This window comes from Pontibacter kalidii (genome assembly GCF_026278245.1).
In the GTDB taxonomy this organism is placed as follows: domain Bacteria; phylum Bacteroidota; class Bacteroidia; order Cytophagales; family Hymenobacteraceae; genus Pontibacter; species Pontibacter kalidii.
This window is the reverse complement of record NZ_CP111079.1, coordinates 2,040,681-2,271,366: the sequence shown is the minus strand read 5'-3', so window position 1 is coordinate 2,271,366 and position 230,686 is coordinate 2,040,681. Positions and strand designations below refer to the sequence as shown.

Sequence of the window (230,686 nt, the reverse complement as noted above, 5' to 3'; positions counted from 1 at the left end):
CCGCACTGAAGATGATGGCACCCTTTATTTTGAGGTAGTGCACCACCAGTGAGCCAATAAGATAGGCAAGCGCAATGCGCTGCAGCACCCCCATCACACGGATGCCGGTCCAGTCGATCATCTCCAGGCCCCCGCCCTCGGCATGCGCCACAAACGGGAAGGCACGCAGCACCAGGCCGATCAGGAAAATAATGGCCGTGCGCTTAAACACTTTCGCCAGGAAAACGCTGTCGGGTTGCAGCTCGAACTTGCGCATACTAAAGCTCATGGCGTTGCCCACGGCAAACAGGAATGCCGGGAAAACCAGGTCGGTTACGGTGAAGCCATGCCAGGGAGCGTGGCGCAGTGGCGGATAAATGGTGCTCCAACTACCCGGGGTGTTCACGATCACCATCAGCGCCACGGTGAGCCCCCGCAGCACATCCAGCGAGAGGTATCGGGCCGACTTTTTCAGGGTTAAGGGTTCTGATGCTGCAACTGCGTTTGCCATACTATAAAGGTCAGGGTTCAGGTAAAGTATAAATTATTGCCTTAAGATATAGATATTATGTGATATGTTAAAGAGCTGCAGGCAAGTCTGCGTGGAGACACACAAAAAAGCGGCAGCCGGTTTCGCGCAGCTGCCGCTTTCTTTTCAAACGATTAGCATTCAACAACCCACTTCAAAGGGTCCTTTCGGCAAGTATGAATGGGCTATTCTATCCTTCTTGTCATCCTGAAAGGATCTTTTTAGGCCATTGGCAACAGCTTACCTACCCTGTGCCCAAGATGCTTTACAGAATAACAGGATTCCTTTTACTTATCTTCTTTGGAGCTTAACTGCCCTGGCGCGCCTAGTACCCCAGTTTCTGGCGCACGCGCTGCAGTACGGGTGTGGCAATGGCCTTGGCCTTCTCCGCGCCTTCCTTCAGCTTCTTGTCGAGCTCGGGCAGGTTGCTCATGTAGTAGCTAAACACCTCGCGCTCTTTGGCATACTTCCGGATGATGAGCTCGTAGAGCGCCTGCTTGGCATGGCCGTAGCCGTAGCCACCAGCCAGGTAGTTCTGGCGCATCGCCTCCACTTCCTCCGGCGATGCCAGCAGGCTGTAGAGCTTAAAGGTAGTATCCTCATCCGGGTTCTTGGGCTCCTCCAGCGCGGTGCTGTCGGTTACGATGCTCATGATCGTCTTGCGAAGCGGCTTGTCAGCCTCAAAAATATCAATGATGTTGCCGTACGACTTGCTCATCTTCTCGCCGTTAATGCCTGGTACGGTCATCACAGTTTCATCGGTCTTTGCCTCCGGAAGCACAAACGTCTCACCGTAAATGTGGTTAAACGAGCTAGCAATGTCGCGGGCGATCTCCAGGTGCTGTACCTGGTCCTTGCCCACCGGCACAAAGTTGGCGTCATACATCAGGATATCAGCCGCCATCAGCACCGGGTAGGTAAACAAGCCGGCGTTTACGTCGGCAAGGCCACGACGCGAGGATTTATCTTTAAACGAGTGGGCGTTGGCCAGCATCGGGAACGGCGTAAAGCAGCTCAGGTACCAGCTTAGCTCCGTCACCATCGGCACATCCGACTGGCGGTAGAAGATATGCTTGTCCGTATCAAAACCGAAAGCAAGCCAGGCCGCTGCCACCGAGTAGGTATTGTGACGCAGGGTTTCAGCATCGCGGATGGTAGTGAGCGAGTGCAAGTCTGCGATAAAGTACATCGCCTCCTGGCCGGATGTTTCGGAGAACTTGATAGCCGGAATGATAGCGCCCAGCAGGTTGCCCAGGTGCGGGCGGCCCGTGCTCTGGATGCCTGTAAGATAACGTGCCATAGGTTAGGGTGTTCTTTGTTTGATGTGCAAATTACGCGAAAATGCGCAAAACTTGCCTAGCCCGCCCACGACATTTCGACTCCGGCTGCTTAAAGTTTGCGGAGGGAGTAGTTCTCAGAGTTGCCGATCTCCTCCTGCCGGTTGTTGAGCAGCCTTACTTCCGTTTCGCTCACCTGCAGGAAATACATCAGGTCCAGGTCGCCTGTTGTCGGGATGAGCTGCAGTATCACGGCGTCCGGATTCTGTTTGTTTCCCTTAGCCAGTATCCACTTGCCGCTGCCGGTCACCACGCTTTTGTCGTCCGGCTTGCCCACATACATTTGCCGCATCGTGAACGAACGGTTAGCGTCCTTCGGGTCACCGGTCAGGATCAGCTCGGTGCGAACGCCTTTGCAGTCGGGGCAGGCAAGTATACCCCGGAAAGTGCCGCTTGGGGGCGCCATGGCAGGAGCAGTATCTTTTGTGTTCGCTTTGGCAGCCGTGGCTTTGCTTTTACTTTTTGCCGGCGTCTTTTTGGGTGTGGCTTTTTTACTGCTGCTGCGGCTTTCCTTCAGCCACTCCTCGTAGCTCTTGCCGGACTGCGCCTGCGCCGCCTGCTGCAGCCCAAAGGTGAGCGCGAATAGGATAAAAAATGCGGTGATTGTTCTCATGGTGTTGGCTATTTGTGGTTCCGGGTGATGCTATCAGAAAACATACCAGTACCGTCATAGGCAGCTGGTCTGCTAAGCTATTTCTGATTTAACTGCTCCGCAAGCTGGATTATTGTGCTTTAAAGCCATTGAAATGCAGCGCGGGAGCGGGTGCCACGTACCATGAAGTGAGATACGCGACGCAGCGCGATGGGGTTGAAGGAGAACCATGCGATAGGTACTTTTGAATCCTTTCGGCAGGAAATACAGTTGTGTTGCCCTGAAACAGAAATGGCCAGGCAACTGCACAAGGCAACACCTGACCATTCTGTCATTAACCATCAACCAAAATTTTAGGCGGTAGATAACTCGCGCTGCCGCTTTCTTTGCCTTACAGAACTGATATTGGAAAGTATAATGGCCAGCAGGATCAGCGCCACGCCCAGCCATTGCACCGCCCACACCTCCTCCTGCAGCACCAGGCTCGACATCAGCACGGCTACCGGTAACTCCGCGGCGCTGAGTATGGCGCTAAGGCCGAGGCCGGTTTTCGGAATGCCGTAGGCGTAGAAGAGCGGCGGAATAACTGTGCCGAACAGCGCCAGCACGAGGCCCCATTTCATTAACCCGTTAAACAAGGCCCCGTTTACCAGGAAAACTGGCGGGAATATGCTTAAGACAAGTATGCAGGCTCCTGTAAGCAGCAGTGCGCTCTTTGTTGTAGGGTGCAGCGCATTACCGGCCGCCCCGTTTATCATCAAAAAGAACGTATAACAGAGCGCGGCCAGCAAACCGTACACGATACCTGTTATTTCAAAGTCCGGGATGCTGCCAGAGAAAAGGCGGCCTGCCAGGGCAGTGCCCACCAGTATAAGCACTGCCATGCTTAGCTGAAACCGGCTGGGCAGCCTGCGCTTTATAATCGATTCCAGTAGCAGGCTCATCCAAGTAAACTGCATCAGCAGCAGGATAGCGATAGAGGCCGGAACCTCCTGTACGCACTTGTAATAGAAGATGCTGACAAGGCCGGTGCTGGTGCCCATGGCTACCAGTTTAAGCTTATCCCTGAACGACGTGTTGTTGCTTTTGCTGCCAAGCAGCGTACGCAACAACACGATAGTCCAAAGAATAATCAACCCAAAAAAAACCTGCGTGCCCGTTACTTCACCCAGGTTAAAGCCTTCCTTATAGGCCAGCTTTACAAAAGTAGAAAGTATGCCAAAACTACATGCGCCCAAAAATACCAAGGCGACTCCTCTGAACATAATAGTCCCTCCAGTCTAAAAAATCAATCAAATAAAAAAAGTAAAGGAGGGGCCGATACAGCCCCAAAAGAGATAAAAAGAGCTGTTACAGGTCGTGCAGCTCGTAGCCTGTGATGAAAATCTGAGTATGTGCTAAATGTGCAGGCATTTTCTATTTTGCAAGACTACAAAGGTACAGCGCCAGCAAGTATAAATGCAAGCGGAAAGCTGTTTAAACTTTAATAAGGTGGGCTTGAGGCTGATATTTTTAAGGGTTAGCCCTCGCTTCTCATGGCGGCCTCTTCTATCTGCTGTGCCGCCTGCCGCTCGCCCAGATATCCGTCGATGAGGTAGTGGGCCAGGTACAGGAGCGGGGTGAGGAGTATGGCTACGCTGAACTTGTAGAGGTAATTGATCAGGGCCACCGACAGCACCTGCTTCATGCTCCAGTTACCGAATACAAAGAAAGCAATGAAGAGCACCACCAGCGAATCGATGACCTGCGAGACGAGGGTGGAGCCGGTGGCGCGGAGCCATATTTTTTTGCTGCCGGTGAAGCGGCGCAGCCAGTGGAATACCGTGGCATCAAGGAACTGCGAGAGCAGGAAAGCGGCCACCGAACCAAGTATAATGCCCAGGCCCTGGCGGTACACGCTGTTGTAGGCGTAATTTATATCGAAAGGGTTGCCGCTGGCGTCGGTGCTGTTCACGTCAAGCCAGAACTGGGCGGGCGGTAAGCCGGTAACGGCAGAGATCACCACAAAGGCATAAAGTATAAGTATAACCGTCAGTACACTTACCTTCTTCACCCCGGATTTTCCGAAATACTCGTTGATGATGTCGGTGGTAACGAATACAATGGGCCAGATGATCACGCCGGCCGTCAGGTTAAAGTCGAGTTTCTCGCCGCCAACCGGTATCTGTGCGCCGGGCAGCCCCAAAACTGCCTCTCCCGAGAAAATCTTTACACCGATCAGCTCGGCCAGCAAAGCATTGGCGATAAAAATGCCGCTGAGCACCAGGAAGAGGTTGGTGCGCTTGCGCTGCTGTAGGGCTGTGGCGTTTTTCTCCATTGTAGGGCCGGGGATATTTAGGATGACTTTGATTTCAGGATGTAAGGCGGTGCCGCCAGACAAAGTATAAAGTTAGTGATCCTATGCCATACTTCCAGCCTTAAGAGGCAGTGGGTAAGGTGCGGGAGCGAAGTATAAACTATAACCCTCTCAGTCCGAAGGTATCAGTCCTGGTCTTTTACGGCAAATACACTTCCTTCCGTGGCCAGGTCAGTGGCGGGGAATACCTCTTGGGCCTCGAGCAGCAGCGGCGTCAGGTCTTTGTAGCGCACCGAGAAGTGGCCGATGAGCAGGTGGCGCACCTGTGCGGCGGCGGCCAACTCCGCGGCCTGCCGGGCGGTGCTGTGGAACGTATACTCCGCGCGCTCGCGCAGGTCGTCGGCAAAAGTGGCCTCGTGGTAAAGCAGGTCTACGTGGTGCAGGTAGGGGAGCAGCGAGGGCTTGTAGCGGCTGTCGGAGCAGTAGGCGTAGCTGCGGCTGCGCTTTGGCTCCAGCGTCACCTCCTCGTTTCGCACCAGTATGTTTCCGGCCTCGTCCTTTACGTCCTCACCCCACTTCAGGCGCACGAGCTGCGGAGGCCTCAGAAAGTCAGGGAGCTTCTCTTTGATGAGCGGGCGCGGCTTGGGTTTCTCCCGGAAGATAAAGCCGCAGCAGGGCACCCGGTGCTCCATGGGGATGGTATGCACCGTTATACTTTTATCCTCGAAAATCTTCCTGTAGCTAGTGGTGTCGAGCTCGTGGAAAACAAGCTTAAAGTTGAGGTTGGTCCCCGAATACCTGAACTGCAGGCTAAGGATTTCGGAGAGGCCGGGTGGGCCAAAGAGGTGCAGTGGCGTTTGGCGGCCCTGCAGGTGCATGGTGGAAAGGAGCCCTGCCAGCCCGAAATAATGGTCGCCGTGCAGGTGGCTGATGTAGATATTGCAGATGCGCTGATGCTTTATCTTGTAAAGCATCAGCTGCATCTGCGTACCTTCGCCGCAATCAATCAGGTGGTGCTGATTGCCAAGGGTGAGAACCTGGGCGGTATGGTGTCTGTTTGCCGAGGGTGTGGCCGACGAACTACCAAGAATCCTGAGTTCGAAATCCACTACGGCGTTGCTTCTTAGTCTTCCTTGTTGGTCAGATCCTGCTCAATCTCGTGCAGAAAAACACGGTCGATGGCCTCTTCCACGGTTGGCAGAATGTTCAGCACCGACTCCAGCTTGGAGATCGAGATCAGCTTCATCACATGGTCCTGCAGACCTGTCAGGATCAGGAGGCCGCTGGAGGAGTTGCAAAGACGGTTCGCGATCAGGATAGAGCTAAGCCCGGAGGAGTCTGTATATTTTACTTCGTTCAGGTCAAGAATCAGGTTGTTGATCCCTTCGGCATTCAATTTCACGAACTCAGACTTCAGGTCTGGTGCGATTGAAGTATCCAACTTCTTCTCATCAATCGTGATAATCGTATAGTTTTCTTTCTTATCTATCGTGTACTTCATAGTCAACCAGTAAAGGATTTAAATGCGAATGTACCAAAATCTACTTTAAGAAACTTAATTTTTGGTAGTAAAAATATTGTCATTAATGTGTTTCTCAATGCGATCGCGCACTGAACGGTCATCTTCTTTTAGGAATTTTTCGCCTGTAAACACCTCGTACAGCTCTATATAGCGCTCCGAGATATTTTTCACGACCTCATCGGTCATTTCTGGCACGCGCTGCCCCTCCTTGCCCTGGAAACCGTTCTCGATAAGCCACTGGCGGACGAACTCTTTCGAGAGTTGGCGCTGCGGCTCGCCCTTCTGCTGGCGCTCCTCATAGCCTTCACTGTAGAAGTAGCGCGAAGAGTCCGGCGTGTGTATCTCATCGATCAGGTACACCTGGCCGTTGTACTTGCCAAATTCATACTTGGTATCCACCAGTATAAGGCCGCGTTCCTTTGCCAGCTCGGTTCCGCGCGCGAACAAGGTTCGGGTATAACGTTCCAAGGTAAGATAATCTTGCTCCGACACAATGCCTTTTGCCAGAATCTCCTCCCGCGAGATGTCCTCGTCATGGCCTTCGTCGGCCTTGGTGGTCGGGGTGATGATAGGCTCGGGCAGCTTGTCGTTCTCACGCAGGCCCTCCGGTAAGTGAACGCCGCAAACCGTGCGCCGGCCCGCTTTGTACTCGCGCCAGGCATGGCCCGCCAGGTAACCGCGTATCACCATCTCCACCTTAAAAGGTTCACACCGGTGCCCGATGGTCACGTTGGGGTCTGGCGTGCTGAGCACCCAGTTCGGAACAACATCGGAGGTGGCCTTCAGGTTCAGGCTAGCGATCTGGTTCAGCACCTGTCCCTTGAAGGGTATGGCGCGTGGCAGCACCACGTCAAACGCAGAGATGCGGTCTGTGGCAACCACGGCTATCTTGTCCTCAAAATAATAAACATCGCGTACTTTGCCCCTGTAAAAGCCGGTTTGGCCGGCAAAGGAGAAGTTGGTTTCTTTAATGGCCTCCATTAAATTTAGTGTCGTTATAGGCAAGCAAAGTTAAGTATATTTTACAGGGCAGGAAATAATTCTAAAAGATGATAAACAACTAGGGTGTAGGCCTAAAAATATAGCCTGTAAAAGATATTGAAGTATACTAAGGGAATTGCTTTTGGTTTTATATTATAGAGGCTATAGTTTGAATATTACATGGAATTATGCCTTAGGTGGCCTGGTTTACTTTCTGCCATACCATAGCGCACGATGTTATGGGCCATCCCCCCGAAGATAATGAAGTGGAACGGCAGCACGGCGTACCAGTAGAGGCGGCCCAGCAAGCCGTCGGGGCGGAAGGCAGCCAGCTGCTCGAGGTAATACCCGTCCGCCTCCTGGCAAACCCTGAACTGCAGCCAGGCCTCGCCGGGCAGTTTCATCTCGGCGTAGAGCAGCAAGCGCCCGTTCTTTGTATCGGCCAGCAGTACGCGCCAGAAGTCTATCGTGTCGCCGGCTTTTACCTCATGCGGACTACGGCGGCCGCGCCTCAGCCCCACGCCCCCCACCATTTTATCCAGCAGCCCGCGCATGCGCCACAGGAAATCGGTTTTATACCAGCCGCGCTCCCCGCCGATGCTCCAGATGTTGGCCAGCACCTCTTCAGGGGCACGGTCAAACTTCAGGCGCTGTTTATCCGTCAGCACGCCATGCTCGGGTATCTGAATGAAATCCATGTAATTGAGGCGCATGGTGCCGCTCACAAGGGCATCCTTCCAGCTGGAAACCACCGAGTTCTGCTCTATTTTGGTGTAGGCCAGGCGCACGGCATGCTCGTATGGCAAACAGCGGTGCGGGATCAGCTCCTGTATATGCTGGTCCTGCACCACGGCATCATTGCGAAGACTATCCACCAGGCTGCGGGCTAAGGTATAGTTGGTGCTGGTCACAAAGTATAGCCAGTAGGAGGAGAGGCGCGGCGTAAGGATGGGCAAGGTGATGATGTAGCGTCTCAGGCGGCGAACTCCAGCCAGTTTCAGGAGCATCTCTTTGCAGGTGAGTACATTGGGGCCTCCGATCTCAAAGCGTTTGCCGTAGCAGTCTTCCCGCCCCAGCACCGCAGTCAGGTAGAAAAGCACGTCGCGAATGGCGATGGGCTGGCAGCGGGATTTCAGCCATTTCGGCGTCACCATCACCGGCAGCTTTTCCACCAGGTCACGGATGATCTCGAAGGAGGCGCTGCCGGAGCCAATGATGATGGCCGCCCGGAGTACGGTTACCTCAGCGCGGGCCGTGCTGAGGACATCTTCTACGTGCCGGCGTGAGGCCAGGTGTTTAGACAATTGTTGATCATTGGAAATGCCGCTGAGGTAGATGATCTGCCTGGCTGCAGTGGTGTTGAGGTAAGCAGCGAAATTCTCCGCGGCCATACGTTCGGCAGAAGAGAAATCAATGCCGCCGGAGCCCATGGAGTGCACCAGGTAATACGCCGCCTCGATATCCTGGGGTAGTTGCGTGAGCCCTTCCGGCTGCAGCAGGTCCCCTTTTACCACCTGCACTTGTTCCTTCAGTGTCTCAGGCAGATCAAAGCGGCGCGGGTCGCGCACCATACAGATCACCTCGTGCCGCTGCTCCACCAGCAAAGGCAATAGCCGCCTGCCAATATATCCGTTAGCCCCTGTCAGCAGAATTTTCATAGTCTAGATGGAAAGGTGCAAAAGTATTTATACTTTCAGAACAGGCAGGAACTTGATTAGTTGCCGGATTCTTTCGTAAGATCGGATGATACTTTGCAAGGGAATGAGGGCAACGCCACCAGTATAAACCTCAAAGTATAAACCGAAACAATAAAGTATAAATTGATATACTATGGATCAGTATTTACAGGCAGCCTTGGAAGAGGCAAAGAAAGGCTACGCGGAAGGCGGCATCCCGATCGGATCGGTGCTGGTGCACAAGGGCAGGATCATCGGCCGCGGCCATAACAAGCGGGTGCAGGAGGGAAGCGTGGTGCTGCACGGCGAGATGGACGCGCTGGAAAACGCCGGGCGTCAGCCAGCCGCCGTTTACCGCGAGTGCGTGCTCTACACCACCCTGTCGCCTTGCCCCATGTGCTCGGGCACCATCTTGCTCTATGGCATCCCGAAGGTGGTGATCGGCGAAAACCGCACTTTTAGGGGCGAAGAAGAACTGCTGCGCTCCAGGGGCGTGGGAGTGGAGGTGGCCGATAACCCGGAATGCGTGCAGCTAATGGAGCAATTTATCGCTGAGAAGCCTGATCTTTGGAACGAGGATATCGGCGTTTGATGCCCAACAAACTGGCCGAGACCTGGTGCCCGTCAGCGGGGTTAAAGCGGCCTCCAGGCAAAATGTTGTCCGGAGGCCGCCTTGCAACTGCCCTGGTTGGGGTAAGTGTTAGCTAAAGAGGGGCTGCTTTAGTCATTGTCAGCCTGGTTGTCGAATCGCTTGGCGCGCTTCTCCCACTTCTCGCGGGCCCATTTCTGCAGGTCCTCCACGGCGTCGAACTCATCCGTAATCTCCAGGCCGAGCAGCGTTTCAATGATGTCCTCCATCGTGACCAGCCCCGCCGTGCCGCCGTACTCGTCCACCACCAGAGCGATGTGTTCTTTCTTTTCCACCAAGCGGGCAAATAGCTCCGGCACCGGCGCGCCACCATGCACCACCTGGATCGGGCGCTTTATCTCAGCGAGCGACAGGCCACCCTTTCCTTCTATGATGCGCTCGAGCACCTGATCCTTGAGCACATAGCCTGTGATGTTGTCAATGGAGTCGTCAAAAACGGGTATCCTGGAGAAACGCATATTCACGGAGTTGTCGTAAAACTCGCGGATGTACTGCTCCTCCGGGGCCGCCTTTATCACGGTGCGCGGCGTCATGATGTGGCTGGCCTGCACTACACTGAAGCGCAGTACGTTGTTGATCACCCGCGACTCATCCTGGCGCAGCACGCCTTCTTTGGTGCCGATCTCAGCCATGGCCGTAAAGTCGGCGCGGCTGAGTACGCTTTTGCTCTTATCCTGTTTCATCCTTCTGGTAATAAATTGAGAGAAGAGGATGATGGGGTAGAGTGGGGAGTAGATCATGATCTTGAGCGTGCGCGCGGTAAAGGGGGTAAGCTGGCGCCAGTAGTTAGCTCCGAGTGTCTTCGGGATGATCTCCGTGAGGATGAGGATAATGATCGTCAGGATTATGGAGACCAGGGTCAGAACTTCTTCTCCCCAGATAATCTGCGCCTGCGCGCCCACGCCAGCCGCCCCGATGGTGTGGGCGAAGGTGTTGAGGGTGAGGATGGCAGCCAGCGGCCTGTCGATGTTGTCTTTGAAGTGCTGCAGGTCCTTGCCCAGCGCGGGATTTTCCTTGCTGATCACATTTACGTGGGAGGGGGTGATGCTGAGCAGCGAAGCCTCCAGCAGTGAGCAGAGAAAGGAAAAGACGAGGGCAATGGTAAGGTATAAGAGGAGTAAACCCATTTAGTGGTCTGTGTTGGTTGTTTCGGGTATAAATATAGCGTTTTAAAACGGCAGTGAAACCATACTACGCTTTGCCCTGCTTAATGCACCACCCGCAGGATGGGCTCCGGCAGTGGCACGTGCGTCTCGTGGTCGGCTGTGAAGTAGCCTACCATGCTGGGACCGTAGCCCAGGTTTACCTCAATAAACTTGTTCTTCTCGGGCAGCAGCTGTATAATCTCCTCGCGCAGCGTGTCCAGTTGCTGCACCATCTCCTGCAACTGCTCCTGCGACACCTCAGGCACTTCCTGTAAGGTGGTGGCTGTGTTCTCTGCCGCCTCCTCAACGGGCCCGTGCTTCTTGGTCAGCATATCCACCTCCGCCTTGCGGATGTCTTTCTCCAGGTTCAGGTATGCGATCACTTTCTGCTCCAGCGGCACCAGCGAGTCGTCCAGGTATTGAATCAGGTTTTCCATGGTCTTATACTTTGTAAACGTGTATCGGCGCAAAGCATGTCCGCGCATGTTCCTGAAACGAAGTATACTACCGGTAGGTTAAGCATGGCGGCCCGGGATCAGAGCCATTTAAAGAGCTTGCGCAGCATGGGCAGGCGGTTGCCGTAAGGCGGGTAGCGCAGCGGCAGGTCCAGCCAGGTGCCGCGGTGCAGTACGCTCTTCTGCTGCGAAAACAACTCGAAGCTGCTCTGGCCGTGGTAGCTGCCCATGCCGCTCTGGCCCACGCCGCCAAAGGGCAGGTGCGGGTTAATGATGTGTGAGACTGTATCGTTGATGCAGCCTCCTCCAAAGGAGGTATACTTGAGGACCTGTGCTTTCTTCCGGTCATCGTTCGAGAAGAAGTACAAGGCCAGGGGTTTCTCGCGCCCCCGCACCTGGTTGATGGCCTCGTCCAGCTGCTGAAAGGTGAGCACCGGCAGTATCGGCCCGAAAATCTCCTCCTGCATAATGGGGTGCTGCCACGTCACCTTGTCCAGTAGGGTAGGGGCGATGTAGCGGCTGGCAGCATCGGTTATGCCCCCGGTGCGAACCATGCCATCCCGCAGAAAACTGCTGAGCCGGTTAAAATGCCTGTCGTTCACAATGCGGGCAAAGTCGGGGCTTTGCCTGGGGTCTTCGCTGTAAAAGTCGCTGATGTACTGGCTGATGAGCTGCAGGAGCTCCTCTTTTACACTTTCCTGCACCAGCAGGTAATCCGGGGCGATGCAGGTCTGCCCGGCATTCAGAAATTTTCCCCAGGCGATGCGCCGCGCCGCCAGGCCCAGGTCGGCGTCTTCGGCCACAATGGCGGGGCTCTTTCCGCCCAGCTCCAGTGTTACCGGCGTTAGGTGCTCGGCCGCAGCCTTCATCACAATTTTGCCCACCTGGGTGCTACCCGTGAAAAAGATGTAGTCGAAGCGCTGCTGCAGCAGGTGCTGCGTTGTTTGTACGCCTCCCTCCACGGTGGCAATGTAGGAATCATCGAAGTGCTGGCGGATCATTTTTGCTACCACTGCCGAGGTGGTGGGCGTAAGCTCAGACGGCTTCACGATGGCGCAGTTGCCGGCGGCCATGGCCCCGATCAGTGGATTTAGCAGCAGTTGAAACGGGTAGTTCCAGGGGCCGATGATCAGTGCTACGCCATAGGGGTCGGAATGAACGTAGCTGCGCGACGGGAAATTGATGAGCGACTCCTTCACCCGCTTCGGCTCCGACCATTTGCGCAGGTTTTTCAGCACCAGTTTCAGTTCCAGTTCCACAAACCCGACCTCGGTGCTGTAAGCCTCCATCTCCGGCTTGTGAAAATCGGTGTACATGGCATCCATCAGTTCCTGCTCATGCTGCCCGATGGCCCGCTGCAATTCCTGCAGCCGCTCTTTCCGGAAAGCCAGTTCTAAGGTATGGCCTGTCGAGAAGAACTCACGCTGTTTCTTTAACACCGATTGTATGCGCTGCAGGTCTGTCTCTACTATGGTTGGGGTCATGCGTATGGTATTGATGCGAGGCATAGGTTATATGTTAGAAGAATTACCAGGAGCAGCCTCAGCAGCCGGTCGCCCTGCAAACTGGTCCATGGAGGAGTATACGTTAAAGCCACGGCCTGGCGGCGAGGTATGATTCTGTTTTGCGCTACGCCTGGCATCCTGTATACTTTTGCAAGAGGGGCAGGTATAAGGAGCGGCGCCTTTACGCTGGCAAACATGACCGTGTGTTTGACCAACAAGGCCAGCGGCACCTCCGGCTGTCAGCACTATACGACTGCGTATCTTCGTCATCATGGGTGGCTGCTGCTGTTGCAACAGTATGTTTTTGATAGATAAGTTATTTAATCTCAGTCGGATATCAAAGTATACCTTTGTACTTTTTTAGTTTATTAGATAACTGTACCTTTGGGAAAGGCAGCCCTGCTATACTTTAAAAATTAAGCTGAAACGATGAAAATAATTGAGTGCCCCCGCGATGCCATGCAAGGTATCAAGGACTTTATACCTACCGAGACCAAAGTAAAGTACATTAACCAGTTGCTGCAGGTAGGCTTCGATACCATTGATTTCGGAAGCTTTGTGTCGCCCAAAGCCATTCCGCAGATGGCCGACACGGCCCAGGTGCTGGCAGGACTGGAGCTGGACGGAACCTCTTCCAAACTACTCGCCATCATCGCCAATACCCGCGGCGCCGAAGAGGCCGCCAAGTATGCGCAGATAGATTACCTGGGTTTCCCGCTGTCGGTATCGGAAACGTTTCAGCAGCGCAACACCAACAAAAGTATAGCCGAGGCCATGCAGCAGCTGGCCGAGATCCAGGAAACCTGCCACCGGCACAACAAAACACTTGTTACCTATATCTCCATGGGCTTCGGAAATCCCTACAATGACCCCTGGGATGTGGAGACGGTAATTAGCGTCGTGCAGGAGTTGGACAGGCTGCAGGTAAAAGTCGTGTCGCTGTCGGATACCATCGGCGTGGCTACGCCAGAGAGCATCACTTATCTGTTCAGCCATCTGATCCCGGCTTTTACGCATATGGAGTTTGGGGCGCACCTGCACACCACGCCCACTGCCTGGCAAGAGAAAATAGCGGCGGCCTACCGCGCCGGCTGCCGCCGCTTCGACGGGGCCCTGCGCGGCTATGGCGGCTGCCCCATGGCCAAGGACGAGTTGGTGGGCAACATGCCCACCGAAAATATGATAGGCTACTTCGAAAATATTGGCGTAGATTTGCACCTCAACAAAGCTGCCCTGCAGGCCGCCATGGCCGAATCCGGGGCGGTGTTTCTATAGTATGGCAAGAAGACACATAGTTGATATATTCGTCCCGTGCTTCGTGGACCAGCTCTTCCCGGACACGGCCATGAACATGGTGAAGGTACTGGAGAAGGTGGGCTGCGATGTGCGCTACAACCCCAACCAGACCTGCTGCGGACAGCCCGCCTATAACGCCGGCTTCTTTGATGAGGCCCGCGAAGTAGCCGATAAGTTCCTGGAGGATTTCACGAGCGATACCTCCCACTACATTGTAGCGCCATCGGCTTCTTGCGTAGGCATGGTGCGAAACGCCTACCAGGATATTTTCGTGAAGTCGTCGAAGCTGGTGCAGTACCGGGCCATGCAGAAGAAGGTGTATGAGCTAACCGAGTTCCTGACCGACGTGCTGGATATTACGCGCATTGAGGGGGCTTCGCTGCCAGGCAAGTATACGTACCACGACTCCTGCAGCGCACTGCGCGAGTGCGGCATAAAAGCCGGCCCGCGCGAGCTCCTGAGCCACGTGCGCGGGCTGGAGCTGGTGGAAATGGAGGATAATGAAACCTGCTGCGGCTTCGGAGGTACTTTTGCCGTGAAGTTTGAGGCGATCTCTACGGCCATGGCCGAGCAAAAGGTAGACAATGCCCTGGCCACCGGCGCCGATTACATCGTCTCCACCGACAGCAGTTGTCTGATGCACCTGGAGGCCTACATCAAAAGACAGAACAAACCGATCAAAACCATGCACATCGCCGACGTGCTGGCAAGCGGCTGGTAAGTATAAATAGCTGCCAAAGTATAAAAAGAGCGTCCTGCGTAAGCTATACTTGCGCAGGACGCTCTTTTTATACTTGTTATACTAGGTTAGCGGCTGATGAAGTAGCCGAAGCCAAAGGTAAGGGTGCTACCATCTAGGCTTAAGCCGAAGTATGAGGATTTTGACTTAAAGTTATATTCTTCATTTTTGTACGTAGTATGATTATATCCTAGACGTCCGAAGTTTGCGCTCAAGCCTATCTTCTCGGTTGGAAAAAAGGTTATACCTGGTCTAATGCCTACGCCGAATCCCGTGTTGCTTCTATTAGATTCAGTGCTACTATACTCCAGTATTTCTGACTTATAGCGGCTGTTTCCCTTTGAGAAGCTAAGATATGCTTCGCCGGTAAATGCGATTTTCTCTGAAACAGCAAAGTATTTCTTCAAATAAGGGGAAATGGCAAAGCTATTGTCCTTGCTCTCACTGAATGAATATGGTTCACGATTGCCCGACTCATCCAAATGAGCTGAGTTTGACGCATATGTAGAGGTAGTGAAACGGAAACTGATGCCAGCCTCAAGACTTTCTTTGATCATGTACCCTATCCCCGGCGCAATAGAAAAGGATCTGTTGTCTGTTGAGCTTATTTTGTCCTCAGCCGTGTTAGTGTGATCATAATAGCTTAGAGAGCCGGAGGCCACAACGGTACCTTGGGATATTTGGGCGAGAGCAGCGGAACCGATGCAGGCGAGTAGAGTAGTAAGTATTAATTTCTTCATGGTTTGTCTTCTTTAGGAATTTAGGATTTATACCTGGGTGAATTAAGAGAAGTATTTTGGGAAGAGCGGGTCAGTGTGAAATTTTTCATACTTCATCATTTAGGATAATCGATGAAAATAGATACCTGCTCAGACGTAAATGGTATTTAATTAGCGGTTGATGTAATAGCTTAAACTGAAGAATAGTGCATCCTCAAAACCAATACGTAATTCGGAATTAGTCTTCTTAGGGGCCTCACCGGATTCTTTTCTCTTTAATGTCTGCGCATATTGCAGCCCCCCAAGGCCAGTACTTATACCAAGTTTATCAGAAGGGAAATAGGTAATTCCAGGGGCTAGCGTTGCAGTAAAAGAAATGCTTCTCGGCTGGTAATTAGTGTTAGGGTCATACTTGGTTTTGTAGACCCCTAGGCCGGCGGAAAGTTGGCCGGTAAGGGCAAACTGCTCAGAGAGCATAAAATACTTTTTCAAATAAGGGCTAATAACGAAGCCGTTTGTTTTAGTTGTCATTTCATTGCTATCTCCCTCACTGTTGAAGTTTATATTCTTGGTTGTTGAATGGGTGTAACCCAAAGCAGCACCAAGCTCAAAGTTATTGCCAAGCATATAACCAAGAGTAGGGCCTATTCTGAATGCAGTTTCACTGGATTCATGGCTGATGGTATCGTTCTGTTTGGATTCCGAGGTGGAAGTTCTAAGGGAAAGGCTGCCTGTTACCACAACGGTTCCCTGGGACGTCTGCGCAAAGGCGCCAGTGCCAATCAAAGCGAAGACTACGGCTGCTAAAAGCTTTTTCATGTTTGTTTTCTTTAGGCTTAAAGGATGTTTAGTGATCAAAGATATATAAATATTAAGCTTTGTCAATATTTACCCCTTAAGCATAAGGCTTTCCGAACCTCAACCTGTCCCCAAAGCAGCCTGAAACGATCCACTGCCGTATAAGCCTCCAAATATTCAGAAGTGACAAATTATAAACAAGACTCAAAGGTAACGAGCAACAACCGGCCCCTGCGGCAGTCGCTGAAGGAGTATGCGCGGGGGATAACTGGCGGACTGCTGTTCAGTTTTCCACTGCTTTACACCATGGAGGTGTGGTGGGCGGGTTTTATTGCATCACCACAGCAACTGCTGCTGCTGGTGGCGGTTACCTACCTGCTGTTGTTGGGCTATAACCGTTTTGCCGGCATGCGCCCTGATGTGTCGTGGCGCAGCGTTATGGTGGACTCGGTGGAGGAGATGGGCATTGGCTTACTGCTCTCGTTCGGGGTACTCTACATGCTTAACCGCATTGAGTTCGGGCACATGTCGACCGACGAAATAATGGGCAAGGTGATCATCGAGGCCATGGCAGTGTCGATTGGCGTATCGGTGGGAACGGCGCAGCTGGGAGTGAACGAGGGAGAAACGGTTGATGACGATGAAACTGAGCGGAAACTAAAGGAACAGGCGGAGCGGGAGAACAAGGACTCGCTTTACAGATCGAAGCTGGGAAGTGCGGTGCTGGCCCTGTGCGGTGCTATACTGGTAGGCGGCAACGTGGCTCCTACCGAGGAGGTGCTGAAGATTGCGGTGGACTCTACAGCCGGCAACATCCTGGCTATGGCGTTGGTATCCATCATACTCAGCACCATTGTACTTTATTTCAGCGATATCAAAGGCAATGGCGGTCGCAGTGTGAACGGGCTGCTTTACAACATTGCCTTCGACACCTGCATCAGCTACCTGGTAGGCCTGGGCGCGGCGGCCTTTATGCTTTGGTATTTCGGCCGGTTTGATGGTATCGGTTTCTGGATGGCCTTTAGTCAAAGTATAACGTTGGGGGTGCTTACCTCGCTGGGCGCATCGGCGGGTCGCCTGCTAATTAGATAGGTTTGCTTTATGGAACAAAATGAAGAATATAGCGACGATATAAAGGACCGGAAAAACTGGTTTGAGTGGGTGGTGTTTAGTCTAGGTTTGTTGCTGATGCTAAGTATAATCGGTTATCTGGTTTACCAGACGTATCATCAGAAGTATAATTCACCGGATCTGGTGGCTGAAAGCTTTGCCGACCCAAGCGAACACGCACCTTACCGCTACCGCATTGTGCTGCACAACAAAGGTGGCGAAACCGCCGAAGAGGTAAAGCTTGAAGTGGAAGTGCTAACCGGAGCGAAAGCCGTGGAGACAGCAGACCTGGACTTTCCGTATGCCCCCCGGGAGTCGATGCGGGAGGGCTGGGTTATTTTTGAAGAGGATCCCACGGCCGCAGACACGGTGGTGGTGAAAGTGGTGAGCTACAAGAAGCCGTAGTTGTGATTTATACATCCTCCCAAAACAGAAAAGGTGCCGCCGTAGCAGCACCTTTTCTGAAGTATAAAACAAGAAGTTAAACGCTATGCCTCCGGCATGATGCGCACCACCAGGCCGTCTAGGTCGGGGTTTACGCGCAGCTGGCACGAAAGGCGGCTGCTTTCGGTAGCGTGGGGCAGGGTCTCGAGCATATAAGCTTCGTCATCGTTCATTTCCGGAAGCTCTCCGCTTTCCAGCACCTCCACGTGGCAGGTGGCGCAGATGGCCATGCCGCCGCACACGGCCTGCACCGGAAACTCATTCGCCTTCAGCACTTCCATTACCGAGAGGTTCATGTCCAGTGGTGCCTCGAGCTCGATGCGCTCTCCGCTTTCCTGCTCTACATAGATCTTGATTGCGTCCTCCATTATTGTAACTCCTGAATACCGTTAACGGTCGTATACTTTAACACAAATTTTTTGTCCGGGTAGATGATGTTGTAGGCACTCTGCGCCATCAGGGCCGCCTCATGGAAGCCGCAAAGTATAAGCTTCAGCTTGCCCGGGTACGTGTTCACATCACCGATAGCATACACGCCTTCAACGTTGGTAGAGTAATCCTCTGTATCTACTACAATGGCGTTCTTTTCCAGCTCCAGGCCCCAGTTCTCGATCGGGCCCAGCTTTGGCACCAGCCCGAACAGCGGGATGAAGTTATCCACCTCAATCCTGTAAGGTTCTGCATTGTCTACCATCACGGTCACAGCTTCCAGGTTGTCCTCGCCGTGCACCTCCGTCACGTTAGACTTCAGGATAAGCCTTATCTGGCCTTCCTCCGCCATGCTCAGCACCTTGGCCGCAGACTCGGGTGCGCCTCTAAAGGTTGTGCCACGGTGCACCAGGGTCAACTCTTTGCAGAGGCCGGCCAGGTAAATGGTCCAGTCCAGGGCGGAGTCGCCACCACCGGCTATCACGACACGCTTGTTATGGAATTGCTCCGGGTCGCGCACCATGTACTCCACGCCTTTGCGCTCATACTTCTCCAGGTGCTCGATGGCGGGTTTGCGCGGCTCAAAGGAGCCAAGCCCCCCGGCTATCGCTACCACCTTACAGGCAATCTCAGTGCCGTCCACCGTACGAACTATAAACGAGCCATCCTCCTGTTTCTCCAGGTCCTCCACGCGCTCGCCCAGCGTAAAGGTGGGGTGGAAGGGTGCAATCTGCTGCTCCAGGTTCTTGATAAGATCACCGGCCAGAATTTCCGGAAAACCGGGTATGTCGTAAATGGGTTTTTTAGGGTAAATCTCAGACAGCTGACCTCCTACGGCTGGCAGCGCGTCTACTACGTGGCAACGCATCTTGAGCAGGCCTGCCTCGAACACGGCAAACAAACCTACCGGGCCTGCGCCCACGATGCATATATCCGTTGTTATTTTGTTCATGGTTTATGTTAGGTTTTCGAATAAAATACAAGGTAAAGGTAGCCACCGAAGGGCAGCTAACATAGTAATTTCTATACTTTCTCGGAGGCTTTCCAGGAGCTAACCAGTGCAAACCTACAGCCTTTTCTGCCGCACGATCTCCTGTAGTCTGAGGGCGTTATAGGCGGCGTAGCCCAGCTGGTCGTTGTCGAAGTATACATATACCTCCAGCCCCTGCAGCTGCCAGGCCAGACATTGCTGCGCCCACCCCTGCAGCGCCTCTTCGGTATAGGAGCCCGCGTACTTGCCCCCAGGGCCGTGCAGACGCACGTACACGAAACCGGCCGTTACGTGCAGCGGCGAGTGATGGCCATCCAGTTCATAAATACAAAAAGCGGCATTATGTTTTCGGAGGAGGTCCAATATTTCATCCGTATACCAGCTGGTATGCCTAAACTCGAAAGTATACTTGTAGTAAGGAGGAAGCTGCGCCATGAAATTGCGGAGGCGGCCGGCGTTCATCTTCCAGCCCGGCGGCAGCTGAAAGAGCACCGGCCCCAACTTGTGCTCCAGGGCGTTGGCCGCAGAGAAAAAGCGACTCAGGGGTTCTTGTGGCTCCAGTAGCTTTTTCATGTGGGTGAGGTAGCGGCTGGCCTTTACGGCGAAGATGAAATCATCCGGAACGGACTTGCGCCAGCTGGCAAACGTGTCGGCCGAAGGCAGTTTATAAAAAGAATTGTTGATCTCGACGGTGCGGAAGTGGCGGGTGTAGTAACCCGTGAAGGCATTTGGCCGTAGGCCTTTCGGATAGAAGATTCCCACCCAGTGCTTGTAGTGCCAGCCCGAAGTGCCGATGTGAATCTGTTGCTCCATGTGCCGCTATTTTTTGTGGGCTTATACCTGCGGAGCAGTGCAATTGTTCGGAAACCAAAAGCTTGTAAGTATAACCAGTAGCTATTTCAGGGGGCGGATCAGCTTCTAAAGAAGCGGAAAAAGTATCCTAAAGCATACGTAAAAATCGTATATATGGAAAAGGTTTAAACAATAGAAAGAAGGAATAGAGTCTTTTTGAGGGTAAGCATACCGGATTATGAAGTGAATCGCAGAACTTGCCTTTTTGCCAAAGCGTTTAATTAAGTAAGAAGTTTTATAAATTAAATCCGCATACCATGAACTTAGACTTTCGTAATGACCGTAACGCTTTTGGCCAGCACGATGAGGGCAGCAACAAGGAAAGCAGCCCTATGAGCTCCGCCAGCAGCAGGCCGTACTATGGGCGTGATAACGCCAGTATGCGAGGCAACGACTATTATGGCACGCATGGCTACAGCAACGACTACAGCCGTGGCAACTACAGCGCCTCTACCTACGGCAGCGGCCGCAGCAGTAAGGGTGGCTATAGCGCCAGCCAGTCTGGGAGCATGGATAAAAACTACATCGAGTTTCCAGATTATAGCAACAGACCCACGTACGGCAGCTATGCCGGCAGCCGGGCCTATACCGATTTCATAAACCATAACTATGGCTACTCCAAGTCAGGGCTGGGCAGTGGCAGGTATAGCTCCAGCAGCTACAGTACCCTAGATGAGAAAAAACTCCGGAGCGCCTACGATCATAAGTCGGATGCGCCGGCTTTACGTGCCCCGTTCAGGTCGGCTAACCAATCGCGCTACAGCGAGAACGACGGTCGCCGCAGATAGCAACAGTTCATACTTTTACATACCGGAAAGGCCCGCTGCATAAGCGGGCCTTTTGCTTTACCGGGAAACCGTTCGGCTTTGCCCCCGTTAAGTATAAATTGAATTGATGTACAACTAACACACATAAGCTATGAGAAACGACAGGGATAACGACAGATACTACCACAGTGGCCTTTGGAGCGGCAGGGATGTGTATGACTTTGACCGCGACACGCGCGACGGCGATTTCGGGCGGGAGTATCAGGACCGCTACCGCGACGGCAACAACCCCAGGGATTTCCGCGACCGGCGTGACTTTGACGCTAACCGCTTCCAGAACTACCGCAGCCGCGACTACGACCTGGAAGACAATTACAATGAGAACACACGCGGCCGCCATCATGAACTCGGCAACATTCGCCAAGGTTACGGATTTTCCAGCTTTGGCAGCAACACCGGTCGCCATGATGAAATGCGCAACATGGAGCGTGAGCGCCGCGCGCAGCAGGAGCAGGGCTATGGCTCCGGCCGGATGAGCGGCTACAGCGGCTCCCGTTTTGGTGGCGCCAACTACAGCGCCCACGGCGACTTCGGTGGCTCCTCACGCTACGGCTCTATGAGCGGAGACAGTGGCAATGTGGATGATTACGTTTCCATGTCCGGGTACGGCGGCGGGCACAGCAATGACTCTATGCACCCAGACAGAAGCACGCATTCAGACAGGGGAGAGCCAAACTACCTGGGAGGCAACCGCAACCCACGGGAGCAGCAGGCATTCAGCGGTAACAGCAAGTGGGATGAACAAAGCGCTCACGACTCCGACCGAAGTCGCTACAGCAGGGGCAACAACACCGACAGAGGCGGGTACAGAGACAGGAACCCGAACTACTGATTTTATACTTACATAGACGGATAAAGCAACAGCACCTGCCATACCAGTAGGTGCTGTTGCTTTTGGGGAGGCTCGGGAGTTCCGCAAAACATCTACACAGTGGACTTGTTTTATATCTTAAAAGGTAGCTTTAGAACATGAAGAACAGAACCGTAGCCCGCCTGCTTTACGCCGATACCATTGATATGGGCGGTATGCCGGTGCGCCAGCCTTTCCCCACACAACAGGTAGACCTGATAGACCCGTTTTTGCTGCTGCACCACCACATCCATGAAATGCCGGAGCACGTTCTCCCGCATAAAACCGGTGTGGGGCCGCACCCGCACCGTGGCTTCTCCCCGGTCACGTTTGTGTATCGTGGTGGGGTGCACCACCGCGACTCGCGCGGCAACAACAGCGTGGTGTATGCCGGCGGTACACAGTGGATGAACGCTGGCAGGGGCATCGTGCACAGCGAGCGGCCCCCAAAAGACATCATGGAGCAGGGAGGGGTGCAGGAAATCATTCAGCTTTGGGTGAACACTCCCGCCGCACACAAACTGGACCAGCCGGAGTATTTCGCCTTGCAGGCCGGTGACACGCCTACTGTAACGGCAGCGGGCGTAAGCGTGCAGGTGGTGGCAGGTGAGCACGGGGGCGCGAGCGGGCCCATCAGAGCTAAGTCTCCGGTGCAGGCGCTGCGCCTGGAACTACAGGCGGGGGCCAGCCATACTTTCCCGCTCCCAAAAAACTACAACGCCTTTTTATACTTGCTGGATGGCGCCGTGCAGGTAGCAGGCTTTGGCCTGGTGGAGGGGCTGCACCAGGTGCTGTTTAACCAGGATGGGGAAGGTATTACCCTAACGGCCAGGGAAAACACGCGGGCGCTGCTGATGGCGGGTAAGCCGTTGGAGGAGCCGGTGGTGGCCAGCGGACCCTTCGTGATGAACAGCCAGACCGAGATCATGCAGGCCATGCGCGATTACCAGATGGGCAAGCTGGGGATACTGATAGAGGATTGAGGGGCTTAATCCTGCATGCGGAGCCAGCCCAGAGCTGAGTCCACGGTGGTGAACTGCTCCATTTGCGCGTGCACGTTTAAGCTCTCCTGCGCCTTGCTCATCATGTTTTCGAAGGAGATGTAACTGAACACATCGGCTTTTACCACACGTGCCACCTTTTGCAGCTGGCTTGTGAGCAGCAGGGGGATGAACTCCTTGAGAATCCATTGCTGATCCTCGAAGGTGACGTGGGAGAGCAGCCGGGAATCGGCCAGCCAGAGCCGGGTGCACTGGTCCAGAAGGAGCTGCTTGAGGGCGCGCATCCCTTCCCGGTACTCGGCGCTGCTTACGGGCCGCAACCAGGTGATATGCAGCAGGCTTTCCTCTGGGATGATGTGGCCAGTCAGGTAATCCGGAAGTTCAGCAGGTGTCATAGTCTTATAATAGTGCGCAAAACTATGCATTTTACCTATATAACATAGTGTATATAGCCATGGATGCAGTATAAAAAGAAGGATGAAGTATAAAATTCATACCTTGCCTCCCTGAAGAACACGCGTTAAAAACGGAAAAGCTAACTTTATAGTATGGCAACGAATAAGATATACATCAAGAACATGGTGTGCGACCGCTGCAAGCGTGTGGTGGCCGAGGAGCTGCAGAAACTGGGCTACACCGTGCTGCAGGTAGGTCTGGGCGAGGCCGAGCTGGCCACTGATGGCGCTCAGGTGAATGTGGAGGAACTGCGGGAGGTGCTCGAGAGCAATGGCTTTGAGCTGCTCGACGACCGCAGGACGCAGCTGATCGAAAAGGTGAAGCTGGCCATTATTGAGCTGGTGCACCAGACCGGCGAGCAGGAGCTGCACATCAACACCTCGGACTACATAGCCGACAAGCTGGGGATGGACTACAACTATATCAGTTCGCTCTTTTCCTCATTCGAGGGGATAACGATAGAGAAATACCTCATCCTGCAGCGCATCGAGCGGGTAAAAGAGCTGCTCGTATACGGCGAACTCAGCCTGAAAGAGATTGCCTATGAACTGGGCTACAGCAGCGTGGCCCATCTCTCCAACCAGTTCAAAAAAATAACCGGGCTCACCCCAAGCCATTTTAAACAGGTTAAGAGCGAGAAGCGGAAAACGTTGGATAAGGTGCAGGATTAGCGACAAAGCTAAATCGCTAAATTTACAGGAATTCGCCTCCCCGGAGGGGCTGGGGTGGGTGTATCCTTTGACGGCATTAGAGAGTAGCAACTTAAGACTACAGGTATAAAACAGTGAACCCGGCAGAGGATAAGCCTCTGCCGGGTTCACTGTTTTATACTTATACAGCTATTACCTGGGCGAGGTAGGGCACACGAAGTTGGTGCGCGGCATGTTTGTTTCGGCGATGGCCTTGTATCCGCCCTGCACATCTACAATGTCTTGGAATCCCCTTGCTCTAAGTATAGACGCCGCAATCATAGAGCGGTAGCCACCAGCGCAGTGGATATAAAGCGTCCGGTCTTTCGGCAGCGCGGTCAGGTGCTCGTTCAGGTAATCCAGAGGGGCGCTCAGGGCCGTCTCCAGGTGCTCTGCCTGGTACTCGCCTGGCTTGCGAACATCCACGATGCAGATGCTATTGTCCTGCTCAAATTTGGCTGCCAGCTCTGTGGCGGGTATGGAAACCAAGGTGTCTACTTCCTTTCCTGCGTCTCTCCAACTTTGGAAGCCGCCCTTTAGGAAGCCGATGGCGTTGTCGTAGCCCACGCGCGCTAAACGGGTAACCACCTCCTCTTCGCGGCCTTGCTCCGCCACAATCAGGATCGGTTGCTGTATGTCGGGAATGAGCGCGCCCACCCACGGGGCGAAGCCGCCGTCGATGCCGATGTTCACTGCGTTGGGGATAAAGCCCTGGGCGAAATCGCCGGGCTTGCGGGTGTCAAGCATCAGCGCGCCCGTTTCGTTTGCCGTAGCCTCAAATTCCTCCGGCGACAGCTCCCGCAGGCCCTGCGCCATCACGTCGTTGATGCTGGCGTAGCCCTCCCGGTTCATCTTCACGTTCAACGGGAAGTAAGCCGGAGGGGGTAATAAGCCCTCGGTTACCTCCTTCACGAACTCCTCGCGGGTCATGTCGGCGCGCAGGGCGTAGTTCGTGTTCTTCTGATTACCCAGCAGGTCAGTGGTTTCCTTGCTCATGTTCTTGCCGCAGGCGGAACCCGCGCCGTGGGCAGGGTACACGATCACATCATCCGGCAAGGGCATGATCTTGTTGCGGAGCGAATCGTACAGGTGCGCCGCCAGCTGCTCCTCGGTCAGGTCCGACTTCACGGCTAGGTCCGGGCGGCCTACGTCGCCGATGAAGAGCGTGTCGCCAGAGAAGATCGCGTGCTCCCGGCCGTTCTCGTCGAGCAGCAGGTAGGTGGTGGACTCCATGGTGTGGCCCGGGGTGTGCAGCACTCGGATGGTAACCTCACCCACCTTCAGCTCCTCGCCATCCTCTGCCAGGTGTGCTTCAAATTTTGGATGTGCGTTTGGCCCGAAAACGATGGTGGCACCGGTAGCCTTAGCCAGGTCCACATGGCCCGATACGAAGTCGGCGTGGAAATGCGTTTCCAGGACATACTTTATCTTGGCGCCGTCTTTCGCGGCCTTTTCGATGTATGGCTTCACCTCGCGGAGCGGGTCGATGATGGCGGCTTCGCCCTTGCTTTCGATGTAGTAGGCGCCCTGTGCCAGGCAGCCTGTATAGATCTGTTCTACTTTCATAGATCGGTTCTTTCCTTGGTGGTAGCACAAATATCGGGAAAATATATGCTTTCTACAGTAACATTGCTCATCAACCTAAATGGCTTCTCACTTTATACATTAAGAGGAGGTATATGATTCTTCCGCCCAGACTATGAGCTCAGCAGAAAGCGAAGTATGAAAAACCTTCACGGAACTATCAGGAAGGTTTTTTTACGAGTTGCTATACTCTTACTTCTCCGAAGGTACAGCTCTGAAAGCATTCGCGTGGCCATGGCCACAGTATGGGTCGCTGAAGGTAACGGTAATGATACCAACTAAATCCTTCACATCCGTTTTGTCTCCCTTTATACTTCTAAGCTGCACTTTGATGGAGGCAGGCTTATTGCCCGAGGCAACCCCTATGCAATGGCCTCCCTTGATTTTGACGTCTGTGTGAACGGCTCCTGCCATTGCGGCCCTGCTAGCGTCTGCATTGCTTTAACTTAATCCTACGAATAGGACATTACCACGGCAGCCTGAACCCAAGGCTGATAAAGCCACGCCAGTCAGACCGACTCTCGTGGGCAATGCCTGCCGTAATGGGGCCTGCATGGGTGAGATAGCCAAGGGTGGCGCTGTAGCCAAGGCGGGTGGTTTCGCCGCGCAGGGTGCGGTAGCCGTGCAGCAGGCTGGTGTTCATCAGAGTGGAGCTAAGCTGAAAGTATAGCTTCTTCCGAAGCTCCGCCTGCAGGCCCAAGCCCGTGTACACCAGGTTGTCGGCAGAGTAGGCAAAAGGCTCCGCAGCGCGGAACTCCACCATGTTGGGCAGCACCGAAGTATAGCCTCCTATCAGGCTCTCCTCGCCCACAGGCAGGTCATTACTAGTGTACATGACCAGGCCCTGGCGCAGGAGCAAACTGAGATTGCGGCGCAGCGGCACCACACCGTTCGCCCTGAGCGAGACACGGAAGTAGGGGGCAATATCGCTGGGGATACTGTTCTCCAGGTCCTGCTGCCCTTGCCGGGCGCGGATGGTAAACCGGTTGCCAAAGATATAGCTGCCCTGCACCTCAGCCTTCCAGCCGCGGGTGGGGAAGGCAGGCCGGTCCAGCGTGTTCAGGCGGAAGAAGGTAGAAAAGGTCCAGTTACGCACCTTCAGTTGCTCCAGCGTACTGATATCCACCGTTAGCGAATCCAGGGTGATCTGCCCGGCCACCTGCGGGTAAAGGCGTGCGAGTTTGTACTCGAGTTGCTGCCCCAGTGTCCAGGCGTTGTTGGTGGTGGTTTGCCAGCCCAGGGTGCCCAAGTTGGTGTTCTGCTGCAGGATGGCCACTTTGTTGCCACTCTCGTTAAAAATTGAGATGTCGTTTTTATAATACTGGCTCCCCAGTTTGGCGGCGATGTGGTAGCGGTAGCCCATGTACTTGAGGTAATTTACATCACTGCGGATGTTCTGGCCCAGGTCTACCTCGGCCACAAAGCGGGAGCCCTGCCAGAACAGGTTGCGGCGGGTAAAGTTAACGGTAGCCCCGGCCCGGTTTTCGGAATCGTAGTAGATGGCGGTTTTGAGGGCACCCTCTGCTGCCTCCTCTACATTTACCTGCAACATGTGGCTGCTGTCGGTGGGCACCAAGGCGTAGGAAACCTTGTTAAAATGACCGGTGCCGTAAAGGATCTCGATGCGGTTCTCGATGGTGCCGATGGTAGTGGGCTCGTTCTCCTGCAGGCGCAGTCGGCGGCGCAGAATACGCCGTGGGGTGGCGTTAGTACCGCTGATGAGCACTTTGCCCACCTTTACCGAATCCTCCAGGCTACTGCGTTCAGAGTGGTGCATCGGCTCCCGGAACGAGTGCATGTACGCCGCCAGGGCGCGCAGGCTGTCCTCGTACTCCCGTGCCACATGCTCCCCAATCCTGATGACTTTCTCCGCATCGGCGAAGCTGCCGGTCTTGTAACCTTCCAGGTAGGGGAGAATATCTATCAGGAAGTCCGTTTTTTTCTTCTCGCTCTCCAGGTTAGCGGCACTGGTAAAGAAGGTGGCCTGCACCAGCACATCCAGCATGGATTTCAGGTTCTTCTCCGGCTCCAGGCCACTGCCCACGTTCACGCCGATCACAAAATCAGCCCCCATGTCGAGCACCTCCTGCACCGGAAAGTTCTGCACCAGGCCACCATCTACCAGCATTCGGCCATCAATTTTGATGGGTGTGAACACGGTGGGGATAGCCATACTTGCCCGCAGGGCCTCCGGCAGGAAGCCCTGCTGCAGCACAACCTTCTCACCTGTGGCCAGGTCGGTGGCCAGGCAGGCGAAGGGGATGGGCAGCTGCCTGAAATCACGTATGTTGTGCGCCCCGCGCGTAAGCCGAATGAGCAGGTTGTTCAGCGCCTGCCCTTCGATAAGCCCGCTCGGGAAGCTGATCCGGGTGCCATTGACGGGGAGCTCGAGCAGGTAGCGGCCGTAGTACTCCTTCTCTTCCATCGCGATCTGGCTTAAGGGCACCTGGTTGCTCAGCAGCATCTCCCAATCCTGGCGCAGCGCTATCTCCTCTATTTCGTCGGGCGAGTATCCGAGGGCATACAGGGCACCCACCAGGCTGCCCATACTGGTGCCTGTGATATAATCCGGGCGAATGCCGGCCTCTTCCATGACTTTCAGGAATCCGATGTGCGCCATGCCTTTTGCTCCGCCACCGCTCAGCACCAGCCCGATCTTCGGGCGCTTGGCCGGGCGCTCTGGCCATGCCTGAGCCGTTACCCGCGCAGGCATGCAGGTATAAAGCAGCAGCAGTAGGAAAAGGAGATAGCGGCTCATCAGGTAGTGTCGGGTTGCGCGGATGCCTCTCTATTAAACTATAAAAGTATGGGCTGGAGTATGGAGCATCCTGAAAGCGGAAAGATAAGCATTTCTGTACAAGCTGCTAAAGGATGAACTCGTTTCTGGGCAGTGGGCCATAAAAAAGCCGGCCTGTGGGTGCAGGCCGGCTTTTTAAAAGAAAAAGTTTATACTTAGATCGTCTCGTCAGTAATCTTTGATCCGGAGAAACCATAGTACATGATGTAGAGGTAACACACCAGCGGCACCAGGAACGATATTTGAAGGTCCCCGGTAATGTCGGCCACGGCGCCCTGCAGCGGCGGCACAATGGCGCCACCCACAATAGCCATCACCAGCAGCGAAGAGGCCTGGCTGGTATGCACGCCCAAGCCTTTGATAGCCAGCGTGAAGATCGTTGGGAACATGATGGAGTTGAATAGGCCGATGGCAATAACCGACCACATGGCCACCGCGCCGGAGGCAAAGCTGGTAATGAGCAGCAGCACGACCACGGTGGCGGCAAAGTAGCCCAGTGTTCTGTTCGGGATAAAGCGGCCCAACATTAGCACGGCAAAATTCAGGGCGATCAGGCCCAGCACAATCAGGGCCTCGTTTAAGCCGTAGGCAAAGTATAATAGCACAAATACCACTGCCGCAATGCCGCCCATCACGATATACTTTCCGCCAGCGTTTTTCGAGTTAGAGAGGGCTACGGCGCCAAAGAATCGGCCCACCATGGCACCTCCCCAGTAAAAGGCTAGGAAGTGCCCGGCCTCTGCCTCCTCCAGGCCGGCAATTTCCGGCAGCCTGAAGAAGTTAATGAGCGCGCTGCCAATGGCTACCTCACCACCCACATAGGCAAAAATACAGATGATGCCCAGCACCAGGTGGCGGTACCGCAGGGCGCCTGCGCCTGGCGTAATCTCGTCTGTGTTCTGTATGCTGGGCAGCTTCGAGACTTTAATGAGCAGTGCGATGGCCAGCAGGGTGGCAGCCAGGCCCAGGTACGGCATTTTCACGGAGTCGGCACCGGTGTCCGTAGCGTTTACCGCACCGAAGATAAGGTAACCGCCAATGATAGGGGCCACCGTGGTTCCCAGCGAGTTCAGGGCCTGCGTCATGTTCAGGCGGCTGGCAGCTCCTTCCTGCGGGCCAAGTATGGCCACATAGGGGTTAGCCGCTATCTGCAGGATGGTGATGCCCGAGGCCAGCACGAACAAAGCGCCGAGGAAGAAGCCGTAGCTCAGCGTAGAGGCCGCCGGGTAAAACAACGCACAGCCCACCGCCGCCACGATCAGCCCGACAATGATGCCGTTTTTGTACCCGATCTGGCGGATAGGGTCTCCTTTGGTGATGGAGAGGATAAAGTATAGGAGCGAGACGAAGAAGTAAGCCCCGAAGAAAGCTGTCTGTATGAGCATCGCCTGCCATAGCTCCAGCGTGAACACCTGCTGTAGTTTCGGTATGAGGATGTCGTTGAGGCAGGTGATGAACCCCCACATGAAAAAGAGAAGGGTTACGGTAACCAGAGGACCTCTGTAGTTCTCGGTTACTTCCTGCGAAGCGGGTGTTTTAACATTGGTGTGCGAAGTGCCAGCCATAGTAATACGTAAGTTTATACTTGTTTAGGTTTTGATAGGATCTGCGCGGGCAGCATGATTGTCGAGCTGCAGCGGGTTTAAGGGAAAGAAGATGCCTCCTTTTTTACGCAGCAAACCTTGCAGCAGCGGGCAATTTACACTTTAAAATTAGCTGTTGCACGAGTTTATTGCACTACAAAAGTATAGGTTACTGTCCCTGCTTTCTAACGGATAGTTTGTAGATGGTCGTCTGCTCATATACTTCGCCGGGCCTGAGTATGGTATCCGGGAAAGCAGGCTGGTTCGGTGAGTCCGGAAAGTGCTGCGTCTCAAGGCAGAAGGCATAGTGCCTGGTATACCTTCTGCCGTCTCTGCCTGTCAGGGAGCCATCCAGGAAGTTGCCGGTGTAGAACTGAATGCCCGGCTGGGTGGTGTATACTTCCAGCACGCGCCCCGAGGCAGGTTCGTATACTTCAGCGGCCTTCACTATCCTTTCGTTGCCCAGGTTCAGCACATAGTTGTGGTCGTACCCGCCGCCCGCGATCTCGTGCAGGTGCTTGCCTACCAGCTGTGGCTGCCGCAGGTCCATAGGCGTGCCTGCCACCGTTGCCAGCTCCCCGGTCGGTATAAAGGTGTCGTCCACGGGGGTGTACTGCTCCGCATTGATCTGGATAAGGTGCCCGCTCACATCTTTAGCCTTCCCCGCCGAGAGATTAAAATAGCTGTGGTTCGTCAGGTTTACCGGAGTGGCTTTATCCGTCGTGGCGCTGTAGTCAATCCGTAGGGCGTTGTCGTCTGTTAACGTATAAACCACGGTGGCTGTCAGATTGCCAGGGTAGCCTTCCTCCCCGTCAGGGCTCCGGTACGTTAGCTTCAGAGCATTCTGCTGCGGTAGCTCCTCAGCCTGCCACACGACCCGGTCAAAGCCTTTGTTGCCGCCGTGGAGGTGATGTGGCGCATCGTTTACAGGTAAAATATGTGCCTGCCCATCCAGCGTAAACCTGCCCTGGGCAATGCGGTTGGCAAAGCGACCCACCACACCGCCAAAGTGTGGGTTGTTGGGGATGTAGCCACTCAACTCATCAAAGCCAGCCACCACGTCTCCCGGTTCGCCCTGCTTATCCGGTGTTATAAAGGAGGTTACGATGGCGCCATAGTTGGTGATCTTCACCGTAATGCCCCGCTGGTTTGTAAGGGTGTACAGGTATACTTGTTGCCCGTCCGGGGCGCTGCCAAAGGCTTCTTTCTTTATATCCATAGTATGATTTCGGTAGTTGTTTTGGCCGGCAACCTGCTGCTGTGCCTCTCCTTTGTGGCCGCAACGGCAAAGAGACAGTGTTAGCAAGAAAAGAACCTGTTGCCAGCATCCGTATAACCGGGGGATAAGTTAGAGGGTTTCGCGTTAAAAGCCAACACCAAGGGAGGCGATAACGGTAGTTTCCGAGAGAAATAGGGCCGGGCTTACTCAAAGTTAAGCGCTAGTGAGCGGCTGCCGCCTAACGAATCCAGTTCGTTGGCAGGTGCCTCTGAGGCGGAGCTCAGGCTGCTGGCCAAACCGCGCACACGTTTGCGTATAGAAGACGTATCCTCCTGTTCCTTCCCATGAAAGAGCTTGTGCAGTTTATCGATGGCCTTATAGGTGAGCTTATACACCGATTTCTGGTCGATGCCCATGATATCGGAGATCTCATCGTACTGCAGCCCGGTGTAATATTTCAGAAAGATCACTTCGCGCTGCCGCTCCGGCAGGTTCTTGAGCAGGAGGTGAACCTTCTGCCTGTCCAGTTCGGAGGTTTGCAGTTGGATGAGTTCAGCCTCATGCGAAGCCTCCATGCCCATCTTTGCGTCGTCGGGGAGGGGTTCGTGCCTGCTTTTAAAGGTAGCTTTTTTAACCAGCTCACAGCGGAAGGCCTTCAGCAGGTAGTTTCTCACGCTGGGCGGAGCAGAAAGGTTCTGCCTGCTTTTCCATACCTGAAAGAAAACCTGCTGTATACTATCCTTCACCAGATCAGGGTCTGAGGTAAGGCGTTGCCCATAGCGTAGCATTACGGGTGCATAGCGCCTGTACAAGAGGGTAAAATCAGCCTCACTACCTTCCCTAAACCTATTCCATATTTCCAGCTCTTCCATGCGAACCGTAGTTTTTGTCCAACTCTGATGCCTGAGTGCTTCTGCCCCAGCGGCTGAGGCACCCGTACCTCATACTTCTGCTACCTAGTTCCTGCCCATCGCGTCTCCGACTATGCCAAAGACTAGGAGCACAACGCTCTAGGAGCCAGAATCCCTCAAATTTATCAATATAAATATATAATTAAAATAATGCGGCCTGGTACTTAAAAAGTTGTTTAAACACTGGGTGTGTACTCACCTGCTACAGTTGGCTTTAGGCGCTGTAGAGGCGTTTTTTTTCTTCAATGAAAAGAGGACGGCCCGAGGGGCGAGGATTCTTCCCAGGTATAGGCAACCAAAAGGAATAGTGCACCTTTTACCTGAGATAGTTATGAGCAGGAGGGAAAGTTTAGGCTTTGTTGCCGCCGCAAGTATAAAAGGGCTTGACATGCTCCCCCTGAAAGATGAACCACCGCCCCGGCAGGCAGGGCGGTGGTTCTAGGGGTATAATACGGCAGGGTTAGGCTGCCTTCGTGTTTTGCGCTGTTACATAGAAGTTCGGATCCACCTCAACCTTGGTTCTCTTCTTTACCTTCAACTCCTGCCACTGGGTGGTTGGCTCCAGCCATTGCTCCTTGCCGTTCAGGTATACTTTCACCGGCATGTCGAAGTTGTCTACTGCGTTGGCCCAGCGGTACTGCAGCTTTTTGCCATCTACTTTATACTCCAGCCTCGGAATGCGCACATCGCGCAGGTACTGGTCGAACACCGGTGTCAGGTCGCGCCCGATGTGCTGGCTCAGGTAGTCCTCGATCTGCTGCGTGGTTACCGTCTGGTGGTAGAACTCTTGATTCAGGCCGCGGAGGATGCTTCTCCACTTTTCATCGTTGTTCGTGATCTGGCGCAGGTTGTGCAGCATGTTAGCTCCTTTCGGGTACATATCGCCGGAGCCTTCCTTGTTAACACCATACACGCCAATGATCGGCTTGTCGTTCTGGATGATGTTCCGCAGCCCGATCACGTACTCGTTCGCCGCCTTGGTGCCGTAGTGGTAATCCAGGAAAAGGGACTCGGAGTAGTTGGTGAAGCTCTCATGTATCCACATGTCAGCGGCATCCTTGTAAGTGATGTTGTTGGCAAACCACTCGTGCCCCGCCTCGTGTATGATGATGAAGTCGAATTTAAGTCCCCAGCCCGTGCCGCTCAGGTCGCGGCCCCGGTAGCCGTTTTGGTACCCGTTGCCATAGGTTACCGCGCTCTGGTGCTCCATGCCCAGGTACGGCACCTCTATCAGCTTAAAGCCATCCTCATAAAAAGGGTAGGGGCCGAACCAGTGCTCGAAGGCCTGCAGCATCTGGTGTGTCTGCGTAAACTGCTTTTTAGCCTTTTCGAGGTTGTAGCTTAGCGGGTAAAAGTTCAAGTCCAATTCTCCTTTCTCGCCCAGATAGGTGTCAGAGAAGTGGGCATAATCACCGATGCTCAGGTTCACGCCATAATTGTTGATCGGGTTGGCTACAAACCAGGTGTAGGTCTTGCTGCCGTCCGGATGCTCCTGCACGCCCTTCAGCTGGCCGTTGCTCACGTCCATCAAACCCTTCGGCGCCCGCACGCTGATGCGCATGCTGTCCGGCTCGTCGTACATGTGGTCCTTGTTGGGCCACCAGAGGCTGGCGCCGTCGCCTTGGTTGGAGTTGGCTATCCAGGGATTGCCGTTGGCGTCCCGGGCCCAAGTAATACCGCCGCTCCAGGGCGGGTTTACGCTGACTTGTGGTTTACCGCCAAAGTATACTTCAACCTCTTTCTCCTGGCCCACTTGCTGTGGCTCCTGCAGCTGCACAAACCAGGCATTTCCGTCCTGTTGCACCTGTAGCTCTTTGCCGTTCTGCGTTACCCGCTGGATGCGCATAGGAGGCTGCAGGTCCACCTGCATGCGCTGCTGCGGCTCCAGCACTTTGTAGCGGATGGTGTTGCTGCCTGAGATGCTGCTGTCTTGCGGGTTTACAGCCACGTTGAGGTGGTAAAAGGAGAGGTCCCACCAGGCGCGCTCTGGGGTAATGCTGCCGCGCAGTGTGTCCTGGCGGGTATATTCCTGCGCCTGCACCGCTGTGGCACCCAGGGAAAGTATGCCGCCCAGCGCCAGTGTACGGACTATGTGAGGAGTTTTCATAAATACGTTTTAAGGGTGATCATCAAAAAAACATCCTGCCTAAATTACTTTAAGCAGGATGTAGTAGCTAAGATAGCTGTTTTATGAAGTATGGCAACAATGCCATTGCAATTTATACCTTAAACAGGATGCACGATCTTCTTGTACTCCGGGTAGCGCTCAATGTAGGCCTCCACCACCGGGCACGAGGGGATGATCTTGTATTTATTCGACCTGGCAAACTCCAGCCCCTTCTTTACCAGCTTGCCTGCCAGGCCTTTGCCACGCTGGCTGTCCGGCACAAAGGTATGTTCAAAGTCGAGGATTTTGTCCTCGGTGTAAGAGTAGGTCAGTTCCGCCTCTTCCTCTCCGAAGGGTATGTAGAACCGGAGGTCTTCCTCATCATGAATTATTTCTGCGCTCATACTTATAGGTATTAGGATGTGATACTTTAACGGCCGCTGGGTATACTTGTTCGGGCTAGGAGCGGGGCTTGGCGCGTTCATATTGCGGTGCCCAGGCGTGCTCGGCACCTAGTTCCAGGGCAGCGTGCATCGGGAAGTATGGGTCGCGGAGCAGCTCGCGAGCCAGCAGCACCATATCGGCCTGCCCCTTTGCCAGAATCTCCTCCGCCTGCCTTGCCTCCGTAATCACGCCCACGGCGCCTGTCGGTATACCTGCCTGCTGCTTCACCTGCTCGGCAAATGGCACCTGATAGCCAGGCCCAACGGGTATGGATGCGCGTGGCACGTTGGCCCCGGTGGAGCAGTCGATCAGATCTACGCCCAGCTTCTTTAGTTCTTTGGCCAGCGCCACGGAGTCTTCGCCGGTCCAGCCGCCATCCGTCCAGTCGGTGGCCGAGATACGCACGAGCAGCGGCAGCTCCTCCGGCCATACTTGCCGCACCCGCTCGGTTACCTCCAGCAGCAGCCGGATGCGGTTCTCAAAGGAGCCGCCATACTTATCGGTGCGCTGGTTGCTGAGCGGGGAATAGAATTCGTGCAGCAGGTAGCCGTGTGCGGCATGTATCTCGATCACTTTAAAACCTGCCTTCAGCGAACGTATGGCAGCAGCTTCAAAAGCATCCTTAAAATCCTCGATCTCCTGCAGCGTCATTTCGTGCGGCACCGGGTTTTCCTCAGAGAACGGAATAGCACTGGGGGCCACGGTTTGCCAGCCGTTCTCCTCTTCCGGAAGTATGGCTGCTCCGCCCTCCCAGGGGCGGCGGTGGCTGGCTTTACGGCCCGCGTGGGCAAGCTGTATACCCGGTACGGATCCTTGCTCGGAGATAAAATTCGTAATGCGCTGCAGCCCTTCGATGTGTTCATCCTTCCAGATGCCCAGGTCGTGCGGCGTAATACGGCCTTCCGGCACGACGGCAGTGGCCTCTGCAATAATCAGTCCGGCGCCACCCACGGCCCGGCTGCCCAGGTGTACCAGGTGCCAATCGGTAGCGAAGCCATCCTGGCTGCTGTACATGCACATGGGCGACACGGCAATACGGTTTTTAAAGGTGATGCCCCGGAGGGTGAGGGGGGAGAAAAGTATAGACATGGTATTTGTTCTTCGTTTGTGTATGGTTATTCCCTGCTTAACAGCTTCCACTTTATAAGGTTTGAGGTTGGATGGCCGGCACCTCGCCGGAGCCGTAGCTTTTATACTGTGGAAGAGGAGTTTAATAAAGTAAATTTTATCTTTAGCGATTCGCTCTAAAGTATAAGCTCCCCTAACGTATGAAAAAGACATTTCTGACGGTACTTCTCCTGCTGCCCCTGCTGGCGATGGCACAGTCTAAAAGCCCGCAGGACCTGGTAAAGTATGTGAATCCCATGATCGGTACGGCCAAGATGGGCCATACTTACCCCGGTGCCACCGTGCCCTTCGGGATGGTGCAGCTTAGTCCCGACACCGATACCATACCGTATGCGGTGGATGGCAAGTATAACAAGGATGTCTATAAATACTGCGCGGGTTATCAGTACGACGACCCCACCATTGTCGGCTTCAGCCACACGCATTTCAGCGGCACCGGTCACTCCGACCTGGGGGATTTCCTGCTGATGCCCACCACCGGCGAGCTGCAGCTAAATCCGGGCACCGAAGATCGGCCCGAGAGCGGCTATCGCTCCGTTTTTTCTCACCAAAATGAATTTGCCGAACCGGGGTACTATAAAGTACAGCTCGACGACCACAACATCACCGCCGAACTCACCGCCACCAACCGCGTGGGCATGCACCAGTATACTTTCCCAAAAACCGAGGAGGCGCACGTGATCCTGGACCTGATGCACGGCATCTATAACTACGACGGCAAAAACGTGTGGACCTTTGTGCGCGTGGAGAACGATACCCTCGTAACTGGCTACCGCCAGACCAACGGCTGGGCCCGCACCCGCACGGTATACTTTGCCATGTCCTTCAGCAAGCCGATCAAGAGCTATGGCAACAAGGATTTCTCGGAGCCGCAGGTATACAAAGGCTTCTGGCGTAAGTTCGACCAGACGAAGGATTTCCCGGAGTTTGCCGGCACCAAGCTGCGCGCCTATTTTAACTTTGATGTGCAGGCAGGGGAGCAGCTGCAGGTGAAGTTCGCCCTCTCGCCGGTCAGCACCGAGGGGGCACTGGCCAACATGCAGGCTGAGGTGCCGGGCTGGGACTTTGAGCAGGTAAAGCAGCAAAGCCAGGCGCTCTGGAACCAGGAGCTCAACAAGATACAGGTAAAGGCGCTCCGCTCCGATGACCTGGTGAACTTCTACACCGCCATGTACCATACTTTCCTGGGGCCAACCACTTACATGGATGTGGACGGCAAGTACCGTGGGCTGGACCAGAACATCCACCAGGCGAATGGCTTTACGAACTACACCACCTTCTCGCTTTGGGACACTTATCGGGCGCTACACCCCTTCTTCAACATTGTGCAGCCCAAGCGCAATGCCGACATGGTCAAAAGCATGCTGGCCCACTACGACCAGAGCGTGCACAAAATGCTGCCCGTGTGGTCGCACCACGCCAACGAGAACTGGTGCATGATCGGCTACCACAGTGTGCCCGTAATTGCCGATGCCGTGATGAAAGGAAATGCCGATTTTGACGTGGAGCGAGCGCTGGAAGCCTGCGTGACCACCGCCCGCACCCGCTACTACGATGGCCTGGGCTACTACATGGACATGGGCTACGTGCCGGAGGATAAGAGCGGCTCCTCCGTATCCAAGACACTGGAGTATGCCTACGACGACTGGTGCATTGCCCAAATGGCCAAAAAACTAGACAAGCAGGAGATCTATAAGGAGTTTATGCAGCGGGCGCAGAACTACAAAAATGTGTACGATGCCCGCACCGGCTACATGCGCCCCAAGCTGAGTGACGGCACTTGGAAGCAGGAGTTTGATCCGCTGGACACGCACGGGCAGGGTTTTATTGAAGGCAACTCCTGGAACTACAGCTTGTACGTGCCACACGACCCGGCGCAGATGATCAGCATGATGGGCGGCAAGCAGCGCTTTGTGCAGCACCTCGACTCACTCTTTACCATGGAGCTGCCGGATAAGTACTTTGCCAACACCGAGGACATCAGCCGCGAGGGCATCATCGGCAATTATGTGCATGGTAACGAGCCGTCGCACCACGTGGCTTACCTCTACAACTGGACCGACGCCCCCTGGAAAACGCAGGAGCGGGTGCGCATGATCCTCAAAGCCATGTATAAGCCGACAGTAGATGGGCTGGGCGGCAACGACGACTGCGGACAGATGAGCGCCTGGTATATTTTCAGTGCGCTTGGTTTCTATCCGGTAGCGCCAGGCTCGGAACAGTATGCCATTGGCAGCCCGGCTGTAAAAGAGGCAAGTATAAACCTGGAGAACGGTAAGACCTTTACCATCCGCACCAAAAACCAGAGCGACAGGAATGTATATGTGCAGCGAATGGAGCTGAACGGCAAACCCTTAAACCGCAGCTTCCTCACCCATTCGGAGTTGGCAAACGGCGGCGAGCTTACCTTTTATATGGGGGCTAAGCCGAACAGGAAGCAGGTAAGCATGCCTTAACGGGCGGCCTCTGCCAAGATCCGGCTCAGGTCGGTCAGGATGCTACCCACGTCCCGCAGGGCGCGGTTCGTGTTGATGTTGCGCAGCGTGTCAAGGCACTGTTTTTGCAGTTTCTCAGCCTCCCGTATACTTGCCAGCAAGGCGGGGCGGTGGCGCTCCGTGGGCCCTACCATCGTATGGCTGAACAGGGTGATGCAGGCGGCTGTGGCCTCCATGGCTTGTTGCAGCGCCTGCGTATCCTGCAGGTTAGCCTCAAAAATGCGGGCGGAGTTAAGGTCAGCGATGCCGCGGCGGATACCCCGGATCTGGGTGGTGATGTGCTCCAGCCGCTTCACGCCGATGGCGAGCCTACTCAGGTGGGTGCGTTTGTGCGTCAGAAAGGGATTATACTTCAGGCTCTGCTCGGCTAGCTGCAGTGATTTTATACTTTGCTCGGTGGTGGCAATGAGCGCATCTGTTTCCTGCCGGCCCACCAGTTGCCCTTTCTCGGTTTGCCGCAGCTGCGAAGCTAGGAAAGCCAGCGTTCGGGTACCCTGCTCGCCTAAGGCAATCATGCTGTTCTCCACCTCGGGGATGGCGTTTTGCGGTACGATGAGCGCATTTATCAGCACCGCCACCACCGATCCTACTACCGTCTCTACCACACGGTCCAGGGCATAGCCCTCTTCCTGCAGCCCAAAAGCCAGCACCAGGAACGAACTCACCGCCACCTGCGACACAACCTGCGGATTCATCCGAAGCGCCTTGGAAATTCCCATGCCAACGATAATCGCCAGGAAAATGGAGAAGCTGCTCACGCTGAACCAGTGCCCGATGAGCAGGCTGACCAACACACCGCCGATAATGCCGATGATGCGCTGCGTGGCTTTCTCCACGGAGTCGGCTACGGTAACCTGCACGGTTAGAATAGAGGCCAGTGGCGCAAAGAAAGGGTACTCGGCACCAAGCACGGCAGTGGCCACCAGCCAGGAAACGGCAGCGGCCAGCGCCGTTTTTACAATTTGGAGCGAGAGCCCGATACGGGCAAAGAAGTCGATGGCTCTGGGCATGTTCTGCTATACCTGTGGCCGCTGGTAAGGTTATTAATGGAGCAGCTGCCGGCGCTGCAAAGGTATAAAGTATGGGGGAGTTTGAAACTCAACGATGCAAATACTAAGGGCGTGGACGGCAGCGAGGAAGTATGGCGGAGTTTGCAGCAATTAGCGGGCAGCAGGCGGCATCAGAAGTATAAACTTATTAGCACTCTCTGCTTCTAAAGTATACTTCAGGCCTTGTGCAGCAGGTTTCTGATCGTTTCCTCCTCCAGCGGCTTTTGCAGAAAACCTGCCAGGAAATCATACTTCTGGGCGCGTCTTACGTCATGGAAATCAACGGACGAGGTAAGCACGTACAGCAGGCTGCAGCTCTTTATCGAGGGGGCGTGCAGGGAAAGGGCATCCAGGAACTCCCACCCATCCATGCAGGGCATGTTCAGGTCCAGGAAAATGACGTCAGGTATCTTGTGGTGCTCGTTCTGCTGCAGGAGGGGTAGCAGGCACTGCAGCGCCTTGCCGGGGTTCCGAAAGGATTCATACTTCCGGGCAAAGTGCTCCGTAGCAAGCATCGCCTCTGTCAGGAAAGCGCTCACCTCGTCGTCATCGATAATATACACACACTTAAACATAGGCTTGCCTTATCCTACATAGCCCACTAGCCTGCAGCCTGGTTTAATGTATAAGCAGGCCTCAGCAGGGTGTAGGGATGTTGGTATACTTCCAATAAAAAATATGATACACAGGTAAATTGGATGTACGGGAAAACTAAGGTTTTGTGCCCGCTAAATTTTATTTTGATTAGCGGGAGGGAGCGTATTCCGGGTGAGCCAGGTACAGGATGCAGCTGCAGCGCCAGACGCTGTCGGTAGAAGTATGTTCAATAATAAAACGAAGCTCAAAAGGGTCTTATAAAGCGTAAAGTTATGAATGCATAGGCAGTGTTACGGTAAACGTAGAGCCAACGCCGGGGGTACTGGCCACCTCAATGCGGCCCTGCAGCAGCCTTACCTGCTCTTTTACAAGGTACAGCCCCAAGCCTTTGCCATCCACATCCTGGTGGAAGCGCTTGTACATTTTAAACAGCGAGGGGCCGACCTTGTCGAGGTTCATGCCGGTGCCGTTGTCTGCCACCGAGATCTGGACTTCCTCCCCCTGTTGCTTCAGCGAGACCGTTACCTCTAGGGGGCGCTCCGGCAGCCTGTATTTGATAGCATTGGATAAAAGGTTCTGGAGGATGCTCACCAGGAAAGCTTTTACGGTAAAAAGCTCCAGCCGCTCTGTGCCAGCCAGTGTTATAGTAGCGCCGGCGCTGCTGATCTCCTGCTGGATGTTGGCCACGCATAGCTGTACCAGTTCTTCCACGTCGCACCGCTCGCGGGGCTCATCGCCCTGGTGGTGCAGCGCCAGCATCTGGTTCAGGTCGCGCACCATGCCATCAAGCTGCTGTGCCGACTGCAGCAGGGCCACCAGCGCGGTCTGCTGCGTTTTCTCCGGCAGGTTATCTTTCTGCAACAGCCTTCCTAAGCCCAGCAGCCTGGCAATAGGGCTCCGGAAGTCGTGGGCGATGATCTTGCGGAACAACTCCAGTTCCTCGTTTTGGCGCTGAAGTTCCTGCGTGGAGCGAAGCATGGCTTGCTCGTGCTTTTTCTGCTCGGTGATGTCCTTGGCGATGCCGAAAATGCCCACCATCTCACTCCCCACTTTCAGGGGGAAATTCGTCACGTCCAGGAAAATCGTCTCGCCGCTGCCGTTGAGTACCACCGTTTGGTAGCGCTGCGGCAGGCCTTGCTTGGCCGCCTTGAAGTAATAAGATGATTCCTCCCAGTGCTCCGGGTGGATGTACAGCTGGAAATTTTGCCCGATCAGCTCCTCCTGCGTGCGCTGCAGAATTTGGCAAACCGTATAGTTTACCGTGTGGAAGGCGCCTTCCATGCCGATGGTATAAATGGCATCGGGGTAGTTGTTAAACAGGAGCCGGTTGAGTCGCTCCAGTCGCATGGAAGCAAGGCCTGTGCTGCTTTGGGTGAGGGGTGAAATGTTTTCCATGGGGTATTAAGTTTGTATTGGGTAGTCGTATTCGGTAGGTTGTTAGCTGCTTTTCTTCAGCCGTGTCAGACATTCGTCCTCCAGCGGCTTTTGCAGAAAGCCGGCCACCAGGCTGTTGCCGTTGGCACGCTTGCGCTCCAGCTCATCCACGGACGAGGTAAGGATGTAAATGCGGCAGTGGCCTTTCAGCGCCTGCTCATAAGGGGCAAGGGCGTCAATAAAATCCCAGCCGCTCAGGAAAGGCATGTTCAGGTCCAGGAAAATAACCTCGGGCAGGGAGTCCGCGCTGTTGCCCCGGGCACTCTCCAGCAAGTTTTGTAACGCCATCTTCGCGTCCTGGAAGCCCTCGCACGCTGAGGCGAAGCGTTCTGCCTCCAGAATGGCCTCCGTCAGGAAGATGCTCACCTCATCATCGTCTACAATGTAAACCTTGTTATACATGTTTTGCTCCTAAGTATATCGTAAATGTGGTGCCCTGGTCGGGGACACTTTCAACCGCTATTTTCCCGCTCAGCGCCTGCACCTGCGTTTTCACCATAAACAGCCCGATGCCTTTGCCATGGGTGTTGGGGTGGAAGCGCTTGTAGAGCTGGAACAGCTGGTGCTGCACCAGGTGCATGTCCATGCCTGAGCCGTTGTCGCGTACCGTAAGTACATAGCCCCGGGCATCGCGTTTGGCTGCTACCGCCAGCTCCAGCGGCCGGCAGTCGGCTTTATACTTCAGGCTGTTGGAGATCAAATTGTACAGGATGCTGTACAGGTACGCCCGGATGGACATGAGCCTGTAGCTGGGGTCAACCTCCACCTTTACCTGTGCTCTGTTCAGCTCAAGTTCATCTTTGAACTGCTCCAGTACCTGCTGGCAAACCTGCCCCAGGTATACCGGTTCCCGCGTGCATACCCGGCTGGCGTCGCGGAGGGAGAGGATGTGGTTGATATCCTTCACCACCTCGTCGAGTTGCCGGATGGAGCCTTGCAGTTTTTGCACGACCTGGTCGTAGTTGCTGGCCTCTTTTGGGAGTTTGTTTACCAACTGCGCCAGTCCCAGGGCGTTGGCCACAGGGGCCCGCAGGTTATGGGAGACCATATAAGTGAACTGCTGCAGGTCGAGATTGTGCTTGTAGAGGTCGTCTGCCTGCTTTACGATCAGCTGCTGCGCCTGCACCGTTTCTGTTATATCCTTGGCAATGCCTTGGGTGCCCTGTATTTCTCCCCGGAAGTGTACCGGCATCATGGTGACACTGATATGGCGCTTTGCACCCTCCTTCGTAATGATGAAAATCTCTGCGGTGCATGCCTGGCCCGCCCATACCTGCTTCATCGATTCGGCGGCAACCGCCACTGAGTCGGGGTGTAGCAGCGTGGTGTAAGGCAGATTTAAAAGTTCGGGGCCGGTATAGCCGGTGAGCTCCTGTACATGCCGGTTCACTTTCTGAAAAGTCCCGTTCAGATCCAGCGTGAAAACAGTATCGGGGTGCTCGAAGAACAGGGATTTGTAGTAGGCCTGGTGTTGGTCGTGATCATAGGAAAGCTGAACGGCCTCCGTCACGTCGCGGGAACTGGTGAGAATGCCCCGCACATGCTCGTTGTAGAGCATGTTGCGACCGCTGCACTCCAGCCAGCGCCATTCCCCGCTCTTGTTCCTGAAACGGAAGGGAGGAATAGCCGCCGCAGGGGTGAAGGCCAGCAGCGCTTCCAGCGCCTCCTGCACGCCAGCAAGGTCATCCGGGTGTATGTGTGCCAGCGCATTTACGCCCAGGAGCTCCGCCGGCTGATAACCCAACAAAGCCGTCACAGAATCGCCCACAAAAGTATAAGTACCCTCCTCGTTCAGCACAGCAATCAGCTCCAGGCTATTGCCAACGATGGCCTGGTAGAACTCACGGGAGTAATTCTCCTTAATTTCTTTAAAAGCAGGGGGGTGCAAGCGGCTGAATTAAGATTTAGACTAAAGGTTTCGGAGCATTGTCAGCTATACTTCCGAGCCGTTCTCACAACTGGCGCAGACGATGCGGAAATTCGCTACAATATACACAAGATTTGTATAATCCTATTCTATAATTATTCTTTATACAAAAACGCAACAATGCGATGGGCAAGGGGGCCCTCCCTCATCGTCACATACCTCAGCATGGCAAATGATTCTTCTGTAAGTTCCAGTTGTATCTTCAGCATCACTTGCTCGGATTATACTTTTTAAAGGTGTGATGTTGTTCTTAATTACCCTATACTTGCTTAACTTTCCCCGCTTTGCCGTCTATCATACATTGGCTCTGCTGACGTTAACCCTACTTACCATCTCCAACATGCTGCTTATGAAGCTCTTTACCCTCCCACGTTTCTTTGTGCTCTTCATCCTTCAGGTTCTGCACTGGCAGGTGCAGGCGCAGGTTGTCACCACCGTTCCGGCCTTCCCGACGGCTGGCAAGGAGGTAACCATCACCTTCGACCTGACCAAGGCTAAAGATCCACGCGCCAAGAACCTGCTTGGCAAAACAAATGATGTGTACCTGTGGTCCGGGGCCGGCACCTCAGCGACCGGAGACGCCTTTGAGTACCAGCCTGCCGGGCAGAAGACCTGGGGAGCGCCTTTTGAACCAGGCAGAATGACCCCGCTGGGCAACGACAAGTGGCAAATCACCCTCGTGCCCCGTACGTACTTTGGCGTGCCTGCCGTTACCCCCATCCGCAAACTGGGCCTGCTGCTGAAAAATGGCAGCGGTTCGGCGCAGACCGAGGATATCATCATCGAGGTGTATGAGGATGAGCTGAAGGTCTCGTTTCAGAGGCCGGGGCAGGACTTTTTCTTTGTGCAAGCCAACAGCACCATCGAGGTAGAGGCGGTTGCCTCTGAAGCAGCCGAACTGCGTCTGCTGCACGATGGGGTGGAAGTAAGAAGAAGTGTGGGCGGCGAGAAGCTGAGCCAAACTATCCGCACCGGCCCCGACAGAGGGCTGCGCCACCAGGTAGCCATCGAAGCCATAAAAGCGGGGGAAAGTGCCTCGGATGTGTTTGAGTACATGATCAAGCCAGAAGTGCCGGTGGCGGCGCTCCCTGCAGGCATGGTGGACGGCATAAATTACATCAATGAGGCCGAAGTGGTGCTGGTGCTGTACGCGCCGCACAAAGAGCATGTGTACGTGATCGGCGAGTTTAACGACTGGCAGCCAACACGGGACCATTTAATGAACCAAACACCGGACGGCGAGCGCTACTGGCTGCGCATAGAAGGACTTCCTATCAGGGAGGAGGTCGCGTACCAGTACCTGGTGGACGGTAGTATCGCCGTGGCCGACCCTTATACGGATAAGATCCTCGACCCCGGGAACGACCCTTACTTGGGCGATGTGAACTACCCCAACCTGAAGCCATACCCTACAGGCGCCAGCGGCATTGTATCGGTATTGCAAACAGAACAGCAGGAGTACAGTTGGCTTGCAGAAAACTTTGAGCGTCCGGCTGTGGACCAACTCGTGATTTACGAGCTGTTGGTGCGCGACTTTGTGGCCACGCGCAATTACAAGACGCTCACCGATACCCTCAGTTACTTCAAGCGATTGGGTATAAATGCCATACAGTTGATGCCGGTCATGGAGTTTACAGGCAACGAGTCGTGGGGCTATAACCCGATCTTCTACTTCGCCCCGGACAAGGCCTACGGTACCGAGGAAGACCTGAAGGCTTTTATCGATGCCGCGCACAAAGCGGGCATAGCTGTGATACTTGACGTGGTGCTGAACCAGGCCGACTACGAGTTCCCGTACGTGAAGCTGTACTGGGATGAAGAGAACGACAGTCCGGCAGCTAACAACCCATATTTTAACCAGGAGGCCACGCATCCCTTCAACGTGTTCTTCGACTTTAACCACGACAGCCCGGCCACCAAGGCCCTGGTGCAGCGCGTGACGGCGTATTGGCTGCAGGAGTATAAGGTGGACGGTTTCCGCTTTGACCTCTCCAAAGGGTTTACCCAGAAGAACACAGGCGACAACATAGATGCCTGGAGTGCCTACGATGCCGACCGCGTAGCCACCTGGAAACGCATCTACGACGAGATCCGCAGCGTGGACGAGACGGCTTACGTGATTCTGGAGCACTTTGCAGACAACGCCGAGGAGAAGGAGCTGGCTAACTATGGCATGCTGTTCTGGGGCAATGCTAACCACGATTTGCGCCAGCTGGGCAAAGGGCAGAACGCTAACCCGCAGTGGTTGTCTTACCAGGTGCGGGAGTGGGAGCAACCGCATGTGATCGGGTATATGGAGAGCCATGACGAAGAGCGCTTTCTGTTTGATGTAAAGCAGAATGGGAAATCTTCCGGCAGCTACAACACCCGCGACCAAAGCACCGCCCTAAACCGCGCTAAACTGGCAGCTGCCTTTGCCCTGACCATACCCGGCCCGAAAATGGTCTGGCAGTTCGGGGAACTGGGCTATGATACTTCGATAGACGAGAACGGCCGCACCAGCAACAAACCCCTGCGCTGGAATTACCAGAGCGATCCGGAGCGCGCCAAGCTCTTCCAGGTATATGCTGAACTGATCAAGCTCAAAACATCCCAGCCCGCTTTCACCACCGAAGATTTTACGCTCGACTTAGAGAGCATCGTGAAGCGCATCACCCTGAAGGACGAGGGTATGGACGTGTTCCTGATCGGTAACTTTGATGTGAAGCAGCAGCAGCCTCAGGCCAATTTTCCCAAAGCCGGCACCTGGTACGACTACTTTACCGGCGATGAGCTGATTATTACCGAACCGGACAAGGAGATCCTGCTGGCCCCGGGCGAGTTTAGGCTCTTCACCACCCAAAAGCTGGACGCGCCTGCGCCCAACCTGTTGCCGTGGTCGCGTATTATACTTGGTGCGGAAGATGGGTTAATGGCCGGCAGAAGTATAAAAGTATACCCAAACCCGGCTCCGGGCGCGGCCACTTTATACTTTGAGAGCGCCTACCGCGGCACGGTTCAACTGCAGGTACTGGACGTGACAGGCCGCATCATCTACCACCAGACTTTAAACAAGACACAGGAAGTTTTGCAGCAACAGGTGCTGCTGCAAAACATGGCCAACGGCCTTTATTACCTGCAATTCACGGCCGGGCACGAACGCCACGTGCAGAAGCTGGTAAAGGTAGCGCAGTAAAGGCGGGCTGAAACTGTTACCAAGTATAAAGCAGCTCCTGTGCCGTGGTATAGGAGCTGCTTTTGTTTTGTATAACCTATAATCCGGAGCTGGGTAGCCTGAGGTCATTGCGTTAGTCTGATCAGCAAAAAATATTTTAAGGTAGGAGGGATAAAAGGCACTTACTGCAACTATAGTAGTTAGTGAGCAGGCACTGAGTCTGTTTTAACTCCTTATTAACTTAAATGAAGTATCAAAATTATAGGGCTTCTGACTTTGCTGCGGATGAAGACTTCATCAAATGGGTGCAGCAGCCTACTGAGGAGATGGATGCGTTCTGGGATGCTTATTTGCAGGAGCACCCCTGGCAGCGCACTGCTGTGCAGGAGGCACGTAAGATGGTGCTCCACTTGTCGGAAGATTCCTGGCCAGCCGCAGACACCGCGCTGGATGAAGTATGGGAACAGCTCACTGCTGCCCGCCAGCGCGACACCGAAGTGGGGGAGGAATCTGCCGTTGTAGTGGCGCTGGAACCTGCTGTCCCCAATAAATATGCCCTTCTTTGGGCCGCCGCCGCTGCCGCATTGCTTTTGGTAAGTAGTTTCCTTTATTACCAGCAGCGCGAAACCACCGTAACATACGCTACTGCAGCTGGGGAACGCCTTCACCTACGCCTGCCCGACAGCTCCACCGTGGTGCTCAACGCTAACTCAACGCTGGTGCTTCCCGCCAAATGGCCAAAGGATGCAGAAAGAACAGTGCACCTGGAGGGACAGGCCTTCTTTTCTGTAACGCATAAACACAACAATCAAAAATTTATAGTTGAAACCGCCGACGGGCTTGCGGTAGAGGTACTGGGCACGGAGTTCAGCGTCTCCAGCAAAGGCAACCAGCAGCAGGTTATACTTGAGAGTGGCAAGGTGCGCCTCAAGGTGCCTGGCGAAGGAGAGGAGCAACAGGTGGAAATGCAGCCCGGCGAGCTGGTGGAGGTGACGGAGCAGAGGCACATCATTCAAAAGAAGGTAAAGCCAGCGCTCTACACCGCTTGGAAGAACACGGACCTGGTGCTGGAAAACATAACGCTGGAGGAAGTGGGCCAGATGCTGCAGCATAGCTATGGTTACTCAGTAACCATCACGGACCCTGCCCTGAAGCACCAGCGCATCACCGCTTACCTGGATAGCAACACGCCAGGCCATATACTTTCTACCTTATCGGAAACGCTGCAGGTAGAGGTGCAAACACAACACAAAAGCATCACTATAAGCTCTAACTGATTATTAACTAAATTCCTATGGGTAAAAAAACTACAAACCGAACAAGGACATACGGCCTCATAACGGCTGCATGTTTCCTTTACTTTTCGGGAGCAGCTCAGGATCATTACGACGGTCAGGTGGCCTTGGCTGCCAGTTCAAACGTAGTGAGCCAGAGTTCTTCCACAAAGTCGCTGAACGACGTGCTGCGAGACCTGCGCAACAAGTATGGCATACAATACTCTTACAAGGCCGATGTGGCGCAAAACCTACAGCTGCAGGTGCCGGCTGGCCTTGCGGAGGAGCAGAACGTGGAGGTGGTGCTCTCAAAGGTATTAACCCCGGGCGGCTTGACCTATAAGAAGGTGAACAACGTGTACATCATCGTAAAGGATGTGAACACTGCGCCCGCCGCCACGCCGGCTGCCTCACCGGCTAAAACTACGAACGCGAGACAGGAGCAGACTATCCGCGGCACTGTAACGGATGATGGCGGTATCCCACTTCCCGGCGTGACCGTGGTGGTAAAAGGGACTACGCGTGGTACCTCTACCGATGCTAGCGGTAACTTTACCCTTTCCGTGCCAGCCAACTCCACACTGGTGCTCAGCTTCATCGGCTTCCAGACGCAGGAGGTTCCTGTTGGCAATCAAGCCACGTTTAACATCGCCATGCAAATCGACACCAAGGCGCTGGAGGAGGTTGTGGTTGTGGGGTATGGTACACAGCGCAAGCAGGATGTAACAGGCTCGGTTGCCTCCATATCACCTAAGGAGTTTAATAACGGTGTAGTTGGTACCCCGGACCAGTTGCTAGCTGGCAAAGTGCCCGGCCTGACTGTAAACCGCAGCAGCGGTGACCCTACCGCTGGTTCTACCATACAGCTGAGAGGCCCGTCCTCACTTACTGCAGGTTCCTCTCCCTTCTACGTGATTGACGGCGTGCCAGGCGCTTCCATCGATCTGGTGGCCCCAGATGACATTGTATCCATGGACGTGTTGAAAGACGCCTCTGCCACCGCAATCTATGGTTCAAGAGCAGCGAACGGTGTGATCATGGTTACCACCAGAAGAGGCAAGGCAGGTGCCCCAACTCTATCTTACAGCGGCTATGCAGCCTTAGAAACAGTAGCCAACAAAATTGATGTCCTGAGCGCGGACGAGTACCACCGTTTTCTGGCTGACAATGATATGGAAGTGGCGGCCAGCGAGGATGGCGCAAGCACAGACTGGCAGGAGGAGATCTACCGCAACGGAATTTCCCAGAACCATAACATAGGTTTCAGCGGCGGGAATGAAACTACGCGCTACAATGCCTCTGTTAACTACTTCAATAACGAAGGTATCATAAAGAGAAATTCCCTGGAGCGTGTTATCGGCCGCTTAGGCGTTGATCAGGATATGTTCGAAGGCAGGCTGCGCTTGGGCTTGTCTGTAGTGAACACTATGATCAACTCTAACCACGTAGACTACGGTATCTTCAACGGAGCTGCCAGGTTCCTGCCTGTTTCTCCTGTCACCAGCGATGCTACGGAGTATGAGCGCTATGGAGGATATTTCCAGGTGCCGGGCCGCACAAACTACTTTAACCCGGTAGCCATGTTGAACCAGCGTGATGAGGAGCGCAACAGAAACATTATGCTGGGCTCTGCAAAGGTTGGCGTAGACATTCTGCCAGGCCTGGTGCTTGACTTAACAGGCTCGTTGCAGCGAGAGAACTATGACCGCAACTACTACATGCGCCGTAGCGATTTCGACCCGCGTGCCTTAGGAATCGGTTATGCCGAGCGTGAAGGCCTTAAGCACACAGACAAGATTTTCGAGTCGGTATTGAACTATACTAAAAACTTTGCTGACCGTCATAAGCTGAAGCTTTTAGGGGGCTACTCTTACCAGAATACCATGAGAAACGATGGTATTAAAGCCATTAACGATAATTTCTCTTCTGATGAGCTTGGCGCTGGTAACCTGTTCGCCGGTAACGGTGATGCCGCCCTGCACTTTAGAGGGTTCCCAAGAAAAGAAGAGTCTACGCTGGTGTCATTTTTTGGCCGTGTAAACTATAGCTTTGATGAAAAGTACATACTGAGCGCCACACTGCGCCGTGACGGGTCTTCTAAATTCGGGGTGAACAACAGGTGGGCGATGTTCCCGTCATTTGCTGCAGCCTGGAGAATATCCGAAGAATCGTTCATGCAGACGCAGAGCCTGTTCAGTGACCTGAAGCTTCGTGTTGGCTACGGTATCTCTGGTAACCAGAACATTCCTCCATACCGCTCTATTACACTGTTCGGCCCTCAGGAAGACCAGTTCCTTTACAATGGTGAGTTCATCAACAGCTATTCCGTTATTCAGAACCCTAACCCTGACCTGAAGTGGGAGAGCACCTCGATGCTGAACGTGGGTGTGGACTTCGCAATCCTGAATGGCCGTGTTTCCGGTACAGTAGAGTACTATGATAAGCAGACAGATGACCTGCTGTATGAGTACAATGTGCCAACCCCTCCTTACCAGTTTAACCGACTGCTGGCCAATGGTGCTACCATGAGTAATAAAGGTGTAGAGGTTATGCTGACAGGCGAGGTAATGAGCAGCAGCAACTTTAGCTGGAACAGCTCGGTTAACTTCGCGCGCAACAAGAACGAGGTAGGCTCACTTGCCAGTAACGTAGACAACCTGAACGTAACGCAGCGCCTGGAAGGCTACCTGACGTTGGATGGCTGGACAGGCCAGTCTGTGAGTTTGGTTGAGCCAGGTCTGCCACTAGGTACGTTCTATACGGCCAGGTACATTGGCTATGATGAAAATACGCGCCAGACGATCTATCAAACCCCTCAGGGCGAGCTGGTGACGGCAGATCAGCTGCGCACACCAGACGATTTCCAAATTGTTGGGCAGGCCTTGCCTAAGTTTACGTACGGTTGGAGCAACAACTTTAACTATAAGTCCTTTGATTTTGGCTTCTTCCTGAGGGGTGTGTATGGTAACAAGATTTTCAATGCTACCAGAGCCGACTTGTCTCGCCTAACACAGGCAACATCATTCAATATCTCTCAGGAGGCGCTTGAGGATGGCATCTTCGAGGCGCCTGTGGCATCGAGCCGCTGGATTGAGGATGGCTCTTTTGCACGCCTTGAGTATGCCACACTAGGGTACAACTTTAATGTGGCTGGCTTGAAGTACCTGAAAACGGCAAGAGTTTATGTGACTGGCCAGAACCTGTTTGTAATTACGGATTATACCGGCGTAGACCCAGAGGTATCGCTAGATGGCCTGGCTCCAGGTATCGACAACCGTAACTACTACCCTAAGACAAGGTCTTTCCTGCTGGGGGTAAACCTAAGTTTCTAGTCTAATACTATTTAATACGGAATTGAATATGAAATCACTGATAAGAAAAAGTTTGGTAGTCTTGGGCTGTGCCTCAGTGGGTGCTTTCGCATCTTGTACAGACCTGGACGAAGAAGTATACTCTGACTATACAGAGCAGAACTTCCCATCCACGCCTGAGCAGTACGCAGCCCTGACCGGGCCTGTGTATGTAGCCGCCCAGAAGTTCTTCGACAATAACTTCTATGACCTGCAGGAGACAGCAACAGATGAGGTAGTAGTGCCTACCCGTGGCGGTGACTGGTTTGACGGCGGCAAGTGGCGTGCGATGCACTTGCACACCTGGACTCCTTCTCACGAGCTGATGCGGAACTCTTGGGACTGGGGCTTTAACGCCATCGGTACAGCGAACCGTATCCTGACGCAACTGGAGACTGCTCCGGAGTCTGACAACAAGCGGCAGACGATTGCAGAGGTGAAGACCATGCGCGCCTGGTATTATTACAACATGATGGATGCTTTCGGGAACATACCGGTAGTGACCACATTTGATGATAATGCTGCTGCCCCGATGCAAATGCCACGGGCTGAGGTGGCTGCCTTTATTGCTGCTGAGCTAGAGGAAAACCTGCAGTACCTGACAGAGGAGGTAAGCCCAACCACCTACGGCAGGCCTACCAAGTGGATGGCCCACACGCTGCTGGCGAAGCTCTACCTAAACTCTGAGGTATACACCGGCAAAGCAACGGCGCCGGATGGAGAGCTTTACTGGGATAAGGTGGTAAAGCATGCCGACGCAGTCATCAACTCGGACAAATATGCGTTGGAGTCGAACTACTTCGATATGTTTAAACCTACCAATGGCCCTCAGAACAGAGAACCCATCTTCTCGATTCCGTTTGACGCGGTGAAGGCAAAGGGTAACCTGCTCTACAACAAAGTGCTGCACTACGCACACCGCGATACTTACGGGCTGACCACTAACCCCTGGAACGGCTGGACCACTACGCCAAGTTTCTTCAACCTGTTTGCAGATCAGGACATACGCAAGCAGCAGTGGCTGTACGGGCAGCAACTAAACGCAAGCGGCGACAACCTTGTGTACAATGGCGTGAATGTGGTGCTGGATCCTTACTATTTCCCGGCCTTCGATGTAGGAGGCGAGGATGACCTGGGCCGCCTAGCTGGTGCCCGTAACATCAAGTATCTGCCAGACCCAAACGCTGTTAACTTCAACGCTAATAACGACGTGGTGATCTTCCGTTATGCCGACGTGCTTCTGATGAAAGCGGAGGCTATCCTAAGGGGCAGCAGCCTAGGGTCAAGGGCTGATGCGCTGGCGCTCGTAAACCAGGTCCGTGACAGAGCCTTCAACGATAACCCTGAGTTTAGGTACACAGACGCTAACCTGACTCTGCAGAACATCTACAATGAAAGAGGCCGCGAGTTTGCGCTGGAGATGACCCGTCGTACAGACATGATTCGCTTCGGGAGGTTTGAGGATGAAATACTGTTTAAGCCTGCCAACCCGGGTGAGACCTATAAGCGTCTCTTTCCGATTCCAGCTACAGCGATCGCGTCAAACCCTAACCTTGTGCAAAACCCTGGTTATTAATCCTAAAATTTCGAAAAATGAGAAGAGTAAATATACTATACAGGCTTATGGCGCTGCTCTCGCTTAGCGGTGCCCTGCTGACGTTCAGCTCTTGCGACAAGGTAGAGCATGAGTTGGATGAACTTGTAGTGTCGCTTGACGCGCAGACACCGGATACAGTCTTCTTCGGTGAAACGTTTGAGGTAAAGTTGTTGGCAAACCAGGCCAGGGAAGTGCAGATTTCCTTGGCTCATGAAGATAACCCTACTGAAACAGTTCACACTGAGACGCTGGTTAACGAAGGAAATGGATTTGTTTTCACTACGGAGGTAGAGGTGCCGGAAGACGGCTCTTGGTCCGGTGATTACGTGCTGAAAGCTGTTGCTGTAGGTGGCGGTGGCCAAACGGAGAAGACAAGAACTGTGCATTTCAAGCCTTCCCCAATCAAAAACTATTATTTGGTCGGTGGGTCGTCTGCTGCTGGCTGGGAGCCAACCAACGGAATCAAGATGATGCGCCATACAAAAGAAGATGATGGGGTGGTGACCGAGTGGTATGATGTGTTCGGTTACTTCACCGTAGATGGCGATGGCTTGAAGATCCTTCCTACTAACACAGGATGGGATGGCGACATGGGGGCCAAAAAGGGAGAAGAAGGTGCCCTGACGGACACGGATGAGGATAACATCACCGTTCCGGCCGATGGCTTCTACCGCTTGCGCATCAACCCTAAAGCTGGAACGTACAGCCTGGTTAAATCTAACTGGGGAGTTATTGGTGATGCGACCCCGGGTGGATGGGACAACGATACTGACATGACACTGGTTTCTGCCAGCAAAGGAAAGTATGAGTGGACCGCCACGATCAACCTGGAAAGCGGTAAAGCTTTCAAGTTCAGGGAGAATGATGGCTGGGATGTGAACCTCGGCTTGGACGGTTCCGGACCTCAGCTCAAGTATGATGGCGGCAACATTCAAGTAGGTGCCACCAAGCAATACACCGTGAAGCTAAACTTGACCCCGTCTGGCTACACGTACACAATAGAATAAGTAAGGCCACATATAAAACCAAAACAGCCCGGTAGCTTTTGCTGCCGGGCTGTTTTATTTTACCTTTTAGAGAAAGCATAAACCCTTAGCCGAGATGTACGGCTTCTCTACAGGCGTTATACTTTAATTTACACTTCTGCCGGCTATTTAGCCCGGCCAAACCTGTTGCCGAAGAAGTCACCTTCGTTCCAGGTAGGCTTTTGCACGTCCTGGGCCACCAGGTAGCCGATCAGGAAGTTGAGCTGCACATACTTTTTGGCGGCGTCAAAATCGAAGGTGCCGCCCTCGAAGTTGTCCTGCGGTTTATGGTAGTATTTCTCGCGCCATACTTTCACGGTCTCGTCCAGGTTGTTTTTGCCGTCTGCGGTTTTGTTGCCATACTTGATATGGAGCGCCGGTACGCCCTGTACCACAAAGCTGTACTGGTCGCTGCGCACAAAGCGGTTCTGCTCTGGCTCCGGGTCTTCCTCCACATCCAAACCCAGGTACTCGCTGGCCTGCTGTACCTCATCCTGCAAAGACGAGTGCGCGGCTCCCAGCGGCACCACCGCCAGCAGCGGCGCGATAAGGGTTGGCATGTCGGTATTCACGTTGGCTACTAGCTGGCTGGCTGGCACGGTAGGGAATTTAGCAAAGTAGGCAGAGCCCAGCAGGCCCATTTCCTCCGCCGTTACCATCACGATTAGTATAGAGCGCTTCGGCTTCTGTTTTAGGTTGTCGTATATCTTGGCAATCTCCAGCAGGCTGGCCACTCCGGAAGCGTTGTCGTGGGCGCCGTTGTAGATCGAGTCGCCATCGATTGGCTTGCCTACGCCTACGTGGTCGAGGTGGGCACTATGCACCACGTACTCGTTTTTGAGTACCGGGTCGGAGCCTTCGATTTTGCCCACCACGTTGTATGTCTCGATATCCTCGTAGCGGTTGCTGTAGTTGCTGCTGATGCTAAACGGAAGCGGTGTAGAGGCGGGTGTACCGCTGCGGAGGCTACCGGCTACCTGCTGCAGGTCCTGCCCGGCGGCGGCCATCAGCTTCTGCAAAACGTTGAAATGCACCATCCCCAGCAGCTTGATAGCCTCATGGTGACTGCGCGAGGCGGCCACTTTCCCATCGGCACCCATTACGCTGGACATGCCACGGGTGGAGAAGTCAGGCAGCCCCCCATTCGGGTTCATCGATGCGACCAGTACACCCACGGCCCCGTTTTTGGCAGCGGTGTTCAGAATGGTTTGGTAATCGGTGCTGTAAGATGCCACCGTAGAAGGGAAACCCTCCGGTGTGCCGCGCACGATCACCACTACTTTTCCTCTGGCATCTATGTTGGCATAGTCATCATAGTTCATGTCCGGGGCACTGATGCCGAAGCCCGCAAACACCAGCGGCGCCTGCAGCGACACCTGCTCCTGGCCTGCGTTCGGGAAGATCGTAAAGTCCTTGCCATATGCCAGCTCCACAGTGCCCGCTGTATCGGCAGTTAGCTGCATGGTAGCCTTCGGGTTGGTGTAAGCGGTGCGCACCCGCACCGTTTGCAGGTACGTGTTGTTCTCCCCGGCAGGCTTCACGTTCAGCTTTCTGAACTGGTCGGTAACATAGTCTACAGCCAGCTGAAAGCCCGGCGTGCCCGGCTTGCGGCCCAGCAATTTATCGTCGGCCAGGTAGGCGATGTGCGCGCTGATGTCGGCGGGTTTTACTTTCTTCATTGCCTTGGCCACGGGCCTGGGCACCTCAGCCGTTTGGGCATAAGCTGCTGAGGAGGCCAAAGCCAGGCAAAGGCCTGCCGCTAAACATTTCCATTTCATAATTCTCTTGTTGATCATCCTGTAAATTAAACTATTAACCGCCATTTATGCTACCCATGATCCAAACCAGCAGAAATTTATGGGGTAAGGATGTATCGCGGAAGTATAAAATGGAGTAAGCAGGCATGGTTGCTTTTATTAACATCGGAGGGAAGAGAAACCATATCATTCAATTAACCAGCAATATGCTGGGCATACGCTTATAACTCGTTATCTTTAAGATGATATGGCTAGGCTGTCATACGTCCGGTAACCGGCAGCGGGAAGTATGAACTTTCGGTATGGCCGCCATTCTATAAGACACACATGAGTTTAGAGAAGACACTAGACCTGATCAGGCAAATAGCAGAGAGTACCGTACGTGACGAAGCTCCCGTAGTGGACAAAGAGGCGATGTGGCCCGAGCAAAGTATGCGCAGGCTGCAACGGGAGGGGCTCGGAGGTTTTGTGGTGCCGAAGGAGAGCGGTGGCCTGGGGCACGGCCTTTTCGGGCTGGCGCAGGCCTGTGAGCTGATAGGAGAGGAGTCTGCCTCAGCCGGGCTTTGCTTCGGAATGCACTCCGTGGGCACGGCCATGATTGCGGCCAAGGCCACGGAGTATCAGAAAAAGAACTTTCTGGAACCCATAGCTGCTGGCGAGCATCTGACCACGCTGGCGCTGAGTGAGCCCGGCACAGGCTCCCATTTTTACTTCCCGCAAACGCAGTTGCTGTCGGTATCTGAAAGCGAGTTTATACTGAAGGGCGAGAAGACGTTTGTGACCAACGGCAGCAAGGCCGATTCGTACGTTATCTCCACAATGGGCGTAGACCCGGAGGCCATGCAGCATGAGTTTTCATGTGTGGTGGTGGAGGGAGATCGGGAGGGCCTGCGTTGGGGGGCGAAGTGGAACGGAATCGGAATGCGCGGCAACTCCTCGCGCAGCCTGGCCCTGCAGGAGGTGAGGGTACCGGCCCAAAACCTGTTAGGCGACCAGGGTGACCAGCTGTGGTACGTATTTCAGGTAGTGGCGCCTTACTTCCTCACGGCCATGTCGGGTACGTACCTGGGGGTGGCGCAGGCCGCCTTTAATGAGGCCCGCGAGCACCTGATGAAGCGCTCTTATCGCCACAGCGGTATGTCGCTGAGCCATAACCAGCTGCTGCAGCACCGCCTTGGCACACTATGGGCCAAGATAGAGCGCACACGGCAGCTTATTTACAGTGCCACTCGCCAATACGACAACGGAGACCCCATGGCCGTGCTCTCCATCATATCCTCTAAAGCCGAGGTGGCCAATTGTGCCGTAGAGGTTGTGAACGAGGCTCTGACCCTCTCCGGGGGTATTGCCTACCGCGAGAACTCCCGGTTGGAGCTACTGCTGCGCGATGCCCGCGCCGCACACGTCATGGCCCCGACCACCGACATACTTTATACCTGGCTGGGCCGCGCCCTGCTGGAGCAACCTATACTCGACAGTTAGTTACCCCATGACGGAGATCCTCTATACCGGCCTCTATACTTCCACGCTTGCGCTCCTGAAGGAAAATTTGCAGGGGGTGGACGTCACGTTCGAGGAGGTGGCTGAGGGCGAGGTGCGCCGCATGGACGGCAACCTGAAGAAGTATGGCGTACTGCTGGTGGGTGAGGAGGTGAACAACCCGGTGCGCGTGGCGCAGGAGGCTTATGCCCGCGACAAAACCCTGTCGGTGTTGCTGATCAACGATGAGCGCAATTTTGTGCGGGTAAAGCAGTCGCTGCAGTTCTCCCCATTTGTGGGGCCAACGGTGATGTGCGTGTCCAGCCAGGTGCAGGAGCGGCTGGTGGACATGGTGCAGGATGCCGCGCAGCGGACGGCGCAGCGCCGCAGTTTCCAGAAGATGCGGAAATCGGTCGCCACTGACCTGGACTTTAGCCTGACGGCGCTGGAGAAGGTGCCTGGTGATTACACGGCCCGTGTGCTGGAGGAGGCGCCCATCGGTGCAGCGCTTATTTCCAAGTACGGCAAGGTGCTCACCATTAACACGTATGCGGCCCACCTGTTCGGTAAAACTGAGCGCGAGATTTTGAGCGGCCCCCTGCTGCCGCTGTTTCCAGTGCAGGTGCAGCCGGACGTGGAAAAGTTTGTAAACCAGGAGACCATTACGGAGCAGAAGCGCGTGTTTGAGCTGCCGCTCGAGGCGGGGGTAAAGTACCTGGAAATTTCGCTGGCGGAGGTGGACGACCGCAACCGGGAGAACTTCAGGATCCTCATCATCAACGACATCACCGAAACCATACGCTCGCAGCAGCGCACCCAGGCGCACCTGCACGAACTGGAGCAGATGAACGCTAACCTCAAGCGCCTGAACACTGACCTCGATACCTTTGTGTACACCGCCTCCCATGACCTCAAATCTCCCATCCTGAACATTGAAGGGCTGGTGGAGCTGCTGGAGGGAAGCCTGGGCGAGAAGCGGCAGGACGTGGCAGCGGAGCTGGCGCATATAAAGGCATCGGTGCAGCGCTTTAAAAACACCGTGGAAGACCTTACTGAGGTGGCGCGCATCCAGAAGAGCTTTGAGCAGGAGGCCACGCTGCTGCATGTAGAAAAGATGGTGAAGGAGGTGAAAGAGCTTGTTTCCTTTGAGATAAGTGCTGCCGATGCCGTGGTGGAACTGGATTGTAGCGCCGCGCCGCAGCTATACTTCTCTAAGCGCAACTTTAAAAGTATACTTTACAACCTTATCAGCAACGCCATCAAGTATAAATCGCCGGACCGTGCTCCGCATATTGGCATTAAAACCTGGCAGGAGGGGAGCGATTTTTACCTGCAGGTGAAGGACAACGGCCTGGGCATACCTGACTCTAAACGGCAGCGGGTGTTTGAGCTGTTTAAGCGCCTGCACGTGCACGTTCAAGGCACTGGCATAGGCTTATACATTGTGAAACGCGTTGTGCAGAACAACGGCGGTGAGATTGACCTGCAAAGCAAGGTAGGGGAGGGAAGCACTTTTACGATCAGGTTGAAAGTATAGCCTTTACGCTTCTTTATTTTCCTCTGTCCCTTTTACTAGCGCATCGACTACCAAGCCTGTGGCTACGGCATAGATAGTATGGAACAGCAGGTCTTTGCCGATAGCCGCTGGCTTCCACTCCGTAGCTGGCTCCATCACACCCAGCTGTGGCATTACCGCGAGCTCTGTACCCCACACGGCCCCCAGATGCGTTAATGTGCCCGCGGTGCCGCTCATGCCAAACTCCGCCAGCAGCGCGCGAGGTATACCCCAGGCGGTGCCATAGGCAAAGTGCATCAGGTTATTGACGTTCTCCTTGGCGTCCTCGTCTTCGGCTTTCACCCCAAATACTTTTTTAGCTGCCTGATAGGGCGTGTCGCTGGATTCGCGGTTGTTTTGCCGCATCTCTAGCATCTGGGCAATGGTCATCGCGGCGGTTCCGATAAGTCCGGCCACAATGCCTTTGCCAATGGCTCCTGCTACTCGGGCTGTAGTGGATGTGATGTCGTTAACTGTTTGTTTGTCGTTCTGCATAGCTTTTCAGGTTAGTGGTTTATACTTACTCTGTAGCGGTGGTTAGTGTTTTGGCTATGCTTTTATACTTGCCGGTTATACTTTATATCGTGTCTTTCTGGTGCAGGTCTTCCGACTTGTGTCCTACGAATCATGTTGCGTTTTGGACCCGACTGGCTAGCTTGAAATCTATACTTCTATACTTGGGATGTTCTTTATACTTGCCGGTTTAAGCATTATAGCTCCTGCTGGCGCTTAGCCTCTGCTTGTGCCTCTCTTAGCCTCTGCTTCCTGCAACTTGAGTCAAGCTATCCTTACTAGCTGCTGTTCATCCACGGCTTTACAGACCTATCGTTTCATTTCTGACTTTGGCTCCCTCTAGCCCGGGAGGGCTCGTCCTGGGGGTAGGGGCCCTCGATAAGGGCATCGCGCTGGGAGCTTTTCCTGCCCTCGTGCCTCGGGCTGCCTCACTTCGTTCAGCACCGGAAAAACTCGCATAGGCGCTCCACCCAAGGACTGGGTATCATTTCGATAGCCACTGCTATTTATCATCTCGACCTTTGGGAGAAATCTCTATAGAATATCGGATAGATCTCTCGCCCTGCTCGAGATGACAGGGAAAGTAGTAAGTATGGCTCCCCTCCTTGGACTACCGAGAACGAGAGTTCGAAGGTAGCGAGCGCAGCTCTGAGGGGCAGGGGTGGTTGGACCCGGTGCTACAGAATTCCCCTCTTGGGAGGGGGTAGGGGTGGGTTTATACCTGTAGGAACAGGTCGCGACCAGTCCGCGTGACATCAGCAACTATGAAATTTATACTTGAGCCACAGTAGTCACAGGCTCCCCACCTAGCAAAGCCTCGGATCCCGGACTTGTTTCGGAAGAGGGGCAGGGGTGGTTGGGCCCAGCGCTGCTGAACTTCCTCTATTCTGGGTAAACCCCTCAAAAAGGGAAGAGGTTAATGAAGAGGAGGAATTAAAAGAGGTATAGCCGAATACTACTTGTTGCAACCACTACAGCTTCGCTCTATGGCCCCACCCTGGTAGTGCTTTTCGAAAAACTCATCGCACCAGAGGCAGATGTTCTGTAGCTGTGCTGTTCGCTCCCTGGCGTACTCCTCGGGTATTCCTATGCTTTCGCCCATAGCCAGGGGATTGCCCTCATTTATCTTCTGCCATATCTCGGATTTAGACACCCGCTGCAGCACGTCGGCTACTTTCTCGGTGCGGGCATCGCCGAGCGGAACTTTGGTGCCTGGGCAGCAGGGATTTATTTTCCAGAGCTGGATAGAGATCTCCTGCGGAATGTCCTCAGCTCCTGTTAGGAAGCCTTTGCCCCCGGAGAGGATGGCGCAGAAGTTATGCTCCGGGTCCTGCTTCCAGTGGCCTTTTTCATAGGCGCGGCCGCGGGCCCAGTTACCACCCAGCCACATATCGATGGTAGCGCCCCAATAGCCCCAGCTGGCTTTGTGCCGGGTGATATAGGTGTCTTTTTCGATGAGTGGATCCTTGTCGTCGCCGTTCACGCCGCGGCGATGGAACAAATCGGCCAGTTCCATGAGGCGAGCGCCGGCGTGTTTGTGGTAACGGTCAATGCTGGCGATGTCGAAGCGGGTAATGCCTTTCTCGAGTAGCGTGTCCAGTATCTGCTCGGTCAGCAGGTCTCCGTTGGTTTGCAACATGATCTGCACGCGGCCCTGGTAGAGCTCCTGCAGGCGGTCGAGGATAGCGTAAAGCAGCTTTTTGTCGGCCAATGGCTCACCACCCGAAAGGATCAGGCGATCCATGCTATCGGGAAGGTTTCCAATAATAGCCAAGCACTCCTCCTCGGAGATGCGCTCGCCATGCGGACCGGAGTTATTATAGCAGTGGTCGCAGTGGTCGTTGCAGAGCTGCGTGAACACCCAGTAAACCGATTCGATATGGTTAAAGTCCTGTGGCATGATTAGTTGGTATATTATGTTCAATACTGTGCCAGAAAGCCAGCTCTTCCTGCACACCGGTCTGAGGGTCTTCCATAAATGCTTCCCTGGAAGTATAAACCTGCAGTTTACCCGCCACCATATAGGCAAAACGGTTGCCAACCAGCAGCGCCTCCTTCACATCATGTGTTACAAACAGGGCGGTGATGCGATACTTTCGGGCCAGTTGCAGGAACAGCCTTTGCATGCTGGCGCGGGTTTGGGTGTCTAGGCTGGCGAAGGGCTCATCGAGCAAAAGGACGCGCGGCAGAAAAATGATGGCCCTGCCAAAGGCTACCCGCTGCCGCTGTCCGCCCGACAGCTGCGACGGCTTTTTCTGTGCATGCTCCTGCAGCTCCAGTTCCTCCAGCATACTTTGTACTTTCTGCCTCACTTTGTCTTCTGCCTCTTTCCGAACACGCAAACCATAGGCAATGTTCTCAAACACGCTCAGGTGCGGAAAAAGTAGAGGCTCCTGGAACAGGTAGACCATCTCCCGCTCGCGCGGTGGCACGGTATCCATACTTTCGCCGGCCCATGTTATACTTCCGTTGTCCGGTGGGAGCAGCCCGGCCACTGCTTTGAGCAAGGTGGTCTTGCCGCAGCCCGAGCGCCCCAGCACCGCCAGTATCTGCCCCTGCGGCAATTCCAACGACACCTGATCAAGCACCGTGTGAGCATTATAGGTCTTATATAGGTTTTGTATCGACAGCATCAGATCCCTCTAAAAACAAACTTTTTGTTGAGCCACAGCAAAAGGGCAGGAGGCAGCATGATCAGCAGCGAAGCCAGGGCTGCATGAAAAATGTTGGCTTCATTCACATACTTAAACACTAAGATGGTCAGCGTTTTTACCTTTCCCAAACCGATGAACTGGGTTAATCCATACTCGAACCAGGAGATGAGGAAGGTCTGGAAAAGGCAGATGAGCAGCAGGGGCTTTGCCAGTGGCAGCAGCACGCTCTGCAACGTATAAACCGTCGAAGCGCCCAAGGTTTGCGACTGTTGCTCCAGCTGCAGTACCTCATAGCTCCAGAAGCTCTGGAAAAAAATCACGGCAAACGGGAAAGCCAATATAAGCTGGCCCAGCAGCACACCGATCACTTCGCCGCTCATGCCAGTTAACAGAAAAAAACGCTGCACCAGGATGGCCAGCACCACCGGCGAGAGCACGAAAGGCCAGTAGGCCAGCAGCAGCCAGCGGTTTTTATACTTTGCCTGGGCTATTTCCTTGCTGATGATGAAGCCTGCCAAGGTAGCAAGAATGGCCACGCCCACACCAAGCAAAAGCGAGAGCAACAGGCTTCCCTGCAGCTCGCTTTGCCCCACCAGCAGCTCCTGCCAGTTGCTCAGCGTAAAGCGCTGGGGCAAAATGCTCGGGTAAAACCACGCCTGCCCCACCGACAGCATCCCGAAGAATAGGAACGGCAAAAGTATGGCCGAGGCAAGTAAGGCAGTCAGGATTCTCCTAAGCATGGCGCTGCAGTTTTTTAAAGCTGATAGAGAGCAGGAGCAATACAAACAAGGTAAAGGCCGCGCTGATGGCGTAGCCCTGCGGGATGTCGAGCAGGTTGAAGCGCTGAAACTTCTGCACCGCCAGCACCGACACCATCTGCTGTTGCTGGCTGCCGATGAGCAGCGGGATTTCATAAGAACCCAGGATAAAAATGAAGTATAGCAGCAGGTTTGGCGCAGCGGTTTTAAGTATGGTGGGGATGGCGATGCGCCTGACAAAGTATGGCTTGCCGGCTCCGAGGTTAACCGACACCTCCTGCAACTGCGCCAGGTGCTGCTCGCGGTATATAGCCTGGAAGAGCAGTGTCAGGAACGGCACTGCCATCAGCACATGCGCCAGTATAATGCCGAAACCAAGGTTGTCGTGCACCAGGCTGGGGAACTCCTGCAGTTCAGCTATCCAACCCACTCCATACACTACCCGCGACACCAGCCCGGATTTGGTAAGCAGCTGAAACACCAGAAAACCCATGACCATGGCCGGAAGGGTGAGGGGCAAGTATAAAAGGTAGCTCAGGGAACCGCTTCGGAGGCTTTTCTGAAAGTATAAGGTCAGGAAGAGGGCAGCGGCTGTGGCAATGGTGATAGCGACTACGGCTATATAAAGGCTGTAGGCCAGGGAGTGGAGGAAAGCGCCACTGCTCCATACGGTTTGCCAATGCTGCAGGGTAAAGCCCGTGCTGAGCGCACCCGTCAATCCGAAGCTATAGGCCAGGCCATAAAGTAGTCCGCCCGCCACGGGCAGCACTGCCAGCAGCAGGAAAGCTAAGCGTAGGTATATGCCAGCGCCTACCTTAGTTTTGCTCAATAACTTCTGTTCTGAAATCGTCATAGAGTCTGATCATATACTCAGGTGCTAGTTCCTCAAAAGCCCTGTCCTGGATGGCAGCGCGGTCGGGGGCATGCCGGCGGGCAGGGATGTTCTGGAATTTTTGCTGCCACTCGGTAGGCAGTTTCTCAGTTGCCAGCACCGTCCCATCTCCCCATACTTCGGGGCTGGCCTTCTGATACTGCGCCTCCGGCGACTGCAGGAAGTTGATCACCACCAGCGCCCCCGGCAGGTTACCTGACTGCTTTAGGATGCCCAGGTAGTGGGTGTTCTGGATCGTGCCTGGCTCCGGCACATAGGCACGGGAGCTTTCCGGGAAAACGCCCTGCAGGATCTTGTTATCTACCTCGCCGTCGTTGTTGCTGAAAGTAAAGTTCACCTCGCCGTTGGCGTAGAGTTGGTGCAGCTGCGAAAGCGTGGCCGGAAAGGTCTGCCCCTGCTTCCAGAAGTAGGGTTTCAGCCGGTTGATCTTTTGCCACAGCTGCCTGCTGTATTTTTTATACTTCACTTCGACAAAATCACCGGCCAATTCTTCTTTTCCGGCCAGGGCGATCATCCAGGATTTGAGCAAGGTCATGCCGGTGAATTCGTTGGGAATAGTGAAGGTGCCGGGATTGTTTCTGATGTAGCTTTCCAGTCCGGCAAAAGAAGCGGGTGGTGTTGGTACCTTCTCAGCATTATAAATAAAAGCCAGCTGCACGTTGCCCCAGGGCGCTTCCATGCCTTCTACCGGCTGCTGAAAGTCGCGGGCAATGAAAGGGCTCTGCCAATTCACGTACCGGTTGTTGGGCAAAAGCTCCGTAAACGGGCCATAGAGCGCGTCGAGCTGGCGCAACTGGTAAAAGGTCTCGCCATTGATCCAGGCCACATCCATTTCACTGAAAGTTTTGCCAGTTTCTTTCTCGCCCAAAGCCAGCCCCACAATGTCCTTTCCCTGCCCGGAGTTAATGTCGAGCGTGATGCCATACTGCTTTTGCAGCTGCGGCTTCACATAGTTTTGCATGTATTTGTTGATGAGCGGATCGCCCTGCCACATCATTAGCTGCACCGTGGTGCCCCTGGCCGCCGCTTCTATACTTGCCCAGCTGGCTTTCTGCACATTCAGTTGTTGCTGGTTACTGTTTCCGCAACTGCTGCATAGCAGGGTGAGGAGTAGTAATAATATACTGATGTTCTTCATGTTTTACCTTTTCCTCGGCCCCTTCCCTAAAGACAGGGGAGGGATGTATACTTTTATACTTTTTTGCCACATGCTTAGCGCATCTTGTGGTGGTTCCCGAGATGACGCGCTAGCGCTCTAGCTTTAAACATAGGTCATTCTGTAAAGAACCTTGTCGGAAGGTGGGCTGAGCCTATACTATTCGCTACCAAGATCCTTTCAGATGACAATGAAGATAGAAATTAAGAGGCCTACTCCGTATAGAGCATCTTTCAACTTTCTAACTTTCTAACTTTCTAACTCTCCAACTCTCTAACTCCCCAACTCTCTAACTCCTAAAACACATACCTCATCCCAAATTGGAACTGCCTTGGCGGGGCAGCATTGCGGCGCACCAGCACGCCGCTGCTGGCCGGACCCACCTGGATCTGGTTGCTTTGGGTGGCGTTGTTGCTATAGCCGCTCAGGTTTTCGGCGTTGAAAACGTTGAACACATCGGCCCGTACTTCCAAGCCGCTGCTTCTATCAGCCCCGAAAGGTATAAAATACTGCACACTTGCATCGAAGGTGTTGGACCAGGGTAGGCGGTCGGAATTACGTTCTTCGCCGGGATGGCGGTCAGAGTTGCCCACATAGGCATCGCCGAAAGCAGCGCCATCGCCGTTCAGATCGTTGGTGAAGATGGGGGCACCGTTAGCGTTCAGGACAGGACTTCCATCACGATTTACTATCCTATACTGCGTGGCGTCCGGAATGCGGTTGATGGGCTGCCCACTTTGCAGGAGCGCCGCCGCCGTGAGTGTCAGGTTTTTCACCGGGAAATACGTATAAATGGCGTTGATGACGTGGCGACGGTCGTTGATGCTGGGGCCCCACTCGGCTTCAAAATTATTGGCATCCATTGCCCGGAAGTTGATGTCTTCGGTGTTATTCTCAAGGTACGACAAAGTATAGATCAGGCGATAGGAGAACTTATCGTCGGTCTTGTCCTTCTGCAGGTTAAAGCTGGCGGCATAGTAGTTACTTTCTCCCCCCGATTCCGTCATCACCAGGTTCCTGGCTACGCCTTCCACACGCTCATCATTGATTATCGCATAGTTCCCGTAGATCGGGAGCGGGCGCGTTTCGTCGGCCCAGGTGGTGCTGCGGGCAATGCCTTCTTCCTGGCTTCGGCTGTAGTCCCAGGCGGCGGGGGCGTTCAGGTTGACGGTGCGAAACAGGTTGCGGCCGCGGTTGTAGACCAGGTCCACGTAAAACAGTTGCTGCGGCGCCATCTGCAGCTGGTAGCCCAGCGAGAACTGCTGCGTGTAAGGGTTATCGTAGCCGTTGGGGTTGAGGATGCGGCGCTCGTTGCTGAAGAGGTTGCGCTGCCTGGCAAAGCTCCCGGCCGGCGGCCCCTGCAGGTAGCCGTATGGTAAGCCAGCGTTGTCGCTTTGCCCCACGGTCAGGTTGCCGTTAAAGGTCACGCGGTCCAGGTCTGTGTTCGAAGGTAGAATACCCTGCTCTACAAAGTAGGAAAGCTGCTTTTTAAAGGCCTGCGAGTTGTTGTTCTGCTGCAGGGCATCACTGTAGACGGTGTAGAGAATCTTGTCATAAAAAAGCCCGAAACCGCCGCGTATGGTGCTGTAGGGGGTGAGTTGGTAGTTAAAGCTCAGGCGCGGAGCCAGGTTGTTATAATCGCCTTGGCTGTTTCCGCCTTCGGAGAGATTATCGTAATCGTAACGAAGGCCAAGGTTCAGGTTCAGTCGCTCGGTGGCCTGCAGTTGGTCTTCCAAATATAAAGTATAGATGTTTTGCCGTTTGCCAAAGGCAGTCGGCCGCAGCTCCACGGCATATCGGGTCACCAGCACATCCGAGGGAATATCGTTTATACGTAAGCCTGAGCCTAAGTTAGCCGCCCGCAGATTCTCTGCTTGCCCTTGCGTGAGCTGCACGGTATAGCTGCCATTTGGGTTGCCGCCGCCAAACAGGGCGTGGTCGGTGCTCAGGATCTCGGCTCCGGCCTTAAAGGTATGACTGCCCTGCGTCCAGGTGGCTTTCTGCTGGGCCTGCCAGGTGTGCTGTATACTTTCGAAGGCGTAGCCCGGGTGGCCCAGCACGGCCACTGTCTCGCCGGTGGGCCCCAGCACGGTTACGTCCGGACTTGTGGGGTTTTCGGGCTGCACGTAATCCCATCGGAAACGGGCGTACTGCAGGTTCGTCTCCAACGTCAGGTTGCCGGAAGTATAGACGTTGGTGCTGGCCAGGTTGAGCGAGTTGCGCACCTGGTCGCTGGCGGCGGATGGGAAATTCAGGCCGCCTGTTAAACCTCCTGCCTGCCTGCCAATTCCTACGATGCCTACATTGGCCCTGACGGCCGAGTGAAAGCGGTCGCTCCAGTAGTGGTCAACCTTGCCCGAGAGGTAGTTAAAGTAGTTCTGGCCACGCACAGTCTCATTCACGCCCAAAGCCGGGCTGCGCAGGATGTTGTCTTTCAGGTCGGTAGTGTGCTCGTAGTTGAGGAAGTAAAATGTCTTGTCCCGCAGGATAGGGCCACCCACGCCAAAACCTGCCTGGTAGCGCTGAAAGCCGTCCTTTACCTGGTTGCCGGATAAGTCGCGCTGGGCGTAAGGGGAGGAGGCATCCAGAAAACCGGGGCGGGTGAGGAAGAATGCCTCGCCCTGCAGCTTGTTGCTGCCCGATCTGGAAGTGATGTTGATGATGCCGTTGCCCGTGTTGCCGAACTCCGCTGAGTAGTTATTTGTCAGCACCGACACGTTCTGCACAAACCCGACAGGCACGTTAAAGCGCGCGCCGCCTAAAAACTGCTCGTTGTTGTCCAAGCCGTCGATAAGGTAGTTGTTGAACAATGGGTTGGCTCCGTTTATACTGACATTCGGTGCCTCCGGGAAAAAGCCCGTGGCCTGCGTGACGTTAGGCAGGCGGTACAGCATTCTGGATACGTCGCGCCCCTCCACCGGCAACGCCCGAATCTCCGAGATCCGCATTTCCGACGACACCTCGGCATTGTAAAGGTTGAGGCGCGTGGTGCTGGGGGCAAACACGGTTACACTCTGCAGCTCTACCTCGCGCCTGAAAGGCAGCACCAGCGTAACGGTGCGGGTAAAATTGGAACGCAGTACGACCGGCTCGGAAGAAACAAAAGTGTAGGTCTCGTTCTCCGCCGAAAGTATCGTATAGGCGCCGGCCGTGTTGAGTCCGTTGAAGGTGGCCATGCCTTTGCTGTTGGTGGTGCGGGTGGCGCTGAAGCCAATGGCCTCGTTGGAGGCTGTGATCTGCACCTGTGGCACCGGCTCCAGTTTTGGGTTGAGCACCGTCACCTCGATGGCCCCTTGTGCAAAGGCAGCGGCCATGGGGATGATGTACCCCAGTATGAGTAAAAATAATCGCATGCGTACGTAGTAGGGTTGTTTAGCTGCTGAAGTATAAAAAGCGGGAAAACTCAAAGTATAGCGTATAACTGAGCTCCTTTGCCAATAAAACGGTTACAGGAGTTAACAGCTAACAGGTGGGCCACGCAGCCCGCAGGCGGCAGGTGTAGTTTGTGGCAGGTAGGAAGTATAAGCTCTAAAGTATGATTTGCCAGAAAACAGCAGCTCGCGAAGCCATCCGGCAAATTTACCTAAAGCATGGTGTCCACTCAAGACAAGGAGGTCTTCAGCACTGTCGGCGTCAGCAAGTATAGGGGCAAGGATGGAGGTGCTGGCAGTGGCTGTTTGCCGGCAAAGCTCCTCGAATACCAGTGAGGTGTTCCAGGAAATGGCCGAGAAATTAAGCTGAGGCAGCGTGTGGCGGTGCATCCCCATCACATACACGCCTCCGTCGGTCGCCTGACCGAACACGAAATCCTGCTGCTGCAGCGCTTCAGCAGCGGCGCGTAGGGTTTTAGGCGTCAGTCCGGGCGTATCGTTGCCAAGACAGATGATTTTGTCATACCCCTGCGCAAATGCCTGTGAGAACGCGTGCTGCAGCCGCTCGCCAAAGCTGCTGCCCTGCTGTTCTGATGAGTTGATGATAACAAGCGGAAGCCCTGCCTGTTGTACAAGTGCCTGGGTGTGCTTGATCAGCTGCGCGGCGATGGCCTCGCTTTTACGGCGGCTCCGGCAGAAGTGCTTGACCTGCGCCTCCTCGGCAGAGGTACGGGTAAAGAGCAAAACGGCGGTATGTGCGGGCGCGGTCATCAATTTTATACTTTACACAAATATCTGTTAAATGTTCAGAAAAAAGAATTTGCTTTCCGGCATGCTTCTGCCACGCTATGCGTGCCTTTTGTCAGGTAGGTATAGGTGTATCCGTAATTTGGAGGTAAATTTGGGGAAACCAGTGCCTGCAGCAGTATAAAAGCAGGCCAAACAGCGCAAAGCATTCTTATGAGGGAGGCAGCACACACAGGTGATTTTTGCATCCGCACGAAGGGTCGCCGCATCGTCATCATCGGCAATGGCATTTCGGGTATAACCTGCGCGCGCCATCTCCGCAAACGCGACTCCGAGGCGCACATCACCATCATCTCCGGCGAAACAGAGCATTTTTTCTCCCGCACCGCGCTCATGTACATCTTCATGGGCCACATGACCTATGAGCACACCAAGCCTTACGAAGACGGGTTCTGGGAGAAAAACCGCCTCCACCTGGTACACGACTGGGTGAGAGGTATAGATTTTGAAAAGAAGGAACTGTGCCTGCAGCAACAGGAGCCGCTCCAGTATGATATTCTGATCCTGGCACTGGGCTCGAAACCCAATATGTTTGGCTGGCCCGGGCAGGAGTTGCAGGGCGTGCAGGGGCTCTACTCGTACGAGGACCTGCAAAAGATGAACGACAACACCGCCGGCTGCCAGCGTGCCGTGGTGGTGGGTGGCGGCCTGATTGGGGTGGAGCTGGTGGAGATGCTGCTGAGCCGGAAAATTCCGGTAACGTACCTGGTGCGTGAGGAGCATTTCTGGGAGCATATCCTGCCAAAGGAGGAGTCGGAGCTGGTGATGCGGCACCTGCGTGAGCACCACGTAGACCTGCGCCTGCAGACGGAGCTGAAGGAGATTCTGGATGATGGCACAGGCCGCGTGAGAGCGGTGGTAACTTTATCCGGAGAAGAGATTCCCTGCCGGTTCGTAGGCCTGGCAGTAGGCGTGAAACCGAACATGGAGCTGGTGCGAGGCACAGAGCTGGAGGTGAAGAAGGGTATCCTGGTTGACCAGTACTTTGCCACCAACATCCCCAATGTGTTTGCTATCGGAGACTGTGCCGAGTATCGGGTGCCGGTGCCCCAGCGGCAAAGTATAGAGCAGGTGTGGTACACCGGTCGCATGCATGGCGAAACACTGGCGCACAGCCTTACCCATCCGGAGCCTGTTGCTTACGCGCCGGGACCGTGGTTTAACTCCGCCAAGTTCTTTGATATCGAGTACCAGACTTATGGCCTGGTACCCAACCAATGGCATGAGCCGGTAGAGTCGTTTTACTGGGAGCACGCGAACGGTAAAATCGCCTTCCGGGCGGTATTTAACGGGAAGGACAAGCGCCTGCACGGGGTAAATGGGCTGGGCATGCGCCTGCGCCACGACTTCTTCGACCAGGCGTTGCGCGAGCAATGGGCGGTGGAGCAGGTGCTGTCGCAGCTAGACAAAGCCGCCTTCGACCCGGAGTTTCATGACCGCCACCACCGCGCTATCCTGCAGGCTTACAACCGGCAGTTCGGAACACACCTGGAGCCGGAGAAGAAAGAAAAGAAGGGGCTGCTGGCTTTTTTGGGGCTGTAGTTTAAAGTTTAGGCAAGTAGGACGCAGGTCATCAACTTTGTGACACAAGCATACATTCAGGTCAGGTTTTAGAATGCACGGAAGCTGTGGCCTCCCAGTCTGAAACAAGAAAAGCACTACAGCCACAGGTACACTTGCGCTAAATTTTCGGCATAAAAGTATAAAACTATAAACCCTTGCCTGTTTTAGGGAAGGGGAAGGGAAAATATGAAGGCAATACAGAAAATAGGTTTGGGTATTTTCCTGCTGGCGCTGCTGCTCTTCAACGCGCTGCTCTTTATGGGGCAATTCCGGCTAACGGAGGAGCAGCTGCAGGAAGCAGTGAAACAGGAGCACGTGGAGGTGCTGCGGCAGGAGCTGCAGCCCATGCTGGGCAAAACCTATACGTCCAGCTTCGGCTTTGCCTCCGACTTTAACCGCTACCTCGACAACTATAACGAGGAGCAACAGCGCAGCCAGCAGTGGGACCGCGTGATCTGGGACGACTATGCCTTTGCCCTGGCCAGGGTAGCCAGCCAGGGTTTTGTGGTGCATAACAAGCTCCTCCTGCTCTTGCTAACAGTAGTGCTGGGCGCTGCCGGTGCGTTGCTCCATATCCTGCCAAAGTACAGTGGCGAACCGGCGGGCATCAAAAATAACGGCGTCATGTTCTCCTCCAACAAAGCACGCGGGGTGGTCGGGATAACGATTGGCGTGTACCTCACGGCTATTTACGTGCTGCTGTACTGGTACCCGGAGTACCTCGTGAACTGGGCTTTGCTCGTGGATCCGCTCAGTTACGCGCTATCCGGCGGGCCGGCCAGCCAGTGGTTTCTGTACGGCACCATTTATACCTTAGCCATTCTGGTGATGGGCGTGCGGATGTTCCGCAAGTATAAAGGCAACAAGTACCAGCTGCTGCGCACCGCCTCGGTCATGTTCTTCCAGTTGAGTTTTGCCTTCCTGATTCCGGAGATACTCGTGCTGCTGAACCTGCCGTGGTACGACCTGAAAAACATCTGGCCCCTCGACTACGACTTCTTCTTCGACTACAGCGTGGCTAGCATGCTGGGCAGTGGCAGTATCGGGATGTTTCTGTTTGTGTGGGGGATTTTGCTGATCATTTTGGGCGTGCCGCTGCTTACGTATTTCTATGGCAAACGCTGGTACTGCAGCTGGGTGTGCGGCTGCGGCGGCCTGGCCGAAACCGCTGGCGATCCCTACCGCCATCTCTCTGACAAGTCCTTAAAAGCCTGGAAGGTGGAGCGCTGGATGGTGCACAGCATACTTGTCATCATCACCGTCATCACCCTGCTTACCATTGCCAATTATTTTACGGAATTCGCCCTGCTGAAGCAGTCGACGGACATGTTGCATCAGTGGTACGGCTTCCTGATAGGGGCAGCCTTTGCAGGCGTGGTGGGTGTGGGTTTTTACCCGCTGATGGGTAACCGCGTGTGGTGTCGCTTCGGTTGTCCGCTGGCGGCCTACTTGGGCCTGGTGCAGCGCTTCAAATCACGGTTTAGGATCACGACCAATGGCGGCCAGTGCATCTCCTGCGGCAACTGCTCCACCTACTGCGAGATGGGCATTGACGTGCGCTGGTACGCGCAGCGGGGGCAGAACATCGTCAGGTCGTCCTGTGTGGGTTGCGGCATCTGCGCCAGCGTGTGCCCGCGCGGCGTGCTCAAACTGGAGAACGGACCGGAGCAGGGCCGTATCACCGACATTCCCGTGCTGACCGGGAATGAGTCGATCAAAGTTCTGAATTAATGAAGTTACTCCTTATTTTTTGTTTGCTGATTTACGGGCTCGCCATGCTGTTCATACTTTTATACAGCATGGCGCAGGCGCACCTGCTGTACCGTTTCCGGCTGTTCCGGAAGCAGGGCAGAAGGCAAGCGCCACCTAACCCCGAAGTATGGCCTGCAGTAACGGTGCAGCTGCCGGTATACAACGAGAAGTATGTGGTGGAGCGCCTGATAGATGCGGTGGCTGCCCTGGATTACCCCGCCGAAAGGCTGGAGATACAACTGCTCGACGACAGCGACGACGAAACCACAAAGATCATCCAGGAAAAGACAAAGCAGTACCCGCACCTGCACCTGCGGCACCTCCGCCGCCCCGACCGCAGCGGCTTTAAGGCAGGAGCCCTGAAGTACGGACTGGAGCTGGCACAGGGGGAACTGATCGCTATTTTCGATGCAGATTTTACGCCGCAACCGGACTTCCTTCAAAAGACTGTTCCATACTTCGCTAACCCGCACCTGGGCATGGTGCAAACCCGCTGGACGCATCTGAACAAGGATTTTTCAGTCCTTACCCGGCTGCAGGCGCTGGCGCTGGATGCGCACTTTTTTGTGGAGCAGGTGGGCCGCAACAGCCAGGGCGCCTTCATGAACTTTAACGGTACCGGCGGCTTGTGGCGCAAAGCCACCATTCTGGATGCGGGCAACTGGCAGGCCGACACCCTGACCGAAGACCTGGACCTGAGCTACCGCGCCCAGCTTAAAAACTGGCAGTTTTTATACTTGTCCGAGGTGGAGTCGCCGGCGGAGCTGCCGCCCGTGATGAGTGCCCTCAAGTCGCAGCAATTCCGCTGGACCAAGGGCGGGGCCGAGTCGGCGGTAAAGCACCTGGGTGCGGTGCTGCGCTCCGAAAAGCCACTGCGGACAAAGTATCATGCGCTGGCGCACCTGCTCAATAGTGCGGTGTTTGTCGCGTTACTGCTGGCCTCGGTGGCAAGTATCCCGCTGCTGTGGGCAAAGGTACATAACCTGCTGCCTTCCGGTGCCTATGAGGCGGCGGCTGTGATGCTGGTGGGGTTCGTGGTGATCAGCCTGCTATACTTCCAAGCGAATTTTCTGGGCAAGAGTACCGGTCTAAATCGTGTGCTGGGCTTCGTGCTGTACTACCCGCTGTTCCTGTCGGTGTCGATGGGCATGGCGCTGCACAACGCCGTGGCAGTGTGGGAGGGCTGGACCGGTCGCAAATCACCCTTTATCCGCACGCCGAAATTTAACCTGGAGGCGCGCCAGCACAGGTGGCAGGAGAACTTTTACCGCAGCCTGAAAATACCCTATACCACGTACCTGGAGGGACTGCTGGGGCTGCTGTTTTTGGCCGTGGCAACCTGGAGCGTAGTGCAGGGAGAGTATGTGATGCTGGTCTTCCACTGCATGCTGGCCCTTGGTTACCTGCTCGTTTTTTACCATTCCGTTCTCTCTTACCGACGATCCTAACTGATGGCTCCTAAACTGCTTTTCGTATACAACGCCGAAACGGGCTTTTTCAACAAGCTTACTGATTTCGCGCACAAGATCATCTCCCCGAAAACCTACCCCTGCAGCCTCTGCGCCCTGACGTACGGCAATTTTACGATATTTCCGGAGTGGGCCGAGTATTTAGACAAGCTTCCGCAGCAGTTGGAGTTTGTCTATAAAAATGAGTGGAAGCACGCTGATGTCTGCCACAAATTTCCGGTCGTGGCGCTGCAGACGGTTGAAAAGGTGGAGGTGCTGCTGACGGCGGAGGAACTGGGAAGTATGAAAACCCTGGAGGCGTTGAAGGCTCGGCTGGACGAGGCACTACAGCGGAAGCAAGTATAAACTGATGAGCACTTTGGATAACGTAAGCGATTGTTTGTGCTTCCTGTCTTCTGAAAGTCAAAGTATATAATTCCGGCATAAGCGGAAGCTTTTCGCCAAAGCCCAGTAACATCACCATGAAAAAGCTCTTGTACCTTGCGCTGCTTACATTGTTAACCAGCTGCAACTCCGGCGGCTCCCGAAGTATAGATTTTGATGCCTTTGGTGCCTACTGGTACCAGGGCAAAGCGGAGCTCAATACGTATACCTTGGAGCAGTACCGTTATGGCGAGAAGCGCGAGGGGGAGGCGGTGCTGGTTTTTGTCACCGAGGATTTCTCCCAGAAAAAGCAGGTGAAACTGGACGACCCGCAGGCAGACCAAGGGGATGCGCAGAAGGTGCTGAAACTGAACCTGACGAAGAAATTCGTAACCGGCATTTACCCCTACTCCATGATGCTCTCCGTGTTCACGCCCGTGTATGACAACATTCCGGCCGTAAAGGTAACGGCCAGTGTACAGGAGTGGTGCGGCCAGACGTTTACCCAGCTCAACAGGAAGGGCGGAAAGTATAAGGCGCGGCTATTTTCATACTTCGAGCAGGAAGCTGACCAGGAAAGCAGCATCGACGCCATGCCCGAAGATAACCTCTGGACGCTCCTGCGCCTGCACCCCAGCCAGGTGCCAACCGGTGAGGTAAAACTTATCCCCAGCCTGCTGGACCAGCGCCTGACGCATGAAAAGCTGGAGGCCGAGGAGGCGCAGATACGTATAACGTCTGCCAAACAGGGGATGGCAGGCTTCAACGCAGCAGACCTGCAAGTGCTGGAAGTGAGCTATACATCCTACCCGCGCACGCTGCGCATTTTTTATGCTTCTGCTTTCCCCTTCGAGATAGCCGGCTGGGAAGAAGAACGCGCAGGAAAAGACGGGCAGCAGGAGGTGAGCCGCGCCACCCGCAAAGCCAAAATGGTGACCGACTACTGGACCAAAAACAAGCAGGAGCACGAGCCCCTGCGGCGGGAGTTGCAACTGGACTAGCGCCTGACGAGTAGTAGTAATAGGAGCAGTATGAAATAATAAGCCATGGGTACAGACAAGGCAGTAGCGCGGGTGATCGAAAGGCATCAGGCCGCCGGCAGATACCTCACCGTGGAGGGGGTAAAGACCTTCGTGCTGGACGAAGGGGCAGGAGAAGTCGTGTTCTGCATCCATGGGGTGCCAACCTCCTCTTTTCTGTACCGCAAGGTGATAGGGGCTTTGGCAGCGAAAGGCATGCGCGGGGTCTGCGTAGATTTGCCTGGCCTGGGCCTTTCCGGCCGGCCTGAAAACTTTGATTATACTTTCCACCGTTTTGCACGCTTCCTGGCCAAGGCTACTGAAGTGCTCGGCGTAGAAAAATACCACCTGCTCGTGCACGACATTGGCGGGCCTATAGGCTTTGCCATGGCTGCAGAGAACCGGGGGAAAGTTCAGTCGCTGACTGTCCTCAACACCTGGATTGACGTGGTGAACTTTAAAAAGCCTTTGCCCATGCGGCCCTTCGAGGTGCCTTTACTGGGAGAGGCGGAACTCAAAGGCATCACCCACACAACCTGGCATGCGGCTTTTACAACAATGGGAGTAGCACATGCCGATGGCATCCCGAAAGAGGAGGTCTATGCCTATGTGGACCTGCTTAAACGGGAGGACGACGGGGCTGCTTTCCTGAAGATCATGCGCCATTTCGATAAATCGGAGGACTTCAGGAGGCTGTGCCTGCAGGCAGTGGAAAAGGCACCTTATCCCATTCAGGCGATTTGGGGAGCAAAAGACCCGGGCCTTACCTACGAACGCTACGGTCGGGAAGTACAACTTGCTGCGAACTTACCGGTAGTGCATAAACTCGAAGCCAGCCACCTGCTACAGGAGGAGAAGCCGGAGGAAATAGCGCAACTGGTGGTGCAGCTGGCGGAGAAAGGCCAGTTGTAGCAGGCGATTAGCATAGATTCCCAAACTCTCCGCCAGCATTACAACTCCAGCGTCAGCTGATATCCTTCGCGCAGGCGGTCGTGCTGGTAGGTGAGGCTGGAGACGGAGATGCCCAGCAGGCGTACCGGGTAAGCCGGCAGCTGCGGCGAGCGCAGCAACTCGCGGGCAATGGTGTAAATGGCATCGGCCGAGGTAAACTCACCTAAGTACGTCTTACTGCGGGTGTTGAGCGTAAAGTCAAAGTACTTTATCTTGAGCGTAACCGTTTTGGCACTGGCCTGGAGGCGGGCCATGTCCTTGGCCACCTCCTCGGAAAGGTGCTGCAGGCGCTCCAGCATGTCATCTTCCTCCGTTAAATCTGTATCAAAGGTGCGCTCCGAGCCAATGGATTTCCGGATGCGGTGCGGCTGCACGTCGCGCTCGTCCTGTGCGCGGGCCACCCGGTAGTAGTAGCGTCCCACCTTGCCAAAGTTTCGCACCAGTTCCTCTTCCGTTCGCTCCCGCAGGTCGGCTCCGGTCAAAATGCCCATGCTTTGCATCTTGGCCGCCGTTACTTTGCCAATGCCATGAAATTTCTCGATCTCCAGCCCCGCCACCAGCTGCTCGGCCTTGTCCGGCGTTATCAGCGTGAAGCCGTTGGGCTTGTTCATATCGGAGGCGATCTTGGCCAGAAACTTGTTGAACGATACACCGGCAGAGGCGGTAAGGCCTGTCTCCTCCAAAATCCGTTGTTTGATCTCTTTGGCGATGATGCTGGCCGAAGGCACGCCGATCTTGTTCTCCGTCACATCCAGGTAGGCCTCATCCAGCGAGAGCGGCTCCACCAAGTCGGTATAAGAATAAAAGATTTCGCGTATCTGCCTCGATACGGCACTGTAGACATCAAACCGGGCTTTTACAAATACGAGCTGCGGGCAGCGCTGGGCCGCTATTTTGGAGGCTAGGGCGGAGTGCACTCCATACTTGCGGGCCTCGTAGCTGGCTGCGGCCACCACGCCACGCGCTTTAGAGCCGCCCACAGCCACGGGCTTTCCGCGCAGCTCGGGGTTATCGCGCTGCTCCACGGAGGCAAAAAAGGCGTCCATGTCGATGTGAATGATCTTGCGGATGGGCTGTTCCAAAGTATGGCTTTTATACTTGCAAAGGTACAAAAACCGCTGCAGGAAGTACAGGGCCTATCACTGCTTTGCTATACTTTCAGCGGAACTTCCCCACCCCGCATGCCGTCTACCAGAGCCTTTATGCCAGCACCGCCGGCTTAATGTTCTGGTTTACCTTGAACAGGTTGTTAGGGTCATACTTATACTTGATGTGCGCCAGCCGGGCATAATTGTCGCGGTACGTGGCCCGGATGCGCTCGTCTCCTTCCTCCATCATAAAGTTAACATAGGCGCCACCCGCTGAGTAGGGGTGCAGGGCGTCAAAGTAGGCCTTTGTCCAGTTGGTTATTTTCTCCTTGTTGGCCGGATCGGGATCCACGCCGATAATGACCTGCGACCAGTTGGCGTCCCGGAAGCTCCAGGCCGTGGCGTCCTTATCCAGTTCATGTGCTGCGCCGTTGATGGGGTACAGGTGCATGGATGACTGGGGGCTGGGCAGCTTTTGGGCAAATTCCAGGTGGCGGTCGATGGCCTCGTCGCTGATCTCATTCACAAAGTCGGCGCGCCAGTACCACTGGTGGCCGGGCGGGTAAAGCGGGTCGAACATACTTTGCAGAACCGGGTGCGGAAGCGGGCCAACCAGGTCGATGATCGGCTGAGGTTGCATACTTCGGATAGGGCCGAACACCTCTTCAACTTTCTCCGGATCTCCGGTATAACACCAAATCACGCCGCCTACAAGCTTGTTATGATGTTCTGCCGGGAAAGGTTCTCCGGGCGGTACCTGCACAAAGGCAAAAAAGCCGTTCAGGTCTTCGGGTGCCTCCAGTATGAAATCGCGCCACCACTGCATCACCTCCTTCACCTGGTTTAGTTCCCAGAGCATCGGGCCGGCATAGTCCATGTCCACGGGGTGCAGCTTGAACAGGAAAGAGGTTACCACCCCGAAATTGCCGCCGCCCCCGCGAATGGCCCAGAATAGGTCTTCATGTTCTGTTTCACTTGCCTTTACCAGGCTGCCGTCCGCCAGCACCACATCGGCCTCCAGTAGGTTGTCGATGCTCAGGCCATAGGCACGCGTCAGGTGCCCGATGCCGCCCCCGAGCGTAAGTCCGCCTACCCCTGTGGTCGAGATAATGCCACTCGGTGTTGCCAGCCCGAAAGCGTGGGTGGCGTGGTCTACCTTGCCCCAGGTGCAGCCGCCTTCCACGCGCACCGTCTTCTTCTCCGGGTTCACCTGCACCCCGTTTAGGTGGGAGAGGTCCAGTACCACTCCGTCATCGCAAATGCCGAGGCCCCCGCCGTTGTGGCCGCCACCCCGCACCGCGAGGAGCAGGTCGTTATCTCTGGCAAAGTTCACGGTGTAAATCACATCAGCCACATCCTCGCACTTGGCAATCAGGCGCGGGTGCTTGTCGATCATGGCGTTGTAAACCTTGCGGGCCTCTTCAAAGCCGCTATCGCCGGGCTGCATGATGGCGCCCCGCATACTTGCTTTCAGTTGTTGAATACTCTCTTCGTCTATCATAGTCGCCTCCCTTTCTTTAAGTTGCACCCTTACGCAGAGATGGTCTTGAGGGTGAGGAAGCTGACAGCACGGCTGGATCAGGTGCAAATAATTAATTAAAACTTAGTAAAGTATACGTTTGCCAGGAGGTAGCAGGAAAGGCCCTGCCGGAAAATGTGTGAGGGGGGAGGTCTGGTCCATGAAGGCTTACGGTGAAAGGGTAAAGCAGGGGCTATACTTTAACCTGGTGTTCGCCCAGGGATGAAAATAAAGCAAGCCCGATCGCTTGGGCGAACGCGCCCGTATAGGAAATACCTCGGAACCCCAAACCCGATAGAGACTATGAAATTTACGAAAAGATATGCCGTGGCATTCACCCTGCTTGGAAGTGTAGCCTTGCTCAGCTGCTCGGAGTCAGCACGAACAGTGGAGGAAGCAGAAACCGACACCACGATGGTTGCAGGTGCCACAGGTGCCGCCGACTCCCTCATGCCTCAAACCCAAACAGACCTGCGGCTACCGCCCCCCGACACGACGCACCGCGCCGAGAAGCGCAGTAAAACCATCGGCTGGCCTGAAGGCAAAACCCCCACGGCCCCGGCTGGTTTTGCTGTCATTAAATTCGCTGGCGAGCTGAAGCACCCGCGCCGGATCTACGTAGCTCCCAACAACGATATATTTGTGGTGGAGTCGGATGATAAGGAGAAGAGCGCCAACCGCATCACCTTCTTGCGCGACACCAACAACGACGGAAAACCGGAGCAGCGCGAGGTGTTCCTGACCGGCCTGAACCAGCCTTACGGGATGCTGGTGCTCAACAACTACTTTTATGTAGCCAATACCGATGGTCTCCTGCGCTATCCTTACAAAGAAGGCCAGACGAAGATAACCGACAAAGGAGAGAAGCTACTGGAACTGCCCGCCGGCGGCTATAACCACCACTGGACCCGCAACCTCATCGCCAGCCCTGACAGGTCTAAGATTTTCATTTCGGTTGGCTCAGCCAGCAATGTGGGCGAGTATGGGATGCAGGAGGAGGAACGCCGCGCCGCCATTCTGGAGATTAACCCCGATGGCAGCGGCGAGCGCATCTACGCCAGCGGCCTCCGCAACCCCGTGGGCATGGACTGGGCGCCCGGCACCAACACCCTCTGGACAGTTGTGAACGAGCGCGACGAGCTAGGTGATGAACTGGTGCCGGATTACCTGACAAGCGTAAAGGAAGGTGCCTTTTACGGGTGGCCCTACGCCTACTTCGGGCAGCACGTGGACCCGCGTCGCAAGGGCGAGCGTCCTGACCTGGTGGAGAAAGCCCTGATGCCGGACCTGCCGCTGGGGGCGCATACTTCCTCGCTGGGGCTGGAGTTCTACAACGGGAACAGTTTCCCGGAGAAGTATAGAAACGGCGCTTTCGTGGGGCAGCATGGCTCCTGGAACCGTAGCGCGTTTGCCGGCTACAAGGTTATTTTCGTGCCTTTCCGGAACGGCAGGCCCAGCGGCGATCTGGAGGATTTCCTGACAGGATTTATAGCGGATGAAAGTAAGAACCAGGTGTACGGCAGGCCAGCGGGCGTGGCGGAACTACCCGATGGCTCGCTGCTGGTCGCCGACGATGAGGGTAATACGGTATGGCGGGTGGCGGCGCAGCGGTAGAACAATTCGGCAGCGACTACGGTTTCAAATAAGAGCCCTACTTACCCTTTCAGGGCCATGCGGCCCGCAGGAGAGCGTGCAAAGTATAAACTAGTACAACGTATAAAACCACGAACTATGAAAGTATTATTTGTCTTAACGTCCCATGCAGAGCTGGGCGACACAGGAAAGAAAACCGGTTTCTGGGTAGAGGAATTCGCCGCCCCTTACTATGTGCTGGCCGATGCGGGTGTGGAAGTTACACTGGCCTCGCCGGAGGGAGGGGAGCCGCCCATCGACCCGAGCAGCGAGGCGCCTGGAGCGCAAACGGAGGCTACCGAGCGCTACAACCAGGATGCGGCGCTGCAAGAGAAACTGCGTAATACCAAGAAGCTGAGCCAGGTAAGCGCCGACGACTTTGATGCGGTATTTTACCCAGGCGGCCACGGCCCCCTGTGGGACCTGACGGAGAGCGCGGACTCCGTAAAACTGATCGAGGCCTTTGCCAAACAGAAGAAACCCGTGGCTGCCGTGTGCCATGCGCCTGCCGTTTTTGCCAAGGTAAAGAATGAGGACGGGGAGCCTCTTGTGAAAGGGAAAAAGGTGACCGGCTTTACCAATTCCGAGGAAGATGCCGTGCAACTGACGGAGGTGGTGCCTTTTCTGGTAGAGGAAAAGATGAAGGAACTCGGTGCCAACTACTCCAAAAAGGATGACTGGCAACCGCATGTGGTGCGGGACGGCCTGCTGATAACCGGGCAGAACCCCGCCTCCTCCGAAGGGGCGGCGCAGGAGCTGCTAAAGCTGCTGCAGAAGTAAGTACAGAATCCCGCAGGCACGAAGTATAGCCGGCGGGATTTTTTTATTCCACAAGTATGAGCTGCTGGTTTTACCTTTGCAGAAATAGTTAACAACAGGCCACTTCTGCTGTTAATCCGTCTATAACTAGTCTACAACTATTAAGAAGTATACATGGCAACGCTGCTCGATTTTATAGGCAACACCCCACTGGTGGAACTGACGCACATCAATAAAAAGCCCGGCGTAAAGCTATACGCCAAGCTGGAGGGCAATAACCCCGGGGGCAGCGTGAAAGACCGCGCCGCCTATAGTATGATCAAAGGCGCGCTGGACCGTGGCGAGTTACTGCCGGGGATGAAACTGATAGAGGCCACCAGTGGCAACACCGGGATTGCGCTGGCCATGATAGCGCGGCTTTTTGGGGTGGAGATCGAACTGGTGATGCCGGCCAGCGCCACCAAAGAGCGGGTGCAAACGATGGAGGCTTTCGGAGCTAAAGTTATACTTACGCCTGCTGAAGAGTCGATGGAAGGGGCGATAGACCATGTGGCGGAGCAAGTGGAGAAAGGGGGGTACCTGGTGCTGAACCAGTTCGGCAACCGCGACAACTACCTGGCACATGTACGTACCACCGGCCCCGAGATCTGGAGCGACACCGGAGGCAATGTAACGCATTTCGTCTCTTCTATGGGCACCACAGGCACCATCATGGGCGTGTCGCGCTATTTGAAGGAGCAGAACCCACAAGTACAGATCATCGGCGCGCAGCCGGTGGAAGGGGCTCAGATTCCGGGCATCCGAAGGTGGCCGGAGGAGTACCTGCCCAAAATATTCGAGCCCGAGCGCGTGGACCGCACCATCGATGTGAGCCAGAAAGAGGCCACCGCCATGACCCGTAGACTGGCAAGGGAAGAGGGCGTTTTTGCCGGTATGAGCAGCGGCGGAGCAATACATGTCGCCTCCAGGGTGATAGAGGAACTCGACGAAGGGGTGGTCGTCTGCATTATCTGCGACCGCGGCGACCGTTACCTGTCTTCGGACCTGTTTGCAGCGAAGTAAGCAAGTATGGCAGGAGGCTCCAAGGCGCTTTTCTTACCAGGATACATGTACCTCCTAAGAGGTACATGTATACTTGTAGAAGCTTTTGACGTGTATGCGAAAGTATAAATCCAAAACTTGTGTGGCTATATGGGAGTATGTACATTGGTGTGCATACATTGACTTATGAAATGAGGAAAATCAAGAGAATACATAAAGCCATCAGCGCCCCCATTGATGATCTGGTAACCTACCGGGCCTTGCCAACCAACTCGGTGGAGTACATCGATCCGTTTCTGTTCCTGAACCACCACGGGCCGCAGGTGTACAAACCGGGCAATCGTGGGTTGCCGTTCGGGCCGCACCCGCACCGTGGCTTCGAAACGCTGACCTTTATACTCGACGGTGACATCACGCACCAGGACACCGGTGGTGGAAGAGACGTGATTCAGGCGGGTGGCGTGCAGTGGATGACGGCTGGCCGCGGGTTGATCCATGCGGAGGTTTCTTCAGAGAAATTTAAACAGGAGGGTGGTCCCTTGGAGATTCTGCAACTATGGTTTAACCTGCCCGCCAAGTATAAAATGACAGCGCCCAATTACATCGGGCTGCAGAAAGACAAGATACCGGTGGCTACCGAGGATGCCGGCAAAGTAAAAGCGCATGTAGTTTCCGGCAATTGGCGCGATACGAAAGGGCCCATTCCATCACTGAGCGACATCCACATGGCCAGTATAACGTTGCAGCAGGGCGGCCGTTTTACGGCCCAGGTGCCGGCAGTGCGCAACATCTTCTTCTATGTGGTGCGCGGCGCTGTGAAGGTGAATGGTGAGACAGCTGCGAAGCTGCACTTGGTGGAGTTTGCCAAGGAGGGCGAGGAAGTGCAGGTGGAGGCGTTGGAGGACAGCTACATCCTCTTCGGCCATGCCCAGCCGTTCAACGAGCCTGTGGTAGCGCACGGACCGTTTGTGATGAACACGGAAGAAGAGATTCACCAGGCTTTCCAGGATTACCAGCAGGGCAAAATGGGCAGTTGGGAAAGCTGGGACTAAGCCCTTAGGAGATTAGAAAGAGAAAAAGGCATTTGCTGGATTCACTTTTTCATGTGTATCTGTGCGTTTAGGCAATACTGGCTTGGAGCTGGAAAAGCAGGCGTTGGCACGCACAAAAAAGGACAGCCACTGCAGTAGTGGCTGTCCTTTTTTATATAAGTATAAACTTACCTCGACCGGCTGGAGGAGCCTCCCCTGGAAGGACTTCCTTTTTTCGCGCCGCCTTTAAAGCCCCCTTTGTCGGGAGCCCCCTTGGCACCGCCTCTCGAGCCTTTGGCGCTGCCCGATCCGGCCGTGGCCGGCCTTGATTTTCCAATGCGCTTACCGGAACCAGCGTATTCTGCCGCGCCTGTTTTAGCAGGCTTCTGGTAACTTCCTCTTTCAGAGGAGGCTCTGTCTTTGCCAGCTGCTGCTCTGGGCTTGAAGTCTCTGGAGTCTGCTTTAGCTCTGGCAGCTTTTTCCGGCTTGGCCGAGGCGATCTGTTTCAGGTTTTCTAATTCCGGTGCGCTGAGGGTGCGCCAGTGCCCTTTTTGTAGTTTTGTGAGGGTGATATTCTCTACCCGTACGCGCTGCAGAAAAGTTACCTGGTAGCCCAGGGCCTCACAAATCTTCTTAATGCTATGGCTCATGCCCGGCTCAAGCACTATCCTGAACCTGGTGGTGGACTCTTTGTGTACAGCGGCCTTCTTCGGGTTGCCATCTTCAAAAGAAGCGCAGGCCTCGCTGAGCTTGGAGATAAACTCTGAAGAAAAAGGCTTGTTAACCGTTACGATCAATTCCTTTTCGAGCCTGTTATCCACCTTGGCTAGTTTCCGCACCAGGTCACTGTCGTTGCTAAGGAAAAGAACACCCTCATCATCCCGGTCCAGCTTGCCGATAGGCTGCAGGGTGGCCGGGTGATTAATAGCCCGTACTACGTTGTCGCGCACACCCATATCGGCTGTGGCCGACATACCGGACGGCTTATGGAGGACGAGGAACACCGGTGCTTCGTCGCGTACGCTCAGCAACTGGTCATCCACCCTTACTTTGTCTTTAGGGGTTACTTTCGTACCTGCCTCCGGCAGTTTGCCATTAACCGTTACCCTTCCTTCTTCAATCAGCCGGTCAGCCTCGCGGCGGGAGCAGAAGCCCGAGTCGCTTATGAATTTATTTAATCGCTTTGGTTCCATGGTGTGTTTGGCCTAGGGTGGCAGGTACATGTCGTCTGTGCTGCCGCTTCTTATTACGCCGGGTTTAAATGTGTGGCCAAAATTACAGCAAAAGGATTGCTTTACCTATTGCTGTTGAGGCGTAAGATTGGGCCGCTTTGTTTTGGTTGTGCCTGAGGGCGGCCCGGCAGACGCGCTATCTTCTTCGGCCTCCCTTAGGGGCACTTCCTTTACCGGCCGTGCCTCTGCCTCTGCCGCCTGTACCGGCAGCGCTGCCTTTGGCTGCACCGCGGGAGCCTCTGGCGCTTCCGGCGTTCTTGGGTTTATCGCGTTTGCCGGCAGCTGCGCTTTTGCCGCTCTTGGGGCTACTACCCGGTTTACCGGCAGGGGAACCGCCACGGGGCTTGGGCTTATTGCTTTTGGCAGGGGCAGCGGGTTCGTTGGCGTGTTTCCGGCTTGCAGAGGCTTCCTCTGTTTTAGCGGAGCGCTCCACCAGGCGCATCATTTCAGCTACCTCGGCATCTGTCATGTTGCGCCACTGGCCCAGCGGAATTTTAGCCAGCGACAGGTGCATGATGCGCGTGCGCTGCAGGGTTTGCACCTCGTAGCCAAGGGCTTCGCACATGCGCCGGATCTGCCGGTTCATGCCCTGCGTAAGTATGATGCGAAACTTGTTGGGGCCGAGCTGCTCTACAAAGCATTTCCTCGTGTTCACCCCAAGTATGGAGACGCCATTGCTCATGCGCTCTACAAAATCCTGGTTGATGGGCTTGTCCACGGTCACGATATACTCTTTCTCGTGGTTATTGCCGGCCCTGAGGATTTTGTTTACAATGTCGCCGTTGTTGGTCAGGATGATCAGGCCTTCGGAGTCTTTGTCGAGGCGCCCGACCGGGAAGATGCGCTCCGGGTAATTGGTGAAGCTGATGATGTTGTCCCGCTGCGAGGTATCGGTGGTGGTTTCGATGCCGGGGGGCTTGTTGAGGAGCAGGTACACGGGCTCCACGGCGTCTGCCTCCAGCAGGTTGCCGTCCACGCGTACTTTGTCCCTGGCTGTCACTTTGGCGCCAACCTCAGGTCGTTTGCCGTTTACGGTTACGCGGCCCTGCTCAATCATTTTGTCGGCTTCGCGGCGGGAGCAGTAGCCCGAGTCGCTTATAAATTTATTCAGTCTGATTGGTTCCATCGTGTGCCGTGGCTAAAGCGGCTGCTGTGCCATCCGCCGTGCTCATACGTTATACTTTCAAAAGTACGGGAATGGCGGTGGTATACCTAAGCCGGGTGGCAGAATATTCCGCACCGAGCCCCATCACCTCAGGAAACAAAGTATAAACCAACCCGAAAAACAGGCCTGTTACGCCAGCGAGTACTGCCGTAGCCACTCCTGCGCTTTGCCCATGTCATCAAAAACCCGGACCTCAAAGGCTTTCAGGTTGCTATAGAACTTTTCTGCTGAGGAGCCGCCAAAGGTTTCCGGCGTGGTTACCATGGCAAAGTTTTTCAAGCCGGCGCGTGCCGCCCGTGGCGCCCACTCATTTACGACCCAGTTCATGGAGTGGTCCCAGCTGCCGATAAGCAGGCGGGTGTCGTTCAGCACGCAGCTGTATCCGGCCTCCGAAAGGGCCTTTGTATAAGCAGCGGCCCCGGTTTTAATATTTTCCTCCGTTAGGTAGCCCATCCAGTTTACATGCACCCACCTGTTCTTGCTATTGGTATTGATGGTAAGGTATACCCGGCCAAAAGGGTTTCGAAGCTCTTGTATCATACTATGTGCGTAAAACACAAAAGTAGCAAAAGAGAAAAAGCCGATCCAGCGCCTAAAGGCGAGAAGTAGCTATCTTATACTAAAAAGGGAACAAGTTCTTTAGAAAGTGACAAGTTAACCTGCTGACAGCCGGTGGGGCCATGGTTGGGCGTGTTGTCTCAAGTTTCCCGACGGGGAGTACAGGTAGCATGTATGCGTCATTATGACCTTAGCCTGGATTTGCAGCCTTCTCCTGGTCGGTTATACTTTGGTTGTAGGTGAGGGTGGAGGCGGGCAGGGCCAACAGGGGCACCTGCGGGTGCGCCGTGATCTTGCCGGTTACGCTCCGGTCCAGTAGTCTTTCCATAAAGTTGTGGCGCTGCGGAATAAGCACCAGCAGGTCGGCGTGCTGCTCTAAAACATACTTGCATATGCCCTCGGCTACTTCCTCCTGAATATCGAACGAGAAATCGAGCGCTATGTCCTGCAGCTTGGCAGCCAGCTGCTTCAGCGCCTCATGCGGGTCGAAAGTGGCGTACTGCAGGTTATTTCTGTAAAGGTGCAGCACCTGCAACTTGGCTCCAAAAGCGGCCACGAAGCTGCGCAGCGGCTGCAGGTCGGCGGTGGCAGGCAGCTTGCTCAGGTTGGTGGCAAACAGCACCTTTTGGAAGTACCTGTACGGTATGTTCTCCGGAACGGCTAGGATGGGTACTTTGCTTTCCTGCATCACGGAGATGGTGGTGCTGCCCAGCAGGGCCTGGCTCCATGGCCCGCCGCCCTGCATGCCCATTACCACCAGATCAGCCTTATACTTCTGTATAGCCTCCAGGATCATCTCATAAGATCCTCCCATACGGGCTACCGCCTGCAACGGGATGCTTTGATATGCCTCCAGCTGCCCTTCCGCTAGTCCAATCTCTGTCCTGGTTGCCAGGGCAAAATCCTTCAGCGACCGGGCTTTTCCCTCTTCCAGGGCAAGTATGACATCGGTTGTGTCGAGGCTGGCAGGTGGCGTCATGATCGGGTAGAAGGCGTGGAAGAGGATGAGCTCAGCGCCTGTCACCCGGGCAATCTCCAGGGCATATGTAAGGGCGTTTCGGGAGTTATTGGAATAATCTATCGGGACTAATATCGATTTCATGGCGCTTCTGTTTATTACTTACCGGTCTCTAGCTGTGACATGCATCAACTACACTACAAAAGTAGCGCGAAAGCAGAGGGGAAAAGATGCTACTGGTCAGCGGGAAAACTGAGTTATATCAGCTTTTATAAAAAAAGGAGGCTGCCATGGCGGCAGCCTCCTTAAAAGTATGAATTTTAAACCTGGGCCTGTTAGTCCAGACCGCCTTTGCGGGTAGGCTCTCGCAGGGCCGGCCAGGTTCTTTGCTCACCTGTTCTTTGGTCGATGGGCAGGATGATGCGCTCACGGTTCGACAGGTTAGGGTCTTCGCTGGCTTTGTAGGCAAGTATGGCCACCAGGATGGCGTTGCTGCGCACATCATCAAACACGATCTTGTCATAGGTGTCGCGGTTGGTATGCCAGGTGTACGTGCCGTAGGACCAGCTAAGCGAGCTCAGCATGAAGGCCGGAGCGCCAGCTGCCACAAAAGAGGCGTGGTCGGAGCCGCCACCGCCCGGGAAGCCCGGGAAATGCGTCTCAATCGAGCTGGTGATCTCATTTGGGGCGGCGCTCAGCCAGCGGCCCAAAAAGTCGTAGGCGTGCAGGAAGCCCTGGCCCGAGATGTTGGCCACGCGGCCCGTACCGTTGTCCTGGTTAAACACGGCCTGCGTGTTCTTCACGATCTCCGGATGATCGGCCACAAAGGCACGCGAGCCGTTCAGGCCCTGCTCCTCGCTGCCCCAATGGCCGGCCAGGATGGTACGCTTCGGGTTGGGGTACATTTTCTTGAGGATGCGCATGGCCTCCATCATCACAATCGTGCCGGTGCCGTTGTCCGTTGCGCCGGTGCCGCCATCCCAGGAGTCGAAGTGCGCAGAGAGTATCACGTACTCCTCCGGCTTCTCGGTACCTTTGATCTCGGCGATGGTGTTAAAGGTGGGAGCGTTCTTCAGGTTTTTGGAATCAGCCTGAATCCTGATTTGTGGCTTGCTGCCAGATTCCGCCAGACGGTACAGCATGCCGTAATCCTCCAGGGCCATATCAATGCTTGGGATCTTCTTGGTATAGGCGCCGAAAATCTTGTTCACGCCAAAGCCGCGCGACCAGTTGGAGGTAACCACCCCCACGGCACCGGCCTGCTCCAGGGCAGCAGGAAGTGTGCGGCCGTTGTAACCGATCGTCTTCATGCGCTCACTCCAGGCATCGTTCAGCGAGTCGCGGTGCTGCTTCATCTTCTCCAGCGATTGCTTGGTAGCGAATTCTTCCCAGTTATAGTCCGGTCTGCCGGTCGGCTGCATCATCGAGATCATCACGATCTTGCCTTTAGCATTTGGCAGCCATCGCTGGAAAGCTACGGAGTCCTGCACTTCAGGAAGTACGATCACCTCGGCGGTAACGCCTTTGCTTTTCGTGCTGGGGCTCCAGGCCAGTTGCGTCGCTTCCAGCGACTGCACCCGAGGGTGCACCATGTCTACGTGCGTGGTGCCGCGCTGCCAGCCGCGCCACTCACCCCACTTTTCGTTGCGGGCTTCAATGCCCCAGCTTTTATACTTTGCCACCGCCCAGTCGTGCGCTTTCTGCATCTCGGGGGTGCCTACCAGGCGCGGGCCGATCCCGTCCAGTAGCTCATGTGCGAGCACCTCCAACTGTGAGTTCTCGTTCGCCTCCTTCACAATGCTCTCCACTACGGGGTCCTTCACCTGTGCCTGCGCCAGGTTGCCGCTCAGGAGCAGGAAAAAGGCGAAAGCGTAAACTTTTCTTTTCATAAGGGTTTAGTAAATATGGAATAGGTATATAGTTGTTTCACATTAGAGGCGAAAGCGGCAGGATGGTTTAATCAACAATCGTTTTAAGCTGTAAAGTATGGCCGTGAGGTTTTTCCTGACTGAGCGCCAAATCCGCTTCCAAAGCTATACTTTATCCGGAAAAACGGAAACTAAATTGCTGTTTCCGTACTTATCAAGAACGCACCATAACAGAATATGTATGCTGGAACACTCCATGTTTGAGCGGCTGCCGCTGCGGAGCCAGGCCGAAACGTTAGCCAAAGAAGGCACCCTCCTGGGGCAGCGCCAATTTAACAGCTGGACGGTGACGCTTTATACTTTGCATAACGCCTTTGTGGAAGTATGGACAGGGGAAGAGGCGCAGGTGATCAGCACCTTTAAGAAGTCGGCCAATGCCATGGCCGTGCTGGAGCCCTATGTGGAGGGGCTTGATGTGCAGGGTATGCTAGACCGGTAGAAAGCCGAAGTTTTATACCGGCGTCTCCCTGGCTTCCTGCTTCCCGTCAGGTAGTAGCATGTATTATCGCAAAAAAGGGCAGACATCGTGCTTGATGCCTGCCCTTTTTCTATTGTCTAAAAGTATGCGCTATGCTTCTTCCAGCGCATACGCTTTTTGCCTGAACGAAAGCCCGTAGCCTATGATACCGCCCAGGATGGCCGGTATGAGCCACCCCATGCCAAGGCTGAACAAGGGCAGGTGCTCCCCCAAAAAAGCAAGGATGCCGAGCTCAAAACCCGCCGCTTTGATGCCGTCAAACAAACTGATGATACCGGTAAACAAAACAGCCCAGGTATAAACGGTGTTCCTGTTTTTGAGCGCCGACCCCATCAAGGTCAAAGCGATCAGCACGATAACGATCGGGTAAATGGCCACCAGCACCGGTATAGAGAAGGAAATGATCTGCGTTAGCCCTACATTGGAGATTACGGCGCTCACAGCCGTCAGGATCAGCACGTAGGTTTTATAAGAGATGGAAGGACGGAGCGTGTTAAAGAAGCTGGCACAGGCCACGATCAAACCAATACTGGTGGTCAGGCAGGCAAACGTAATGGCAACGCCCAGGATCATATTCCCCAAAAGGCCGAAGTGCAGGTTCGATACATTGGTGATGATAAGGCCACCGTTCTCTAAATGCCCGAGCGTTTCTACACTGGTGGCGCCCGTATAAGCCAGCCCGATGTATACAATGGCCAGGCCTGCGGCGGCTACAAAGCCTGCCGTAGCGGTTACTTTGGCTATCTGCCGGGTGCTCTCCACCCCTTTAGCGCGTATCGTATTTATCACAATCAGGCCAAACACAAAGGAGCCGATGGTATCCATGGTTAAATATCCCTCCTGAAACCCTTTAAAGAAAGGCGCGCTTTCATATAAGCCCACCGGCAGCTGGGTACTGCCGAGCGGATCAGCCACGCTTTTTGTCAGTAGCACGAAAAGAATCAGCAGCAGCACCGGGGTCAGTATCTTGCCGATGCGATCCACTATTTTGCTGGGATTCAGGGCAAGCAGGTACGTAATGGTGAAGAATACTACTGAGTATAGCGCCATCCCCCAGGCGGATGTCCGCAACGCTTCGGGCAGGAAGGGCACAATGCCGATTTCGTAGGATACTGTCCCGGTTCTTGGCACGGCAAACAGGGGACCCAGGGTCAGGTAAATAACCACCGGAAACAGCAGGCCGAAGACAGGGTGCACCTTGGCGGAAATAGAGGCTACATCTTCATTTTTGGAGATTCCGATGGCGATAACACCGAGCAGCGGAAGCCCGACACCTGTCAGCAGAAAGCCCACAATAGCAGGCACCAGGTTTTCGCCGGCGGCCTGGCCCAGCGACAGCGGAAAAATAAGGTTGCCCGCGCCAAAGAAAATAGCGAAGAGCATCAGGCCAATAAAGAAGGTTTCTTTAAAAGATAGGTTAGTAGTAGAATGCACGAGATATGAAACTGAGAATGAAAAAATAAGGAGCTTACCAGCAGGTGAATACCGGCTCGCTCAGGTAGCATGTAATGGTTTAGGTTATGTTAATATTCCTGTGGGCTAAACATTATGCCCGGGTGAATTTACTGATTATGTGTTAGATAAATAAGCATAAGGTGGAGATTTTAGCGGTTTGCTCCTGTACTTTAAGACACCCGCCCCTGAAAGTAAAGTATAATTATACCGGTTGTTGATTAAGTACAGCAGCGTGCAGGAATAGCTATCACCAGCGGCCTGACTATAAGTGGTGCATTGGGAGAAGGCCCTATTACCTCAAGGTTCTTTAGTCAAAGGTAGTTCACTACAGAAGATGGCTATCCATAAAAAAGCGCCCCTGCCAAAACCCGCAGGGGCGCTTTTCATACTTTACTCCACCGCTACGAACATCGCAGAAACTCCCTGCTTCCAACCGGAGAACCGGGCGGCGTAGCAAGCATTTGCCAGGCTTAGCGCCTCCCGGTGCGTGTGCCTCTATACATTTATACTTCAGACGAAGCAGTGGCTGCGGGCAAGTATAAACCCATAAGTGTTAAAGCAGAAAGGGAGGGCAAATAGCCCTCCCTTCTGTCTATAAATATGCAGTATACCCTATGCTATACCCGGTCCAGCTCTGGAGCTTTCTGCATGTAACGCTCATAGCTGTCGTCCATTTCCTCAAGCCAGGGGGTGTGGTGCTGTTCGGCACTGGTGCCGGTCATCACCGAGGTGTAGGTCTTGTCGCGGTAGCGGAGAATATCCTCTTCCTTGTCATGGAGCCACTGCTTGAAAAGGGTTGCTACCTTGTCCAGGTTAATCTCCGGGTAATCGGTCATGTGCATCAGTTCCCGTACGTACTCGGTCTGAAAATCGATCTCATCGTCGTGGGTGCAGTTTGCTGCGGCCTTGTTGAGCCACAGGTTTATATCTTTTTGCCTTTCTTCTTTGCCCGGCAGCTGGATCTTCCCCTGGATGACGTCGCGCGCGTACCAGGCCTGCACATCAAACATGTTGAAGGTATAGTACTGGTCCTGCATGCCCAGGTAAATGAGTTGGGGCAGGTCGTTGAAAAAGACGCCCTTGTAGATCCTGTCCGGGTAGAGGCAGTTTTTTGTCTTCAGGCGCAGCTCGTCGGGCAGGTAGGGGAACTTGTGTTGGTAACCGGTGCACATCACCACCGCATCGTAGCGCTCCCGGGTGCCATCGCTGAAGTAAGCTACCTCTCCCTCGAAGTGGGTGAGCAGGGGGACTTCCTTCATGCCCTCGGGCCAATCCATACCGATGGGGTTGCTGCGGTAGCTCAGGGTAACAGACCGGGCGCCGTGCTTGTAGCTCTGCACGCCAATGTCCTCGGCCGAGTAGCTGCTGCCGATAAGCAACACGTCCTTGTCTTTGAAAATATCGGCCCCGCGGAAGTCGTGCGCGTGCATCACCAGGCCCGGAAACTCCTCAATTCCTTCGAAGTACGGCATGTTAGGAGTGGAGAAGTGGCCGGAGGCAACGATTAGGTAATCAAATTCTTCGGTATAGGTCTTGTTGTTGGCAAGGTCTTCCAGCACGACCGAGAACTGCTGCGTGTCTTCCTTGTACTCTACCCAGCGGGCGGTGGTGTTAAAGCGGATGTAGTCGCGCACATTGTCCTTTTCTACGCGGCCCTGGATGTAGTCGAACAGCACAGGACGGGGCGGATACGAAGAGATAGGCCTTCCAAAGTGCTCATCAAACGTATAATCAGCAAACTCCAGGCACTCCTTTGGGCCGTTAGACCAAAGGTAGCGGTACATGCTGCCGTGGATAGGCTCGCCATACTTGCCCACACCGGTACGCCAGGTATAGTTCCACAGGCCGCCCCAGTCGGCCTGCTTCTCAAAGCACACGATTTCCGGTATGGTCTCACCTTTCATTTCTGCTGATTTAAACGCGCGTAGCTGCGCCAGGCCGCTGGGGCCGGCTCCGATGATTCCTATTCTTAACTTCATATAGACTTTAAATTGGTGATTGCAAAGCACAATAATCTGCCTCGAGATATGCCCTAAATATTAGTGTTGCGTAATTGGAAAAATTACAATTCCGGGTTTCCGCAAGAGGTAAGACCCTCCATGGCAGAAAACAGAAAGGGGTGCAGGAAGTATAAAAAGAGAGGCGTTGGAAATGATGCCTTACAAAAGAGGCCGGCTGGCCTGAACTATACTATCGAAGCGCCCTTCTGAAATATTCATATCTCTCTATGTCAGAATGACTGTTTTGCAAAGATACACATTGTGGAGGAAAAATTATAATTTGGCTCTCACTATATCGCAAATGTGGGTTATTGAAAATTAGATTATTTATAATATAGATTTAAAATATGCAATAAGTATAAAAGTCTCTCTCCTGGTACTTTCAGGGGAGTATCCTTAAGCTGAAAATTGGCGTGGGTAAGGGCAGGAGTGTGATCTAACTTCTTAGGAACAAGGGATTCGTGGATATGGACTTCTGAGCGAAGACAGGCTGGGAGAATTTGTATTTAATGGAAAGGGCAGGCATGCGACGGCAAGTGGCCTGCCTGAAATTTAAAAAAATTAGGGGGAGGCAGTAAAATAGCCAAAATGGGCAGGCTGCGGAGGGCACTTTCCCTTCTTTCTTTTAATGCACCTTCTCAAAGTAAAAACCGCCCCTTCGTAGCGAAAGGGCGGTTTACGGTGGCCTGTACTCCAGTATCTATTCACACCCCATATACTCCCCGCTTCCGATAGGGGCACCAGGCGGCAGGTCTTGTGCTTTGGTTGGTTTGATCTCCTCCGGATTCTCTATTCTGGCCAAGGCAAATTCCAGGTGGGCCTTATACCCGTCGTCGCGGGTGCGCCTGGCCTGGCTGGTGGCGTGCTGTTTGATATTGTTCAAGGCAGCAGTAGCTATGGCACGTGCCTGATAGGAGGCATCGTCATTCTGGGCCAGCGCCAGCAGGTGGGTGAGTACCACCTGCTCGGTTTGCAGCTGTACCTGTGCCGCCAACCCATTCTGCCGGCGGCTCTTCCAGGTGGTTTCGAGCACCTGCTTTGTTACGTCCTGCAGGCTGAGGCTGTTGGTGCGGGCCCCCAGCTCCACCAAACGCGAGGCGCGCTCCGGGTGCAGCAGGAATGATACAGAAAAATCGGCCGAAGCCTGGGCGGCTGCCAGTGGGTCGAAGGTGAGGCCGGTGCGCTTGGCAAACAGTTCGCGGCTGTTGCGGAGCCCCGGCGCCCGCGGTGGAATAAGAGCAATGATGTTCTCCGGCAGGGTGAGCACCTCCGGTGAGATCGTCTTCAGCAGGGCGTCCAGCGCCTTTTGCTGCTCCCTTTTGTCCAGCACCTGCGTCACCACTTGTTTGTCGCCACGCACGGCATAGGTATACTCTACACCGCCAATCAGTTTGGCTGCTGCCTCTGTCTGGTAGCGGTGGAAGTTGTAGATGGGTACCAGTACGTCCTCCAGCGTGCTCATGGGAGCGCCGGGTTTGATGTTCTTCTCAGAGAAATTCTGCAGGGCCTTCTCGCGTATTTTCAGCACATTAAGCAGTTCGTCTGTGGCATTGTCGCCGTTGTCCCAGAGATGGGCGGTAGGGTGTGCCCCGCCAGCTGCGCGGGCGTCGCGGTCAGAGATGAAGGTGAGGCCACGGGCTATACCCTGTGCCAGCAGCTCATCCAGCGCCTGCTTTTCATGGGTGCCTTTCGGGAAGTCCTGATAGCCGTAGGCCACAGCCAGCTTGTCCCATTCGCCTATACCTGTACCGTAGGCCTTGCTCAGGTCGATGTTGCCGGCGCGGTCCAGCTTGGCTTGCGGGTGCGGGTAATCCATGACGGAGGCATTGTTGTTGGCGGCGTAGTTGTGCATGATGCCCAGCGTATGGCCCAGCTCGTGCGCCGATAGCTGCCGGATACGCGCCAGCGCCATCTCCATCATCGCATTGCTTGTCGGCTTGCCCTCCTCGTAAGGCGCCAGCAAACCTTCTGCTATCAGGTAGTCCTGGCGCACGCGCAGGGAGCCCAGCGATACGTGCCCCTTGATGATCTCGCCGGTGCGCGGGTCTACCACTGAGGCGCCGTAGGACCAGCCGCGCGTGCTGCGGTGCACCCACTGGATGATGTTGTAGCGCACGTCCATCGGGTCGGCACCCTCCGGCAAAACCTCCACCCGGAAAGCGTCCTTGTATCCGGCAGCCTCAAAAGCCTGGTTCCACCAGCGGGCTCCCTCCAGCAGGGCAGTGCGGATAGGCTCCGGCGCGCCGTTATCTACGTAGTATACGATCGGCTCCACAGCCTCTGATACCTTGGCCGCAGGGTTCTTTTTCTGCAGGCGGTGGCGGGCGATGAAGCGCTTTTCGATGTTCTCATCCACTGGTGTGGCATAATCGAAGTAGGAGATGCCGAAGAAGCCGGCACGCGGATCGGCCTCTCGCGGCGTATAGTTGTTGTCGGGCAGCTCAATGAAGGAGTGGTGCTGGCGTAGCGTGAGGGCCTGCACATCCGGCGCTACCTCGCGCACATAACGGCCGGCATCCTCGCCTCCGGTAAAGGTGAGCGTGGCCTCAAACTCGGTGTTCTGTGGGAAGTTCCTGGTGCGGGGCAGGTAAACGGCCGAGCGGCTGGCGTCGAGCTTATAGGTGCCTTGCTTGGTGCGTTTTATACTTCCTACTACGTCGTGGGCGTCGCGGAGCAGGAAATCGGTGGCGTCCACCAATACCCTTCCTCCATCCTCAGCCTCGGCTTTGAACCCCCAAAGGATAGACTTGGCAAAGGACTCCTCCACGGCGCGGGTCTCGTTTTTGTTTTCTGTGATGGCGCGGTAAGCGAGGTTGGGCTGCACGAGCATCACCTTTGGGCCTATCTTCTCAAAGTATACTATCCTTTCCCCGCCGAGCTGGCCGCGGTCCAGGCCAATGTCGTTGGAGCCGAGGCCGGAGGGGAGGGAGTTCACGTACAGGAATTCCTGGTTCAGCTTGTCTACCTCCAGCCATACTTTGCCCGAGGCATCATCATAGTAAAAGGTAAAGTAGCCGGGGAATTTCTGCATGCCCGCGGTTTTAGAGGCAATGCCTGGGAGCTTCTGGGCCACCGCCATACCTGTTGTGAGTAAGGGCAGCAGAAGCAGTAGCCAGAGGGTTCTGGTAAAGGGTGATGTCATGGTGTTTCGGGTTAGTTTTGCGCTTGATGTTGTAATATACACTTTTTGTAATTTACTTTAGGCGCCCGCCTGGCTTAACTTACAGGGGTGGTGCTGTTCAGGAAGTGGGCCGGCGAAGCTTTCTCTGCCGGAGGGCATCATGCAACAATCCCCCTTTGGAGAATGTATAGACTTGCATAAACATGATTGATATGACTATGAACGCGAAGTACTTTTTTGCCGCTGTAGGTATAGGATTTATACTTACCTCCTGCGGTGGCCAGGAATCAGAATATGACCGCTACTACGAGCAGAGCTACCGCGACTCAGTAGCCACAGCCCGGGCAAACGCGCCGGAGCCTGCACCTGGCACCAGAACCCCCACAGCCCCAAAAGCAGCCGCGGAGCAGCCGAAGCAGCACCCGGGTGCTATGCTGATCGCGGGGTCTGACTGTACGGCCTGCCACAACAACCAGCAGAAGCTGGTGGGGCCGGCCTATGTGGACGTAGCCGAGAAATATGAAGCCAACGACAAGAACAGGGAGTACCTGATCAGCAAAATCAAGGAAGGCGGCGCCGGGGTATGGGGCCAGGTGCCCATGCCGCCGCACCCCAACATCAGCAACGACGACGCCGGTAAAATGGTGGATTACATCTTATCCCTGAAAAAATAACAGCACAGCGCGCAGCCCCCAAAGGCTGCGCGTTTTGTTTCAGTAGCAGGCAAAAGTTGCTTTTACAGTGTGAATGCCGGCATTCACGCCAATATCTGGTTTTGAGCGCCCGCTTTGTAGGATCGGGCCAGCACCCACCGGGGCGATGCTGAAGTAAGAGGAAGGTAGGGGGTGACGTGTATTGCTAGAGAAGGCCGCGACCGCGGGTGGCCTATCGGAGTAGCAATAGCAGGTGCCAAAGAGAAACATAATCCTGTCGTTTCGCCAGGCTTAAAAATCCCGGCCCTTTTTACGCAGCACCAGCGTCGTCATACTTCGTTCCTGCTCCACCAGCACGGTTTTCAGCGGCTCCAGCATCTCCGCCCTTAAAGTATGAATCAGTTCCCGCAGCAGCGACTCATCTGCCAGAAACCAGACCGGCCCGTGCGCCATTTTATACTTCCCCGGTTCTACCTGTTGCAGCTTACCTTCCAGGCCGATGGAGGTGCCGAGGCGGCAGAACAGCATGCCTCCTGGCTGCAGCACCCGCCACAGCTCCTGCACCATACTTCTGAAATGGGCTTCATCACGGGCAAAGTGCAGTACGGCGCTGCACAGCACTACCTCAAACATCTCTTCCGCAAAAGGCAATTGTGCCAGGTCTGCCACTACAAAGTTCTTCGGCGATAGGGTAGGAGCAAGTTCCGACGCCATCGCGCGTACCTTTGCAATAGCTTCTTCGGAGGCATCGGCACCGTATACTTTTACCCCGGTCTGCAGCAGGTACTGTATGTTCCGGCCGGTCCCGCAGCCCGCGTCCAGCAGTCTCATGCCTTTTTGGATACGGCCTTTCAGCAACTGGTCGAAGAGGTAGATATCGATGTTGCCGAATTGGGCAGGGGCGGAGGAAAGGGGCAGGTGAAACATAGGTATAAAAGTATAATTGGATCAGCAGGATAGGCTGCTGCATCTAAAATTAGCACGCTTTTGCTGTCTTTTTTAAGTATTTTTTCAGATTATTGAACAAACCCAAACTGGAATAAGAACTATGAATTCATCCGCTGCCACAGCAACCTCACCAAGAGCCGGCCTCACCGCTGAGCAATTTATACAGCAATACGCCAACCACCCGACCTACATTCCCCCGCGTGGGCCGGAGCTTCACTGCAAGAACTGGCAGGCAGAGGCGGCGCTGCGCATGTTCCTCAACAACCTGACCGACGAGGTAGCCGAAGCCCCAGCCGACCTGGTGGTATACGGCGGCACCGGCCAGGCGGCGCGTACGCCGGAGGATGCCCGCAAGATCATCAAAGTACTGCTGGAGCTGGAGGAGGACGAGAGCCTGCTGGTGCAGTCGGGTAAGCCGGTAGGCAAGGTGCGTACGCACGCCGAGGCACCGCGCGTGCTCATCGCCAACTCTAACCTGGTGCCGCATTGGGCCACCTGGGAGTACTTTAACGACTTGCGCAAGCGCGGCCTGATCATGTACGGACAGATGACGGCGGGCAGCTGGATCTACATCGGCTCGCAGGGCATCCTTCAGGGAACCTACGAGACCTTCGCTGCCTGCGGCGATAAGTACTTTAACAGCGACCTGCGCCACAAGCTGCTCGTGACGGGCGGCTTAGGGGGCATGGGCGGTGCTCAACCACTGGCAGCCACCATAGCCGGGGCCACTTTTTTAGGAGTAGACGTAGACCCGGACCGCATCAAAAAGCGCCTGGAGACCCGCTACATCGACAAAATGACCTATGATTATGAGGAGGCAAAAGCCTGGGTGCTGGAGGCGAAAGAGCGCGGCGAAGCAATCTCTGTTGGCCTGGTAGGGGATATCGGCGATGTGCTGGAACGCCTGCTTGCTGACAACATCACACCGGACATTCTCACCGACCAGACCTCTGCCCACGATCCGATCAACGGCTATGTGCCGAACGGGTTAAGCCTGCAGGAGGCAAAGGAGCTGCGCCAGCAGGACCCGGCCAAGTATAAAGAGCTGTCGCTGAAAAGTATGGCCCGCCACGTGGGCTTTATGCTGGAACTGCAAAAGCGTGGCAGCAAAACCTTCGACTACGGCAACAACCTGCGCGAGTTCGCCCAGCAGGGCGGCGAGGCAAATGCCTTCAACATACCAGGCTTTGTGCCGGAATACATCCGTCCGCTCTTTTGCGAGGGCAAAGGGCCGTTCCGCTGGGCTGCCCTTTCCGGTGACCCGGAGGATATTCGCGTAACCGACGAGGCCCTGAAGGAGCTGTTCCCGGAAAACACACACATGATCAAGTGGCTGGACGAGGCGCAGGAGAAGGTGGCCTTCCAGGGACTGCCGTGCCGCATTTGCTGGCTGGGCATGGGTGAGCGCGAGAAAGCGGGCCTGCTCTTTAACCAACTGGTGCGTGAAGGCAAGGTAAAAGCACCGATCGTCATTGGCCGCGACCACCTCGACTGCGGTTCCGTGGCCTCTCCGTACCGCGAAACAGAAGGTATGAAAGACGGCTCTGATGCTATCTCCGATTGGCCGCTGCTGAACCTGATGTCCAACACGGCCGGTGGGGCTACCTGGGTGTCGTTCCACCACGGCGGTGGCGTGGGCATCGGCTACTCGCAGCACGCAGGCATGGTGATACTTGCCGACGGCACCGACCGTGCCGAGCGCTGTCTGCGCCGCGTGCTCCACAACGACCCGGCCATGGGCATCTTCCGCCACGCCGACGCCGGTTACGAAACAGCGCAGGAGAATGCCAAGAAGTTTGGGCTGGAACTGTAACCCCACCCTTGCCCTCCCCTAAAAACAGGGGAGGGTATTCTGTACTGGCCACTCTCTCTGTCATTCCGAATACTCTCGAGGCGACAGCCGAAGAGAGCCAGCGTAGCTGTGAGGGATCTATTGGGAATTCTAAAGAGGTCTCTCCCATAGGTCGAGATGACAACTAGCGGTGGCTATCGAACTGATCCCAGTCTTTCCGTTGAGCGCCTTGTAGATTTCTGGTTTCGCTTCAGCGAAATTGCGGAGACCGCAGGTCAAGCAAAGGAAAAGCTCCCAGCGCGATACCCTTATCGAGGGCCCCTACCCCCAAGGCGAGCCCTCTCGGGCTTGAGAGTAGAAAGTAGGAAATGAAACAGTAAGGTTGTAAGTCTGGAGGATGAGCGGAGCTTTGGAAGTATAGCTTGGTTCCAGTGGAAGGCAGCAGAGGCTCAGAGAAGTATAACCCAAGTATAAAACATGGCTCTTCGGGCCAGTCGGGTTGCAAACCCAACAACATAGTAGGCACGAGTTGCAAACTCGCGCCAGCGAGAGGAATAGCAGTTGTGCTGGTAAGTATAAAATATGGTCGAAGTATAAAGTAGAGCTCAAGTATAAGTATGGTTTTTCAAGCCAGTCGAGTCCCAGATTCGACACCCTAGTAGTGCATAAATCTAAAGACTTGGGTCAGAGGAAGTATAGAGTACAGCCAAAGTATAAATGTTGTCTTTTACATCCATTAGCGTTGCGGCTTAACCTCAGCTTAGACAAGCAGTATAAAAATAGCGTAAAGAAAAGCTGCTGATCACATTATCAAACCAACTATGAAAGAAAATAAAGATACATCAACTCATACCCTTATCGGCCCCTTCACCCAAGTTCTGCCTATGACCAACCTGCCGGAGGCAGGCGCCATAAAGGATGAGCAGCTGCAGGTGGTGGAGCAGGCGGGGGTGCTGGTGCAGGAGGGAAAAGTGCTGAAAGTAGGCAAATATGAGCAGCTGCACCGCGAGGCGCTGGAGAACAAGTATAAACTGGAGCTGGTAGAGGAACCGATGGTGCTGCTGCCAGGCCTGATCGATGCACACACCCATATCTGCTTTGCCGGGAGCCGTGCCAACGACTATGCCATGCGCGTAGCCGGTAAGTCATACCTGGAGATTGCCCGCAGTGGTGGCGGTATACTGGACAGCGTGCGCAAAACACGTGAGGCCACGCTGGTAGAACTGGTTGACCTGCTGAAGAAACGCTGCGACCGTCATCTGCGCGAAGGCATTACCACCTGTGAGGTGAAAAGTGGCTATGGCCTGACGGTGGAGGAGGAACTGAAGATGCTGGAGGCTATCAAACTGGTGAACAGACATCATAAAATGGACCTCATCCCGACTTGCCTGGCGGCTCACATGTTACCACCCGAGCACACTGATGCCAAAGTATACCTGGAGGAGGTGCTGACGGAGCTACTGCCGCAACTACAGGAGCAGCAGCTGGCCAGTCGGGTCGATATTTTTGTGGAGGAGACAGCTTTTAAGGAAGTGGAGGCGCTGGAATACCTGCACGCTGCGAAGGAAATGGGGTTTGATATAACCGTACACGCCGATCAGTTCAGCACGGATGGGAGCAGGGTAGCCGCGGAGGTGGGGGCCATCAGTGCCGATCACCTGGAGGCAAGCGGGGAGGAGGAAATTGAGCTGCTGAAAAATGCCGGGGTGGTGGCAACAGTATTACCAGGCGCTTCGCTGGGCTTGGGCATGCATTATGCGCCAGCCCGCAAGATGCTGGATGGCGGCCTTTGCCTGGCTATTGCCACTGACTGGAACCCTGGTTCAGCCCCTATGGGCGACCTGCTGCTACAGGCTGCTATACTAGGCGCTGCCGAGAAGCTAACCACCGCCGAAACCCTTGCTGCCATCACCACCCGCGCTGCCCGCGCCCTCAACCTGTCTGACCGTGGCGTGCTAGCCAGAGGCAAAATGGCCGACATGATCGCCTTCCCGACAGAGAATTATAGAGAAATTCTATACTTCCAGGGGAAACTGAAGCCCACGAAAATATGGAAGCGGGGAGAGAAAGTGAAATAAGCTGGTGCGCGACCTCGCTTGTATTGAACTATAGCGGGACCTCCCGACCAGTTAAGTCGGAGATTCAACCAATCATTCTAAGTCACGCATCTGAAGATTCGCGGCAGCATGAAAATCAATTAACAACTTACAAGTAGCTATCAGAATGTATAAACCCACCGCACCCGGCACCTGGAAAGGCAGAGTTGATGCCCTCGACGGAGAGGAAGGCAAGCGCTGGCACCAGGGCATTAATTTGCTCAACCTCACCGAGGCTAGAGAGCCTGCTAATGCAGCACAGGCCATTGCTTTTTTAGGGTTCTGCTGCGACGAAGGCGTGCGCCGCAATCATGGCAGGGAAGGGGCAGTGGAGGGACCGGCAGCGTTGCGGCAGGCAATGGCCTCGTTTGCGTGGCACCTGGAGGATGACGTTTCGTTGTTTGATGCCGGTGATGTGTACTGTACTAACCAGCACCTGGAAGAGGCGCAGAAGCAGTTGGGCAAAAAAGTGAATGCCCTGCTCTCCAACACTTACAAGACGATCATACTTGGTGGCGGCCACGAAACAGCCTATGGGCACTTCTTAGGTATAAAACAGGCGCTCCCGGAAGGACACCAATTGGGCATCATCAACTTCGACGCACATTTCGACCTGCGGAGTTACGAGAAGCAACCCAGCTCCGGCACCCCGTTCCTGCAGATAGCCGAAGAGCTGCGCACAGCAGGCAAGGACTTTAATTACCTGTGCCTGGGGATACAGCAGCAGGGCAATACCCAGAGGCTATTTAACACTGCTGCAGCCTATGGTACCGATTATGTGTTTGCACCCGCTATGCAGGTCTACAACTATGAATCGCTGCGGGAACGGCTGCAGCAGTTTATGGAGCTGGCCGATGTATTGTATGTAAGTATAGACATGGATGTGTTTGCGGCAGCCTATGCTCCCGGCGTGAGTGCTCCGGCTGCATTGGGTGTTCATCCGGAGATTGTGCTGTTGCTGCTGCAGGAAATCATCAGCAGTGGCAAGCTCCTGACGCTGGACATCGTGGAACTCAACCCAAAACTTGATATTGATAACCGCACGGCCAAATTAGGTGCTTCCCTGCTATACCATGTAGTGCAGCAGTGGAGCCAGGTATAGGAAATCCACAGCCATGCGTTAGGCCGGTTTGCAGCTGCGAACCTAAAAGCGGCGGTCCGATATACTTAGATCGGGCCGCCGCTTGTTTTATTTTCCTACTTTAAATTTAGTCCAGTAGGTGGTATCGCTGGTTTTCACTTCGATCAGGTAGGTGTCAGGCTTTAGCCTGCCCAGGTTATAGCGCCAGGCGCTGCGGTTGTTCTCCACGCTAACAGGCTTCTGGTACACCATTTTTCCGGCAGAGTTCTTTATCTCCAGCATGGCGTCCTCGTCCAGCGCTTGCGAAAAATCAAGTTGAAAGGTGCCTTTGCCTGCAGGGGTCATGTTGATGCCGGACAGCGTTTCTTTGCGGGCGGTAGAATCACCGGCTTTCACGAGAATGTGGGTTTTCTCCTGTGCAGGTAGCGGCGTGGTTTGTGCAATGGATGTGGCGGCGGAAAGGCCAAGAAGTGGCAGGGCCAGTGCGATGGCATATGTTTGTTTCATTTTCATGCTGCTTAAAGTATAAGTACAGCAGATGGTGTTGCATTTTTGGTGCCAAACTCTCTTCAGCAGTTCCTGCGAAGGGCTCTTTTCTCTTGATCGAAGCAGTAGGGGCAGTTTCCATCCACTTCCACCCCGCCGAGCCAGCGGTGCTTTGGTGTAAAAGAGGCGTAGCCCTCCAGCACACGTCCCCCGAAGAAGCTAAGCGACAGCGGCTCCCTTGCCTGTACCAGGTCGGGTTGCAGCCGGGATAAGATATGCTGCAGCTGCACGTCGCCAAAGCCATAGCCCGGGTCCTGCTGCCAGAACTGCTGCATCAGCTCGTTTATACTTGTGGCACCACCATGGATGATCTGCAGCAGCATACGCTCCGGCTGGCTCAGGCCATCTATGCAGCCCGGGTAACGGCGCAGGTGCAGCAGTAACGCCTTTTCCAGGGAGGGCAGGGGCACTGGCATCTGTTGCAGGTACAGCTGCAGGTTCAGTTGGTCTGAGCCGGCGTAGAGTTGCCAGAGTTGTGCGGCCTCCTCCAGTTGCTCCTCACTAAGTTGCTGCCTTTCATCAAACAGGTGCTGGAGTTCCTCCGGCTTCAGAAGGGCGATGTTTTTGCCCGGTGCTGGAGTACACACCGACAGCAGGGCGGGTTTGCCCTGCTGCAGGCGTTGCAGCAGGTAGAGCAGGTTTACCTGGCACATCAGATCGGTATCAAACCAAAGCACTACCTCAAAGAATGCCCCAACCCCCGCCAGCTTCTGCACCTCGTTCAGCACTTTCTCGTGGTACTTTTCTGCCGTTTCGCCATAGGCGGATGTGATGAACTCCTGCCGCTTTTGCCAGAACTCGTGCTCGGGCAAGGTATAAAACGCGGGGCCTTCTGACAGCACCTCGCGCCAAACCAACACCTGCCCAGGCAGCCTGGCGGCAGAAAAGGCGGCTACAGAGGCATCGCCGTTGAGGATATGGAGGGTAGGCAGTTTTTTCATCAGCATGCAATAAGGTACACCGAAAATGAGAAGGCAACTAACACGTAACGGTGTAGCTGCCTTGCCTCAAACATTATAACGGTATTATGTATCTAACGGATTTACCTGGCTCTTAGTCTATACGCCACCACTCTATTATCCCGGAAAGTTGGCACGAGCAGCAAACCGGGCTGTGAAGCGTAGCTGATGTCGGCGGCATTTATGTTCTTACTCTTCGTGTCGAGCAGGCGCCATTTCTTGCCCTCCTGGTTTACGTAGTATACCTCGCCGTCCCAGCTGGAGATCAGGTAATTGCCGTCCTCCAGCCTGGCGATGCCGTCCGCTGACTTGATGCCATCCACCCAATCTGTGAAGTCTTTCGTGTCCGGATCGACCAGCCGCACCTGTCCGCTGCTCATAAAGGCCACAAGCATGCGGTCGCCTTCTAGGAAGATGCCGTTTGGCTTCTCGCGCCTGGTGTTGTCTATCCAGGTGCTCATGCGGCCGTTGCGCAGCTGGTAAATACGCTTTTGCTCCGAGTCGGTGATGTAGACCGTGCCATCCCCATCCACCGCCACATCGTTCAAAAATTTAGCCTTCTCGGCTTTATACCTGCCCAGCACTGCACCAGACTGTGTCGCAATGGCCACCACTTCCTCGGTATCGGCCACATAGAGCACGTTGTTGTGCAGCGCCATGCCGGCGGGGTTGTTCAGGCCTGTTATCCAGTACAGCTCCTCTATGTTTCCCTCCGCATCCAGCCGCGATATAAAGCCGTCGCCGTCGTTTTTCCCGGAGGTGCCGTTCATGTTGGTCACATAGATCACGTTGCGCTGCGCATCGAAGAGGGCAGACTCAGGGGTTTTAAACGCGTTGTCGGAGGCCCAGGCCTGCTCCAGTTCCACCGGGCCCCGGCTTGTGAACAGGCCGCTGCTGCAGCTGCCCAGGGTAAGTATAAAAAGTGCCGTGCACGTACCTGTCCATATACCTCTTTTCATATAGATCATTTTTGATTTATACTTAGTACGGGTATGTGCACGAGCCGTTGAGTAATTATACTTTAATCGGTGTGGAGCCCTAGCTTTTGGAGGGTGCGCTGCCGCGATATTTTTCCGGTGGCCGTCTCGGAGAAGGCGCGGCTGTAGTACACTTCCTTGGGCATCTCGAACTTTTTGAGCAGGAGGCGCAGGCGCTCAAACAGCTGCTGCTCCGCTTCTTCCGGCAGTTTCTCGCCTTCCAGCACCAGCACAATCTTCTCGCCGAGCACCTCGTCGGGTTGCGGGGCAATGAAAAAGCGCGGGGAGTCGATGTCGTCGATAAAGGTCTCGGCGATGGCTAGCTCTACCTTCTCGGTCTGCACCTTCACGCCACCGGTGTTAATGGTGTTGTCGGCGCGGCCAATCCAGCGGAAGCGGGTAGGGGTAAGCAACTCCACGATGTCGTTGGTTACCAGTAGCTCGTTGTTCGTCACGTCGCCCTTTATGGTGAGGCAGCCGCGCTTGTCCAGGCCCACCGCTATATCGTCGAGCACGTTGTAGTAATCAGCAGCATCTGTTCCGTTGAGCTTGCGCAGGGCAATGTGCGAGGCTGTTTCCGTCATGCCATACGTATGGTAGATGGGCGACTGGATCCGCTGTAACTCCCGCTGCTGGGTAGGGGTAACGGGCGCTCCGCCCACCAGCATGCCTTTCATGTGGTTGAGTTGCCCCAATCGCTCCGGCGTTTCCTGCAGGATGGTGTGCAGCTGCATGGGCACAAAAGAGCTGAAGGCGATGTTCTCCTCGGGGCTTACGAGCGTGAGCGGGTTACTGATCGGCTCCACGATTATCATCTTCAGGTTGGCCTCAAAGCCGCGTACCAGCATCATCATACCGGCAATATACTCTGTGTTGAGGCACACCAGCGTGCAGTCGCCGGGCTGCAGGTTGAGCAGGTTGATGGTGCGCCGGGCGCTGGCCTCGAGCTGCCGGCGGGTTAAAGTGATGGTTTTGGGAACGCCGGTGGAGCCGGATGTCTGGATCGGGAACTCCTGCACGCCATCCAGCCAACTGCGGCAGAATTCAAGCGTGTTGCTCTCGTAGCCATTCAGCGGAATGCTGTCACGGAAGGAGTAGGAGGCGATTTCGTCGTAGTAGAACTTCTTGCCGTTCAGGCTCAGGAACTTGTCTGTCATGTAGCAATTATCGTTGTGCTTTTCCTGGCTTGCGCCGCCGGGAAGAGGGGATGCCCCATCTGTTTAAACTATAGCACGTACGTGCTGCTGCAAAATTGGGGCAAAGTGCCGTTAAAACAAACAAGGTGAGCAAAGGTTTTCTGGCTGCTGCTGCTTTTGGGCATCAGCAAAGGGTAGGCGCATACGTTAAGCGACCCCTGGAGGTATCCGGCATACGTTAATAGAGCCAGTCTTTATCCGGCCTCCGGATAAGGTGATCCACGGAGAAGCGGCCAGAGCCGAAAATAAGGAAGAAAATAAGCAGCAGCAGCACTGCGATAGAGGACCAAAGCTCGGTGTTCTCAGAGTAAAAACCTCTCTCGGGATTGATGAAAAAAACGGCTCCGATCAGGATCGGTAACTGGAAAAGTATGGCTACCCGGGTTATCAGTCCTAGGGCAATCAGCAATCCGCCCACCAAGTGCGCAAAGGCTACATAGTGCGCCAGGCCTATCGATACCCATGGGAACTGACTCTTCTGCATGATGCTGAACAGCGCGGCGGTATCTTGGATAAACATAAAACCCTTTATTATCAGGAAGGCACCCAAACCAATTCTCATGAAATCGAGCCACAAGGGGTGGTGTGTATCCGCCCAGCGCTCCACGCGATACATATCATTTGTAAGGTTCATGGCTTTACAGATTAAAAGTGAAACATATTGATTCTCACTTTATTAAACGTAGTTTGCCATGTATCGGACGATTTTAAGTACAAATTATATTATTGCTTTTTATCCGGAGTAAGGAAGTACAAAACCGAGCCTCTGAAACCAGTTCTATTTCTGGTGCCGCAGCACCTTGTTGTCCACAGAGTAGCGGCCAGGGCCAACGATCATGAAGAACAACAGCAGGGCCATCACCGCCCCAGACAGCCAGAGCTCGGTGTTACTCAGGTTGATGCCCTGTTGCGGATTCACGATGAGCAGGGCACCCAGCACGACGGGAATCTGCAGCAGCAGGGCCAGCCGGGTGAGGAAACCGAAGGCGATCATCAGCCCACCAATAATATGCACCGCACTGGTGAACACCGAGGCTTTGTGCATGCCGATAAAATCCTGGCTCTGGCTGAAGACATAGAAAAGGTCGCTGCTATGCTCCAGAAACAGGATGCCTTTGATGAAGAGGAACAAGCCAAGAAGGATCCGAAGGCCATCCATCCAGACCGGGTTGCTGGCGCTGTTCCGGGGCGCAGCGTGGTTTAATTCGTGTGCAACGTTCATGGCGCAGAAGGTTTAGGTAAAACATGCTTCTATTTATATATACGCCTTGATAACTTTATCGGACAAGAATAGGGGAAGTAATTGGCAAAGGGCCAATGTTCCTTTAAGCGGATGGCCCGCACAAAACCAGCTTTCTCTATGAGCTGCGTGGCAGGTGTTACAGTTACTTCACAGGATTAGTAGCATTTGGATTCGCGCGCATCTCAACTGCCTGCTCCCGTTTTAGTAAAGCCAATTCCCGTCCTCGGAGGGGCTGGGGTGGGTTAAAAAAGATAGTAAATTACTGTACGCATAACACATTCGATGCTGGTGTAGGTCAGCAGGTTCGCGCCAGCAAAGGGGAGACTTTTCTCTTGAAGGGTGAAAGGCTAGGATTTATACTTTACAACAACTTTAGACCGCGCACAGCTTGCCTATACTTTTCGAAGGCCTCGGCATTGGCCGCGCTGTCGGTAAAAATCTCCAGGATGCCTGCACCTGCCTCAGCGGCAAAGAAGCCGGGAAGCGCCTGGTCCAGTTCTTCCATCCCTTGCACGGAAGTATACTTTATCCCAAAATCGCGGGCGGTGTTTTCGGCATTCAGCGCCTGGTGCGTCTCAAAGAAGGGGGCCAGCTCGGGCTGTTGCCTTGGCCCATCTATCAGCCTGAAAATGCCGCCGGCGTGGTTGTTGAGCAGTACGATGCGCAGGTTCTGCGGCTGGTAGTTGTGCCAGAGGCCGTTCCGGTCGTAGAAAAAGGCCAAATCGCCGGTGAGCAGCGTGGTGATGCCGGGGCTGGTGAGGGCGCAGCCGACGGCCGTGCTGGTGCTGCCGTCTATGCCGCTGGTGCCGCGGTTGGCGTAAACCTCCACCTGCTGCTGCGGCTGCAGGGCTGCTATGTTGGCATAGCGCACCGACATGGAGTTGGCCAGGTGCAGATTGCTTTGCTGCGGCAGTTGCTGCAGCACGCGCGTCACGATCGGTAGCTCGCTGTAAGCAGCCCCGGTGCTGTACGTCTGCAGGAAATCACCGGCTGCTTTATTAGCGGCAGCCCAGTCGGCGGAGAAGTCGTTGTCGGATTTGGTGCTGCCGGCCATAGCGCTGAAAAAGCTGTGGGGGGCGCAGCGCACGATCTTCGTCAGCGACTGGAACGTATCGGCTACCTGGCCGGCGGGCTGCAGGTGCCAATGGGCCTTTGGTTTATACTTGCGCAGGTATAATTTCAGGGCTTTGGAGATGGTGGACTTGCCGCAGGTGATGAGCAGGTCGGGCTGCAACTTGGCCAGTTGTTCCTGGTCCGCGTTGGCGAAGATCACATCCTGGTGGCGCACGGCCTCCGGCAAGCTGTGTATGTTGCTGATGATATCGCCTGCGACCACGGCACCGGTGGTCTCGGCAAAGGTTCCTATACTTTGGAGCAGTGCCTCGTGGTGCTGCGCCTGGCCGGTCAGCACCAGCACTTTTCTATACTTGAGTATTTCCTGCTGCAGCTTCAGCGCCTGCCCCTCGCTCAGGGCATACGTGTGTGCCTCCTCCTCGATTACTTTTACTTGGCCATACTGCAACTCCTCGCCGGGGGCAGGGTAGAAGGGCTCGCGCAGCGGCACGTTGAGGTGCACCGGTCCGGCAGGGTAGGCCAGAGCCTCGTTCAGCGCCTCCGACACCATACGCTCGCTGTGCCATACGGCATCGGAGTGCGAGAAATCAGCCGGGAAAGTATAGCTGTGCTTGATGTGCTGCCCGTAAACGTTTTGTTGCCGTATCGTCTGCCCGTCGAGCTGGTCAATCCACTCCGGGGGGCGGTCGGCGCTCAGGATTAACAGCGGCACCTGCTGGAAGTATGCCTCGGCCACGGCCGGCGCATAGTTCAGGGAAGCCGTGCCGGAGGTGCACACGAGCACCGTGGGCTTGCCTGTTGTCTGCGCCATGCCCAGGGCGATAAAGGCGGCAGCCCGTTCATCGCTCACAGTGCGCACCGTAAACTGCGGGTGGCGGGCAAAAGCTATGGTCAGGGGCGCACAGCGCGAGCCCGGCGACAGCACCACCTGCTCCACACCCTTCTGGGCGCAAATCTCAGCTATATTTACAACGGGCTGTAGAATCATAATGAGCGAATGAGTGAGTTAGTGTATGAGTGAATGTGTGAATGAGGAATGAAAGAGAATAAAATTCACTCCATCACTCATTTACTCAATCAAAATTAAAAATCCGACAGGATCTTCCCCATCGTCTGCATTTTGTGCTGGGTTTCCTGCCATTCTTTATGTGGGTCGGAGCCCTCGGTGATGCCGGCGCCGGCGTAAAGAATAGCCTCATGCTGGCGTAGTTGCATGCAGCGCAGGTTTACGTACAGGTGCGAGCCGCCCGCGCCGTTTACCGGGCCCAGGAAGCCGCTGTAGTAGCCGCGGCTGTAACCTTCGTGGGCCAGTATAAATTGCAGCGCCGGTTCCTTGGGCAGCCCGCAAACGGCCGAGGTCGGGTGCAGCAGCTCCAGCATGTCGGTGCCCAGGGTCGGGAAATGCACCTCGTTCAGGTTTACCTTAAAATCGGTGCGCAGGTGCATCAGGTTGCCGGCCACAATCGTTCTGGGGCCGACTTCAGAATACTCGCGGAGGCGTAGTTTCTTAAAGCAGCTAAGTATGTAGCGCTCCACCATGGCCTGCTCCTCAATCTCCTTCTGCCGCCAGATGGCGTCGGCCATGTTCTCCACAGCCGTTTGTGTGCCCGCCAGTGCCACCGTATGGAACACCTGCTGCTCGTTTATACTTACCAGGATCTCAGGCGAGGCCCCCATCCAGGTGCCCACACCCGGTACCGACACCAGCGACACGAAGGCCCGCGGGTAAGTGGCCACCATCGTCTTAAAGGCTGCCACCGGCGAGAAGCTCTCTGGCAGCGGCTCCCGGTCGTTTCGCGACAGCACCACCTTCTCCATCTCCTCCGCCTTTATACGTTCCACCGCCTTCCGTACTGCAGTGGTAAATCCCTGCTCGGTCTGGAAAGTATGATTTTCTGTGCTGGCGGAAGTATGCCAGCCGTTTATACCTGGTGCCTCCCGCAGCAAGGCGTAAAATGCCTGCAACTGCGGCTGTGGAACCTCGGCTGCAGGCGTCAGGGTTTCCCCGTCGAAGTATAGATCGCCCTTTATAAAGAGGTTCCGGTCCTGTGCTGATACCTGGAAAGGGCAAAAGAAGAAGCCGAAGGGGCTGGTTTCGAGTTGCGGTTGCCCGGTCGTGAATTGCTGTCCCAGTTGCACGCAGGCCTGCAGCTTATCGGAAAAGGGCAGGCGCCAGACAGCCACCGCCTTTTGCCCGGCGATGGCTGCTCGGAAAATCTGTTCTAAAGTATACTTCTGGGTTTGCTCACCCCTCATAGTCGCTCCTTTTGGCAAGTATAGCCGGTTTATTTTTTATCGATTACGGCCACGGTCATGCGACTGATGCACACCAGATCGCCTTCCTCGTTGGTGATCCGGGTCTCCCAAACCTGCGTGCTCCGGCCTACATGAATTGGGGTGGCCCTGCCGTACACCCAGCCCTCGCGGGCACTGCGCAGGTGGTTGGCATTGATCTCTAAACCAACGCAGGCCTTTTTTGTTAAATCTACCTGAAGGGCCGCCCCCATACTTGCCAGCGACTCGGCCAGCACCACCGAGGCCCCGCCGTGCAGCAGGCCCATGGGCTGGTGCGTACGCTGGTCCACGGGCATTTTGCCGCACAGGTAGTCGGCGCCCACTTCCGTAATTTCGATGCCCAGGTGTTCGATCATGGTGTTCTGGCACCACTGTTTTACACGCTCTACCGTATCTGTATTTTTATCCATCCGCTGAGATGCCTAAATTCGCGCTGATTTATGTAAGTAGGCAAAAGTAGAAGAATTTTGAGTATTAAGAAAGTATACCTCATCCGCCACGGGCAGACAGACTATAACCAGCAAAGTATTGTGCAGGGCAGCGGCGTTGACTCCGTGCTGAATGCGGAGGGGCAGCGGCAGGCAGCCCTGTTTTACGAGAAGTATAAGGACGTGAAGTTCGATAAAGTGTATACTTCCACGCTGCAGCGCAGCATTCAGTCGGTGCAGCAATTCATCGACCTGGGGATTCCCCACGAGCAGCACACCGGTCTGAACGAAATAAACTGGGGCACCCGCGAGGGCACCCGCATCACTCCGGAAGAGGACGCCTACTACCACGGCATCCTGCAGACCTGGTGCGATGGCAATACCGAAATCTGCATAGAGGGAGGCGAGAGCCCGCAGCTGGTTTTTGAGCGGCAGCAGCCTTTTATAGATTTAATGCTCAGCAGGCCGGAGGAGGAAACCATTCTCGTGTGCATGCACGGCCGGGCCATGCGCATTTTGCTGTGCCAACTGCTGCGCTACCCCTTGCGCTGCATGGATGAGTTCAGGCACCAGAACCTCTGCCTTTACCAGCTGGACTACACCGGAAGTATGTTTGCCGTTAAAAAGTACTGCGATGTGGCGCACCTGCAGTAGCCTCCCGAAGGTATAACACAGAAGTAAGGTGCCGAAACTTTAGATATTAAGCTTGTTTGCGTAACTTGCTTGCCGGAGCAGTATGCAGGCTAAAGTAGGGCAGCGGTAAAGTATCCGGTGGCGGTAAAATCATTTGTATGCATACTTAGTTTGAATAAAATATTTTTAAATCTAATTTTGGGCGGATCATACAAGACCTATTGGGCGAATAAACAACACGAAATTTATGGCTGAAGTTATAAAAATGCCCAAGATGAGCGACACGATGACGGAGGGGGTGATTGCATCTTGGTTGAAAAAAGAGGGCGATAAGGTAAGCGCCGGCGATATCCTGGCAGAAGTGGAAACCGACAAGGCCACCATGGAGCTGGAGTCCTACGAAGACGGAACACTGCTGTACATCGGCCCCAAAAAGGGGGATTCTGTACCGGTGGATGCCGTCATCGCGATTATTGGCAAGGAAGGCGAGGACATTTCCGGCCTGCTGAGCGAGGTAAAAGGCGGCGGCGCTCCGGCTGCCAAGGCAGAAAAGAAAGAGGAGAAGCCTGAGCCGAAGAAAGAAGAAACCAAGCCTGCCGTTGCCAAAGAAGAGGCACCAGCCAAAACCGCCGTTGACACGAGCAATATCAAGGCCTCCGTTATCCGCATGCCGAAAATGAGCGACACCATGACCGAAGGGGTGCTGGTGAGCTGGCAGAAGAAGCAAGGCGACAAAGTGAAGTCCGGAGATGTGCTGGCAGAAGTGGAAACCGACAAGGCCACCATGGAACTGGAGTCCTACGAAGACGGAACACTGCTGTATACGGGCGTGAAAGAAGGCGACTCCGTGGCCATTGACGCCATCATCGCCATTATCGGAGAGGAAGGCGCGGACTACAAAGCACTGCTGGAAGCGGCTTCGTCCAACACGCAGGAGCGCGAGGAGAACGCCCAGACAGACGAGGCCATCGAGGCCGGCGTAGACGCGACAACGTCAGAGAAAGTACAGGAAACAAACGTAACCGACACTGCCGGCGAAGAAACCGCTGCTGCCTCTGAGAATGGCCGCATCAAGGCTTCGCCGCTGGCCAAGCGCGTGGCCAAAGAGAAAGGCTTTAACCTGAGCCAGATAAAAGGTACAGGCGAGAATGGCCGCATTGTGCTGCGCGACGTGGAGAGCTTCACGCCGTCTGCCGCACCGCAGAAAGCCGCTGCGCCGCAGGCTGCTGCCCCTCAGGCCAGCACTGCCATACCGGGTGCTCCAGCCGAGGCTTACGAAGAGGTGAACGTATCGCAGATGCGCAAGGTAATTGCCCGCCGTCTGGCCGAGAGCAAGTTCTCCGCTCCGCACTTCTACCTGACCATGGAGATCGATATGGACAAAGCCATCGAGGCACGCGCCAGCATCAACGAAGTATCTCCGGTGAAGGTATCCTTCAACGACCTGGTCATCAAAGCCGCTGCTGCGGCCCTGCGTCAGCATCCGGCGGTTAACTCCTCCTGGCTGGGCGATAAGATCCGCTACAACAAGCACATCAACATTGGTGTGGCCGTAGCGGTAGAAGAAGGCCTGCTGGTACCGGTTGTTCGCAACGCGGACTACAAGTCGCTCTCTGCCATCTCTGCCGAGGTGAAAGATTTGGGCGGTAAAGCAAAGAGCAAGAAGCTGCAGCCGTCCGACTGGGAAGGAAACACGTTTACCATCTCCAACCTGGGCATGTTCGGCATCGAAGAGTTCACCGCCATCATCAACCCGCCGGATGCCTGCATCATGGCTGTGGGAGGCATCAAGCAAACACCGGTTGTGAAGAACGGTAACATCCAGATCGGCAACGTGATGAAGGTTACCCTATCTTGTGACCACCGCGTGGTGGATGGCGCGGTAGGCTCCGCCTTCCTGCAGACGTTCAAGAACCTGCTGGAGAACCCGGTGAGAATACTGGTGTAATCTACTCGAAGTATAACGTTTAAAAAGCCCCTCCGGAAACGGAGGGGCTTTTCTTTTTTCAAAAGAGCGCATCATGTTTGTAAAACCGGTGACTGTTCGTACTCATAGCCATTGCCACGCTAAAACCTAGACACTCGCGGGGCTTAAAGACGCCGCGAGGTTTGATTGATTTACTGCTGTTGCACCAGCTTCTCCGCCCGGAACAGATCGTCGGAAGCCTGCAGGATTTTGGCTTTAAGCTTTGGGTTATAGTTTTGGTTTGCCTTCAGAAAATCGCGAACGACCTGGGCTGCTGTGGTGGTTTGGTAGGAGCCTAAAGTGGCGCGGAGCCAGTTAAAGGGAAAGAAAATATCGCCCGTGCGCTGGATTTCGGCCAGCAGCTCCAGGCTTTGGGGCAGGTACTTCTCAGAAGTCTGAGCACGCAGCGGGTGGTGCAGGTAACCCAAGGCTGAGGCTACCCAGGACTCTTTCTCCCGGTTCTCGGCATCTTTAAGTGACGCGAAAAACGCATCCCGCACCTGCACATCAGCAGACAGCGCTGGCATGAGGAACTCCAGCCGTTTTTTTCGGTCAGGGTTCTGGATGCGGGTCAGTTGCTGCTGCAGTATACTTTGTGCCGGATAGTCGCGCACGGCCAGGGCAAGTGCCAGCGAAGTATAATCATCTTCATTCAATTTGACACCAGTAGGCGGCTCCTGCTTTTGCCATACCTGGTACAACCTGTCCTGCGCTTCTTTGGAGGTGGCTACACTTTGGTAGGTCTTGAAGAGCAGCTTTTTCACGTTTGGCGCCTGGTGCTGCTGCAGTGCCTGCCACACATGCTGCTCCAGTTGCGCCGCCTGTTGCTGGCGTTGTGCCGGCGAAAGGAAAACCCAGTACAGATCGCTTAGCTGCCCGGTAAGCAGCTTAATGTTCAGCTCCTCCTGCTCCTGTGTCAGCCCTTTTTGGTAGAAACTGAGGAGTTGTTGTGGGGTAAGGCTGCGGCCGTTGAGCATGTTCTCGTAGAGGTTGATGTAAGCCGACGCGCGCTGTACTGGGTCCTGCAAAGTATACAGCCGCTGCAGCATCGCCTCATCCACCGGAAACACGCCGTAGCCCTGCCCCGTGGAGTTGAAAAGGATGAACTGCGGCACCTCTTTGCCTGCGGCTGTCTCCACCACCACATCCTCGTTCGTCATGTCCACCGTCAGCTCTTCCATCCGGTCGGGGTACACCAGCGCTATTTCGAAGAACTGCGGCCATACCCTGTCAGAGCCGTCTTCGCCTTTCTGTGACACGCGCAGCTGCTCGATTTTGCCGTTGCGGGCCTTCAGTTCATGCGTAAAAACAGGCCGTCCCGGCTCGTTCACCCAGACCTGGTTCCACTGTTGCAGGTCGGTAGGGGTGCGGGCATCCAGTATTTTGATGAGGTCGGGCCAGGTGGCGTTTTGAAAGGCGTAGGTTTTCAGGTATTCCTGCAGTCCTTTGCGCAGTTCATCCTCACCCATCAGGCGCTCCAGCTGGCGCATCATAATGGGGGCTTTGTGGTAGATGATGCCCCCGTAGAGCGAGCCGGCATCCTGCAGGTTGTCCAGCGGCTGGCGGATAGGGTTAGCCCCGGAAGTGCGGTCGATGCTGTAGGCGGCGGGGAAGTGGTCTACCAAAAACTTCATGTCATAGTTGGTGTTCTCCAGCGCCACCTGCGTTACCTTATCAGCCATAAAATTGGCGAACACCTCCTTCATCCACACATCATCGAACCATTGCATCGTTACCAGGTCGCCGAACCACATGTGGGCCGTTTCGTGCGCGATAAGGTTGGAGCGGGCGATTTTCTCGTCCTTCGTTGCCGTCTCATCCAGAAACAGAGTGGAAGCTTTGTACTGGATCGCGCCCACATGCTCCATGCCGCCATACTGAAAGTCCGGAATTGCCACGAAATCGAACTTCTGGAAAGGGTAAGGGATCTGTGTATACTCCTCCAGAAAAACCAGCGCATCGCTGTGGAGCTGGAAGATCGGGTCCATGCTTTCGCGTAGCTTGGCCTGATCGGTTTCGCGGTGGTAAAAGTGCATGGTGGTGCCCCTCATGTCGCGCTGCACATGCTTGAACTTACCCGCCGCAAACGAAAACAGGTAAGTAGGGATGGTATCAGAAATAGCGAAAGTATAGCTTTTGCTGTTCTCTGCCACCGTAGAGTCTACCAGTGCTCCATTCGCTAACGCGTTCCAGTCTTTGGGAAGTGTTAAACTAAGCTTGAAGGTGGCTTTCAGGTTGGGTTGGTCGAACACGGGCAGCACGGTGCGGGCGCGGTCGGGCACCAGCAAGGTATACAGGTATTCCTCGTTTCGGTTCAACGACAAGTCCCCGGCGATAAACTCTACCTTTACCTCATTCTCCCCAACCTTAAGAGCTTTGGCTGGCAGGAGGATGTGCTCGTTCTCTAGCTTCGCCTCCAGTTGCTTGCCGTTCAGCCATACTTGTTTCAGGTGGTCGGGGGCCTCTTTAAAGTCGAGCTGCAGCGGGCGGCTGTTGTCGGAGAGGCGAAAGGTAATAGTCTCGTAACCAAGAATAGGCTGCTGCTTCTGCTCCGGGATCTGCAGGCTGATGTCGTAGGCGATGCGGCTGAGCACCTGCTTGCGGTAATCGGCCAGTTCCTTGGATACGCCGGTTTCTACGGGTATGGGCTCTGAAGCAGGAATAGTGTTGCTGCAGGAGGCCAAGGAGCCTGCGCTGAGCAAAGCGATGCCTGCCAGGAGTAGGTTTCTGTTTCTCTTTTTCATACTTTTCAAATATACTTATTAATGTTGGAGAGTAGGGGAGTTTAGGAGTTAGAGAGTTCGGGAGTTAGAAAAGTATACAAGTATGAATTCCCCTCCTCGGAGGGGTAGGGGTGGGTTCATTCTAGTAAAACAGGCTCAAAATTACTGTCATTCTGTTAAGAAACTTGGTGGAAGGGAGGGCCCCTTCCCTCGGGAGGTTAAGCTATCACTACTGGCCCACAAGATCCTTGCAGGATGACAAAAAAGAGAGATTGAACTTATACTTTAAATTGATCATGGAACACAAAACATATACCGTAGTGATTGCCTCCACGAACCCGGTGAAGGTAAACGCCGCGCTGGATGGGTTGCAGCGTATGTTCCCGGAGTCCAAGTTTATCCCTGAGCCAGCGAGTGTGCCCTCCGGCGTGGCCGACCAGCCCATGACGGAGCAGGAAACGCTGCAGGGGGCGCTGAACCGTGTAGCCAACGCGAAAGCACTGCAGCCGGACGCCGATTTCTGGATTGGGCTGGAAGGCGGCGTAGAGGTAATCGGAGGCGACTTGGCTACCTTCGCCTGGGTGGTGGTGCAGGATAACGAGCAGATGGGCAAAGCGCGATCCGGCACGTTTTTCCTGCCCCAGAAAGTGCGGAAGCTGGTGGAGCAGGGGGTAGAGCTTGGCGAGGCCAACGATCGTATCTTCAGCCACTCCAACTCCAAGCAGAAGGGCGGCGCCATTGGCATACTTACCCATAATGTGGTAGACCGGCGCGAGCTATACGAGCAGGCGGTGGTGCTGGCCCTGGTGCCGCTCCGGAACAAAGAACTCTACCTGAACCCGCAGCCGTAGCGCCAAGTATACATGTTCTATGCCTGAGATCCTCCAAAATCCGCCGCTCCTCCTGTGCCCCCTCGGCGACAATGCCGTGGCGCTGCTTTTTGGGGAAACCATCAGCCCTGACATACATCGCCGCATCCTGGCCGTGGCGCAGGCATTGGAGCAGCAGCCTTTTGCCGGATTGGTGGAGTTCGTGCCCGCTTTTACTTCCCTCACCGTGTACTATGACCCCTGGGTGCTGAGCCAGCAGGGCAAGCTGGATGCTTACAGTGAAGTGGTGCGACAATTGGGCATTCTGGTGGAGCAGGTACAGGAGACCCACACCAAGCCTGCCCGCGTGGTGGAGTTGCCCGTGGTGTACGGAGGTATTTACGGGCCTGACCTGGAGGAGGTGGCGGAGCATGCTGGGTTGAGCACAGATGAGGTTGTCCGGATCCATAGCAGCGGCACTTACCATGTCTATATGATAGGGTTTGCACCTGGCTTTCCCTACCTGGGCGGGATGGATGTGCGCCTTTCCGTACCCCGAAAAGCCGACCCACGGAACCGTATACCTGCCGGCAGCGTGGGTATTGCCGGGGCGCAGACAGGTGTCTATTCCATCAGCACCCCCGGCGGCTGGCAACTGATCGGGCGCACGCCGCTGCAACTCTTCAACCCTGGCCGTGATAATCCGAGTTTGCTGCAGGCAGGAGATGAAGTGCGTTTCGTGCCGATTTCCCCGGAAGAATTCCTGGTCATGGAGGAGGAGCAGGCATGGGACTAAAAATAAGAAAGCCGGGCTTGCTCACGACCGTGCAGGACCTGGGTCGTTACGGCTACCAGCGGCAAGGTGTAGTGGTGGGTGGCGCCATGGATAAAGTGGCCCTGCGCATTGCTAATTTACTGGTGGGGAATGCTGAAGGAGCGGCAACGCTGGAGATTAGTATGCAGGGGCCGGAAATAGAGTTTGAGCAGGATACTATAATCGCCTTAGGTGGAGCCGATCTGTCAGCAAGTATAAATGACAAGCCCGTGCGCCTGTGGCGGCCGGTGCTGGTGAAGGCCGGAAGTATACTTCGCTTCGGCAAGCCCAGGTATGGCAACTATACTTATCTGGCTGTGGGCGGAGGGGTTGACGTGCCGGTGGTGATGGGCAGTTGCTCAACGTACATGCACGCCGGCCTCGGCGGTCTGCAGGGGCGTGCTCTTCGCAGCGGGGACAAGTTATACCTTGGGGCATCATCAGAAACAAACAGACAGATACTGAGTGCGCTGCTCCTGCAGGGTAAAAAGGAAGCTAGTTTTACAGAGGCGCTGTGGAGCCCGGAGCCGGAGCTGCTGCCAGCCTATGCGCAATACCCGGTGCTGCGGGCAAGGGGCAACCTGGAGTATAACTGGTTCTCGGAAAGCAGCCGCGGTTATATCTGGCAGGAGAAGTATAAACTCCTGCCGCAGTCGGACAGGATGGGCTACCGCCTGCAGGGGGCTATGCTGGTGCTGGAGGAGGAGCGGGGAATGCTCTCCACGGCCGTGAGCTTTGGCACGGTGCAGGTGCCAAAGCAGGGCAATCCCATTATACTTATGGCCGATGCGCAGACTACGGGCGGTTACCCGCGCATAATCCAGGTCATCACTGCAGACCTCCCGAAGCTGGCGCAGGTGCAGCCGGGTGGCGTTATCAGCTTTGAGGATATTAGCCTGGAGGAGGCGCAGCGATTATTCTATCAACAGGAATTAAGCATGCTGGCGTTACAGCAGGCCATTTTATACAAGCTTAACCAAGTATGAATCAACTCTCCGTAGACCTGAACTGCGACATGGGCGAGGGCTTCGGCGCCTGGCAAATGGGCAACGACAGCGAACTTCTGGACTTCGTGAGTTCTGCCAATATTGCCTGCGGCTTCCATGCCGGTGACCCGGCCACCATGAAAAAAACCGTGCGGCTGGCGCTGGAGAAAGGCGTGGCCATTGGGGCGCATCCGGGGCTGCCCGATTTGGTAGGTTTTGGCAGAAGGGAGATGGCGGTGTCGGCGGAGGAAGTATACGATATGGTGGTGTACCAGTTGGGCGCGCTGATGGGCGTTGCCAGAGCGGAGGGTGCCAGGCTGCACCACGTTAAGCCGCATGGCGCGCTTTATAATATGGCGGCAACCAACACTGCCTTGTCTGAGGCCATAGCGGATGCTGTTGCTAGGGTAGATGCAGAACTTATACTTTACGGCCTGGCCGGAAGCGAGCTGCTAAAGGCAGGGGAGAAGTATGGGCTTAGAACCGCCAGCGAGGTTTTCGCCGACCGCACCTATCAGCAGGACGGCACGCTCACGCCGCGCCGCCAGCCAAATGCCTTTATTATCGAACAGGAGCAGGCGGTGCAGCAAGTGCTGCGGATGGTAAAGGAGGGCAAGGTGCAGTCGCAGCAGGGGGCGGAGGTAAGTATAAAGGCTGAAACCATTTGCATCCACGGGGATGGGCCGCACGCGCTATCGTTTGCCAAACGCATCCGCGAATGCCTCACCGCCGCGGGCATCCTCATCTCTGCCACCTAAGCACGTATGAAACACAAGAACTGGAGCGTTTTGCTTGGTGCGGCATTCCTGATGGCGACCTCTGCCGTCGGCCCCGGCTTCCTGACGCAGACGACTGTTTTCACGCAGCAACTGGCGGCCAGCTTCGGCTTCGTTATACTTGTCTCCATCATCCTCGATATCGGTGTGCAGCTGAACGTGTGGCGGGTGATCGCGGTGTCGGAGCGGCGGGCACAGGACATCGCCAACCTGGTGCTGCCGGGGCTGGGCGCCTTTATCTCTTTCCTGATCGTGCTGGGTGGGCTGGCCTTTAACATTGGCAATGTGGGCGGTGCCGGGCTCGGCTTTAATGTGCTGCTGGGCTTTTCGCCGGAAACGGGCGCTATACTTGCCGCGGCCATGGCGGTCGGTGTTTTCCTGGTGCGCGAGGCCGGTAAGGTGATGGACCGGTTCGCGCAGGTGATGGGTTTTTTGATGATCCTGCTGATCGTATACGTCGCCATTACTTCCGCTCCGCCTGTCGGGGAGGCCGTGGCCAAGACCTTTCTGCCCGACGAGGTGGATGTGCTAGCTATCGTGACGCTGGTGGGTGGCACTGTGGGCGGCTATATCACCTTTGCAGGTGGCCACCGTTTGCTAGATGCCGGCGTGAAAGGTAAAGAATCGCTGCGGCAGGTAAATACAAGTGCCGTTTCAGGGATAACCGTGGCCTCCGTTATTCGCATATTTCTGTTTCTGGCGGCGCTGGGCGTGGTGAGCAAGGGGCTGGTGCTGGATTCGGCGAATCCACCTGCCTCCGTTTTTCGGCTGGCAGCGGGCGAGCTGGGCTACAGGCTTTTCGGGCTGGTGATGCTCTCGGCAGCGGTGACCTCGGTTATCGGCTCAGCTTATACTTCCGTGTCCTTCGTCAAGTCCTTCAGCGGCACTATCCGCAAGTATGAGAACTGGGTGATCATCGGGTTTATACTTGTGTCCACCGCCGTTTTCGTTACGATAGGTCAGCCGGTACGCCTGCTTATACTGGCCGGTGCCTTAAATGGACTCATCTTGCCGCTCACGCTGGCCGTTATACTTATTGCGGCTTACAAGCCTGCTATTATTGGGGAGTACCGCCACCCGCCGCTGCTCACGGTTTTTGGGGTGCTGGTGGTGCTGGTAATGGCCTGCCTCGGCGGGTATACCTTGCTGCAGCAGCTGCCCAAGTTGCTGGAGTAGTTACCCGTAAATGGTTGCTAGTTATTAGTTGCTAGTTATTGGTATAGGATGAGTGCAAGGTCTTATGAAGTGCTGAAACGGAGGCTAGCTTTGATAAGCAGGGAAGTCTTTCTCCACTGGTAAAAATTACTCTACTTTATAACCCAAGTTGCGATCTACTCATGATGTGCAGGTGTAAACCCACCCCTAACCCCTCCGAGGAGGGGAATCACCTACTCTTTTGCGAAGTTCCCCTCCTTGGAGGGGCAGGGGTGGGTTAATCGCAACTTGAGGTTTATACTTCGGGGTATAATCGCAACCCTAACAACGAACAACCAATTATTAGCCTGCCGTAAAGCAAAGTATGAGCAAACTACCAGAGCATGCGGCCACGTTTCGATTTCATGGTGCTTTAAACGACTTTCTCAACAAGCACCGCAAGGGCAAAACCATACGTTTTACTTTCCAGGGCACGCCTGCCATAAAAGATGCCATGGAGGCCATGGGCGTGCCGCACCCGGAAGTGGATGTGGTGCTGGCAAATAACAAGCTGGTTGCATTTTCATACTTGCTTCGGCCCGGCGATGCGGTGGAAGTATACCCGGTGGAGACGGGGAAGGAGTGGCCTGCCGGTTATACCTTTGAAGAACGTAACCCGCCGCCGCACCGTTTTATACTCGACGTGCACCTGGGCACGCTGGCCAAAAGCATGCGCCTGCTCGGCCTCGACACTTTCTACCAGACAGACCTTTCGGATAATGTGATTGCGCGTATCGCTGCCCAACAGCAGCGGGTAGTGCTGACGCGCGATGTAGGGTTACTGAAGCAGAAAAGCATCGCATGGGGTTACTGGTTGCGCTCGCAGCACACCGAGGAGCAACTGGAGGAGGTGATCCGGCGTTTTCGCCTGCAGGATAGCTTTAGCCCGTTTGAGCGCTGCCTGGCCTGCAATGTACCGGTGCAGGAGGTGGCAAAGGAAGAGGTGCTGGACGAACTGCCGCCCAAGACACGGCTATACTTCCATGACTTCTTCCGCTGCCCCTCCTGCAGCCGCGTGTATTGGAAAGGCTCCCACTACGAGCGCATGCAGCAGTTTGTCGAAAGGATAAAGCGACTAAAAGCATAGGCGCCTCTGACTGGGTTGCCTCCTGAGCCTTCGCGCAGCGCCTAAATGGTAATATGACTGCCTGCCCCGACTGTAGCCCTCGTTTTCTTTCATGCTCCTCAAGCCAAAGGCCAAAAAAACACTTTGGATTCGTTAGGCCGTAATCCGTTGGCACTCCTTCTAAAGCCAGTTTATCTGCCGGTGCAATTGTACTGACAATAGTCACTCTCCTTTTTATACTTTACGCACACGTTTGTTTTTAGAAGTGAAGATGTAGTGATAAATTGGATTTTTCTATTTATTAAATTTGAGTGAGTGCTTCTTTATTCTGTGTTATTAGTCTTGGTGATAGTACCTGGTTAGCAGATAATACATTGCCTTATGAGCAGATGAGTTTTGATTTCAATTAATTTAGCATGTTATAGAGATGGTTGCAGGAGGGTGATGGCATACTTTCTTTAAATGCTAAAATCGATGTTATAGCGACAAATTATCTCTAAAATTATTATAGAATATAAAATATTATATATCTTCACCCCCAAATATCAACCTATCTCAAACATGAAAAAATATTTACGATGTATTCTGTGGGGGCTATGTATGCTCCTGCTACATGCAGAAGGTTTTGCCCAAGGCAAAACCGTAAGTGGAACAGTAACATCCGAGGAGGATAAATTTGAACTCCCGGGGGTGTCTGTTACCGTTAAAGGCAAGTCGCGTGGAACTACCACGGATGCTTCAGGCCAATACTCAATTAACAATATTGAGCCGAGCGATGTGCTTGTGTTCTCTTTTATCGGCATGAAGCCGGAGGAGCGAACAGTGGGTAATGCCTCAACTATCGATGTAGCGCTTCAGACTGATGCCAAGGCACTGGAGGAAGTTGTGGTTGTTGGTTACGGTACACAGAAAAAGGCCAATCTGACTGGTGCTGTGTCTACTGTAGACACGAAAGTGCTGGAGTCACGCCCGGTTACTGACGTGGCGCGTGCTTTGCAGGGTACAACACCAGGCTTAACCATCACTACTTCCAGTGGTGCAATCGGGCAAAACCCTAACATTACTTTGCGCGGGATATCAGGAACGCTGAGAAATCCAGGGGCAAAGCCGCTGATCTTAGTGGACAACGTGGAGATTCCTAGCCTACAGATGATCAACCCGGAGGACATTGAGTCGATCTCTGTGCTGAAAGATGCTGCCTCTGCCTCTATCTATGGTGCCAGAGGTGCCTGGGGTGTAGTCCTGATCACCACGAAATCTGGCAAAAGAGGATCAGACACAAAAGTTACGTACTCCAACAACTTCTCCTGGGCTACTCCAACCACAACTCCTGAGATTGCACCTGCAGCCGATGGAGCTGAGGCGGCTTTTCAGGCGCTGAGAAGAAAGAACCCAAATACAAATGTATTTGGAGTAGTGGGTATGTACATTGACCAGACCTCCATTGAGAAGATGCGGGAGTGGGAACAGCAGTACGGCGGCCAGGACTTGGGCAACGAAATGGTTCTGGGTCGTGACTTTGAGATAAGAGACGGACGCTTGTTCTTCTACCGCTCCTGGGATCCGGGTGAGATGTTCATGAAAGAATGGACGCCGCAGCAGAAGCATGATGTGACTGTGTCTGGTGGCAGCGAGAAGACCAACTATTACCTGGGTTTAGGTTATCTGGGCCAAGAAGGTGTACTGAAAGTGAACCCGGACGAGTATAACAGGTACAACCTAAACGTTGGGGTGAATACGACTGTTACAGATTGGTTTGACGCTCGCGCCAAGGTTCTGTACTCTAAATCTGACTTTACACGTCCGTTCTACTTCTCCAGCGAAACATATGACCCGTGGTATTACCTCTACAGATGGCCAGCCGTTTACCCGTACGGCACCTACGAAGGCCATCCGTTCAGAAGCGCTATTACAGAGGTGCAGCAGGCGAAGATGAACAACGAGACGTCAGAGATGACGCGCATCAACATTGGAGGAACGTTAAAGCCTCTGAAGGGACTGACCATTGATGCTGATTACACATACACCGGAAACAACGGACATGAGCACCAGACGGGTGGTGTTTTATCTGCCTACAACTTCTGGGCGACTGGTGCAAACTTGAAGTATGAGCCATACAGCAGTGCTGCTTATAACAGAGTGCAATACAACTCTGACTGGAGCAACAGAAATGTAGGTAAAGTTTTTGCTACCTACGTAAAGGACATCGGCAGACACTCCTTTAAAGTGATGGCAGGTGGCGACGCCGAGCGCTACGAATACTGGTACCAAATGTCTCAGAAGCGAAATCTGATGGACCCTAACATGGGTGAGATCGACCTTGCCACTGGTGACCAGTTTGTGGATGGTGCGCGTGATGAGTGGGCTAACATCGGTACATTTGGCCGTCTGAACTATGCTTTTGACGAGAAATACCTAGTTGAGTTTAACGGAAGATACGACGGCTCATCCCGACTTTCCCCAACTAAGAAATGGGCCTTTTTCCCTTCCATGTCTGTTGGTTATGTGATCAGCAAAGAACCATTCATGGAATTTGCTGATCCGGTGATGACTTTCCTGAAGCTGAGAGGTTCTTATGGTTCTATTGGTAACCCTAACTCAAGACTGGGTGATATCTATCGCTTGATGAGCTCTTCTTCATCTGGATGGCTGATAGGAGGTGTCAATGTAGTAACTGCGGGTACGCCAGGGGCATTTCCGGCAGGTTTAACTTGGGAGACAGTAAATACCCTTGACTTTGGTTTGGATGCAAGATTCCTGAAGGATAAGGTTGGTGTAACCTTTGACTGGTATAGAAGAACTACGGAAGACATGCACAGCGAGGGCCTTGTTCAGCCATCTTCATTTGGCACCACGCCTACTATTCGTAACAGTGGAGAACTGCAGACCACAGGATGGGAGCTTGCTGTTGACTTTGAGCACACCTTTAATAGCGGCTTCAACATCAACGCAACTGCAACCTTGGCAGATTTTAAGGAGAAGATCACAGACTATGCTGATAACAGAGGCATAAACCAAAATCGTCCGGGAATGGTGCTTGGCGATATCTGGGGATACGAAACCGATCGTTTCTTTACAAACGATGATTTTGTTCAGGACGCTAGCGGAAAACTGGTAGAGGATGCTAACGGGCATTATATCTTGAAAGAAGGAGTACCATCTCAGGCATTCTACGAAAGCGGCTGGTTCTTTTATGGACCGGGCGATATAAAATATAAAGACCTGAACGGCGACGGCAAAATTGATCGTGGCTCGGAAACAGTTGATGATCATGGCGATATGAAAGTGATCGGTAACTCTACGCCACGCTATCAGTATGGACTGCGCTTAGGTGCCGACTTCAAAGGATTTGACCTGAGTCTGTTCTTCCAGGGTGTTGGAAAGCGTGACTTCTGGGCAAACGGACCGCTGTTCATCCCTGGATACAGAGCCGGCGAAGCCTGGTATGCCCACCAGATGGACTACTGGACTCCAGAGAACCCGAATGCTTATTATCCACGTCCTACAGATCAGGAAGGTTCAGCGGTTGCCAACAATTCCAGAAACTTCCTGCCACAGACCAAGTACCTTCTCGACCTGTCTTACATGAGAATGAAGAACATCACTTTCGGTTATACGCTACCAAGCACCCTGACTAGCAAAGTAAAGATTGACCGACTGCGTGTATACTTTAGCGGCGAGAACCTATTCGAGTTTGATAACTTAGACATTCCAATTGACCCGGAAGTGAATTACACTACTGCTGGCCTGAATGATTCCAACACATTTGGTAGAGTTTACCCTTATCGCAGAACACTCTCATTCGGTCTTCAAGCCACATTCTAATTTTAAAGCGATATCAAAATGAAAATAAAATTCATAGCAGCTATACTTCTTGCTTCATCTATGTTGATGAGTTGTGAGAAAGATTTTCTGGAAACCCCTCCAGTTGATAAACTAACGGACGATTCTTACTGGACAAACGAGGAAAATGTAAGAACCTTTTCTTATGGCTTTTACACGGCCTACTTTACCGGTTACGGTTCAGGATATTCCTGGGGTAAATACTTCTCAGGTGAGACACTGAACGATGATTTTGCACCCTCAAATCCCACCCAATTCATTAAAAACGTGCCTTCTTCAGGCGGTGGCTGGACATTCGCCTGGGTAAGGAAAGCGAACATCTTTATCGATCGTGTGCAGGATGTACCGATGGCTGAGGACGCTAAAAACCACTGGACAGGTGTTGGCCGCTTTTTCCGAGGCTTGGAATATCATGACCTGGTGAAGAGCTTTGGTGATGTGCCTTGGTTTGAGCAGGAGTTAACAGAGGCAGATGTAGAACTGCTCTACAAAACCCGCGACTCCCGCACCTTCGTAATGGACAAAGTTTTAGCCGACTTCAGGTATGCAGCCGAAAACGTAAGAGCGACGGATGGCGCCAAAGGGCTGACTGTGAACAGAGATGTTGTGCTGGCTTTCATGTCGCGCGTGTTCCTGTTCGAGGGTACCTGGCAGAAATACCACAACAACAATGCTGAGAAAGCGGCTGAGTACCTGGAGGCATCTAAATGGGCTGCTGAGCAGATCATTAGCTCTGGTAAATATTCGCTGGGAGATTACAGAGCTGTGTTCAATTCACTGAACTTGGCTGGTAACCCGGAAGTTATACTTTACAGACAGTATGAGCCAGGTATACTGACGCACGCACTGAACAGCTACAACAACAAAGAGCCACAGACTGGTGTTTCCAAAGATGCTATTGATACTTACTTGGCAGAAGACGGATTACCAATTTCTGTTTCTCCGTTGTACCAGGGAGACCATGGTGTTGAGAATGTGATGGCCAATAGAGATCCACGCATCACCGAAACATTTGTGTCTGATGAACTGCGCCTGAATGGTATCGCTAGCAACTACTCAACGTCTGGTTATGCTACCCATAAGTTCCTGAACGAGTCTATCAAAGATACTCCGGAAGGTAGCTCTAACCTTAACCCAACGGATGCTCCTGTTATCCGTTACGGTGAGGTGCTGGTAAACTATGCGGAAGCTGCTGCAGAGTTGGCTACCGTAGGCGGGCCGGCACTTACCCAGGCTGATCTGGATATGTCCATTAACGTACTGCGTTCCAGACCAGGCATTGAAATGCCCGATCTGCAGGTTATGGGCAACGAGGCTGCTGTAAATGGCATCGTTTACTCTGACCCCGAGCGGGACCCTTCTGTATCACCCATTATATGGGAGATACGTCGTGAGAGACGTGTTGAACTTATGATGGAAGGCTTCAGACTGGATGACTTGAAAAGATGGATGAAGCTGGAGTACGTGGATACACAGGCAAATGAAGACATCAACCGAGGCGCCTGGATCAGAAGAGCTGACTATAAAGGCCTGAAAGATGATGTGGTGTTGACGGGCGCTGAGGAAGGCTATATCATTCCGGCACCTTCTGCTGCTTCGCAGCGTCTTTTTGTAGATCCAAAAGTTTACCTGAACCCACTACCACTGGATCAGATAAAGCTTTACCAAGACAATGGTGTAGAGCTTAAGCAAAACCCAGGTTGGTAATAACTACATTGTGAATTATTACTAAAGCCCTCCGGTGCCACAAGCCCGGAGGGCTTTTTTTGTATCTATTGATCTCAACTTTAGTAGTATACAGGAGCATCCTGCAACGATAAAAGTACTGCGCAACATGCAGGGTGTAGAATACTTTTGAGTAGCCTATCTCTGGATTCTTTTAAATGGAGTGCTTCTATACCCTTTAGCAGTGAGAGCTGCCTCGCTCAAGACACCAGTGCTTTCCATCTCTGGCTCAAAATTTTGCTGTTGTAGCTTTATTATTCGGTAAAATGCATTTATTCAAGTGCTCTTTTCCTCTTCTCGGATAGGTAGGGGAGAGGAAGAGAACATTGGGCCAGGAGGAAGAAGCAGCACTGTGTCAGTAGCAGATCAAATTAACCTGCAAGAAAAATAAGTGGTAAAAAGAAATGAGCAGTAATGTTTCCCTGCTCATTTTTATAGAAGCTTAAGATGGCATGTACCAAGGCTTATAGCAATTTTCTACCCTTAGCCTTTACTCTAGGAGATGGCGCGCTCTCGTTCTGGATCTGGTCAAGGGAGGTAACAAAATATACATAGCCCTCACCAGCGGAAACGGTGGTATCCAGGAATTGGTGCGTGTCTTTGTATACTTTGGCTACGATATTTTCAGGGTTGTCAAAGTCAGGCTGCTGCTTTTTGAGAAAGCGGTAGATAACATAATAACGTGCAGACTCACCGTCAGAGGCTGGCTTTGAAGCGCTCCAAGTCAAATAAATACCTTCGTGGGTACTCTTAGCTTCCAGAGCCTCCGGTGCCAAAGGTGCTACAGCATCAATCCATTTCATGGTAGGTACCAGCGCGGGTAGCCTATAGAAGTCCTGCCGTAGGCTGTCCTGTACGCCATTTGGGTTGCTCATCACAGACCTTGAGCTGAAGAAAACGCTGCCATGCACATTCGGGGTACTGCGGTTCAAACGCAATTGGCGGCCATTCTCCAGCGGGTCAGACCATTCCTTAAACCTCCGGTCGCTGTTGATTTTATAGGTGCCCTGGCCAATGTAGAGGTGTTTGCCAAAATTGTTATTGCTCCACCAGTCCAGCAGTTTTGCATAATCAGCCACCTCATAGCCAATGTGGAAGTATAGCTGCGGCACATTGTAATCGATCCAGTCCTTTTCGAGCCAACCCCGGATGTCGGCGTACAGGTGGTCGTAGTTGGTGAGGCCGCCTTTTGTGTCAGAGCCGCGGGCATCTTCTGCGGTTTTGTTGCGCCAGATGGAAAAAGGACTGATACCAAATTTCACCCTGGGGTTCACGGCCTTTATACTATCAGAAAGAGTTCTGATCACCTCATCCACGTTGTAACGGCGCCAGTCGTCTTTGCTGGCAAAGCCGGCCCCATACTTGGCAAAATCCTCATCGTCCGGAAAAGGTTCGGCTGTAGGATAAGGATAGAAGTAGTCGTCAAAGTGGATGGCGTCTACCTCGTAGTTCCGCACCACATCCATGATAATGCCGGTGATGTACTCCCTTACCTCCGGAAGGCCGGGTTTAAAGTATAACTTGCCGCCATATTGCACAAACCACTCCGGCTTTGTCTGCGTGATGTGGTTGGGGTTCAGGTTGGCGATGATGGTGTCGTGGGAGGCGCGGTAGGGATTAAACCAGGCATGGAACTCCATCCCTCTTTTGTGCGCCTCTTCTATCTGAAACGCAAGTGGATCATAGGGCGGGTTAGGTGCCTTGCCTTGGGTGCCGGTAAGCCAGTGCGACCACAGTTCCCGGTCGCTTCGGAAGAGGGCATCAGTTGTAGGGCGAACCTGTACCACCACGGCGTTCATGCCGTTTTTCTGGTGCTCATCCAAAATATACCTAAACTCTTCCTGCTGAATAACCGAGGAAAGGCCTGGCTGGCTTGGCCAGTCTATGTTTGCCACAGTAGCGATCCATACAGCTCTGAACTCTCTTTTGGGGGCGTGTGATTGAGACTGTACATTAAATGACAAAAGGGCAAGTACAAGAGTGGTTAAAGTAAATAGCTTCTTCATGCGTAGTGTAAGGGTTTTAAAGGGTGATAAGTTGAAAGGAGTTGTCCGGGCTGTAGTTTGGGAAAGATACTTATGGGGCTCCGGTGCAGGCGAATATGTATGTAATTGCTAATATATAACAGACGTAGTATATTAGCAATCTGATCGATACAGATCGCCCCGCGCCTTTTTTACAAAGTTAACCGGATGGTGTACAGGGCTTATGCAGAGTCTGTTGTCATAAACAAGAAACACAGCTTTACAAACAACCTATGAAGCAGGCTTTCCTGATTCCCCTCCTCTTTGTACTTTTCGGTTGCCAACGTCCAGCCACACAGCAACCTGTGCCTGAGGAAATACAATTTATGTCGCGCGAAGCATGGGGTGCAAAGGCGGCGGTGTTGCCCATGCGCAGCCATACCTTAAACCGGCTTACCATCCACCACACGGCTACAAGGCAGGTGCCGGAGAGGGCGCTAGCGGAGAAGATGCGGGCGCTTCAAAAGTTCTCGCAGGAGGAGAGCGCCCTGGCAAGTGGCAAAACCAAGCCTGTGTGGGCAGACATTCCGTACCACCTGTATGTGGATTGCAACGGAGAAGTAGCAGAAGGCAGGGAGCTCGGGTATGCGGGAGACTCCAATACGGCCTACGACCCGACTGGCCACCTTTTGGTAGTGGTTGAAGGCAACTTTGAGGTGGAGGAAGTAACGGCGAAACAGCTGGCAACACTCGAAGTATTGATACCGGCATTAGCCAGGAAGTATAACATCCCGGCCGACAGTATAGGAGGGCACCTGGACTTTGCACAAACGCAATGCCCTGGAAAGGTGCTTTATGAGAAACTGCCCGATTTCCAGAAGTTGGTGGCAGGACAAGACTAATATAGGCATCTGCATAGCAACTCCGACGGGCAATATATCAGCGCCTGTAGTAAACGGGTCATACCTTCAGAAACCAAGATCACCACAATGATTAATAAGAAAAGATTGCTCCCCATCGCTTTGGCAGTTACTACTATGGTGGCTGGCGTTGGCATTTCAGGTTGTGTGCCATCAAAGTCCGATGCCGCCAGTGGGGTTGCCGCTGAACAGGAGCAGGCTTGGGTGCGCATTAATCAGTTGGGCTATACTCCCGCTGGTGTGAAGGTGGCCGTTTGGGTAAGTAAATCCCCTGGCCGCCTCCGGAGCTTTGAATTAGTGGACGAGAAGACAGGTAAAGTTGTTTTCAAGGGCAGTGCCGGGGAGGCCTTCGGTGCTTATGGCCCTTTCAAGGAATCATACCGGCTGAACTTCAGCCAGTTTGCTGAGCCCGGCAGCTACCATATCAAAGCTGGCAAGGTAAAATCTCCTGCCTTTAGGATTGATGCAGATGTGTATAGCGGCACCGCTGATTTTGCGCTGCGCTACATGCGCCAGCAGCGCAGCGGCTACAACCCATACTTGCAGGACTCCTGCCACGTGCACGATGGCTATACGATGTATGGCCCCATGCCGGACAGCACCCTAATCGATGTGTCGGGCGGGTGGCATGATGCCTCTGATTACCTCCAGTATGCCACCACGTCCGCAAACGCCACTTACCACCTGCTGGCCGCTTACCGCGATTTTCCGGAGGTGTTTTCTGATCAGCACTTGGACAATGGCCTGGAGGGGAGCAACGGGGTGGCCGACGTGCTGGACGAGGCAAAGTGGGGGCTGACCTGGCTATCCAAAATGCACCCGCGCGAAGATTGGCTGTTCAACCAACTGGCCGACGACCGCGATCACCAGGGGCTTCGCTTGCCTACGAAAGACGATGTGGACTACGGGATGGGAAAAGGAAGGGCCCGCCCGGTATACTTTGCCACCGGCGAGCCACAAGGCTTAGGCAAGTATAAGAACAGGGCAACAGGCGTGGCCTCTACGGCAGGAAAGTTTGCCAGTGCCTTTGCCCTGGGCGCGCAACTCTACGGCGAGCGGGAGGATGACCTGGCAAGCGCGTATAGTAAGAAGGCGCTATCAGCCTACAAGCTGGGGCTGGCAAAGCCGGGAGTAGCACAAACTGCCCCTAACCGGGCCCCATACTTCTATGAAGAAGATAACTGGGTAGACGATATGCAGCTTGGAGCCGCTGCCTTGTATCAGCTTACAGGAGACCAGCGCTACTTTGATCAGGCTTTCCAATATGGCTTGCAGGAGAAAGTAACCCCTTGGATGGGGGCAGATACAGCGCGCCATTACCAATGGTATCCGTTCCACAACTTTGGCCATTACGAACTGGCAAAACAAGCTGAAGCCGGCAAAAAAGCTGAGTTAATAAGTTTTTATAAGGAAGGTATCGAACGGGTTAACAGGAAAGCGAAGCAAAATGCCTTTTACCGTGGTGTGCCTTTTATCTGGTGCTCCAATAACCTGACTACCTCTTTCGCCATTCAGAACCATCTTTACCGGGAGCTTTCCGGAGATGAGACTTTTGCAGAACTGGAGCAGGCCAACATCGACTGGCTTTTTGGAGTGAACCCCTGGGGCACAAGCATGGTGTTTGGCCTACCCGCCCACGGTGATACCCCCGAAGACCCGCACTCTGCCTTGACCTTCCTGCACCAGATGCCGCTGGACGGTGGTCTGGTCGATGGCCCGGTTTATGGCAGCATCTATAAGAACCTGATCGGAATAAAACTGGAGCAGCCGGATGAATATGCCGCCTTCCAGTCGGACCTGGTGGTATACCACGATGACTTTGGGGACTACAGCACCAACGAGCCTACGATGGACGGAACGGCCTCCCTGATCTATCTGCTTGCCTCCAGGGAACACAGAGCACAGGAGGGGGCTCAGGCAAAAAAGTAGTTACCGATGGCTATGGAGCCATCATACGGGGCGATACGGCTGTAAAAAGTATCGCTCTGGTATTTACAGGAGATGAATATGCCGATGGAGGGGAGGTAATCCGGCAAACGCTGGCGAAGCACGGCACCAAGGCTTCCTTTTTCCTTACCGGGCGCTTTTACAGAAATCCTGCTTTCGGTCCTCTGATAAAGAGTCTGGTAAAAGAGGGGCATTACATGGGCGCCCATTCCGATGAGCATCTGCTTTACTGCGACTGGACCAAACGCGACAGCCTGCTTGTTACGCAAGAGCAGTTTAGCCGGGACCTGCGGCAGAACTATGCGCGTATGGCGGCGTTTGGCGTGAGTCAATCGGATGCGTCCTACTTTTTGCCGCCGTTCGAGTGGTACAACCAACGTATAGCGGAGTGGACGGCGCAGGAAGGGCTGCAGCTGGTAAACTTTAGCCCCGGCACCCGCTCCACCGCCGACTATACCTGGCCGGAGATGGGAAAGCGGTATGTGAACTCAGAAATGGTTTACCGGTCGATAATGGCGTATGAGCAGCAGGATCCGCACGGGTTGAACGGCTTTATACTTCTGGTACATATCGGCACAGACCCGCGCCGCACCGATAAATTCTACGACCGGCTGAATGAGCTCCTGACAGAATTGAAAAGGAAGGGGTATCAGTTTGTAAAGATAAATGAGTTGTTATAAACAACCTGCTCCCTTGGTTTCGCTTACCGCCAGACAGCGGCCAAGTATAAATTTTAACAAAACACCACTACACATAAAATGAGAGTAATGAGAAGCTTTTGGCTGCTGGCGTTCCTGCTAACAGTTGGTTACTGTGAGGCCCAGTCCTTTAAATTTGCCTTTGTAACAGATACCCATATTGGAGGTAACACCGCCGAGGAGGACCTGAGGCGCACCGTTGAAGATATAAATGCCAATGACTCCATCAGCTTTGCTGTGATTACGGGCGATATAACTGAATTTGGATCGGACCAGGAATTGAAACTGGCGAAACAGGTGCTGGATGGCCTGAACAAGCCGTGGTACATCATTGCAGGCAACCACGACTCCAACTGGTCGGAGAGTGGGAGCAACAGCTTCAGAACCGTGTTTGGCGCCGAGACTTTTACTTTTACCCACAACGGCTTCCTTTTTGCCGGCACAAGCTCCGGCCCCAACATGCGCATGGGGCCAGGCCAGGTGCCACGGGAGAACATGGTATGGCTCGACTCGGTGCTCACGCACATGGCGGACCCCCAGATGCCGGTGATTTACCTGAACCACTACCCGCAGGACTCCTCCCTGAACAACTGGTATGAGGCGATCGACTTGCTGAAGAAACGAAACGTGCAGCTGATCATGCACGGGCATGGGCATGGCAACCGCCGGTTCACCTACGATGGCATTCCGGCTGTGATGGGGCGCTCGAACCTTCGGGCGAAAGCCAGCGTGGGCGGTTATAATATTGTGGCTTTTGCGGATGGCGTGGCAAGCTTTGAGGTGCGAAATCCGGTGGAGCAAACGCAGGAGAAGTGGCTGGAGGTACCCTTAGAGAACCATCACTTGGAAAATGAAACGACACAGTACCACCGGCCGTCTTATGCCGTGAACAAGAAATATCCCAACGTGAAAGTAGTATGGGAGTACCAGGACGACAGTGACGTGGGAGCCGGTACCGCAAGCTACAAGAACCTGGTGTATGCAACCAACACCAGTGGCTGGGTCTACGCGCTGGATAAAGAGACGGGGGAGAAAAAGTGGGCTTATCAAACGGGCGGAAAGATTTACTCTACCCCGGCGGCGGCAAAAGGGTATGTTGTGGTGGGCTCCTCCGACAATCATGTCTATTGCCTCGATGCTGCTACCGGAGCGCTCGTTTGGAAACACAAAACCCTGCGGCCTGTCCTGGGCGCTCCAACCATCAAAAATAAAGCCGTGTACATTGGTGGTTCCGATGGCCATTTCAGAGCCCTTAACCTGAAGAATGGCAAAAAGCTGTGGGAGTTCGACCAGATAAAAGACTTTGTGGTGACCAAGCCGCTGTTCTATAACGACAAGATCTATTTTGGAAGCTGGGGGAATGACTTTTACGCGCTGAATGCCGCTACCGGTAAGCTGGAGTGGAAATGGAACAACGGCTCCCCAAACCGTATGTTCTCACCGGCCGCCTGCTACCCGGTGGCAACAGGCGGAAAGGTATTTATCGTGGCACCGGATCGCCATATGACTGCGCTGGATGCTAAAACCGGGGCGGAAGTATGGCGCAAGCAGATGAAGGACGTGAGAGTGCGCGAGTCCATGGGCCTGTCGGAAGACAAGGCGCTGGTGTACGCAAAAACAATGGATGGGGAGTTGGTAGGTGTATCCACAACGGCAGATTCGATGCAGGTTGCGTGGCGGTCATCGCTTGACCTGCCTTACGAACTTGCCCCATCAGCCATAGTGGAGCATAAGGGCGTGATCTACGTGCCAAGCCACTCGGGCATGGCCAGCGCGGTAGACAGGAAAACCGGCAAGGTGATTTGGCAGCACAAGGTATCCAACGGCCTTATGAATCCCATTATGCCGCTGGATAAGAAGCGGGTGGTGGTGAGCACCATGGATGGAAAAGTGGCTTGCTTGGAGTTCACGGAATAGTTGCATTTCACCGTATGCATTGATCGAAGCCATACTTTCACCTACTTATACAGGTGGAAGTATGGCTTCAAGTATTCCAGAGGAGCCTCACCTTTCTGATATCAGAAGGAAAGTATAAACAGGTCAAATTTAAACCTTAGCTGGGAGGTTGTGGCGTCAGGACGTTGTGGTGCCTCAGCCCTTATACTTTCCCTAAAACAGGAACAGCCGCATCAATGAGCGGCTGTTCCTGTTTTAGGGAAAGCAACGTATAAATCAATACTTATACTTTACTGTGGCAGGGTGAGAGGGGGCGCTTTCGTTCTGCTGCCGGTCGAGGGCCGTGACAACGTAGATGTACTTGCCGCTCTCCAAAGGCGTTTCATCTATGAAGGCGGTGTTGGTGCCGAATACCTTTGCCACGATACTAGCCGGGCTGTTCAGGTCCGGTTCGAGCGGCTGCCATTTGCGCTCTTCCCAGAAAGCCCGTTTCCAGAAAGGAGTCTCCCAAAAGCTCTCCTTCACGAATCTGTAGATCACATAATAGCGTACTTCCTGGTCGTGTTGCCAATGCAGGCGCACGCCGCTGTCGGTCTGGCGAACCTTCAGCGAGAAGGGGGGCTCCAGTTCCGCGCTCTTTTTCCAATCCATCACAGGCAGCAGGGCAGGGTACTTATAGTAAGAGCTGCGCAGGGAGTCCTGCAGGTTGTTAGGGTTGCTCATCACGGATTTGGAGCTGAAAAACACGCTGCCGCCCACGTTCGGCGTCGTTCGGGCTAGCTGCAGCTGGCGCGGGATTTCGTTCGGGTCGTGCCATTCCCGGTACGTAGGGTCCGTGGCTACTTTGTAGGCCCCGAGGCCAACGTAGAGGTGGCGCTGGAAAGAATTCTGGGCCCACCACTCCAATACGGTCTTGTAGTCGGCGGCCGGGTTGCCTATGTGCCAGTATACCTGCGGTACCAGGTAGTCAATCCAGCCCACCTGCATCCACTTGCGTGTGTCGGCATACAAGGCGGTGTAGCTAGGGGCGCCGGCGCGCGTGGCGGATCCGTCGGGCCCGTCAGCCAGGTTCTTCCACACTCCAAACGGGCTGATGCCGAACTTTACCCAGGGCTTTACATGGTTGATACTATCCGATATTCCCTTGATCAACTCGTCTACGTTGTAGCGGCGCCAGTCGTCCTTATTGGTGAAGAGGCCTTTGAAAGCGGCGTACGTATGCTCATCCGGGAATGGTGTCTTTGCGACAGGGTAGGGGTAGAAATAGTCGTCGAAGTGCACGCCGTCTATGTCGTAGCGGTTCACCACATCCATCACCACGCTGGTGATGTACTGGCGCACCTCCGGGATGCCGGGGTTGAAGACCAGCTTCCCGTCATACTTTATAAACCACTCCGGCTTGCGCCTGGTAATGTGGTCGGGGGTAACCACGGCTTTGGCGTCGAAGGTGGCGCGGTAGGGGTTAAACCAGGCGTGGAACTCCATGCCGCGTTTGTGCGCCTCATCCAGCATAAACTGCAGCGGGTCGTAAGGCGGGTTCATGGCCAGTCCCTGCTTGCCGGTCAAAAACTCCGACCAGGGCTCCAGGTTACTGCGGTATAGCGCATCGGCGGCTGGCCTGACCTGCACAATGACGGCGTTCATGCCGTTTTTCTGGTGCTCATCCAAAATGTACTTAAACTCCTGCTGTTGCACTGCCGGCGAGAGGCCTTTCTGCCCTGGCCAGTCGATGTTGGCGACCGTGGCGATCCAAACAGCGCGGAATTCCCGCTTAAGCGGCTGCTCTTGTGCCTGCGCCAGGGGAGCAGCGGCCGTTGCGAAAAATAACAGAAGGTATTGTAGTAGAGATTTACCCATGAGCGGAAATGGTTTGGAGGATACTGTACTTTTAGAAGCTGTTCTGTGGATAAAACCAGTTTTAAAGTATAAAGAGGTTCTATAGCGAAATATAGCAATTGGATGTTATTAAGGAAAGGGGTGCCTGAAAATAATGGAGATAATTTGTACTATATTCTTGAGAGGGGAGTGGCCCGGAAGAATTCACCGCAACATAGACCTCCTTTCTTATAAAAGAATTAAATTTACCTTTAGACTTACTAATCACTAATCTTTCATCATTTTGGAAAAAAGATCTTTTCTTTTGCTCTCCCTCATTGCCCTGTTTTTGTTTGGGGCGATAGATGCGGATGCGCAGAGACGCACCTCCAAGACACGCCGCAGCTCTACCCAAAAAGCGGTTGCCAAAAAGTTTAACCCGGCCACTGACCCGCCCTTCCTGAACGCGGACCAGGCATGGGTTGACTCTGTGTTTAACACCATGACCCCGGAAGAGCGCATCGCGCAGCTCATCATGATTCCGGTGTATTCTAACAAGGACCAGGCCCACGTAGACTCGGTAAGCAGGCTGGTGACTAAGTATAAAGTGGGCGGCCTGATCTTTTTCCAAGGTGGTCCGGTGCGCCAGGCACACATCACCAACCGCTTACAGCGCGAGAGTAAGGTGCCTTTGATGGTAAGTATAGACGGGGAGTGGGGCCTGGCCATGCGCCTGGATAGCACCGTGAAGTTCCCGTACCAGATGGCTTTGGGAGGCATAGAGAATGAGCAGCTGATCTATGAGATGGGCGCCGAAATAGCCCGCCAGTGCCGCCGCCTGGGTATTCACGTAAACTTCGCCCCGGTGGTAGACGTGAACAACAACGCCAACAACCCCGTGATCGGCTTCCGTTCTTTTGGCGAAGACAAATATAACGTGACCCGCAAAGCGTTGGCCTACATGCGCGGCATGCAGGACGAGAAGGTGCTGGCCAATGCCAAGCACTTCCCGGGCCACGGCGATACCAACGTAGACTCGCACTATGGACTCCCGGTCATCCATTTCTCCAAACTCCGCCTCGACTCAGTGGAACTCTACCCGTTCCGCCAACTCATGAAGAACGGCCTTGGCAGTTTAATGGTGGCGCACATGAACATCCCGGTGTTGGATAATACAGACAGCCTGGCCTCCACGCTTTCCAAACCGATCGTGACGGACCTGCTGAAGAAAGACATGGGCTACCAGGGCCTGGTGTTTACCGATGCGCTGAACATGGACGGCGTGGCGAAGTACTATCCTCCGGGCATTGTGGACGTGAAGGCTCTGCTGGCCGGCAACGACATGCTGCTCAATACCATGGACGTGAAAACGACCATCGAGGAGATCAAGAAAGCGATTGCCAACGGGGAGATCACGCAGGAAGAAGTAGATGCCCGCGCCCGTAAGGTGCTGGCCGCCAAGCAGTGGCTGGGGCTGGATAACTACCAGCCTGTCGAGACGGAGAACCTCATCGAGGACCTGAACAACCCACACGCCAAATACCTGAACCAGCAACTGGTGGAGGCCTCGCTCACGCTGCTGCGCAACAAGCAGAACATTCTGCCTATCCAGAACATCGATACGCTGAAAGTGGCGGCGCTGGCCATCGGCACGAAGGAGGAGACTGATTTCCAGCGTGGCCTGGCGCGTTATACGAAGGTTGATACCTTTTTCCTGCAGCCGACAGCCTCTATCGCGGAGCTGATGGCCCTGAAGGAGAAGCTACAGGAGTATAACCTGGTCGTGGCCGGGATGCATAAACTGAACCTGAAGGCCGGTGGCAGCAATTTCGGTATCACTGCCGAGATGAACTTGTTTCTCAAGGACCTGATCCGATCCAAACACACCATTGTGGGGGTGTTCGGCAACGTGTATAGCCTGGCAGAGATGGAGAGCCTGGACAAGGCTGATGCTGTGATTGCTGCCTACCAGGAAACGCCGCAAACACAGGACCTGACGGCGCAGATGATCTTCGGAGGCATCGGGGCCAAAGGAAAGCTGCCGGTAACGATCAACCACGCCTTTAAAGTTAATGATGGTCTGAAAACGAATGGCGGCTTGCGCTTTGCCTATACCATGCCGGAGGCTGTTGGCCTGAAGACGAAGGACTTTGCCGGGATAGACTCGCTGGTGGCGCAGGCTATGGAGCAGAAGGCCACGCCCGGCGCGCAGGTGCTGGTGGCTAAGGATGGCAAGGTAATTTACCACAAAGCCTACGGTTTCCATACGTATGAGAACGAGCGCCCGGTGCAGGTAACCGACCTCTACGACCTGGCCTCCGTAACGAAGATCAGTACCTCGCTGGCTGCCTTTATGAAGCTGAGCGGCGAAGGCCGTTTTGACGTGGACCGCACACTGGGGGAGTACCTGCCCATAGTGGAGGGATCCAACAAAGAGAACCTGAAGTACCGCGACATCCTGACGCACCAGGCGGGGCTGAAGTCCTGGATTCCGTTTTGGAAAGAGACCGTGAAGAAGAATGGCAAATTTAAGTGGGCTACCTTCAAGGCAGACTCCTCGCGCCGCTTCCCGATAAAGGTAGCCGATAACCTGTACATCCACCGCAAGTACTGCAACAAGATTATCAAGGCGATTGTGAAGTCGCCGCTGAACGAGAAACCAGGCTATGTATACAGCGACCTCTCGTTTATACTTGCCCCGATGGTGGTGCAGAACATCACAGGAGAGAAGTTCGAGACCTACCTGAAAGAGAACATTTACCAGCCGATTGGCGCAACTTCCCTGACGTTCAACCCTTACAAATATTACAAACCCGAGCAAATCGTACCGACAGAGTATGAGCCGCATTTCCGCAAGCAGCTGCTGCACGCCACCGTGCACGACGAGGGAGCCGCCATGCTCGGCGGTGTTAGTGGCCATGCGGGCCTGTTCGGAAACTCCAATGACGTAGCCAAGCTGATGCAGTTATACTTGCAGGACGGCAAGTATGCGGGGAAAACCTACATCGGTGGAAACAAGGTGAGTGAGTTCAGCAAGTGTCAGTTCTGCGACCAGGGCAACTACCGCGCCCTTGGCTTTGACCGTCCGGCCAAGCCAGGCGCTCAGAACAGCAACGCGGCGCCAAGTGCACCCGCAGAGAGCTTCGGCCACTCCGGCTTTACCGGCACCTATACCTGGATAGACCCCGTGAACAACCTGGTATATGTGTTCCTGTCGAACCGCGTGAACCCAACGCGCGAGAACCCGAAATTGAGCCAACTGAATACCCGCACCAACGTGCTGCAGGTGGTTTATGATGCCCTTGAAAAGAGTAAAGTAGCACAGCGTACGAATCCGTAGCGGCTGCTTTTGTACCTTTTAGAAAGAGGCGCCAGAAATGGCGCCTCTTTTTTGTTTACGCTTTTGTACTTCCTGAAAAAATCTCCGGATGCAGTACAAGATAGTTTAAAGAGAAAATAGGGCTACCCAAGGAAATACTAATTTTACGCTTACTCCCTGCGCAATTCAGGAAACCCGGCACATGGCAAACCAGTAAGTATAGGAATCAATATATATAACTATAATATACTTAACATGATTAAACATTTACTCGTACTGCTTGTGTTGCTGTTGAACACTGCCGTGGCGTTGGCTCAAACGGTTACCGAAGCTGACACGCTCTGGCGGCGCTCCTTTGCCGCTGGGCTTAACCTGAACCAATCCTCCTTCAGCGATAACTGGAAAGCAGGGGGCGTGAGTTCTGTTGCCCTCAACACCCACCTCGAGGCCCGTGCCGACTACAAAATGGCCAAAGTAAGCTGGGATAATGCCGTGCAGTTGCAGTATGGCCTCATCAAGAATAAAGGAGAAGAGCAGCGCAAGAGTATAGACCGCATCTACCTCGACACCAAGTATGGCTATGCCTTTACCTCGGACTGGAACACCTTTGTCTCCGCCAACTTCCTGTCACAGTTTACAAAGGGGTATGCCTATGACGTGGATGCAGACGGCACCGACCGTTTGATCTCTAATTTCCTCTCGCCCGGCTTCCTTACCTTTGCGCTGGGGGCAGAGTATAAGCCCAACCCACACTTTTCGCTGCGCCTGAGCCCGTTTGCCCCACGCTTTACCTTTCTTGCGGATGCATCGGTGGGGGAGAACGAGCGGTACGGCGTGCCGGAGGGAAAGAAAGTGCGAACCGAGTGGCTAGCGGCTATGATACAGGCTGCCTATGATCGGGATATCATGCAGAACCTGAACCTGCGGGCCAACTACATGTCCTACATCAACTACAAAGAGCTTTCCGGAAGAGAAATTGACCACTTGCTGAACGCAACGCTCACAGCCAAGGTGAACCGTTACATCAACGTAAGCCTGACCTGCAACCTCGTTTATGACTACGACCAGGATTCAGAAGTTCAGTATAGCCAGTCGCTGGCCTTAGGTATACTTTATACCTTGCAGGGCTTCTCGGTGAGATGATCTGACTACAGCTTAGGAAAAAGTATGAAGTATAAGTATGAAGTATAAGTATGAAGTATAAGTATGAAGTATAAGTATGAAGTATAAGTATGAAGTATAAGTATGAAGTATAAGTATGAAGTGACTCTTTATACCACTATCACGCCAAGGCGAGCAAGGGCTATCAAGAGACACTGGTCAATTAAGTCTAGTATTATAAAATGCATAAAGCCCGCTCAGAAACTGAGCGGGCTTTCTCGTAGCTCTAAAACCTATGTGTTCCTATGTGTGTGTCCCCTGAGAGAGGGAGGTTTAGTAATTGTAGCGTACGAATGCCTCCATGGCCTCATAGTCGGCAAGGCCAAGGTTGTGATATTGTTCAGCGGTTTCGCGGTTACGCTCCTCGGCGCGTACCCAGAACTCGCGGGAGTCGTCGCCCGGGAACACCGGTGTATCCTTCTGTGACTGGTGCTTGAAGATAGCCTGGCGCTTGCGGAGCACCTCCTGCGGCGAGAGCGGCACAGCCATCTCGATCTCGTATGTTTCGAACTCGTGCCAGGCACCGCGGTACATCCACAGCCAGCAGTCGTTTACCCACTCCTCGCCAGCCTCGCGCAGACGCTGCAGGGCATCCACTATGATTTTGAAGCAGACAATATGCGTCCCATGCGGATCGGCAAAATCGCCGGCGGCAAATACCTGCTGCGGTTTCACGCGCTGCAGCAGCTCCATAGTCAGTTCGATGTCCTTATCAGAAACAGAGTTCTTTTTGTGCTTGCCTGTTTCGTAGAAAGGCAGGGCCATAAAGTGGATGTTCTCGTCCTCCAGACCAGCGTAGCGGGCACCGGCCAGCGCCTCGCTCTTACGGATAAAGCCTTTCACGTTCAGGATATCCTGCGTATCGACCTGGTTAGGGTGTTTCTCCTCTATGAAGCCGCGCATGTGGTCGTACACCTGTTGCAGCTTGGTGGTGTCGTTGTTGATGCTTTTGTTGAAGTCGATGGCGAACTCCACGTAGCGCAGCACGTCATCATCCCATACGGCCGTGTTGCCCGACGTCTGGTAAGCCACATGCACATCGTGGCCCTGGTCTACCAGTCGGATAAACGTACCGCCCATCGAGATCACGTCATCGTCCGGGTGAGGGGAGAAGATCACCACGCGCTTGCGGGCAGGCTCGGCACGCTCCGGGCGCTGCGAATCGTCGGCGTTTGGCTTACCACCCGGCCAGCCGGTAATGGTATGCTGCATCTTGTTAAAGATGTCGATGTTGATGTTATAGGCGGGGCCATACTCGGTGGCCAGCTGCGCCATGCCGTTGTTGTTGTAATCCTCCTCCGTCAGCTTCAGAATGGGCTTGTTGAGGGTCTTCGACAGCCAGATCACGGCTTTCTTGCGCATCTGGATGTCCCACACGCAGTCTTTTACCAGCCACGGGGTGTTAAAGCGGGTCAGCTCCGAGGCGGCAGCCTCGTCCAGCACAAACTCCACGCTGTTAGACAGCTGCAGGTAGGTAGCCGGTACCTCGCTCGACATCTCTCCCTCCACGGCCTTCTTGATAATGGATGCCTTCTTCTGGCTCCAGGCCATCAGGATAATCTCGCGGGCCTTAAAGATGGTCCCGATTCCCATGGTGATGGCCTTGGTCGGCACGTTCTCCTTGCCACCGAAGTCGCGGGCAGCGTCACGGCGGGTCAGGTCATCCAGCGTTACCAGGCGCGTGCCGGAGTTGGGCGCGGAGCCCGGCTCGTTAAAACCGATGTGGCCCGTACGGCCGATACCCAGGATCTGCAGGTCCAGTCCGCCAACTTCCTCAATCTGGCGCTCATAGTTCAGGCAGTATTCGTGTATCTCCTCCTTGGGCAGCGTACCGTCCGGAATGTGCACGTTCTCCTTCTCTATGTCGATATGGTTGAAGAGATTCTCGTTCATGAACGTGACGTAGCTCTGGACTGCGTCAGGCTGCATCGGATAGTACTCATCGAGGTTAAAGGTGATGACGTTGCGGAAGCTCAAACCTTCTTCGCGGTGCATTCTCACCAACTCTGCATACACCCCCACTGGCGTGGCGCCGGTCGCCAGGCCAAGTACAGCCTGCTCCCCTTTGTCTTGCTTGCTTCTGATCAGGTCGGCAATACGTTGTGCCACTTTTACAGAGGCAATATGCTGGTCAGGGAATACGGTTACCGGAAGCTTTTCAAACCTGGTTTCCTCCAGCAGGTTTAGCCTGGGCGAAGTGCGTTGCTGGTTGAAGGCAGCGTTGCTTTTAAGTGGATGCATCATTCTTTATACTTTGTTTTACCTCAGTTTTATTTCGTTTAGCGAGCCTGTTCCAGCTGCTGTTCTAATATATTCTCCAGCACGGTGGCCGTGGCCCCCATCATACTTGCCTGCCGCCCCAGTGTGGAAAGCGCGACGCTGGTAGACTCGCGCAGCTGCGCCATGCAATACGTGTTGATGGACTGCTGGATGGGCGTTGTGATGAGCTGGCCGGCCTCTGCCATCTTGCCCCCCAGTATGACCAACTCAGGATTAAAGAGCTGGATAAGGATGGCGATGCCTTTGCCCAGGTTCACTCCGGTTTCGGAAAGCAGGCTTATGGCAAACTGGTCGCCCTGGTGTGCGGCATCTATCACGTGCTGCGGCTCCAGCTGCTCCAGTTCTTCTTCGGTTAGTTTGCTTAAGATTGATTTCTGGCCGGATTTTATACCTTCGCGCGCCGTGCGGGCCAGGGCCACGCCAGAGGCCCTCGTTTCGAGGCAGCCGCGCTTACCGCAGTGGCAAAGGGTGCCGTTCTCTTCCAGGGGTATGTGGCCGAACTCTCCGGCAAAGCCCAAAGCCCCGCCGCGCAGCCTGCCGTCCATGATAACGCCCGTGCCGACACCCCAGTCGATGGAAATCACCAGTACGTCCTGTTTGCCCTTGGCCTGCCCGAACCGGAGCTCGGCCAATGCGGCGCTTTTCACGTCGTTCTGAATGAACACCGGCTTGCCCAATTTGCGGCGCAGCAACTCCTGCAGCGACTCCTCCAGCACATCTGTTCTCAGATACGTGCGGGAATCACCCTCCTTGCTGGCTACCAGGCCCGGCATGCTTACACCAATTCCCACCAAACGCTGTTCGTCAATCCCGGAGGAGGTGATCAGCTCCTGCACCCAGGTACAGAAGGTATCCAGTCCGCTTAAATCTTCCGGCAAGGTATAGCTGTAGGTGCGGATGGGGGTAACCTGGTTGTTGTTATTGTCCATGATCGCCATGCGGGTGCTAAAGCGGTCCATGTCGATACTGAGGACGTAGAGGGAGTGATTGCGAAGACCGTAGAGGTCGGGTTTGCGGCCGCCAACTGATTTGCCGAGCCCCTGCTTCTCCACCAGCCCCTCCGAGATTAATTCACCTAATAACCCCATAGAAGTAGGGGAGCTGATGTTGAAGCGAGAGCAAATATCGGCATTCGTGCGAGCCCCTTTTACGTACAGATGTCTGATTATCTTTACTTTCTGTAAAAACTTCTTCTTCTCAACGTTGTTGAGGGTCTCCAGATAATCGGTATGTGAAGTTAAGGTGCTCATGCACGCAGCGCGTAAAACCTATCAATACAATATTAGCAAATACTTTATACAAGGCAAAAACTTTCATAAAATATTTTTGCTAAGTATAAATGTAGCGTAAAAAATATAATCAATGTTCTATGCCGCACTTTAATACTTGCCTTTTGTTTGCTAGTAAGGTTTCTCACCAAAATGCTGAGGCACCTACCTCCATGCATACGAGTGTTTGCTACTTCCGCCAACATAAATGGATTACTAAACCCTTTGCAGTCTGTGCTGGTAGTTTTTACAAAGTTCTACTTGGCTCATCTAGCTGAAGGCTGCTATGGGCAATACCACTCGCCTGGCGTATTCTTGTGCTGCCATGTACAAGAAAGGGAAGATGCAGGTAAAGGTGTAAAGGGAACAGATAAAGCGGATGGTGTTTCATCAGAATTGAGCTTGAGGTTTATTCGGCCTGTTCAGAACTGTCGTTAAACAAGAGAGCCGCACTCCAGGTGAAGTGCGGCTCTCTTGTTAAGTGGTCCGATGATTATTTATCCCACCATAGCTGACCGTACAGACCGTCAGTACCGCCAAACTGGCGCTGTACGGCCTCGTTGTAATGGGCGGCATTATTTTGCGCCTCCAGGTCTGGGTACATCTGTCTGTTTGGAACAGCAGCACCGCCTGGCGCAACCAGGTTATTTGGATAGCCGGTTCTTCTATACTCAGCCCAAGCCTCGTAACCATGCATGAACAGGTGTATCCAGCGCTGCGTAGCGATCTGCTCCATGGCATTGGCAGGGTCAAAAGCTACCTCAGGCTGTGCAAGAAGCTCTTCAACACCCTCATCACTCCCAGTCCATTGCAGAATCGACTGCTTAATGGCCTCGTTATAGAATTGAGCGGCCGCTTCCTCGCCACCCGGTATCCAGCCACGATGCGCCGCCTCAGCCTGCGCGAAAAGCGCTTGCGCATAGGTAACCAGATAAACAGGGGCATCCTGTGCATAAATAGCGGGACCGAGCAGCGAGTAGTCGTCGGTGTTCATATTTTTAGTTTCACCAAAATTCAAGCCTACATACTGCTCTGATTTTTTGGCCGGCTGCCCGTACACTTTTAGACGGGGGTCATCAGTCGGCTTCATCTCATTTACAAGGGTTTCAGTCAAGGCCCACCATTCGCGATTTTGTATTACCCTTTGGCTGTACCAGTAGTTTTGGTTATTGGCATCTTTCAGGTGTTTGAATACCAGGTTGTCTGCGTTGGATGTCATGATGCCAGCTTCCAGCGCCTTGTTAAACTCAACGCTAGCTTTGGCAGGATCTACCTCAGACAGACGGAGAGCCATTAAAAGGCGAATGGTGTTACCCAGCTTTTGCCACTGGCCGATATTGCCGCCATAAATTATATCGTTACTAATCTTGCCTGGAACAATCTGCTGATTAGCTTCATCCAATAGAGCGAATAAGTTATTGTAAATCGACTCCTGAGTATCATACTTTGGTGTAAAGTTCAGTTTGCCCTGCAAGGCTTCAGAGTATGGCACATCGCCCCACCGGTCGGTCGTGTGCCAGAAGTAGTAAGCCTTGAGTATTTTTGCCACAGCTAATTGATTGGCAACAGGTCCCTCCCCTTCTTTAATAATTTCAGGGGTGTTCAGCACTGTCTCCAGGTTCATGAGGGGGCCCTGGTACAACCAGTAGAAGCTGGTTCCGCCTGCAGGATAAAGGGAGGCAGTTACATATTGTGTTTCGGCTAGGTACTGCGCCATAAACTCACCAGTTGGGGAGGAGCTCAGGTCAGGTAGTGCCAGCGCGGCATTCGCTATTAGCTGTGTGCCTGTTGCTTCGCTTGGAACGTTAGGGTTTACGTTGAGCTCTTCGAAGTCCTCGCAGCTCCAGAGCCCAAGGCACGACAACAGCGCGATATATATCTTTTTTTTCATAATCAGTCGGAATTAAAAGGTAATGTTCAGGTTAACACCATAAGAGCGAACAGCTGGCAACTGGCCGGACTCATACCAGCTGATGGACTGGCTACCGGTCGACAAGTCAGATGGGTCGAGTCCTTTTGGCGCTTTTTGCCAGATCATGGCAGGGTTTCGGGCGGTCAGGGCAAGGCCGATGCTCTCAATAGGCAGGTTGCCCAAGGAAGCCTTATCAAACGTATAGCCTACGCGTACCTCTCTTAGCTTGATGTAAGATGCGTCGTACAGCCAGTCTTCATAAATTCTTCTGGCAGTAGTGCCATACAGCGTTTGCGGGTTTACATAAACGGTAGCATCCTGGCCGCCTACGTCCACTTTCTCCCCGTTTACTGTGATGATAGTCCCCGGGGCGTACATCCCCTCTACTCTCACACCGCCACCATCGGCCACAGCGTCGCGCACGTTTTTACCTTTGTCGTTAGTTGCAACGGTGAGGGGGTCAAGACCTGTTCTGACAGCCAGCATTTTGGAGCGGCTGAAGAACTGTCCTCCCACCTGGAAGTCGACCATAGCCCCTACGTCAAATTTCCATACCTTGAAATTGTTCTGGAAACCGCCTGTAAAGTCTGGCAGCACGCTGCCGAAGTCATGCGTGGCGGTGGTATACAACGGCACCCCGTTTGCACCCAGCAGAATCTTGCCGGTATCCTCGTCGCGCTGATAGGCCTGTCCTACGAGCGAACCAAAAGATTTGCCCTCATAGGCATACAGGTAGCTCCAGGTACTAGAATAAGAGGTAGAACCCAGCAGGTACGCCTCAATGCCAGGATATAACTCTATAATCTTATTCCTGTTTCTGTTCAGGTTAAAGGTAGTTTCCCAGGTGAACAGATTGCTCTGCACGGGCGTGCCGGTCAAGGCAACTTCTATACCTTTGTTCTCAATCATGCCGGCGTTCACAAAAGTAGAGGAATACCCACTGGCGCCGGACACGTCCAGATTGATAATCTCGTTCTTGTTGCGCTGCTGATAGTAAGTGAAGCTTGCGCCCAAGCGGTTCTGGAAGAATTTCAGATCAATACCCGTCTCAAAGGACTTGGCGAAGGCCGGCTGAAGTTCTGGGTTGTTGAGCGCGTTCGGGATAGCAACGGTGTTTACGCCAGCATAAATACCGCCCACAGCATAATCAAGTGAAGTTCTGTATAGGTCCACATCTGAACCTGCCTCGGCATAACTTATCCTTAGTTTACCGAATGACAGTGGGTTCCAGTGCAGCAACTCGCTGAATACCAAGCTACCCGACACAGAGGGGTACACATACGGGTCAGGAAGAGTAGAGGAGCGGTCTCTTCTCAGGGAAGCATCGACAAAGTAGGTGTCCTTATAGCCTATCGAAACAAGTCCGAAACCACTCATAATTTGTTTTCTGCCCAGATAAGAGGTGGTATTTGGTCTGTCTACGGAGGCATCAATGTTATAGAAGCCTGGGGTGGAAAGACCACCCACCGTGGACATGCTCAGGTTGCTTCTTCTCCACTCGAACAGGTTGGTACCTATGTGGGCGTTGAGGGAGAAGTCGCCCCACTCCTTAGAGTATTGGGCCATCAACTCGTAGTTTGTCTCGCGGTTCTGGTATTTCCCAACAGAGTACCCTGGTTGACCTTTGCCCCCGAAAGCTCTCCGGGATTCGATGTTCTGGATGTACATGTCGTTTCGGATGAAACCGCTTAGCTTCAGCTCAGGAAGCACTTGGTAGGAGAGTCCTACATCACCGAAAACACGCTCGCGGCTGTCGTTGGTGGTATTCTCATAAGCCTCAAAGTATGGGTTGTTCCAATATAACGGCTTATAGCTGTTTACTTCGCCAGTGGTGGTACTGGGCCTGCCGAGGTTCCAGTGCAGGAATGTGCCGTCGTCATACCGGTAGTTTTTCAGGCGGTTCATATCCAGGTTTCGCTGGAACCACTGCCCCATGTAGCGGGAGCCGTCCTCAGAGCCCTGGCCCGGACGCTGCGCTTTGTTGCCGGCATAGTTGATGTTAGTAGAGGCCGTTAGCTTCTCGGTGAGGTTAACACCTAGGCTGGCGCTTACGTTGTGGCGCTTTAACCAAGTATTTGGCTCTACACCTTCAATACGGGTGTCGTTGGCACTGATGCGGTAGTTGGCCTTGTTGCTGCCGCCTGTCACGCTGATGCCGTTGTTCAGGTTATAGCCGGTCTCGTAGTAATCCTTAATGTTATCCGGATGCGCCACAAACGGAGTCAACTGACCATATGTAGGGTCCTGCGGATAGAAGCTGAAGATCTGGCGAACCGGTGTGCCGTCCATCTTTGGGCCCCAGCTTTCGTCATAGGAGATATCGACATACTTTTCGCCGTTTGGCAAGGTTCTCCAGTTCTGGCTGCCGCCACCGCCGTACATGTTCTGGTACGGCATGATGTTGCCCACACGCTCCACAGAGAAGGCAGAATTTAGTTGAACAGTCACCTTTTCAGCGCCTTTAGCACCTTTTTTGGTGGTGATCATGATCACGCCGTGCTGGCCACGCAGACCATAGAGGGCGGAAGCTGCCGGGCCTTTCAGCACGTTCACCGACTCGATATCCTCCGGGTTCACGTCCTGCCCCAGGTTACCGAAGTCAACGCCCGCGCTGCCTGAGTAGTTAGCGTTGGAGATAGGCGTTCCGTCTACCACAATCAGCGGCTGGCCACCGCCTGTGATGGAGTTCACGCCACGGATTTTGATTTTCTGGGTACCGCCCATGCTGGCGCCGGAGGAACCTGTTACCTGCACACCGGCTACTTTACCGGCCAGCGAGCCGAGCACGTTCTGCTCCTTGGTAAGGGTCAAGTCTTCGCCTTTTACCTCCTGAGTGGAGTAGCCAAGGGAGCGTTCCTCCCGCTGGATGCCCAAAGCGGTTACCACCACTTCCTGCAGTTGTTTGTTGTCAGGATTTAACCGCACGTTAAACACGCGCTGGTTGCCTACTTTTACTTCCTGTACTTCATAGCCCAGAAAGCGGAACATCAGAACCGAACCGGGGCCCGGCACGCTTACCTGAAAGGTGCCATCGGCAGCGGTGGTTACCCCTGTGGTCGTGCCTTTTACAATTACACTGACACCAGGCAGCGGTAAGCTGTTATCAGCGCCTGTTACCGTGCCGCTCACGCTAACTTGCTGGGCAAACGCAGCGCCGCACCAGCAAAGTAACAGCAACAGTAAAGTTGACTGGTAAAATCTTTTCATGAGTGATTAGGTTAGTTATAAGTTAGATTAGCCTTCTAATTTAGCGTTATAAAGTATATAGGCAAATTTGTATACATTATTTTAGCAATTAAAGAGGATGTTTTAACATTGAAACGAATGAAGTTTTATTTTGCTAATATGTCGTTGTACTTCAACTGCAGTTGGCATAAATTACCACCTTTCGTATGAGAAGCGCAGCCAAACCTGTTTGATTATATAGCCCTTTTTGCTTATTTAAGCTTTTCAACTAAAAGCGCCACCACGTATGAGCCTGCTAAACCAGTTTTACAGATATGGGATGCTTTGCTGCCTGCTCCTGGCAATGGCCTGCAGCAGCAAGGTGCCTACCGCCTCGCCTGAGGCAGCCCGCTTTGGGCCTGCTGAGATCAGGAAAGAGGTGACCGAGTCGGAGGTGCTGCGGCAGAGCTTTGTGGGCTTTGCCCTGTATGACCCGGAACTGGGGCAGATGGTGGTGGAGCATAACGCCGATAAGTACTTTGTGCCAGCCTCTAATACTAAGCTGTTTACCTTCTATGCCAGCCATAAAATGCTCGGCGATTCCATTGCGGCGCTGAAGTACGTAAGCCGTGGCGACTCGCTTATCTTCTGGGGAACCGGCGACCCAACCTTCACCCACATGGACCTGAAGAACACCCTGGCTTACGACTTCCTGAAGAACCGTCCTGAGAAGAAGCTATACTATGTGGAGGCTCCTTACACCAGCACGCCCTTTGCCACCAACTGGGGTTGGGATGATTACAACTATTACTACCAGCCGGAACGAAACATTTTCCCGATCCATGGCAACGTGATCAAGTTTTACAAAGAGGAGACGGCGCCTTTCTCCACCACACCGTCATACTTTAAAAAGAAGGTTGTGGTGGATACCGCGGAGTCGAAATCGAATATAGCCTTTGTGAGAGGGTGGCGCACCAACAACATTACCTACCGCCCCCGCTATGCCGCTGAGAAGTTCTCTACCGAAGTGCCCTTTATCACCTCTCCGGAGATGACCGTGACGCTATTGGCGGATACCCTGAAGCGGGAGGTGGAGCTTCTGAAAGCTGCCGTGCCACAAGGGGGCAAGATTTTCTACGGGCTGCCAACGGATACTGTGCTTAAGCGCATGCTGCAGGTGAGCGACAACCTGATGGCCGAGCAACTCATGGCGCTCTGCTCCGGCACCCTCTCCGACACCCTGTCGATAGAGCGGGCCATCAAACATGTAAAAGCCACTTACCTGGCCGATCTGCCCGACGAGCCTGTGTGGATCGATGGGTCAGGGCTTTCCAGTATGAATATGTTCACGCCGCGAAGCATTATCGTGCTGCTGCAGAAGCTGATGGAGGAGCGCCCCCGTGAGAAACTCTTCCCGATGCTGGCTAATGGCGGCAGACCCGGCACATTCCGTAACATCTATAAGGCTGACGTGCCTTTCGTTTTTGGCAAGTCCGGTACGCTGGCGCATGTGCACAACCAGAGCGGCTACATTATGACCAAGAGCGGGAAGCTGCTGCTCTATAGCTTTATGAACAACAACTATAAGGTGCCCACCTCCGATATCCGCAACGAGATGGAACGCATCATGACGGAGGTGCACAACAGGTATTGAGTAAGTTAGAGAGTTAGAAACTTAGAGAGTTAGAAAGTTAGGGGGAGCCGTAAAGCTGCCAATTCTTGGTTTCCTCTGCATCCTGATCTGACCATAAACAACCGACAAGCAACAACCAATCATCAGCAATCATACTTAAAACAGACCACCATGAAACTTACCATCCGGTCCTTCGACCTGCCGCTTAAGCATACCTTCACCATTTCCTACGACTCCCGCGATACGCAGCCGACCATGATTGTGGAGCTGGAGCAGAACGGGCACAAAGGCTACGGCGAGGCCACCAGCAACCCATACTATGGCTTCACGATAGATAGTATGACAGCGGCGCTGGAGAGCATCCGCACCCAGATCGAGGCGACAGAGCTGGAGAAGCCGGAGGATTTCTGGGCACAGATGCAGCCGCATCTGGCCGGCCACCCATTCGCGCTTTGCGCACTCGACATGGCCGCCAACGACCTGTACGGCAAGCTGCAGGGGCAGCCGCTGCATAAACTATGGGGGCTGAACACAGACCATAACCCGCTCACCAACTACACCATCGGCATCGACACTATCGAGAACATGGTAAAAAAGCTGAAAGAGATGCCCTGGCCGCTCTACAAGATAAAGCTGGGCACAAAGGAGGATGTGGCTATAATCACGGAGCTGCGCAAGCATACCGATGCCGTGTTCAGGGTGGATGCCAACTGCGCCTGGGGCGTGGAGGAAACCATCCAGAACGCAAAGCAGCTCAAGCCCCTGGGGGTAGAGTTTATAGAGCAGCCGATGCGTGCCGACGACATGGAGGGTATGAAGCAAGTATACCAGCAGTCGGTGCTGCCGCTGATTGCCGATGAGAGCTGCATTACCGAAAGCGATGTGGCCAAGTGCGTGGGCCATTTCCATGGGGTAAACGTGAAGCTGGTGAAATGCGGGGGCCTGACGCCCGCCCGCCGTATGCTCAAGGAAGCACGTGAACTGGGGCTGAAAACCATGGTGGGCTGTATGACAGAGTCTACGGTGGGCATCTCGGCCATCGCGCAATTGCTGCCCATGCTCGATTTCGTGGACATGGACGGCCCGCTGCTCATCAGCAAGGACATTGCCCGCGGCATCACCATCGACGATGGCAAAATACGCTACAGCAGTGTCAACGGAACCGGCGCTGAGCTCATCGCTTAATGACCAGCCCCGCCTACACCGACCACCTGCCGGGCCGCACCGTGACCATCAATGGGGAGGAGTTCCTGTATTGCAGCGGCACCTCTTACCTGGGTATGGCCTGCAATCAGGCCTTTCAGGAGCTGGTGGTGGAGGGGATACGCCGCTACGGCACCAATTACTCCAGCTCGCGCCGCTCTAACCTGCGGCTGCAGGTATACGGGCAGGTAGAGGAACATCTGGCAAGCATAAGCGGTGCCGAGGCGGCCGTCACCATGTCGTCGGGCTTTCTGATGGGGCAGACGCTGGTGCAGGTGCTGCGCAACCGGGGGCGGTTCCTGTATGCCCCTGGCGCGCACCCGGCCCTGTGGGAAATTGACCGCGCCGCTGCCCAGGCCAACGCCGACATTACCTTTGAAGCGTGGGCAAAATGGGTGGTAGAGGAGGTGCAGGCATCGGAAGAGGAGCGTTTTATACTTATCTGCAACGCGCTGGACCCGTTGAAGGCCAGGAGCTATACGTTTGATTGGGTGGCCCAACTGCCCGCGCAGAAGGACATCATACTTGTCGTGGACGACTCGCACGGCTTTGGCGTGATAGGACCCGGTGGCGTGGGCATTTACCCACAGCTGCTAAAGTACAAGAATGTGGAAGTGGTGGTGGGAAGCTCGTTTGGAAAGGCGCTGGGCATTCCGGCCGGGTTTATGCTTGGCTCCCGCCAGTTAGTGGAGCAGGTGAAAGCAAGCCCATACTTTGGCGGGGCCTCACCGGCCATTCCGGCCTACCTGTACGCCTACCTGCAGGCAGGGGAGGTGATTAAGGAGGCGCAGGAGCGCCTGCAGCAAAGCATCCATACATTTCTGGGGCAACTGCAGCGGCAAGAGCTGTTCAGCTATATTCCGGATTACCCGGTGTTCAGCACCCTTCAGGAAAGTATGGCGCAGCACCTGAACCAGCACCGGATCCTGATTTCCAACTTCCGTTATCCCACCGCCGAGAGTGCTCCCATCATCCGCATCATCCTGAGCAGCCTGCATACCCCGGAGGACCTGCAGCGGTTGGCGGAGGCAGTAAACCAATTCTCTCCCAATTTTGTCGTAAATTAGGGAGATGATCAAAACTGAGTCTCATACTTGAACTTCAACACGAACATAACCTGCCGCACCTTTGTGCTGCGGTACCTTTAACATGATGAAAAAGAACTATCTCATACTTGCCCTTGGCCTTCTGATGGCCTGTACCTCCGGAAAGGAAACTGCCACCACTGCGGATGCCACCATGGCGCCGCACATCGAGGAGGTGCGCACGCAGTATGCCCCCGATAAGCGGGTGGCGCTCTTTAAGGTGGAGCAACGCGACAACGTGCTGGCCGGCGAAACCAACATGCCGGAGGCGAAGCAGGAGCTGTTAGAGAAGCTGAAAGCCGAGCAAATTACCTTTGTGGACAGTATACAGGTGCTGCCCGATGCTGCGCTGGAAGGCAAGGAGTTTGGCGTGATCACCATTTCGGTGGCCAACCTCCGCTCTGAGCCAAAGCACCCAGCTGAGCTGGCCACGCAGGCTACCATGGGTACGCCGGTAAACGTACTGAAGCACCAGCGCGGCTGGTACCTGGTACAAACGCCGGATAAATACCTGGCCTGGGTAGATGAAAAAGGCGTCAGCCTGATGGACAAAGCCACGTTTGATGCCTGGCAGAAAAGCCCGAAGTTACTCTATACCAAACCCTATGGTTTCGCCTACGAGTCGGCCAGCGCTGACGCAGGAACTGTTTCTGACTTAGTATATGGCGATGTGCTAGCGCTGCAGCAGAAGCAGGGCGATTTCTACGCGGTAACCTTCCCCGACGGCAGAAAAGGTTTTGTACCTGCGGCGGAGTCGGTGAAGTATGATGAGTGGCTGGCCAGCCGCAAGCCAAGCGGCGAGAACCTGGTGAGCACCAGCAAGCAGCTACTGGGCCTGCCTTACCTGTGGGGCGGTACCTCATTTAAGGGGGTTGACTGCAGCGGCTTTACCAAAACCGTATTCTTTATGAACGGCCTGGTGCTGCCACGTGATGCCTCACAGCAGGTGCACATAGGCAAGTTGGTGGATACGTCTAACGGTTGGGACCAGCTACAGCCCGGCGATCTGCTGTTCTTCGGTGTGCCTGCCAAGGATGGTAAATCAGAGCGCGTGGTGCACGTGGGCATGTGGATCGGCGGAGATCAGGAGTTCATACACTCAGCTGGCCGTGTGCGCATCAGCAGCATGAATCCTAAGGCAGCGAATTTTGATGAGCCGGAGCTGAAGCGCTTCCTCCGCGCCAAGCGCATTACCCCGGATGATGTGGTAGTAGACCTGCGCAAAACAGCTTTGTATCAGTAAAGAATCCTTTTCTCTCCTTCCTAAGCATAGGAGGGGACTGAAAATACCCGAAGAGACGCAACACCCTGCGTCTCTTCTTTTTTTGCCCGTCCGAACGGCACGGTTGGGCATCCGTGCCAAGTATAAATTCCCTTCCTTGGAGGGATGAGGTAACTAGCCCTCGCTCGCCTCTGGCGAGTGTGCGTCATAGTTTGGCCTCTGGCCGCTTTACGAGTGCTTAGCGTGTGACGGGACGCCAACAAATAGCTTACTCTCGCCAGAGGCGAGCAAGGCTAATTTGATTAGAGGGAAACTGCTCCAGGAAAGGGATTTGCTGCTACCTGGCAGGTAGTTCTTTGACGCATACATCAGATGCTATAAAGTATAAGCTAAGGAGCTTACCGTGTCAGCTCCTGCAGATGGTGTACGAGTGCTGACTTTGGACTGAACTCCTGAAACTGCTTCAGCTCCTGCAGCAGATCGCTCAGGAAAGTATGGTTGTTGGCGATGTTGGAAAAGGAGGCAACAACAGTATCGTACTGCGGCAGCCGGATAACCAGGTTGGTGAAGCCGGAGGTATCGCCGCTGTGGCAAAGCTCGTGGCTGCCGTTAACAATAGCCGACACAAACCAGCCCATACTATAATGCCAGCCTTTGGCTGTGTCTATACTTGACGAATGAGTGTTTAGTGTGTTGTTTATGTTAAATAGAGAATTGTGCTGCAAAGCTCGCTGCCACTTCAGGAAATCCTGCGCCGAAGTATAAAGGCAGCCGTCGCCGCGCGTGGCAGTGCAGATGTTCTGGTCGGAAAGTATAAAACCGCCTGCCGCATCCCTGCTGTAGCCCAAAGCCCGGTTGGGTATGGCGGCATCAGCCCTATAAAGTATGGAGTGGCTCATCTGCAGCGGTCCGAAGATATTTTCCTTTAGAAAGTCAGCGTAGCTCCTGCCTGACACCCGCTCAACCAGCAGCCCCAGCAGCACATAGGCCGTGTTGCTGTAGCGGTATTGGGTGCCGGGGGAGAAGAGGAGCGCTGGCTGTGCAGCTGTTTTGCGCAGCACGTCCTCATCTGAGAGCTGGGCCGTCTGATCTTCCGGAATATGCTCTTCAAAGTCCGGCAGGCCGGATGTATGGTTGAGCAGGTGCAGTAGTTGTATGGCTTTGAAATGCGCCAGCTCCGGGAAGAATAAAGCGAGCGGATCATTAAGTTGAAGCTTCTGCTGCAACGCCAGCAGGTGCACGCTCATGGCGGTAAACTGCTTTGAGACAGAGGCCATCCGGAAAGTCGTGTCCGGGGTGATGGCAGCGCCTGTTTCCAGGTTCGCCAAACCGGCACCGCGCAGGTATACCACCTCGTTTTCTTTGGCTACCAGCACTACCGCACCGGGTGTCTGGGACGTGAAGTGGCGGTTGAGCAGGTGATCGAGCGCTTGGGGTAGGGTGGGCATGGCTATACGTCTGTTTACACGTTGGAAATGGTCAAATTTAGGAAACTGAAAGTATAAACCGGCAGCAGTTATACTTTTACAACCATAAAGCCGCGGAAAGTATAGAAAATTCTCTATTAAAACGGCCGCAGGTTTTGTGTTTGGAGGATACTCGTTCTAACTTTAAAGTTTAAAGATCTGGCAGCCCAAGACGCAGTCTGTTCTTTCTCCAAATCTGAACATCACCCTTAACCAGCTAACACTACACCACCCCATGACCGAAACTAGCGCACTGCTGATCACCAACGAGGCCGTGGTGCTGGGCATTCTGCTCGTCATCCTGGCCGCTGTTTTCCATACCTCCTCCAGCACCAACCGGTTTTGGATGAAGTTTTACAAAGTGATTCCCTCACTGCTGCTGTGCTATTTCCTGCCGGCGCTGCTCAATACGTTCAACATCATCTCCGGCGACAGCTCGCAGTTATACTTTGTGGCATCGCGATTCTTCCTGCCCGCCTCGCTGATCCTGCTCACCATCAGCATTGACTTTAAGTCGCTGCGCATGCTGGGCAGCAAGGCCGTGATCATGTTCTTTGCCGGAACGCTGGGGATTATACTTGGCGGGCCGCTGGCCTTGTTCCTGGTAGGCTCCGTCTTCCCGGATGTGCTCTATACCGGCGACGATGAAGTATGGAAAGGCCTGTCTACGATAGCGGGCAGCTGGATTGGCGGCGGGGCGAACCAGGCGGCCATGCTGGAGGTATTCGGGGCGAGCAAGGAAGCCTTCGGACAAATGATCGCAGTGGACGTGCTGGTGGCGAACGTGTGGATGGGCTTCCTGCTGTACTGGTCGCAGAAGCCGGAGAAAATCGATAAGCTGCTCGGCGCCGACAGCCGCCCAATCAGGGAGCTGGAGGAGCGGCTGGAGGGGCTGCAGGCGGGCAAACACATGATGCCTACCATTACCTCTACAATGGTGATCCTTGGCGTGGCGTTCGGGTTTACCGGCCTTTCGCACTTCCTGGCCGATATCATTGCGCCCTACTTTGCCGAGAACTTCCCGGAACTGGAGACGTACTCCATCACCAGCGGCTTTTTCTGGCTCGTAATTGTTGCCACCACGGCAGGTTTGGCGCTCTCGTTCACCAAGGCCCGCAACCTGGAAGGCTACGGCGCCTCCCGCTTCGGTTCCATTTTCCTTTACTTCCTGGTGGCCACCATCGGCATGAGCATGGACCTGGGCGCTGTGCTGGACAACCCGAAACTGTTCCTGGTGGGCGCCTTCTGGATTACTTTTCACATCCTCATTATGCTGGTGGTGGCGCGTCTAATACGGGCACCGTTCTTTTATGTGGCGGTGGGCAGCCAGGCAAATATTGGCGGTGCGGCCTCGGCACCTATCGTGGCAGCGGCCTTTAACCGCTATCTGGCCCCGGTGGGCGTGCTGCTGGCCGTGTTGGGCTACGCAGTGGGTACATACGGCGCCTACATCTCCGGGCTGATCCTGCAGTACATCTGGAACCTGCTGGCGTAGAGAGTTTGGGAGTTAGAAAGTTTAGGAGTTAGAAAGTTTAGGAGTTAGAGAGTTAGAAGGTTAAAGTATAGCCTGGGTGCTTGACTCTATAAAGTATATAACCCAAGTTGCAGTATCTAATGCAGTGCAGGTGTAAACCCACCCCTAACCCCTCCAAGGTGGGGAAATCACCTGCTCTTTTGCAAAATTCCCCTCCTCTGGACTAGCCAAAACGCGAGTTTTGAGCTAGCGAGCGCAGCTCTCAGGGGTGGGTTAATCGCAAATCGATCTATAAAGTATAAGAGCACCGGCCCCGGTGGGAGAGTAGTGGTTCTCCTGCCGGGGCCGATGCTGTATAAAACAGGCTATTCCCGCTGCACTGTCTACAGCGAGTCTGGAGACTCGCCGCACACCCTGCATCACCGGCTGGATGCCGGCGCCAGCCTACAAGTACTTCTGGTACAGGTTGTAAAGTATGATCTTGTCTTTCTCCGTCAGCTCCATGTTCACCTCCTCCTGTACAAAGTGGAGCTTGAAGGCACGGATGGCGGCGGGCATGTCTCGGGTGTCGTAACCAATGATGCGGAGCGCCTCTTTGGGGTTAAAGTGCGGCGGAATGGTAGAGACGGAATCCAGGGGCTGCAGTACAAGCACGGGCGCTGTACCGGTGCTGTCGAGCACCGTAATCGGGGCGGCCGGCTGCAGGTACTGCTCCACTACGCCCTCATCGTACCACAGGCCGAAACCGTGCTCCGCCAGCCGCTTCCATGGGAACGTCTCGTTCGGGTCTACTTTTCGCACCGGGGCAATATCGGAGTGGCCGATGAAGTTCTCGGCAGGTATGTTGTGCTTTTCCTTCAGCATCGCCAAAACTTCCAGCAGGCTGTTGATCTGTGCTTCGGCAAAAGGCTCGGCTCCATTATTATCCAGCTCAATGCCGATGGAGGAGGAGTTAAGATCGGTGTTATTTCCCCAGCGGCTATTGCCCCCGTGCCAGGCGCGCAGGTTGTCGTTGAGCATGTGGTATACCTTGCCGTCGCGGCCGATCACGTAATGTGCGCTAACCTGCGTTTTTGGCATGGTAAAGGTCTTCAGCGTATGCTCCGTTGAGTTCTGGGCCGTGTGGTGGATCACGACATAGTTAGCCTTTCGCATGCTGAAGTTGGTAGTACCTACCCAGTGCTCGCCAAGTGGCAGCGTCGACTCCTTTGGGTTGATGGCGGGCACGGTGCGCAGCTGTTTCGTATAGGCTTTCAGCTGTTTCTTATGCGCACGGTTGGTGCTGGCGTAAGGGTTGGGGGAGCAACTGTAGAGGCTGGCGCTGGCCAGGAGCAGCGCGAAAAGGGCCGTAGAGGTGAATTTCATGTGAATTGTCAGGGATAGTGTGTTCTGAAGTATAAACTTGTGGGAAATTAACTTTAGATGCAAGTTCTAACACTGAACTATCAGGATTAGAAGTATAAACTTTAGGAGAACTTCCCCTCCGGGTTTGATTTTCTAGCCGTGCTGGCTTTACCTTTGCAGTATCTTTATGCAAGATTTATAAAGAAGAGGGGAGAGAGCAGGCTCAGCGAACCTCTAGCAACCACGGCCCCGGCCGTAAAGGTGCTAACACCTGCCCAATTTGGGACCTATAAATTTAACTTCATGCGCTTACTACAACAGCTTCCCGTTTTTATATCCCGTGTCTTTACCGCACTAGCAGCGCCTAAGCCTGCTTGTTGTTGTTATTGTTGTTGTTAAAGGCTATACTCCTCTACAACTGCCTTGGCGCAAACCGCAGGGGCTTCCACACTAACAAAGACATTAAGATTTCCATTTTAGGGGCGTAAGAAGCCAAAGTCGCCGTTAAGCATTTCGTGCCTGCTTCCCGCTCTATCGTTTACATGCAACATATTCAAAAAACTGGCGGTTGGGCCCTGGTGCCTTTCCTGGTGTTTGTGCTCACCTTTCTAGGCGCAGGCATTTTCTTAAACGATTTTTATGCCCTGCCTGCACCGGTGGCGGTGGTATTGGGCATCATCTCCGCCTTCTTTCTACTTCGGGGCTCCACAGAGGCCAAGGTAGCAGCGCTTATCAGGGGCTGCGGCGATTCCAAGATCATCACCATGTGCCTGATCTACCTGCTTGCCGGGGCTTTTGCCACGGTAACAAAGGCTGTGGGCGGTGTGGATGCTACCGTAAACCTGGGACTGAGCGTGCTGCCGGTACAGTACCTGGGCCTTGGCGTATTTCTGCTGGCGGCCTTCCTGTCAACGGCCACGGGAACATCGGTGGGGGCTATTGTGGCTCTAGCGCCTATCGCGGTGGGGCTCGCCGAGCAAAGTCAAACGTCTATGCCCTTGCTGCTGGGCGCGCTGTTGGGAGGCGCCATGTTTGGCGATAACCTCTCCTTTATTTCCGATACCACTATTGCCGCCACGCAAACACAGGGTTGCAGCATGCGCGACAAGTTTAGGGTAAACATCCTGATCGCTGGCCCTGCTGCCCTGGTTACGGTGGTGCTGTTGCTCCTCACAGGCTGGAACACGGCAGGAGCGGTGGAGGCGCAGCTCCCGGAACTGCAGGCGGCTAATTTCTGGCAGATCGTGCCTTACCTGTTGGTCATCGCCTTGGCTGTATCAGGCATAAATGTGTTTGTGGTCCTCATTCTGGGTACTTTGGCTTCCGGAGCTGTAGGGCTGTGGCAGGGCCAACTGGAGGTGCTGGCTTTTGGCAAAAGCGTCTACGAGGGCTTCACGGGTATGACCGAGATCTTCCTGCTCTCCATGCTCACGGGCGGGCTGGCCCGGATGGTCAGCGAGGCGGGCGGCATTGCCTTCCTGCTGAAAAAAGTTAGCAAGGCCGCCAGCGGGTTTCGCTCGGCACAGGTCGGCATCCTGTCGCTGGTAGGGGGCACGAACACGGCCATTGCCAATAACACGGTTTCTATCGTCGTGACGGGGCAGGTGGTGAAGGAGATCAGCCAGGAGTATAGTATAGATAAACGCAAAACCGCCGCGCTGCTCGATATTGCCTCCTGTGTGGTGCAGGGGCTGCTGCCTTATGGTGCCCAGATCCTGATGCTGGTCAGCTTTTCGAACGGGCAGCTGAACTTCCTGGACCTCTGGTCCTCGGCCTGGTACCTGTACTTGTTGCTGCTGTTCAGCCTGCTGGCCATCTATACGCCTTTCGTAGATAAGTACCTGCAAAAGCAGCCTGCGGCAGAGCAGGCTGTGGCGGTGTAAGTACAGGAGCTAAGTATCAGTACTCCATTTTAAAAAGTATAACGAAAACTAACGCTATCGAAAAATTTTTACTCTCACCTTTATACACGCCACTATTCTAACTTTACTAACCTAACCAAAAAAGGGAGACAAGCTTTGTCTCCCTTTTTTATATCAAACCGCGGGCCTTCAGCTCCAGGTATTTGTTAATCGTGTTCGCCGTCAGGTCTTTTGGCGGGGTGAGGATGGCGTGAATACCATGCAGTTGCAGCTCCTTCACGATCTGCCTTTTGTCGTGGCTGAACTTTTGGGCGATGGCTTTGGTGTATACTTCCTCGGTGCTGGTGGCGGGTTGGTGCAGCAGGCTGTGCAGCTCCGTGTTCTCGAAGAAGATCACCACCAGCAGGTGATTCTTAGCCAGCGCCCGCAGGTAGGGCAGCTGGCGCTGCGCGCCGTTCAGCGTCTCGAAGTTGGTGAAGAGCAGAAGCAGGCTGCGTTGTTTTATCGTATGGCGCACAGTGGCGTAAAGCCGCTCGAAGTCGGTTTCCTGGAACAGCGTTTTCTGGTTGTAGAGCAGCTCCAGGATACGGCGCAGCTGATCCGACTTGCGCTGTGCGGGCAAGATGTTGCTTATCTTGTTTGAGAAGGTGATGACTCCTGCTTTGTCCTGCTTTTTCATGGAGATGCTGGAGATGACCAGGGAGGCGTTGATGGCATAATCCAGCAAGGTTAGTCCCTCGAATGGCATCTGCATCGCGCGGCCCTTGTCGATGAGGCTGTACACCTGCTGCGACTTCTCGTCCTGGAAACTGTTGACCATCAGCTCTGCTCTGCGGGCCGAGGCTTTCCAGTTGATGGTGCGCTGGTCATCGCCGGCAACGTAATTCCTGATTTGCTCGAACTCGGTGCTCTGCCCAATACGACGGATCTTCTTGAGGCCCATTTCGTGCAGCCTGTTAGACACTGCCAGCAGCTCATACTGCTGCATCTCGATAAACGACGGGTATACCGGCACCTCCTGATTTTGGGCAAATTTGTAGCGGCGCTTTACCAGTTGCAGCACACTCATGGCAAACACGTTGATGGCGCCAAAGCTGTAGCTGCCGCGCTTGGTGGGCCGCAATATATAGTGGATGATGTGGGTGCGCCCGTGCGGTACGACCGCTCTGAACAAGCTGTCGCGCTTCTGAAACTGGAACGGCAGCTCATCGATCACCTCGGAATGCAGGGTAAAGTTATACTTGTTCTCCAGGTATAAGTAAACATCGTTGTCGCTGCCATTGGAGAGCTTCTCCTGCATGCTGCGGCTGGCGTATACGCCGGCCCGGTTGCTGTAGAGCAGGAGCAGGTCCAGCAGCGTGAGCAGCACCAGCACCGCCAGGGCCACCTTGGCAAGCACCAGCAGCACCGGCACAAAGAAGGCCAGCACGAACAGGCACGCCAGGGCAGCCAGGCTCTGATAGAGGCGGTTGGTAAAGTATAAACTACGGATAAATTGCACTAGCGCGGCACGTCAATTTTCTGAACGATCAGTTTAATCACCTCATCAGGGGTGATGCCTTCCATTTCGCGCTCAGGGGTGAGCAGGATGCGGTGGCGCAGCACTACTGGGGCCAGTTCCTGCACATCCTCCGGCGTCACGAAGCCACGGCCACGCAGGGCAGCCAGGGCTTTAGAGCTGTTGAGCAGGGCAATGGAGGCGCGCGGCGAGGCCCCTAAGTATAAAGACTTGTTCACCCTGGTCTCTGCCACGATCTGGGCGATGTACTCCAGCAGTTTTTTGTCCAGGTGCACGGCCTGCACCGCCTGGCGCAGCGCCAGCAACTGCTCCGCCGAGAGCACCGGCTGTACCTGGTCCAGCTCCTTCTTAAGCTGCGGGCCCTTGTGCTGCAGCTCCAGTATCTGCACTTCCTCCTCCAGGCTGGGGTAATCCACCAGCACCTTAAACATAAAGCGGTCTAGTTGCGCCTCGGGCAGGCGGTAGGTTCCTTCCTGCTCAATCGGGTTTTGGGTGGCCAACACCACAAAAGGGGCCTCCAGCGGGTAAACTCTGCCGTCATGGGTGATGTGCTGCTCCTCCATCACCTCGAACAGCGAGGCCTGTGTCTTGGCCGGTGCACGGTTTATCTCGTCTATCAGCACAATGTTGGCGAAGATGGGCCCCTGCTTGTACTCAAACGTGGCCGAGCCGGGGTGGAAAACCGAGGTTCCCAGCACATCCGAGGGCATCAGGTCCGGGGTGAACTGGATGCGGCTGAAGTCAACCTGCACGGTGCGGGCCAGCAGCTTTGCCGTCAGGGTTTTGGCAATGCCCGGCACCCCCTCTATCAGCACGTGGCCGTCGGCAAGCAGGGCTACCAACAGCAGCTCGATCAATTTCTCCTGACCGACTATGATCTGGCGGAGCTCCTGCTTTATACTTTCTGTGGCGCCGCGCAGGGCGCTGTAATCCGTCTTGTTTTCCTGTGTGGTGATGAGTATGTCTTCTTGCATAACTATACTTTATACTTTGCCCCCGGGGAGGTTTGTTTGTAGAAATCTTCTAAATGGGAGTTGAGCAGCAGCAGCGTTTGCGCACTGATGGCCTTGCTTTGAGCGATGGAGCGAATGAGCCCGAAAATATCGCTCACCAACGCAGCGTCGGCGCCTGACTTTGCCACTACCCGCTCGCGCAGCTCCTCGTCCAGTGTATGGGTGGTGAGGTGGAAGTGCCGGCGCAGGTACTCCAGGAAATAGGTTATCTTTTTCTCGGCGATGTTTTTGTGGTCGCCGTGGTTAAAGTATAAACTGCCGATCGTTTTTACGAAATCCAGGGTGGTGTTGCGCGGCGGCTCCAGCACCGGGATAATGCGTTGTGTGCGCTTGCTCTTAAACAGCAGGAACAGCACCATGCCCGCTAGCGCCACGTAATAGGCCCAGGTCAGCGGCTCGTGCCGCATCAGCACCCGTAGCACCGACTGGTCCTCCTCCCGGCCCTGGTTCTGGTATTCGTCCCATAGCACCGGTTGCACGGGCAGATGGGAGAGGGCGGTGGCGGCATAGTCGGGCTGCTGCAGGGTCAGGAGCTGGTAATTGGTGAAAGCCAGCGGTACCGAGCTGATATAGAAATGCCCCTCGCCGAAGGGCACCTTCATAAAGTTAAGCATCCCCGCCTTGTTTCGCCCCAGCGCCTCGTGCCCCACCTGCTTTTTTACCCGAATGTAGCGGCTGTTATTGTTGGGCGGAAACGTATACACCTGCTGCTCCGGCTGGCTGGTAAAATAAAAGCCCGTGGAGTCGGGGGAGGTGGTGTTCAGGTAAACAGTATCAAAGTATAACGTGTCCTCCAGGGCCTGGCTATACTCATCAGCTGCTATAAATACCTGGTTTCCCCGGTGCACGAAATCGAGCAGCAGGTTAGTATCCAGGCTGTCGGCGGCAAAGAATTTCTGGATGAACACATAGCTGCCGCTGAGGGTGGAGTCCTGCAGTTGGTTGTAAATCGGCTCGCGCACCTGCTCTACCCGCTGGCCGGGGAAGAGGCCCGGCAGCAACTCATAAAGTGCGTAGGTGCCGTAGGGGATCTTATCTTCCCTGGAAAAGGTCTGCGACCAGTCCACCGCCTTTGGCCGGAAATACTCCAGCAGCACCAGGGACCCGAAGAGCAGCAAAATTATCGCCATATACCTGCGGTAGCCTTTCATGCGTGCTGCTTTACAAGGTTATCGAACTGGTTAAACTCCGCCTGTGCGGAAGTATATACTTCATCGCCAAGGGCGGCACCGCCATACCACACGTACTCGAACATGCCCGTAAGCTGCTCAAACTCCTGGCGTATGGGTCCCGGTTTAATTTCGGAGATGTAGCTGCGGTTAGTTTTGCCTGCTTTCCACTCGATCAAGGTCCTGTCAGTTAGGAGCTTCAGGCTTTGCAGGTAGTGGAGCCGCACGGCCTTGCGGTAGTCGCGCTGCGCGGTGGCCTCGGCTATCAGGGCTTTCATGTCCATCTCATGGATATTTTCCTCGAGCACCTCATACGGCATGCTCATACTTACAGCCTTTCTGCCAAACAGGCCGCCCGTTTCCACGTTTTGCATTTTAATAATGATGAAAACGATCGCCGCCGCTAGGGCCAGGTAAAGCAGCACTTCCCAGAAGCCGCTCGCCTGTCCCTCGTAGAAGACATCCTGCAGCCACCGCTGCAGGCGGTGCTTGAGCCGCTCCCAGAAGGTGGCGCCCGTGTTTACCTCCTCGTAATACTGGAAATCCTCGGAAGCGCGCATGGCCTCCAGCTGTTCCGCGTCCAGCGGACGGACCATCACCGGCTGGCGCGCGGCCGGAATACTATCCTGCAACTGGGCATGCGCGATGGGGCCAGAACCGAGCAGCAGGCAAAGTATAAGTATAAAGGAGTGAAGGTACTTAAAACTCTCCCTCATTGGTGGTAAGGCTCTGGTTGTGGCCGCCGATTAACTCTACCTGCTCCATCAGGCCCAGGCCGTCTTTCTGCTCTACCAGGTTAAAGTACTGGAAGCCCAGCGCCAGCGTGGAGATGCAGTAGGTAAACGTGGTGAGCATGGTGGCAATCGTGTTGGAGGCGACCAGCAGTAACTCGCTTTCGGCCCCCGGCACCTGTAGCAGGCGCATCATCATAACTGCTCCCAGGGGCACGGCTGCCAGCCAGGCAATCATACTTTGAATGATACTGGCGATGAATATAAGGCCAAAAGTAGCCCACCAGTTTCCCTTGATCAGGTAAAAGCAACGTTCTATACTTTCTATAAAACCCGTCTCCTCGCGTACCATCACCACCAGGAAGAGGGAGAGCACCACCGCCAGGTAAATGCCCAGGCCCAGCAGGAAAAAGCTCAGAAAGCAGACCACCCCAATGGCAATACTGGAGTAAATGGCCTGGATCAGGTTTCGTTTGATATGCTCCCACACGGCAGCCGGTGTCACCTCCCCCTCTTCATCCATATAGGCTACCATGTACCCATACACCGTCAGGGCGACAATCACTAGGGCCATCACGGTGAAGAAGAGCGAAAACAGGTAATTGAGCGAGGTGACCTGGTTGAAGAAAGTATACTCGCCCATGGTGCTGTAAGGCCCCTCGCCGGTAAGCTGCTGGAACATGCGCGATTGGTGCATCCCCGAGAAAATACCGCCTATGAGTGCCACCGGCGACACATACAGCAGCATGGCCTTCGATAGTGGTTTAAAGTTTGTTTTCAGGAAGGCGAAGGTGGCATTCAGTTTTTCGCCGAAATCCCTTTCTTGCCTTAAGTTAATTTTCTGTGTTGCGTGTAGCATTGTTTCTGTGCAGTGAACGTGGGTAGAGTATAAAGTAGTAAAGTATAAAGGCGGCGGAAAAGAGGATGATGAACAAGCTCAGAGCCAGCGGCATGTCGGTGTGGCGCGTCACGAAGCCCTCCAGGAAACCTGCCGTGAGGAAGACCGGTACCAGCCCCACTACAATTTTGAGCCCCCTGCGGGCCCCCTGCTTAAAAGAGTGCAGGCGGGAGTGGGTCTTGGGGAAGAGAAGGCTGTTGCCCATCACAAAGCCGGCGCAGCCCGCAATCACAATGGCCGATATCTCCAGCGTGCCGTGTATCCAGATGGTGAGGAAGGAGGTAAAAAGCAGCCCCTGCTTGTAGAAGAAGTACTGAAAAGCCCCCAGCATCACCCCGTTCTGAAACAGCACCCAGAACGTGCCGACGGAAAAAAATACACCCAGCACAAAGGCCAGAAAGGAAACTTTGATGTTGTTAAAGGTGATGTAGAGGAACATCTCCGCCTCGCCGTGGCTTTTGTACACAGCCATTGGGTCGCCGTTCCGGATGTTCTCCAGGGTCATGTTCACGTAGCGGTCGCCCAGTATGAGTCGCACAAAGGTATCGTCCAGGGCGGCAGAGAGGGCGCCAATGCCGCAGGCTACCGCAAAGATCAAGAAGGCGTAACCCAGCTGGCGGTGGTGCTGCCGGAACAGGAAGGGCAACTCATACTTCCAGAAGCTGACGAAGCGGTTACTTTTCTCTTTTTTGTTTTTATAGATGGCCTGGTGCGTCTTGCCGGCCAGGGCGTTCAGGTAGGAGGTGGTGTCCGACGCAGGGTAGAAGGTGCGCGCGTAAGCCAGGTCATCGGTCAGTTCAATAAAGCTGTCGGCCAGTGAGTCGGGACCGGAGGCTTTCTGCTGCTCGTATGCTTTCCACTTCAGTTTGTTTTTTCGGATAAAGGCTGCTTCGCGCACGGGTACTGTGTTTTATACTCAACCAAATATATGTATATTGTGATGTAAAAAAAATGAAAGCAAACTTATTTTATTGAAGATGAATACCATTAAAATCCGGACTACGCAGCATGTGGAGGTAGAGTATCCGTTGGCCAGCGTGGGCGACCGTATCGTAGCGCATATTATCGACATGGTGGTGATGGGCGTATGGCTGATAGGGTGGGCCGCTTTTTTTGCGGCAACAGGCCTGGACGGAGGAGCGATCCTCGGCTTCTTGATTATGGTGCCGATGGTGTTTTACCATTTGTTATGCGAGATCTTCCTGAACGGGCAAAGTGTCGGAAAGAAAGCCCGCGACCTGAAAGTGGTAAAGCTTTCCGGCGGAGCACCGTCCTTGGGCGATTATCTGCTGCGCTGGCTGTTCAGGCTGGTGGATACGGCAGCCTCGCAGGGGTTTGTGGCGCTGATAACCATAGCCGCCAGCAACAAAGGACAGCGCCTCGGCGACATGGCCGCCGGCACCTGTGTCATCCGTACCCGCGCAGTCCGAAAAAGAGAGTCGGCCATGGTCACGACGGAGGAAGGGTATCAGGTGCGATTCCCGGAGGTGCATCTGCTGACCGATCAGGACGTGGCGATCATTCGCAAGCTCCTTTACAAGGCGCAGAAGTATAATAACTATGAGTTGCTGGAGAAGATGGCGCTGCGTGTCCGGGAAATCACCGGTATACAGCCCGGCGAGCTATCGGAGTGGGATTTTCTGCAAACCGTGGTAAAAGACTACCACCATTATACCCACGGGGAAGTGGAATTGTAGTGGGGGCTATCCAAGCTTCTGTTCAAGGGATATAGTGAGAGTTTTGGACAAAAGACTGTGTGACAAAGGACAAATGAGGCAAAGTATAAAACCACTTTTACTTGTGGCATCGCTAAAGCAGCGGCTATCGAACTGATCCCAGTCTTTGGGTTGAGCGCCTATGCGAGTTTTTCCGGTGCTGAACGAAGTGAGGCATTGCGACGTCAGGAGCAAAGGAAAAGCTACCAGCGCGATGCCCGAAGACGAGCCCTCCCGGGCTAGAGGGAGCCAAAGCAGGAGATGCAACGATGGGTCTGTAAGGCTGGAGGATGAACAGAAGCTAGTAGGGATAGCCTGTTTCAATTGGAAGGAAGCAGCGGCTGGAGAAGTATAAATATGATTAAAGTATAACAGTATGGCTCACGCGGATTACAAATCCGCGGCTATTATACTTCCGGATTGCAAATCCGAAAGAGCGGAAGTATGATTAAAGTATGGCCAAAGTATAAAGTATGGCTCATGTAATTAAGTATAGCCAGTGCAAGTATGGCTTTTCAAGCCAGTCAAGTCACAGACTCAACATCATTGGTAGGACACAAGTCTGAAGACTTGCGCCAGGAGGAGGAAGAATAAAAGTATAGCCCAACTATAACAACCTGTTCATCCACACATCCCATAAATCCCGGTTAGTACGAGTATAAAACTCAAGTTTCGATTAACCCACCCCTGCCCCTCCGAGGAGGAATAGATGGTTCCCCTCCTCGGAGAGGTTCGGGGTGGGTTTACACCTACACGGCATAGATAAATCGCAACTTGGGTTATAAAGTATAACCCAGAAAAACACATAGCCCCGGTAACTTCTTAAAAAGCTACCGGGGCTATATGTTATGTCGGGGGTGGATTACAGTTGCGGCTGCTTCTTAACACTGGCAAGCTGCTGCTTGAGTTCCTCCACGCGGTTAAGCTCCGTTTGCAGCTCACGCTTTATCTTCAGCTCACGCTCACGGGCGCTCTTTTTATACTCATTCAGTTCCAGCTCCATTTCGTCAAAAGCTCTGCGCTTCTCGCTGGCGACACTCTTGCTGCTCTTGTGCTGCACAGCCATCACGCCAAGGGCAATCAGCAGGGCGATGATAATGCCGCTGTTCAGCAGCACGTAGAACTGCTTGGGCACGTCAATGCCCAGGACAGTAATATGCGTTATGTCGTGTATGCTCTGCTGTACCTCGGCCTCTTTCTTCTTCATCTCTTCCTGCATGGCCTGCAGCTGTTGCTCCTGGGCGGCTACGTCTTTGCGTGCCTCCTGCAGCTTGGCATCGGCCTCCGCCTCAAAGTTATCCAGTTTTTTGTCTTTGGCAGCCACTGTCTCCTGTACTGTTTTCCAGAAAGATTCCAGTGTGGTGATCTTTACTACTTTGTAGCCCTGCCAGGTGTTGGAGCCGCTTTTCAGGCTCTCGAATTGCTTTTCAAGTTTTGCGTTGGCTGCAGGTGCTTTTTCTGCTTTGTTGCCCTGTGCCTGTACAAAAGAGACAGAACACGCGAGAGCGAGGGAGAAAAAGAGTGCCTTCATAATTTAAGGTTTTGGTTTTTACTAAAATTTGTATTTCTGCTATGGGCCGTCCGGCAGGTGAAGTTAAAGAATTATAGCTTTTTGAGCACCATTAGTTACAGGCTTAACCCTACTGCGTTTCAAATATTGTTTAAGATTACTAAAAAATCCGATACAGCAATACAACTACGAACAGAAATATGGTAAATTCAAGTTCACTCTGGGGAAACATTCCACACTTTTCCGCCCCCGCAGGCTATTTTACCTCTAAAGCATCAGCGCAAGTATGGCAAAGAAGTTAATCACCCAGAGGGCAAGGCTTACCTCTTTTCGCTTGCCGGTTACCACCTTCAGCGCCGTCCAGCTCAGGAAACCCCAGATGATGCCCTGAGTGATGGAATAAGTGAACGGAATCAGTACCATGGCCAGGAAAGCCGGTATGGCGTCATCCATCTCAAACCAGTCTATCTTGGTTACCGGGCGAATCATGAAGGCGCCCACCAGCACCAGGGCCGGGGCCGTGGCAATGGCTGGGATCATCGATAGCAGCGGGGCCAGGAACAGGAAGGGCAGGAACAGCAAACCGCCTACCACCGCCGTCAGGCCGGTGCGCCCGCCTGCCTCAATGCCTACCGCCGACTCTACGTAAGCCGTGCCCGGGCTGGAGCCAACCAAACCGGCCAGCGTTGTGGCCACGGCATCCGTTGTGAGGGAGCGCTGGATGTTACGCGGCTCCCCGCGCTCATCCATCAGGTCTGCCGCTTCGGCCAGGCCCACGAAGGTGGAGATACTGTCAAACATATCTGTGAACACGAAGGCAAAGATGACCGGCACGATCGAGAGTTGAAAGGAGTTAACCAGGTCCAGCTCCAGGATCAGGCTGAAGTCCGGGGCGGAGAGCACGCCTTGCCAGGAAATGAGCGGGTCCAGATCGGTGGCCCACCAGCGGCCCAGCGGGTAGGAGAGCAGGGTGGTGAACAAAATTCCGAGCAAGATGCCGCCTTTCACGTTGCGCACAATCAGAATGGAGGTTACCAGTAGTCCGGCCAGGAACGTGAGCAGCGCAGGCGTGATGGCGCTCACACCGATGACTGTAGCTGGGTTGGCAACGATAAATTTGGCATTAATAAGGCCTACCAGGGTGATAAAAAGACCAATGCCGGCGGCAATAGCGAAACGCAACGGCCGTGGTATCGCCCGTACGATCATGGTTCGGATGTTGAACAAGGACAGGATGAGGAACACCACGCCTGACCAGAAAACCGCTCCCAGCGCCACCTGCCACGTTACACCCATTCCCAGCACTGCCGAGAAGGTAAAGAAAGCGTTAAGCCCCATGCCAGGAGCCACCAAAACCGGGTTTCGGGCATATAAGCCCATCATCACACTGCTGAAAAACGACACCAGCACCGTGGCCGTCAGCACTCCGGAAAACGGCATCCCGGCCTGCGCCAGAATGGTGGGGTTTACGACGATGATGTAAGCGGTGGCCAGGAAGGAGGAAATGCCTGCAATTAACTCCGTTTTGATGTTGGTGTTATTTTGCTTCAGTTGGAAGTATGACTCCATGCGCGATCGGTGTTGGGTAGGGGTTTGTAAGTGAAGGGAGTAAAGTTAACCTAACTCAGATTAAGAAAAAATCTATTCTTTGGATCAGGTCTGCCAGCGTTTTATACTTTAGGGCAGCTGTGCAAGAGCTTGGTAGCCGATCTAAAGAAGAGATTGGTCAGAATTTAAACAGCCACAGCGACTCATAAGGAGTGTGCTGTGGCTGTTTAAACTTGGGTTGGGAAATCGTTTAGCCGTAAATCTCATTCAGGAGGCCCGCCAGGCGAATGCCGGCCTGCAGCAGGCGCTGCTCCACGAGACTGTAGTTCTCGTAGGCGTAGCGATAACCCAGCTTCTTGTCTTCCGGCAGGTTGTATACCTGTGGGCGGTAGCTTATCGACTCCTTAGCCCAATCCCTTACCGAGTCAGACTGCCACTGCTTTACCTGTGCCTTGTCCGGCTCGCCCAGGAAGCGCACGATCTCCGTGAAGCTCAGGTTTTTGCCGTCTATCATGTCGCTGTCCCACACGCGGTGCAGGTTCGATGGCTGGTAGAACCACTGCACCTTCACCTGGTTGCCGCCCTGGTCGTCGCCGGTGCCCACGTGCAGCGGCTGGTGAATGTCGCCTACCAGGTGCACCAGGTACTTGAGTAGCTCCTGCTCCTTGGCTTTCTCCAGGTTCCCGGCTTTCAGCGTTTTAGTGATCTCCTCGATCTTGCCCAAGATGTCGCCGTTCGGGTTTTTCTCACTCTGCTCATAGGTTTCGCCGTCCTGGATCGTTACCCAGTGCCAGTCGTGCGTGTGGTCATAGGCTTTGTCGCTCTTGATATCGTCCATCCACACCGAAACCTCGGCCAGCGTGTTATCCTCCAGCAGTTGCATCACTTTCTTCTTTGTCTTCTTGCTCAGATGGTGCTCGGCCACCTGGCCCACGGCGCGGTGCCCGTTCTGGCCCCAGGCGAAGGCCTGGCCTGTAAACAGCAGGCATAGGAAGAATATGCTCGTTAATTTTTTCATGACTGTGTTGATGAAGTATAAATCCGGGTGCAAAACAACAAAAATTATGCTGAATGAAGGAGCGTGCCAGAAAATTTTAAGTTAATTTCCTCATAAAGAGCCGCCTGGCCGTCATTCGCACCACGGTGGAAACTGGTAGGTGAGTTCGGGTTTATATTTAGGGCCTGCATTTCGTAACTTTGCAGAAAAGTAGAAGACAATGAACAACAAATACGAGGGCAGGGTGATGTGGTCTCACCTGGACGCCAATAGGCACATGCGCCACTCCGCTTACGCCGATTTTGCCGCACAGGCCCGTATCGTGGTGCTGGAAAGGCTGGGCCTGGACCTGAAGGCTTTTCAGCGGCTGCACATTGGCCCTATCCTTTTCAGGGAGGAGTCGGTGTACCTGCGGGAGGTAGGCATCAACGAACAGCTGACCGTAACGGTGGAACTGACCAAAAGCCGCGCCGATAGCTCCCGCTGGTCCATCCGCCACGAGATTTTCCGGGAGGATGGGGTGAAGGCCGCCATTATTAATGTGGATGGAGCCTGGCTGGACCTGCACAAGCGCAAACTGACAGCCCTGCCGGAGGAACTGGTGGAGCTGTTTAAACGGCTGAACCGGAGCCAGGATTACCAGGAGGAGTAGGGGGCATCAGTTCCCCCGCTTTCTTTTACGCTCCTCCCGCTGCTGCTTGCGGCGCTCCTTCCAGTTCTCTTTCCACTCCTCATAGCTCTGCGCGGCTTTCTTGCCCACGTTATCCAGTAGGCGCTCCAGGAAGTTCTCGCGCGGCGGCTCCGCCCGGAACGACTCGCAGTTGAGCGCCTCCAGCACGCGAGGCGGGAGCGGGTCGAAGCGGCTGTTGTAGTAGCCTTTGTAGGCCGGATCGATGGCGATGCGACGGATGTACTCGCCCCAGATGGGCAATGCCGTGCGGGAACCCTGGCCCAGTTCCAGGGTACGGAAGCGCACCTCGGGGCTTTCTCCGCCTACCCATACACCTGTCACCAACTGCGGCGTTATGCCAATAAACCAGCCATCGGTATGATTCTGGGTGGTTCCGGTCTTGCCGGCAATGTCCATCTTAAGTCCGTAACCGGAGCGCAGCCTGCCCGCGCTGCCTTCCTCTACCACGCCCTGCATCAGGTGCAGCATAATGGCCGCCGTTTCCTCATCCAGCACCTTTTTAGCACCCTCGCCCTGTCGGTGCTCCCGGAGCACTCGGCCCTCGCGGTCCTCGATTTTAGTGATGTACACCGGCTCCACCTGCATCCCGCGGTTGGCGAACGTGGCGTAAGCCGTCACCATTTCCTGCAGCGAGAGGTCGGCCGTGCCCAGCGCCAGTGAAGGCACCTCCGGAAGCTTGGAGTCGATGCCCAGGCGGTGCGCCATGGCAACCGTTCTGCCCACCCCCGCCTTCATGATCATCTGCGCCGAGATGGTGTTGACGGAATGGGCCAGCGCGCCGCGCATGCTGTACTCCCCGCCATACTGCTCCGAGGCGTTGCGCGGCGACCAGTTGTCGTACTCCGGGTATACCTGGCGCTCGTTCGGGAAGTAGTCGCAGGGTTTAAGGCCTTGCTCCAGCGCAGCAGCGTAAACGATTGGTTTAAAGGTGGAGCCCACCTGCCGCTTGGCTTTCACGTGGTCATACTTGAATACATGGTGGTTGATGCCGCCCACCCAGGCCCGCACATAGCCTGAGTGCGGCTCTACCGAGAACAGGCCCGTGTTCAGGAAGCGGGAGTAGTAGGCCAGCGAGTCCATGGGGCTCATCTCCTTTTTGTCGTTGCCGCCCCAGGCGTATACCTGCATGGGTACGGGCTGCCGGAAGGCCTCCAGAATATCCGCCTCTGACTTACCCGCATCCCTCATCTTTTTATACCTGTCGGAGCGCTGCATGGCCACCTGTAGCACATCGGAGTTACGGCCCCAGGGGGTGCGGCCACGCCAATGGGCGTCGAACTGCTTTTGGAGCTGCGTCATGTGTTTGCGCACTGCTGCCTCGGCGTGGCGCTGCATACCGGCATCGATGGTGGTGTAGATCTTCAGGCCATCCTTGTAGAGGTTGTAGGGCTCTCCGTTTTTCTTCTTTTTGCCCGCTGCCCAGCTTACCAACTCCTGCCGCAGGTGTTCCCGGAAGTAGGGGGCGATGCCGTCGTTGTGGGTAGTGTAGTTATACTTTAGCTTGAGCGGCAGCTGCCTGAGCGAGTCAGCCTCCCGTGCAGAGAGGTATTCATACTTAGCCATCTGCCCCAGTACCACGTTGCGGCGCTGGGTGGAACGCTCCAGGTCCAGGCGCGGATTATAGGTGGTGGTGGCTTTCAACATCCCGATCAGCACGGCGGCCTCTTCCGTTTTAAGCGAATCGGCCGAGGTGTTGAAGAAACGGCGCGAGGCGCGCTCGATGCCATACAAATTTCCGCCCATCGGCACGGTGTTCAGGTACAGCTCCAGCAGCTCCTCCTTCGAGTAAATGCTTTCTAACTTACGGGCGATGATCATCTCGCGCAGCTTGTTGATGGGCATGTCCCAGAGCATGTAATTTTTGCGCGGGTACAAATTTTTGGCCAGCTGCTGGCTGAGCGTGCTGCCGCCGCCGGAGCTTTCGTTCTGCAGCAGCAGCGTTTTAAGGAATACCCTGGCCAGGCTGCGCGCATCCACCCCGCTGTGGTCGTAAAAGCGGGCATCCTCGGTAGCTATCAGGGCGTGAATGGCGGCGGGGGAGATGTCGGAGAACTTCACATTGGTGCGGTCCTGGATGTAGTAGCGGCCCAGCAGCACGCCATCGGCAGAATATACTTCCGAGGCCGTGTTGTTGCGCACCGACTTGAGCTCTTTGGTGGATGGCATTCCCCCCAGGAAACCCGAATACACGGCAAAGTAGAAAAGCACCAGGAACAGAATACCGAACAGGGAGAGCTTCAGGAAGATGCGGTAGAGGAAGCGGTAGTCGGAGCGGCTGCGGCTCTCCTGCCATTCCGCCCGTTTCTGCTGCCAGTAAGCCCGGGTAAACTTTGGCTTCAGGCTCTTCCAGAAGGCAGAAAGCTCGCCGTGTACCAGGCGCACGAACGGCGCCATGATCTTCGTCACTATGAATTTGATTATCTTCTTGAGCGTAGCCCTCATGTGTTGTTCTGGTGCTGTTTTGCTGCGGCCCTGTTTTGCCGTGCTGCTTTGAAACGCAAAAGTACGGCTTTTGGTGCAACAGCAGAAGTTTAGCAAAGATTGCGCCAGTCAGATATAGCTGCCTTTGCAATAGCTGCAAAGTATAATGTGTAATAAGGGGCGGCTACGGGGTCCGTAGGGCAGTTTATACTTTAATCCCGCAGCACGATTTATACTTGCCGCTTGTTTAGCAGGTATGAAATATTTTGTGCAGCAAGATTCGGTGGTGCGTCAAATCTGGGGCAAGAGTGATACCATCCTTTTCATTTTTGCCGGAGCCTCGGCCGAGTTCGCCCTGAATAAGGCCGTGGACTGGCTTTACTTTACCGGCCGCCTGCCCGCCGACCCGCTGGGCAGGCTTTTCTCTACGGTAGGCTATGCCCGCCGCATCGTTTTCTCGGAAGAGGCCGCTGCTCATCGCGCCATTGATAGCATGGCAGCCATACATGCCACTGTAGAGGCCAAGCGCGGCTACGCCATTCCCGATTGGGCGTACCGCGACGTGCTTTTTATGCTGATCGATTACTCCATCCGCTCGTTTGAGCTGCTGGAGCGAAAGCTATCGGAGCAGGAACAGGCGGAGGTGTTTGAGGTATTTAATCGCGTTGGCTTGCGCATGGGCATACAGGGCCTGCCGCAAACCTACCCCGATTGGCAGCTGGCGCGGGCAGAGCACCTGCGGCAAAACCTGGAGAAAAGCATGTATACATCGGACCTGTACCGGCAGTATAGAAAACACCTAGGGGGCATGCGCTACTGGCTGCTGCGGCATGCGCAGGTGCTCGTGGTGCCGCAGCGGGTGCGGGAGCAACTGCGGCTCTGGCGGGTGCCTGTGCTGCAACCCGTGCTGGCAGCCTACAAAGTCAGCCGTATCTTTCGGGCCGAGTGGCTGCTGAAGGAGCTTATACTTCCACCTGCCTACAAAGCCGAGATACGGGAACTGGATGTGGTGAGTGTGTAGTGTGATTGTTATGTTAAGTAGTGTTGGTCTATACTTTCTGATGAATCTTTTTTGAGAAGGGGTAGGTGCATATAGTTACTCCCTTGCTGGCGCGGGCTTGCAACTTCTGCCTTTTATACTTGGGCTATACTTCTATACTTGAAGCTGTACTTTATACTTGCTGTTTCTGGCGCAAGCCTTCTGATTTGTGTCCTTCGGATGAAGCCGAGTCTCTGACTTGGCTGGCTTAAAAAGCTATACTTGCATTGGCTATACTTTTATACTTTAGCGATACTTCCCTAGCCGCTGCTTCCTACAACTCGACACAAGCTATACTTACTAGCTGCCGTTCATCCTTGGCTTTACAAGCTGCTCGTTTCATTTCTGGCTTTGGTGCTCTCCAGCCCGAGCGGGCTCGTCCTTTGGCATCGCGCTGTCTATTGAAGCTGCTCCTCGCTGCCGCTCCGGGCTGCTGAGCAAGCTCAGCACCGCAACAATAGAAGGCGCTCAACCCAAGGACTGGGAACAGGTTCGATAGCCGCTACCTTTGCTATGGAACTAGAACCAAGTCCCCCTTTGAAGGGGGTAGGGGGATGTAATCGTCTGCAGAAAAGCTCCCTCCCCTGTTTTTAGGGGAGGGTCGGGGAGGGGTGAATTCCCCTCCTTGGAGGGGCCAGGGGTGGGTTTATACTTGTAGGCACAGGTCGCGACCTGTCCGCGCAACGGCAGCAACTATGAAAATCATGCTTCAGTCAGGGCAGTTAATGGTCCCCAGCTTAGCCACGCGAGAACGGGAGTACGAAGGTAGCGAGCGCAGCTCTGAGGGGCAGTTAGACCCGTTTCACTAAAGTCTCCTGTAAGGGAATTAGAGGCTGCTCAATAAAAAGAGAGGGCTGGCATCAAATTTAAATCATGCTTTGTAGAGCCAGTTCGGGTCCTGCCTATGCCGTTTGCTTCTGCCCCGACCGTATAATAACCGCACTTGCAGAACGGCCTTACAAGTATAAACTCCCTAAAAACAAATTACAGCCTTTAAAGTATAACCGTTTTACTAATTGTAGATGCCGGTACGAGAGAAGTATAAACAAAATCCAACATACTTCTCGGCAACTACAACAACCCATACTTTAAACCCATTGCTATGAACATAGAAAGTTATCCCGGCAGCCCATACCCCTTAGGTGCCACCTGGGATGGAGAGGGAGTGAACTTTGCACTTTTTGCTGAGAATGCCACGCAGGTGGAGCTTTGCCTTTTTAAAGGATCGGATGATGAGGCGGAGTATGCCCGGATCAACATGTCGGAGCGTACGCACCACATCTGGCATACGTACCTGCCTGGTGCCAGGCCGGGGCAACTGTACGGCTACCGCGTCCACGGGCCCTACGAGCCACAGCAAGGGCACCGGTTCAACCCCTATAAGGTGTTGCTAGACCCTTACGCCAAAGCCATTACCCGTACCATTGAGTGGCATGACTCGCTCTTCGGCTACGAATTGGGCCACCCCGATGAGGACCTTAGCTTCAGCAAAGCAGATAGTGCGCCGTATATTCCAAAGTGTGTGGTCATTGATCCCTCATTTGATTGGGAGGGCGACAGAAAGCCGAAGATCCCTTACCACAAGACCATCATCTACGAAACCCATGTCAAGGGCTTTACCAAGCTGCACCCCGATATCCCGGAAGAGATCCGGGGTACGTATGCGGCACTGGCGCATCCGGTTACCATCAAGTACCTGAAGGAGCTGGGTATTACGGCCATCGAGCTGATGCCGGTGCACCACTTCATTAACGACCGGCACCTGGCGGAGAAGGGGCTATCGAACTACTGGGGCTATAACACCATCGGGTTCTTTGCGCCCGATGTACGCTACTCCAGCAGCGGCACCCACGGCGAGCAGGTGGTGGAGTTTAAGCAAATGGTCAAGGCGCTGCACAAGGCCGGTATTGAGGTCATCCTGGACGTGGTGTATAACCATACCGCTGAGGGCAACCACATGGGCCCGACCCTTTCATTTCGGGGAATTGACAATGCCGCCTATTACCGCCTGACAGAAGAACAGCGCTACTACATGGACTACACCGGCACCGGCAACACGCTCAACGCAAACCTGCCTAACGTGCTGCGCCTTATCATGGACAGCCTGCGCTACTGGATAGAGGAGATGCGGGTGGACGGTTTCCGCTTTGACCTGGCGGCTACGCTGGCCCGCGAGCTGCACGAGGTGGACCGCCTGAGCGCCTTTTTCGATATCATCCACCAAGACCCGGTTATCTCGCAGGTGAAGCTGATCGCAGAGCCCTGGGACATTGGCGAAGGGGGATACCAGGTAGGGGAGTTTCCCCCGGGCTGGGCCGAGTGGAACGGCAAGTACCGCGACAGCATCCGCGATTACTGGCGCGGCGCCGACAGTATGCTAGCCGAGTTCGCGGAGCGCTTCACGGGCAGCTCCGATCTGTACAGGGATGATTACCGGAGCCCTACGGCAAGTATAAACTTCATCACTGCCCACGATGGCTTTACGCTCAACGATCTGGTTTCCTACAATGAGAAGCATAACATGGCTAACGGCGAGGACAATAACGACGGGGAGAGCCACAACCGCTCCTGGAACTGCGGCGTAGAAGGGACCACGAAAAATGTCGAAGTGCTGGCGCTGCGGGAAAAGCAGAAACGCAACTTCCTGACCACGCTCTTCCTCTCGCAGGGGGTGCCGATGCTGGTGGCTGGCGATGAAATAAGCAGAACCCAGCATGGTAACAACAACGCCTACTGCCAGGATAACGAGGTTTCGTGGCTGAACTGGCAGGAGGCGGATGAGGAGCTGCTGGAATTCACCAGACGCCTGATAAGGTTTAGCAGGAAGCACCCCGTATTCAACCGCCGCGGCTGGTTTAAGGGCCAACCTATCAAAGGTAACAATCTAAAGGACATCGCCTGGTTCCTGCCGGAAGGACGCGAGATGACAGAGGAGAACTGGAATCACGACTATGCCAAGTCGCTGGGCGTTTACCTCAACGGCAAGGGGCTGCGTGCCAGAGGGCCTAAGAACGAACAGATTACCGACGACAGCTTTTATGTGATCTTTAACGCCCACTATGAGCCGCTCAGGTATAAACTCCCGCCCAGGAAGTATGGCGAGAGCTGGCACAAGGTAATTGATACGGATGCCAGCATGATAGAGGAGCAGGGAGAGCAGTTCGCCTACGGTAAAACGATAGAGGTAGCCGCCCGCTCGGTTGTAGTGCTGCAGCAGCCGAAGAAATCAGCCCCTTAGGTCACTAGGAAGGCGCTAAAGTATAAAGTATAAAGGCCGGCAATTTTGCCGGCCTTTATACTTTATAACCCCATTTGCGATTAACCCATCCCTGCCCCTCCTCGGAGGGGTTAAGGGTGGGTTAACACCTGCACTGCATAAGTAAATCGCAACTTAAGTTTTATACTTTGATGCTGCACCTACACCGCCACGGCCTTCTCCACGCTGCCGGACAGCAGTTGGTCCTCATACTCCAGCAGCTCCTCCAGCATGATCACCTGCCGCTCCAGCTGATCCTTGAAAAGGGTTGGCAAGAGCTGTTTATAGTAGGTGATGCCCTCCTGCAGGTTGCTGCGGAAGTTTTGCAGGTACTTCTGCTGCTTGTCTGTCAGTTCTTCCAGCTGCTCGTCCTTTTTCTTTTTCCAATAGTCTACGTACATCTTCAGCTCGTTGACGAACATGTGCGGGCGGTAGGTATGGTTCAGGGCGTTAAAGCGGCCGTAGATGTGGCCCACCATCTCGTGCAGCTTAAAGATGCCGGAGAAGTAGGCCAGATTAGGACCGGGGCAAATAATCACGGCTTTGGTGGCCGCTTTTTTAGTCATGTTGAACAGCAGCAGGGCAGAGGTGGCCAGCCCATCGCAGAGGCACTCTTTTTCCAGCACCTTTGCCTCCTCGGCTTTGTATACTTCGGGTGCCAGCTGCTGGGCCTGCAGCTGCTCCAGCTTGCGGCGCTGGTACTTGCGTGAGGCTGTGCAGATAGGCTCCTCCGTGAATTCTGTGTTAGACACCAGGTGCTTTTTCTCGCAGGGGCTGCCGGGCTTGTTGCGGTTTATGCGCTGCTGCTTCTGCAGCTCGCTGGAGGTGCCACGTAGGGCATTAAAGGGCACGCCAAGCGGCGATATCGGGCTTAAGTATAAATCATCATGGGTGGCTTTTACCAGTTGCTGCAAGGTAGGCTCATCCACGGTGGTGGCTTCCGGTACGAGTAGGAACGGGGTGCCCCAGCCGGTGGCATCCACGCCGTAGTGCTGCTTCAGGAAAGCGTCTTCCTGCGCAGTGCCGATGCCCCCCTGCACTGTCAGGCGCTGGGCTGGTACTACGTGAGGCACCTGAAGGCCCTTGGCGGCCAGGGCAGAGCTCAAGAGGCTGTAGAGCTCCTCGCGCAGCGCCGCGCGGTTCTGCCTGAACTCTTCCAGGATCGGGCCGATCAGGTAGCCGTCGGTGGCAAAGGCATGGCCCCCGCAATTCAGGCCCGACTCAATACGGAATTCCGACACCCAGATGCCTTTCTTGGCCAGGATCTTACCCTGCACCATGGCAGAGCGGTAGTCGCTCACTTTTATGATCACTTTTTTCTCAAATTCTCCTGCGGCATTCGGTAAAAAGCACGGAAACTGATCCAGGTAACCGTAGAGGCGCATGTTCATGCCAGCCGAGAAGATGACGGAGGATTTCACGGTACTTTGGGCAAAACCACGCAAGGCGGCAAGGGCATCGGAGTACTCCTGCGGCAGCGGCATTCCTTCTTTATCGTAGTTCACGCGGTCCAGCTTGGTCATGATGTTCACATCTATACTTCCGGCCACCACGGCCCCGCGCAGTTCCAGTTGTAGTGCCTCTTTCTGCGCCGGATTCTCTGTCTGCAGCATCAGTTCATACTTTGCCCTCAGCGGGGAGTTGCCCGGCAGCATTGTAAAATACTTGGTCAGTTCAGTTTCGGGAGCAAACTCCTGCCGGCGGATGTCTTCTACCTGCAGCTTCACCAGTTCATCCGTCAGGTTCAGGAAAGCAGTTACGCGCCTGGCCCTGTAATCCTCTTCCTTTGTCGTAATAAGCTGATAAGGCCTTTGGTACAGCTGGCTGTAGTGCTCGCGGGTATACTCCATCAGGGCGTCGTCGCTGAGCGAGGCTACGGAGGAGATGCCGAACCGGGCAACCTTAAGGGGTGAATCAATTGAAAAGGCCAGACCCATTACTGGGATGTGGAACATGTGCGGTGATGATTGTACCATGGTGGCTGAAATGTACTAAGTATGAAAATGAATTTTTATCGTATTTTAGGTGGTCCGACAGCCTTTTCACAAAGTATACATACAGTGTAAATGGGTGTCAGACAACGTATAAGCCCTGCTGAAAAGCGGCAGCAATAATGCAACACAAGGTACGGCGGAGGCGGGCGGGTTAATATGAGTAGCGTCAGCGTACAGAATGACATCTGTCATTTTTTATATATTTAAAATGGCCTATGGAGCTTTGTTTGTTGCGGACGTAGTCTTTATCTTTATAAAAAACTCATCCCTTTGGAAGAAAAGAAGCATCTAAATAAGGAGAACAAAGAGAGCCGGACCAGGCTTAAGGCTATTATCGACACAGCCGTGGACGGCATCATCACCATCGACGCCCGTGGCATTATGGAAAGCGCCAACCCGGCCGCTGCCCGCATCTTCGGCTATGAGCCGGAGGAGATGATCGGCCAGAACGTGAGCATGCTGATGCCGGAACCCGACCATAGCCTGCACGACGGCTACATTGCCCGCTACAGAAAAACAGGCGTTGGCCAGATAATAGGCAAGGGGCGCGAGGTGCTGGGCAAGAAAAAGACAGGCAAGCTTTTCCCTTTTTTCCTGAGCATAGCCGAAGTGAAGCTGGAGGACAAGACCATTTTCACGGGCATCGTGCACGACATCACGGACCTTAAGAAAACTGAGGAGCGCCTGCGCGAGAGCGAGAGCCGCATCAATTCGATTATACAAACGGCGGTGGATGGCATTATCACCATCGATACGCGTGGGGTGATCGAGATGGTAAACCCGGCTGCCGCCAGGCTCTTCCAATACGAGGAGCGTGAGCTGATCGGGCAGAAGATAAACATGCTGATGCCCGAGCCAGACCGCAGCCTGCACGATAACTACATGCAGCACTACCACGAAACCGGTGAGAAGCGCATCATCGGCATTGGCCGCGAGGTGTCAGGCTTGAAGAAGAACGGGATGGTTTTTCCGCTCTACCTGAGCATCAGCGAAGTATACCTGACCGACCGCAAAGTATACACCGGCTTTATCCATGACATTACCCAGCAGAAACTGAGCGAGGAGCGCCTGCGACGCTACGCCGCCGAGCTGGAGCGCAGCAACCGCGAGCTGCAGGATTTCGCCTACGTATCGTCGCATGATTTGCAGGAGCCGCTGCGTAAGATACAGGCCTTCGGCGACAGGCTGAAGACGAAGGAATATGAAAAGCTGAGCGACCAGGGCAAGGATTACGTGGACCGTATGCTGAACGCTGCCTCGCGCATGCAGAACCTGATAAACGACCTGCTGGACTTCTCAAGGGTTACCTCCAAAACGAAACCGTATGTCATGGTAGACCTGGAGAAAGTGCTGGAAGAGGTGCTTTCGGACCTGGAGATCATGATAGAGAAGACAGGAGCCAAAATTACGCATATGCACCTGCCTTCGATAGAGGGCGACCCCACGCAAATGCGCCAACTGTTCCAGAACCTGGTCAGCAACGCCATTAAATTCCGCAAGGAGGGAGTTACCCCGGAGATAAACATAACAGCAAGGGAGCTGCAGCCGAAGGCACACTTAACTTCCACGCCTGGCGACGAGCTGGTGGAGATCAGGATACAGGACAACGGCATCGGCTTTGATGAAAAGTACCTCGACCGTATCTTTAACATTTTCCAGCGCCTGGAAGGGCAGAAGTACGAGGGCTCGGGTATAGGGCTTGCCATTTGCCGCAAGATTGCCGTGCGCCATGGCGGCGACATTACGGCCCGCAGCCAGGCAGGGGTAGGCACCACTTTTATCATTACCTTAGCCAAAAAGCACGTACAGTAAAGTTTTATGAGCGCCAACAACAGAAGAACGATAGTGATACTTATTGCCGACGACGACGCAGAAGACCGCATGCTGGTGAAAGAGGCCCTCGACGAGAGCCGCCTTAAAAATCATGTGCAGTTTGTAGAGAACGGGGAGGAGTTATTAGACTACCTGCACAACCGTGGCAAGTTTGCCGACAAGGAAAAATTCCCGACGCCGGGCCTGATCCTGCTGGACCTGAACATGCCGAAGAAGGATGGTCGCGAGGCACTGAAGGAGATAAAGTCCGACGACTACCTGCGCGTGATCCCGGTGGTGGTGCTGACCACCTCCAAAGCCGAGGAAGACATTCTGCGCACCTACGACCTGGGCGTGAGCTCCTTTATTACCAAGCCGGTTACCTTCGCCTCGCTGGTGGATGTGATGAAGACCCTGAGCAAGTACTGGTTCGAGATCGTAGAACTGCCAAAACCGTAGGAGTTAGAGAGTTTAGGCGTTTAGGAGTTGGGGAGTTGAGGAAGAAAGCCGCCACTAATAGCTGCTACATTAGCACCTTAACAGCATCACGTTTTAACTCTTTAACTCTCTAACTCCCCAACTCTCTAACTCTCTAACTCCCAACTATGCCTGATAAGATCAAAGTTCTGCTGGTAGACGACGATGAGGATGACTACATCATCACCCGGGATATTATGGATGATATCCCCGGGCGTAGCTTCGTGCTCGATTGGTCTTCGTCGTTTGAGGAAGCGCAGGAGCTGATACGGCAGGATACGTATGATGTGTACCTGGTGGATTATTACCTGGGCGCACACGATGGCCTGGAACTGATCACCAAGGCCGTGGAGGAAGGTACCAAAGCCCCCTTTATACTTCTTACCGGCCAAAGCGACCGCGAGACGGATGAAAGAGCCATGAAGGTAGGCGCGATGGATTACCTCGTGAAAGGCACCTTCAACCCCTTCGACCTGGAGCGATCCATACGGTATAGTCTGGAGCATGCCAAGAGCCTGGGAGAGATACAGAAGCTCAATGCGGAGCTGGAGCAGCGGGTGGAAGCGCGGACGCAGGAACTGGCTGAGGCCATAACCAAGTTGGAGCACACCAACCGCAGCCTGGAGGAGGCGCAACAGGAAATCCAGAAAGCACTGCAGAAGGAGCGGGAGCTCAACGAGCTGAAGTCCCGGTTTGTGACCATTGCCTCGCATGAGTTCAGAACGCCGTTGAGTACGGTCCTTTCCTCTGCCTCCCTGGTCAGCAAGTATAAAACCGAGCAGGACGATGAGAAACGGCAGAAGCACGTAGACCGGATAAAGTCGGCAGTCAGCAACCTGACCACGATCTTGAACGATTTCCTGTCTATCAGCCGCATAGAGGAAGGGCGTATTTACAATGTACCCACCACCTTTAACCTGAAGCCATTTGTGCGGGAGATTGTGGAAGAGATGAAAGGCTACCTGAAAAAGGGGCAGCGGATAGACTACCGCCACACCGGCGACCACGACACCGTGACCATTGACAAGCAGCTGCTGAAGAATATTCTGCTCAACCTGCTCTCGAACGGCAGCAAGTACTCGGCAGAGGGCAAAACGGTACTTTTTACCACTGCCCTGGAGCAGGATACCTTAACTATAACCATTCAGGACCAGGGCATCGGCATACCGAAGGTGGATCAGGTGCATCTGTTCACCCCGTTCTTCAGGGCCCAGAATGTTACCAACATACAGGGCACTGGCCTGGGGCTGAACATTGTAAAAAGGTATGTGGAGATCATGAACGGTACCATGGCCTATGACAGTGAGCTTGACAAAGGCACTACCTTCACCATAACTTTTCCAAACATCGCTGAAGCATGAAAAAGATATTATTGATAGAAGACAACCCTGAGATCAGGGAAAACACGGCTGAGATCCTGTCGCTGGCTAATTACACTGTGGTGGAGGCCGAGAATGGCAGGGTAGGCGTGGACCTGGCCCGGAAAGAGCAGCCCGATTTGATCATCTGCGATATCATGATGCCCCAGCTGGATGGCTATGGCGTACTGCACCTGCTCAGCAAGGATCCTTCTACGGCAAGTATACCCTTTATCTTCCTGACAGCGAAAACCGAGAAGGAGGATTTCAGGAAAGGTATGAACCTGGGGGCCGATGATTACCTGACCAAGCCTTTCGACGATGTGGAGTTGCTGGATGCTATTGAGATGCGCCTGAAGAAGAACGAGATCCTGCAGGCTAATTTCAAGAAGAGCGCGGAGGGCCTGGAGGAGTTTATTGAGGAGGCCAAGGGCTACGAAGAGTTGGAACAGCTCATCTCGGCAGAGCGCCGCCTTTCGGTGCTGAAGAAAAAGCAGTACCTGTTTATGGAGGGCAACAGGCCTAACTCACTATACCTGCTGAACAAGGGCCGCGTAAAAACATTTAAATCCAATGAGGAGGGACGCGAGTATATCACCCACCTTTACAAAGAAGGTGACTTTATCGGCTACCTCGACCTGCTGGAGGAAAGCCATTACCGCGAATCGGCCATGGCGCTGGAGGAGTCGGAAGTGTACATCATCCCGAAAGAGGATTTTTTCTCGCTGCTGCACCGCAACCGCGATGTAGCCAGCAAGTTCATCAAAATTCTTTCGGATAACCTGGCCGACCGTGAGGAGCGCCTGCTGAAACTGGCTTACAACTCGGTGCGCAAGCGCGTGGCAGAGGCCCTGTTGTTGGTGGAGAAGCAGTACCAGCGGGAGGAGGGAAGCACGAAACAGATCGCCATTTCCCGCGAGGACCTGGCAAGTATAGTAGGCGCCTCCAAAGAAACCGTTATCCGCACCCTCGCCGATTTTAAAGATGAAAAACTCATCGACAGCCAGGGAAGCCGCATCACCATATTGAACCTGAGCAAGCTGGAGCGCATGCGGAATTAGGACTCAGCGAAGTGTAAAAGTATCAGTAGAGACGCAAGCCATTGCGTCTCTTTTCTTTTTGTAGCAACCCTTCTTTTGGAGAAAAGAGCGGTGTCGTATAGCTGACTTCGCTCTTCCGGATTTGCAATCCGGAAGTATGGTGTCATCAGGATTTGTAATCCTGTTTTATACTTTGCCAGACGTAGAGCTGCGGCTAAAAGCTGAGTCGGATTACAAATCCTCATAGTACGTGCTTCTGGATTACAAATCCCGAAGCGCAACTGCGAGCAACTGGCATTTTATACTTGTGTCCTGATCACAGCCTTAAACAGGCAGGGCAGTTGTGCTCAACAAAGTATAAATTCCGCCTCTTTCTTGCTATAACTGATATAAAACGCCTGAATAAATGATATTTGTCATATTACCTGCAGCAGGGAATGTAGAAATTTGCAAGGTAAATGAGAGACAAACAAATCATGCAGCACACGTTTAAGGCCCTTACATTATCCTACAAAATAGCTCCTATTGCCGTACGCGAGGCAGTATCGTTGAACGAGATAGCCTGTAAGAACCTGCTCGATAAGATCAATGAATTCACAGATGCCCGTGATGTGCTGGTACTCTCTACCTGCAACCGCACCGAAGTATACTATGCCTCCGAGCAGGACCTTTCCCGCGAACTGATCAAGCTGATCGCTTTGGAGAAGGGCTTTATTGCCACAAAAGAGGTGTCGCCATACTTTACAAATATAACTGATCACGAGAAGGCGGTGAAGCACCTGTTTTATGTGTCGCTGGGGCTGGAGTCGCAGGTGGTAGGCGATATGCAGATTCTGAACCAGGTAAAGAAGGCGTATCAGTGGGCGGCAGACGCCAGCATGGCCGGCCCGTTCCTGCACCGCCTGATGCATACCATTTTCGCCGCCAACAAACAGGCCGTGAACGAGACAGCTTTCCATGATGGCGCCGCCTCAGTATCATATGCCACAGTGGAGCTGGTAGAGGAGCTGACCAAAGGAATGGAAAACCCGCGCGTGCTCATGATCGGGGTAGGGGAGATTGGCGCCGACGTGTGCGACAACTTCCAGAAATCCCAGGTTAGAAATATTGTGATCGCTAACAGAACCCACCATAAGGCGTTGGAACTGGCGCAGAAAACCGGCGCCACCGCCGTGTACTGGGAGCAGGTATGGGAGGAGATCAAGATTGCCGATGTAGTGGTATCATCTGTGCCCGGCGACTGCTTTTTCATCAGCAAAGACGCCTTGAAAGGCAAAGGTCTGCGCACGCCAAAGTTTTTCATCGACCTATCCATGCCGCGTAGCATTGATGCGGAGTTGGAGACGCTGGAAGGCGTACGCGTGCTGAACATTGACAATATCCGCAACCGGGCCACTGCCGCCCTGGAAATGCGCCTGGCTTCTGTACCCGCCGTGCAGCAGATCGTGGTGGAGGCTATGGCGGAGTTTAAAGTATGGACAAAGGAGATGGCGATGTCGCCGGCGCTGCAGCAGTTTAAAAACCGCCTGGAGGAGATCCGCCAGCAGGAGCTTGCCCGCTACCTAAAGAACCTGGGCGAGGCAGAGAAAGCTGCAGTGGAGGCCATTACCAAAAGTATGCTGAACAAGATCGTGAAGCTGCCGGCCATTGAGCTGAAAGCCGCCTGCCTGCGTGGTGAGTCGGAGGAGCTGCTACATGGCCTGAGCGCGCTGTTCCAGCTGGAGCAGAAGCAGGAGGCCTAAGTATACTTTGGAGCCGTACGCTGGAGGGATTTGATTAGCCTATTTGTTTTGCGTGCTGCTTAAACAGCTCCAAGGCTTCCTCGTTTCCCTGCTGTATGGCCAGGTCGAAGGCGGTGAGGCCGCGTATGTCGCGCTTGGTGGCATCGGCCCCACTTTCTAACAACGTTTTTACCAGCACGTTTCGGCCGAACAGAGAGGCGAACATCAGGGCGGTACCCCCGTTGCCGGTTTGCAGGTTCAGGTCGGCCCCTTTGGCAATCAGTAGCCGTGCTATCTCGTCGTAGCCTTTAAAGCTCACCCCCATCAAAGCTGTATTTCCGCCTGCATCACCTGCATTTACCTCTGCGCCAGCCTCCAGCAGCACTTTCACCGCCTCCATATTTCCGTTATAGCTGGCCAGAATCAGGGCCGTGTAGCCTCTGCCGTCCCGGGCTTCCAAATCTATTCCGGAGTCTATGGCCTGCTTTAAGTAAGCAACATCTCCTTTGCGTGCGGCGTCTAAGAATAGGTCTTCGGGGTGGGCTGAGTAGAAGGTCATAGGTCGAAATTTTGGTTAGGGGGTATGTAGCTTAGTACGGTGAAAGACAGCGAAAAGGTAACAAGTACTAAACCGCTTGCTTATACTTTGGTTCTAGCAACGTATAAATCCTCCTAAACAATAAGGCTGTAATGCGACGAAAGGATACCGTAAAACACCTGCTCATTTTGCAGCCACGGGAAGTGGCTGGTGCCGGGTACGGTGATGAAATCCGCGTAAGGGTAACGCTCCCGCACATACTTTTTGCTCTCGCCGTAAATGTCATCGTCTCCGTAGGTGACGGTAAAGTTAAAGCCCTGGTCCATCATTGGCTCCAGTTCAGGCTCTTTCAATAGGGCGAGGTTGGTGCGGTTTATGGGCTTGGCGTAGATGTGATCCACCTGTACGGGAACCGGATCACGTACTTCATAGCCTTTGTTGCAATTCAGGCAGAACTGGGTAAAAAGCCTTTCGTAGGCTTTGTCGTTCCCCAGGAAGCCCAGGGCGGCATCCTTTAGCATGCCCATCCATTCTTTCTGGGTGCATTTGCTCTTGTTGTACCTGGCCACTTCTATCCCCATTTCCTTCCATTGCCTGCCGGTGCCGGAGGCGGGACTACATAAAAACAGGCTCTGCAGGCGGTGCGGGTTTTGGTAGGCGTATATTTGGGCATACAGCCCGCCCCAGGAGTGCCCAAAAAGATGAAACTGCTCCAGGTTGAAGCGCTCGGCAATTTTATCGATATCACTCAGGTAGGCGCCGATAGAGTAATTACTAACGTAGCAGGGGGAACTGAGGGTGCCGCGCTGGTGGAAGGTGATCACCTGGAAATGGCGGCTCAGGAATTCGGCTACCGGAGTTAACCCGTCCGGCACACCGGGGCCGCCGTGCAGCAGTATAACGGTCTCTTTTCCGATGCTCGGATACGTTACCGTGTACAGCCTGGTCTCCTCATTTTTAACCAGGATCTCCTTCGTTTCTTCCATGGTAGTATAGTACGGAAGATATTAGATTAAAGTGATATTTAATGTTTGATAAGAGGTAGGAGATGGATATGAATGTTGAGTAAAGGTTGCGAACTAGGCGCAGCCGAGTCTGGAGACTGTCCCGAGTTGTGTGCAGCCTTTTTATTCTTCAAAATTGTCGTAATAGGTGAAGTCCTTCACTATTTTTCCATTTTCAATAGTGAAAATAGTGCAGATCGGGAGCTCAAACTCTGAACTGTCTGGTGCAGTTCCGCTCGATATGAATTCCACAATAACATGCTGCTCTCCTGAAGGATATACCTGTATAACCTTATCATGCAAGTCAGGAAAAACCTCGTTCAGTGCGCAATACTTCTGGACAACCTGTTCACGTGTCTGTGTTACAGTTCCCATACCGAGGGAGGGGTCTTTGAACGCTGCCGTTTCTGTGTACATTTCTGCCATCTTCTCCCAGTCGTGGTTGTTGAAGTATGTAAAATATTGATTTACTAAATCCACGTTTGAGTTGTCCAAGTTGTGTTGGTTATGGTTGTTACAAGAAATCATTCCTAAGAAGATGGCTAAAAACAGAGGTTTTATTTTCAAGGGTCGCTTAGCGTTAACTATTATTTGCGAAGTTTTAGTTACTCCTGCTTAAATGGCTTCGTGTAAACGGTGGCGGAGGCAGTAAGCCGAAGCATAGTGTATAAATCTTGTTGGCTTGTCGTACTTTTTCCTTTTATTACCACTACTTTTCAATTCTGCTCAACCTGCTGTCTTTAAAAATCACATTCACTCTCTCAAGTGCTACTGTGTCAGAATTGAAGTCCATGTATTCGTAAAGTCTATGGCTTTTGAGCACTCTTTCTGCTTCTATTTTAGTTAAGTCAGTCTTATTTATTAATTCGGCTAAGGTTTCCAAATCGTTTTCCGTACCAGAGTAGCCTTCACGCATATGAGTTACTGTTACTCCTTGGTCAAGAATTCGATAGAATCCCAAAAGTACGGTTGCCAATAGAATCGCCAGACAAATCCAAAAAGCCAATTTCCATTTATTTTTCACTCTTGATTTATCAGATGTTGGTTCTGAACAATAAATTTTAGTGCCACTTTATAGTTATGCCTACATGCCAACTACTTACTAGCAGGAGTACCGACTCCCACTAGCTGCACTATATGTGGAGTAGGTGAGGTCCAGAACCTAATAGTAATTGTGCGGGGTTGCTACCTGGCACAATTACATCCATAGTGTTCTACTAATATAACTATTTTCCTGAGATAGTCAGACGGACTCATGATTTTATCCAAGGTATCCTGGGCATATGTGAGCTTAAGGGAATTTGTTTGACCTTGCAATGAAAACCTTACCTGGTCAGTCTACAGGTATAGGTAAACCGAAAAGAGCCCGTAAGCTTTTCGCCTACGGGCTCTTTTCACGTATAAGCTATACTGGAACTCCTCAAATCCTTCCCGGAAGCCCTTTGAATACGCATAGCTAATGGAGCTGGCTATACGATCTCGGCATCCTCTTTCGCAACCAACGTATGTATTGTTACACTAAACGCCATGCCCAGTACACTTTCAAGCGAAAAGCCACCGCCCATACCGGGTGCCGCATCTAAAAGCAGTTGGGAATACTTGTAGTATTGGTTCTGCTCTTCTGACAGGTAAAATTCACAGCCTTCCACCTCGCCGATGAGCAAGTCGCGGGAGCCTGGCTTATACTCGCCTTTCTCATAGCACATGGGCTGCGAGCCTTCGCAGCAGCCGCCACTCATGTAAAACATCAACTCACCGTAGCGCTCCTTCAGCTGGCTGATCACTTCTTTTGCTTTTTCTGTTGCTAGTATCTTTTCCATGTTTCTGTTTAGGTATAAATAAAAATCACCTGAGGTGGCCCCAGGTGATTTCAGGTTCATGAAAAAATCAGATTAAAAGAAACCTTGCTTCTTCTTGTCGTAAGATATCAGCATGTTCTTGGTCTGGCGGTAATGGTCGAGCATCATCTTGTGGTTCTCTCTACCGTAGCCCGACTGTTTGTAACCACCAAACGGAGCGTGCGCCGGATAGGTATGGTACTGGTTCACCCAGACACGGCCAGCCTGTATGGCTCTCGGCACCTGGTACATCTCGTGTGCATCACGTGTCCAGACGCCGGCACCCAGTCCGTAAATCGTATCGTTAGCGATCTCGATGGCTTCTTCGGTCGTTTTAAAAGTAGTCAGTGCCACCACCGGACCAAAGATCTCTTCCTGGAACACACGCATTTTGTTGTGGCCCTTCAGGATGGTCGGCTGGATATAATACCCATCCGCCAAGTCGCCCTCGAGCTCCTGCGGTTCGCCACCCAGCAGTACTTCGGCTCCTTCTTCTTTACCAATCTTGATGTAGTTCAGGATCTTGTCGTACTGTGGTTTCGATACCTGCGCCCCAATCATGGTCTCGCCGTCCAGCGGGTTACCGGCTTTAATGGCTTTCACGCGTTCGATCACGCGGGCCGTAAAGGCGTCGGCTATACTTTCGTGCACCAGGATTCGGGTTGGTGCACTACAGACCTCCCCTTGGTTCAGGGCAAAGAAGGCGGCTCCTTCCAGGGCTTTGTCAAAGAATTCGTCGTCGGCATCCATCACGGAAGGGAAGAAGACGTTCGGCGATTTACCGCCCAACTCCATGGTAGAAGGAATGATGTTTTCGGAGGCGTACTGCATGATCAGTTTACCTGTTGCCGTAGAGCCGGTAAACGCAAGCTTGCTGATTCTTGGGGAAGTACCCAGTGCTTTACCCACTTCGGCTCCAAAACCGTTCACCACGTTCAGTACACCGTCTGGTAGAATGTCACCGATCAGCTCCATCAGGGCCAGGATACTTGTTGGGGTCTGCTCCGCCGGTTTTAAGACAATCGTGTTACCGGCAGCCAGTGCCGGGGCAATTTTCCAGGCGGCCATCAGCAGCGGGAAGTTCCAGGGAATGATCTGCCCTACCACCCCAATCGGCTCGTGCAACACGATACTCACTGTGTTGGCATCGTGCTCCGAAATGCCACCTTCCTCTGCGCGGATCACACCGGCAAAATAGCGGAAGTGGTCGACCACAAGCGGAAGGTCTGCCGCACGCGTCTCACGAATCGGCTTACCGTTGTCGATGGAATCGACTGTAGCCAGGTACTCCAGGTTGTCCTCAATGGTCTGGGCTACCCGAAGCAACGTGTTACTGCGTTCTTTTGCAGATGTTTTGCTCCACGTCTGAAAGGCTTTGTGGGCCGCGTCCAGCGCCAACTCCACGTCTTCTTTGGTAGAGCGTGCTGCCTGCGCAAACACTTTTCCGTTGATGGGTGAAATGTTATCGAAGTATTCTCCCTTCACTGGTGGGACAAATTGTCCACCGATAAAGTTATCGCGAGGTAGCTCTTTGTCTTTGAGCTGTGGGAATTTATATAGTTTCTTCTCGGCTTTACCGTTTTCTATTCTGGATTCTAATGCTGTAGTGCTCATAATTTTATATCTTTAAATGAATTTAAATGTTACATTTCGATCGTCTGTGCAACTGTTACAAATTTACAAATAACCTTAGTGTGAGCGGTAGTACAGACTTCCCATAAGGTAGGACAAAAAGGAAATTACCAGGAAATAGCAAGGTGTAGCTTAGGAGCAGGCGTGAGAGGAAGAGGTAGTGGATGCCGGGCTGACAATAAAATTTTGCTTAACAACTGATAGCCTATGAACCCGGAAAGTGACCTGTTTTTTATAAGCCCTCTCGACGCCCCGTTGCAGATGTTTTTTGAAAACCCCGCGCGGGAGGACTACTTTGAGATTGCCTGGCTGAAGGATGAAGAGCCCATTCATTTTATAAAAGAGGATACTCTTCGCATCAAAGGTGACTGGATGTACCTGATCCCGCCTAACCGCTCTCCCCGTCCCAGAAAATCCGACAAAAAAGGGACCTTGCTCGCCTTTCATAAATCGGTGCTGGACTATGAGGCCAAAGAATTTATGTTGGATGTGATCAGGCTTTTCCTCGGCAAAGGTGCTGGTAGTTTCTCCACCATCCTGCTGGACGAAGACATGGCTGTTACGCTGGAGAACTTCCTTCGGATCATAAAAGTCGAATATGAACAGCAGCAACAGAATTTCCTGGTGCTCAAAACGCTGCTGAAGGCATTTCTACTGAAACTGATGCAGTATAAAACACTGACTATAACCGGCCAGGGGCTGAATGAGAAGCGGGTGTATCATTTCCTGCTGCTGCTGGAGCACCACTTCAGGGAAGAGAAATCAGTAACATTTTACTCCGATAAACTGAACATCACACCCAAGCGCCTGAACCAGATCCTGAAGGAGAAGACTAGGAAAACAATTACGCAGCTGCTGCAGGAGCGCATCGTAGTGGAGGCTAAACAGGAACTCGTTATCAGCGCAAAGACGATACAGGAAATTGGTTACAGCCTTGGTTTTGAAGACAGGTCGTATTTCAGCAGGTTCTTCAAAAAAATGACCGGACAGACGCCAGAGCAGTTCCAGAAACAGGCAAAAGAGCGGATTTTTCCTGTGTAACGTTACTTGGCTTTGCTGTGGCGGAGGTACAGTAAAGGTCTGGTGTGTACCCAGCATAGCACGAGTAATAGCTGGAGTATGGGGCAAATTCTATCTTATAGCCTTACAGGTAAATCCAAAAAGTATCGGGCGTAAAAAGCACTATCAATTGCCTTAAGTAAAGTTGGGTCTACAGAATCTAAGCTAAAATAGCTTTTCCTTTCATCTGAATTCTTTTTGATAGTTTCTAGTGGTAATCCAGCAGCATTTGCAGTTAAGTCAACGCTACCAACTTTTAGCTTTTCGCTACTGAAAGAGGATATTACTGCAAGAAATAGGAGAGTATAACTAGTTTTCATCGTTGATATTGAAGCTAACGTGCTAGGCTATACCCAGTGTGGGATTACATGGCTGTGTATGTAACACACGTATGGAATGTTACCAATGGGGTTAAACTTGGCTAAACATTAAAATCCACATTGGGTATGAGCTCTTGTTAGCATTTTTTTTTATATTTTCTTCATAGAAGCTTGTGAACTTTTCAATCAAATCATCTAGATTTTCTCTATCAAATTCTCCAAACCCTAAGGTCATTACATGTCCATCAACAAATTTTGATAAGATAGAATTAAAGTTCTCAATATAAGTTTGGGCATGTCCTTGTAATTCTAACTCAGCATTAATCATTTTAGACCAGTGAGGCTCTTCTCCGTGCTTATAGATTAAATAAGGGAAGACAAATGGAACATACTTTGAGTATTGCTTATTCTTTTCTGGGTTGAGGTCATCATTAGGCCATATCCTGAAATTGTCCTTTAAGTTTAATGTTTCCACCTTTACCACAGTCGCATTTTTATTCTCTCCAATCTCCTGGATAAATCTCCCGTCATCTTGTGTGTAAACTCTAAACCAAGCCAAATCCCAAGCTGTTGCTCCTTTTTGGTTTACTAAATTATATGGGTGAAGAATGGAGTCTAAAGCTATGAATCCTTTATGCCCAACTGTATTCTTTATTATTACAGCTACAGCATTCAAATCACTTATTGTCTGGAATGGATTTCCTCCAATAAATCCGTATATGTAGTGATGCTCCCAGTTTGAAGGTATTTCAAATTGGTTCTTACTTTCGGTATGAGTTGGTTTTTTTTTCTTGAAAAAATTAAACATCCTTATTTGGTTTATATTTATGCTAACTATCGGCTAAGCGTAAACATACGCTTATCTGCACTATGTGCGGAGCTTTCTTTATATCACGTATCCAAGATAAGTATAAATTCATACTATCCTATACTCTCTGACTAGCGATTCTTCTCTTTGAATACCAGTGAAATAGTAGTGGAAAATAAAACCATAGGGTGTAGCCTGTAGTAAAAGACAGGTATGCTATCTACTAAAAGCCCAACCAAAGAAGAACTGGCCGCTGCTTCCGGAAAAACTGTTCCTGACATTATTGCCCCGGACTTGAAAGTACTTTTCTGCGGCATCAACCCCGGCTTGTATACAGCTATTAAGGGCCACCACTTTGCCCGGCCCGGCAACCGCTTCTGGCCCACCCTTCATTCGGCCGGCTTTACCCCAGAGAAATACCAGCCACACCAGGAGAACGAATTGTTGCAACTCGGTTATGGCATCACCAATGTGGTAGGCAGGGCCACAGCCAACGCGGCAGAGTTGAGCAAGGCTGAGTTGATTGAGGGAGGCATTACGCTGGTGGAGAAGGTGATTTTATACCAGCCGCAGGTGCTGGCGCTGCTGGGCCTCAGCGCTTACCGCGTTGCCTTCGGCAAGGCCACTGCCGCCATAGGCCTGCAGGAGCAAACGATAGGGCAGACCAGGTTATGGGTATTGCCAAACCCCAGTGGCCTGAACGCGCATTTCCCGCCCAAAAAGCTCACCACTGTTTATCGTGAGCTGCGCGAATTTGTGGCGCAACAGGAAGGGTAAGTTTCTATTTATAAACTTCACGCTCCTTTTACCTGTATCTTTTATAGGGAGCAGGCAAACAGGTGTTGGTGCTTGCCTGCAACGTAAAAGCAAACACATAATCAAAGCTATGACAAAACAAATGAGAGCAGCGACTTACAGCGAGTTTGGAGGTCCGGAGAAAGTAAGTATAAACACCGTAGAAATACCTGAGATAGGAGAGGGCGAGGTGCTGGTTCGTGTAAGGGCGGCTGGTGTAAACCCGGTGGATTACGCCGTGCGGGAGGGGTACCTTAAAGAAAACCTCCCCACAAAGTTTCCGGTTATACCTGGTTGGGACCTAGCCGGCGAAGTGGTGGATAGGGGCTTTAGTGCCAGAAGGTTTGATGTGGGAGACGAGGTATACGCCTATGCGCGCAGGCCTGTGGTGCAGCATGGCACCTTTGCCGAATACATCGTGCTACCGGAGAGCTACCTGGCTTTAAAGCCAAAAAATAGCTCGTGGGAGGAAGCCGCGGGCATACCGCTGGTGGGCCTCACGGCCTATCAATCGCTGTTTGATGCAGGCCATCTGCAGGAGGGGCAGACGGTGCTGATACTGGGAGCCTCGGGTGGCGTGGGCAGCCTGGGGATACAATTGGCAAAAGCCAAAGGAGCCAAAGTAATTGGGGTAGCCAGCGAGAAAAATCACTCCCACATGCGCGATCTAGGAGCGGATCACACGGTGGATTACAAAAGCAACCATGTAGGGGAAGCCGTGCAGCAGCTTGTACCAGACGGCGTTGACCTGATATTTGACTGTGCCAGCGGCGAAACCCTGCAGCAAAGCCTGCAGGCGCTGAAGCCTTCGGGCAAGCTTGTCTCCATCCTTAACCACGGTACTGACCTGAATCCCGATATCGATTTCACCTACGTGTTTGTGGAACCCAACTCGCGCCAGTTGGATCACCTGCGGGAGCTGGCTGAGGCTGGAAAGCTGCGGGTGCCGGTAAGCAGGACCTATACGCTGGATGAAACAATGGAAGCAATGAAGCAGATACAGACCTCACATACTACAGGCAAGATCGTGATCCTGCCGTAACTGAAAAAGATAAGTATATACAACGTACAAGGGGTAGCATGCGCATGCTACCCCTTGTACGTTATAAAGCCTCATTTTTGGTAGGGCGAAACCTTCCCGTCATCAGCTACCAGAAAGGCTTTGTCTGCCTCGTCTAGTATGGCTTCTTTGCTGTCGGAGTAGGCCTCCACGATCCTGAACTTCCTCTTCTGGAAATGGCTGGAGATACGGCGAAGCTTCTCTTCCTCTTTGCAGGCCTCGCCCACCACCTTATAGGTGCCGCCTTCATACTTCACTTCCGTCCCGGCAAAGCCATCCACCGGGAAAAGATCAAAAAGTGGCTTCACGTACAGCTCCAGGCCACCGGTAGCACAGAAAAGCTGCACGCCTTCCTGCCGCATCTGCTCAAAGCGCTGCCTCAGCTCTTTGTTGAAGTTCTCCGGATACTCTTTCTGCCAGAACTCTCTGGCCAGCTGCTCTACCTGCTCCGGCGGCAGCTCATCCAGGTAGTTAAAAAAGTTCTCCTTAAACTCCGTTTGGCGGATCTGGTTGAGCTTATTCAAAAGCTTATAGTAATACATTTCAAACACAAACCGGAGCCGTTGCGGCCGCTTGCTCACTACGAACTTGTAGAATTCATCTTTCGAACTCTTGCTATAAAACGTGCCGTTCAGGTCAAAAACGACCAACTTTACCTCTTCCCCGCTGTTAGCCATGATCCCTTCTATTTGTAGTGAAGTACATATACGTAAGGCAGCAGGTGCGCAACTGCCCTTTTAATGGATATTTGGTTGTTGCAGGAGAAAAGCGGCTTCCGTTTTTGGGGCCTCGCCCGGATCAGGAAGTATAAGTAGGAAGTATCCCTTAAAAAAGTAGGCTGGTATAGGGATGGGTTCTACATGAGGTGCAATAAAATCGGCAGGGCAGCCGGTGCTTCATGTAGCTCCAGCTGCCCTGCCGTTATTAATTAACGTTTTCTTCTCTATTATTAGTTATTAGAGGTGTCTGTATCGATGGTTTCGGTTTCTGTTTCTACGGTAGTATCAATGTCTCGTACCGTTCTTTCAACCTCAAGTTCAGATACCGTAGTGTCTGTATCTATGACAGTACCATCTGCCTCCTCGTTTGTTACACCTCCATCACCCCCGCAGGAGTAAAGACCAAAGGAACCAAAAGTTATAGCAAAGGCAAATAATAGCTTTTTCATGTTAGTTTTATTTTGTTTCAACATCTGATAAAATCCCGCCTTTTACAGCAGGCTTGATTTACCATTTTATAAATCTGTTAGGTTTTACGGGGGATGGTGTGATTAGGGTTTTATTTATATGAATATTCAGCCCATACTCCCTGTAAACTCTTTGCCTGTAGGTGTTGAGGAACTGCTTTATAAGGCCTTGCAAAAGTTTGTTCATCAGCTAAGCAAGCATAAATCCAAAAACAAATACGAACCGCTAACGATGCGGTGCATCCTGCCGCTGCCCTTAGTCATCATTCGGGCGGGCTTATTTCACCTGCTTTCGCAACACCTTGCCTGTGCGCTCGCTGCTGTAGTTTTCATCTTCCTTCACCACCTTCCCGCCAATCAGCACATACTTGAAACCGGTGGCTAGCTGGTCGGGCTTTGCGTAGGTGGCGTTTTCCTTTACCTCAGACGGGTTGAAGATGAGCAGATCGGCTTTGTAGCCGGGCTTTAGCTGGCCGCGCTTCTGCAAGCCGATGGTTTCTGCCGGAAGGCTGGTCATTTTGCGTACGGCTTCCTGCAGTGTCAGCAGCTTTTTGTCTTCCACGTAGGTCTCTATAACCTTGGCGAAGGAACCATAGCCCCTTGGGTGGTGCATGCTGGGGCTTCCGTCTGAGCCGATCATCACGTACGGGGCCTGCAGCAGGGTTTCCTGCAGTTCTTCATCCATGATAAAGTAGGCGCCGCTGGCACCGTACGGGCCAATGTTTTCCACCAGCACATCCTCGTAAGGCTTGTTCAGTTCCGTGGCTATCTGCGCCAGGTTTTTGCCGGTGTAGCGGCCGGTGCCAATCAGTGTTGCCTCAGGACCGTTGCGCTGCATAATCTTTTTCCTCAGGTAATCCTGCAGCTCCTCCTTGCGCGTTTTCAGTACCTCTTTATAATCATGCGGCGATTTGGCCCAGTCCGGGAAAAGTATGGCGATGCCCGTGAAACTAGCCGTGTAAGGGTAGAAGTCTGCCGTTACCCTGGTGCCGCTTTGGCGCGCGCTGTCGAGTACCTGCAGCACCTGTTGTGCCCGCTCCCTGCCTTTGCCGTACACCACTTTTATATGCGATACATGCACCGGGCAATAGGCTCCCTGCGCCAGCAGCTCCTTAATGGAGGCCTCTACCAGTGCGTCGTCCTCGTTGCGCATGTGGCTCATGACTAACCCGTTTTTAGCCCCCACCACTTTGGCTAACCGGTTCAGTTCGTTGCTGGTGGCGTAGTAGCCGGGATTATACTCCAGGCCGGTGGTAAGGCCGTAGCAGCCGGCCTCCATGGCCTCGGCCAACAGATTCTCCATGGCTTTCATGTACTCTTCAGCAGGCTGTTTCTCATACATCGCTCCCGAGAGTACCCGCAGGGAGTTGTGTCCGGCAAACATGGCAATGTTCACACCCGGCCGCGCGGCGTCCACTGAGTCCATCCAGGCGCCCATGTCTTTGTTGTTGTGGCTGAAACCATCCTGCCCCAGGCAGATGGTAGTGACGCCCATCGCCAGGAAATTCCTGAATTCCGGCTCTTTCAGCGGATCGCCGTGGGCGTGGGCATCAATGAATCCGGGCGTTACCACCATGCCCGCTGCCGGTATGGTTTTCAAGGCCTTGTAAGTGGCGGAGGTGTCTTTGTCGATCACGGCAATGGTATCGGCACCGATGAGTATGTTGGCTGTGTAAGGTTCGGAGCCGGTGCCGTCCACCACGGTGGCTTTCTCCAGCAGCAGGTCGTAAGTCAGGTTGCGGGCCTCGTTCTCCTGTTGTTCCTGCTGGCTGGTGCTTTGGCAGGAGGTGAACACAGCCGTCGCCACGAGAGCTGCAAGAAGTTTAGTGAAGGGTGTATCCTTTGTCATAGTTGGTGTTTATACTTTGGCTGCCGTTTTTGTGCTTATACTTTTGCCAGCCATACGTGCCTCAGCTTTCAAATAAAGTATAAGTTACGCAGAAGTATGGAAAGTACACAGTGCCTGTACCTGGCGGGGCTAAAAGGCGATGAAATCCGGGTTAAGCAGGTCGGGCTTGTTGTACTCCAGCTCCTGCTGTAGCTCCTGCCGGTAAACACCTTTATTCAGCGCGTTAAGGATAGCGTGAGCGGCAGCGGTGTCCCACTCCATAGTGGGGGCGAAGCGGGGGTAAAGGTCGGCCTTGCCCTCGGCTAGCAGCATGAACTTTAGTGAACTGCCCATGCTAATGATGTCGGCCGTGGGGAAGTGGCGTATGAAATCCGCTGTTTCGGGGCTTAAGTGGGTGCGGGAGGCGATAAGGGTAAGTTTTGGCAGCTGCTGCAATTCCTGCAAAGTACGCTTCTCCGGCAGCGGCATCAGCTGTGTTCTCTTTTCCCCGGCCTCTTTAAATACGCCTGTTACTGCCGAGCCAAAGTATAGGGTATCCAGCACAGGTGCATAAATAACACCCGCAATGGGTTTGTTGTGGTGCATCAGGGCGATATTCACAGTAAATTCCCCGTTGCGCTTCACAAACTCCTTGGTGCCATCCAGCGGGTCTACGAGCCAGTACCATTCCCACTGCTGCCGCTGCTCAAAGGGTAACTGCTTTCCCTCTTCCGAAAGTATGGGCAGGCCTGTGGCAGCTAAGGCGTTGCTGATGATCTCATGTGCGGCGCGGTCAGCTTTGGTCAGCGGGGAGTCGTCGGCTTTGATACTTACATCAAAAACACCGGAAGTATAAATCTGCATGATAGCACTACCTGCCTCCAGTGCTGCCGTACGGGCTATCTGCAGCAAGTCGGTTATACTTAAAGTGATGTTCACGGTGCTCAGGTTTTATCAGGTTGATGAAGTATACGTTATAACCCAGGTAGCGATTTACTAATACTGTACAAGTATAAACTCACCCCTGCCTCCTCAGAGTGGTGGGTCAGCCACAGCTTAAGTTTTATACTTACATGGCGGCTTTCATGCGTTGCTGAAGCCTTAGCTGCGGCTCCACCAAAGTAACGAGTTTCTGCAGTGAGTCGTCTATCTTTTCCTGATCGGTATTAAGTATAAGGTGCGGGTTTTGCGGAACTTCGTAAGGAGCGCTGATGCCAGTGAATTCTTTTATAAGTCCCTGCCGCGCTTTGGCGTACAGTCCTTTGGTGTCACGCTGCTCACATACCCGCAGGCTGCAGTTAATGTATACTTCCGTAAACCGCTCCGGTCCCACGATATGCCTGGCCAACTCCCGTTCCTCTTCGTAAGGCGAGATAAACGCACAAATCACCACCATCCCAGCTTCCAGCATCAGGTTTGCCACCTCCGCCACGCGCCGCATGTTCTCCTTCCGGTCCTGCTGGGTAAAGCTCAGGTCCCGGCACAGGCCGTTGCGGATATTATCGCCATCCAGTAAAAAAACCTTGTAGCCCTGGTGAAACAGGTGGTGCTCCAGCCGCAGTGCCAGGGTGCTTTTGCCGGAGCCGGAGAGGCCGGTGAGCCATACCAGGCGCGGCTCCTGCTGCATTTGGTACCTGCGCTGTTCATAGCCTACTTTGGATTTAAAGGGATAGATGTTTTTCATAGTTTCTGAGAGACTGTGGTTGCGTAACGTATGATTCGTTATACTTCTGCCCACCTTGTACGGCAATAAATTAGTTAAAGTCGTATAGCAGCCTGATCCTACACTTTTAAACCTTTATACCTATGAAAATACTGCAGGGCGGGGCACCCAAATGCGGCAATTTCTGGCTCTACCAGATCCTACAGCAGCTCATGCACCGCAGCGGCCAGCCAGTGAACAGCTTTATCCAGCGGCACCCCATCTACGAGCTCGCCAAAACCTGGGACCTGAACTACCCGAGCCAGGCAAGTATAGACGTGCTGGACGTGACCGATCTGCAGTACAGCTACCGCATCAGCAGCATTTTCCGGATGCCGGTGGAAAGTATAGAAGGCTACGTGGCCCAGACCGACCATGTCTGGACACACTCGCCGGTATGCAAGCGCAGCAGTGAGTTGTTCCGCCTCTTCGACAAGAAAGTATACATCCTCCGCGACCCCCGCGATCGCGCCATCTCCGCCGCTAAATATTATACTTCGGAGTACATGCTCAAGTATTATTCGCAAGAAGAAACAGATGCGAGGCGCTACCTGGAGAAGCATTTTGAGGAGTTGCTGGTGGAGTGGGTGTGGCACGTGTATGACCACCTGCGGCTGAGCCGGGAGCATAACATCCACATTGCCTTTTACGAAGGCTTTCTGCTCGATTTTCAGCGGGAGCTGGGTAGGCTGCTCGAGTATTTGGGCTTGGAGCTGAGCGAGGCGGAACGGGCGGAGCTGCAGGAGGCCATGAGCTTTGCCACCCTCAAAAGCAAAAACCCGAAGCACCTGAAAAAGGGGCAGTCGGGCTATTGGATGGACCAGCTGACGGATAGGCAGGCAGCACAGGCCGATATGATCGCAGGGCCGCTGATACGTTTCCTGGGTTATCCTACATCAAAAGGCCAACCCATGCGCTATACTACCGAGCCGCCGCACCAGAACTTTGAGGCGTTGAAGGAGGAGATCATTGCCTCGCAACAGCCGCTGTACCAAGTATAGCTACCACACGCCCAGCTGGCGGCCAATTGTTTTTAGCTGCCCGATGTGGTAGCCGGTGTGGTGCAGCGTAGTCATGGCGGCCCAGGAGAGGGTTTTGCCGTTTGGATGCACGGCAAACAGGTCTGTAGCCGGGTCTTTTACAAGCGAGATCATTTCATCTAATTCTTGTGCATAGGCGTCTATGGCCTTGTACCATTCCTGCTCGCTTTCCGGTTGGTGGTTTTCCGGCCAATGGGCATCGGGCCACACATCCGTGTCCAGCTCCGGGTGCTTCATAAACTGTAGCAGTGTCTGCTGCCGTGCCCGGATATGGCCCAGCAGGATCCAGCCGGAGAAGTGCAGTCCGTCGAGCATGATGCCCGCTTTTTTATAGTCGAACTCGCGCAGGAGGATCACGTTAGGGGCAAATCCGCCTTCCAGCAGCTCCACCAGCTGCTCCCTCACCAGGCTGTCTATCTGTTTGGCTGTGTGTGTTGTTTTTATACTTTCCAAAGTAGTTTCGTTTGATGATTTATACTTTCAGCTCATCAGAAACGGGAGCAGGAGGGGTAGGGTTAGAGGTTTGTTTTAGGTGGAGAAAAGCGGCAGCCGTAATTGCTTGCTGGCGCAAGCGTCCGCTTGTGCCTTTGCTGCTGCTTACTGCATCTTGAGCTAAGCTAAACTTGCTAGCTCCCGTTCATCCACGGCTTTACAACCTGCATTGTTTCATCTCTGACTGTGGTGCTCTCCAGCCCGAGAGGGCTCGTCCTTTGGCATCGCGCGGTGTACATTTCCTTTGCTTGACCTGCGGTCTGCGCAATTTCGCTAAAGCGAAACCGTAAATCTACAAGGCGCTCAACCCAAGGACTGGGTAACATTTCGATAGCCGCTGCTAATGCAACATCCCCCTGCCCCCTTTGAAGGGGGCAGGGGGATGTTAATCAACTGCTGATTCCCCTCCTCGGAGGGGCCAGGGGTGGGTTCATACTTGTGTAGGGACAGGTCGCGACCTGTCCGCGCAATACCAGCAGCTATAAAACTTATACTTTAGCCAAAGTAGTTACGGGCTCCCCTCCTTAGCTAAGGAGGGGTAGGGGTGGTTGGATCACATAACGGCAGCTCCCGCTCCTGTTTTTGGGGTAGGGGCCCTCGAGAAAAGGAGAGGGCTGGGGAGGGGTAATGAAGGGTGGTTTGCCCCCAGTGCCAACCACACTACAACGTACTTTCTCCTGTACTTACATTCTTCAGGTACCAGCCGTTTTCATCAATTACCGGAGCAGTTCGGGACGTTACCTCCACCGGCTTGCTCGACAGCTCTATTCGCTGGGTACCGGCGTCAGTTCTGACTTCCATGGGCAAAGTAAAGGTGATATTGGGAATGCGGATGGAGTAGGTGCTTGCAGCGGTTTGCTCTACCACTACCTCCGGCACCTCCGTGGTGCGCAGGTACAGGTCGAAGAAAGGCTTGATGTCCTGCCCGGTCTCCCGGGTAAAGTGCTCCTGCAGGTCGGCTGTCGTTACCTGGTTCCCATAAGTATAAGCAGGGTCGAGGATAAACTTCTTGAGGGCCCGGAAAAAGGCTTCGTCGCCGAGCAGGTAGCGGAGCGAGTGCATGACGTAAGCCCCTTTGGAATAGATTTCACCATGGTAAGCTTCATCAGAATCCACATTTTCCTCCCGCATGATGATCGGGTTTTTATGCTGGATGTTTCGGGCAACCAGCTTTACATGCCTCAAATAAGCCTCGTGGCCAGCGTGCTCCTCCACAAAAAGCCAGTCGCCGTAGGTGGTTAAGCCTTCCTGTACCCAGAAATCAGCCCAATCTTTCACGCTTACCTTGTTGCCCCACCACTCGTGGCCCAGCTCGTGGTGCAGCAGGTGGTCGTAGGGTGCGTCCCCAACTTTAGTGAACCGGAACTTATTGCCATAGGCGTTAATGGTCTGATGCTCCATCCCTAAGTATGGCGTTTCCACAATGCCTACTTTCTCTTTCCGGAACGGGTACTCCCCGAAGTATTTCTCCTGCGTCTTCAGGCTGATCTCCAGAATCTCCATCAGTTCCGGCGCCTTCTTTTCGTTCTCGCGCAGCAGGTACATGACCATCGGTACCGTGTTTCCCTCCACGGTAGTATAATCGCGGCGCGTCACGGCAAAATCTCCCACCGTAAAATTGATGCCGTAGTTGTTAATGCTATAGTCAGTTTTCCAGTGATAGGTGATCTGGTTTCCCTTTTTCTTCTCCGACACAAGTATACCGTTGGCAGCTACCTGGTAAGGGGCCGGTACCGAGATGAACTGCTCCACGCCCTCGTCCGGCTCGTCGGAGGGATGGTCTTTGCAGGGCATAAAGATCTTGGCACCCTCGTTCTGTGAGGAAAGACCGATCCAGTGCTTGCCGTTTCCGTCTTTGGTGAAGGTAAATCCGCCCTGCCAGGGAGGGTTTACAGCCTCCGGTGGCGTACCGGCATACACTACCGTAACCGTAACGCGCCGGCCCGGTTGGTATGTCTGCTTCAGCTGTACCTCCAGGGCGTCTGTGCTTCGTGTATACGCTGCTTTCTTCCCATCCACCTTCACGCCCCGCACCGTATAGGCATCAATCAGGTTCAGCCTGATCTTATCGGCCGGAGCCACCATCTCCACCACAGCATCCACGGAGCCGCCGATGGTGCGCGCTTCGGGGGCCACCTCCAGCCGCAGTGTGTAGTGCTTTACGTCGAAGGTAGCCTGTGCAGGGTGCAGGGAGCCGCCCCAGGCCCAGTTATTGTCCTGCGCCTGCGTGCTGAGGCAGAGGGCGCTGAAGAGCGAGAGGAGGAGGTGCTTTTTCATAAGATGGCTTCTTTTTTATACTTACGCGTTATTTATAGAGCAGGTACCTCTTCCGCACTTTCCGGAAATGCGCCTGCTCCTTATCCCACTGTTCTACGATTTCCTGCGGCGAAAGCCCTGCCTGTAACTGCTCCCTTACCTTCGGAGTGCCCCAAAGCCTGTCCATGCGGCCTTCACGCCACTCCAGTTGTTCCGGGTACAAGGTCTTCAGCGCGTGCAGGATGTAAACGCCTGCCCTGGCCGATTCGAAAGCTTTACGATCTGTTATCACCATCTCTGCCCCCGAGCACTGCTCACCCATAAACTTTGGTGGGTATATTTTGATGCCATCCACCATACTATCCGGTACAAAGGAAACGGGGCGGAAGGTTACACCTTTCAGTTTGTAGCTATTCAACTGGTCCGATAGTATCTGGCCGTCTATCCAGGGTGCGGCAATGCGCTCAAAGGGGTGCAGGGTGCCCCGCGCTTCGGAGATGTTGGTGCCCTCCAGCAGGCAGGTGGCCGGGTAAACGGCGGCGGTGGTAAGGGTAAGCATGTTGGGCGATGGCTTGATCCAGGGCAGCCGGGTATCGTCGTACCACTGCTGGCGGTTGTAGCGCTGCATGGGAATCACCGTCAGTTTTGCCTGGGGCAGGTTGCGCTTGGCGCGTTCGCCGTTAAACATCCGGGCCAGCTCGCCCACCGTCATGCCATGCGTAACGGGTAACTGGCCAACCCCGCTCACCGGCTCCTGTGGCTCACCCCCTATAGGGCCATCTACATACGTGCCGCCAATAGCATTCGGTCGGTCCAGCACCAGGTACGGGATACTTTGCTCGGCAGCGGCTTCCAGTACGTGGTTCATGGTGGCGATATACGTATAAAAACGCGCGCCGATGTCCTGTATGTCGAAGATCAGCACATCCACGTTTTGCAGCATTTCAGCAGTGGGTTTTCTGGTTTTGCCGTAGAGCGAGATCACCGGCAGCCCCGTTTTAGTGTCGGTGCCGCTGGCTACGTGGGTATCCTGGTCACCGCGAATGCCGTGCTCGGGGCCGAAAAGGGTCGTCAGCGTTACATCCTTGCTTTCGTGCAGCACATCTACCAGGTGACGACCATCGGGCAGAAGCCCGGTGTGGTTGGTTACCAGGCCAATGCGCTTGCCCTTCACCAGGGGCAGGTAGTCGGTCGTAAGCAGGCGCTCAGCTCCAATGATGACGCGCGAAGCGGATGCCTGGGCAAAAGTATAGCAGGGCAAGCTCAGGGCCAGCCATAACAGCAGGAGGGTAAAACGTTGTTTCATAGGGGGAAGATAGCGCTTTTCAGGGCACTGTCAAACCCGGTGGAGGGGCTATACTTTAGAAATTCTATACTTTCGGAATCAATGGCTATAAAAGCCCATCAACTCGCCCGTGCCGATGATGTGATTCTCCATCTTCAGGAAAACCGCTTCCTTGGTGCTGCCTGCCGGCAGGCCCAGGCGGGTATCGAGCGCATAAAGCCTGAAAAAATAGCGGTGCGTACCGATAGGGGGGCAGGGGCCATCGTAGGCGGTGTTGCCAAAGTCGTTCAGGCCTACTGTTCCCGGTACGCTGTTCTCCTCAATCGTATGAATAAGCGGCATGTCATATACCAGCCAGTGGGTCCAATTACCGCGGGGTGCGTCGGGGTCATTTATGATCAATACAAGGCTCTGCGCGCCTTTCGGGATGTCCCCGATCGCCAGGGCCGGGTTGATGTTCTCCCCGTCGCAGGTATATTTTTCAGGGATGGTATCTCCGGACCTGAGGACCGGACTGCTGAGTTGCAGGTTTTCGATTACTTTGGTTTCCATAGCAGCGTCGAAGTATAAATCAGTATAAAAGCTCTTATACGAGCACCGCAGTAATTAGTCCCCTGCCCCGGCCATCTGCTTGCAGGGCAACCGCCGGGGCAGGGGGAGTGTTACTATTTTGCAAGCTCGGCTAGAAGCTCATAGGACCGCAGCCTGGCCTGGTGGTCGTAAATATGCGAGGCAAACATCAGCTCATCCACCTGCGTCTCTTCCAGGAAAGCATTCAGTTCTTCTTTCACGGTGGCCGGTGAGCCGATGAATGTATAGCGCAGCATCTGTTGTACGGCATACTTCTCGGCCGGGCTCCACAGGTCTTCCATACTTTCCACTGGCGGTTGCTGTGGGTTACCTGTGCTTCTTATCACGTTCAGGAACGCCTGGTAAAGGGTGGTAGCCAGTTTCTCAGCTTCTGCGTCGGTGTTGGCAGCCACGCCGTTCACACAGGCTATGGCGTATGGTTCCTTCAGGTGTTCCGAGGGTTGAAACGTTTCGCGGTAGATTTTGAGGGCAGCCTGCAGGGCAGCCGGTGCAAAGTGGCTGGCAAAGGCAAAGGGCAGGCCCAGCATGGCAGCCAATTGGGCGCTGTAGGTGCTGGAGCCCAGCAGCCAGATCGGTACCTCCAGCCCCTGGCCAGGTATGGCCCGCACCTTGGCAGACGGATCTGCCGGACCAAGATAGTACTGCAGTTCCTGTACGTTTTTCGGGAAGTCGTCCACATCGCCGCGCAGGTCGCGCCGCAGGGCCATGGCCGTCAGCCCGTCCGTACCCGGCGCACGGCCCAGACCCAGGTCTATGCGGCCGGGGTAAAGCGACTCCAGCGTGCCGAACTGCTCGGCCACCACCAGCGGCGCATGGTTTGGCAGCATAATGCCACCGGAGCCCACGCGTATGCTCTTGGTGCCGCCCGCAATGTGGCCTATCAGCAAAACGGTGGCTGAGCTGGCAATGCCGGGCATGTTGTGGTGCTCTGCCAGCCAGTAGCGCTTATAGCCCCAGTCCTCCACGTGGCGGGCCAGGTCCAGGCTGGTCTTAAACGAATCCGCGGCTGTCTTTCCGGTCAGTATCGGCACCAGGTCCAGTACGGACAAAGGTATTTCAGACAACTTTTTGTTGTTGCTGCTCATATCTTTCTTTTTTCAATTTTAACGGTATAGGTAATAAGGTAGCCTTTGGAAAACTGTCACAAGGGCTACATCTGTTTAGGACAACTAATTACCGCTTTTGTTTTCGGAAAAAGAAAACCCGTGTGACACGGGAAAGTATAACGACAGTTTATTCCTTTTCGGGAACAGTCCAGAAATAAATCTTGGATCCATCCACTTCAATGGTTTGCTCCGGTTCCCAGTCCCCCATGTCAAAAGCGTGCGATACAATGCGCGTTCCTGGCTTGAGTTGGCTGAGCAACTTTGGGCGGAGCTTCTGGTTCACGGCAGGCAGCAAGTATAACGTCACCACCGAAGCCTGGCTGAAGTCCTCCTCAAACAGGTCGCCCTCTATAAACCGCACCTTGTCGGTAACACCCGCCTCGCGGGCGTTCTCATTGGCCTCCGCTATGCGATCCGGGTTTATGTCGATGCCCGTGCCGGTGGCGCCATACTTCTTAGCTGCCGTAATCACAATCCGGCCGTCGCCGCATCCCAGGTCATAAATCACATCGTCTTCCGTAACTTTTGCCAATTCCAGCATGGCATCCACCACAGGCTGCCGGGTTGGTACGTAAGGTACATCCGGGGTACGTTTCATAACCGCTTCCTGCGCCTGCACAAATGCCGTGGCACAAAGAAGGAGCAACAACGTGAGCAGGGAGTTTTTAAGCATTTTCATAGATTTCGAGTTAAAGTATAGTTAAAGTATTAGTAAAGTAGAAGGTAATACTCGTTATAAAGTGCTGTGGCAGCGGTTGTTCCGGTAGCGGGTGGGGTAACCGGGTGTAGCAGTGGTGGGTGCAAGGCATAAGTCATACTTCTACGGATAGGATTGAATTACAGTTGGGTGTCACTTTATAGGGTTTTGCCGTCGCCCTTTACAGCCTTACTTCTGCCCTGGAGCCTATGGAGGGTAGGCAGGGCCAGTAACAGCAGCACGCCGATCAGCAGGACCGCCACACCCACCAGGGCACCCAGGCCAGTATACACTAAGCTGGAGTAAAGAAGGTAGGCGCTGGTGCAGCAAAAGATAAGCGGCGTGAGGGGGTAAAGTGGCACGCGGAACGGACGGTGCAGGTGGGGCTCTTTGCGCCGCAGCACGAACAGGGAAATGCCTACCAGCAGCAGGAAGAACCAGAAAACCGGCGCCGTATACTCCACGATCGTCTCAAAGCCGTTGCGGGTGATGTAGCCCAGCCCGATCAGCGCCAGCGCAATGCCCCCCTGCACCAGGAAAGCGTTTACCGGCGTGGAGGTCCGGGGATTCCATCTGCCCAGGAAGCTGAAAACCGGGAAGTCGCGGCCAAGAGCGTAGTTGGTGCGGGCGCCCGTAAAAATAGTGGCGTTAGCGGAGGTAAGGGCCGAAAGGGCCACGATAACCCCGATTAGCACCAGGCCCCCTTCCCCAAAGGTGAGGCGCATCAGGTCTCCTGCTACGGCATCTGACTGCGATATACCATTCATACCCAGTATGTTCAAGTAGGATAGGTTAACCAATACATAAATGCCGGTGATGAGGAGGATGCTCATGATCATGACGCGGGCCATGCCGCTGCGCCCCGAGCGCAGTTCGGCGGAGATGTAGGCTGCCTCATTCCAGCCGCCAAAGGTGAGAAGCACAAACACCATCGCCAGCCCCAGCGAGTTGCCTGATGCGGCGGCGGCAGGTGCGGAAACGGCAGCCTCGGCAGGGGCGAAGAACAGGCCGGCCACGATCACGATTAGGATACCAAGTATCTCCAGCGCCGTCAGCAGCTTCTGCGTTCCAGCTCCCACGCTGATGCCGATCAGGTTGATGCCCGTGAGCAAGATGACCACCAAAGCCGCGTAGAATACCGAGGATAACTCTCCCATGCTATAGATCTGCGCGACATAATCGCCGATAATAAAGGCCAGCAGCGCAATGGAGCCGGTCTGTATGACGCTCATACGGGCCCAGGCAAACAGAAAGGCAGGTTTCCTGCCAAAGGCACGGGTCAGGAAATGGTAGTCGCCGCCGGCATTCGGGAAGGTGGTGGTCAGCTCGGCATAGCAAAGCGCCCCGATCAGCGACACCACGCCCCCCAGCCCCCAGGCCATCAGGAACATGCCGCCGCCGTCGGTATTGGCCGCTACCATGGAGGGCGTCCTGAAAATGCCCGCACCTACCACAATTCCCACAATCACAGCAACGGCATCGGTCACGCTCAGAGCAGGCCTTGGCTCGGCTGGCGGCTTTGCGTTTGGCGTGGGCTCAGGATTCGTACGCGTGTGTGTGGCCTCCACGCGCTGTGGCCTTGCCTCTGTGCCTTTATAGTCTTCCATACACATGTCAGTTTGCGGTACTAGAGCAACATGCTCCCTGGGTAGATTGCCTTTGTACGCTAAAATGCAGCGGTAGAGTGGTTTATGTGCCGGATTTTTGTGTAGCGAACATCATCGGCAGGCAGGAAAACGCAAGGAGTGGTGGTCAGAATGGTGCCCCTCCACCAGCTTCTACCACTCCGGTAATGCCAGTGCTGTGGCTGCAACAGTAATCCCAAACATTCCAAAAGAGCCCTGCGTTGTAGGGATACGCCCATACGCGTTAACCTTCCCGGAGACTGTTGTAAGGAGCCTGCGCGCTGCGTTTATGCTTCGCAGGTTAAAAACCTAAACTTGAATAAAAGCTATGAAAAGCATTGGTCTTGTTATACTTACCGCCCTTGTTACTGCTGTTTTGGTAGTGGCTGGTATATGGCTCTATGATAAGCAAGATGCGGGCGGGCAAGGTACGACTCAGGAGCAGCCCCTAACCCTGAGCAGCAGAGGTGCCCGAGCCATCTCATCGGCTGGCACCGCAGATTTTGTTCTAGCTGCCTCTGCGGTTACGCCCGCGATCGTGCACGTTAAAACTACCTACGATGGCGCTGGGGCAAACCGCTCGTACCTTGATCTCTTCGGCCTGCCCCAGTCTCCTGCTCCGGCCAGCGGCTCCGGCTCCGGTGTGCTCATCACGCAGGACGGCTACATCGCCACGAACAACCATGTGGTAGAGAACGCATCAGGCATCGAGGTGGTGCTGCCGGACAAGCGCAGTTTCCAGGCGAAGCTGATCGGGGTAGACCCCAGTACCGACCTGGCCTTGCTGAAGGTGGACGCAAAGGAGCTTCCGTTTGTAACCCTCGGCAATTCTGACAGTGTGCAGGTGGGGGAGTGGGTGCTGGCCGTAGGGTACCCGCTTTCGCTTAGCTCAACGGTGACGGCCGGTATCATCAGCGCCAAGGGCAGGAGCATCGGCATACTGAACCGGCCGAGCCAGGGGAACTACGCAGAGCCAGGCCAGGCTGCTGGCAACACGGCCATTGAATCCTTTATCCAGACAGATGCCGCCATTAACCCGGGCAACAGTGGCGGGGCCCTGATCAATACCGACGGGCAGCTGATAGGCATCAACACCGCCATTGCATCGCAGACGGGCAGCTACGCCGGCTATGGTTTTGCCATACCGGTTAACCTGATGCAGAAGGTGGTAAACGACCTGCAGAAATTCGGAGAGGTGAAGCGGGGATACTTGGGCGTGAGCTTTCCGGCCCCTACCGTGGAAGACCAGATCCTGAAGGAACGCGGCATAGACCCGGCCTCCGTGAAGGGCGTGTACATTATGGGGGTTCAGCCTGGAAGTGCCGCCGCTGCCGCCGGTCTGGAGGAAGGCGACATCATCCAACGTATAAATGGCGTGAATGTGGCCTCCTCGACCGAGCTTTCGGAGCGGATCGCCCGTCAATACCCCGGCGACAAGCTGGAACTGACCTACCTGCGGAACGGAAAAGCACGTAACGCTGACGTGGTACTGCAGGGCGAGGAGGCGATGTTGGCAGAAAGCGGGGACGAGGGCGCGGCAAAGGGGCTGCAGGCTAAGCTGGGCGCTACCTTTGCACCGGTACCGGACCAGGTAAAACAGCGGTTCGGGCTCCGGTCAGGGGTGTACGTAACGGAGGTGCAGCAAGGCGGCTTCTTCGATATGGCTGGAATCCCGCGTGGCACCATCATCACCAGCGTGAACGGCATGCGCGTGAACAGCCTGTCGGATATGAACAGGGCCTTTAGCGCCTCTGGAAGGGGGGCGGTGCGTTTAGATGGCATCACACCCGATGGGAACAGCTTCGTAATCAGCATCCCGCTGAGTGCCTAGGCTGCCCTGAAAGTATGAGCCGGGAAGATGGGTAAACTTTGTTCAGAGCAGCAGTGTGTCGATGCGGTGGGCCTGCACCATGCCCTCACACGGCGACCAGGCGAAGATAGTGAAGCTACCATCCTGTGAGGCCACCAGGGCCATGCCATCGTGCTGGTCGTGCACGAATTGGGCAGCGGCCAGATGCCGGGTGCCGCCATGCTGCGAAGGATGTATCACCGCAGGTTTACTGCCCACTACCGATTCTGTAAGCAACAGGCTCCTAACAGGTTCGCTTCCTATCTTACGGCCAATCTTTACACCAAAGGCCAGGAGCTCATAATTGTCGGAGAGCAGGGTAGCGCCATCGATGGCCGTCAGCCCGGCTATGTGATCCACTTCCAGTCGAAGCGACTCGCGCCACCGGCTGCGCTTTTTCTCTTCTTCCTGCTGCTTCATCAGATTTGCCAGTCCGCAGAAGGCCGGTTGTAGGGAGTAGGTAGTGGGGTGCACAATGGACTCGCGCCAGGCTGTAGTACCGGCGGGCACTACCAGCAGAATGCCGCCGCGCCCGTGGGCACGCATGGAGACCGCCATCTGGATAAGAACATTTAACGGCGCACCAGTAGCGCTTGGGGCGCCTAAGCCAAGCAGGCTGGTGAGGAGTTCCGGGCAGTCGGGGAGACTGGCCGTGCTCTCGTCCACTACCTTCACCTGGTCTCCCTTCAGCACCACCACGTTAGCAAACTTCCCGAACCCGTCAGCGCGGCGGTGCTTTACCACCAGCAGGCCCGGCTCCGGAACATCCACGATGAAACAGTAGGAAGGTACCAGGCGGGTGGTTCCCCAGACACGCAGCTCGCCCTGCTCTGCCCACACCCCCAGGTGTATGCCCGGCCGTTGTACTCCAGGTGAAATCTTATTCAGGGCTTCCGGTGTAAAAGGGAGTTGATCGGCAAACAGGAGCGGTTGCCCGGCACGGTCGGGTGGCAGGAAAGCAATGGATATTTTGGGGGATTTCCCCTCTTCCCGTCGCAGGCTCGCCCAAAAGGCGGTATCTAGAAAAGCTTCGATGATGTGCGGGGGTGGGGCAGGGGCCAGCGCCTCAGCACCGGTTTCCTGTGCCGACGCAAGCAGCCGCGAAAAGTGTTCTTCTATACTTGGGGCAACTGACAGAGCAGCCTGGTACGTTATCTGGTGGTGTAGGTGCATTATCTGAAAGATGATGTTTTTACCGGCAAAGAGTCTAATTTAGCGAAAGATTAAGTTACATACGCGCCTGTCTCAGTACGGGCTGTCTAAAAGGCACGCTCAGGCTGCACAGATTTAGTGGATCGGGAACGCCACATCCTGCGCTGTGGCTAGTTCATACTTTCTAAAAATGAAATCAGCGGGTAGTATATTGCGCTTAAGGAGCATCATTTAAACACAACCACTAAAGTCAGGCCTATGTTCGAACGCCAGGTATACCGCATGCCGAAAGCCGGTTCCATACGTGATCTCCGGCTACAAACGGAAAATCTGTCGCCTCCCAAAGCTGGTGAGGTATGCGTGCAGGTGAAAGCCATTGGGTTGAACTTTGCCGATATCTTTGCCATGCAAGGCCTCTACAGCGCTACGCCTGAAGGGCCTTTTATTCCGGGACTGGAATTCTCGGGCAAGGTAATAGCTGTGGGCGAGGCGGTGACGGAATGGAAAGTGGGCGACCGGGTAATGGGTGCCACCAGGTTTGGCGGCTATGTGTCCCACATCAACATCAACCACCGCTATGTTATTCCGCTCGCCGATGAATGGAGCTTTGAGGAAGGGGCCGGATTCCTGGTGCAGGGGCTCACAGCCTACTACGCACTCACCCAGCTCGGCAACCTGCAGCAGGACATGGCGGTACTGATCCATAGTGCGGCAGGAGGGGTAGGTATATTGGCTAACCGCATCTGCAAAAAGTATGGCGCCTTTACCATTGGCACGGTTGGCCGGGCCAGTAAAGTGGATTTTCTGCGGGAGGAAGAGGCTTACGATGCGGTAATACTTCGTGATAAAGATTTTGGTGTACAGTTGGAACAGGCTCTCGGTGACCGCCCGTTGCGCCTGATCATGGAGTGCATTGGGGGCAAGGTACTTAAACAAGGATGGGAGGTGATGGCCCCAATGGGCCGGATGGTGGTGTACGGAAACGCCAGCTTCTCCAGCCACGGGGCAAAGCCCAACTATCCCCGCCTGATCTGGAAATTCTTGCGCCGCCCCAAGATAGACCCGCTGCGCCTGCCCACGGAAAACAAGTCGCTGATGGGCTTTAACTTAATCTACCTGTACGAGCAAACGGACATGATGCACCAGTTGCTCGGCGAACTCCAGGCAATGCACCTGAAGCCACAGCACATCGGGCATGTGTATGGGTTTGACCAGATGCATGAAGCGATCAGGGTTTTCCAGCGAGGACAGTCGGTGGGGAAGGTAGTGGTGAAGGTATAGGTATAGGTTTTATACTTGCCGGTTTATACTTTCGCTGGCGCGGGCTTGCAGCCCGTGCCTTTTATTTCCGAGATCCAGGTTATACTTTGCTTATACTTTGGCTATACTGTCCTAGCCGATGCTTTCTGCAACTGGACACAAGCTATCCTTCCAAACCTGTGCTGATCCTCCAGGTTAACATACCTATCGTTACATCTCTGGCTTTGGTGCTCTCAGGCCCGAGAGGGCTCGTCCTTTGGCATCGCGCGGTGTACATTTCCTTTGCTTGACCTACGGTCTCCGCAATTTCGCTAAAGCGAAGCCCGAAATCTACAAGGCGCTCTTTATACGAAGGCCCCTACCCCCACCCAAGGACTGGGATCAGGTTCGATAACCTCCGTTGACGCAGCTTCAGCCAAGTCCCCCTTGGAAGGGGGGCAAGGGGATGATGATCCTCTGATGATGCTATTAGTTGCTATGAAACTGATACTATAGCCAAAGTAACAACAGAGCTCCCCTCCTTAGCCAATGAGGGGCAGGGGTGGTTAGACCCGGTATCGTTAAACTCCCTCTCCTGTTTTTAGGAGAGGGTTGGGGTGAGGTTAAGTTCCCCTCCACGGAGGGGCTAGGGGTGGGTTTACACGTGTAGGGACTTGGCCAGGCACTGCTGATGCCATCATATTTCGGAGAGAGATTTCTTAAACCATCAACTAAAACTGAAAACCCCTTATCCAAAATATAAGCCTACTCTTTGTCACCACCCGTAAAAGGCACAAACAGCACGGGCATGAGCTTTTGGGTGGTAACTTTGCCTTTCTTTTTCTCGAGGAGCAGCAGGTTTTGAGCCCTCTTCTGTGGGCCAACCGGGATTACCATGCGGCCACCGTCCTTCAGTTGCGCTACCAGTGGCGGGGGCACTGCTTCGGCTGCTGCAGTAACCACAATGGCATCAAAGGGGGCATGCTCTTCCCAGCCGTGGTAGCCGTTGCCAACTTTCACTTCCACGTTCTCATAGCCCAGCTTCTGCAGCCGTTTAGCCGCTGACTCTCCCAGTTCAGGTATGATCTCGATAGTGTAAACCTTCTGCACGATCTCAGCCAACACAGCCGCCTGGTAGCCGTTCCCAGTCCCAACCTCCAGCACTTTCATGTGCGGCTTTGGCTGGATCACCTCCGTCATGTAGGCCACCATAAAGGGCTGGGAAATGGTCTGGCCGGAGCCGATGGGCAAGGGGTTGTCGTCGTAGGCGTAGGAAATCTGGTCCGGGGGCACAAACAAATGCCGCTTTACCGTGCGCATGGCTCTTAGCACAGCTTTGTTCGTAATGCCCCTGCCTTCTATAGACTGGCGCACCATCTTTTCCCTTTCTTGCTTGTAAGCATCCTGCTCCTGCGCAGGAAAAAAAAGCAGCAAAAGCAGTAGCGGAATGGAAGCCGGAAGTAACATAGAACCAGGGTAACGTTTTGGGTGAGGGCAAGTACAGATCAACAGCAATCCCCGCAGCGAGCGTACCGGATGTCCTTTATGTATACTTTGCAGGACAGGTTTTGTTCTGCTCAGGTCTGACCGCAGTGCTGCCTTACCCCTTTGGTGGCGTAGCCGGACCTAAACTGAAGAGGATTGCCTGCCAGCATATGGGTCTCGCGTTGAAAGAGGGAGCGAACGGGCCGAACCGTGCACCGGAACTGCTCGCTTGTATTCGCGCCCCGAGAGTCGTTTATCTATTCATACTTCCCCTGCATTCTGCATATAAACCTCCTGAGCTGCTGCTAGGCACGCCGCCCACAACAGCAGGAAAAGTCACCTTATGATGCCGAAACACCTGGAGCCGGTTAAAGGATGTTTACAAAATATAGCACGCCAATGGCGAATAAGTGTAGTTTCTGATCTGCGTTTATACCCTCCACAGCATTGTTGTAGCGGGAAGTATTGTAGTAATAATAGGTAAACAGTCGCATATCCTGATCGGCAACAGGCTTATATTCCAGACCCGCCCAATAGCCGTAATGCTCCCTGAAATCGTCTCCGATGTCACTGTTATCTTTTCGGTGGCTGGCCGTTTCATAAAAGCCCTTGGCTGTTATGAACCACTTGGGTATAAACTCATAATCTACCCGAAGTATGGCAGACCTGTAATTGATGTCTTCCAGAAAGGTGGGTGTGAATGCCGGGGAGGATGCCAGTAGTTCGTTGACAGCGGGTGACCCGATATTGGGATAGTCTACGGCGAGGTAGGTGCTCTGTACATCAAGGTAGGCATGAAACCTGTCGAGTACCACCTTATTGGCAATGGATACGGCATGGTCTGTTTTATCCTCGGCAAACTGCGACACATTATAGCTGTAAAAAGCCTGCCATCTGTCATCAAACATGTTGCCCAGCCAGGTAACGTATAACCCGAAAGGTACTTTTGCCGGCTCCAACCCGTTTTTAGCGTAGCCCGTCGAAGTGAAAACTGTGTTGAAGCCCTGATTATACGTGTTGTGCAATTGCAATTGGATGGAGTGATTATCGGTAACCTCGTAACCCAACTCCATAGCCAAAAGAAACAGATTCAGCTGCCTGGCTACATAATCGGAATACTGGTATTCAAAAGTGGGGTTCGTATCAAACTCCCAACTGCCCACATTAGCGGCCTGTTTTCCTGCCGTCAGATGCCACTTCTTCTCCTGCCCAAACCGGTACGTTACACTAGCATGGTCTACCGCGCTGGGGGCGTTATCCAGGCTATTCGCTTCAAAGCTCCTGTATAGTCTGTATCTAATGCGAAAACTCAAATCCTGCGTAATGTCTCCCTTCAGCTCGATTCGCGCCTCGTTCAACTTAATGGACGCCTGGTTGGAAGAACCGCTTGGAAACTCTGCCGAGCTTCGAAAAAGAAAGTTAAAATCTAATCTTTCTCTCAGATTCAAGAGTTTTTCTGCCGTAGCTCCCTGAATGATGGGATTGTTACCGGAGTATGTGCTATCCATCATACTTTTTCTGATTTCTGACTCCTGCGCGTATAAAGACTGTGCTATAAGTAGCAACACACTAAAAGAGAGGCAAAATTTAGTCATATAACAATACTAGAAAGCTATTCATACAATACCTTAAAACCCGCCACATGCTTCCATAGGAATTATATTGCTGATAGCACAGTAGTGAAAATGGAAATTGTAGCCCGCTACCGGTATCTATTTTATCCTAATCCAACCCATAATCGTCTGGCCTATGGCATCATTCTCCCAATCCGATGCCATTGCGCTTTGCTTCCCATATTATCTCCCAGATAACCTCGTAAAAGTAATAATCTTAGTTTACGTAATCTGGGATATGTAGAATACCGGAGAGTGCAGGTTTGCTTCTTGTTTGGTGTGATTTTCTTTTGCCTGCCGATCGGGTGAGTAAGGAATCCCGCCGTTGTCGGTGTGGGTGTTCCCGGAGGTGTTAGTGTTTGCCGCCGTTGTTGATGATAACACCAACAACGGCGGGGAAGCACAGGCCTGACACCTATAGCTGCTCTGACGGCATCAGTATAATTATTGGAAATTTACTTGTACTTATCCATCACATCATAATCAATATACTCCAAAATAAAGCACTATAAATATAAAAGCATAGAATTTCCGCTATGATTGGAAAGGGGATGGGGTAAGTACATGGCAAAAGCCTGATATATTTTCTAGCTTACGGGGAGGAACACCAGCTATACTATTACCATGAAGCCACTCGCTATACTTTTTACTTTTATACTTGCCGCCAGCGTGGCCGTGTCGAGTTGCGCCGGTAAAAAGGCTGCTAGACAAGAACAGGTAGCGGAACTGCGGGTCATGAGTTACAACATCCACCACGTTAACCCACCCAGCCGAGCAGGCGTGATTGACCTGGATGCTATTGCTCGTGTTATCCAGTAGCAGAACCCGGACCTGGTGGCGCTGCAGAAGGTAGACGTGCCCACCCGCGCCATTGATTTTATCGCCTTCACCAAGGCATCCGGCTTTATGGTGGTGTCGCAGCAGGTTCTCCCCGAGCACTACGCCTCCGACCATTTACCCGTGGTAACTACGCTCCGGTTTTAAAACCTAGCAAGAAAGTATAAAGTCTTGAAACCATTCTAACCGCAGCGCCTTATTTGGTATACCTGCGGCGCAGCAGGGAGGTACTTCTTTTGCGGCAGTAGTAGCGCTTCATTTTTATGAGGCTGTGGCGCATTTTTCTGCGGGTCTTGTTGTGCTGTGGGAGGTGGTACGCCTGGTCCTCAGGCTCCTCCATTTGTTTCATCAGTTCGGGCATCTTATCCTCTACCTGCCGCAGGTACGCCAGTATGGTGAGTGTTCCAAAAACTCCGAACAGGGTAAGTATAAACGTTATGATCATGGTACGCTACTCATGGTTAAAGAAGTGCCGCCTCCCCATGCTAAAGATCGCCCGGGTTGATGTGGCAGCACGACGCAGTTATCTACTAAAACCTATATACAAATCTATTATTGTATTCCGAAAACCTTTTTTAGTAAACAGACGTAGGGCGGCTGAACAGGGTTTGTCATAGCTTATAGCTGCTCGTAAAAGTATAAACCACTTTGTTTTGATATTAATTTGTTGATTTATACTTGGGCTATACTTGCTTCCCTGGCGCAAGCGTCCGCTTGTGCCTTCTATGAGCCTCTACTTGCCGCAACCTGAGCCAAGCTATCCTTGCTAGCTTCCGTTCCTCCACGGCTTTACAACCTGTATTGTTTCATTTCTGACATTGGTGCTCTCCAGCTCGAGAGGGCTCGTCCTTTGGCATCGCGCGGTGTACATTTCCTTTGCTTGACCTTACGGTCTCCGCAATTTCGCTGAAGCGAAACCGTAAATCTACAAGGCGCTCAACCCAAGGACTGGGTTCAGTTCGATAGCTCCCGCCCTTGCTGTCATCTCGACCTTTGGGAGAGATCTCTTTAGAATTCCCGCTAGATTTCTCGCCCTGCTCGAGAGGACAGGGAAAGGAGTAAGTATAATTCCCCTCCTCGGAGGGGCCAGGGGTGGGTTTATACTTGTAAGTACAAACTCCCTCCCCTGTTCTTAGGGGAGGGTAAAAAAACAGCCGCTCCACCAGTAGGCAGAGCGGCTGTTATACTTTTATACTTGGGCGGGCTTAGTTTCCTGGCCAGGCGTTCCATGGAATACGGAGCAGTATCAGGAACAGACCGATGCCGTAGAAGATGGCAATGCTCTTAAAGCCTTTGTTGTCGGTGCCGATCTGGCGCTTGGCGCGCGAGTAACCCACCGTGATCAGGATAACCGCAATGATCATGGTAAGCGGGTGCTCCAGAATATAAAGCCTGGAAACAGAGTCTCCCATTGCTTCGCCGGAGAAGTTTGCCATGCCTAGTGGCGATACAAAGTATAAGATCACCCCGATCACCCACTGCAGGTGCGTCGGAATAAGACCCAGCAAGCCAAGCTTTCTGTCTTTGTCGGTATAGATTTTGTTGCCCGACAAGCCTGCCACAGCAGCGCCAAAGCTGATGAGCAGACCTAACAGTACCAGATAGGTCATGAACGAGTGTAAATGCTGTAATCCTGTATACATGCTGTTGTTTAGTTGTTGACTGTTGTAAATATAGGAATTTATAGGTTATCAAGCCCCTGCCTATAGGTTAATTCCTCCTGTTCAGCCTTCTGCTGATTTTCGCGGCTCCTGGGCTACAGGTACCACGCCCACAGCAAAAGCACGTGGCAGCATACTGGCAGAAGGTGTGATTGCCGAAGCGCAAAGCTAAGTATACAGGCTGCCCCGGCACTGTTCAGGGCAGCCTGTATGCCTTGTTTATTTAGCCAGCCCTTGCAGGAACTCGCGCACTTCCTTGGTATCATAGTCGGCCATGCCTTCCTGTTTGGCCACTATTTTACCCTCCGGCGAAATGATGAAGGTTGTGGGAATGGCGTTGGAATAGAACTCTCTGGGGAACTGGCTGCCCGGCATGTACACCGGGAAAGTATAGCCTTTCTTATCTATGTACTTCTTTACTTTTTCCATACCTCCCTCGTCCACGGAGAGCATTACGAAGGCGATTTTGTCGGAGCCGATCTTTTCATAGAGGCTTTGGATGTTCGGCATCTCGGCAACGCAGGGTGGGCACCAGGTAGCCCAGATGTTCAGGAAAATAACCTTGCCTTTCAGGCTCTCGAAGTTGGTTGTTTTGCCGTTGAGGTCTAGCATTTTAAAGCCGGCACCGGCCATGGATGAACCGGCTGCAGCAGATGCTTCCTCCACTGCTGTTGCGTCGGGGTTCTGCAGCGTCTCCGGCACATCGGCATTGCGGATGCCGGTGGCCAGCAGCAGGCGCTGTACCTGCCCGATAGCCTCTGTGTGCAGGCCGGTGAGGTATAAAATGCCGAATATGCCGAGCATCACCGCCCAGCCAGGTATGTTCTTGATAGAAAATTTATTTTTAGCCATGTTGATTCTTGAAGTTGAAATAATGCGATAACTGTGCCACACCCGAACCTTAGCATGCAGGTAAATTCCGTTAACCAGGGGCCAGGTGCGCAAGAATTGGTCCGGTAGTAGGGACATACTTTAGCCGCACCCCATACAAAAGTATAAGCTGCGGGTGTATTTCCTATAAGAGGCGCGGTGGGTCAGGTTCTATTTGAAGGAAAGGGGAGTGGGGCTTGCCGCTTGGCAGTCGCGCCTCTTGCTGCGCGGGTTCAGCCACAAACGAGGGCTGTTGCTGCGGTGCGGGAGCAAGGGCGTAAAAAGGTTGGCTGCAGTCGGTTAGCACGGTGCCCGCCCCGCGCTGACCGGAGTGCGTCTGGTGTTTCAGGCACTTACGGGTACAAGGCCGCTTCAGTGCCCCCGCCGCGCAGTTTTTTTTCACCTGCTGGCTCTGCTCCACCCCACTGATGCCATAAAGATTACCGCTCTTCGGCAGCGTGAAGAGCAGGAGCACAGCACTCAGAAACAGGAGCAGGTGGCTTTTCATAAAATAAACCTGGCAGGTATAAACGTATGGTTGGCAAACAAATTACGAACATGCGCCTTACCACACAAGCGCGGACCACAGACAACTCCGGCAGCCACGCAGAAAGCAGAATTCAGTTCCTGAGCAACTAGCCCGTGCACCGGGTTAATGCGGCCAGTTCCTCAAATGCTTCTGGATGCCGCGGTAACTCACCTCCGCTTACCTGACGTTATACTTCCGTTCAGGTTTTTTATACTTCTATGGCGGTACAGAACCCGGTGGCTAAAAGAAAAGCTCCTTGCCGATGATGTAAATGCCCATGGCCAACACAAACCAACCAAAGGAAGTCTTCAGCTTATCCGCATGGATCCTGGTAGAGAGGAATGTGCCAACGAAGATGCCGGCGATAGAGATGGCGGAAAAGGTTACCAGGAAGAGCCAGTCGATCTCATAGTTAAAGATATCGCCCACAAAACCGAAGAGTGATTTTGCTGCGATGATGAGCAAGGATGTGCCTACCGCCATTTTCATGTCCAGCTTGCTGAAGAGTACCAGCGCCGGGATGATCAAAAAGCCGCCGCCTGCTCCCACCAGGCCCGTGAGCGTGCCTACCACCAGGCCTTCGGCTAAAATGCCGCCATAGTTGAAGCGGGGCTCCGGGTGCTTGCCGTTAGGGCTGCTTACCCCGGGGGCGGTGTCTATGTTCTCGTCCACTGGTAGCGCGGGCGATCTTTTCTTCCTGATCATGCTGATGGAGGCAAAGACCATGAGGCCGGCAAAGAGTAGCATCAGCAACAGGTCTTTGGTGACCATTAAGTTGCCGATAGAGAAGATGTTTTCAGGGATGGCCGCCACGATGTAGCGCCGCGTCAGGTAAACTGCCACGATAGAGGGCAGGCCAAACACGGTCGCTGTTTTCAGGCTCACCAGCCCGTTTTTGTAAAACTTATAGCTGCCTACCAAACTGGTCAGGCCCACGATGAAGAGGGAGTAGGCTGTTGCGATAACCGGGCTTAGGCCAAGCAGGTATACCAGTACCGGAACCGTCAGAATAGAACCGCCGCCACCAATAAGGCCCAGCGAGAACCCGATGAAGAGTGCAGCCACGTATCCAAAAATTTCCATTGTTGTTTTTCTTGTTACTTAATGATGTAAAGGTACAGTACCTGTCCGCCCGCATCAGTGACTATTATCACAGAGAGAGTTGCGAGTTTAGGAGTAAGAGAGTTAGAGGATTAAGGAGGATAGCAATATTCCCGATAAGTAAACCTTTTTGTCTTCTGGAAATCGGTGGCATTATTTTTCTTAACACGTAGTAGGGTTAGGAGAAATTTATACTTTTTCAGAGGCCGAAAGTATAAAATAATCTATACTTCTCACATAAAAGGAGCAGTTGAAACAAACGCTCTAACCCTCTACTCCTCTATCTCCTAAACCCCGGTGTCTCTGTTCAGTTTTTCCATTTAAGCAACATATAAGCGCTTGTTTGGACTAAGGTACGGATAAAAAAACAGTGCGGACACCGGTAGCGCCCGCACTGCATACTTATGCAGCTTTTGCTTATTTTGGCTTGTTCTTAAATTCGTTGACAGCTTCGCTCAGGTCAAACACTTGCGTTTGGGGCAGGGACGCCTGCAGGATGCTGAAACCGGCTGCGGAGCGGTAGCCCCCGGCGCAATGCATCACCACGGTCTTGTCTGCAGGAACCTCTTCCACGCGCTCCCGAAACTCCGGTACGGGATGTTGACCGCCTTGTCAAAAAACTTACAACCCTTCACCTCTGACTCGTTGCGTATATCCACGACGGTATACTTTTCAGGGCTGCGCTTAAAATCCTCCAGGGATATGAGCGGAGACTGTTCTTCCGTGACGCCCTCCACGACAAAAGCCCTTTTTATAAGTAGCTCCTAGCCGATCTTGGCTGCTTTGCCGATTAACTCGGAGAGCGCCTGCCCACTGTCTGCCACCAGATAAAACTTTTCACCGGGGCCCACGTTGCTACCCAGCCATCAAATTTGGCCCCGTTCTGGATGTTGAACGCCCCCCTTCAATGAAGGGGGCACGCGGATAATACGCGCCCACCAGGGTATGGGTATAAATGGTGGCGCTTATTTTTCTTGTGTATCTCCAGGTGCGAGCTCAAGAAATCCGCGTGCGGGTGCGTCTCGATCACACCCACGATGCGGGCATCATTTTCCGAGGCGAAATCATAGTAGGGCTCCGGATTACGGGCCGGGTCTACCAGCTTCACTTCCCTGGTCTGCTCGCTTAGGATGGCGTAAGAGAGATGAGCTAACCCCTTGTCATTAAGTTGCTTTACTTTTATGGTCTGGATCGGTTATTTTCGGTTATACTTTGCGAATCTAGTTGTGTTCTGTTCCGGAGGCATGGTGTCGCTCCATTTTATCGTACAAAGATAGTTCGGTAGAATTTCGTAGTCTGTGATCATTGCCACTCAAGCCTGCTCGAAGACCATACTTCCTTCTTTCTGCCCATCTGCGCCGCTTGCAGCTTAAGAGCCGCCGGAGGAAGTACAGGAAGCCGCAAAAAGCAAAGCCACATCGCTGTGAACGATGTGGCTTTACAACTTGAAGTAACGCAGCGCTTACAGGTCCAGGGCGCGCCTCTTCAGAAGTATAAATTCCTCTTGCGTAATGGAGCCTTTCTCGCGCAGGTGCTCCAGCCTTTCAATGGTAGAGATAGACTCTTCCACGGATTTCGGCCCCCTTTCCTCGTGGCGAAGGTCTGTGTCTGACGGATCTGTTAGCGTTTCATCATAATCCCGGGTGGAGTAGATTTTCTCGCGGTATACCTCCTGGTCCGATGTATAAAACCGGTCCTCGTCGAAGGAGGCGTCGTTATAGAAATCGCTGGGAATATTGCCGGAACGTGTTTTCTGCTCGTGCAGCGCCTCGTCGAACTCTTCCCGGTGCTCTGCTGTGGTGCCCGGCATGGTGGCGCGCTGGTTTCGCTGCAGGGTATCGCGAACGGCATACTCATAGTCCTCGGAAATCGGCCCGCCCTGGTAAACAGGGTAGTTGCTTACGGTGTTGGAGTCTATGGCCGACACAAACACCTTCTTTCCTTTCTTATCCAGCGCGGCCACACCGATAGGCACCAGCAGCCGCTGGTCGTCGCCGGTGTTAAAGAACCTGCGATCAGCCAACACGGCCAGGTAGCGCACCTTCATGGCAGCCGGGTCAAAGATCAGGTCCCTAACCATGCCCAGGCTCTCGCCGTCGGCCCCAACCACTCTCCAGCCCAGTACATCCGGGTTATCCTTGGCCACTTTATAGTCTTTCATGGCGCTTAGCGGCACCAGGCGCTCGTTTCTAAAATCCTCGTTTTTCATAGCTTTGCTTTCTTAGTTTCATTTTTATACTACTGTAATGGCATGAGAGGCAAGCTGCGTTTCGGCAGGGATTACCATGCCTGTGGCAGGGGCCTCCTGGAACTCCACTTCATCGGGTTCGTTCGTCAGTTCATACAGTGCCCAGACGATCAGTGCTATAATTACCAGCAGCAGAATTAACCAGGGCCACATAGATTTCTTCTTTTTCTCAATATTGATTTCAGCCATCTCGATAGATCGTTTTTTCCATAGTTTAGGTTTGGCGCAGCGCCCGCAAATCAGCAGGCAGCCGGCGGTGTTGGTAATACGCTGATCATGAGATATATGTTGAAATTGAGATGCAGGAAGGTGGTGCGGAGGCGGCACAAAGAATAAATAGGGCGGGCAGAACCGGGCGGGTAGGGCAAAAAAAAGGTGCCCGTTGGGGCACCGATAAAGCTACTCCTGCCTTTCGGCTATAGAACCGAAAGGTACTGATTTAAGAGGTTGTGTTAGGCGATCTTCACATTCACGGCGTTCAGGCCTTTCAGGCCTCTCTCCACCTCAAACGTTACCTTGTCGTTCTCCTTTACAGGGCCGCTCAGGTCGTTCTGGTGCACGAAAATGCTTTCCTGCGTGTCGCTGTCCTTTATAAAGCCATAGCCTTTCGAGGTGTTGAAGAAGGTCACCGTTCCTGTTCTGGTCAGGTCAGTCGGCTCCAGGTCTTCCTGCTTCGGCACCCCGATCTGGATGTCTTCCTGCTTTACCTCTTTCCGCTTCTTGGTTGGGTCTGGCGGGGTAGAGGTAATATTGCCCTCATCATCCACATAAGCCAGCATGTCCTCCAGGTCCTGGCCCTTGCTGGACGAAGCCTTCCGGTCCTCTTTCTTCTGCTCCTTATCCTGCCTCTTCTTGAGGCGTTTCTTCTCTTTTTCTTTTTTACTAAAGGTTTCCTGTGATCTACCCATATATTGTTAATGATCTTTGATGTTCTTTATTATACTTGCCGGATGCCCCATAGGGTTTAAAATCCTTAATATTGGAACATGTAGTTGGTGCCGTTGCGGATCCACTTCTCAAAGAAAGTGTTATCGTTAAACTCGCCGGACACCAGTTCTTCTTCGGTACTTAACTCTTCTGAGCGCGAGCTCATAAATTCCTGCAGCGCTTCCTGGTTGTTAGGTATCCAATCCTGTCCCTTCTTTAGTGCTACGCATATGTATTCGCGAGTGGTGGGGTCTACTATATATTTTCTATTCATGGAAGTGGTTTAAAGGTATAACGATCGGAAAGCAGCAGGCGGTGCCTGCATCCGCAGGTAAATAAAAAAGCCCTACTTAACGTAAGGCTCTTTTAGGATAACTTGTATGTTAAAACTAAGCACGCTTAACGTTAACCGCGTTTAGTCCTTTTCTACCTTCTTGCAGGTCAAAAGTTACCTCGTCATTTTCTTTGATCTCGTGTACCAAACCTGATACGTGTACGAAGTACTCCTGATCTGAATTTGCTTCCTTAATAAACCCAAACCCTTTCGAGTCATTAAAGAATTTTACTGTTCCTTGATTCATATTATGTTGATTATTATACACCTACTACATAAATGGCGGTGTATTTGTTCATTATTTCTTACAATGTACGATAAATATTTTACAAAGCCATTTTTAAGCGGATTAAAATCACTTATTTATTTTTTCGGCCACTGCGCCTGCACGCCAAATAAGTATGAATCCGGGTGTCTTTTTGGGTAGCGCTACAGGCGCTCCCATACTTCGTTGATGGGCTTGCCGGTGCTGCTGGTGCCGCTGTGGTGCCACTTGCCGTCCCGTACTTCAAAGTCGAAACTGAGGCTGGCCCCCACGCGGCTGGAGTCGCGGGAGAAGAACTCGATGTGCTCGGTGTACGTTCCGTTTTCGGCGGTATACGTGCCGCCGCCGGTGCCGGAGAACTCCTTAGTCTCGGTGTTAAAGGCAATCCACTGGAAGCGGTCGCCGGAAAGGATCTTGAGTGTTTTTCGCGGGCCGGTGGTATGGATCGGGTTCACTTTGCCATCCTGTCCGGCGCGGCCGGTGATGCGCCAGGCGCCTTCCAGTGGCGAGGCTGTGTTTTTGTCTGTCCTGGCCCAGGTCTGCTTCAGGTTATCGCCGCTTAGCTGCAGCTGCCCGTTCTGCAAAGTATAATCAAGTGTGTTGGAGGTGCCCACCACGGCCGAATCCAAGGTATTATACTCGAGCTGCTGCGTCAGCTTTCCGTCCTTTAATGTATAGGTGCCGCCAAAGGTGCCGATAAACTTCCTGTCTGCTTCGCTGAAGTAGGCCACGGTGAAGTAACCGTCCTCCAGCATGGCCACGGCCGTGGCGCCTTTTGGCAGGGTAGCAAACTGGCCTGCGCCGGAGGTCAGCTGCCAGGCCCCCTTCAGCGCCTCCTGCTGCTGTGCTTTCTGCCCGGTTCGTAATATTCCATCGGACTGAGTGGCTGTGGGCGGAGAGAAGGCACAAAGTATAGAAAGAGCAAGGTGCAGCGTGTGGGTAAAGATAAAGCTCATAGGGATAGGTCTTTAGGTTCAAGTGCTTAAACGTGCTTCCTGTTTTTGGGTTGATCGGAGCTATATATGCTTTGTTTTCAACCTTCTGTAGGGTTGAAAAGCCATACCTTATACTTGGGCTATACCTTTATACTTGCCGGTTTATACTTTCCCTGGCGCAAGCGTCCGCTTGTGCCTTTGCCTTGTTCATGGTGCAGGTCTTCAGACTTGTATCCTACGATGGCGTCTGGTTTGCAACCCGACTGGCTTGAAACGCCACACTTTCACTTCAGTTAGGCTATTACTTTTATACTTGCCAGTTTATACTTGCTGATTCATACACTGGCTATACTTTATACTTTCCTAGCCGCTGCTTCCTTCAACCTTAACCAAGCTATCCTTACTAGCTCCCGCTGATCCTCAGCTTTACAGCCTGCTCGTTTCATTTCTGGCTTTGGTGCTCTCAAGCCCGAGAGGGCTCGTCCTGGGGGTAGGGGCCCTCGATAAGGGCATCGCGCTGGGAGCTTTTCCTTTGCTCCTGCGTCGCAATGACTCGCTCACGCTCGCCACCGGAAAAACTCGCATAGGCGCTCAACCCAAAGACTGGGTATCATTTCGATAGCCGCTGCTGACGGAACTTGAACAGAGCTCCCTCCCCTGTTCTTAGGGGAGGGTTGGGGCGGGGTAGTCTCCCTTTGAAGGGGGCAAGGGGATGTAATCGTCTGCGGATAATTCCCCTCCTCGGAGGGGCTAAGGGGTGGGTTTACATCTGTAGGGACAGGTCGTGACCTGTCCGCGCGATACCAGTGACTATGAAACCTATACTTTCGCTAAAGCAATTTCAGCCCCCCCTCCTGGGGGTAGGGGCCCTCGAAAAAGCTAAGGAGGGGCAGGGGTGGTTGGACCCGATACTACTGAAAGCTCCCGCTCCTGTTTTCTGGGTAGAGGCAGGGCAGGAGGGACTTCCCGTTTTATACTTTGTATTGCTGTCGGATGGATGTTCATCCCAAAGTATAAAAAAACAGCCTCTCCGTAAAACGAAGAGGCTGCCGATCATGCTTATTTATACTTCTCCAGCCGCGAGGCGGCTTTATCATCCACAAACCAGTAGATTTCTCCCTGTTGCGGCCTGATGAGCTGCGAGGGATATTCCTCCGGGTTTCTTTCGCCCTCCAGCACCTCGTACAGCGCCTTGGCTTTGTTCTCCCCGAAGGTCATGAACAGAATTCTTTTTGCCTGGTTGAGGAGGGGCGCCGTAAGTGTGATGCGGTGCATCGATTGTGGCTCCAGGTAGTAAGCCTGCACCCAACGCGACTGCTCCTGCAGCACCTCCGTGTGCGGGAATAAGGAGGCAGTGTGGCCATCATCTCCCATACCTAAGAGTATAAGATCAAAAGCAGGCACCTGGCCTTTGAAATGATCTTTCAGGATCTGCTCATACTTCTGCGCGTACGCTTGCGGCTCCATGTCCTCCCACATCGGGTAGATCTGTTCCTGCGGTACCGGTACTTTGTCGAGCAGCAGCTCTTTGGCCATTTTGGCGTTGCTGCGATCATCCGTTAAAGGCACCCAGCGCTCATCGCCCCAGAAAATGTAGGTTTGCTCCCACGGCATCTGATCCTTGTAAGGGGCCTTTGCCAGCAACTGGTACAGCTCCTTGGGGGAGGAGCCGCCGGTTAAGGCCACGGTAAAGCGCCCGTTTTTCTGCACTGCTTCCTGCGCTGCGTCTACAAACAACTCGGCGGCTCGTTGGCTCAGGTAGGAGGTATCTTTGAAAATGGTTACCATGATGCTATCCTTGTTTAGGTTCTACTTCGTTACGGCTACGGTCCAAGTATGGCCCTTGCGGGCGATCAGCGCCTCTGCGTTTTCGGGGCCCCACATGCCGGCCGGGTAGTTCGGGAACTCCAGCGATGGGCGCGACTCCCAGGTTTCCAGTATGGGCGTGATCACATCCCAAGCCACTTCCACCTGGTCGGAGCGCATGAACAGGGTTGCATCGCCCTGCATGGCATCCAGCAGCAGTGTCTCATACGCCTCCGGCGACTGCGACTGGTGCGAGTAGGCGTTAAAGTCGAACACCATCTCGGCTGGTGTAAGCGCCATGTCCAGTCCCGGCTTCTTGGCAATGAACCGCAGGCGGATATCCATCTGCGGCTGTATGTTGATGATCAGGCGGTTTGGCAGGATGTTTTCGGACATGGCCGACGGGAAGGTAAGGTGCGGCACCGAGCGGAACTGCACCGTAATAGAGGTCGTCTTCTCCTGCATGCGCTTGCCGGTGCGCAGGTAAAACGGAACACCCTGCCAGCGCCAGTTGTCGAGGTAAAACTTAATGGCCGCGTAAGTCTCTACTGTAGAGTTCGGGTCTACGCCGGCCTCCTGCCGGTAGCCAGGCACCTGGCGGCCTTTCATCCAACCCGGACCATACTGCCCGCGCACGGCATATTTGCCCACCTCCTCGCGCGACAGGCGGCGAATGGCCTGCAGCACATCCACTTTCCGGTTACGGATTTCCTCTGCCTCAAACGAAATGGGCGGTTCCATGGCCACCATGCACAGCAACTGCAGCAGGTGGTTCTGGATCATGTCGCGCAGGGCGCCGGCGCATTCGTAATAGCCGCCGCGGTCTTCCACGCCCACTTCCTCGGCCACCGTTATCTGCACGTACTCGATGTAGTTCCTGTTCCAAAGCGGCTCAAAGAGCGCATTGGCAAAACGGAAGGCCAGGATGTTCTGCACGGTTTCCTTGCCCAGGTAATGGTCGATGCGGTAGATCTGTGATTCCTGGAAAGTGCGGGTCAGCAGTTGGTTCAGCTCTTTGGCGGACTCCAGGTCGTGGCCGAA

General features: G+C 53.8%; 191 protein-coding genes and 1 riboswitch (2 of these 192 only partly in view). Of the genes, 71 read left to right on the top strand and 120 right to left on the bottom strand.

Annotation, left to right across the window (positions count from 1 at the left end; translation table 11 throughout):
* The 9 genes from OH144_RS09680 to OH144_RS09640 form a co-directional block, all read right to left on the bottom strand.
* Positions 1–490 carry the 5' end (the start) of an acyltransferase family protein gene (locus tag OH144_RS09680; RefSeq protein ID WP_266206099.1) on the bottom strand. Its footprint begins 674 nt before the window's first position, so the window shows 490 of its 1,164 coding nt (coding positions 1–490); it begins with the start codon at positions 488–490; its stop codon lies beyond the left edge, outside the window.
* A 343-nt stretch (positions 491–833) separates the two neighbouring features.
* Positions 834–1,808: a tryptophan--tRNA ligase gene (gene trpS / locus OH144_RS09675; RefSeq protein ID WP_266206098.1), complete on the bottom strand. Its 975-nt coding sequence runs from the start codon at positions 1,806–1,808 to the stop codon at positions 834–836.
* Positions 1,809–1,897: 89 nt separating this feature from the next.
* The gene (locus OH144_RS09670) at positions 1,898–2,458 is read right to left on the bottom strand and encodes a copper resistance protein NlpE N-terminal domain-containing protein (protein WP_266206097.1); all 561 of its coding nucleotides are present in this window, start codon (positions 2,456–2,458) and stop codon (positions 1,898–1,900) included.
* Positions 2,459–2,790: 332 nt separating this feature from the next.
* Positions 2,791–3,702 (bottom strand): EamA family transporter, encoded by a 912-nt coding sequence (locus OH144_RS09665; RefSeq protein WP_266206096.1) that lies wholly within the window; start codon positions 3,700–3,702, stop codon positions 2,791–2,793.
* Between the two features lie 254 nt (positions 3,703–3,956).
* The gene (locus OH144_RS09660; protein WP_266206095.1) at positions 3,957–4,754 is read right to left on the bottom strand and encodes a queuosine precursor transporter; all 798 of its coding nucleotides are present in this window, start codon (positions 4,752–4,754) and stop codon (positions 3,957–3,959) included.
* Between the two features lie 164 nt (positions 4,755–4,918).
* Positions 4,919–5,842 carry a ribonuclease Z gene (locus tag OH144_RS09655; RefSeq protein WP_266206094.1) on the bottom strand — a complete coding sequence of 308 codons (924 nt, stop codon included), beginning with the start codon at positions 5,840–5,842 and terminating at the stop codon, positions 4,919–4,921.
* Between the two features lie 14 nt (positions 5,843–5,856).
* Positions 5,857–6,234 carry an STAS domain-containing protein gene (locus OH144_RS09650; RefSeq protein ID WP_140619406.1) on the bottom strand — a complete coding sequence of 126 codons (378 nt, stop codon included), beginning with the start codon at positions 6,232–6,234 and terminating at the stop codon, positions 5,857–5,859.
* Positions 6,235–6,288: 54 nt separating this feature from the next.
* Positions 6,289–7,236 (bottom strand): phosphoribosylaminoimidazolesuccinocarboxamide synthase, encoded by a 948-nt coding sequence (locus OH144_RS09645; protein WP_266206093.1) that lies wholly within the window; start codon positions 7,234–7,236, stop codon positions 6,289–6,291.
* Positions 7,237–7,412: 176 nt separating this feature from the next.
* Positions 7,413–8,894, bottom strand: coding sequence for an SDR family oxidoreductase (locus OH144_RS09640; RefSeq protein WP_266206092.1), 1,482 nt, complete (start codon positions 8,892–8,894; stop codon positions 7,413–7,415).
* Between the two features lie 172 nt (positions 8,895–9,066).
* On the opposite strand from OH144_RS09640, the gene OH144_RS09635 reads away from it, so the two are divergent.
* Positions 9,067–9,504, top strand: a complete 438-nt coding sequence (locus OH144_RS09635) for a nucleoside deaminase (protein WP_266206091.1) — start codon at positions 9,067–9,069, stop codon at positions 9,502–9,504.
* 128 nt (positions 9,505–9,632) lie between these two features.
* Here OH144_RS09635 and OH144_RS09630 read toward each other — a convergent pair whose 3' ends face one another.
* From OH144_RS09630 to OH144_RS09615, 4 genes are all read right to left on the bottom strand, one after another.
* Positions 9,633–10,688 carry a CNNM domain-containing protein gene (locus OH144_RS09630; protein ID WP_266206090.1) on the bottom strand — a complete coding sequence of 352 codons (1,056 nt, stop codon included), beginning with the start codon at positions 10,686–10,688 and terminating at the stop codon, positions 9,633–9,635.
* 80 nt (positions 10,689–10,768) lie between these two features.
* Entirely contained in the window at positions 10,769–11,143 is a 375-nt protein-coding gene (locus OH144_RS09625; protein WP_266206089.1) for a hypothetical protein, read from the bottom strand.
* 98 nt (positions 11,144–11,241) lie between these two features.
* On the bottom strand, positions 11,242–12,669 hold the full coding sequence (locus OH144_RS09620; RefSeq protein WP_266206088.1) for an aldehyde dehydrogenase: 1,428 nt from the start codon (positions 12,667–12,669) through the stop codon (positions 11,242–11,244).
* A 3-nt stretch (positions 12,670–12,672) separates the two neighbouring features.
* The gene (locus OH144_RS09615; RefSeq protein WP_266206087.1) at positions 12,673–12,939 is read right to left on the bottom strand and encodes a hypothetical protein; all 267 of its coding nucleotides are present in this window, start codon (positions 12,937–12,939) and stop codon (positions 12,673–12,675) included.
* Positions 12,940–13,095: 156 nt separating this feature from the next.
* Here OH144_RS09615 and OH144_RS09610 point away from each other — a divergent pair, with 156 nt between their 5' ends.
* Positions 13,096–13,941: a hydroxymethylglutaryl-CoA lyase gene (locus OH144_RS09610; protein ID WP_266206086.1), complete on the top strand. Its 846-nt coding sequence runs from the start codon at positions 13,096–13,098 to the stop codon at positions 13,939–13,941.
* A 1-nt stretch (position 13,942) separates the two neighbouring features.
* Positions 13,943–14,683, top strand: coding sequence for a (Fe-S)-binding protein (locus OH144_RS09605; protein WP_266206085.1), 741 nt, complete (start codon positions 13,943–13,945; stop codon positions 14,681–14,683).
* 86 nt (positions 14,684–14,769) lie between these two features.
* Here the strand turns inward: OH144_RS09605 and OH144_RS09600 are convergent, their stop codons facing one another.
* Together OH144_RS09600 and OH144_RS09595 are read right to left on the bottom strand one after the other, a co-directional pair.
* Positions 14,770–15,441, bottom strand: a complete 672-nt coding sequence (locus OH144_RS09600; RefSeq protein WP_266206084.1) for an outer membrane beta-barrel protein — start codon at positions 15,439–15,441, stop codon at positions 14,770–14,772.
* Between the two features lie 150 nt (positions 15,442–15,591).
* Entirely contained in the window at positions 15,592–16,239 is a 648-nt protein-coding gene (locus OH144_RS09595; protein ID WP_266206083.1) for an outer membrane beta-barrel protein, read from the bottom strand.
* Positions 16,240–16,401: 162 nt separating this feature from the next.
* On the opposite strand from OH144_RS09595, the gene OH144_RS09590 reads away from it, so the two are divergent.
* Positions 16,402–17,310, top strand: a complete 909-nt coding sequence (locus OH144_RS09590; RefSeq protein ID WP_266206082.1) for a TIGR02587 family membrane protein — start codon at positions 16,402–16,404, stop codon at positions 17,308–17,310.
* 9 nt (positions 17,311–17,319) lie between these two features.
* Positions 17,320–17,733: a hypothetical protein gene (locus OH144_RS09585; RefSeq protein WP_266206081.1), complete on the top strand. Its 414-nt coding sequence runs from the start codon at positions 17,320–17,322 to the stop codon at positions 17,731–17,733.
* A gap of 83 nt (positions 17,734–17,816) precedes the next feature.
* On the opposite strand, the gene OH144_RS09580 is transcribed toward OH144_RS09585, so the two are convergent.
* The 3 genes from OH144_RS09580 to OH144_RS09570 form a co-directional block, all read right to left on the bottom strand.
* Positions 17,817–18,140 (bottom strand): 2Fe-2S iron-sulfur cluster-binding protein, encoded by a 324-nt coding sequence (locus OH144_RS09580; protein WP_266206080.1) that lies wholly within the window; start codon positions 18,138–18,140, stop codon positions 17,817–17,819.
* Complete coding sequence (locus OH144_RS09575; protein ID WP_266206079.1) at positions 18,140–19,153, bottom strand: NAD(P)/FAD-dependent oxidoreductase; 1,014 nt, start codon at positions 19,151–19,153, stop codon at positions 18,140–18,142. The genes OH144_RS09580 and OH144_RS09575 overlap by 1 nt, the downstream gene beginning before the upstream one ends.
* A 114-nt stretch (positions 19,154–19,267) precedes the next feature.
* A complete protein-coding gene (locus tag OH144_RS09570; protein WP_266206078.1) occupies positions 19,268–20,005 on the bottom strand; it encodes a DUF72 domain-containing protein in 738 nt (245 codons plus the stop codon).
* Between the two features lie 296 nt (positions 20,006–20,301).
* On the opposite strand from OH144_RS09570, the gene OH144_RS09565 reads away from it, so the two are divergent.
* From OH144_RS09565 to OH144_RS09555, 3 genes are all read left to right on the top strand, one after another.
* Entirely contained in the window at positions 20,302–20,832 is a 531-nt protein-coding gene (locus OH144_RS09565; protein WP_266206077.1) for a hypothetical protein, read from the top strand.
* Between the two features lie 130 nt (positions 20,833–20,962).
* On the top strand, positions 20,963–21,703 hold the full coding sequence (locus tag OH144_RS09560; protein ID WP_266206076.1) for a hypothetical protein: 741 nt from the start codon (positions 20,963–20,965) through the stop codon (positions 21,701–21,703).
* A 137-nt stretch (positions 21,704–21,840) separates the two neighbouring features.
* The gene (locus OH144_RS09555; protein WP_266206075.1) at positions 21,841–22,704 is read left to right on the top strand and encodes a pirin family protein; all 864 of its coding nucleotides are present in this window, start codon (positions 21,841–21,843) and stop codon (positions 22,702–22,704) included.
* 5 nt (positions 22,705–22,709) lie between these two features.
* Here the strand turns inward: OH144_RS09555 and OH144_RS09550 are convergent, their stop codons facing one another.
* A complete protein-coding gene (locus tag OH144_RS09550; RefSeq protein ID WP_266206074.1) occupies positions 22,710–23,117 on the bottom strand; it encodes a hypothetical protein in 408 nt (135 codons plus the stop codon).
* A gap of 153 nt (positions 23,118–23,270) precedes the next feature.
* Between OH144_RS09550 and OH144_RS09545 the strand changes: the two genes are divergently transcribed.
* Positions 23,271–23,849, top strand: a complete 579-nt coding sequence (locus tag OH144_RS09545; RefSeq protein ID WP_266206073.1) for an AraC family transcriptional regulator — start codon at positions 23,271–23,273, stop codon at positions 23,847–23,849.
* A 171-nt stretch (positions 23,850–24,020) separates the two neighbouring features.
* Here OH144_RS09545 and OH144_RS09540 read toward each other — a convergent pair whose 3' ends face one another.
* The 9 genes from OH144_RS09540 to namA all read right to left on the bottom strand — a co-directional run bounded on the left by OH144_RS09540 (position 24,021) and on the right by namA (position 35,601).
* Positions 24,021–25,433 carry an MBL fold metallo-hydrolase gene (locus OH144_RS09540; protein ID WP_266206072.1) on the bottom strand — a complete coding sequence of 471 codons (1,413 nt, stop codon included), beginning with the start codon at positions 25,431–25,433 and terminating at the stop codon, positions 24,021–24,023.
* Positions 25,434–25,643: 210 nt separating this feature from the next.
* A complete protein-coding gene (locus tag OH144_RS09535; protein WP_266206071.1) occupies positions 25,644–25,865 on the bottom strand; it encodes a hypothetical protein in 222 nt (73 codons plus the stop codon).
* A 52-nt stretch (positions 25,866–25,917) separates the two neighbouring features.
* Positions 25,918–28,209 (bottom strand): patatin-like phospholipase family protein, encoded by a 2,292-nt coding sequence (locus tag OH144_RS09530; RefSeq protein ID WP_266206070.1) that lies wholly within the window; start codon positions 28,207–28,209, stop codon positions 25,918–25,920.
* A 194-nt stretch (positions 28,210–28,403) separates the two neighbouring features.
* Positions 28,404–29,813, bottom strand: coding sequence for a sugar MFS transporter (locus OH144_RS09525; RefSeq protein WP_266206069.1), 1,410 nt, complete (start codon positions 29,811–29,813; stop codon positions 28,404–28,406).
* Positions 29,814–30,000: 187 nt separating this feature from the next.
* A complete protein-coding gene (locus OH144_RS09520; RefSeq protein WP_266206068.1) occupies positions 30,001–31,050 on the bottom strand; it encodes an aldose epimerase family protein in 1,050 nt (349 codons plus the stop codon).
* 203 nt (positions 31,051–31,253) lie between these two features.
* Complete coding sequence (locus OH144_RS09515; protein ID WP_266206067.1) at positions 31,254–31,922, bottom strand: RNA polymerase sigma factor; 669 nt, start codon at positions 31,920–31,922, stop codon at positions 31,254–31,256.
* Between the two features lie 499 nt (positions 31,923–32,421).
* A complete protein-coding gene (locus OH144_RS09510; RefSeq protein ID WP_266206066.1) occupies positions 32,422–34,068 on the bottom strand; it encodes a M1 family metallopeptidase in 1,647 nt (548 codons plus the stop codon).
* Positions 34,069–34,187: 119 nt separating this feature from the next.
* Positions 34,188–34,472 (bottom strand): GNAT family N-acetyltransferase, encoded by a 285-nt coding sequence (locus OH144_RS09505; protein ID WP_266206065.1) that lies wholly within the window; start codon positions 34,470–34,472, stop codon positions 34,188–34,190.
* A gap of 55 nt (positions 34,473–34,527) precedes the next feature.
* Positions 34,528–35,601, bottom strand: coding sequence for an NADPH dehydrogenase NamA (gene namA, locus OH144_RS09500; protein WP_266206064.1), 1,074 nt, complete (start codon positions 35,599–35,601; stop codon positions 34,528–34,530).
* 179 nt (positions 35,602–35,780) lie between these two features.
* On the opposite strand from namA, the gene OH144_RS09495 reads away from it, so the two are divergent.
* Positions 35,781–38,096 (top strand): GH92 family glycosyl hydrolase, encoded by a 2,316-nt coding sequence (locus OH144_RS09495; RefSeq protein ID WP_266206063.1) that lies wholly within the window; start codon positions 35,781–35,783, stop codon positions 38,094–38,096.
* Here OH144_RS09495 and OH144_RS09490 read toward each other — a convergent pair.
* The 5 genes from OH144_RS09490 to OH144_RS09470 form a co-directional block, all read right to left on the bottom strand.
* Positions 38,093–39,145 (bottom strand): FUSC family protein, encoded by a 1,053-nt coding sequence (locus OH144_RS09490; protein ID WP_266206062.1) that lies wholly within the window; start codon positions 39,143–39,145, stop codon positions 38,093–38,095. The two genes, OH144_RS09495 and OH144_RS09490, sit on opposite strands and share 4 nt — an antisense overlap.
* A 215-nt stretch (positions 39,146–39,360) precedes the next feature.
* The gene (locus OH144_RS09485; RefSeq protein WP_266206061.1) at positions 39,361–39,747 is read right to left on the bottom strand and encodes a response regulator; all 387 of its coding nucleotides are present in this window, start codon (positions 39,745–39,747) and stop codon (positions 39,361–39,363) included.
* 304 nt (positions 39,748–40,051) lie between these two features.
* A complete protein-coding gene (locus tag OH144_RS09480; protein WP_266206060.1) occupies positions 40,052–41,176 on the bottom strand; it encodes a PAS domain-containing sensor histidine kinase in 1,125 nt (374 codons plus the stop codon).
* Between the two features lie 42 nt (positions 41,177–41,218).
* Entirely contained in the window at positions 41,219–41,617 is a 399-nt protein-coding gene (locus tag OH144_RS09475) for a response regulator (RefSeq protein ID WP_266206059.1), read from the bottom strand.
* Positions 41,610–43,103, bottom strand: coding sequence for a sensor histidine kinase (locus OH144_RS09470; protein ID WP_266206058.1), 1,494 nt, complete (start codon positions 43,101–43,103; stop codon positions 41,610–41,612). The genes OH144_RS09475 and OH144_RS09470 overlap by 8 nt, the downstream gene beginning before the upstream one ends.
* A 379-nt stretch (positions 43,104–43,482) precedes the next feature.
* Here OH144_RS09470 and OH144_RS09465 point away from each other — a divergent pair, with 379 nt between their 5' ends.
* The 5 genes from OH144_RS09465 (at position 43,483) to OH144_RS09445 (ending at position 53,524) form a co-directional block, all read left to right on the top strand.
* The gene (locus OH144_RS09465; RefSeq protein WP_266206057.1) at positions 43,483–46,317 is read left to right on the top strand and encodes a DUF4961 domain-containing protein; all 2,835 of its coding nucleotides are present in this window, start codon (positions 43,483–43,485) and stop codon (positions 46,315–46,317) included.
* A 224-nt stretch (positions 46,318–46,541) separates the two neighbouring features.
* Entirely contained in the window at positions 46,542–47,573 is a 1,032-nt protein-coding gene (locus OH144_RS09460) for a FecR family protein (protein ID WP_266206056.1), read from the top strand.
* Positions 47,574–47,698: 125 nt separating this feature from the next.
* Positions 47,699–50,902 (top strand): SusC/RagA family TonB-linked outer membrane protein, encoded by a 3,204-nt coding sequence (locus OH144_RS09455; RefSeq protein WP_266206055.1) that lies wholly within the window; start codon positions 47,699–47,701, stop codon positions 50,900–50,902.
* A 28-nt stretch (positions 50,903–50,930) separates the two neighbouring features.
* The gene (locus OH144_RS09450; RefSeq protein ID WP_266206054.1) at positions 50,931–52,496 is read left to right on the top strand and encodes a RagB/SusD family nutrient uptake outer membrane protein; all 1,566 of its coding nucleotides are present in this window, start codon (positions 50,931–50,933) and stop codon (positions 52,494–52,496) included.
* Positions 52,497–52,513: 17 nt separating this feature from the next.
* Complete coding sequence (locus tag OH144_RS09445) at positions 52,514–53,524, top strand: SusF/SusE family outer membrane protein (RefSeq protein WP_266206053.1); 1,011 nt, start codon at positions 52,514–52,516, stop codon at positions 53,522–53,524.
* A 143-nt stretch (positions 53,525–53,667) separates the two neighbouring features.
* On the opposite strand, the gene OH144_RS09440 is transcribed toward OH144_RS09445, so the two are convergent.
* Positions 53,668–55,320, bottom strand: a complete 1,653-nt coding sequence (locus OH144_RS09440) for a M28 family peptidase (protein ID WP_266206052.1) — start codon at positions 55,318–55,320, stop codon at positions 53,668–53,670.
* A 306-nt stretch (positions 55,321–55,626) separates the two neighbouring features.
* Here OH144_RS09440 and OH144_RS09435 point away from each other — a divergent pair, with 306 nt between their 5' ends.
* Together OH144_RS09435 and OH144_RS09430 are read left to right on the top strand one after the other, a co-directional pair.
* Positions 55,627–56,781, top strand: coding sequence for an acyl-CoA dehydrogenase family protein (locus OH144_RS09435; RefSeq protein ID WP_266206051.1), 1,155 nt, complete (start codon positions 55,627–55,629; stop codon positions 56,779–56,781).
* Between the two features lie 7 nt (positions 56,782–56,788).
* Entirely contained in the window at positions 56,789–58,315 is a 1,527-nt protein-coding gene (locus OH144_RS09430) for a sensor histidine kinase (RefSeq protein ID WP_266206050.1), read from the top strand.
* Between the two features lie 3 nt (positions 58,316–58,318).
* On the opposite strand, the gene OH144_RS09425 is transcribed toward OH144_RS09430, so the two are convergent.
* The 8 genes from OH144_RS09425 to OH144_RS09390 all read right to left on the bottom strand — a co-directional run bounded on the left by OH144_RS09425 (position 58,319) and on the right by OH144_RS09390 (position 68,448).
* Positions 58,319–58,828, bottom strand: coding sequence for a hypothetical protein (locus OH144_RS09425; protein WP_266206049.1), 510 nt, complete (start codon positions 58,826–58,828; stop codon positions 58,319–58,321).
* A gap of 973 nt (positions 58,829–59,801) precedes the next feature.
* Positions 59,802–60,746 (bottom strand): radical SAM protein, encoded by a 945-nt coding sequence (locus OH144_RS09420; protein ID WP_266206048.1) that lies wholly within the window; start codon positions 60,744–60,746, stop codon positions 59,802–59,804.
* Positions 60,730–61,479, bottom strand: a complete 750-nt coding sequence (locus OH144_RS09415; RefSeq protein ID WP_266206047.1) for an ABC transporter ATP-binding protein — start codon at positions 61,477–61,479, stop codon at positions 60,730–60,732. The genes OH144_RS09420 and OH144_RS09415 overlap by 17 nt, the downstream gene beginning before the upstream one ends.
* On the bottom strand, positions 61,479–62,240 hold the full coding sequence (locus tag OH144_RS09410; protein WP_266206046.1) for an ABC transporter permease: 762 nt from the start codon (positions 62,238–62,240) through the stop codon (positions 61,479–61,481). The genes OH144_RS09415 and OH144_RS09410 overlap by 1 nt, the downstream gene beginning before the upstream one ends.
* On the bottom strand, positions 62,233–63,087 hold the full coding sequence (locus OH144_RS09405; protein ID WP_266206045.1) for an ABC transporter permease subunit: 855 nt from the start codon (positions 63,085–63,087) through the stop codon (positions 62,233–62,235). The genes OH144_RS09410 and OH144_RS09405 overlap by 8 nt, the downstream gene beginning before the upstream one ends.
* Positions 63,074–64,288: an ABC transporter substrate-binding protein gene (locus OH144_RS09400; protein ID WP_266206044.1), complete on the bottom strand. Its 1,215-nt coding sequence runs from the start codon at positions 64,286–64,288 to the stop codon at positions 63,074–63,076. The genes OH144_RS09405 and OH144_RS09400 overlap by 14 nt, the downstream gene beginning before the upstream one ends.
* A 314-nt stretch (positions 64,289–64,602) precedes the next feature.
* Entirely contained in the window at positions 64,603–67,659 is a 3,057-nt protein-coding gene (locus tag OH144_RS09395; protein WP_266206043.1) for a TonB-dependent receptor, read from the bottom strand.
* A 102-nt stretch (positions 67,660–67,761) separates the two neighbouring features.
* Positions 67,762–68,448 carry a TIGR04282 family arsenosugar biosynthesis glycosyltransferase gene (locus OH144_RS09390; protein WP_266206042.1) on the bottom strand — a complete coding sequence of 229 codons (687 nt, stop codon included), beginning with the start codon at positions 68,446–68,448 and terminating at the stop codon, positions 67,762–67,764.
* Positions 68,449–68,637: 189 nt separating this feature from the next.
* Between OH144_RS09390 and OH144_RS09385 the strand changes: the two genes are divergently transcribed.
* The 6 genes from OH144_RS09385 (at position 68,638) to OH144_RS09360 (ending at position 75,562) form a co-directional block, all read left to right on the top strand.
* A complete protein-coding gene (locus OH144_RS09385) occupies positions 68,638–70,026 on the top strand; it encodes an NAD(P)/FAD-dependent oxidoreductase (RefSeq protein ID WP_266206041.1) in 1,389 nt (462 codons plus the stop codon).
* A gap of 207 nt (positions 70,027–70,233) precedes the next feature.
* Positions 70,234–71,778 carry a 4Fe-4S binding protein gene (locus OH144_RS09380; RefSeq protein ID WP_266206040.1) on the top strand — a complete coding sequence of 515 codons (1,545 nt, stop codon included), beginning with the start codon at positions 70,234–70,236 and terminating at the stop codon, positions 71,776–71,778.
* The gene (locus OH144_RS09375; protein ID WP_266206039.1) at positions 71,778–73,247 is read left to right on the top strand and encodes a cellulose synthase family protein; all 1,470 of its coding nucleotides are present in this window, start codon (positions 71,778–71,780) and stop codon (positions 73,245–73,247) included. Before OH144_RS09380 ends, OH144_RS09375 begins: the two co-directional genes overlap by 1 nt.
* Before the next feature lie 3 nt (positions 73,248–73,250).
* Positions 73,251–73,613 (top strand): hypothetical protein, encoded by a 363-nt coding sequence (locus OH144_RS09370; RefSeq protein WP_266206038.1) that lies wholly within the window; start codon positions 73,251–73,253, stop codon positions 73,611–73,613.
* 116 nt (positions 73,614–73,729) lie between these two features.
* Complete coding sequence (locus OH144_RS09365; RefSeq protein WP_266206037.1) at positions 73,730–74,632, top strand: hypothetical protein; 903 nt, start codon at positions 73,730–73,732, stop codon at positions 74,630–74,632.
* Between the two features lie 45 nt (positions 74,633–74,677).
* Positions 74,678–75,562 carry an alpha/beta fold hydrolase gene (locus OH144_RS09360; RefSeq protein WP_266206036.1) on the top strand — a complete coding sequence of 295 codons (885 nt, stop codon included), beginning with the start codon at positions 74,678–74,680 and terminating at the stop codon, positions 75,560–75,562.
* Between the two features lie 38 nt (positions 75,563–75,600).
* On the opposite strand, the gene dinB is transcribed toward OH144_RS09360, so the two are convergent.
* Together dinB and OH144_RS09350 are read right to left on the bottom strand one after the other, a co-directional pair.
* Positions 75,601–76,683, bottom strand: a complete 1,083-nt coding sequence (gene dinB, locus OH144_RS09355) for a DNA polymerase IV (protein ID WP_266206035.1) — start codon at positions 76,681–76,683, stop codon at positions 75,601–75,603.
* 118 nt (positions 76,684–76,801) lie between these two features.
* Positions 76,802–78,190: an FAD-binding oxidoreductase gene (locus OH144_RS09350; protein ID WP_266206034.1), complete on the bottom strand. Its 1,389-nt coding sequence runs from the start codon at positions 78,188–78,190 to the stop codon at positions 76,802–76,804.
* A 321-nt stretch (positions 78,191–78,511) separates the two neighbouring features.
* On the opposite strand from OH144_RS09350, the gene OH144_RS09345 reads away from it, so the two are divergent.
* The 4 genes from OH144_RS09345 (at position 78,512) to OH144_RS09330 (ending at position 82,692) form a co-directional block, all read left to right on the top strand.
* The gene (locus OH144_RS09345; protein ID WP_266206033.1) at positions 78,512–79,822 is read left to right on the top strand and encodes a PQQ-dependent sugar dehydrogenase; all 1,311 of its coding nucleotides are present in this window, start codon (positions 78,512–78,514) and stop codon (positions 79,820–79,822) included.
* A gap of 117 nt (positions 79,823–79,939) precedes the next feature.
* Positions 79,940–80,620 carry a type 1 glutamine amidotransferase domain-containing protein gene (locus OH144_RS09340; protein ID WP_266206032.1) on the top strand — a complete coding sequence of 227 codons (681 nt, stop codon included), beginning with the start codon at positions 79,940–79,942 and terminating at the stop codon, positions 80,618–80,620.
* Between the two features lie 153 nt (positions 80,621–80,773).
* Positions 80,774–81,661 (top strand): cysteine synthase CysM, encoded by an 888-nt coding sequence (cysM, locus tag OH144_RS09335; RefSeq protein ID WP_266206031.1) that lies wholly within the window; start codon positions 80,774–80,776, stop codon positions 81,659–81,661.
* 170 nt (positions 81,662–81,831) lie between these two features.
* A complete protein-coding gene (locus OH144_RS09330) occupies positions 81,832–82,692 on the top strand; it encodes a pirin family protein (RefSeq protein WP_266206030.1) in 861 nt (286 codons plus the stop codon).
* 167 nt (positions 82,693–82,859) lie between these two features.
* Here OH144_RS09330 and OH144_RS09325 read toward each other — a convergent pair whose 3' ends face one another.
* From OH144_RS09325 to OH144_RS09305, 5 genes are all read right to left on the bottom strand, one after another.
* Complete coding sequence (locus OH144_RS09325; protein ID WP_266206029.1) at positions 82,860–83,864, bottom strand: S4 domain-containing protein; 1,005 nt, start codon at positions 83,862–83,864, stop codon at positions 82,860–82,862.
* Positions 83,865–84,039: 175 nt separating this feature from the next.
* A complete protein-coding gene (gene rluF / locus OH144_RS09320; protein WP_266206028.1) occupies positions 84,040–85,029 on the bottom strand; it encodes a 23S rRNA pseudouridine(2604) synthase RluF in 990 nt (329 codons plus the stop codon).
* A 168-nt stretch (positions 85,030–85,197) separates the two neighbouring features.
* Positions 85,198–85,608, bottom strand: coding sequence for an STAS/SEC14 domain-containing protein (locus OH144_RS09315; protein ID WP_266206027.1), 411 nt, complete (start codon positions 85,606–85,608; stop codon positions 85,198–85,200).
* A 208-nt stretch (positions 85,609–85,816) separates the two neighbouring features.
* Complete coding sequence (locus OH144_RS09310; RefSeq protein WP_266206026.1) at positions 85,817–86,728, bottom strand: universal stress protein; 912 nt, start codon at positions 86,726–86,728, stop codon at positions 85,817–85,819.
* A gap of 191 nt (positions 86,729–86,919) precedes the next feature.
* Positions 86,920–88,473, bottom strand: coding sequence for a M20/M25/M40 family metallo-hydrolase (locus OH144_RS09305; RefSeq protein WP_266206025.1), 1,554 nt, complete (start codon positions 88,471–88,473; stop codon positions 86,920–86,922).
* A 220-nt stretch (positions 88,474–88,693) separates the two neighbouring features.
* Here OH144_RS09305 and OH144_RS09300 point away from each other — a divergent pair, with 220 nt between their 5' ends.
* On the top strand, positions 88,694–88,951 hold the full coding sequence (locus OH144_RS09300) for a hypothetical protein (protein WP_266206024.1): 258 nt from the start codon (positions 88,694–88,696) through the stop codon (positions 88,949–88,951).
* Between the two features lie 129 nt (positions 88,952–89,080).
* Here the strand turns inward: OH144_RS09300 and brnQ are convergent, their stop codons facing one another.
* The 3 genes from brnQ to OH144_RS09285 all read right to left on the bottom strand — a co-directional run bounded on the left by brnQ (position 89,081) and on the right by OH144_RS09285 (position 95,587).
* Complete coding sequence (gene brnQ, locus OH144_RS09295; RefSeq protein ID WP_266206023.1) at positions 89,081–90,424, bottom strand: branched-chain amino acid transport system II carrier protein; 1,344 nt, start codon at positions 90,422–90,424, stop codon at positions 89,081–89,083.
* Positions 90,425–91,062: 638 nt separating this feature from the next.
* The gene (locus OH144_RS09290) at positions 91,063–92,424 is read right to left on the bottom strand and encodes an NAD(P)-binding domain-containing protein (RefSeq protein WP_266206022.1); all 1,362 of its coding nucleotides are present in this window, start codon (positions 92,422–92,424) and stop codon (positions 91,063–91,065) included.
* Positions 92,425–93,145: 721 nt separating this feature from the next.
* Positions 93,146–95,587, bottom strand: coding sequence for a zinc-dependent metalloprotease (locus tag OH144_RS09285; RefSeq protein ID WP_266206021.1), 2,442 nt, complete (start codon positions 95,585–95,587; stop codon positions 93,146–93,148).
* Between the two features lie 182 nt (positions 95,588–95,769).
* Between OH144_RS09285 and OH144_RS09280 the strand changes: the two genes are divergently transcribed.
* Complete coding sequence (locus OH144_RS09280; protein ID WP_266206020.1) at positions 95,770–96,240, top strand: c-type cytochrome; 471 nt, start codon at positions 95,770–95,772, stop codon at positions 96,238–96,240.
* A gap of 270 nt (positions 96,241–96,510) precedes the next feature.
* On the opposite strand, the gene OH144_RS09275 is transcribed toward OH144_RS09280, so the two are convergent.
* Positions 96,511–97,146, bottom strand: a complete 636-nt coding sequence (locus OH144_RS09275; RefSeq protein WP_266206019.1) for a class I SAM-dependent methyltransferase — start codon at positions 97,144–97,146, stop codon at positions 96,511–96,513.
* A gap of 121 nt (positions 97,147–97,267) precedes the next feature.
* Between OH144_RS09275 and hutU the strand changes: the two genes are divergently transcribed.
* The 3 genes from hutU (at position 97,268) to hutG (ending at position 102,157) form a co-directional block, all read left to right on the top strand.
* A complete protein-coding gene (gene hutU, locus OH144_RS09270) occupies positions 97,268–98,980 on the top strand; it encodes a urocanate hydratase (RefSeq protein ID WP_266206018.1) in 1,713 nt (570 codons plus the stop codon).
* An 800-nt stretch (positions 98,981–99,780) separates the two neighbouring features.
* Positions 99,781–101,037, top strand: a complete 1,257-nt coding sequence (gene hutI, locus OH144_RS09265) for an imidazolonepropionase (protein WP_266206017.1) — start codon at positions 99,781–99,783, stop codon at positions 101,035–101,037.
* A gap of 145 nt (positions 101,038–101,182) precedes the next feature.
* Positions 101,183–102,157 carry a formimidoylglutamase gene (hutG, locus tag OH144_RS09260; RefSeq protein ID WP_266206016.1) on the top strand — a complete coding sequence of 325 codons (975 nt, stop codon included), beginning with the start codon at positions 101,183–101,185 and terminating at the stop codon, positions 102,155–102,157.
* Positions 102,158–102,244: 87 nt separating this feature from the next.
* Here the strand turns inward: hutG and OH144_RS09255 are convergent, their stop codons facing one another.
* From OH144_RS09255 to OH144_RS09215, 9 genes are all read right to left on the bottom strand, one after another.
* The gene (locus OH144_RS09255) at positions 102,245–102,643 is read right to left on the bottom strand and encodes a hypothetical protein (protein ID WP_266206015.1); all 399 of its coding nucleotides are present in this window, start codon (positions 102,641–102,643) and stop codon (positions 102,245–102,247) included.
* A 62-nt stretch (positions 102,644–102,705) separates the two neighbouring features.
* Positions 102,706–103,623: a DUF1835 domain-containing protein gene (locus OH144_RS09250; protein ID WP_266206014.1), complete on the bottom strand. Its 918-nt coding sequence runs from the start codon at positions 103,621–103,623 to the stop codon at positions 102,706–102,708.
* A gap of 101 nt (positions 103,624–103,724) precedes the next feature.
* The gene (locus OH144_RS09245) at positions 103,725–104,600 is read right to left on the bottom strand and encodes an SMP-30/gluconolactonase/LRE family protein (RefSeq protein WP_266206013.1); all 876 of its coding nucleotides are present in this window, start codon (positions 104,598–104,600) and stop codon (positions 103,725–103,727) included.
* Positions 104,601–104,662: 62 nt separating this feature from the next.
* On the bottom strand, positions 104,663–105,775 hold the full coding sequence (locus tag OH144_RS09240) for an AMP-binding protein (RefSeq protein WP_266206012.1): 1,113 nt from the start codon (positions 105,773–105,775) through the stop codon (positions 104,663–104,665).
* A 217-nt stretch (positions 105,776–105,992) separates the two neighbouring features.
* A complete protein-coding gene (locus OH144_RS09235; RefSeq protein ID WP_266206011.1) occupies positions 105,993–106,448 on the bottom strand; it encodes a DoxX family protein in 456 nt (151 codons plus the stop codon).
* A 144-nt stretch (positions 106,449–106,592) separates the two neighbouring features.
* Positions 106,593–107,036 carry a DoxX family protein gene (locus OH144_RS09230; protein WP_266206010.1) on the bottom strand — a complete coding sequence of 148 codons (444 nt, stop codon included), beginning with the start codon at positions 107,034–107,036 and terminating at the stop codon, positions 106,593–106,595.
* 382 nt (positions 107,037–107,418) lie between these two features.
* On the bottom strand, positions 107,419–109,119 hold the full coding sequence (gene menD, locus OH144_RS09225; protein WP_266206009.1) for a 2-succinyl-5-enolpyruvyl-6-hydroxy-3-cyclohexene-1-carboxylic-acid synthase: 1,701 nt from the start codon (positions 109,117–109,119) through the stop codon (positions 107,419–107,421).
* A 95-nt stretch (positions 109,120–109,214) separates the two neighbouring features.
* On the bottom strand, positions 109,215–110,387 hold the full coding sequence (locus OH144_RS09220; protein WP_266206008.1) for a chorismate-binding protein: 1,173 nt from the start codon (positions 110,385–110,387) through the stop codon (positions 109,215–109,217).
* Between the two features lie 29 nt (positions 110,388–110,416).
* Complete coding sequence (locus OH144_RS09215) at positions 110,417–110,836, bottom strand: PaaI family thioesterase (RefSeq protein ID WP_266206007.1); 420 nt, start codon at positions 110,834–110,836, stop codon at positions 110,417–110,419.
* Positions 110,837–110,893: 57 nt separating this feature from the next.
* On the opposite strand from OH144_RS09215, the gene OH144_RS09210 reads away from it, so the two are divergent.
* Together OH144_RS09210 and OH144_RS09205 are read left to right on the top strand one after the other, a co-directional pair.
* Complete coding sequence (locus OH144_RS09210) at positions 110,894–111,508, top strand: histidine phosphatase family protein (RefSeq protein WP_266206006.1); 615 nt, start codon at positions 110,894–110,896, stop codon at positions 111,506–111,508.
* A 226-nt stretch (positions 111,509–111,734) separates the two neighbouring features.
* Positions 111,735–113,435, top strand: coding sequence for a pyruvate dehydrogenase complex dihydrolipoamide acetyltransferase (locus OH144_RS09205; RefSeq protein WP_266206005.1), 1,701 nt, complete (start codon positions 111,735–111,737; stop codon positions 113,433–113,435).
* A 170-nt stretch (positions 113,436–113,605) separates the two neighbouring features.
* Here the strand turns inward: OH144_RS09205 and OH144_RS09200 are convergent, their stop codons facing one another.
* Positions 113,606–116,197: a M1 family metallopeptidase gene (locus OH144_RS09200; protein ID WP_266206004.1), complete on the bottom strand. Its 2,592-nt coding sequence runs from the start codon at positions 116,195–116,197 to the stop codon at positions 113,606–113,608.
* Between the two features lie 275 nt (positions 116,198–116,472).
* On the opposite strand from OH144_RS09200, the gene yjjX reads away from it, so the two are divergent.
* The 8 genes from yjjX to OH144_RS09160 all read left to right on the top strand — a co-directional run bounded on the left by yjjX (position 116,473) and on the right by OH144_RS09160 (position 127,371).
* Positions 116,473–117,027 carry an inosine/xanthosine triphosphatase gene (yjjX, locus tag OH144_RS09195; RefSeq protein WP_266206003.1) on the top strand — a complete coding sequence of 185 codons (555 nt, stop codon included), beginning with the start codon at positions 116,473–116,475 and terminating at the stop codon, positions 117,025–117,027.
* 19 nt (positions 117,028–117,046) lie between these two features.
* Positions 117,047–117,781 (top strand): 5-oxoprolinase subunit PxpB, encoded by a 735-nt coding sequence (pxpB, locus tag OH144_RS09190; protein WP_266206002.1) that lies wholly within the window; start codon positions 117,047–117,049, stop codon positions 117,779–117,781.
* The gene (locus OH144_RS09185; RefSeq protein WP_266206001.1) at positions 117,772–118,785 is read left to right on the top strand and encodes a 5-oxoprolinase subunit C family protein; all 1,014 of its coding nucleotides are present in this window, start codon (positions 117,772–117,774) and stop codon (positions 118,783–118,785) included. Before pxpB ends, OH144_RS09185 begins: the two co-directional genes overlap by 10 nt.
* Positions 118,782–119,543, top strand: coding sequence for a LamB/YcsF family protein (locus OH144_RS09180; protein ID WP_266206000.1), 762 nt, complete (start codon positions 118,782–118,784; stop codon positions 119,541–119,543). The genes OH144_RS09185 and OH144_RS09180 overlap by 4 nt, the downstream gene beginning before the upstream one ends.
* Before the next feature lie 6 nt (positions 119,544–119,549).
* Positions 119,550–120,737, top strand: coding sequence for an NRAMP family divalent metal transporter (locus OH144_RS09175; RefSeq protein WP_266205999.1), 1,188 nt, complete (start codon positions 119,550–119,552; stop codon positions 120,735–120,737).
* 343 nt (positions 120,738–121,080) lie between these two features.
* Positions 121,081–121,842 carry a Mut7-C RNAse domain-containing protein gene (locus OH144_RS09170; protein WP_266205998.1) on the top strand — a complete coding sequence of 254 codons (762 nt, stop codon included), beginning with the start codon at positions 121,081–121,083 and terminating at the stop codon, positions 121,840–121,842.
* A 579-nt stretch (positions 121,843–122,421) separates the two neighbouring features.
* On the top strand, positions 122,422–125,646 hold the full coding sequence (locus OH144_RS09165) for a SusC/RagA family TonB-linked outer membrane protein (RefSeq protein ID WP_266205997.1): 3,225 nt from the start codon (positions 122,422–122,424) through the stop codon (positions 125,644–125,646).
* A gap of 18 nt (positions 125,647–125,664) precedes the next feature.
* The gene (locus OH144_RS09160; RefSeq protein ID WP_266205996.1) at positions 125,665–127,371 is read left to right on the top strand and encodes a RagB/SusD family nutrient uptake outer membrane protein; all 1,707 of its coding nucleotides are present in this window, start codon (positions 125,665–125,667) and stop codon (positions 127,369–127,371) included.
* Between the two features lie 482 nt (positions 127,372–127,853).
* Here the strand turns inward: OH144_RS09160 and OH144_RS09155 are convergent, their stop codons facing one another.
* Positions 127,854–129,395: a glycoside hydrolase family 10 protein gene (locus OH144_RS09155; RefSeq protein WP_266205995.1), complete on the bottom strand. Its 1,542-nt coding sequence runs from the start codon at positions 129,393–129,395 to the stop codon at positions 127,854–127,856.
* A 251-nt stretch (positions 129,396–129,646) separates the two neighbouring features.
* Between OH144_RS09155 and OH144_RS09150 the strand changes: the two genes are divergently transcribed.
* The 4 genes from OH144_RS09150 (at position 129,647) to OH144_RS09135 (ending at position 134,835) form a co-directional block, all read left to right on the top strand.
* The gene (locus OH144_RS09150) at positions 129,647–130,255 is read left to right on the top strand and encodes a peptidoglycan recognition protein family protein (RefSeq protein ID WP_266205994.1); all 609 of its coding nucleotides are present in this window, start codon (positions 129,647–129,649) and stop codon (positions 130,253–130,255) included.
* 87 nt (positions 130,256–130,342) lie between these two features.
* Positions 130,343–132,202 carry a glycoside hydrolase family 9 protein gene (locus OH144_RS09145; RefSeq protein WP_266205993.1) on the top strand — a complete coding sequence of 620 codons (1,860 nt, stop codon included), beginning with the start codon at positions 130,343–130,345 and terminating at the stop codon, positions 132,200–132,202.
* A 20-nt stretch (positions 132,203–132,222) separates the two neighbouring features.
* Positions 132,223–132,900, top strand: coding sequence for a polysaccharide deacetylase family protein (locus tag OH144_RS09140; RefSeq protein ID WP_323134796.1), 678 nt, complete (start codon positions 132,223–132,225; stop codon positions 132,898–132,900).
* Between the two features lie 78 nt (positions 132,901–132,978).
* Complete coding sequence (locus OH144_RS09135) at positions 132,979–134,835, top strand: outer membrane protein assembly factor BamB family protein (protein ID WP_266205992.1); 1,857 nt, start codon at positions 132,979–132,981, stop codon at positions 134,833–134,835.
* A gap of 255 nt (positions 134,836–135,090) precedes the next feature.
* Here OH144_RS09135 and OH144_RS09130 read toward each other — a convergent pair whose 3' ends face one another.
* A complete protein-coding gene (locus OH144_RS09130; RefSeq protein ID WP_266205991.1) occupies positions 135,091–136,671 on the bottom strand; it encodes a glycoside hydrolase family 10 protein in 1,581 nt (526 codons plus the stop codon).
* A 460-nt stretch (positions 136,672–137,131) separates the two neighbouring features.
* Here OH144_RS09130 and OH144_RS09125 point away from each other — a divergent pair, with 460 nt between their 5' ends.
* Both OH144_RS09125 and OH144_RS09120 read left to right on the top strand, forming a co-directional pair.
* Positions 137,132–139,969 (top strand): glycoside hydrolase family 3 N-terminal domain-containing protein, encoded by a 2,838-nt coding sequence (locus OH144_RS09125; RefSeq protein WP_266206322.1) that lies wholly within the window; start codon positions 137,132–137,134, stop codon positions 139,967–139,969.
* A 234-nt stretch (positions 139,970–140,203) separates the two neighbouring features.
* The gene (locus OH144_RS09120) at positions 140,204–141,091 is read left to right on the top strand and encodes a DUF3078 domain-containing protein (protein WP_266205990.1); all 888 of its coding nucleotides are present in this window, start codon (positions 140,204–140,206) and stop codon (positions 141,089–141,091) included.
* Between the two features lie 291 nt (positions 141,092–141,382).
* Here the strand turns inward: OH144_RS09120 and nagB are convergent, their stop codons facing one another.
* The 4 genes from nagB to OH144_RS09100 all read right to left on the bottom strand — a co-directional run bounded on the left by nagB (position 141,383) and on the right by OH144_RS09100 (position 149,776).
* Positions 141,383–143,353: a glucosamine-6-phosphate deaminase gene (nagB, locus tag OH144_RS09115; RefSeq protein ID WP_323134788.1), complete on the bottom strand. Its 1,971-nt coding sequence runs from the start codon at positions 143,351–143,353 to the stop codon at positions 141,383–141,385.
* Between the two features lie 35 nt (positions 143,354–143,388).
* Entirely contained in the window at positions 143,389–144,639 is a 1,251-nt protein-coding gene (locus OH144_RS09110) for an ROK family transcriptional regulator (protein WP_266205989.1), read from the bottom strand.
* Positions 144,640–145,150: 511 nt separating this feature from the next.
* A complete protein-coding gene (locus OH144_RS09105; RefSeq protein ID WP_266205988.1) occupies positions 145,151–146,548 on the bottom strand; it encodes a SusD/RagB family nutrient-binding outer membrane lipoprotein in 1,398 nt (465 codons plus the stop codon).
* A gap of 12 nt (positions 146,549–146,560) precedes the next feature.
* A complete protein-coding gene (locus OH144_RS09100) occupies positions 146,561–149,776 on the bottom strand; it encodes a SusC/RagA family TonB-linked outer membrane protein (protein WP_266205987.1) in 3,216 nt (1,071 codons plus the stop codon).
* Positions 149,777–150,041: 265 nt separating this feature from the next.
* Here OH144_RS09100 and OH144_RS09095 point away from each other — a divergent pair, with 265 nt between their 5' ends.
* The 4 genes from OH144_RS09095 (at position 150,042) to OH144_RS09080 (ending at position 154,898) form a co-directional block, all read left to right on the top strand.
* A complete protein-coding gene (locus OH144_RS09095) occupies positions 150,042–151,388 on the top strand; it encodes a D-alanyl-D-alanine carboxypeptidase (RefSeq protein WP_266205986.1) in 1,347 nt (448 codons plus the stop codon).
* Between the two features lie 150 nt (positions 151,389–151,538).
* The gene (locus OH144_RS09090) at positions 151,539–152,552 is read left to right on the top strand and encodes a dipeptide epimerase (RefSeq protein WP_266205985.1); all 1,014 of its coding nucleotides are present in this window, start codon (positions 151,539–151,541) and stop codon (positions 152,550–152,552) included.
* Positions 152,552–153,637, top strand: coding sequence for an aminotransferase class I/II-fold pyridoxal phosphate-dependent enzyme (locus OH144_RS09085; protein ID WP_266205984.1), 1,086 nt, complete (start codon positions 152,552–152,554; stop codon positions 153,635–153,637). Before OH144_RS09090 ends, OH144_RS09085 begins: the two co-directional genes overlap by 1 nt.
* Positions 153,638–153,719: 82 nt before the next feature.
* The gene (locus tag OH144_RS09080; RefSeq protein WP_266205983.1) at positions 153,720–154,898 is read left to right on the top strand and encodes a C40 family peptidase; all 1,179 of its coding nucleotides are present in this window, start codon (positions 153,720–153,722) and stop codon (positions 154,896–154,898) included.
* 377 nt (positions 154,899–155,275) lie between these two features.
* On the opposite strand, the gene OH144_RS09075 is transcribed toward OH144_RS09080, so the two are convergent.
* Positions 155,276–156,325, bottom strand: coding sequence for a serine hydrolase domain-containing protein (locus OH144_RS09075; protein WP_266205982.1), 1,050 nt, complete (start codon positions 156,323–156,325; stop codon positions 155,276–155,278).
* 253 nt (positions 156,326–156,578) lie between these two features.
* On the opposite strand from OH144_RS09075, the gene OH144_RS09070 reads away from it, so the two are divergent.
* Positions 156,579–157,838 (top strand): DUF819 family protein, encoded by a 1,260-nt coding sequence (locus OH144_RS09070; RefSeq protein ID WP_266205981.1) that lies wholly within the window; start codon positions 156,579–156,581, stop codon positions 157,836–157,838.
* A gap of 423 nt (positions 157,839–158,261) precedes the next feature.
* On the opposite strand, the gene OH144_RS09065 is transcribed toward OH144_RS09070, so the two are convergent.
* Positions 158,262–159,182, bottom strand: a complete 921-nt coding sequence (locus OH144_RS09065) for an N-acetylmuramoyl-L-alanine amidase (protein WP_266205980.1) — start codon at positions 159,180–159,182, stop codon at positions 158,262–158,264.
* 172 nt (positions 159,183–159,354) lie between these two features.
* Positions 159,355–159,457: riboswitch (SAM riboswitch) on the top strand.
* Positions 159,458–159,703: 246 nt separating this feature from the next.
* On the opposite strand from OH144_RS09065, the gene OH144_RS09060 reads away from it, so the two are divergent.
* Complete coding sequence (locus OH144_RS09060; RefSeq protein ID WP_266205979.1) at positions 159,704–161,044, top strand: Na+/H+ antiporter NhaC family protein; 1,341 nt, start codon at positions 159,704–159,706, stop codon at positions 161,042–161,044.
* Positions 161,045–161,192: 148 nt separating this feature from the next.
* Here OH144_RS09060 and OH144_RS09055 read toward each other — a convergent pair whose 3' ends face one another.
* Genes OH144_RS09055 through OH144_RS09030 form a run of 6 tightly spaced genes read right to left on the bottom strand, consistent with a single transcriptional unit; the run spans position 161,193 to position 167,251 of the window.
* Entirely contained in the window at positions 161,193–162,524 is a 1,332-nt protein-coding gene (locus tag OH144_RS09055; protein ID WP_266205978.1) for a DUF58 domain-containing protein, read from the bottom strand.
* Entirely contained in the window at positions 162,524–163,516 is a 993-nt protein-coding gene (locus OH144_RS09050) for an AAA family ATPase (RefSeq protein ID WP_266205977.1), read from the bottom strand. Before OH144_RS09050 ends, OH144_RS09055 begins: the two co-directional genes overlap by 1 nt.
* A 2-nt stretch (positions 163,517–163,518) precedes the next feature.
* Positions 163,519–164,685 carry a DUF4350 domain-containing protein gene (locus OH144_RS09045; protein WP_266205976.1) on the bottom strand — a complete coding sequence of 389 codons (1,167 nt, stop codon included), beginning with the start codon at positions 164,683–164,685 and terminating at the stop codon, positions 163,519–163,521.
* A 17-nt stretch (positions 164,686–164,702) separates the two neighbouring features.
* Positions 164,703–165,440, bottom strand: a complete 738-nt coding sequence (locus OH144_RS09040) for a DUF4129 domain-containing protein (RefSeq protein ID WP_266205975.1) — start codon at positions 165,438–165,440, stop codon at positions 164,703–164,705.
* Positions 165,424–166,314: a hypothetical protein gene (locus OH144_RS09035; protein ID WP_266205974.1), complete on the bottom strand. Its 891-nt coding sequence runs from the start codon at positions 166,312–166,314 to the stop codon at positions 165,424–165,426. The genes OH144_RS09040 and OH144_RS09035 overlap by 17 nt, the downstream gene beginning before the upstream one ends.
* Positions 166,289–167,251 (bottom strand): stage II sporulation protein M, encoded by a 963-nt coding sequence (locus OH144_RS09030; RefSeq protein ID WP_266205973.1) that lies wholly within the window; start codon positions 167,249–167,251, stop codon positions 166,289–166,291. Before OH144_RS09030 ends, OH144_RS09035 begins: the two co-directional genes overlap by 26 nt.
* Positions 167,252–167,330: 79 nt before the next feature.
* Between OH144_RS09030 and OH144_RS09025 the strand changes: the two genes are divergently transcribed.
* The gene (locus tag OH144_RS09025) at positions 167,331–168,050 is read left to right on the top strand and encodes an RDD family protein (protein ID WP_266205972.1); all 720 of its coding nucleotides are present in this window, start codon (positions 167,331–167,333) and stop codon (positions 168,048–168,050) included.
* An 880-nt stretch (positions 168,051–168,930) separates the two neighbouring features.
* On the opposite strand, the gene OH144_RS09020 is transcribed toward OH144_RS09025, so the two are convergent.
* The 3 genes from OH144_RS09020 to OH144_RS09010 form a co-directional block, all read right to left on the bottom strand.
* Positions 168,931–169,599 carry a V-type ATP synthase subunit I domain-containing protein gene (locus tag OH144_RS09020; protein WP_266205971.1) on the bottom strand — a complete coding sequence of 223 codons (669 nt, stop codon included), beginning with the start codon at positions 169,597–169,599 and terminating at the stop codon, positions 168,931–168,933.
* A gap of 246 nt (positions 169,600–169,845) precedes the next feature.
* The gene (locus tag OH144_RS09015) at positions 169,846–171,147 is read right to left on the bottom strand and encodes an NCS2 family permease (protein WP_266205970.1); all 1,302 of its coding nucleotides are present in this window, start codon (positions 171,145–171,147) and stop codon (positions 169,846–169,848) included.
* Between the two features lie 229 nt (positions 171,148–171,376).
* Positions 171,377–172,144, bottom strand: coding sequence for a S1/P1 nuclease (locus OH144_RS09010; protein WP_266205969.1), 768 nt, complete (start codon positions 172,142–172,144; stop codon positions 171,377–171,379).
* Between the two features lie 199 nt (positions 172,145–172,343).
* On the opposite strand from OH144_RS09010, the gene OH144_RS09005 reads away from it, so the two are divergent.
* Positions 172,344–172,775: an acyl-CoA thioesterase gene (locus OH144_RS09005; protein ID WP_266205968.1), complete on the top strand. Its 432-nt coding sequence runs from the start codon at positions 172,344–172,346 to the stop codon at positions 172,773–172,775.
* A gap of 6 nt (positions 172,776–172,781) precedes the next feature.
* On the opposite strand, the gene OH144_RS09000 is transcribed toward OH144_RS09005, so the two are convergent.
* Positions 172,782–175,256 (bottom strand): penicillin-binding protein 1A, encoded by a 2,475-nt coding sequence (locus OH144_RS09000; RefSeq protein ID WP_266205967.1) that lies wholly within the window; start codon positions 175,254–175,256, stop codon positions 172,782–172,784.
* Between the two features lie 235 nt (positions 175,257–175,491).
* Between OH144_RS09000 and OH144_RS08995 the strand changes: the two genes are divergently transcribed.
* Positions 175,492–176,256: an oxygenase MpaB family protein gene (locus tag OH144_RS08995; RefSeq protein WP_266205966.1), complete on the top strand. Its 765-nt coding sequence runs from the start codon at positions 175,492–175,494 to the stop codon at positions 176,254–176,256.
* Between the two features lie 1,120 nt (positions 176,257–177,376).
* Positions 177,377–179,512, top strand: a complete 2,136-nt coding sequence (glgX, locus tag OH144_RS08990; protein ID WP_266205965.1) for a glycogen debranching protein GlgX — start codon at positions 177,377–177,379, stop codon at positions 179,510–179,512.
* A 179-nt stretch (positions 179,513–179,691) separates the two neighbouring features.
* Here glgX and OH144_RS08985 read toward each other — a convergent pair whose 3' ends face one another.
* Positions 179,692–181,506: a hypothetical protein gene (locus OH144_RS08985; RefSeq protein ID WP_266205964.1), complete on the bottom strand. Its 1,815-nt coding sequence runs from the start codon at positions 181,504–181,506 to the stop codon at positions 179,692–179,694.
* Between the two features lie 288 nt (positions 181,507–181,794).
* Here OH144_RS08985 and OH144_RS08980 point away from each other — a divergent pair, with 288 nt between their 5' ends.
* The 5 genes from OH144_RS08980 to hemA all read left to right on the top strand — a co-directional run bounded on the left by OH144_RS08980 (position 181,795) and on the right by hemA (position 187,953).
* Positions 181,795–183,336, top strand: coding sequence for a PAS domain-containing sensor histidine kinase (locus OH144_RS08980; protein ID WP_266205963.1), 1,542 nt, complete (start codon positions 181,795–181,797; stop codon positions 183,334–183,336).
* 6 nt (positions 183,337–183,342) lie between these two features.
* The gene (locus OH144_RS08975) at positions 183,343–183,795 is read left to right on the top strand and encodes a response regulator (RefSeq protein ID WP_266205962.1); all 453 of its coding nucleotides are present in this window, start codon (positions 183,343–183,345) and stop codon (positions 183,793–183,795) included.
* A 146-nt stretch (positions 183,796–183,941) separates the two neighbouring features.
* Entirely contained in the window at positions 183,942–185,174 is a 1,233-nt protein-coding gene (locus OH144_RS08970; RefSeq protein WP_266205961.1) for an ATP-binding response regulator, read from the top strand.
* Positions 185,171–186,232 carry a response regulator gene (locus OH144_RS08965; RefSeq protein WP_266205960.1) on the top strand — a complete coding sequence of 354 codons (1,062 nt, stop codon included), beginning with the start codon at positions 185,171–185,173 and terminating at the stop codon, positions 186,230–186,232. Before OH144_RS08970 ends, OH144_RS08965 begins: the two co-directional genes overlap by 4 nt.
* 455 nt (positions 186,233–186,687) lie before the next feature.
* Complete coding sequence (gene hemA / locus OH144_RS08960) at positions 186,688–187,953, top strand: glutamyl-tRNA reductase (RefSeq protein WP_266206320.1); 1,266 nt, start codon at positions 186,688–186,690, stop codon at positions 187,951–187,953.
* Between the two features lie 34 nt (positions 187,954–187,987).
* Here the strand turns inward: hemA and OH144_RS08955 are convergent, their stop codons facing one another.
* The 6 genes from OH144_RS08955 to OH144_RS08930 all read right to left on the bottom strand — a co-directional run bounded on the left by OH144_RS08955 (position 187,988) and on the right by OH144_RS08930 (position 192,926).
* The gene (locus OH144_RS08955; RefSeq protein ID WP_266205959.1) at positions 187,988–188,491 is read right to left on the bottom strand and encodes an ankyrin repeat domain-containing protein; all 504 of its coding nucleotides are present in this window, start codon (positions 188,489–188,491) and stop codon (positions 187,988–187,990) included.
* A 113-nt stretch (positions 188,492–188,604) separates the two neighbouring features.
* The gene (locus OH144_RS08950; protein ID WP_266205958.1) at positions 188,605–189,456 is read right to left on the bottom strand and encodes an alpha/beta fold hydrolase; all 852 of its coding nucleotides are present in this window, start codon (positions 189,454–189,456) and stop codon (positions 188,605–188,607) included.
* Between the two features lie 141 nt (positions 189,457–189,597).
* Positions 189,598–189,969 carry a nuclear transport factor 2 family protein gene (locus OH144_RS08945; RefSeq protein WP_266205957.1) on the bottom strand — a complete coding sequence of 124 codons (372 nt, stop codon included), beginning with the start codon at positions 189,967–189,969 and terminating at the stop codon, positions 189,598–189,600.
* Positions 189,970–190,183: 214 nt separating this feature from the next.
* Complete coding sequence (locus OH144_RS08940) at positions 190,184–190,498, bottom strand: hypothetical protein (protein ID WP_266205956.1); 315 nt, start codon at positions 190,496–190,498, stop codon at positions 190,184–190,186.
* Between the two features lie 445 nt (positions 190,499–190,943).
* Positions 190,944–191,294 (bottom strand): DUF779 domain-containing protein, encoded by a 351-nt coding sequence (locus OH144_RS08935; RefSeq protein ID WP_266205955.1) that lies wholly within the window; start codon positions 191,292–191,294, stop codon positions 190,944–190,946.
* 72 nt (positions 191,295–191,366) lie between these two features.
* On the bottom strand, positions 191,367–192,926 hold the full coding sequence (locus tag OH144_RS08930; protein WP_266205954.1) for an aldehyde dehydrogenase family protein: 1,560 nt from the start codon (positions 192,924–192,926) through the stop codon (positions 191,367–191,369).
* A 225-nt stretch (positions 192,927–193,151) separates the two neighbouring features.
* Between OH144_RS08930 and OH144_RS08925 the strand changes: the two genes are divergently transcribed.
* The gene (locus OH144_RS08925; protein ID WP_266205953.1) at positions 193,152–193,985 is read left to right on the top strand and encodes a helix-turn-helix domain-containing protein; all 834 of its coding nucleotides are present in this window, start codon (positions 193,152–193,154) and stop codon (positions 193,983–193,985) included.
* A 95-nt stretch (positions 193,986–194,080) separates the two neighbouring features.
* On the opposite strand, the gene OH144_RS08920 is transcribed toward OH144_RS08925, so the two are convergent.
* Together OH144_RS08920 and OH144_RS08915 are read right to left on the bottom strand one after the other, a co-directional pair.
* Positions 194,081–194,323 carry a hypothetical protein gene (locus tag OH144_RS08920; protein WP_266205952.1) on the bottom strand — a complete coding sequence of 81 codons (243 nt, stop codon included), beginning with the start codon at positions 194,321–194,323 and terminating at the stop codon, positions 194,081–194,083.
* A 91-nt stretch (positions 194,324–194,414) separates the two neighbouring features.
* Complete coding sequence (locus OH144_RS08915) at positions 194,415–195,131, bottom strand: hypothetical protein (protein ID WP_266205951.1); 717 nt, start codon at positions 195,129–195,131, stop codon at positions 194,415–194,417.
* A gap of 213 nt (positions 195,132–195,344) precedes the next feature.
* On the opposite strand from OH144_RS08915, the gene mug reads away from it, so the two are divergent.
* On the top strand, positions 195,345–195,908 hold the full coding sequence (gene mug / locus OH144_RS08910; RefSeq protein WP_266205950.1) for a G/U mismatch-specific DNA glycosylase: 564 nt from the start codon (positions 195,345–195,347) through the stop codon (positions 195,906–195,908).
* 109 nt (positions 195,909–196,017) lie between these two features.
* Complete coding sequence (locus OH144_RS08905) at positions 196,018–196,968, top strand: NADP-dependent oxidoreductase (RefSeq protein ID WP_266205949.1); 951 nt, start codon at positions 196,018–196,020, stop codon at positions 196,966–196,968.
* Positions 196,969–197,039: 71 nt separating this feature from the next.
* On the opposite strand, the gene OH144_RS08900 is transcribed toward OH144_RS08905, so the two are convergent.
* The 5 genes from OH144_RS08900 to cysC all read right to left on the bottom strand — a co-directional run bounded on the left by OH144_RS08900 (position 197,040) and on the right by cysC (position 201,684).
* A complete protein-coding gene (locus tag OH144_RS08900; RefSeq protein WP_266205948.1) occupies positions 197,040–197,663 on the bottom strand; it encodes an HAD family hydrolase in 624 nt (207 codons plus the stop codon).
* A gap of 272 nt (positions 197,664–197,935) precedes the next feature.
* On the bottom strand, positions 197,936–198,154 hold the full coding sequence (locus tag OH144_RS08895; RefSeq protein ID WP_266205947.1) for a hypothetical protein: 219 nt from the start codon (positions 198,152–198,154) through the stop codon (positions 197,936–197,938).
* 295 nt (positions 198,155–198,449) lie between these two features.
* Positions 198,450–200,021, bottom strand: a complete 1,572-nt coding sequence (locus tag OH144_RS08890) for an N-acyl-D-amino-acid deacylase family protein (protein ID WP_266205946.1) — start codon at positions 200,019–200,021, stop codon at positions 198,450–198,452.
* A 129-nt stretch (positions 200,022–200,150) separates the two neighbouring features.
* Positions 200,151–200,939, bottom strand: a complete 789-nt coding sequence (gene cysQ / locus OH144_RS08885; RefSeq protein ID WP_266205945.1) for a 3'(2'),5'-bisphosphate nucleotidase CysQ — start codon at positions 200,937–200,939, stop codon at positions 200,151–200,153.
* Positions 200,940–201,069: 130 nt separating this feature from the next.
* Positions 201,070–201,684: an adenylyl-sulfate kinase gene (cysC, locus tag OH144_RS08880; protein ID WP_266205944.1), complete on the bottom strand. Its 615-nt coding sequence runs from the start codon at positions 201,682–201,684 to the stop codon at positions 201,070–201,072.
* Positions 201,685–201,806: 122 nt separating this feature from the next.
* On the opposite strand from cysC, the gene OH144_RS08875 reads away from it, so the two are divergent.
* Complete coding sequence (locus tag OH144_RS08875) at positions 201,807–202,703, top strand: sulfotransferase domain-containing protein (protein WP_266205943.1); 897 nt, start codon at positions 201,807–201,809, stop codon at positions 202,701–202,703.
* On the opposite strand, the gene OH144_RS08870 is transcribed toward OH144_RS08875, so the two are convergent.
* The 7 genes from OH144_RS08870 to OH144_RS08840 form a co-directional block, all read right to left on the bottom strand.
* A complete protein-coding gene (locus tag OH144_RS08870; RefSeq protein WP_266205942.1) occupies positions 202,704–203,195 on the bottom strand; it encodes a hypothetical protein in 492 nt (163 codons plus the stop codon). It lies immediately after the preceding gene.
* Between the two features lie 699 nt (positions 203,196–203,894).
* Entirely contained in the window at positions 203,895–205,511 is a 1,617-nt protein-coding gene (locus tag OH144_RS08865) for a M1 family metallopeptidase (RefSeq protein WP_266205941.1), read from the bottom strand.
* 28 nt (positions 205,512–205,539) lie between these two features.
* The gene (locus tag OH144_RS08860; protein WP_266205940.1) at positions 205,540–206,796 is read right to left on the bottom strand and encodes an exo-beta-N-acetylmuramidase NamZ family protein; all 1,257 of its coding nucleotides are present in this window, start codon (positions 206,794–206,796) and stop codon (positions 205,540–205,542) included.
* 78 nt (positions 206,797–206,874) lie between these two features.
* Positions 206,875–207,327, bottom strand: coding sequence for a YbhB/YbcL family Raf kinase inhibitor-like protein (locus OH144_RS08855; RefSeq protein WP_266205939.1), 453 nt, complete (start codon positions 207,325–207,327; stop codon positions 206,875–206,877).
* A gap of 113 nt (positions 207,328–207,440) precedes the next feature.
* Positions 207,441–208,451: an LLM class flavin-dependent oxidoreductase gene (locus tag OH144_RS08850; RefSeq protein WP_266205938.1), complete on the bottom strand. Its 1,011-nt coding sequence runs from the start codon at positions 208,449–208,451 to the stop codon at positions 207,441–207,443.
* A gap of 148 nt (positions 208,452–208,599) precedes the next feature.
* Positions 208,600–209,151, bottom strand: a complete 552-nt coding sequence (locus OH144_RS08845; RefSeq protein ID WP_266205937.1) for an SAM-dependent methyltransferase — start codon at positions 209,149–209,151, stop codon at positions 208,600–208,602.
* A 176-nt stretch (positions 209,152–209,327) separates the two neighbouring features.
* The gene (locus tag OH144_RS08840; RefSeq protein ID WP_266205936.1) at positions 209,328–210,776 is read right to left on the bottom strand and encodes an APC family permease; all 1,449 of its coding nucleotides are present in this window, start codon (positions 210,774–210,776) and stop codon (positions 209,328–209,330) included.
* A gap of 346 nt (positions 210,777–211,122) precedes the next feature.
* Here OH144_RS08840 and OH144_RS08835 point away from each other — a divergent pair, with 346 nt between their 5' ends.
* Entirely contained in the window at positions 211,123–212,625 is a 1,503-nt protein-coding gene (locus OH144_RS08835; protein ID WP_266205935.1) for a trypsin-like peptidase domain-containing protein, read from the top strand.
* 42 nt (positions 212,626–212,667) lie between these two features.
* Here OH144_RS08835 and OH144_RS08830 read toward each other — a convergent pair whose 3' ends face one another.
* Positions 212,668–213,816, bottom strand: a complete 1,149-nt coding sequence (locus OH144_RS08830; protein ID WP_266205934.1) for a putative sensor domain DACNV-containing protein — start codon at positions 213,814–213,816, stop codon at positions 212,668–212,670.
* 237 nt (positions 213,817–214,053) lie between these two features.
* On the opposite strand from OH144_RS08830, the gene OH144_RS08825 reads away from it, so the two are divergent.
* Positions 214,054–215,076, top strand: coding sequence for a synaptic vesicle VAT-1 family membrane protein (locus OH144_RS08825; protein WP_266205933.1), 1,023 nt, complete (start codon positions 214,054–214,056; stop codon positions 215,074–215,076).
* Between the two features lie 723 nt (positions 215,077–215,799).
* Here OH144_RS08825 and OH144_RS08820 read toward each other — a convergent pair.
* Together OH144_RS08820 and OH144_RS08815 are read right to left on the bottom strand one after the other, a co-directional pair.
* Positions 215,800–216,501, bottom strand: a complete 702-nt coding sequence (locus OH144_RS08820) for a protein-L-isoaspartate(D-aspartate) O-methyltransferase (RefSeq protein ID WP_266205932.1) — start codon at positions 216,499–216,501, stop codon at positions 215,800–215,802.
* Between the two features lie 386 nt (positions 216,502–216,887).
* Positions 216,888–218,030, bottom strand: coding sequence for a porin (locus OH144_RS08815; RefSeq protein WP_266205931.1), 1,143 nt, complete (start codon positions 218,028–218,030; stop codon positions 216,888–216,890).
* A gap of 726 nt (positions 218,031–218,756) precedes the next feature.
* On the opposite strand from OH144_RS08815, the gene OH144_RS08810 reads away from it, so the two are divergent.
* Together OH144_RS08810 and OH144_RS08805 are read left to right on the top strand one after the other, a co-directional pair.
* Entirely contained in the window at positions 218,757–218,951 is a 195-nt protein-coding gene (locus tag OH144_RS08810) for an endonuclease/exonuclease/phosphatase family protein (protein WP_266205930.1), read from the top strand.
* A 15-nt stretch (positions 218,952–218,966) separates the two neighbouring features.
* Positions 218,967–219,116 (top strand): hypothetical protein, encoded by a 150-nt coding sequence (locus tag OH144_RS08805; RefSeq protein ID WP_266205929.1) that lies wholly within the window; start codon positions 218,967–218,969, stop codon positions 219,114–219,116.
* A 49-nt stretch (positions 219,117–219,165) separates the two neighbouring features.
* Here OH144_RS08805 and OH144_RS08800 read toward each other — a convergent pair whose 3' ends face one another.
* The 15 genes from OH144_RS08800 to zwf form a co-directional block, all read right to left on the bottom strand.
* Positions 219,166–219,414, bottom strand: coding sequence for a hypothetical protein (locus OH144_RS08800; protein ID WP_266205928.1), 249 nt, complete (start codon positions 219,412–219,414; stop codon positions 219,166–219,168).
* Between the two features lie 760 nt (positions 219,415–220,174).
* Positions 220,175–220,612 carry a hypothetical protein gene (locus OH144_RS08795; protein ID WP_266205927.1) on the bottom strand — a complete coding sequence of 146 codons (438 nt, stop codon included), beginning with the start codon at positions 220,610–220,612 and terminating at the stop codon, positions 220,175–220,177.
* A gap of 237 nt (positions 220,613–220,849) precedes the next feature.
* Positions 220,850–221,482 (bottom strand): TlpA family protein disulfide reductase, encoded by a 633-nt coding sequence (locus OH144_RS08790; protein WP_266205926.1) that lies wholly within the window; start codon positions 221,480–221,482, stop codon positions 220,850–220,852.
* A 163-nt stretch (positions 221,483–221,645) separates the two neighbouring features.
* Positions 221,646–222,008: a hypothetical protein gene (locus OH144_RS08785; RefSeq protein WP_266205925.1), complete on the bottom strand. Its 363-nt coding sequence runs from the start codon at positions 222,006–222,008 to the stop codon at positions 221,646–221,648.
* Between the two features lie 261 nt (positions 222,009–222,269).
* A complete protein-coding gene (locus OH144_RS08780) occupies positions 222,270–223,112 on the bottom strand; it encodes a sulfite exporter TauE/SafE family protein (RefSeq protein ID WP_266205924.1) in 843 nt (280 codons plus the stop codon).
* Positions 223,113–223,547: 435 nt separating this feature from the next.
* A complete protein-coding gene (locus tag OH144_RS08775) occupies positions 223,548–223,703 on the bottom strand; it encodes a hypothetical protein (protein WP_266205923.1) in 156 nt (51 codons plus the stop codon).
* Positions 223,704–224,034: 331 nt separating this feature from the next.
* On the bottom strand, positions 224,035–224,238 hold the full coding sequence (locus OH144_RS08770; RefSeq protein ID WP_266205922.1) for an MBL fold metallo-hydrolase: 204 nt from the start codon (positions 224,236–224,238) through the stop codon (positions 224,035–224,037).
* Positions 224,239–224,592: 354 nt separating this feature from the next.
* Positions 224,593–225,339, bottom strand: a complete 747-nt coding sequence (locus OH144_RS08765) for a PRC-barrel domain-containing protein (protein ID WP_266205921.1) — start codon at positions 225,337–225,339, stop codon at positions 224,593–224,595.
* Between the two features lie 24 nt (positions 225,340–225,363).
* Positions 225,364–225,567 (bottom strand): hypothetical protein, encoded by a 204-nt coding sequence (locus OH144_RS08760; protein WP_266205920.1) that lies wholly within the window; start codon positions 225,565–225,567, stop codon positions 225,364–225,366.
* A 263-nt stretch (positions 225,568–225,830) separates the two neighbouring features.
* Positions 225,831–226,286: a cold-shock protein gene (locus OH144_RS08755; RefSeq protein ID WP_266205919.1), complete on the bottom strand. Its 456-nt coding sequence runs from the start codon at positions 226,284–226,286 to the stop codon at positions 225,831–225,833.
* Positions 226,287–226,351: 65 nt separating this feature from the next.
* Positions 226,352–226,579 (bottom strand): hypothetical protein, encoded by a 228-nt coding sequence (locus OH144_RS08750; RefSeq protein ID WP_266205918.1) that lies wholly within the window; start codon positions 226,577–226,579, stop codon positions 226,352–226,354.
* 115 nt (positions 226,580–226,694) lie between these two features.
* On the bottom strand, positions 226,695–226,886 hold the full coding sequence (locus tag OH144_RS08745) for a cold-shock protein (RefSeq protein WP_266205917.1): 192 nt from the start codon (positions 226,884–226,886) through the stop codon (positions 226,695–226,697).
* A gap of 182 nt (positions 226,887–227,068) precedes the next feature.
* A complete protein-coding gene (locus OH144_RS08740) occupies positions 227,069–227,860 on the bottom strand; it encodes a membrane or secreted protein (RefSeq protein ID WP_266205916.1) in 792 nt (263 codons plus the stop codon).
* A 1,038-nt stretch (positions 227,861–228,898) separates the two neighbouring features.
* Positions 228,899–229,627 carry a 6-phosphogluconolactonase gene (gene pgl / locus OH144_RS08735; protein ID WP_266205915.1) on the bottom strand — a complete coding sequence of 243 codons (729 nt, stop codon included), beginning with the start codon at positions 229,625–229,627 and terminating at the stop codon, positions 228,899–228,901.
* Between the two features lie 21 nt (positions 229,628–229,648).
* Positions 229,649–230,686, bottom strand: partial view of a glucose-6-phosphate dehydrogenase gene (gene zwf, locus OH144_RS08730; protein ID WP_266205914.1) — the 3' portion only. 471 nt of this gene lie beyond the right edge of the window; the window shows 1,038 of its 1,509 coding nt (coding positions 472–1,509); the start codon falls outside the window, past its right edge; it ends in the stop codon at positions 229,649–229,651.

Excerpts from the sequence above, each read along its gene's own strand:
- trpS (WP_266206098.1), bottom strand. The coding sequence starts at position 1,808 with ATGGCACGTTATCTTACAGGCATCCAGAGCACGGGCCGCCCGCACCTG.
- OH144_RS09670 (WP_266206097.1), bottom strand. The coding sequence starts at position 2,458 with ATGAGAACAATCACCGCATTTTTTATCCTATTCGCGCTCACCTTTGGG.
- OH144_RS09665 (WP_266206096.1), bottom strand. The coding sequence starts at position 3,702 with ATGTTCAGAGGAGTCGCCTTGGTATTTTTGGGCGCATGTAGTTTTGGC.
- OH144_RS09660 (WP_266206095.1), bottom strand. The coding sequence starts at position 4,754 with ATGGAGAAAAACGCCACAGCCCTACAGCAGCGCAAGCGCACCAACCTC.
- OH144_RS09650 (WP_140619406.1), bottom strand. The coding sequence starts at position 6,234 with ATGAAGTACACGATAGATAAGAAAGAAAACTATACGATTATCACGATT.
- OH144_RS09645 (WP_266206093.1), bottom strand. The coding sequence starts at position 7,236 with ATGGAGGCCATTAAAGAAACCAACTTCTCCTTTGCCGGCCAAACCGGC.
- OH144_RS09640 (WP_266206092.1), bottom strand. The coding sequence starts at position 8,894 with ATGAAAATTCTGCTGACAGGGGCTAACGGATATATTGGCAGGCGGCTA.
- OH144_RS09635 (WP_266206091.1), top strand. The coding sequence starts at position 9,067 with ATGGATCAGTATTTACAGGCAGCCTTGGAAGAGGCAAAGAAAGGCTAC.
- OH144_RS09630 (WP_266206090.1), bottom strand. The coding sequence starts at position 10,688 with ATGGGTTTACTCCTCTTATACCTTACCATTGCCCTCGTCTTTTCCTTT.
- OH144_RS09625 (WP_266206089.1), bottom strand. The coding sequence starts at position 11,143 with ATGGAAAACCTGATTCAATACCTGGACGACTCGCTGGTGCCGCTGGAG.
- OH144_RS09620 (WP_266206088.1), bottom strand. The coding sequence starts at position 12,669 with ATGCCTCGCATCAATACCATACGCATGACCCCAACCATAGTAGAGACA.
- OH144_RS09615 (WP_266206087.1), bottom strand. The coding sequence starts at position 12,939 with ATGATGACGAAGATACGCAGTCGTATAGTGCTGACAGCCGGAGGTGCC.
- OH144_RS09610 (WP_266206086.1), top strand. The coding sequence starts at position 13,096 with ATGAAAATAATTGAGTGCCCCCGCGATGCCATGCAAGGTATCAAGGAC.
- OH144_RS09605 (WP_266206085.1), top strand. The coding sequence starts at position 13,943 with ATGGCAAGAAGACACATAGTTGATATATTCGTCCCGTGCTTCGTGGAC.
- OH144_RS09600 (WP_266206084.1), bottom strand. The coding sequence starts at position 15,441 with ATGAAGAAATTAATACTTACTACTCTACTCGCCTGCATCGGTTCCGCT.
- OH144_RS09595 (WP_266206083.1), bottom strand. The coding sequence starts at position 16,239 with ATGAAAAAGCTTTTAGCAGCCGTAGTCTTCGCTTTGATTGGCACTGGC.
- OH144_RS09585 (WP_266206081.1), top strand. The coding sequence starts at position 17,320 with ATGGAACAAAATGAAGAATATAGCGACGATATAAAGGACCGGAAAAAC.
- OH144_RS09580 (WP_266206080.1), bottom strand. The coding sequence starts at position 18,140 with ATGGAGGACGCAATCAAGATCTATGTAGAGCAGGAAAGCGGAGAGCGC.
- OH144_RS09575 (WP_266206079.1), bottom strand. The coding sequence starts at position 19,153 with ATGAACAAAATAACAACGGATATATGCATCGTGGGCGCAGGCCCGGTA.
- OH144_RS09570 (WP_266206078.1), bottom strand. The coding sequence starts at position 20,005 with ATGGAGCAACAGATTCACATCGGCACTTCGGGCTGGCACTACAAGCAC.
- OH144_RS09565 (WP_266206077.1), top strand. The coding sequence starts at position 20,302 with ATGAACTTAGACTTTCGTAATGACCGTAACGCTTTTGGCCAGCACGAT.
- OH144_RS09560 (WP_266206076.1), top strand. The coding sequence starts at position 20,963 with ATGAGAAACGACAGGGATAACGACAGATACTACCACAGTGGCCTTTGG.
- OH144_RS09555 (WP_266206075.1), top strand. The coding sequence starts at position 21,841 with ATGAAGAACAGAACCGTAGCCCGCCTGCTTTACGCCGATACCATTGAT.
- OH144_RS09550 (WP_266206074.1), bottom strand. The coding sequence starts at position 23,117 with ATGACACCTGCTGAACTTCCGGATTACCTGACTGGCCACATCATCCCA.
- OH144_RS09545 (WP_266206073.1), top strand. The coding sequence starts at position 23,271 with ATGGCAACGAATAAGATATACATCAAGAACATGGTGTGCGACCGCTGC.
- OH144_RS09540 (WP_266206072.1), bottom strand. The coding sequence starts at position 25,433 with ATGAAAGTAGAACAGATCTATACAGGCTGCCTGGCACAGGGCGCCTAC.
- OH144_RS09535 (WP_266206071.1), bottom strand. The coding sequence starts at position 25,865 with ATGGCAGGAGCCGTTCACACAGACGTCAAAATCAAGGGAGGCCATTGC.
- OH144_RS09530 (WP_266206070.1), bottom strand. The coding sequence starts at position 28,209 with ATGAGCCGCTATCTCCTTTTCCTACTGCTGCTGCTTTATACCTGCATG.
- OH144_RS09525 (WP_266206069.1), bottom strand. The coding sequence starts at position 29,813 with ATGGCTGGCACTTCGCACACCAATGTTAAAACACCCGCTTCGCAGGAA.
- OH144_RS09520 (WP_266206068.1), bottom strand. The coding sequence starts at position 31,050 with ATGGATATAAAGAAAGAAGCCTTTGGCAGCGCCCCGGACGGGCAACAA.
- OH144_RS09515 (WP_266206067.1), bottom strand. The coding sequence starts at position 31,922 with ATGGAAGAGCTGGAAATATGGAATAGGTTTAGGGAAGGTAGTGAGGCT.
- OH144_RS09510 (WP_266206066.1), bottom strand. The coding sequence starts at position 34,068 with ATGAAAACTCCTCACATAGTCCGTACACTGGCGCTGGGCGGCATACTT.
- OH144_RS09505 (WP_266206065.1), bottom strand. The coding sequence starts at position 34,472 with ATGAGCGCAGAAATAATTCATGATGAGGAAGACCTCCGGTTCTACATA.
- namA (WP_266206064.1), bottom strand. The coding sequence starts at position 35,601 with ATGTCTATACTTTTCTCCCCCCTCACCCTCCGGGGCATCACCTTTAAA.
- OH144_RS09495 (WP_266206063.1), top strand. The coding sequence starts at position 35,781 with ATGAAAAAGACATTTCTGACGGTACTTCTCCTGCTGCCCCTGCTGGCG.
- OH144_RS09490 (WP_266206062.1), bottom strand. The coding sequence starts at position 39,145 with ATGCCCAGAGCCATCGACTTCTTTGCCCGTATCGGGCTCTCGCTCCAA.
- OH144_RS09480 (WP_266206060.1), bottom strand. The coding sequence starts at position 41,176 with ATGGAAAACATTTCACCCCTCACCCAAAGCAGCACAGGCCTTGCTTCC.
- OH144_RS09475 (WP_266206059.1), bottom strand. The coding sequence starts at position 41,617 with ATGTATAACAAGGTTTACATTGTAGACGATGATGAGGTGAGCATCTTC.
- OH144_RS09465 (WP_266206057.1), top strand. The coding sequence starts at position 43,483 with ATGCTGCTTATGAAGCTCTTTACCCTCCCACGTTTCTTTGTGCTCTTC.
- OH144_RS09460 (WP_266206056.1), top strand. The coding sequence starts at position 46,542 with ATGAAGTATCAAAATTATAGGGCTTCTGACTTTGCTGCGGATGAAGAC.
- OH144_RS09450 (WP_266206054.1), top strand. The coding sequence starts at position 50,931 with ATGAAATCACTGATAAGAAAAAGTTTGGTAGTCTTGGGCTGTGCCTCA.
- OH144_RS09445 (WP_266206053.1), top strand. The coding sequence starts at position 52,514 with ATGAGAAGAGTAAATATACTATACAGGCTTATGGCGCTGCTCTCGCTT.
- OH144_RS09440 (WP_266206052.1), bottom strand. The coding sequence starts at position 55,320 with ATGAAATGGAAATGTTTAGCGGCAGGCCTTTGCCTGGCTTTGGCCTCC.
- OH144_RS09435 (WP_266206051.1), top strand. The coding sequence starts at position 55,627 with ATGAGTTTAGAGAAGACACTAGACCTGATCAGGCAAATAGCAGAGAGT.
- OH144_RS09430 (WP_266206050.1), top strand. The coding sequence starts at position 56,789 with ATGACGGAGATCCTCTATACCGGCCTCTATACTTCCACGCTTGCGCTC.
- OH144_RS09425 (WP_266206049.1), bottom strand. The coding sequence starts at position 58,828 with ATGCAGAACGACAAACAAACAGTTAACGACATCACATCCACTACAGCC.
- OH144_RS09420 (WP_266206048.1), bottom strand. The coding sequence starts at position 60,746 with ATGCCACAGGACTTTAACCATATCGAATCGGTTTACTGGGTGTTCACG.
- OH144_RS09415 (WP_266206047.1), bottom strand. The coding sequence starts at position 61,479 with ATGCTGTCGATACAAAACCTATATAAGACCTATAATGCTCACACGGTG.
- OH144_RS09410 (WP_266206046.1), bottom strand. The coding sequence starts at position 62,240 with ATGCTTAGGAGAATCCTGACTGCCTTACTTGCCTCGGCCATACTTTTG.
- OH144_RS09400 (WP_266206044.1), bottom strand. The coding sequence starts at position 64,288 with ATGAAGAACATCAGTATATTATTACTACTCCTCACCCTGCTATGCAGC.
- OH144_RS09395 (WP_266206043.1), bottom strand. The coding sequence starts at position 67,659 with ATGCGATTATTTTTACTCATACTGGGGTACATCATCCCCATGGCCGCT.
- OH144_RS09390 (WP_266206042.1), bottom strand. The coding sequence starts at position 68,448 with ATGACCGCGCCCGCACATACCGCCGTTTTGCTCTTTACCCGTACCTCT.
- OH144_RS09385 (WP_266206041.1), top strand. The coding sequence starts at position 68,638 with ATGAGGGAGGCAGCACACACAGGTGATTTTTGCATCCGCACGAAGGGT.
- OH144_RS09380 (WP_266206040.1), top strand. The coding sequence starts at position 70,234 with ATGAAGGCAATACAGAAAATAGGTTTGGGTATTTTCCTGCTGGCGCTG.
- OH144_RS09375 (WP_266206039.1), top strand. The coding sequence starts at position 71,778 with ATGAAGTTACTCCTTATTTTTTGTTTGCTGATTTACGGGCTCGCCATG.
- OH144_RS09370 (WP_266206038.1), top strand. The coding sequence starts at position 73,251 with ATGGCTCCTAAACTGCTTTTCGTATACAACGCCGAAACGGGCTTTTTC.
- OH144_RS09365 (WP_266206037.1), top strand. The coding sequence starts at position 73,730 with ATGAAAAAGCTCTTGTACCTTGCGCTGCTTACATTGTTAACCAGCTGC.
- OH144_RS09360 (WP_266206036.1), top strand. The coding sequence starts at position 74,678 with ATGGGTACAGACAAGGCAGTAGCGCGGGTGATCGAAAGGCATCAGGCC.
- OH144_RS09350 (WP_266206034.1), bottom strand. The coding sequence starts at position 78,190 with ATGATAGACGAAGAGAGTATTCAACAACTGAAAGCAAGTATGCGGGGC.
- OH144_RS09345 (WP_266206033.1), top strand. The coding sequence starts at position 78,512 with ATGAAATTTACGAAAAGATATGCCGTGGCATTCACCCTGCTTGGAAGT.
- OH144_RS09340 (WP_266206032.1), top strand. The coding sequence starts at position 79,940 with ATGAAAGTATTATTTGTCTTAACGTCCCATGCAGAGCTGGGCGACACA.
- cysM (WP_266206031.1), top strand. The coding sequence starts at position 80,774 with ATGGCAACGCTGCTCGATTTTATAGGCAACACCCCACTGGTGGAACTG.
- OH144_RS09330 (WP_266206030.1), top strand. The coding sequence starts at position 81,832 with ATGAGGAAAATCAAGAGAATACATAAAGCCATCAGCGCCCCCATTGAT.
- OH144_RS09325 (WP_266206029.1), bottom strand. The coding sequence starts at position 83,864 with ATGGAACCAAAGCGATTAAATAAATTCATAAGCGACTCGGGCTTCTGC.
- rluF (WP_266206028.1), bottom strand. The coding sequence starts at position 85,029 with ATGGAACCAATCAGACTGAATAAATTTATAAGCGACTCGGGCTACTGC.
- OH144_RS09315 (WP_266206027.1), bottom strand. The coding sequence starts at position 85,608 with ATGATACAAGAGCTTCGAAACCCTTTTGGCCGGGTATACCTTACCATC.
- OH144_RS09310 (WP_266206026.1), bottom strand. The coding sequence starts at position 86,728 with ATGAAATCGATATTAGTCCCGATAGATTATTCCAATAACTCCCGAAAC.
- OH144_RS09305 (WP_266206025.1), bottom strand. The coding sequence starts at position 88,473 with ATGAAAAGAAAAGTTTACGCTTTCGCCTTTTTCCTGCTCCTGAGCGGC.
- OH144_RS09300 (WP_266206024.1), top strand. The coding sequence starts at position 88,694 with ATGCTGGAACACTCCATGTTTGAGCGGCTGCCGCTGCGGAGCCAGGCC.
- OH144_RS09290 (WP_266206022.1), bottom strand. The coding sequence starts at position 92,424 with ATGAAGTTAAGAATAGGAATCATCGGAGCCGGCCCCAGCGGCCTGGCG.
- OH144_RS09285 (WP_266206021.1), bottom strand. The coding sequence starts at position 95,587 with ATGACATCACCCTTTACCAGAACCCTCTGGCTACTGCTTCTGCTGCCC.
- OH144_RS09280 (WP_266206020.1), top strand. The coding sequence starts at position 95,770 with ATGATTGATATGACTATGAACGCGAAGTACTTTTTTGCCGCTGTAGGT.
- OH144_RS09275 (WP_266206019.1), bottom strand. The coding sequence starts at position 97,146 with ATGTTTCACCTGCCCCTTTCCTCCGCCCCTGCCCAATTCGGCAACATC.
- hutU (WP_266206018.1), top strand. The coding sequence starts at position 97,268 with ATGAATTCATCCGCTGCCACAGCAACCTCACCAAGAGCCGGCCTCACC.
- hutI (WP_266206017.1), top strand. The coding sequence starts at position 99,781 with ATGAAAGAAAATAAAGATACATCAACTCATACCCTTATCGGCCCCTTC.
- hutG (WP_266206016.1), top strand. The coding sequence starts at position 101,183 with ATGTATAAACCCACCGCACCCGGCACCTGGAAAGGCAGAGTTGATGCC.
- OH144_RS09255 (WP_266206015.1), bottom strand. The coding sequence starts at position 102,643 with ATGAAACAAACATATGCCATCGCACTGGCCCTGCCACTTCTTGGCCTT.
- OH144_RS09250 (WP_266206014.1), bottom strand. The coding sequence starts at position 103,623 with ATGAAAAAACTGCCTACCCTCCATATCCTCAACGGCGATGCCTCTGTA.
- OH144_RS09245 (WP_266206013.1), bottom strand. The coding sequence starts at position 104,600 with ATGAAAAGAGGTATATGGACAGGTACGTGCACGGCACTTTTTATACTT.
- OH144_RS09240 (WP_266206012.1), bottom strand. The coding sequence starts at position 105,775 with ATGACAGACAAGTTCCTGAGCCTGAACGGCAAGAAGTTCTACTACGAC.
- OH144_RS09235 (WP_266206011.1), bottom strand. The coding sequence starts at position 106,448 with ATGAACCTTACAAATGATATGTATCGCGTGGAGCGCTGGGCGGATACA.
- OH144_RS09230 (WP_266206010.1), bottom strand. The coding sequence starts at position 107,036 with ATGAACGTTGCACACGAATTAAACCACGCTGCGCCCCGGAACAGCGCC.
- menD (WP_266206009.1), bottom strand. The coding sequence starts at position 109,119 with ATGATTCTACAGCCCGTTGTAAATATAGCTGAGATTTGCGCCCAGAAG.
- OH144_RS09220 (WP_266206008.1), bottom strand. The coding sequence starts at position 110,387 with ATGAGGGGTGAGCAAACCCAGAAGTATACTTTAGAACAGATTTTCCGA.
- OH144_RS09215 (WP_266206007.1), bottom strand. The coding sequence starts at position 110,836 with ATGGATAAAAATACAGATACGGTAGAGCGTGTAAAACAGTGGTGCCAG.
- OH144_RS09205 (WP_266206005.1), top strand. The coding sequence starts at position 111,735 with ATGGCTGAAGTTATAAAAATGCCCAAGATGAGCGACACGATGACGGAG.
- OH144_RS09200 (WP_266206004.1), bottom strand. The coding sequence starts at position 116,197 with ATGAAAAAGAGAAACAGAAACCTACTCCTGGCAGGCATCGCTTTGCTC.
- yjjX (WP_266206003.1), top strand. The coding sequence starts at position 116,473 with ATGGAACACAAAACATATACCGTAGTGATTGCCTCCACGAACCCGGTG.
- pxpB (WP_266206002.1), top strand. The coding sequence starts at position 117,047 with ATGCCTGAGATCCTCCAAAATCCGCCGCTCCTCCTGTGCCCCCTCGGC.
- OH144_RS09185 (WP_266206001.1), top strand. The coding sequence starts at position 117,772 with ATGGGACTAAAAATAAGAAAGCCGGGCTTGCTCACGACCGTGCAGGAC.
- OH144_RS09180 (WP_266206000.1), top strand. The coding sequence starts at position 118,782 with ATGAATCAACTCTCCGTAGACCTGAACTGCGACATGGGCGAGGGCTTC.
- OH144_RS09175 (WP_266205999.1), top strand. The coding sequence starts at position 119,550 with ATGAAACACAAGAACTGGAGCGTTTTGCTTGGTGCGGCATTCCTGATG.
- OH144_RS09170 (WP_266205998.1), top strand. The coding sequence starts at position 121,081 with ATGAGCAAACTACCAGAGCATGCGGCCACGTTTCGATTTCATGGTGCT.
- OH144_RS09165 (WP_266205997.1), top strand. The coding sequence starts at position 122,422 with ATGCTCCTGCTACATGCAGAAGGTTTTGCCCAAGGCAAAACCGTAAGT.
- OH144_RS09160 (WP_266205996.1), top strand. The coding sequence starts at position 125,665 with ATGAAAATAAAATTCATAGCAGCTATACTTCTTGCTTCATCTATGTTG.
- OH144_RS09155 (WP_266205995.1), bottom strand. The coding sequence starts at position 129,395 with ATGAAGAAGCTATTTACTTTAACCACTCTTGTACTTGCCCTTTTGTCA.
- OH144_RS09150 (WP_266205994.1), top strand. The coding sequence starts at position 129,647 with ATGAAGCAGGCTTTCCTGATTCCCCTCCTCTTTGTACTTTTCGGTTGC.
- OH144_RS09145 (WP_266205993.1), top strand. The coding sequence starts at position 130,343 with ATGATTAATAAGAAAAGATTGCTCCCCATCGCTTTGGCAGTTACTACT.
- OH144_RS09135 (WP_266205992.1), top strand. The coding sequence starts at position 132,979 with ATGAGAGTAATGAGAAGCTTTTGGCTGCTGGCGTTCCTGCTAACAGTT.
- OH144_RS09130 (WP_266205991.1), bottom strand. The coding sequence starts at position 136,671 with ATGGGTAAATCTCTACTACAATACCTTCTGTTATTTTTCGCAACGGCC.
- OH144_RS09125 (WP_266206322.1), top strand. The coding sequence starts at position 137,132 with ATGACCCCGGAAGAGCGCATCGCGCAGCTCATCATGATTCCGGTGTAT.
- OH144_RS09120 (WP_266205990.1), top strand. The coding sequence starts at position 140,204 with ATGATTAAACATTTACTCGTACTGCTTGTGTTGCTGTTGAACACTGCC.
- nagB (WP_323134788.1), bottom strand. The coding sequence starts at position 143,353 with ATGATGCATCCACTTAAAAGCAACGCTGCCTTCAACCAGCAACGCACT.
- OH144_RS09110 (WP_266205989.1), bottom strand. The coding sequence starts at position 144,639 with ATGAGCACCTTAACTTCACATACCGATTATCTGGAGACCCTCAACAAC.
- OH144_RS09105 (WP_266205988.1), bottom strand. The coding sequence starts at position 146,548 with ATGAAAAAAAAGATATATATCGCGCTGTTGTCGTGCCTTGGGCTCTGG.
- OH144_RS09100 (WP_266205987.1), bottom strand. The coding sequence starts at position 149,776 with ATGAAAAGATTTTACCAGTCAACTTTACTGTTGCTGTTACTTTGCTGG.
- OH144_RS09095 (WP_266205986.1), top strand. The coding sequence starts at position 150,042 with ATGAGCCTGCTAAACCAGTTTTACAGATATGGGATGCTTTGCTGCCTG.
- OH144_RS09090 (WP_266205985.1), top strand. The coding sequence starts at position 151,539 with ATGAAACTTACCATCCGGTCCTTCGACCTGCCGCTTAAGCATACCTTC.
- OH144_RS09085 (WP_266205984.1), top strand. The coding sequence starts at position 152,552 with ATGACCAGCCCCGCCTACACCGACCACCTGCCGGGCCGCACCGTGACC.
- OH144_RS09080 (WP_266205983.1), top strand. The coding sequence starts at position 153,720 with ATGATGAAAAAGAACTATCTCATACTTGCCCTTGGCCTTCTGATGGCC.
- OH144_RS09075 (WP_266205982.1), bottom strand. The coding sequence starts at position 156,325 with ATGCCCACCCTACCCCAAGCGCTCGATCACCTGCTCAACCGCCACTTC.
- OH144_RS09070 (WP_266205981.1), top strand. The coding sequence starts at position 156,579 with ATGACCGAAACTAGCGCACTGCTGATCACCAACGAGGCCGTGGTGCTG.
- OH144_RS09065 (WP_266205980.1), bottom strand. The coding sequence starts at position 159,182 with ATGAAATTCACCTCTACGGCCCTTTTCGCGCTGCTCCTGGCCAGCGCC.
- OH144_RS09060 (WP_266205979.1), top strand. The coding sequence starts at position 159,704 with ATGCAACATATTCAAAAAACTGGCGGTTGGGCCCTGGTGCCTTTCCTG.
- OH144_RS09050 (WP_266205977.1), bottom strand. The coding sequence starts at position 163,516 with ATGCAAGAAGACATACTCATCACCACACAGGAAAACAAGACGGATTAC.
- OH144_RS09045 (WP_266205976.1), bottom strand. The coding sequence starts at position 164,685 with ATGGCGATAATTTTGCTGCTCTTCGGGTCCCTGGTGCTGCTGGAGTAT.
- OH144_RS09040 (WP_266205975.1), bottom strand. The coding sequence starts at position 165,440 with ATGAGGGAGAGTTTTAAGTACCTTCACTCCTTTATACTTATACTTTGC.
- OH144_RS09035 (WP_266205974.1), bottom strand. The coding sequence starts at position 166,314 with ATGCTACACGCAACACAGAAAATTAACTTAAGGCAAGAAAGGGATTTC.
- OH144_RS09025 (WP_266205972.1), top strand. The coding sequence starts at position 167,331 with ATGAATACCATTAAAATCCGGACTACGCAGCATGTGGAGGTAGAGTAT.
- OH144_RS09020 (WP_266205971.1), bottom strand. The coding sequence starts at position 169,599 with ATGAAGGCACTCTTTTTCTCCCTCGCTCTCGCGTGTTCTGTCTCTTTT.
- OH144_RS09015 (WP_266205970.1), bottom strand. The coding sequence starts at position 171,147 with ATGGAGTCATACTTCCAACTGAAGCAAAATAACACCAACATCAAAACG.
- OH144_RS09010 (WP_266205969.1), bottom strand. The coding sequence starts at position 172,144 with ATGAAAAAATTAACGAGCATATTCTTCCTATGCCTGCTGTTTACAGGC.
- OH144_RS09005 (WP_266205968.1), top strand. The coding sequence starts at position 172,344 with ATGAACAACAAATACGAGGGCAGGGTGATGTGGTCTCACCTGGACGCC.
- OH144_RS09000 (WP_266205967.1), bottom strand. The coding sequence starts at position 175,256 with ATGAGGGCTACGCTCAAGAAGATAATCAAATTCATAGTGACGAAGATC.
- OH144_RS08995 (WP_266205966.1), top strand. The coding sequence starts at position 175,492 with ATGAAATATTTTGTGCAGCAAGATTCGGTGGTGCGTCAAATCTGGGGC.
- glgX (WP_266205965.1), top strand. The coding sequence starts at position 177,377 with ATGAACATAGAAAGTTATCCCGGCAGCCCATACCCCTTAGGTGCCACC.
- OH144_RS08985 (WP_266205964.1), bottom strand. The coding sequence starts at position 181,506 with ATGGTACAATCATCACCGCACATGTTCCACATCCCAGTAATGGGTCTG.
- OH144_RS08975 (WP_266205962.1), top strand. The coding sequence starts at position 183,343 with ATGAGCGCCAACAACAGAAGAACGATAGTGATACTTATTGCCGACGAC.
- OH144_RS08970 (WP_266205961.1), top strand. The coding sequence starts at position 183,942 with ATGCCTGATAAGATCAAAGTTCTGCTGGTAGACGACGATGAGGATGAC.
- OH144_RS08965 (WP_266205960.1), top strand. The coding sequence starts at position 185,171 with ATGAAAAAGATATTATTGATAGAAGACAACCCTGAGATCAGGGAAAAC.
- hemA (WP_266206320.1), top strand. The coding sequence starts at position 186,688 with ATGCAGCACACGTTTAAGGCCCTTACATTATCCTACAAAATAGCTCCT.
- OH144_RS08955 (WP_266205959.1), bottom strand. The coding sequence starts at position 188,491 with ATGACCTTCTACTCAGCCCACCCCGAAGACCTATTCTTAGACGCCGCA.
- OH144_RS08950 (WP_266205958.1), bottom strand. The coding sequence starts at position 189,456 with ATGGAAGAAACGAAGGAGATCCTGGTTAAAAATGAGGAGACCAGGCTG.
- OH144_RS08935 (WP_266205955.1), bottom strand. The coding sequence starts at position 191,294 with ATGGAAAAGATACTAGCAACAGAAAAAGCAAAAGAAGTGATCAGCCAG.
- OH144_RS08930 (WP_266205954.1), bottom strand. The coding sequence starts at position 192,926 with ATGAGCACTACAGCATTAGAATCCAGAATAGAAAACGGTAAAGCCGAG.
- OH144_RS08925 (WP_266205953.1), top strand. The coding sequence starts at position 193,152 with ATGAACCCGGAAAGTGACCTGTTTTTTATAAGCCCTCTCGACGCCCCG.
- OH144_RS08920 (WP_266205952.1), bottom strand. The coding sequence starts at position 194,323 with ATGAAAACTAGTTATACTCTCCTATTTCTTGCAGTAATATCCTCTTTC.
- OH144_RS08915 (WP_266205951.1), bottom strand. The coding sequence starts at position 195,131 with ATGTTTAATTTTTTCAAGAAAAAAAAACCAACTCATACCGAAAGTAAG.
- mug (WP_266205950.1), top strand. The coding sequence starts at position 195,345 with ATGCTATCTACTAAAAGCCCAACCAAAGAAGAACTGGCCGCTGCTTCC.
- OH144_RS08905 (WP_266205949.1), top strand. The coding sequence starts at position 196,018 with ATGACAAAACAAATGAGAGCAGCGACTTACAGCGAGTTTGGAGGTCCG.
- OH144_RS08900 (WP_266205948.1), bottom strand. The coding sequence starts at position 197,663 with ATGGCTAACAGCGGGGAAGAGGTAAAGTTGGTCGTTTTTGACCTGAAC.
- OH144_RS08895 (WP_266205947.1), bottom strand. The coding sequence starts at position 198,154 with ATGAAAAAGCTATTATTTGCCTTTGCTATAACTTTTGGTTCCTTTGGT.
- OH144_RS08890 (WP_266205946.1), bottom strand. The coding sequence starts at position 200,021 with ATGACAAAGGATACACCCTTCACTAAACTTCTTGCAGCTCTCGTGGCG.
- cysC (WP_266205944.1), bottom strand. The coding sequence starts at position 201,684 with ATGAAAAACATCTATCCCTTTAAATCCAAAGTAGGCTATGAACAGCGC.
- OH144_RS08875 (WP_266205943.1), top strand. The coding sequence starts at position 201,807 with ATGAAAATACTGCAGGGCGGGGCACCCAAATGCGGCAATTTCTGGCTC.
- OH144_RS08865 (WP_266205941.1), bottom strand. The coding sequence starts at position 205,511 with ATGAAAAAGCACCTCCTCCTCTCGCTCTTCAGCGCCCTCTGCCTCAGC.
- OH144_RS08860 (WP_266205940.1), bottom strand. The coding sequence starts at position 206,796 with ATGAAACAACGTTTTACCCTCCTGCTGTTATGGCTGGCCCTGAGCTTG.
- OH144_RS08855 (WP_266205939.1), bottom strand. The coding sequence starts at position 207,327 with ATGGAAACCAAAGTAATCGAAAACCTGCAACTCAGCAGTCCGGTCCTC.
- OH144_RS08850 (WP_266205938.1), bottom strand. The coding sequence starts at position 208,451 with ATGAGCAGCAACAACAAAAAGTTGTCTGAAATACCTTTGTCCGTACTG.
- OH144_RS08845 (WP_266205937.1), bottom strand. The coding sequence starts at position 209,151 with ATGAAAATGCTTAAAAACTCCCTGCTCACGTTGTTGCTCCTTCTTTGT.
- OH144_RS08840 (WP_266205936.1), bottom strand. The coding sequence starts at position 210,776 with ATGGAAGACTATAAAGGCACAGAGGCAAGGCCACAGCGCGTGGAGGCC.
- OH144_RS08835 (WP_266205935.1), top strand. The coding sequence starts at position 211,123 with ATGAAAAGCATTGGTCTTGTTATACTTACCGCCCTTGTTACTGCTGTT.
- OH144_RS08830 (WP_266205934.1), bottom strand. The coding sequence starts at position 213,816 with ATGCACCTACACCACCAGATAACGTACCAGGCTGCTCTGTCAGTTGCC.
- OH144_RS08825 (WP_266205933.1), top strand. The coding sequence starts at position 214,054 with ATGTTCGAACGCCAGGTATACCGCATGCCGAAAGCCGGTTCCATACGT.
- OH144_RS08820 (WP_266205932.1), bottom strand. The coding sequence starts at position 216,501 with ATGTTACTTCCGGCTTCCATTCCGCTACTGCTTTTGCTGCTTTTTTTT.
- OH144_RS08815 (WP_266205931.1), bottom strand. The coding sequence starts at position 218,030 with ATGATGGATAGCACATACTCCGGTAACAATCCCATCATTCAGGGAGCT.
- OH144_RS08810 (WP_266205930.1), top strand. The coding sequence starts at position 218,757 with ATGAAGCCACTCGCTATACTTTTTACTTTTATACTTGCCGCCAGCGTG.
- OH144_RS08800 (WP_266205928.1), bottom strand. The coding sequence starts at position 219,414 with ATGATCATAACGTTTATACTTACCCTGTTCGGAGTTTTTGGAACACTC.
- OH144_RS08795 (WP_266205927.1), bottom strand. The coding sequence starts at position 220,612 with ATGTATACAGGATTACAGCATTTACACTCGTTCATGACCTATCTGGTA.
- OH144_RS08790 (WP_266205926.1), bottom strand. The coding sequence starts at position 221,482 with ATGGCTAAAAATAAATTTTCTATCAAGAACATACCTGGCTGGGCGGTG.
- OH144_RS08785 (WP_266205925.1), bottom strand. The coding sequence starts at position 222,008 with ATGAAAAGCCACCTGCTCCTGTTTCTGAGTGCTGTGCTCCTGCTCTTC.
- OH144_RS08780 (WP_266205924.1), bottom strand. The coding sequence starts at position 223,112 with ATGGAAATTTTTGGATACGTGGCTGCACTCTTCATCGGGTTCTCGCTG.
- OH144_RS08765 (WP_266205921.1), bottom strand. The coding sequence starts at position 225,339 with ATGAAAAACGAGGATTTTAGAAACGAGCGCCTGGTGCCGCTAAGCGCC.
- OH144_RS08760 (WP_266205920.1), bottom strand. The coding sequence starts at position 225,567 with ATGGCTGAAATCAATATTGAGAAAAAGAAGAAATCTATGTGGCCCTGG.
- OH144_RS08755 (WP_266205919.1), bottom strand. The coding sequence starts at position 226,286 with ATGGGTAGATCACAGGAAACCTTTAGTAAAAAAGAAAAAGAGAAGAAA.
- OH144_RS08750 (WP_266205918.1), bottom strand. The coding sequence starts at position 226,579 with ATGAATAGAAAATATATAGTAGACCCCACCACTCGCGAATACATATGC.
- OH144_RS08745 (WP_266205917.1), bottom strand. The coding sequence starts at position 226,886 with ATGAATCAAGGAACAGTAAAATTCTTTAATGACTCGAAAGGGTTTGGG.
- OH144_RS08740 (WP_266205916.1), bottom strand. The coding sequence starts at position 227,860 with ATGAGCTTTATCTTTACCCACACGCTGCACCTTGCTCTTTCTATACTT.
- pgl (WP_266205915.1), bottom strand. The coding sequence starts at position 229,627 with ATGGTAACCATTTTCAAAGATACCTCCTACCTGAGCCAACGAGCCGCC.